190 protein-coding genes, 4 tRNA genes, 1 pseudogene and 1 CRISPR repeat array (1 of these 196 only partly in view) are annotated in these 230,686 nt (G+C 62.4%); of the genes and pseudogenes, 119 read left to right on the plus strand and 76 right to left on the minus strand.

The window, feature by feature from the left end:
- Positions 1-62 precede the first annotated feature (62 nt).
- The 4 genes from H7E91_RS00535 to H7E91_RS00550 all read right to left on the minus strand — a co-directional run bounded on the left by H7E91_RS00535 (position 63) and on the right by H7E91_RS00550 (position 2,669).
- Complete coding sequence (locus H7E91_RS00535; RefSeq protein ID WP_182353115.1) at positions 63-425, minus strand: DMT family transporter; 363 nt, start codon at positions 423-425, stop codon at positions 63-65.
- Positions 422-736 (minus strand): SMR family transporter, encoded by a 315-nt coding sequence (locus H7E91_RS00540; RefSeq protein WP_182353116.1) that lies wholly within the window; start codon positions 734-736, stop codon positions 422-424. The genes H7E91_RS00535 and H7E91_RS00540 overlap by 4 nt, the downstream gene beginning before the upstream one ends.
- A complete protein-coding gene (locus H7E91_RS00545; RefSeq protein ID WP_182353117.1) occupies positions 736-2,067 on the minus strand; it encodes a DUF4921 family protein in 1,332 nt (443 codons plus the stop codon). Before H7E91_RS00545 ends, H7E91_RS00540 begins: the two co-directional genes overlap by 1 nt.
- 95 nt (positions 2,068-2,162) lie before the next feature.
- The gene (locus H7E91_RS00550) at positions 2,163-2,669 is read right to left on the minus strand and encodes a YflT domain-containing protein (RefSeq protein WP_206680307.1); all 507 of its coding nucleotides are present in this window, start codon (positions 2,667-2,669) and stop codon (positions 2,163-2,165) included.
- 207 nt (positions 2,670-2,876) lie between these two features.
- Here H7E91_RS00550 and H7E91_RS00555 point away from each other — a divergent pair, with 207 nt between their 5' ends.
- A complete protein-coding gene (locus H7E91_RS00555; protein ID WP_206680308.1) occupies positions 2,877-4,061 on the plus strand; it encodes an MFS transporter in 1,185 nt (394 codons plus the stop codon).
- A 233-nt stretch (positions 4,062-4,294) separates the two neighbouring features.
- A complete protein-coding gene (locus H7E91_RS00560; protein WP_338401681.1) occupies positions 4,295-5,764 on the plus strand; it encodes an alanine/glycine:cation symporter family protein in 1,470 nt (489 codons plus the stop codon).
- A gap of 51 nt (positions 5,765-5,815) precedes the next feature.
- Here the strand turns inward: H7E91_RS00560 and H7E91_RS00565 are convergent, their stop codons facing one another.
- On the minus strand, positions 5,816-6,775 hold the full coding sequence (locus H7E91_RS00565) for an ROK family glucokinase (RefSeq protein ID WP_182353119.1): 960 nt from the start codon (positions 6,773-6,775) through the stop codon (positions 5,816-5,818).
- A 231-nt stretch (positions 6,776-7,006) separates the two neighbouring features.
- On the minus strand, positions 7,007-8,365 hold the full coding sequence (locus H7E91_RS00570; RefSeq protein ID WP_182353120.1) for a dihydrolipoyl dehydrogenase family protein: 1,359 nt from the start codon (positions 8,363-8,365) through the stop codon (positions 7,007-7,009).
- 119 nt (positions 8,366-8,484) lie between these two features.
- Here H7E91_RS00570 and H7E91_RS00575 point away from each other — a divergent pair, with 119 nt between their 5' ends.
- A complete protein-coding gene (locus tag H7E91_RS00575; RefSeq protein WP_182353121.1) occupies positions 8,485-8,994 on the plus strand; it encodes a hypothetical protein in 510 nt (169 codons plus the stop codon).
- 29 nt (positions 8,995-9,023) lie between these two features.
- On the opposite strand, the gene H7E91_RS00580 is transcribed toward H7E91_RS00575, so the two are convergent.
- Together H7E91_RS00580 and H7E91_RS00585 are read right to left on the minus strand one after the other, a co-directional pair.
- Positions 9,024-9,524 carry a hypothetical protein gene (locus tag H7E91_RS00580; RefSeq protein ID WP_182353122.1) on the minus strand — a complete coding sequence of 167 codons (501 nt, stop codon included), beginning with the start codon at positions 9,522-9,524 and terminating at the stop codon, positions 9,024-9,026.
- Positions 9,525-9,585: 61 nt separating this feature from the next.
- A complete protein-coding gene (locus H7E91_RS00585) occupies positions 9,586-10,545 on the minus strand; it encodes an L-lactate dehydrogenase (RefSeq protein ID WP_182353123.1) in 960 nt (319 codons plus the stop codon).
- Positions 10,546-10,627: 82 nt separating this feature from the next.
- Between H7E91_RS00585 and H7E91_RS00590 the strand changes: the two genes are divergently transcribed.
- Positions 10,628-11,251, plus strand: a complete 624-nt coding sequence (locus H7E91_RS00590) for an NUDIX hydrolase (protein WP_182353124.1) — start codon at positions 10,628-10,630, stop codon at positions 11,249-11,251.
- Between the two features lie 428 nt (positions 11,252-11,679).
- Here H7E91_RS00590 and acpS read toward each other — a convergent pair whose 3' ends face one another.
- The 7 genes from acpS to H7E91_RS00625 form a co-directional block, all read right to left on the minus strand.
- Positions 11,680-12,120, minus strand: coding sequence for a holo-ACP synthase AcpS (acpS, locus tag H7E91_RS00595; RefSeq protein WP_338401682.1), 441 nt, complete (start codon positions 12,118-12,120; stop codon positions 11,680-11,682).
- Positions 12,117-21,131: a type I polyketide synthase gene (locus tag H7E91_RS00600; RefSeq protein ID WP_182353329.1), complete on the minus strand. Its 9,015-nt coding sequence runs from the start codon at positions 21,129-21,131 to the stop codon at positions 12,117-12,119. Before H7E91_RS00600 ends, acpS begins: the two co-directional genes overlap by 4 nt.
- A gap of 114 nt (positions 21,132-21,245) precedes the next feature.
- Complete coding sequence (locus tag H7E91_RS00605) at positions 21,246-22,811, minus strand: acyl-CoA carboxylase subunit beta (protein ID WP_182353330.1); 1,566 nt, start codon at positions 22,809-22,811, stop codon at positions 21,246-21,248.
- Between the two features lie 35 nt (positions 22,812-22,846).
- The gene (locus tag H7E91_RS00610; protein ID WP_182353125.1) at positions 22,847-24,619 is read right to left on the minus strand and encodes an acetyl/propionyl/methylcrotonyl-CoA carboxylase subunit alpha; all 1,773 of its coding nucleotides are present in this window, start codon (positions 24,617-24,619) and stop codon (positions 22,847-22,849) included.
- An 11-nt stretch (positions 24,620-24,630) separates the two neighbouring features.
- The gene (locus tag H7E91_RS00615; protein WP_182353126.1) at positions 24,631-25,344 is read right to left on the minus strand and encodes a biotin--[acetyl-CoA-carboxylase] ligase; all 714 of its coding nucleotides are present in this window, start codon (positions 25,342-25,344) and stop codon (positions 24,631-24,633) included.
- Between the two features lie 355 nt (positions 25,345-25,699).
- Positions 25,700-26,275: a TetR/AcrR family transcriptional regulator gene (locus H7E91_RS00620; protein ID WP_182353127.1), complete on the minus strand. Its 576-nt coding sequence runs from the start codon at positions 26,273-26,275 to the stop codon at positions 25,700-25,702.
- A 224-nt stretch (positions 26,276-26,499) separates the two neighbouring features.
- Positions 26,500-27,357 carry an SDR family oxidoreductase gene (locus H7E91_RS00625; RefSeq protein ID WP_182353128.1) on the minus strand — a complete coding sequence of 286 codons (858 nt, stop codon included), beginning with the start codon at positions 27,355-27,357 and terminating at the stop codon, positions 26,500-26,502.
- A gap of 512 nt (positions 27,358-27,869) precedes the next feature.
- Here H7E91_RS00625 and H7E91_RS00630 point away from each other — a divergent pair.
- Genes H7E91_RS00630 through narI form a run of 5 tightly spaced genes read left to right on the plus strand, consistent with a single transcriptional unit; the run spans position 27,870 to position 36,042 of the window.
- Positions 27,870-29,204, plus strand: a complete 1,335-nt coding sequence (locus H7E91_RS00630; protein WP_206680311.1) for a nitrate/nitrite transporter — start codon at positions 27,870-27,872, stop codon at positions 29,202-29,204.
- 14 nt (positions 29,205-29,218) lie between these two features.
- Positions 29,219-32,941 (plus strand): nitrate reductase subunit alpha, encoded by a 3,723-nt coding sequence (locus H7E91_RS00635; RefSeq protein ID WP_182353129.1) that lies wholly within the window; start codon positions 29,219-29,221, stop codon positions 32,939-32,941.
- Entirely contained in the window at positions 32,941-34,596 is a 1,656-nt protein-coding gene (gene narH, locus H7E91_RS00640; protein ID WP_182353130.1) for a nitrate reductase subunit beta, read from the plus strand. The genes H7E91_RS00635 and narH overlap by 1 nt, the downstream gene beginning before the upstream one ends.
- On the plus strand, positions 34,593-35,297 hold the full coding sequence (gene narJ, locus H7E91_RS00645; RefSeq protein WP_182353131.1) for a nitrate reductase molybdenum cofactor assembly chaperone: 705 nt from the start codon (positions 34,593-34,595) through the stop codon (positions 35,295-35,297). The genes narH and narJ overlap by 4 nt, the downstream gene beginning before the upstream one ends.
- On the plus strand, positions 35,284-36,042 hold the full coding sequence (gene narI, locus H7E91_RS00650) for a respiratory nitrate reductase subunit gamma (RefSeq protein ID WP_182353132.1): 759 nt from the start codon (positions 35,284-35,286) through the stop codon (positions 36,040-36,042). Before narJ ends, narI begins: the two co-directional genes overlap by 14 nt.
- Positions 36,043-36,429: 387 nt before the next feature.
- Here narI and H7E91_RS00655 read toward each other — a convergent pair whose 3' ends face one another.
- A complete protein-coding gene (locus H7E91_RS00655; protein ID WP_182353133.1) occupies positions 36,430-37,932 on the minus strand; it encodes a hypothetical protein in 1,503 nt (500 codons plus the stop codon).
- 307 nt (positions 37,933-38,239) lie between these two features.
- On the opposite strand from H7E91_RS00655, the gene H7E91_RS00660 reads away from it, so the two are divergent.
- On the plus strand, positions 38,240-38,722 hold the full coding sequence (locus H7E91_RS00660) for an LppA family lipoprotein (RefSeq protein ID WP_182353134.1): 483 nt from the start codon (positions 38,240-38,242) through the stop codon (positions 38,720-38,722).
- Between the two features lie 28 nt (positions 38,723-38,750).
- Here H7E91_RS00660 and H7E91_RS00665 read toward each other — a convergent pair whose 3' ends face one another.
- Together H7E91_RS00665 and H7E91_RS00670 are read right to left on the minus strand one after the other, a co-directional pair.
- Positions 38,751-39,473 carry a MarR family winged helix-turn-helix transcriptional regulator gene (locus tag H7E91_RS00665; RefSeq protein ID WP_182353135.1) on the minus strand — a complete coding sequence of 241 codons (723 nt, stop codon included), beginning with the start codon at positions 39,471-39,473 and terminating at the stop codon, positions 38,751-38,753.
- Between the two features lie 574 nt (positions 39,474-40,047).
- The gene (locus tag H7E91_RS00670; protein WP_182353136.1) at positions 40,048-40,671 is read right to left on the minus strand and encodes an SRPBCC domain-containing protein; all 624 of its coding nucleotides are present in this window, start codon (positions 40,669-40,671) and stop codon (positions 40,048-40,050) included.
- Positions 40,672-41,027: 356 nt separating this feature from the next.
- Here H7E91_RS00670 and dnaK point away from each other — a divergent pair, with 356 nt between their 5' ends.
- The 6 genes from dnaK (at position 41,028) to gluQRS (ending at position 46,279) form a co-directional block, all read left to right on the plus strand.
- The gene (gene dnaK / locus H7E91_RS00675) at positions 41,028-42,881 is read left to right on the plus strand and encodes a molecular chaperone DnaK (RefSeq protein ID WP_182353137.1); all 1,854 of its coding nucleotides are present in this window, start codon (positions 41,028-41,030) and stop codon (positions 42,879-42,881) included.
- The gene (locus H7E91_RS00680; RefSeq protein ID WP_182353138.1) at positions 42,881-43,108 is read left to right on the plus strand and encodes a hypothetical protein; all 228 of its coding nucleotides are present in this window, start codon (positions 42,881-42,883) and stop codon (positions 43,106-43,108) included. Before dnaK ends, H7E91_RS00680 begins: the two co-directional genes overlap by 1 nt.
- The gene (locus H7E91_RS00685; protein WP_338401684.1) at positions 43,105-43,743 is read left to right on the plus strand and encodes a nucleotide exchange factor GrpE; all 639 of its coding nucleotides are present in this window, start codon (positions 43,105-43,107) and stop codon (positions 43,741-43,743) included. The genes H7E91_RS00680 and H7E91_RS00685 overlap by 4 nt, the downstream gene beginning before the upstream one ends.
- Before the next feature lie 59 nt (positions 43,744-43,802).
- Positions 43,803-44,795, plus strand: a complete 993-nt coding sequence (locus tag H7E91_RS00690) for a DnaJ C-terminal domain-containing protein (protein ID WP_182353139.1) — start codon at positions 43,803-43,805, stop codon at positions 44,793-44,795.
- On the plus strand, positions 44,792-45,244 hold the full coding sequence (locus H7E91_RS11905; RefSeq protein ID WP_182353140.1) for a heat shock protein transcriptional repressor HspR: 453 nt from the start codon (positions 44,792-44,794) through the stop codon (positions 45,242-45,244). The genes H7E91_RS00690 and H7E91_RS11905 overlap by 4 nt, the downstream gene beginning before the upstream one ends.
- Before the next feature lie 117 nt (positions 45,245-45,361).
- On the plus strand, positions 45,362-46,279 hold the full coding sequence (gluQRS, locus tag H7E91_RS00700; RefSeq protein WP_182353141.1) for a tRNA glutamyl-Q(34) synthetase GluQRS: 918 nt from the start codon (positions 45,362-45,364) through the stop codon (positions 46,277-46,279).
- A gap of 40 nt (positions 46,280-46,319) precedes the next feature.
- Here gluQRS and H7E91_RS00705 read toward each other — a convergent pair whose 3' ends face one another.
- The 3 genes from H7E91_RS00705 to H7E91_RS00715 form a co-directional block, all read right to left on the minus strand.
- Positions 46,320-47,054 (minus strand): RodZ family helix-turn-helix domain-containing protein, encoded by a 735-nt coding sequence (locus H7E91_RS00705; protein ID WP_182353142.1) that lies wholly within the window; start codon positions 47,052-47,054, stop codon positions 46,320-46,322.
- Positions 47,055-47,302: 248 nt separating this feature from the next.
- Positions 47,303-48,331 (minus strand): NAD(P)-dependent alcohol dehydrogenase, encoded by a 1,029-nt coding sequence (locus tag H7E91_RS00710; protein ID WP_182353143.1) that lies wholly within the window; start codon positions 48,329-48,331, stop codon positions 47,303-47,305.
- Positions 48,332-48,904: 573 nt separating this feature from the next.
- Positions 48,905-50,932, minus strand: a complete 2,028-nt coding sequence (locus tag H7E91_RS00715) for a prolyl oligopeptidase family serine peptidase (protein WP_182353144.1) — start codon at positions 50,930-50,932, stop codon at positions 48,905-48,907.
- Positions 50,933-51,417: 485 nt separating this feature from the next.
- On the opposite strand from H7E91_RS00715, the gene H7E91_RS00720 reads away from it, so the two are divergent.
- From H7E91_RS00720 to H7E91_RS00735, 4 genes are read left to right on the plus strand one after another with little or no spacing between them, the layout of a single operon-like run.
- A complete protein-coding gene (locus H7E91_RS00720) occupies positions 51,418-51,813 on the plus strand; it encodes a TOBE domain-containing protein (RefSeq protein WP_182353145.1) in 396 nt (131 codons plus the stop codon).
- On the plus strand, positions 51,810-52,529 hold the full coding sequence (locus tag H7E91_RS00725) for a molybdate ABC transporter substrate-binding protein (RefSeq protein ID WP_182353146.1): 720 nt from the start codon (positions 51,810-51,812) through the stop codon (positions 52,527-52,529). Before H7E91_RS00720 ends, H7E91_RS00725 begins: the two co-directional genes overlap by 4 nt.
- The gene (locus H7E91_RS00730; protein WP_182353147.1) at positions 52,529-53,317 is read left to right on the plus strand and encodes an ABC transporter permease; all 789 of its coding nucleotides are present in this window, start codon (positions 52,529-52,531) and stop codon (positions 53,315-53,317) included. The genes H7E91_RS00725 and H7E91_RS00730 overlap by 1 nt, the downstream gene beginning before the upstream one ends.
- Positions 53,314-54,009, plus strand: a complete 696-nt coding sequence (locus tag H7E91_RS00735) for an ABC transporter ATP-binding protein (protein WP_182353148.1) — start codon at positions 53,314-53,316, stop codon at positions 54,007-54,009. The genes H7E91_RS00730 and H7E91_RS00735 overlap by 4 nt, the downstream gene beginning before the upstream one ends.
- Positions 54,010-54,403: 394 nt before the next feature.
- On the opposite strand, the gene mobA is transcribed toward H7E91_RS00735, so the two are convergent.
- Genes mobA through H7E91_RS00755 form a run of 4 tightly spaced genes read right to left on the minus strand, consistent with a single transcriptional unit; the run spans position 54,404 to position 57,787 of the window.
- Positions 54,404-54,952: a molybdenum cofactor guanylyltransferase gene (mobA, locus tag H7E91_RS00740; protein ID WP_182353149.1), complete on the minus strand. Its 549-nt coding sequence runs from the start codon at positions 54,950-54,952 to the stop codon at positions 54,404-54,406.
- Positions 54,949-55,428 (minus strand): cyclic pyranopterin monophosphate synthase MoaC, encoded by a 480-nt coding sequence (moaC, locus tag H7E91_RS00745; RefSeq protein ID WP_182353150.1) that lies wholly within the window; start codon positions 55,426-55,428, stop codon positions 54,949-54,951. The genes mobA and moaC overlap by 4 nt, the downstream gene beginning before the upstream one ends.
- Entirely contained in the window at positions 55,425-56,639 is a 1,215-nt protein-coding gene (locus tag H7E91_RS00750) for a molybdopterin molybdotransferase MoeA (protein WP_182353151.1), read from the minus strand. Before H7E91_RS00750 ends, moaC begins: the two co-directional genes overlap by 4 nt.
- Positions 56,636-57,787, minus strand: coding sequence for a ThiF family adenylyltransferase (locus tag H7E91_RS00755; protein ID WP_182353152.1), 1,152 nt, complete (start codon positions 57,785-57,787; stop codon positions 56,636-56,638). Before H7E91_RS00755 ends, H7E91_RS00750 begins: the two co-directional genes overlap by 4 nt.
- Before the next feature lie 110 nt (positions 57,788-57,897).
- Between H7E91_RS00755 and H7E91_RS12050 the strand changes: the two genes are divergently transcribed.
- Positions 57,898-58,947 (plus strand): molybdenum cofactor biosynthesis protein MoaE, encoded by a 1,050-nt coding sequence (locus tag H7E91_RS12050; RefSeq protein ID WP_338401685.1) that lies wholly within the window; start codon positions 57,898-57,900, stop codon positions 58,945-58,947.
- A 261-nt stretch (positions 58,948-59,208) separates the two neighbouring features.
- On the opposite strand, the gene H7E91_RS00765 is transcribed toward H7E91_RS12050, so the two are convergent.
- Both H7E91_RS00765 and H7E91_RS00770 read right to left on the minus strand, forming a co-directional pair.
- Entirely contained in the window at positions 59,209-60,081 is an 873-nt protein-coding gene (locus tag H7E91_RS00765; protein WP_182353153.1) for a 4Fe-4S binding protein, read from the minus strand.
- Entirely contained in the window at positions 60,078-60,713 is a 636-nt protein-coding gene (locus H7E91_RS00770) for a molecular chaperone TorD family protein (protein ID WP_182353154.1), read from the minus strand. Before H7E91_RS00770 ends, H7E91_RS00765 begins: the two co-directional genes overlap by 4 nt.
- 79 nt (positions 60,714-60,792) lie before the next feature.
- Here H7E91_RS00770 and H7E91_RS00775 point away from each other — a divergent pair, with 79 nt between their 5' ends.
- Positions 60,793-61,077 carry a DUF6457 domain-containing protein gene (locus H7E91_RS00775; protein WP_182353155.1) on the plus strand — a complete coding sequence of 95 codons (285 nt, stop codon included), beginning with the start codon at positions 60,793-60,795 and terminating at the stop codon, positions 61,075-61,077.
- Positions 61,078-61,143: 66 nt separating this feature from the next.
- On the opposite strand, the gene H7E91_RS00780 is transcribed toward H7E91_RS00775, so the two are convergent.
- From H7E91_RS00780 to moaA, 6 genes are all read right to left on the minus strand, one after another.
- Entirely contained in the window at positions 61,144-62,178 is a 1,035-nt protein-coding gene (locus H7E91_RS00780; protein WP_182353156.1) for a dimethyl sulfoxide reductase anchor subunit family protein, read from the minus strand.
- The gene (locus H7E91_RS00785) at positions 62,178-62,816 is read right to left on the minus strand and encodes a DMSO/selenate family reductase complex B subunit (RefSeq protein WP_182353157.1); all 639 of its coding nucleotides are present in this window, start codon (positions 62,814-62,816) and stop codon (positions 62,178-62,180) included. The genes H7E91_RS00780 and H7E91_RS00785 overlap by 1 nt, the downstream gene beginning before the upstream one ends.
- 15 nt (positions 62,817-62,831) lie before the next feature.
- Positions 62,832-65,390: a DMSO/selenate family reductase complex A subunit gene (locus H7E91_RS00790; protein WP_182353158.1), complete on the minus strand. Its 2,559-nt coding sequence runs from the start codon at positions 65,388-65,390 to the stop codon at positions 62,832-62,834.
- A gap of 417 nt (positions 65,391-65,807) precedes the next feature.
- Positions 65,808-68,252: a DMSO/selenate family reductase complex A subunit gene (locus tag H7E91_RS00795; protein ID WP_182353159.1), complete on the minus strand. Its 2,445-nt coding sequence runs from the start codon at positions 68,250-68,252 to the stop codon at positions 65,808-65,810.
- A gap of 417 nt (positions 68,253-68,669) precedes the next feature.
- The gene (locus tag H7E91_RS00800) at positions 68,670-68,915 is read right to left on the minus strand and encodes a MoaD/ThiS family protein (protein ID WP_182353160.1); all 246 of its coding nucleotides are present in this window, start codon (positions 68,913-68,915) and stop codon (positions 68,670-68,672) included.
- The gene (gene moaA, locus H7E91_RS00805; protein ID WP_182353161.1) at positions 68,916-70,004 is read right to left on the minus strand and encodes a GTP 3',8-cyclase MoaA; all 1,089 of its coding nucleotides are present in this window, start codon (positions 70,002-70,004) and stop codon (positions 68,916-68,918) included.
- A gap of 170 nt (positions 70,005-70,174) precedes the next feature.
- On the opposite strand from moaA, the gene H7E91_RS00810 reads away from it, so the two are divergent.
- Both H7E91_RS00810 and clpB read left to right on the plus strand, forming a co-directional pair.
- Positions 70,175-71,608, plus strand: a complete 1,434-nt coding sequence (locus H7E91_RS00810; RefSeq protein WP_206680313.1) for an amidase — start codon at positions 70,175-70,177, stop codon at positions 71,606-71,608.
- A 126-nt stretch (positions 71,609-71,734) separates the two neighbouring features.
- On the plus strand, positions 71,735-74,347 hold the full coding sequence (gene clpB, locus H7E91_RS00815) for an ATP-dependent chaperone ClpB (protein WP_182353163.1): 2,613 nt from the start codon (positions 71,735-71,737) through the stop codon (positions 74,345-74,347).
- A gap of 139 nt (positions 74,348-74,486) precedes the next feature.
- On the opposite strand, the gene H7E91_RS00820 is transcribed toward clpB, so the two are convergent.
- From H7E91_RS00820 to H7E91_RS00830, 3 genes are all read right to left on the minus strand, one after another.
- Positions 74,487-74,825 carry a nuclear transport factor 2 family protein gene (locus H7E91_RS00820; RefSeq protein ID WP_182353164.1) on the minus strand — a complete coding sequence of 113 codons (339 nt, stop codon included), beginning with the start codon at positions 74,823-74,825 and terminating at the stop codon, positions 74,487-74,489.
- 61 nt (positions 74,826-74,886) lie between these two features.
- Positions 74,887-77,199, minus strand: a complete 2,313-nt coding sequence (gene metE / locus H7E91_RS00825) for a 5-methyltetrahydropteroyltriglutamate--homocysteine S-methyltransferase (RefSeq protein ID WP_182353165.1) — start codon at positions 77,197-77,199, stop codon at positions 74,887-74,889.
- A 29-nt stretch (positions 77,200-77,228) separates the two neighbouring features.
- Positions 77,229-78,236 (minus strand): methylenetetrahydrofolate reductase, encoded by a 1,008-nt coding sequence (locus H7E91_RS00830; RefSeq protein ID WP_182353166.1) that lies wholly within the window; start codon positions 78,234-78,236, stop codon positions 77,229-77,231.
- A gap of 277 nt (positions 78,237-78,513) precedes the next feature.
- On the opposite strand from H7E91_RS00830, the gene H7E91_RS00835 reads away from it, so the two are divergent.
- Positions 78,514-79,533: an LLM class flavin-dependent oxidoreductase gene (locus H7E91_RS00835; protein ID WP_182353167.1), complete on the plus strand. Its 1,020-nt coding sequence runs from the start codon at positions 78,514-78,516 to the stop codon at positions 79,531-79,533.
- Between the two features lie 249 nt (positions 79,534-79,782).
- Here H7E91_RS00835 and H7E91_RS00840 read toward each other — a convergent pair whose 3' ends face one another.
- Positions 79,783-80,544, minus strand: coding sequence for an HAD-IIA family hydrolase (locus H7E91_RS00840; protein WP_182353168.1), 762 nt, complete (start codon positions 80,542-80,544; stop codon positions 79,783-79,785).
- 16 nt (positions 80,545-80,560) lie between these two features.
- On the opposite strand from H7E91_RS00840, the gene H7E91_RS00845 reads away from it, so the two are divergent.
- Positions 80,561-81,328: a serine hydrolase gene (locus H7E91_RS00845; RefSeq protein WP_182353169.1), complete on the plus strand. Its 768-nt coding sequence runs from the start codon at positions 80,561-80,563 to the stop codon at positions 81,326-81,328.
- Positions 81,329-81,385: 57 nt separating this feature from the next.
- On the opposite strand, the gene H7E91_RS00850 is transcribed toward H7E91_RS00845, so the two are convergent.
- On the minus strand, positions 81,386-81,658 hold the full coding sequence (locus tag H7E91_RS00850; RefSeq protein WP_182353170.1) for a hypothetical protein: 273 nt from the start codon (positions 81,656-81,658) through the stop codon (positions 81,386-81,388).
- A 3-nt stretch (positions 81,659-81,661) separates the two neighbouring features.
- The gene (locus tag H7E91_RS00855; protein WP_182353171.1) at positions 81,662-82,456 is read right to left on the minus strand and encodes an exodeoxyribonuclease III; all 795 of its coding nucleotides are present in this window, start codon (positions 82,454-82,456) and stop codon (positions 81,662-81,664) included.
- 30 nt (positions 82,457-82,486) lie between these two features.
- Between H7E91_RS00855 and H7E91_RS00860 the strand changes: the two genes are divergently transcribed.
- The 4 genes from H7E91_RS00860 to H7E91_RS00875 all read left to right on the plus strand — a co-directional run bounded on the left by H7E91_RS00860 (position 82,487) and on the right by H7E91_RS00875 (position 85,327).
- Entirely contained in the window at positions 82,487-83,263 is a 777-nt protein-coding gene (locus H7E91_RS00860; RefSeq protein ID WP_182353172.1) for an SDR family NAD(P)-dependent oxidoreductase, read from the plus strand.
- A 38-nt stretch (positions 83,264-83,301) separates the two neighbouring features.
- Positions 83,302-83,865, plus strand: coding sequence for a phosphoribosyltransferase family protein (locus H7E91_RS00865; RefSeq protein ID WP_182353173.1), 564 nt, complete (start codon positions 83,302-83,304; stop codon positions 83,863-83,865).
- 305 nt (positions 83,866-84,170) lie between these two features.
- Positions 84,171-84,746 (plus strand): LemA family protein, encoded by a 576-nt coding sequence (locus H7E91_RS00870; protein ID WP_182353174.1) that lies wholly within the window; start codon positions 84,171-84,173, stop codon positions 84,744-84,746.
- On the plus strand, positions 84,743-85,327 hold the full coding sequence (locus H7E91_RS00875) for a TrmH family RNA methyltransferase (RefSeq protein ID WP_182353175.1): 585 nt from the start codon (positions 84,743-84,745) through the stop codon (positions 85,325-85,327). The genes H7E91_RS00870 and H7E91_RS00875 overlap by 4 nt, the downstream gene beginning before the upstream one ends.
- A 4-nt stretch (positions 85,328-85,331) precedes the next feature.
- Here the strand turns inward: H7E91_RS00875 and H7E91_RS11920 are convergent, their stop codons facing one another.
- The 7 genes and pseudogenes from H7E91_RS11920 to hemE all read right to left on the minus strand — a co-directional run bounded on the left by H7E91_RS11920 (position 85,332) and on the right by hemE (position 91,623).
- The gene (locus tag H7E91_RS11920; RefSeq protein ID WP_277814753.1) at positions 85,332-85,457 is read right to left on the minus strand and encodes a hypothetical protein; all 126 of its coding nucleotides are present in this window, start codon (positions 85,455-85,457) and stop codon (positions 85,332-85,334) included.
- A gap of 8 nt (positions 85,458-85,465) precedes the next feature.
- Positions 85,466-86,761, minus strand: coding sequence for a glutamate-1-semialdehyde 2,1-aminomutase (gene hemL, locus H7E91_RS00880; RefSeq protein WP_338401686.1), 1,296 nt, complete (start codon positions 86,759-86,761; stop codon positions 85,466-85,468).
- On the minus strand, positions 86,754-87,686 hold the full coding sequence (gene hemB / locus H7E91_RS00885; protein ID WP_126040593.1) for a porphobilinogen synthase: 933 nt from the start codon (positions 87,684-87,686) through the stop codon (positions 86,754-86,756). The genes hemL and hemB overlap by 8 nt, the downstream gene beginning before the upstream one ends.
- Positions 87,687-87,705: 19 nt before the next feature.
- Positions 87,706-88,386 (minus strand): uroporphyrinogen-III synthase, encoded by a 681-nt coding sequence (locus H7E91_RS00890; RefSeq protein WP_182353177.1) that lies wholly within the window; start codon positions 88,384-88,386, stop codon positions 87,706-87,708.
- On the minus strand, positions 88,383-89,249 hold the full coding sequence (gene hemC / locus H7E91_RS00895; protein ID WP_182353178.1) for a hydroxymethylbilane synthase: 867 nt from the start codon (positions 89,247-89,249) through the stop codon (positions 88,383-88,385). Before hemC ends, H7E91_RS00890 begins: the two co-directional genes overlap by 4 nt.
- Positions 89,250-89,332: 83 nt before the next feature.
- A pseudogene (locus H7E91_RS00900) lies at positions 89,333-90,673 on the minus strand (protoporphyrinogen/coproporphyrinogen oxidase); the annotation flags it as partial.
- On the minus strand, positions 90,628-91,623 hold the full coding sequence (gene hemE, locus H7E91_RS00905) for a uroporphyrinogen decarboxylase (protein WP_182353180.1): 996 nt from the start codon (positions 91,621-91,623) through the stop codon (positions 90,628-90,630). The pseudogene H7E91_RS00900 and the gene hemE, both read right to left, overlap by 46 nt.
- Positions 91,624-91,679: 56 nt before the next feature.
- Here hemE and H7E91_RS00910 point away from each other — a divergent pair, with 56 nt between their 5' ends.
- From H7E91_RS00910 to hemQ, 3 genes are read left to right on the plus strand one after another with little or no spacing between them, the layout of a single operon-like run.
- Positions 91,680-92,978 carry a glutamyl-tRNA reductase gene (locus tag H7E91_RS00910; RefSeq protein WP_182353181.1) on the plus strand — a complete coding sequence of 433 codons (1,299 nt, stop codon included), beginning with the start codon at positions 91,680-91,682 and terminating at the stop codon, positions 92,976-92,978.
- Positions 92,971-93,951, plus strand: coding sequence for a ferrochelatase (locus tag H7E91_RS00915; protein ID WP_182353182.1), 981 nt, complete (start codon positions 92,971-92,973; stop codon positions 93,949-93,951). Before H7E91_RS00910 ends, H7E91_RS00915 begins: the two co-directional genes overlap by 8 nt.
- Positions 93,952-93,961: 10 nt before the next feature.
- Complete coding sequence (gene hemQ / locus H7E91_RS00920; RefSeq protein WP_338401687.1) at positions 93,962-94,666, plus strand: hydrogen peroxide-dependent heme synthase; 705 nt, start codon at positions 93,962-93,964, stop codon at positions 94,664-94,666.
- Between the two features lie 44 nt (positions 94,667-94,710).
- Here hemQ and H7E91_RS00925 read toward each other — a convergent pair whose 3' ends face one another.
- The 4 genes from H7E91_RS00925 to H7E91_RS00940 form a co-directional block, all read right to left on the minus strand.
- Positions 94,711-95,523 carry a Sir2 family NAD-dependent protein deacetylase gene (locus H7E91_RS00925; protein ID WP_338401688.1) on the minus strand — a complete coding sequence of 271 codons (813 nt, stop codon included), beginning with the start codon at positions 95,521-95,523 and terminating at the stop codon, positions 94,711-94,713.
- Entirely contained in the window at positions 95,520-96,317 is a 798-nt protein-coding gene (locus H7E91_RS00930) for a hypothetical protein (RefSeq protein ID WP_182353183.1), read from the minus strand. The genes H7E91_RS00925 and H7E91_RS00930 overlap by 4 nt, the downstream gene beginning before the upstream one ends.
- 101 nt (positions 96,318-96,418) lie before the next feature.
- Positions 96,419-96,664 (minus strand): hypothetical protein, encoded by a 246-nt coding sequence (locus H7E91_RS00935; RefSeq protein WP_182353184.1) that lies wholly within the window; start codon positions 96,662-96,664, stop codon positions 96,419-96,421.
- Positions 96,665-96,786: 122 nt separating this feature from the next.
- Positions 96,787-97,479: a GntR family transcriptional regulator gene (locus tag H7E91_RS00940; protein ID WP_182353185.1), complete on the minus strand. Its 693-nt coding sequence runs from the start codon at positions 97,477-97,479 to the stop codon at positions 96,787-96,789.
- 126 nt (positions 97,480-97,605) lie between these two features.
- On the opposite strand from H7E91_RS00940, the gene H7E91_RS00945 reads away from it, so the two are divergent.
- The 4 genes from H7E91_RS00945 to H7E91_RS00960 all read left to right on the plus strand — a co-directional run bounded on the left by H7E91_RS00945 (position 97,606) and on the right by H7E91_RS00960 (position 102,434).
- Positions 97,606-98,883, plus strand: coding sequence for an SLC13 family permease (locus H7E91_RS00945; protein ID WP_182353186.1), 1,278 nt, complete (start codon positions 97,606-97,608; stop codon positions 98,881-98,883).
- A 2-nt stretch (positions 98,884-98,885) separates the two neighbouring features.
- Entirely contained in the window at positions 98,886-99,875 is a 990-nt protein-coding gene (locus H7E91_RS00950) for an asparaginase (RefSeq protein WP_182353187.1), read from the plus strand.
- A 299-nt stretch (positions 99,876-100,174) separates the two neighbouring features.
- Complete coding sequence (fbaA, locus tag H7E91_RS00955) at positions 100,175-101,197, plus strand: class II fructose-bisphosphate aldolase (RefSeq protein ID WP_182353188.1); 1,023 nt, start codon at positions 100,175-100,177, stop codon at positions 101,195-101,197.
- 217 nt (positions 101,198-101,414) lie between these two features.
- Positions 101,415-102,434: an NADPH:quinone reductase gene (locus H7E91_RS00960; RefSeq protein ID WP_182353189.1), complete on the plus strand. Its 1,020-nt coding sequence runs from the start codon at positions 101,415-101,417 to the stop codon at positions 102,432-102,434.
- Positions 102,435-102,473: 39 nt separating this feature from the next.
- Here the strand turns inward: H7E91_RS00960 and H7E91_RS00965 are convergent, their stop codons facing one another.
- Both H7E91_RS00965 and H7E91_RS00970 read right to left on the minus strand, forming a co-directional pair.
- A complete protein-coding gene (locus H7E91_RS00965; protein WP_182353190.1) occupies positions 102,474-102,914 on the minus strand; it encodes a hypothetical protein in 441 nt (146 codons plus the stop codon).
- A 177-nt stretch (positions 102,915-103,091) separates the two neighbouring features.
- Positions 103,092-105,458, minus strand: coding sequence for a glycogen/starch/alpha-glucan family phosphorylase (locus H7E91_RS00970; RefSeq protein ID WP_182353191.1), 2,367 nt, complete (start codon positions 105,456-105,458; stop codon positions 103,092-103,094).
- Between the two features lie 627 nt (positions 105,459-106,085).
- On the opposite strand from H7E91_RS00970, the gene cas7g reads away from it, so the two are divergent.
- The 9 genes from cas7g (at position 106,086) to H7E91_RS01015 (ending at position 121,175) form a co-directional block, all read left to right on the plus strand.
- A complete protein-coding gene (cas7g, locus tag H7E91_RS00975; protein ID WP_182353192.1) occupies positions 106,086-107,303 on the plus strand; it encodes a type I-G CRISPR-associated RAMP protein Csb1/Cas7g in 1,218 nt (405 codons plus the stop codon).
- Positions 107,300-108,853, plus strand: a complete 1,554-nt coding sequence (gene csb2 / locus H7E91_RS00980) for a type I-G CRISPR-associated protein Csb2 (protein WP_182353193.1) — start codon at positions 107,300-107,302, stop codon at positions 108,851-108,853. The genes cas7g and csb2 overlap by 4 nt, the downstream gene beginning before the upstream one ends.
- Positions 108,837-111,611, plus strand: coding sequence for a type I-G CRISPR-associated helicase/endonuclease Cas3g (gene cas3g, locus H7E91_RS00985; RefSeq protein ID WP_182353194.1), 2,775 nt, complete (start codon positions 108,837-108,839; stop codon positions 111,609-111,611). Before csb2 ends, cas3g begins: the two co-directional genes overlap by 17 nt.
- Complete coding sequence (locus tag H7E91_RS00990) at positions 111,608-112,630, plus strand: hypothetical protein (protein WP_182353195.1); 1,023 nt, start codon at positions 111,608-111,610, stop codon at positions 112,628-112,630. Before cas3g ends, H7E91_RS00990 begins: the two co-directional genes overlap by 4 nt.
- Positions 112,627-114,240 (plus strand): CRISPR-associated endonuclease Cas1, encoded by a 1,614-nt coding sequence (cas1, locus tag H7E91_RS00995; RefSeq protein ID WP_182353196.1) that lies wholly within the window; start codon positions 112,627-112,629, stop codon positions 114,238-114,240. The genes H7E91_RS00990 and cas1 overlap by 4 nt, the downstream gene beginning before the upstream one ends.
- Positions 114,237-114,539 carry a CRISPR-associated endonuclease Cas2 gene (gene cas2 / locus H7E91_RS01000; RefSeq protein WP_182353197.1) on the plus strand — a complete coding sequence of 101 codons (303 nt, stop codon included), beginning with the start codon at positions 114,237-114,239 and terminating at the stop codon, positions 114,537-114,539. The genes cas1 and cas2 overlap by 4 nt, the downstream gene beginning before the upstream one ends.
- A gap of 177 nt (positions 114,540-114,716) precedes the next feature.
- A CRISPR array of direct repeats spans positions 114,717-116,770; the repeat unit is 36 nt; unit sequence ATGGCTCCCCTTCATCGGGGAGCACTTCATTGAGGC.
- A gap of 367 nt (positions 116,771-117,137) precedes the next feature.
- Entirely contained in the window at positions 117,138-118,670 is a 1,533-nt protein-coding gene (locus H7E91_RS01005) for a SpaH/EbpB family LPXTG-anchored major pilin (RefSeq protein WP_182353198.1), read from the plus strand.
- A gap of 59 nt (positions 118,671-118,729) precedes the next feature.
- A complete protein-coding gene (locus H7E91_RS01010; RefSeq protein ID WP_206680314.1) occupies positions 118,730-119,656 on the plus strand; it encodes a class C sortase in 927 nt (308 codons plus the stop codon).
- 235 nt (positions 119,657-119,891) lie between these two features.
- Positions 119,892-121,175, plus strand: a complete 1,284-nt coding sequence (locus tag H7E91_RS01015) for an adenylosuccinate synthase (protein ID WP_182353199.1) — start codon at positions 119,892-119,894, stop codon at positions 121,173-121,175.
- A 118-nt stretch (positions 121,176-121,293) separates the two neighbouring features.
- Here H7E91_RS01015 and H7E91_RS01020 read toward each other — a convergent pair whose 3' ends face one another.
- Positions 121,294-122,310, minus strand: coding sequence for a hypothetical protein (locus H7E91_RS01020; protein WP_182353200.1), 1,017 nt, complete (start codon positions 122,308-122,310; stop codon positions 121,294-121,296).
- Positions 122,311-122,670: 360 nt separating this feature from the next.
- Here H7E91_RS01020 and H7E91_RS01025 point away from each other — a divergent pair, with 360 nt between their 5' ends.
- The 7 genes from H7E91_RS01025 (at position 122,671) to gdhA (ending at position 131,784) form a co-directional block, all read left to right on the plus strand.
- Entirely contained in the window at positions 122,671-124,548 is a 1,878-nt protein-coding gene (locus tag H7E91_RS01025; protein WP_182353201.1) for a phosphoenolpyruvate carboxykinase (GTP), read from the plus strand.
- Between the two features lie 138 nt (positions 124,549-124,686).
- Entirely contained in the window at positions 124,687-125,904 is a 1,218-nt protein-coding gene (purD, locus tag H7E91_RS01030; RefSeq protein ID WP_182353202.1) for a phosphoribosylamine--glycine ligase, read from the plus strand.
- 184 nt (positions 125,905-126,088) lie between these two features.
- The gene (locus H7E91_RS01035) at positions 126,089-126,994 is read left to right on the plus strand and encodes a phosphoribosylaminoimidazolesuccinocarboxamide synthase (RefSeq protein ID WP_182353203.1); all 906 of its coding nucleotides are present in this window, start codon (positions 126,089-126,091) and stop codon (positions 126,992-126,994) included.
- Between the two features lie 28 nt (positions 126,995-127,022).
- Positions 127,023-127,274 (plus strand): phosphoribosylformylglycinamidine synthase subunit PurS, encoded by a 252-nt coding sequence (gene purS, locus H7E91_RS01040; RefSeq protein ID WP_182353204.1) that lies wholly within the window; start codon positions 127,023-127,025, stop codon positions 127,272-127,274.
- Positions 127,271-127,960 (plus strand): phosphoribosylformylglycinamidine synthase subunit PurQ, encoded by a 690-nt coding sequence (gene purQ, locus H7E91_RS01045; protein WP_182353205.1) that lies wholly within the window; start codon positions 127,271-127,273, stop codon positions 127,958-127,960. The genes purS and purQ overlap by 4 nt, the downstream gene beginning before the upstream one ends.
- Positions 127,957-130,215, plus strand: coding sequence for a phosphoribosylformylglycinamidine synthase subunit PurL (gene purL, locus H7E91_RS01050; protein WP_182353206.1), 2,259 nt, complete (start codon positions 127,957-127,959; stop codon positions 130,213-130,215). The genes purQ and purL overlap by 4 nt, the downstream gene beginning before the upstream one ends.
- Positions 130,216-130,431: 216 nt before the next feature.
- Positions 130,432-131,784, plus strand: coding sequence for an NADP-specific glutamate dehydrogenase (gene gdhA / locus H7E91_RS01055; protein ID WP_182353207.1), 1,353 nt, complete (start codon positions 130,432-130,434; stop codon positions 131,782-131,784).
- Positions 131,785-131,934: 150 nt separating this feature from the next.
- Here the strand turns inward: gdhA and ptsP are convergent, their stop codons facing one another.
- Positions 131,935-133,605: a phosphoenolpyruvate--protein phosphotransferase gene (gene ptsP / locus H7E91_RS01060; RefSeq protein WP_182353208.1), complete on the minus strand. Its 1,671-nt coding sequence runs from the start codon at positions 133,603-133,605 to the stop codon at positions 131,935-131,937.
- A 219-nt stretch (positions 133,606-133,824) separates the two neighbouring features.
- Here ptsP and H7E91_RS01065 point away from each other — a divergent pair, with 219 nt between their 5' ends.
- From H7E91_RS01065 to purM, 6 genes are all read left to right on the plus strand, one after another.
- The gene (locus H7E91_RS01065) at positions 133,825-136,533 is read left to right on the plus strand and encodes a bifunctional metallophosphatase/5'-nucleotidase (protein ID WP_182353209.1); all 2,709 of its coding nucleotides are present in this window, start codon (positions 133,825-133,827) and stop codon (positions 136,531-136,533) included.
- 76 nt (positions 136,534-136,609) lie between these two features.
- Positions 136,610-136,978, plus strand: a complete 369-nt coding sequence (locus H7E91_RS01070) for a sterol carrier family protein (RefSeq protein ID WP_182353210.1) — start codon at positions 136,610-136,612, stop codon at positions 136,976-136,978.
- Positions 136,975-137,226 (plus strand): hypothetical protein, encoded by a 252-nt coding sequence (locus H7E91_RS01075; RefSeq protein WP_182353211.1) that lies wholly within the window; start codon positions 136,975-136,977, stop codon positions 137,224-137,226. The genes H7E91_RS01070 and H7E91_RS01075 overlap by 4 nt, the downstream gene beginning before the upstream one ends.
- A 9-nt stretch (positions 137,227-137,235) precedes the next feature.
- The gene (locus H7E91_RS01080) at positions 137,236-138,750 is read left to right on the plus strand and encodes an RNB domain-containing ribonuclease (protein WP_338401689.1); all 1,515 of its coding nucleotides are present in this window, start codon (positions 137,236-137,238) and stop codon (positions 138,748-138,750) included.
- Positions 138,747-140,213 carry an amidophosphoribosyltransferase gene (gene purF / locus H7E91_RS01085; RefSeq protein ID WP_182353212.1) on the plus strand — a complete coding sequence of 489 codons (1,467 nt, stop codon included), beginning with the start codon at positions 138,747-138,749 and terminating at the stop codon, positions 140,211-140,213. Before H7E91_RS01080 ends, purF begins: the two co-directional genes overlap by 4 nt.
- Positions 140,210-141,283, plus strand: a complete 1,074-nt coding sequence (gene purM, locus H7E91_RS01090) for a phosphoribosylformylglycinamidine cyclo-ligase (protein ID WP_182353213.1) — start codon at positions 140,210-140,212, stop codon at positions 141,281-141,283. The genes purF and purM overlap by 4 nt, the downstream gene beginning before the upstream one ends.
- Positions 141,284-141,382: 99 nt before the next feature.
- Here the strand turns inward: purM and H7E91_RS01095 are convergent, their stop codons facing one another.
- Complete coding sequence (locus tag H7E91_RS01095) at positions 141,383-141,583, minus strand: DUF3073 domain-containing protein (protein ID WP_182353214.1); 201 nt, start codon at positions 141,581-141,583, stop codon at positions 141,383-141,385.
- Between the two features lie 173 nt (positions 141,584-141,756).
- Here H7E91_RS01095 and H7E91_RS01100 point away from each other — a divergent pair, with 173 nt between their 5' ends.
- Positions 141,757-141,945: a BldC family transcriptional regulator gene (locus H7E91_RS01100; protein WP_182353215.1), complete on the plus strand. Its 189-nt coding sequence runs from the start codon at positions 141,757-141,759 to the stop codon at positions 141,943-141,945.
- A 67-nt stretch (positions 141,946-142,012) separates the two neighbouring features.
- On the opposite strand, the gene H7E91_RS01105 is transcribed toward H7E91_RS01100, so the two are convergent.
- Together H7E91_RS01105 and H7E91_RS01110 are read right to left on the minus strand one after the other, a co-directional pair.
- Complete coding sequence (locus H7E91_RS01105; RefSeq protein ID WP_182353216.1) at positions 142,013-142,294, minus strand: DUF3618 domain-containing protein; 282 nt, start codon at positions 142,292-142,294, stop codon at positions 142,013-142,015.
- On the minus strand, positions 142,287-142,763 hold the full coding sequence (locus tag H7E91_RS01110) for a phage holin family protein (RefSeq protein ID WP_338401690.1): 477 nt from the start codon (positions 142,761-142,763) through the stop codon (positions 142,287-142,289). The genes H7E91_RS01105 and H7E91_RS01110 overlap by 8 nt, the downstream gene beginning before the upstream one ends.
- A gap of 236 nt (positions 142,764-142,999) precedes the next feature.
- Between H7E91_RS01110 and H7E91_RS01115 the strand changes: the two genes are divergently transcribed.
- Positions 143,000-146,845 (plus strand): ExeM/NucH family extracellular endonuclease, encoded by a 3,846-nt coding sequence (locus H7E91_RS01115; protein WP_182353217.1) that lies wholly within the window; start codon positions 143,000-143,002, stop codon positions 146,843-146,845.
- 74 nt (positions 146,846-146,919) lie between these two features.
- On the opposite strand, the gene H7E91_RS01120 is transcribed toward H7E91_RS01115, so the two are convergent.
- The 4 genes from H7E91_RS01120 to H7E91_RS01135 form a co-directional block, all read right to left on the minus strand.
- On the minus strand, positions 146,920-147,663 hold the full coding sequence (locus H7E91_RS01120) for a GNAT family N-acetyltransferase (protein ID WP_182353218.1): 744 nt from the start codon (positions 147,661-147,663) through the stop codon (positions 146,920-146,922).
- A 66-nt stretch (positions 147,664-147,729) separates the two neighbouring features.
- A tRNA-Phe gene (locus tag H7E91_RS01125) sits at positions 147,730-147,802 on the minus strand.
- 35 nt (positions 147,803-147,837) lie between these two features.
- Positions 147,838-147,911, minus strand: a tRNA-Asp gene (locus H7E91_RS01130).
- Between the two features lie 24 nt (positions 147,912-147,935).
- A tRNA-Glu gene (locus tag H7E91_RS01135) sits at positions 147,936-148,008 on the minus strand.
- Positions 148,009-148,473: 465 nt separating this feature from the next.
- Here H7E91_RS01135 and H7E91_RS01140 point away from each other — a divergent pair.
- The 5 genes from H7E91_RS01140 to H7E91_RS01160 all read left to right on the plus strand — a co-directional run bounded on the left by H7E91_RS01140 (position 148,474) and on the right by H7E91_RS01160 (position 152,527).
- Complete coding sequence (locus H7E91_RS01140; RefSeq protein WP_182353219.1) at positions 148,474-150,012, plus strand: mechanosensitive ion channel family protein; 1,539 nt, start codon at positions 148,474-148,476, stop codon at positions 150,010-150,012.
- Positions 150,009-150,434: a peptide-methionine (R)-S-oxide reductase MsrB gene (gene msrB, locus H7E91_RS01145; protein ID WP_182353220.1), complete on the plus strand. Its 426-nt coding sequence runs from the start codon at positions 150,009-150,011 to the stop codon at positions 150,432-150,434. Before H7E91_RS01140 ends, msrB begins: the two co-directional genes overlap by 4 nt.
- Positions 150,418-151,143 carry an endonuclease/exonuclease/phosphatase family protein gene (locus H7E91_RS01150; protein WP_182353221.1) on the plus strand — a complete coding sequence of 242 codons (726 nt, stop codon included), beginning with the start codon at positions 150,418-150,420 and terminating at the stop codon, positions 151,141-151,143. The genes msrB and H7E91_RS01150 overlap by 17 nt, the downstream gene beginning before the upstream one ends.
- A 146-nt stretch (positions 151,144-151,289) precedes the next feature.
- Entirely contained in the window at positions 151,290-152,165 is an 876-nt protein-coding gene (locus tag H7E91_RS12055) for an EamA family transporter (RefSeq protein WP_182353222.1), read from the plus strand.
- Positions 152,166-152,263: 98 nt separating this feature from the next.
- Entirely contained in the window at positions 152,264-152,527 is a 264-nt protein-coding gene (locus H7E91_RS01160; protein ID WP_182353223.1) for a GlsB/YeaQ/YmgE family stress response membrane protein, read from the plus strand.
- Between the two features lie 160 nt (positions 152,528-152,687).
- Here H7E91_RS01160 and H7E91_RS01165 read toward each other — a convergent pair whose 3' ends face one another.
- Both H7E91_RS01165 and H7E91_RS01170 read right to left on the minus strand, forming a co-directional pair.
- Entirely contained in the window at positions 152,688-152,864 is a 177-nt protein-coding gene (locus H7E91_RS01165; protein ID WP_182353224.1) for a hypothetical protein, read from the minus strand.
- A gap of 175 nt (positions 152,865-153,039) precedes the next feature.
- Positions 153,040-153,111: transfer RNA gene (locus tag H7E91_RS01170), tRNA-Lys, on the minus strand.
- A 122-nt stretch (positions 153,112-153,233) separates the two neighbouring features.
- On the opposite strand from H7E91_RS01170, the gene H7E91_RS01175 reads away from it, so the two are divergent.
- The 9 genes from H7E91_RS01175 to H7E91_RS01215 all read left to right on the plus strand — a co-directional run bounded on the left by H7E91_RS01175 (position 153,234) and on the right by H7E91_RS01215 (position 163,299).
- On the plus strand, positions 153,234-153,842 hold the full coding sequence (locus H7E91_RS01175; protein WP_182353225.1) for a hypothetical protein: 609 nt from the start codon (positions 153,234-153,236) through the stop codon (positions 153,840-153,842).
- Positions 153,842-154,645 (plus strand): mycothiol synthase, encoded by an 804-nt coding sequence (gene mshD, locus H7E91_RS01180; protein WP_182353226.1) that lies wholly within the window; start codon positions 153,842-153,844, stop codon positions 154,643-154,645. The genes H7E91_RS01175 and mshD overlap by 1 nt, the downstream gene beginning before the upstream one ends.
- Positions 154,646-154,695: 50 nt before the next feature.
- Positions 154,696-156,990, plus strand: a complete 2,295-nt coding sequence (locus H7E91_RS01185) for an RNA degradosome polyphosphate kinase (RefSeq protein WP_182353227.1) — start codon at positions 154,696-154,698, stop codon at positions 156,988-156,990.
- Entirely contained in the window at positions 156,987-157,970 is a 984-nt protein-coding gene (locus tag H7E91_RS01190; RefSeq protein WP_182353228.1) for an NUDIX hydrolase, read from the plus strand. The genes H7E91_RS01185 and H7E91_RS01190 overlap by 4 nt, the downstream gene beginning before the upstream one ends.
- Before the next feature lie 149 nt (positions 157,971-158,119).
- Positions 158,120-159,313, plus strand: coding sequence for a substrate-binding domain-containing protein (locus H7E91_RS01195; RefSeq protein WP_182353229.1), 1,194 nt, complete (start codon positions 158,120-158,122; stop codon positions 159,311-159,313).
- A gap of 71 nt (positions 159,314-159,384) precedes the next feature.
- Positions 159,385-160,491, plus strand: coding sequence for a PstC family ABC transporter permease (locus H7E91_RS01200; RefSeq protein WP_338401691.1), 1,107 nt, complete (start codon positions 159,385-159,387; stop codon positions 160,489-160,491).
- Positions 160,488-161,591 (plus strand): phosphate ABC transporter permease PstA, encoded by a 1,104-nt coding sequence (pstA, locus tag H7E91_RS01205; protein ID WP_241698273.1) that lies wholly within the window; start codon positions 160,488-160,490, stop codon positions 161,589-161,591. The genes H7E91_RS01200 and pstA overlap by 4 nt, the downstream gene beginning before the upstream one ends.
- 24 nt (positions 161,592-161,615) lie before the next feature.
- The gene (gene pstB / locus H7E91_RS01210) at positions 161,616-162,395 is read left to right on the plus strand and encodes a phosphate ABC transporter ATP-binding protein PstB (protein ID WP_182353230.1); all 780 of its coding nucleotides are present in this window, start codon (positions 161,616-161,618) and stop codon (positions 162,393-162,395) included.
- A 262-nt stretch (positions 162,396-162,657) separates the two neighbouring features.
- Entirely contained in the window at positions 162,658-163,299 is a 642-nt protein-coding gene (locus H7E91_RS01215) for a cyclase family protein (RefSeq protein WP_338401692.1), read from the plus strand.
- 3 nt (positions 163,300-163,302) lie between these two features.
- Here H7E91_RS01215 and H7E91_RS01220 read toward each other — a convergent pair whose 3' ends face one another.
- Entirely contained in the window at positions 163,303-164,007 is a 705-nt protein-coding gene (locus H7E91_RS01220) for a FadR/GntR family transcriptional regulator (RefSeq protein WP_182353231.1), read from the minus strand.
- 741 nt (positions 164,008-164,748) lie between these two features.
- On the opposite strand from H7E91_RS01220, the gene H7E91_RS01225 reads away from it, so the two are divergent.
- From H7E91_RS01225 to H7E91_RS01255, 7 genes are all read left to right on the plus strand, one after another.
- Entirely contained in the window at positions 164,749-165,855 is a 1,107-nt protein-coding gene (locus H7E91_RS01225; protein ID WP_182353232.1) for an IS1249 family transposase, read from the plus strand.
- A 363-nt stretch (positions 165,856-166,218) separates the two neighbouring features.
- The gene (locus H7E91_RS01230) at positions 166,219-166,965 is read left to right on the plus strand and encodes a hypothetical protein (protein WP_182353233.1); all 747 of its coding nucleotides are present in this window, start codon (positions 166,219-166,221) and stop codon (positions 166,963-166,965) included.
- Between the two features lie 137 nt (positions 166,966-167,102).
- Positions 167,103-167,654, plus strand: coding sequence for a heme-binding beta-barrel domain-containing protein (locus tag H7E91_RS01235; protein WP_182353234.1), 552 nt, complete (start codon positions 167,103-167,105; stop codon positions 167,652-167,654).
- Positions 167,655-167,656: 2 nt separating this feature from the next.
- Positions 167,657-168,718 (plus strand): CAF17-like 4Fe-4S cluster assembly/insertion protein YgfZ, encoded by a 1,062-nt coding sequence (ygfZ, locus tag H7E91_RS01240; protein WP_182353235.1) that lies wholly within the window; start codon positions 167,657-167,659, stop codon positions 168,716-168,718.
- Positions 168,715-169,014 carry a DUF2516 family protein gene (locus tag H7E91_RS01245; protein WP_182353236.1) on the plus strand — a complete coding sequence of 100 codons (300 nt, stop codon included), beginning with the start codon at positions 168,715-168,717 and terminating at the stop codon, positions 169,012-169,014. Before ygfZ ends, H7E91_RS01245 begins: the two co-directional genes overlap by 4 nt.
- Positions 169,014-169,445: a D-aminoacyl-tRNA deacylase gene (gene dtd, locus H7E91_RS01250; protein ID WP_182353237.1), complete on the plus strand. Its 432-nt coding sequence runs from the start codon at positions 169,014-169,016 to the stop codon at positions 169,443-169,445. Before H7E91_RS01245 ends, dtd begins: the two co-directional genes overlap by 1 nt.
- An 86-nt stretch (positions 169,446-169,531) precedes the next feature.
- Positions 169,532-172,066: an ATP-dependent Clp protease ATP-binding subunit gene (locus tag H7E91_RS01255; protein ID WP_182353238.1), complete on the plus strand. Its 2,535-nt coding sequence runs from the start codon at positions 169,532-169,534 to the stop codon at positions 172,064-172,066.
- Positions 172,067-172,132: 66 nt separating this feature from the next.
- Here the strand turns inward: H7E91_RS01255 and H7E91_RS01260 are convergent, their stop codons facing one another.
- Positions 172,133-172,672, minus strand: coding sequence for an HdeD family acid-resistance protein (locus tag H7E91_RS01260; protein WP_182353239.1), 540 nt, complete (start codon positions 172,670-172,672; stop codon positions 172,133-172,135).
- A 181-nt stretch (positions 172,673-172,853) separates the two neighbouring features.
- Between H7E91_RS01260 and ppdK the strand changes: the two genes are divergently transcribed.
- The 7 genes from ppdK (at position 172,854) to H7E91_RS01295 (ending at position 183,389) form a co-directional block, all read left to right on the plus strand.
- Positions 172,854-175,571, plus strand: coding sequence for a pyruvate, phosphate dikinase (ppdK, locus tag H7E91_RS01265; RefSeq protein WP_182353240.1), 2,718 nt, complete (start codon positions 172,854-172,856; stop codon positions 175,569-175,571).
- A 284-nt stretch (positions 175,572-175,855) separates the two neighbouring features.
- The gene (locus tag H7E91_RS01270) at positions 175,856-176,311 is read left to right on the plus strand and encodes a ribose-5-phosphate isomerase (RefSeq protein WP_182353241.1); all 456 of its coding nucleotides are present in this window, start codon (positions 175,856-175,858) and stop codon (positions 176,309-176,311) included.
- A 188-nt stretch (positions 176,312-176,499) separates the two neighbouring features.
- On the plus strand, positions 176,500-176,748 hold the full coding sequence (locus H7E91_RS01275) for a FeoA family protein (protein WP_182353242.1): 249 nt from the start codon (positions 176,500-176,502) through the stop codon (positions 176,746-176,748).
- The gene (gene feoB / locus H7E91_RS01280) at positions 176,745-178,751 is read left to right on the plus strand and encodes a ferrous iron transport protein B (RefSeq protein WP_182353243.1); all 2,007 of its coding nucleotides are present in this window, start codon (positions 176,745-176,747) and stop codon (positions 178,749-178,751) included. The genes H7E91_RS01275 and feoB overlap by 4 nt, the downstream gene beginning before the upstream one ends.
- Positions 178,748-178,975, plus strand: a complete 228-nt coding sequence (locus tag H7E91_RS01285) for a hypothetical protein (protein WP_182353244.1) — start codon at positions 178,748-178,750, stop codon at positions 178,973-178,975. The genes feoB and H7E91_RS01285 overlap by 4 nt, the downstream gene beginning before the upstream one ends.
- 40 nt (positions 178,976-179,015) lie before the next feature.
- Positions 179,016-181,862: an FAD-binding and (Fe-S)-binding domain-containing protein gene (locus H7E91_RS01290; RefSeq protein ID WP_182353245.1), complete on the plus strand. Its 2,847-nt coding sequence runs from the start codon at positions 179,016-179,018 to the stop codon at positions 181,860-181,862.
- 54 nt (positions 181,863-181,916) lie between these two features.
- On the plus strand, positions 181,917-183,389 hold the full coding sequence (locus H7E91_RS01295; protein WP_182353246.1) for a hypothetical protein: 1,473 nt from the start codon (positions 181,917-181,919) through the stop codon (positions 183,387-183,389).
- On the opposite strand, the gene H7E91_RS01300 is transcribed toward H7E91_RS01295, so the two are convergent.
- Genes H7E91_RS01300 through H7E91_RS01310 form a run of 3 tightly spaced genes read right to left on the minus strand, consistent with a single transcriptional unit; the run spans position 183,378 to position 186,936 of the window.
- A complete protein-coding gene (locus tag H7E91_RS01300; protein ID WP_182353247.1) occupies positions 183,378-184,409 on the minus strand; it encodes an alpha/beta hydrolase in 1,032 nt (343 codons plus the stop codon). The genes H7E91_RS01295 and H7E91_RS01300 overlap by 12 nt on opposite strands.
- Positions 184,410-184,421: 12 nt before the next feature.
- A complete protein-coding gene (metX, locus tag H7E91_RS01305; RefSeq protein ID WP_182353248.1) occupies positions 184,422-185,654 on the minus strand; it encodes a homoserine O-acetyltransferase MetX in 1,233 nt (410 codons plus the stop codon).
- 1 nt (position 185,655) lies between these two features.
- A complete protein-coding gene (locus H7E91_RS01310; protein ID WP_182353249.1) occupies positions 185,656-186,936 on the minus strand; it encodes an O-acetylhomoserine aminocarboxypropyltransferase/cysteine synthase family protein in 1,281 nt (426 codons plus the stop codon).
- Positions 186,937-187,406: 470 nt separating this feature from the next.
- On the opposite strand from H7E91_RS01310, the gene H7E91_RS12060 reads away from it, so the two are divergent.
- Positions 187,407-188,873, plus strand: coding sequence for an NlpC/P60 family protein (locus H7E91_RS12060; RefSeq protein ID WP_182353250.1), 1,467 nt, complete (start codon positions 187,407-187,409; stop codon positions 188,871-188,873).
- 412 nt (positions 188,874-189,285) lie between these two features.
- Here H7E91_RS12060 and H7E91_RS01320 read toward each other — a convergent pair whose 3' ends face one another.
- A complete protein-coding gene (locus tag H7E91_RS01320) occupies positions 189,286-189,789 on the minus strand; it encodes an inorganic diphosphatase (protein ID WP_277814754.1) in 504 nt (167 codons plus the stop codon).
- Positions 189,790-189,853: 64 nt separating this feature from the next.
- On the opposite strand from H7E91_RS01320, the gene dacB reads away from it, so the two are divergent.
- From dacB to panD, 14 genes are all read left to right on the plus strand, one after another.
- A complete protein-coding gene (gene dacB, locus H7E91_RS01325; protein ID WP_182353251.1) occupies positions 189,854-191,224 on the plus strand; it encodes a D-alanyl-D-alanine carboxypeptidase/D-alanyl-D-alanine endopeptidase in 1,371 nt (456 codons plus the stop codon).
- Complete coding sequence (locus tag H7E91_RS01330) at positions 191,214-192,149, plus strand: zinc-dependent metalloprotease (RefSeq protein ID WP_182353252.1); 936 nt, start codon at positions 191,214-191,216, stop codon at positions 192,147-192,149. The genes dacB and H7E91_RS01330 overlap by 11 nt, the downstream gene beginning before the upstream one ends.
- On the plus strand, positions 192,125-193,132 hold the full coding sequence (tilS, locus tag H7E91_RS12065) for a tRNA lysidine(34) synthetase TilS (RefSeq protein ID WP_182353253.1): 1,008 nt from the start codon (positions 192,125-192,127) through the stop codon (positions 193,130-193,132). Before H7E91_RS01330 ends, tilS begins: the two co-directional genes overlap by 25 nt.
- A gap of 35 nt (positions 193,133-193,167) precedes the next feature.
- Complete coding sequence (gene hpt / locus H7E91_RS01340) at positions 193,168-193,722, plus strand: hypoxanthine phosphoribosyltransferase (RefSeq protein WP_182353254.1); 555 nt, start codon at positions 193,168-193,170, stop codon at positions 193,720-193,722.
- Positions 193,712-195,805, plus strand: a complete 2,094-nt coding sequence (gene ftsH, locus H7E91_RS01345; RefSeq protein WP_182353255.1) for an ATP-dependent zinc metalloprotease FtsH — start codon at positions 193,712-193,714, stop codon at positions 195,803-195,805. Before hpt ends, ftsH begins: the two co-directional genes overlap by 11 nt.
- A complete protein-coding gene (folE, locus tag H7E91_RS01350) occupies positions 195,802-196,368 on the plus strand; it encodes a GTP cyclohydrolase I FolE (RefSeq protein WP_182353256.1) in 567 nt (188 codons plus the stop codon). The genes ftsH and folE overlap by 4 nt, the downstream gene beginning before the upstream one ends.
- Before the next feature lie 4 nt (positions 196,369-196,372).
- On the plus strand, positions 196,373-197,143 hold the full coding sequence (gene folP / locus H7E91_RS01355; protein ID WP_182353257.1) for a dihydropteroate synthase: 771 nt from the start codon (positions 196,373-196,375) through the stop codon (positions 197,141-197,143).
- Positions 197,136-197,990, plus strand: a complete 855-nt coding sequence (gene folK / locus H7E91_RS01360) for a 2-amino-4-hydroxy-6-hydroxymethyldihydropteridine diphosphokinase (RefSeq protein WP_182353258.1) — start codon at positions 197,136-197,138, stop codon at positions 197,988-197,990. The genes folP and folK overlap by 8 nt, the downstream gene beginning before the upstream one ends.
- Positions 197,987-198,448 carry a DUF3180 family protein gene (locus tag H7E91_RS01365; RefSeq protein ID WP_182353259.1) on the plus strand — a complete coding sequence of 154 codons (462 nt, stop codon included), beginning with the start codon at positions 197,987-197,989 and terminating at the stop codon, positions 198,446-198,448. Before folK ends, H7E91_RS01365 begins: the two co-directional genes overlap by 4 nt.
- Positions 198,449-198,483: 35 nt before the next feature.
- Positions 198,484-198,975 (plus strand): PH domain-containing protein, encoded by a 492-nt coding sequence (locus tag H7E91_RS01370; protein ID WP_182353260.1) that lies wholly within the window; start codon positions 198,484-198,486, stop codon positions 198,973-198,975.
- Entirely contained in the window at positions 198,972-200,528 is a 1,557-nt protein-coding gene (locus H7E91_RS01375; RefSeq protein ID WP_182353261.1) for a PH domain-containing protein, read from the plus strand. The genes H7E91_RS01370 and H7E91_RS01375 overlap by 4 nt, the downstream gene beginning before the upstream one ends.
- Entirely contained in the window at positions 200,525-201,382 is an 858-nt protein-coding gene (locus H7E91_RS01380) for a Rossmann-like and DUF2520 domain-containing protein (protein WP_338401693.1), read from the plus strand. The genes H7E91_RS01375 and H7E91_RS01380 overlap by 4 nt, the downstream gene beginning before the upstream one ends.
- 122 nt (positions 201,383-201,504) lie before the next feature.
- Entirely contained in the window at positions 201,505-202,332 is an 828-nt protein-coding gene (gene panC, locus H7E91_RS01385; protein WP_338401694.1) for a pantoate--beta-alanine ligase, read from the plus strand.
- Entirely contained in the window at positions 202,325-202,771 is a 447-nt protein-coding gene (panD, locus tag H7E91_RS01390) for an aspartate 1-decarboxylase (RefSeq protein WP_206680316.1), read from the plus strand. The genes panC and panD overlap by 8 nt, the downstream gene beginning before the upstream one ends.
- A 90-nt stretch (positions 202,772-202,861) precedes the next feature.
- Here the strand turns inward: panD and H7E91_RS01395 are convergent, their stop codons facing one another.
- From H7E91_RS01395 to glpA, 3 genes are read right to left on the minus strand one after another with little or no spacing between them, the layout of a single operon-like run.
- The gene (locus H7E91_RS01395; RefSeq protein WP_182353264.1) at positions 202,862-204,154 is read right to left on the minus strand and encodes an anaerobic glycerol-3-phosphate dehydrogenase subunit C; all 1,293 of its coding nucleotides are present in this window, start codon (positions 204,152-204,154) and stop codon (positions 202,862-202,864) included.
- The gene (glpB, locus tag H7E91_RS01400; RefSeq protein WP_182353265.1) at positions 204,151-205,401 is read right to left on the minus strand and encodes a glycerol-3-phosphate dehydrogenase subunit GlpB; all 1,251 of its coding nucleotides are present in this window, start codon (positions 205,399-205,401) and stop codon (positions 204,151-204,153) included. Before glpB ends, H7E91_RS01395 begins: the two co-directional genes overlap by 4 nt.
- Positions 205,398-206,975: an anaerobic glycerol-3-phosphate dehydrogenase subunit GlpA gene (glpA, locus tag H7E91_RS01405; protein ID WP_182353266.1), complete on the minus strand. Its 1,578-nt coding sequence runs from the start codon at positions 206,973-206,975 to the stop codon at positions 205,398-205,400. Before glpA ends, glpB begins: the two co-directional genes overlap by 4 nt.
- Before the next feature lie 373 nt (positions 206,976-207,348).
- Between glpA and lysS the strand changes: the two genes are divergently transcribed.
- Positions 207,349-208,824, plus strand: a complete 1,476-nt coding sequence (gene lysS, locus H7E91_RS01410) for a lysine--tRNA ligase (RefSeq protein ID WP_182353343.1) — start codon at positions 207,349-207,351, stop codon at positions 208,822-208,824.
- Between the two features lie 91 nt (positions 208,825-208,915).
- Here the strand turns inward: lysS and H7E91_RS01415 are convergent, their stop codons facing one another.
- A complete protein-coding gene (locus H7E91_RS01415) occupies positions 208,916-210,784 on the minus strand; it encodes a potassium transporter Kup (RefSeq protein ID WP_182353267.1) in 1,869 nt (622 codons plus the stop codon).
- A gap of 206 nt (positions 210,785-210,990) precedes the next feature.
- On the opposite strand from H7E91_RS01415, the gene H7E91_RS01420 reads away from it, so the two are divergent.
- Positions 210,991-212,031, plus strand: coding sequence for a zinc-binding dehydrogenase (locus H7E91_RS01420; RefSeq protein ID WP_182353268.1), 1,041 nt, complete (start codon positions 210,991-210,993; stop codon positions 212,029-212,031).
- 45 nt (positions 212,032-212,076) lie between these two features.
- Here H7E91_RS01420 and H7E91_RS01425 read toward each other — a convergent pair whose 3' ends face one another.
- The 3 genes from H7E91_RS01425 to H7E91_RS01435 are packed head-to-tail and all read right to left on the minus strand — an operon-like array spanning position 212,077 to position 214,429.
- On the minus strand, positions 212,077-212,739 hold the full coding sequence (locus tag H7E91_RS01425) for a uridine kinase family protein (RefSeq protein WP_338401695.1): 663 nt from the start codon (positions 212,737-212,739) through the stop codon (positions 212,077-212,079).
- A gap of 17 nt (positions 212,740-212,756) precedes the next feature.
- Complete coding sequence (locus tag H7E91_RS01430) at positions 212,757-213,596, minus strand: SMP-30/gluconolactonase/LRE family protein (protein ID WP_182353269.1); 840 nt, start codon at positions 213,594-213,596, stop codon at positions 212,757-212,759.
- On the minus strand, positions 213,593-214,429 hold the full coding sequence (locus tag H7E91_RS01435) for an HAD-IIB family hydrolase (RefSeq protein ID WP_182353270.1): 837 nt from the start codon (positions 214,427-214,429) through the stop codon (positions 213,593-213,595). The genes H7E91_RS01430 and H7E91_RS01435 overlap by 4 nt, the downstream gene beginning before the upstream one ends.
- Before the next feature lie 556 nt (positions 214,430-214,985).
- On the opposite strand from H7E91_RS01435, the gene H7E91_RS01440 reads away from it, so the two are divergent.
- From H7E91_RS01440 to H7E91_RS01500, 13 genes are all read left to right on the plus strand, one after another.
- Positions 214,986-216,005, plus strand: a complete 1,020-nt coding sequence (locus H7E91_RS01440) for a DUF7973 family transport facilitator (RefSeq protein ID WP_182353271.1) — start codon at positions 214,986-214,988, stop codon at positions 216,003-216,005.
- A 51-nt stretch (positions 216,006-216,056) separates the two neighbouring features.
- Positions 216,057-216,905, plus strand: a complete 849-nt coding sequence (locus H7E91_RS01445; RefSeq protein ID WP_182353272.1) for an HAD-IIA family hydrolase — start codon at positions 216,057-216,059, stop codon at positions 216,903-216,905.
- 66 nt (positions 216,906-216,971) lie between these two features.
- Positions 216,972-218,516, plus strand: coding sequence for an FGGY-family carbohydrate kinase (locus tag H7E91_RS01450; protein ID WP_182353345.1), 1,545 nt, complete (start codon positions 216,972-216,974; stop codon positions 218,514-218,516).
- A 38-nt stretch (positions 218,517-218,554) separates the two neighbouring features.
- Positions 218,555-219,316, plus strand: a complete 762-nt coding sequence (locus tag H7E91_RS01455; protein WP_182353273.1) for a DeoR family transcriptional regulator — start codon at positions 218,555-218,557, stop codon at positions 219,314-219,316.
- Between the two features lie 74 nt (positions 219,317-219,390).
- On the plus strand, positions 219,391-220,752 hold the full coding sequence (locus H7E91_RS01460; protein WP_182353274.1) for a sn-glycerol-1-phosphate dehydrogenase: 1,362 nt from the start codon (positions 219,391-219,393) through the stop codon (positions 220,750-220,752).
- A 24-nt stretch (positions 220,753-220,776) separates the two neighbouring features.
- On the plus strand, positions 220,777-222,447 hold the full coding sequence (locus tag H7E91_RS01465) for a ribulokinase (RefSeq protein WP_182353275.1): 1,671 nt from the start codon (positions 220,777-220,779) through the stop codon (positions 222,445-222,447).
- Positions 222,444-223,148 (plus strand): L-ribulose-5-phosphate 4-epimerase, encoded by a 705-nt coding sequence (locus H7E91_RS01470; protein WP_182353276.1) that lies wholly within the window; start codon positions 222,444-222,446, stop codon positions 223,146-223,148. The genes H7E91_RS01465 and H7E91_RS01470 overlap by 4 nt, the downstream gene beginning before the upstream one ends.
- Positions 223,149-223,159: 11 nt before the next feature.
- On the plus strand, positions 223,160-224,662 hold the full coding sequence (locus H7E91_RS01475; protein WP_182353277.1) for a xylulokinase: 1,503 nt from the start codon (positions 223,160-223,162) through the stop codon (positions 224,660-224,662).
- Between the two features lie 4 nt (positions 224,663-224,666).
- Positions 224,667-225,728 (plus strand): NAD(P)H-dependent glycerol-3-phosphate dehydrogenase, encoded by a 1,062-nt coding sequence (locus tag H7E91_RS01480; protein ID WP_182353278.1) that lies wholly within the window; start codon positions 224,667-224,669, stop codon positions 225,726-225,728.
- A 319-nt stretch (positions 225,729-226,047) separates the two neighbouring features.
- Entirely contained in the window at positions 226,048-227,526 is a 1,479-nt protein-coding gene (locus H7E91_RS01485) for an FGGY-family carbohydrate kinase (protein ID WP_182353279.1), read from the plus strand.
- 116 nt (positions 227,527-227,642) lie between these two features.
- Positions 227,643-228,683: a zinc-binding dehydrogenase gene (locus H7E91_RS01490; protein WP_182353280.1), complete on the plus strand. Its 1,041-nt coding sequence runs from the start codon at positions 227,643-227,645 to the stop codon at positions 228,681-228,683.
- Positions 228,684-228,771: 88 nt separating this feature from the next.
- Positions 228,772-230,280 (plus strand): FGGY-family carbohydrate kinase, encoded by a 1,509-nt coding sequence (locus tag H7E91_RS01495; RefSeq protein WP_182353281.1) that lies wholly within the window; start codon positions 228,772-228,774, stop codon positions 230,278-230,280.
- Between the two features lie 9 nt (positions 230,281-230,289).
- Positions 230,290-230,686 carry the beginning of a 2-hydroxyacid dehydrogenase gene (locus tag H7E91_RS01500; protein WP_182353282.1) on the plus strand. Its footprint extends 632 nt past the window's final position, so the window shows 397 of its 1,029 coding nt (coding positions 1-397); the start codon lies at positions 230,290-230,292; the stop codon falls past the right edge of the window.

A 230,686-nucleotide genomic window follows, 5' to 3' on the forward strand; every position in this document is an offset into this window, starting at 1 on the left:
CGTGGCGGCAATGACTGAACAACCATTCCTCGGCCACGTGCCGACCGGACACACCTCTGCGGTCATCCGGTGCCGCGGGCTGCTTCCGTGCCCTCCTTCGGCCTTCCTGGCTCTGATGCTTTGAGTCCGATGATGCAGGCGATGAGGATGACGATGAGGGTCAAGCGGATGACAGAAAATGGCTCCCCGCCCGTCAGCATGGCCCAGACGACCGTCAGGCTTGCTCCGATTCCCGTCCACACGGCATACGCCGTGGCTGTCGGAATCGACGTCATTGCAATCGCGAGGCCGATCGTCGACACGACGAGAGCGACAAGGAAAACGATGCTCGGCGCAAGGATCGTGAGACCGTTCGAGGCGCCGAGGGCGGTCGCCCAGACCGCCTCGAAAATTCCGGATAGGACGAGGATGAGCCACGGGTTCATGCGGTCACCTTGAGGCCAACGATGCAGGCGATGATACCGAGCAGGCACACGACCTTGAGAACCGTCGCCCGCTCAGCGCCCGTACTCACAGCCCACACGGTTGTCGTGACCGCCCCGATCGCCGTCCACACCGCGTAGGCCGTGCCGGTCGGGATCGTCTTCATGGCCCAGGCCAGCCCGAGGAGAGAGATGGCTGAGGCGATGACGAAAACAAGGCTTGGACGGAGTTTGCGCAGGCCATCGGAGCGGCCGAGAGCTGTCGCCCAGACAGCCTCGAACAGCCCTGAGGTGATGAGGACGAACCAGTCCACTACAGGTATGGGTTATAGCGCAGGGAGTTGACCCGGCAGGCGCATTCGGTCGCGATGTTAATGTTCGAGGCGATCTCGCCATTCGCTCGGGCCTCAAGTAGCCGCGGCACGATCCGGTCCCGTAGCGTCCACGGATCGATCGTGTTGACGTAGATCTTCGTTCCGCCCTCGAACCCCGCGAGAGTTGATACTCGCCACTTGAGGAGGATCCGCCACGGCATCGGCATATCGACGTCGATGGGCTTGTGGTGCCACTCTTCGTTCGTTGGCACGTGGGGCCCCGTTGCGACGTGCAGGGCGTGGAGCATATCGGACATGCCCCGCTGCTCATCATTCGACTGCTCCCACGGCATCGGCTCGGCCGCCTTCGAGTAGACCTCGAGCGTGGGGTAGCGGTGACCGAATCCGGCGAAAGCGACCGCGTGGCGGCTTTCGGCGATGATGAGGTTCTGGAATCCCGCGTAATCAACCCCGAGCTCGTTGTAGACGTTCGGGTTGAGACGGACCTTCGCGACCTCGACTTCAGCATTGACGGAACGTTGGTCGATCGCGACGAGTTGCTTATGAAGGTGGTCGAAGGAGGCACCCGCTGGCTTCAGCCAGTTCTGGAACACCTGGACGTAGCGGACATAGCGGTTTGAGGAATACAGGTCCCTCATCGCGTCGATCGTCAGCTTCATGTACCACTCGTGTTCAGGTGGGGTCAGCGTTCCGGATGATGCGAGCTGGTTGTCGAGCGTTGCACCATCGGTGAAGTGACGGCGAGAGACAACAACATCATGGCCGCCACCGAAAAACGCATTCGCCCCCTCGAGGCGCTCGCTTTCTGGGATGCGAATCCATTCCTCTTCTGTCAGTCCTGATGACAGCGCCTTTTTCCGCAGAACGGAGAGAACATGGGCTTTGCCGGCAGGGTCGGCAATGTAGCGATCGCGTCGCCGTGCGCGCTCCTGCGGCAACTGGAAGCCGTAGTTCTTCGTCCAGTAGTCGAACGACACGATTTCAAACAGGTTCGGGATCCTGCGGAACTCCCACGGTTTTGCTAGATCATCGACAGAGGTGCTCTCGAGCATCTTGAACCCGCTGTCGGTTGCGATGACGCGTGACTTTTCGGGAGGGCTCTCAAGCACACGCTGCGCACAGAACGAGCAATGCCGTTCATGCTCTTCCGGGTCGATGGGGGACGGGTTCGGATTGACGAGGGTGAGCGGCCGGTTGGCCCGCCCGGGAACTGTCCATACCTCGGTGCCCGAAAAGGGGTTGATCTGCTTGACCGTCCCATCTGCCATTCGGGTCAGTGGTGCTGGCTGTGAGAAGTGAGGCTGTCCCATAGCGCTAGCCTATACGTTCGCAGTGCCAGCCCATGAACGCAGCCAGCAGTGTCCGGGAACGTGGTGCAAGACCATGTACTGCCGCGTGCGGGGAGCTATGCGTTGATGATGCGGCTCGCGTCGTCGATAAGGCCAGCCACGACGTGAATCTCATACCGGGACGCACGGGTGGTGGCGAAGGAGGTGAAGTCGCGGCGACCTCCTTGGAGGCCGTGGGAAAAGGCTTCGGCGATGGCCCCGAACAGCATGCCAAGGACGATGGCCGTGAGGAGCACCCGCCATGCGATGACAGGGGCAAAGAAGAGGAACAGTAAACCGAAGAAGAGACCCATCCATGCGCCGTACAGCGCGCCCTGCCAGGCTGCCGTCCATGTCGTCTTCCTACCCGTCACCTGCTCGACGGACTCTAATCCGAGACCAACGATGCGGACGTTTTCTACGGGGAAGTTGGCATCTGACAGGGTATCGACGATGTGCTGTGCCTCCGAGTAGGAGCGCACCGACGTCAATACTCGATAGTTGATGGTGGATGCGTGACGCCAGGATCTGCCACCCTCATCAACACCGGTGGAATATCGATCGAGATGATCCTTGCTATCCATGCCCTGAGGCTAGGTGCAGTCTCTGAATACGTCGTCACTCAAGCCTGGGAGATGGCTGGAATGGAGATGTAGCGGCAGAGGATCCTGCCTACATTGCAACGATTCGACGGAGACGAACCGGGGCTTCGCCTGCGGAAAAATGCCGTGAGCTGGGGTGGGAGTAGAATGGGACGTGGCGACGAAGGGAGCTACTTGGAGAAAACTCGAATGCCGAGAGAAATCTGGGTACTGGTCACGGCCGCCCTCGCAGTTGCTCTCGGATACGGCATTGTCGCCCCCATCATCCCGCAGTTCGCTCGCTCCTTCGACGTCTCGGTCACGGCCGCAAGCGCGCTGACCTCCGTCTTTGCCGCCATGCGGATCGCATTCTCAACTCCCGGCGGCAAACTCATCGACATCTTCGGTGAGCGGAAGATGTACATGACGGGCCTCCTCATCGTCGCCCTCTCGTCTGCCGCGAGCGGGCTCGCCCAAAACTACATCCAGCTCCTTATCCTTCGCGGGGTCGGCGGCATCGGCTCGATTGTCTTCTCCGTTTCCGCCATGTCCCTCATCATCAAACTTTCCCCTCCGGGACAACGTGGGCGTGCCTCGTCGCTCTACGGCTCGGCCTTCCTGCTCGGCAACATCCTCGGTCCCTCGCTCGGGTCCCTACTCGCGGTGTGGGGCATGAGGCTCCCGTTCTTCATCTACGCCGGCACCCTCATGATTTCCTTCTTTGTCATCTTCTTTGCGCTGCCAGAGCCGCACCGCCAGGAGATTTCGAAGGAGGAGGGCGGCATCAAACCGATGACAGTTGGGGAGGCGGTCTCCTCACCCACCTATCGCGCCGTTCTCGTCACGGGCTTCTCACACGCGTGGACGAACATGGGAGTACGGCTCACGATGATCCCGCTCGCGACCGGAGTCGCCATGGGATACGGCGAATGGGTCTCGGGCGCCGCCCTCACAGCCGGTGCCATCGGCACCGCTATCTCCCTCGTTGCTGGGGGCGGATTGTCGGACAAGTACGGCCGGATGACAGTCATCGTCCCCGGACTTGTCGTCGCCGGAATCATGACCATCATCTTCGGAACGCTGGAGAACCCCTTCCTGCTTGTCTCCGTCGCCCTTGTCACCGGCCTCGGTGCCGGGCTCATCCAGCCCGGGCAGCAGGGCGCGGTGGCCGACGTCCTCGATGGACGCCCGGGCGGAAAGGTCGTATCGACGTTCCAGATGGCGGGCGACCTGGGCCAGATCGTCGGCCCCCTACTTGCTGGCCTTATCGCCGACAACTTCGGGTACTCCTACGCGTTCATGATCTCCGGCGCCATCCTCATCGCCGCCGTCGCCGCCTGGCTACCTGCCCGTGGCGACAGCTACCTCGGCTACCGGCGGGGTAGCAAGGGCTGAGCGAGAGATGTCGCCTGTCGTCGCGCTTCAGCACCGCGAACCTCATCCTCAGGAGTACGTCTGCGCATGAGATGATCCTCCAGTATGTGGACACTTGGGTCTCGTCGCGTCAATCTGGGCTCCAAACCGGGTTCGCTCATGTACCGTGGCACCTTATAGAACTCAACGGTGACCCTCGCGTCTACCTAAACGCCGAGTTCTCGCGGTTATCTGGCACATCGAAGGAGTGAGCAGTGGAACAGCTGGAAGACTCGATCTCGTCGGTACTCGACACCCTGGGCGGCATTATCTGGGGCCCGTTCGTCCTTATCCCCCTTCTCGCTATTACCGGTTTCGTTCTCACGATCCGGCTGAGGGGAATCCAGTTCACGAAGCTGGGGCCGGCACTGCGCCTCGGACTTAAGGACAGGCAGGATGTGGGAGCGGACGATGGCGACGTTTCGCAGTTCCAGGCCCTGACAACTGCGCTCGCGGCGACGGTCGGCACCGGCAATATCGTTGGCGTTGCCACGGCGATTGCCCTCGGTGGTCCAGGCGCGGTGTTCTGGATGTGGGTGACGGGTATCCTCGGCATGGCGTCGAAGTACTCTGAAGCGTTTCTTGCTGTCCGTTACCGAACGAAGGACACTGCCGGAGAGGTCTCCGGCGGCCCGCAGTACTATCTCGAGCGCGGTATCACGAAGCGGATTGGTCGCGTCTCGATCGGCAAGGTCCTCGCGATCTCCTTCGCGATCTTTGCCGTCATCGCCTCCTTCGGTATCGGCAACATGACCCAGGCTAATGCGATTGCCCGCAACGTCGGCGAGTCTTGGGGGATCGACACCTGGATTGTTGGCCTCGTCCTCATGATCGGGGCGTTCGCCGTTCTGATCGGCGGCATCAAGTCCATCGGTCGGGTGACCGCTGCGTTCGTGCCGTTCATGATCCTGCTCTATCTCTTCACATCGATCTGGATTCTTATCGTCAACGCGGGCGCAGTCCCCGCCGCTTTCGGACTCATCTTCACCGATGCCTTCACAGGCACGGCCGCCACCGGTGGCTTCATCGGTGCAACGATCGCCCAAGCGATGAGATTCGGTATGGCGCGCGGTATCTTCTCCAACGAATCCGGCATGGGATCGGCTGCGATTGCCGCCGCCGCTGCGAAGACAACGCATCCCGTCCGACAGGGTCTCGTTTCGATGACACAGACATTCATCGACACGATCATCGTCGTGACATGTACAGGCCTTGTCCTCATTACAACCGGAGCATGGGCGACGTCGGAAGATGGCGCGGCATTCGCGACGGGTGAGGCGTTCTCGACCGGGCTACCAGGCCAGTGGGGCCATTGGATCGTGACAATTGCGCTTGCCCTGTTCGCCTTTTCGACAATCCTCGGCTGGTGCTATTACGGAGAGCGCTGCGTTGAGCGCCTTGTCGGCCGCAGGGGTGTCATGCCCTACCGGATCATTTTCTGCATCGTCGTCTACATCGGCGCGACAACCTCGCTGTCCCTCGTGTGGGGCTTTGCGGATGTCATGAACGGGCTCATGGCCCTGCCGAACCTCATTGGTCTTCTCGTCATGTCGGGGCTCATCGCCCGCGAAACCCGGTACTACCTCCAGAACGATCCTGATCTGCGAGCATCGAAGGCCGAGGTCAACATGTTCATGGCGGGACGCGACGGCGGTATCGACACGTACGAGCTGACCGGACGCTGAGGGTCTGTAGCTATTCAGCGGCGGCCGCACCTCGGTGATGGCCGCTGACTGTCAACGGGTGGTGGCGAAGGCACGGCGGGCGAGATCCGCTGCACCGATCATCCCCGCATCATTTCCGAGCTTCGCTGTGACGATCGGGATGGTGGGGCGGTAGTCCCGTCCGACCTGCTGGTCCATGAAGGATTCTTCAGCTGGATTACGGATAAGGGAACCGGCTTCCGACAGTCCGCCTGCGAGAACGAACATGTCGGGGTCGAGGATCGACACGAGGTCAGCAAGAGCAAAGCCGATGTAGCGCCCCACCTGATCGAACGCCTTCCGAGAGACCCGGCAGCCCATCCGTGCTGCCTGGGTGACGGCTCGGCCGGTGATCTTCGCAGGGTTGCCCCCTGCCAGATCAAGGAGTGTCCGGGCGCGTTCCGGGTCTGCGGTTGCCGCTTCTCTCGCCATCCGAACCAGGGCTGTGCCCGAGCTGTACTGCTCCCAACATCCTCGTGATCCACACCCGCACTTGATGCCGTCCATGATGAGGTTGAGGTGCCCAATTTCGCCTGCGAACCCGTTACTTCCGCGCAGGAGCTGACCGTCGATGATGATGCCGCCGCCGACACCGGTCCCGAGGGTGATGAACACGATCGAGTTCGCATTTGCGCCGACCCCGTACGTGAACTCGCCCCACGCCGCCGCATTCGCATCATTCTCGACGACGACGGGAAGGTTGAGAGCCTCCTCGACCCTGTCGGCGAGCGGCTCGTCGCGCCATGCGATGTTCGGGGCGAAAAGGATGGTGCGGCGGTCCTTACTGACGAATCCCGCGGCACCGATGCCGATCGACTGAGCATCATAGCTGTCGGCAAGCTCCCTGGCTATGGCGATGACCTCCTGGACGATCGCCTCCGCATCGTCAGCTGGGGAGGGCCTTCGGACACGGGAGATGATTCGTCCACTATCATCAACCACGCCTCCCGCGATCTTGGTGCCACCAACATCAATGCCGATCGAAAGTCCCATATCGCCATCATGACACGTTCGAATTGCTTTGTGGATGGTCAAAAGCCCTTCGCACCGCCAGCACGAGGAGAGCAGGGTGGGCCAGGAATGGCACCGTAGACGGCTTGAAGTATCCGCAATATGACGCGTGTTTGCTGGCGTTGTGGGACGCCGTCGTCGAGACCTTTGACTGAAATATCGACCCGAGGCCGGGTTTAGAGCGACAATTCCGGCGAGCCCAGTCAGCCTCGCCTAGATCCCAGCAAGAACCTCGTTGAGTGCCTCGGTGGAGGACGGATGGGTATAGATCGTGTCCCGCAACTCTGAAGCGGTCACGCCGTGCCTCATCGCGAGCGCAATAAGATTGATGACCTCCTGGGAGTCGACATGGACGAGGGCGGCTCCGAGAATGAGACCGGTTGCCTCGTCGACGACGATTTTCATGATGCCGCGCGGGTTGCCGACAATCTTCGGCCAGGGCATGGACGCAATGTCAGCCACCTTCTTCACAGCGATCTTGACCGTGTGTCCCTGTGCGCGAGCCTCCTCGACCGTCATACCGACCTTCGAGAACGGCGGGGTTGTGAAGATCGTCGATGGCACGGCGGTCCTGTCGGACGTTGAGCGCGTGCCTGCGCCATTCAGCCTGTCGAGCACGATCCGGCCATCATCCAAAGAGATGTACGTGAACTGCGGGCCGCCGTTAACATCGCCGACAGCATAGACGCCGGGCACTGACGTTTCCAGGTGCTCGTTAACTTTGACGGCGCCCGTCGCGGTCGTTTCAATGCCAGCTGCGGCAAGATCCAGGCCATCCGTGTCAGGTCTCCGGCCGAGGGCGATGAGAACAGCATCGCCGCGAACTGTCTGCTCCTGGTTGTTCCACAGGTACTGGACGGCTGCACAGTCGGACTCCTTGCAGAGCCGGAGAACTGTTGCGCCGGAGACGAGCCGAACTCCAGCATCGGTGAGAGCATCGAACACCTCGGCTGAGACGTCCCAATCCTCCCGGTGGAGAGGACGCGGATTCTTGTCGAGAACTGTCACCTCCGATCCGTACTGAGCAAACATCGAGGCGAACTCGACTCCGATGTAGCCCCCTCCGACGATGATGAGGTGCTCTGGCAGTGGAGCATGCTGGAGGGTGATCGAGGTGTGGAAGCGGCCGCCTAATTCGGCGCCGGCAACATCCGGGAGCCTCGGCACCGATCCCGTGTCGATGACGATCGTCTCCGCGGTGACCTTAAGAGAATCATCGCCCGCCTCGACGATGAGAGAATGCGGCCCGGTGAAACGGGCGGTGCCGTTGATGACGGTCACGGTCTCGAGGTCGGCGAGCATCGAATAGTTCGTGCCCCTCATCGCCGCGGTCAGCGAATCGCGTTGCTCGACAGACTGGTCGAAGTACTCCCGATCGAACGTATGCTCGGCACGGATTTCGGCGGAATGGATGAGAGCTTTGGTCGGAACGCAGGCGACGTTGATGCAGGCGCCGCCATACATGTCAGGCGAACGTTCAATCATGGCAACGTTCTTCCCTGCGTGTGCAAGCGCGCGGGCGATGGTTTTGCCGCCCTTTCCCCAGCCGATGACAGCGACGTCGAACTCCATGGCAGCATCCCCTCTCAGCCTTTACAGCGAGCCTACCCGCGCAGATGAAGCGGGGCGGGGTCTTTCGAGTAGCCAACGTCCGCCGTCCACAAAGAACCCCTGCTCGCTAGACTAGGGCGATGGGAAAGGTTCGCAGAGCAGGTGCCATGACAGTGGTGCTCCTTGGTCTGGCGGGATGCCTCCCAACGGACAGCGGGCCTGCCGACGTCGCCACCACGCCCGCCACGGCAGCCTCTGTTCTGGCAGATGACTGGGAGCCACTCGATGGCTCAGCGACCGGCTACTGGAACGCAATCCTGGCTGAAGAACTTACAACAGGGGAAGGCGCCGGCAGTCGCATCGTCATCCAGGAGGGCATACCGTCGACCATGTCCGTGCGCGACCACCGTGACCGGCGCGTTCTCGAGCTCGAGGGGCGCGGCATCGAGGCGGTGGCGATCGGTGAGCGCATGATCGACGGTGCTCCCGCAGCGGGACTGCATTTTCGCCAGGTCGACCGTGTCTACGAGACGTGGTACGTGGTCAAGGGCGGTCTGCGATACGTCATCCACCTCCAATCCCACGAAAGTGCGGCGCAGATGAACGAGCGCGCTCGCGACGTCCTCGCCCACATCCAGCTCCGCCGCTGAGACCGTCACGTCGCCGTGGCGTGGCGGGTTCAGAGGCGAGTGAGAACTGCTGCCGCCATCTCGGCTATGTCGCGATGTGCGACCGCGAAGGTGGCCCCGTCGACAAGGAGGACGTGAGCAGAGTCAACGAACTCCTCGGCGACGTCGCGCAAGACGTCGATGTTCTCGCGCCCTGCCACATGAAATGTCAGGTGGGTCGAGGCCGAACGGAGTTTCAGAACATCGGCTTCGAGAGTGACCTCGTCGATTGGTAGCTCCAGCCCATCAGCCAGCTCGTGGACCAGTCGGACAAGATCGGAGCCACTGAGGGTCACCATCGGATCTGGTTGGACGCAAAGTCGTCCGTCAATGTGCGCCTCGGCGAGAGAGGTGGGGTCGGTCGGGTCATCTGTAGCAGCGATCCATTCCGTGCTGGAGATACCATCGCGCAGGATGAGACCGCGTGCGCCGAGCCAGTGAATCTGAGCATCGATGACGGGATCGGTCACTCGTACGGGAGCGGCATCGGACCTTCTTCTGCGGAACAGCATGATCCCAGTGTAAAGACCTGTCCCCGGGCGATGTGCCCGGGGACAGAGACAAGTGAGGCGGTCAGATACCGAGGGACGTTTGGACTGCTTGCAGCGCTTCGGCGGACTTGGCAAGCTTCGCCTCTTCGCGCTCGTTCATCGGGAACGTGAGGGTGCGCTCGACGCCGTTGCGGCCGACGACAGATGGCACCGAAAGGGCGACCCCGGAGATGCCGTGATAGTCGTCGAGGAGAGTTGAGACTGGTAGGACAGCCTTCTGGTCGCCAAGGATCGCTTCGACGATGCGGGCACCAGCCACACCAATGGCGTAGTTCGTTGCGCCCTTGCCTTGGATCACCCTGTAGGCGGAGCCGGTGACCTCTGCTTCGAGGGCGTCAAGCTTCTCCTCGTCAAAGACCCGGCGACCCTCCTCGTCCTTCCAGTCGATGAGGGGGGCCTGACCGATGGTCGCCGAGGACCAGAGCGCGAACTCCGTGTCGCCATGCTCGCCCACCATCATGGCGTGCACGGAGCGCGGCGAGAGGCCGATCTCCTGGCCGACCAACCAGCGCAGGCGAGAGGTGTCGAGGACAGTGCCAGAAGACAGTACTCGGTTTCGAGGGAGTCCGGTGATCTTCATCGCCGCCGTTGTCAGCACGTCGCAGGGGTTTGTCACAAGCATGTAGATCGCGTTCGGAGCCTGCTCGAGAAGCTGAGGCATGAGCGAACCGAGAATGTCGACGTTGGTTCCTGCCAGATCGAGGCGGGACTGGCCGGGCTTCTGACGGGCGCCAGCTGTGATGATGACGATGTCGGAGTCAGCGACGCTGCTGATGTCGCTACCGCCAACAATCTGGGATTCGCTCATGTACTGGCTGCCGTGCGCGAGGTCGAGGACTTCGGCATCGACCTTGGCAGTGTTGAGGTCGTAGAGGGCGATGGTGTTGGCGGAGCCGCGGATAAGGCTGGCGTAGGCGAGGGAGGATCCGACAGATCCCGCCCCGACGATGGAGAGCTTCGTGGTCGTTGCGATGTCACTCATAGTGCCATTCTCGCCGAGCCGAAGCCGAGAACCAAGAGCGTGGGTACTGCTTCATCCATCCGTCGTGAACCATAATGAACGAATGAGCCGCTTCCATGATCTCATCGACAAGTTCGGCGACCTCCCCATTCCGCTTAGCCGGAGCCCCCGGGGAGGTCGGGCTTCGGCGGTTCTCATGGCGCTCACTGACGAGAACGACTCGCGAATTGTCCTCACCCGCCGAGCCCTGACTCTGCGTTTCCATCCCGGCCAGGTTTCCTTTCCGGGGGGTAGCCTCGATCCGGGAGAAACCGTTGTCGAGGCCGCCCTGCGAGAGGCCCATGAAGAGGTCGGCATCGAGCCCGCGAAGGTACGGATCCTCGGGGAGCTTCCCGATATGTCTTTGGCTGCGTCCGAAAGCCTCATCACGCCGATCCTCGGCATTATCGGCGCCAACGAGAAGCCGCGGGTCGTCGACGAGGGCGAGGTCGACTCCGTCTTTCTACCGAAGCTCACGACTCTCGCGGACCCCGAGATCAGGTACACAGCAATGATTCCCGGCTCACCCTACGCGGGGCCCGCCTTCCACCTCGAGGAAGCGTTCGTCTGGGGTTTCACGGCGCACCTGCTCGACGGTCTGCTCAAGGTCGGCGGCTGGGAGCGATCATGGGATCAGTCGAAGATCATCGAGGTGCCCGGCGACTATCGGCGCGAGCGTAGCGGTTAAGGCGACTGCTCATGCGGCTTCCATGACAGCCCTGCCACATAGCCTGACTCGTGACATTTTCAACCACCAATGGCTGCCAGAGGACTCGAGAGTAGCTAGAGAGCCTCCGGGACCCGGCAGGGGATGAGCGAGACACGAGAAGAGGTGTGGAGCTGGCGCCACGAGGCCGTGAAAGACATCCTGCTATCCATGGTCACCGCACGAGACTCGTGAGTGTCCTGTCGCCAGCACATGCGCTCCTGTGCGGGCAAGATCTGGCACAGACTCACGCTGGTGGCGTCCGCATCGTTAATGAGCTGAGCGGCTCGTTCGACGAGCGACCGACGCCGCGGCTAGTAAAAACGTCAGAGCTCGACAGTGGGATTTTTGTGTTCTTCAGGCGAATGCTCCCACAGGTGCTCGAACGACACCAGGTGGCCGGCCAGCTTTCAGCTGGTACGTCTCTCGCCGAGCACCGTCGCCATCGCCATCCCACCGTCGTGGCTCAGCGACACGTGCCAGGCCGTCGACCCCGGCCCGTACCGCTCCTCGAGCGATGCTGTCACCATGGAGGCGAGCGGCTCATGGATGGTGAGCGAGGGCCTGCCCCACCGGTCGGGGACAACCTCGATCTGCGACCAGACGAGGTCCTCTTGGCTGACCGGGGGCGGGGCGGCGATGAGGGCGGCGGACCAGGCCTTGATGAAGGCCTCCTTCGCCGCCCACCGGGCTGCCAAATGAGCGCCGGCGGAGCCGGACACCGCTGCCCTGTTCTTCGCGGTGCGCTGCTCCTGGCCGGTGAAGGCGTGGGCGTAGACCGTGCCGGGGGAGTCCAGCTGAGAAGCGAACGACTCCACCTCGACAAGGTCAACGCCCACGCCGATGATCACTCGAAGAATCCGCTCTGTGCGAGGCGCGCCTTCGGGTTGAGTAGCATCGCGGCCTCGATCTCCTTTGGTTCGCCCTTGAAGCGGCGATCCTCGATCGGGGTGTAGAGCGGCCCGTGGCCGAGCATGCCAGCCTCGCGGCGGCGTACGCCGGCCCTGAGTCGGGCGGTTGCGGATGCGAGCCACGCCTCGGCGGCGGCCTCACCGAGCTCCTGGCGCACGGCCTGCTCGAACGCTGCCGGGTGGACCAGTGCGACGAGGGCAGAGACGTGGCCGAAGCCGAGCGAAGTGAGCAGGCCCGCCTTGATCGTCGTCGGAGCCTTGAGGGGCTCGCGCAGCCAGACCAGTCGGGACGAACCGGCGAGTGCCGGGTCGACGCTGTCGAGTGACCTGTTCGCGGGGATCCTGCCGGTGCGGAAGATGTCGGCGAGGCCGGCCGTCTGGAACACGGCAGCACCGCCCTTCGCGTGCCCGGTCAGGGTCTTCTGCGAGACGACGAACATCGGGTTGCCGACCCCGCGTCCCATCGCCTCAGCGAGCCTCGTGTGCAGGTCGGACTCGTTCGGGTCGTTCGCATTGGTCGACGTGTCGTGCTTGGAGATGACGGAGATGTCATCGACGGCGACGCCAAGGTCGGCGAGGTTCCTGACGAGGCGCGCGGACTTGCCGCCGCGGCCCGCGGCGAGAGCACCGAGTCCCGGCGCCGGGATCGACGTGTGCGCACCATCCGCGTAGGACTGGGCGAACGCGACGACTCCGTGGACGGGCAGTCCCATCTGCGCCGCGACTGAGCCGCGCGCGAGAAGGACCGTGCCGCCGCCCTGTGCCTCGACGAATCCTGCCCTGCGGCGGTCGTTCGCACGGGAGTAGAAGCGCTCGTTGATGCCCTTCGCCGCCATCGCGTCCGAATCCGCCGTCGCGTTCATCGAGGCGAAGCCTTCGATCGACTCGACGGAGATGTCATCGATGGCGCCGGCGACGACGAAGTCGGCCTTGTTGCACGCGATCTTGTCGACACCCTCCTCAATCGACACGGCTGCGGTTGCGCAGGCGCCGATCGGGTGGATCATCGACCCGTAGCCGCCGATGTACGACTGCATCGTGTGCGCCGCGACAACGTTCGGCAGGGTCTCCTGGAGGATGTCGGAGGGGATGTCCTCGGCGAGGAATCGGTCGAGGAACAGCTTCCGCATCGACGTCATCCCGCCGAAGCCGGTGCCCTGGGTCATCGCAACGTCGGTCGGGTGGACGGCCTGGAGGATCTCGGCGGGCGTGAAGCCGGACGAGAGGTAGGCATCCACTGCCGAGACGAGGTTCCACACGGCGATCCGGTCGATCGACTCAACCATGGAGGCGGGGATGCCCCAGCGGGTCGGGTCGAAGTCGGTCGGGAACTGACCGCCGACCTTGCGTGCCATCGCGGCCCGGCGCGGAACGCGGCTGCTGGCGCCCTGTTTACGGGTCACCTGCCATTCGCCGTCGACCTCGTGGGCGACTGTGAACGCCGGGTCGGCCTCCACGTAGGACTTCGCGGCCTCTTCGGAGTCGACCGCGAAGGTCACGTCCTTGTCGAGGAACATCTCGACGCCCTCGGGGCTTGTGAGGTCATCGATGGCGATCGAGTCAACGAAGGTGCGCACGCCGGAGCGGGCGACGACCTCATCGCGGTACCGGTCGAAGATGTCGGCCTCGTCGACGATCTTGTCGTCGGCGTCGTACCAGCCCGCGACGGGAGTATCCCGCCAGCGGAGCAGGCCCGTCATCCACGCCAGTTCGAGCACGCCGGCTGCGGTGAGTTCGACGGAGCCGTCCGACTGGATGCCGTACTCGGCCTCGAACCGGGTGCGGCCCGAGCCCCAGGGGCTCACTTCGCCGATGCCAACGATGACGACCATGTCGTCCAGGGAGGTCGTGACCTCCCCCCATTCAGCGGTCGGCTGTGCCGTGCGCACCGGTGAAGGCAACGCCTGGAGGGTTGGGGCGGCAGTCTTGATCGTCGTGTCGGCGAGGACGTTGGCCTCGTCGCGCAGTGCGGCAATCGAGATTTTGCCCATGCCGCCCGTGAGGTCCGCATCGATCGGGCCCGACAGGGCCTTCTTCTTCGCCTCCTCCGAGCACAGGGCGAGTAGTTCGCTCGAGATCTCGGACGGGGTCCAGACACGGATCCCAGCCTTCTGAGCAGCGGTGACGAGCGGGTCGTTGCCGCCCATGAGTCCCGTGCCTGAGACCCAGCCGATCCGCGGGTGCGCGATCGTGACGCGCTCAGCCCAGGGCTCGACCTCCCACTTGTTGGCGATCGCGTCGAACGCGGCCTTGACCTCGCCGTATGCGCCGTCGCCACCGAAGGTGCCCCTGTTGGGGGAGCCGGGCAGGACGACGTGGAGGCGGTGATCAACGTGCGTGTCCGCACCGATCCTCGCCAGCCCCGTCATCGATCGCTCGACCGACCACAGGAGCAGGCGGGCCTGCGTCTCGGTCGCCGGACCAGCGTCCTCCGCGGTACCGGAGACGGGCGGGGCCGCGAACGGGAAGAAGAGGTCGGGGATAAGGGCCGGCTTCGTCACCTTGACGTCCGATCCCACGGTCTCCGACTGTTCCGCGCCGATCCATTCGATGAGGGCGTCGACGTCCCGGTAGGAGGAGAGGTTCGCGGGCACGAGCCACAGCGCAGCATCGGCCGACGCGTTCTCCCGGTACAGAGTCTTCGCGTAGCTCAGGCGAGCCGAATCCACTCGTGACGCCGTCGCGACGACAGTCGCTCCGCCGGCCAGAAGACCGGCGACAACGCCGCCCGCGATCGAATTCGGCGCCATGCCAGTGACGACAGCGACCTGACCCGAGTACTCACCTGGGTTCTCATCGAGCGCATCCTTCGCGATGTGCTCGTAGCGCTCCTTGAGAGCTCCGGTTGCCTTGCTAGCCCACCAGGATGCCTGATCGGCAACAGCCTGCCCCGCACCCGTAAAGGACACGGTTTCGGCGAGTTCCTGGCCAGCCCAGAGGCGGGCGAGGTCCTCACGTGCCGATGCCCAGCGGTCGTCGAGGAGGACGGCCTTGCGCGCATCGAACGAGGGCGTGACAAGCTTGACCCAGCCGGAGCCGAGCTCAGCCTCGACAGCCTCGACAAGCGCCTGTAACTCATCCTGTTCGGAGTGGTCGAACGAGGCGGGTGCTGTCTCGCCCAGACCGAGCACACCAAGGAGGTGGCGGGCGGTTTCAGCAAGGACACCGCGGTCGCCCGTGATCGATTCCGCGAAATCGTCGAGTGCGGCGGAGTCGACGGTCGCACCGCCACCGCCGCCGCCTGCGGACGGAATGGCAACCGGAATGCCGTGGGCGGCACCGACTTCGGCCACAGCCGCGTCGATGATCGCGTTAACATCGGCCGTCGAGGCGGCCTCTGCGGGAAGTGTTGCGAGGTCGCCGCCGCGGGCGGAGGCGCCAGCACGGGTGCCGAGCAGGATCGCGGCAGTCGTGTGCGCTGCCCAACCCTCCCCGAGTTGCCAGACACCGGTCACGCGGTCGGCGATCGCGGACTGTTTCTGGCCCGCAGCGCCGAAGAGCTTACGGATCCTGTCCTTGATCGCCTCACCCAGAACGGGGCCGAACGGCTTGTAGTTGTGGGCTGCGCGGTCGACAGTCGCCGACAACGTGACGACATCCGCTTCGGCGGCGCCCTCGACGCTGGCGAGTCCCAGCTCGGCCGAGAAGTCCATGAGGAGCTGGTTGAGCCTCGAGGAGACGCCGTTCGTCAGCGTGCCCGTCGTGTCGGCTGCCCCGATCTGTTCAGGACGGACCTTGTTCGCGAAGGCGAGCAGGGTCTTAATTGCATCCGATGCTCGGTACGGCAGGTCGGCCGGGCGCTCGACAGAGCCAGCGGGCGCCGCAGGCGCTACCGGAGCCGCAGGCGCAGCTGCAGGCTGAGCCTGGGGGGCGGCGGGCGCTTCTGGCGCCTCCGCGGGTTCGGACTCCTCGTCGTCCGCGATCGTGCTGACGTCCTCGTGGTAGACAGTCTTTTCGTCTCGCTGAACGTTGAGGACCGTCACCGACGCATCGGTGAACTCCGGAAGGGCGAGGGTCTTCGCCGCGAGGTTCGCGAGCGTCGGAGCGGCGCCAAGACCGATCTCGACGATCTCGTCAACATCGAGCTTCGAGGTTGAGAACAGGAGTTCTTGCGTCTCAATCCAGCGCACGGGGGACGCGAACTGCCAGCACAAGAGCTCAATGAGAATCGTCCGAGCCAGCGCCGACTTGTCGGTCATCTCCTCGTCCCAGTTCGCGAGAACACGCTCAAGCTCAGTGGACGGGACGACCGAGAGGATCTCTCGAACGAAGTCCTCAGTGAGCGCGAACGGTACCGCGACGAGGTTCGGGATGTACTTGTCCTCAAGGCGGCGGTAGTCGATCTCGTGCGGCAAGAGCTCGGTCAGGCGCGCCCGGAACTCCGGGACGCCGTCATGGAGTACGGCCGAGTGGAAGGGGACGTCGACACCGGGAACGAGCATGAACGGACCCTTGCCGCCGGCTTTTCTCGCACGCTCGCCAGCGTCTGCCGCGAGGGCCGCGAGACCCTTGATCGTGCCCGCGATCGCGTACTGCTGGCCGGCAAGGTTGTAGTTGACGATCTCGAGGAACTCACCCGAGGCCTGGGCGACCCCAGCGACGTAATCGTTAACGTCGTCGTGGCCAACACCGAACTGGTTCGGCCGTAGCGCCCCCATCTGGTAGTTCGACCGGCCCCGCTCATCCCTCGGCACGAGGTTGTGCATCGTCGCGCCACGGTGGAAGACAAGCTCGAGAACGGTCTCGAGGTCAATGGTGCCCGCGTAGGCAGACAGGGCGTTGTACTCACCGAGCGAGTGTCCCGCGAAGTACGCGCCATCGACAACGGCACCCGCTTCGCGCAGACGCGCGGTCTGCGCGAACGCCAAGGTGGCGAGTGCGACCTGCGTGAACTGCGTGAGGTTGAGGACACCCTCGGGGTGACGGTACGTCATGTTCTTCGCCGTGAGTTCCGTCGGGTTGTCGCGGACGAGCGCGAGAATCGAGAAACCGAGAACCTTCCGGGTGTGGATGTCGGCCCGCTCCCACACGTCGGCGACAGCCTTCGAGGACGCGCGCTCTGACAGGCCCATGCCCTTGGACTGGATGCCTTGGCCGGGGTACACGTAGGCGGTCGACGGGGCAGCGGTCGTTGCCGTGCCCATGGAGACGAGCTCGCTGCCGACGCGGCACGCGACCTCGAGGACGAGGCCTCCGCCCTTGAGTCGGCCAATGCGCTCGACCGTGATGTCAACCTCGTCGTGGAGATCGACAAGTCCGAACATGCGGTACGTCCACCCGGTCAGCTTGAGTGCCCGGCCCTTCCCGTCAGCAGCCGAGGCAGCGTGCTGGGCGGTGGCGGACAGCCACATGCCGTGGACGAGTGGCGCCTCAAGACCCGCGACGCGTGCGGCGCGGTGCGACGTGTGGATCGGGTTGAAGTCGCCCGAGACCCACGCGAACGGCGTCATATCGGACGGTGCGGTCACCTTCGTCTTGAGGAGCGTCGAGCGCGGAGTATCGACCATCTCAGCTGCCGTGCCACCCGCGAACGGCGGGTCGACCGGCGGCTGGGAGCCGTAGGCGCGGCCGCGGATCGCGAAGCGCTCCTCCATGTGGCCGATAAGCTCACCGTCGATGAAGAGGTCGAGATCGACCTCGACAATTCGGCCCGACGAGGACTCCTCGATGGACTCCGCCCATGAGATGACGTCGATCTTTCCGAGCGGCAACTCGGTGACCGGGCGGTCGAAGCGGATCGTATGGTCGAGGTGGACGGCGTTGAGCAGGCCCTCAATGACGGGGTAGTTGTCGACAAGCGCCGAGCCGAGGGCGGCATAGATGGCGGGCCAGCACGTGCCAAGGAGAGCATCCGGCACCATCGTTGCCGTCTCAAGATCGAGTGCAGCGCCCGTCACGCCGGTGTGGTCTGCGCCGAGCGTTGCCGGCAACGTGAACGAGTAGTGGGCTTCACCGAACTCGCTACGGGCCGAGTCAACCATCGTCGGCAGGGCCTCAATGGTGTCACCCTGAACGGCGGTGTTGCCGACACCGGCAGTACCGGCCAGCAGGTTGAACATCGACTCAGGCAGGCGCTCCGGGTCGACGACCGGCACCCCACCATCGCGCACCGACTCAGGAAGAAGGAGCGGGATGACGAGCTCGCGGACGGCATGGACGGAGGCGTCCGAGCCATCCCAGAACGTGTCGAGATTGACGGAGATCGTCGCCTTCTCGCCATCGATCTCGAGATCGTAGGCATTCTTATCGAGCGTGTGGGCGGGGTTGTCCATGAGGTGCCCGGTCCACGAGATAAACGGGACAGCCCGAATGTACTCGGCAGCATCTTTCGCGTTTGCGAGCTTCGAGTACGCGGTCAGCCGCTCAGCTTTCCCGTCGAGACGCGTGATCGTCGCGTCCTCAAAGCGATTGAGGATCTCGGCGATTGGTTCGTTGACGGTCGTGATGCCGGCGACGGAGACGGGGCCGGGGATGATCCGGACAGCGTTGGCGTCATATCGATCGTCCTGCGCCTGCCAGAGCGAGTCCTGGCCCCACCAGCGCAACAGATCATCGTCGATGGCGGGCACGAAGCCCATCGGCTTCGGGTACTTGCGGCACAGCGCGATGAACCAGGCGGAATCGAACGGGGTGAGGGTGAGTTCCTCGGCGAGCGGATAGGCCTCGATGAGACGCTCTGCTGCGGGGCGGCCTTCCTCGACGTCCGCTTCGGCCGGGAACAGGGTCGTCACCGGGCCATGGTCGGCGGGTGACAGGCGCGCCTCGAAGCGCTGAAGCAGTTCGTGGTAGCGGGTGAGCCACGACGGGTCGACCCACGGGTGGGACAGCTCGGCGAAGCGCGTTGCGACCTCCGCGTACGTCATCTCACCGAGGTCACCGAAGTACGGCTTCGACGTCTTGTTGAGGGCCTCGATGATCTCGGCACGGCGCGAGCGGAGCAGCTCGGGCTTGCCCTCGACCTCGGCGACGAGACGGGCGCAGGCGGCCGCGTCGTTGTCGATCTCGTACATGTCGGCGCGCAGGTGCGACAGACCGGAGGTCATGCCGCCCTTCGACTGGCCCGCGCCGACCCAGCCGCCCTCGGACGCGGGAACACCCTGGGTCTTGACGAGGAGCTCCTTGACAGAGTCCTGAGTCTTCGCCTCCTTCGCTGTCATCGCCGCCGTGCCGATGAGGACACCATCGACGGGCATGAGCGGCAGGTCGTACGCGACCGCCCATTCGCCCGAGATGTAATCGGCAGCCCGCTCAGGGGTACCGATGCCACCTCCGACACAGAGGATGACGTTCTTCTGGCGACGGATTTCTGCATATGTCGATCGCAGCAGGTCGTCGAGGTTCTCCCACGAGTGGTGGCCGCCAGCGTGGCCGTCTTCGACGTGGAGGATGATTGTCGTGTCGACGCTCTTCGCGATCTGGAGCGAGTGACGAATCTGGGCGACTGTCCCCGGCTTGAAGGCGATGTACCGGAAACCCTCGGACTGGAGAGTCTCAATAAGCTCGGGAGCCTCGTCGAGTTCGGGAATGCCGGCGGAGATGACGACGCCGTCAAGCGGTGCACCCGACTCGCGGGCCTTCGACACGACCCGCTGGCCGCCGAACTGAAGGTTCCACAGGTAGCGGTCCATGAACATGGCGTTGAACTGGGCCGTCCGGCCCTCGTTGAGCTGCTCCTGCAGGCCCGCAAGGTTATTGGCGAACACCTCGGCGGTGACCTGGCCACCGCCTCCCATCTCGACCCAGAAGCCGGCGTTCGCGGCTGCTGCGACGATTTCTGGATCCACGGTCGTCGGCGTCATGCCGGCGAGAAGGACCGGGGAGTTGCCGGTGAGGCGGCTGAAGGCGGTCTCAACTGCGACACCGGTCGGTAGCTCAATGAGGCGGGGGGCGTGTGCCGACCAGTCGGCTGTACGCTCCGGCTCCGAACCCGGGGCGGCAAGCTCGTCGATGTCGGTCAGTGATCCGGCGGAGACAATGCCAGCGCCGGTGCCTTCGAGCACGTCGGTCGTGATCCGGCCAACCGTGGCACCGGGGCCGAGGTCAACGAACCAGGTCGCGCCGTGACGCTGTGCGTCGCGCACCTGCTTTGCCCAGTCAACCGGGTCAAGGAGAACAGCCCGAGCCAGCGGCTCGGCACCCTCGATGCCGCAGGCCTCCGCCCATGCGAGCACCTGCTCGTAGGCGGGGCGGAGGAGCTCGTGATGGAAGGGGGCTTCGACCTGGAGGTACTCAAGGACGGGGGTGAGCGGCATGCCACCGCGAGTCTTTGCAGCAAGCTCAGCCCGATCGGCCTTCTCTGCTGCTGCGGCGGCGATTTCGACGCGCTCGAGCGCCGCCGGATGACCGGAGACGATGAAGCGGCGGCGGGAGTTGACGATCGACAGCGTCGCATCCGTGCCCTCGATCATGTTGTCAAGGTCGGACCGTGACACGTCGCGGACCGACAGCATTGGGCTGCGGGTCGCATGCCCCATGCCGACCGCACGGCATGTGCGGGACGCAGCGGCGCCGATGAGGCGGGCGATCGCAAAGGTGCGAGACAGCTCTGCCGCATCCTTCGTTGCCCACGCCTTCGCAAGCTCCGCGCCGAGGATCCCCTGCGAGTGGCCGAGGATATCGACCGGGCGGGATATTCCGATATCAAGACCCGCAGATGACAGGGCGTGCAGGAGCGCATACTGGGCGGCGGTGATCCCCGGAACCGACACGGCGGGGTCATTGGAGGAATTGAGGTTCTCAAAGGTGAGAGCGCCAGCACCGGCAGCGGCCAGGGGGGCCGCGATCGGGGCAAGAAGTCGGTCCGAGTCATCGATCAGGCTGCGAATCGAGTGGGCGAGGTTGGAGTCCTCGCCGATCTCGGCGAGGGTCTCACGCCACGGGGTCGCCTGCCCCGCAAACAGCAGAACGTAGGGTTCGCCTGAGGCGAGTCGTGAGATGAAACTGGAAGTCATGGGATGGACGGGTGTGCCCAGCACGAAGTTCCGGGATGATGACTCGCTACTGTCGATGGATGTCGTCAGGGATGGATGTGAAGTCTTCGTCGTCATGTGTCCTTCTTCTTCTTCTTAGAGCGGGCCGTTGGAGTGGCGCTTGGGTCCGGGGTACGAACGATCCTTCGTCCGCAATATTTCGAGAGATTCCGCGATGGTCTGGCGGGTGAGAGCGGGATCGATGATCCCGTCCAGCTCACCGGTCTCGACCGAGAGGCTGGGGTTGATGTGGTTCGCCTGATATTCGGCGGCAAGCTGCGCGCGTGCCTCTGCCATGTCCTTCTCGTTCGGACCGGCGGCGGCAATGTCGCGGCGCTTGAGGATGTTGACGGCACCTTCGGCGCCCATGACCGCGATTTCGGCATCCGGCCAGGCGAACGTGAAGTCAGCACCGATGGACTTCGAGCCCATGACGATGTAGGCGCCGCCGTAGGCCTTGCGCAGAACGACGGTGACCATGGGACTGGTTGCGTTCGCGTAGGCGAAGATGAGCTTCGCGCCGCGGCGGATGATGCCGGCCTGCTCCTGCTCGGTACCGGGACGATAGCCCGGCACGTCAACGAGCGTGACGATCGGCAGTCCGTACGCGTCGCAGCAGCGGACGAACCGGGCTGCCTTCTCGGACGCATCGACATCAAGAGTGCCGGCGTTGACGTTGGGCTGGTCCGCGACAATACCGACGGCGATGCCGTTGATGCAGGCGAAGCCGATGACGATAGATCCAGCAAAGCCCTGCGAGACTTCGAGGAACTCCCCGTAGTCGACGAGATGCTCGATAACCTCGACGATGTCGTACGGCTGGCGGGACTCTTCGGGCACGAGGGCCTTGACCTCGGCCGCGGCCCTCTCGTCTTCAACCGACGGGGTGTAGTCATAGTGCGGGGCTGGCTCACCAGCATGTGACGGGAGGTACGACAGGAGCGAACGGACGTAGTCAATCGCGTCCGTCTCATCGTCGGCCAGGTAGTGCGCGACGCCAGACTGGGCGTTGTGGAGCTCGCCGCCGCCCAGTTCCGCCATCGATACGTTCTCGCCGGTGACAGCCTTGACGACCTCGGGGCCCGTGACGAACATGTGCGAGTTCTCTTTTGTCATGATGATGAAATCGGTCAGGGCCGGTGCATAGACCGCCCCGCCCGCGCACGGACCGAGGATGATGGAGATCTGGGGGATGAGGCCGGACGCCTCGCACGTCTTCTTAAAGATCCGCCCGTACTGGCTCAGCGCAACAACGCCCTCCTGGATGCGAGCGCCGCCGGAATCGAGCATGGAGATGACGGGGATCTTCATCGTGAGTGCCTTGTCCATGAGCGCGAGGATCTTTTGACCCTCCGCACGCCCAAGCGTGCCGCCACGAATCGAGAAGTCCTGGGCATACACGGCAACTGGGCGTCCGGCGATCTCACCGAAGCCGGTGACGACCGCCGCACCGAGAAACCCGTCCGTCGGGTTTCCGCCAGCGAACTGGCCGATCTCAACAAACGAGTCGGGGTCGAGAAGCTGACTGATGCGCTCGCGGGCAGTGTTCTTTCCCTTGGCGTGCTGGTAGGCGGTCGCCTTCTCCTCGGCGGCCTGCGCGAGGTTCGAATAGTCGACGCGGGCGACCTTGATCGTCGGGGCGTGATGTTTGCGGGTCGGCATGACCCGCGAGACGATCCCTCTGAGGGTCGAGATGCTCACCTGTCCTCCTCCAGTCTGATGAGTGGCGTGTGTGCGGGAACGTTCTGGGCGGGTGTCACGAAGATCTCGGCCACCGTCCCGTCACCGGGAGCATGGACATACTTCTCCATTTTCATTGACTCAAGGACGAGCAGAACGTCGCCCTTCTTCACCTCTTGGCCGACCTCGACCGAGATGCGGACGACGATGGCTTGAATGGGGGCGGACATGACGCCGTCGGCAACGACCGAGACCGCGCCGCTCGCTGCCGAGCCGTTTCTGCCAGAAGTTCGACGCGGTTGCTGGGGGCGAGCAACGCCCGCAGGGGCACCGGCGAATGCGAAGAAGTCAGCGGGCAGGCTGATCTCTCGCCTGCGCCCATCGATCTCGGCGATGAAGCAACGCCTGCCCGACATGTCGTCAGCAGGGGCCGCGCCCGTGAACGGCTGAGGCAGGTCCGCATTCGGCAGGTACTCCGTCTCCATCCACCTCGTACCCACCGAGAAATCCTCGGCGAACGCAGGGTGTTGGAGAATGCTTGCCAACAGGTCCTTCGGCGTCGCGATTCCCGAGATTGTCAGCTCCTTGAGCGCACGCAAGGACCGCCTGATCGCCGTCTCACGGTCCCCAGCGGTGATGATGAGCTTCGCAATCATCGAATCGAAGTCGGGTGAGACGACGTCACCGACGCGCACACCCGTCTCGACACGGATACCGTGGCCGCTCGGCCACGCAAGCTCGTTGATCGTGCCCGCGGTCGGAATGAGGTCGGCACCCGGGTCCTCGGAGGTGATGCGGAGCTCGATCGAATGGCCGCGCACCGCCGGCACAGCGGAGATTGGCTCGCCTGAAGCAATGCGGATCTGCTCGGCGACGAGGTCGAGGCCGGTTACCTCTTCGGAGACCGTGTGCTCGACCTGGAGGCGCGGGTTGACCTCGAGGAAGTAAACCGAGCCGTCGGAGTCGAGGAGGAACTCGCATGTTCCGAGGCCGACGTAGTCTGTCTGGCGGAACAGGGCCTCAGACCACGTCGTCACCGTCTCCTCCACACCGTCTGGGAGGAAGGGGGCGGGAGCCTCCTCGATGAGCTTCTGGTTACGGCGCTGCACGGAGCAGTCGCGGGTCGTGACGACGGCGAAACCGCCGCGGCTATCGGCCATGCACTGGGTCTCGATATGCCGGGCAGATTCGATGAACTTCTCAAGGAAGTAGGCGCCGAGGTCGCCTCCCGTCCCCGCATGCCTCGCTTCGAACTCATCGATGTCGCCTTCGGTGCGGAGGATCGTGATGCCACGTCCGCCGCCGCCGTCACTTCGCTTCGCCACGATTGGGAATCCGTGGTCAACGGCGAAGCGGCGAATCTCCGCTATCGATTCGACCGGGTCGTTCGTGCCGGGAACCGGGGCAACCCCGGCTGCAACCGCGGTGCGGCGGGCACCAATTTTGTCACCCAGCTGGGTGATCGTTGCACCTTTAGGACCGATCCACGCGATTCCCGCGTCAGCCACGGCCTCAGCGAATGCCGGCACCTCGGAAAGGAAGCCATATCCGGGGTGAATGGCATCGGCCCCGACGCTCTTCGCGATCTCGATGATCCTGTCCCCGTTGAGATACGTGTCGGCAAGAGTCGAACCGCCGAGGGCGTAAGCCTGATCAGCAAGCTCGACGGCAGGTGAGCTCAGGTCCTGATCCGCGTAGACAGCAACTGCCGTCAGTCCCATGTCATGAATCGTTCGAATAATCCGGGCCGCTATTTCGCCGCGATTAGCGACAAGAATGGTCGATAGCATTGGTTTCCTTCTCAGATGAGGTCAGCGTCGGCGCCGCTGACTCGCACGCGGTCAGTGCCTGTGTCGACGATGAGGGCGCCGTCGATGTCGATCTGTCGTGCGATGCCCTCGATGGTGGAGCCGCCCGCGGTGGTCACCCGGACCTCACGCCCGGGAGTCGTGCAGTGCTCAGTGAGTTCTGCGTGAAGCTCGTCAATCCTGTTGTCAACGACTGCGTCGACCCGCGCATCGACCTCGACCCTGAACCGGTCGAGGATCTCTGCGACGGTCTCTGCGTCGGCGGCGAAGCCCGCGTCCGATAGCGAGATCGAGCCGGGGACCGGGGCACCCGATGTATTGATCCCGCAGCCGAGAACCACGGGCAGATCGCCGCCCGTCGGATCGAGCAGTTCACCGAGGATTCCGCCGAGCTTGTGTCCGTCGAGCATGATGTCGTTCGGCCATTTGAGGTTGACGCGACCGCCCGCGACGGGCTGGAGCGCGGAGACCATGGCGAGCCCTGTGCCGAGTGTCAACCAGCCGACGTGACCGCGCAGATTCGCGCTGTCGGGTAGGACTCGGAGGATAGAAACGAGGAGGGCCTCGCCGGGAGATTCGATGAATGAGCGACCGAGTCGGCCGCGGCCAGAGGTCTGATGATGAGCACGAAGCGCGTCACCATCTGCGGCTTCACCCGCTTCCCACCGACGCGCCAGTTCGGCATTCGTCGAATCGATCGTCTCCACGGTCCGTAGCATCCAACTCCTTGAACAGTCGTTCGCACCCAAAATGGAGTGCGCTCTGTTTTGGAAGTTTAGCTAACTTGACTCTTGGAGCCTACCTAATCGTAAGTTACCGAGCGGTAATGTGGTTGAGGTCTCAGGTGGCGATGCGGGGCTGTCCTAGGGAGGAAACGCCGGTATTCCAACGTTTCTCCGGCGTCCTTACCAGCCCAATCTGCTGGTTTTTGGTCCAAGATCCGGCCTGTTACATCGGACACGCCGCAGCACATTTCAGCACAGTCCACGCGTGCGGGCGCCTCCCAGCCACCGCGGAGTCGAGCCCCTCACGCCCACGCAGGGCTCATCTAAGGGCCTTGGGTCAGGTCCCGCTGTGCTCATCCAGACCGAGGAGGAAATCGACCCGCTGCTCGATGTTCGCTCGCAGGTCCTCCGGCCTGAGAGTTCCGACCGCAACCCGCACAATCGCCATATACAGCGTTGCGTAGAGGGCATGGGCAAGATCTCTGTCGCCGTCGAGGATCGTTTTGAGCTCCCGCTCGAGATCGATGACAAGGTTGAGGGCACGGTCACGGTTCGGGCCTGAGCCTGCGCCAAAGAGGACTTCCCGTTGGAACGCGGCGACGTTCCCGGGCTGCTGCTCTGTTGCTGTGATCATCGGATCGGCAAGGGCGCGGATCCGTTCCCGCCGGGAAGCCGAGGGCGGGAGCGCGCGTGTCTGCTCGATGCATTGCTCGAGCACGGTCGAATACGTGTAGATGAACAGTTCGGCCTTGGAGATGGCATAGCGGAAGAACGTGCCTGTTGTGAGCCCTGCTTCCGCGGCGAGCTGCGCGGTCGTGACAGAGTCGAAGGGGGCGTTGGAGAACACCTCTCGTGCGGCGTGGAGGACCCGCTCGGTCTTGTCCCGCCGTTTAGCTTCCCGTTTTCCCGTCATGAGCTGATTCTGTCAGGTCTTTGAGGTAGGAGCGGCCTTGTTGCGGCTGAGCGGGAACAAGGCCGGCCGCAGGCAAACGACGATCGTGCGCAGGAGCGGTGTCAAGCAGGCCGCCCCTGCGCACGATCGGATGATGGAGGTACTGGAGGTCGAGCCGTGCGAACATCGTCGCGGCTCAGTGAGACGTCACATCAGTTGCGACGACCACGACTGCGGGGTCGTGCTTACTCGGCCGTTCCCTCAGCAAATTCCTTCATTTTGGCTTGGAATGCCGGAAGCTCATCGATGCCCATTGCGCGTGGCCACGAGTCCGCACGGAAGTACGCATCCGTGCCTCCGTCGAGGAAGATCACTGAGCCACAAAGGAAGTTGGCTGCGGGAGACAGCATGAAGACGGCCCACTGTGCAACCTCTTCGGGTTTGCCGAACTCGCGCACGGGAATCGGAAACGCCTTGATCGCGGGCGCGAGCTTCGGGTCATTCAGCTGCCGTTCCAGCAGTGGCGTTCGGATTGCTCCCGGTGCGAGGGCATTGACGCGGATGCCGCGTCCTGCCCAGTCTTCAGTGACGCCAACTGTGCGCATCCAGTGAGTGAGTGCGGTCTTTGAACCCGCGTACACGAAGCTGGCGGACGCGTCGGGCCCTGCGTGGCCGGCCACCTCGAGGACCCGATCGATGTCGCGATCCATGAATGCGTCAAGGACCTCATCGGGTATACCCGGAATCGTCGTCGTCGAGTTGGACGAGAAAATGACGACCTTCGCATTTCCAGCATTGACGAGTTCTTGGCGGATGCCCTCGAGGAGCTCCACGACGCCCAAATAATTGACTCTTGCGATGAGTCCTTCCTGGCCAGGGATGGGGCCCAAGCCTGCGGCGAAGATCGCCCCGTCGAGACGACCGTTGGACAGCTCCTTCACCTCGGCAATCGCCTGCTGGCGGCCCTCCTCAGTTGACAGGTTCGCCTGCACTTCAGTGTTATGCAGATCAACTCCGATAACCCGGTGGCCTTCCCAGCGAAGCTGTTCAGCAGTAGAACGCCCCATTCCTGAAGCTGCTCCGGTAACGACATAAACACCCATGGCTGTGACTCCCCTTTGAGATACATATTGTTGGTGCGCGGTAGAGATGAGGTCGATTCTCTATCCAGTGCGTGTGTTGCGGGCCGTCAACATTGACAGTTACCCGCTTGTTTCCACGTTTTTACGGTAGCACTTGTTCCTCGTCGACATGTCGGATTTCGTTTGATGCGCAATGAAGCTCGTGCGTCCTTGACACCTGCTATTCGCTCATGTTCCCCACAGGACCACGGCGTGCTGTGGCCACCCACGACGTGGTCGGTTAGCTCACGTCCTCATCGCAGCACATACCCCGACCGTACGAGCCCGTCGGGCAAACGAGAGGTTTCGGTGACTCCGTTGCAGGAGACATCACGTGCCGACAGTGGCTCGGCCAATTTCTGAAACAAAAATCTGCGCTAATTCGACCTTAAAAGTCGGGCAATACCTAATTTATACGGCTTATTTTGTTATTTAGAGTTCTAGGATGGTCTGCATAACGCCACAGCCTGGGGTTTAGCCAAGACGGAGACACTATGCAGAAATCTATCGAGGGTTCGAAATTGAACCCTGACTTGTCGAATTGGGACAAGGAAGACCCAGCACACTGGAGTTCCAAGAGGGCGTGGCTCACGCTCACGGTGTCGACCTATTCGATGATCATCGCGTTCTGCGTGTGGTTCCTCGTCAGCGCTATCGCGCCGAAGCTCAATGAAATCGGCTTCGATCTGACCGCCGCCCAGCTGTACTGGCTGACGGCTCTCCCCGGGCTCTCCGGCGGTCTGCTTCGCCTTGTCTATATGGTGCTGCCCCCGATTATCGGCACCCGACGCCTCGTCGGATACTCCTCTCTTCTCTTCATCATTCCGATGATCGGCTGGTTCTTCGCAGTTCAGGACGCGAACACTCCCTACTGGTGGCTCCTCGTGCTGTCGTTCCTCTGTGGCGTTGGCGGTGGCTCCTTCTCCGGCTATATGCCGTCGACGGGGTACTTCTTCCCCAAAGCCAAGTCGGGCACCGCGCTCGGCATCCAGGCAGGTGTCGGCAACTTCGGGATGTCGATCATTCAGCTTGTCGGTCCGTGGCTCATGGGCTTCGGCCTGTTGGGATTGGGGACGTTCTCACCGCAACGCACGTCGTCAGGTGACGCTGTGTTCGTCTACAACGCCGCCATCGTCTTCGTGCCCTGGGCCCTTATCGCCGCAGTCCTCGCCTTCACTTTGCTCAAGGACGTCCCGGTCACTGCGAACATCCGCCAGCAGCTCGACATCTTCTCGAACCCGAACACGTGGTACATGACGGCGATGTATGTCATGACCTTCGGCCTCTTCTCGGGTTTCGCGGCCCAGTTCGGCCTCCTCATCAAGAACATCTATGGTGATGCCTCCCAGTTCTCGGGGATGGAGGGGCTGCCGATGGGTGTCACGTACGCCTTCCTCGGCCCCCTCATCGCGTCCGCGGTCCGCATCGTTTGGGGCCCGCTCTGCGACCGGTTCGGCGGAGCGGTGTGGACGTTTATCTCCATCGTCGGCATGACCGTGTCTCTGTTCGCTTGCACGCTGTTCCTCCGCCCCGATAGCCCGGACGAGTTCACGGGCTTCCTGTGGTCGATGATCGCCATGTTCTTCTTTGCCGGCATCGGCAACGCCGGCACATTCAAGCAAATGCCGATGATCATGCCCGCCCGCCAGGCGGGTGGCGCCATTGGCTTCACCGCCGCTATCGCTGCCTTCGGGCCGTTCTTCGTCGGCATCGCCCTCACGGCGATGACGCCGTACACCTGGTACTTAATCTGCGTCGCCTACGGCATCCTCTGCGCCGTGGTCTGCTGGTTCCGCTACGCGCGCCCGGGTGCGCCTTACCCCGGATGATTGGAAGGTCCACCATGTCAACATCACCGATCCTCAAGCTGGGAACATTCCTGCGGCGAGGTGAAGCCTCGGACGATCTGCGCCAGATGTTCCTCAAATCGCCGCGTGCTGGCGAAGCCTTCTACCGCGACCGCTGGAGCCACGACAAGGTTGTGCGCTCCACGCACGGCGTCAACTGCACGGGCTCGTGCTCATGGAAGGTGTACGTCAAGGACGGCATCATCACGTGGGAAGAGCAGCAGACGGACTACCCGTCGATCGGCGCGGACATGCCAGAGTACGAGCCGCGCGGATGCCCGCGAGGCGCAGCGTTCTCCTGGTACACCTACTCGCCGACGAGAGTCCGCTACCCCTACGTCAGGGCCCAACTCATCAACCTCTGGCGAGGTGCGAAGGCCGAGCACGACGATCCGGTCGACGCATGGCAGTCGATTGTCGAGGACCCCGAGAAGGCACGCTCGTACAAGGAGCAGCGCGGCCGTGGCGGACTCGTCCGCTGTTCATGGAGCGAGGTCAACGAGCTCGTTGCCGCCGCGCACGTCTACACGGTCAAGCGGTACGGACCGGACCGGCTGGCTGGCTTCACCGTTATTCCCGCCATGTCCCAGGTGTCCTATGGCGCTGGCACTCGCTTCTACTCGATGATCGGTGGCACGATCCTGTCGTTCTACGACTGGTATGCGGACCTGCCGATGGCGTCGCCGCAGGTGTTCGGCGATCAGACCGACGTTCCAGAGTCGGCCGACTGGTACAACTCGTCCTACCTCATGATGTGGGGCTCGAACCCGCCGGTCACCCGTACCCCCGATGCTCACTTCATGACGGAAGTCCGTTACAAGGGCACGAAGGTTGTGTCGGTCTCTCCTGACTTCTCGGACGCGACGAAGTTCGCCGACGAGTGGCTACGTATCCACCCGGGCACAGACGGCGCCCTCGGTCTTGCCATGGGCCACGTCATCCTCCGCGACTTCCACGTGAAGAACCGGACGCCGTACTTCTTCGACTACATGAAGAAGTTCACGGACTCCTCTTTCCTCGTTGAACTTACGGAACGCGACGGGGCCCTCATGCCTCATAAGTTCCTCACCGCTGCCGACCTGCAGGAGGCCGGTGAAGGGGGCGATGCGGGGGATCAGCCAGCTTTCAAGACCGTCATGATCGATGCGCTTGGCAAGCCGTTCGTTCCGAACGGTAGCTTGGGCGACCGGTTCACCGAGTCGGGACTCGGCAAGTGGAATCTCGACCTCGAGGGCCGCGACCCGCTCATGACCATTCAAGATCTCGCTGGGCACGACACGGCCGAGGTTCTCCTCACCCGTTTCGACACCGAGGTTTCCGCCAACGCCTCCGAGGACGAGAAGCATCTTGGTTCCGCCGAGGTCTACCGCCGGGGTGTCCCGACGACAATGGTGGCTGGCCGGAGGGTGACGACGGTGTATGACCTTATGCTCGCCCAGTACGGTGTGGGCAGAGAGGGCCTGCCGGGATCGTGGCCCGAGAGCGAGGACGACGAGACCGCGGTCGGGACCCCCGCATGGGCGGCAACGATTACGGGTATCAACGTCGAGGCAATCGAGCGGGTTGCACGTGAGTTCGCTCGGAACGCGGAAGAATCGCGCGGCCGCTCGATGATCATCATGGGCGCAGGCACGAACCACTACTTCCACTCCGACACGATTTATCGGACGATGCTCGCGCTCACGATGATGTGCGGCTGCCAGGGCAAGAACGGCGGCGGCTGGGCGCACTACGTTGGCCAGGAAAAGGTCCGTCCCATCACCGGCTTCGCGCAGTACGCGTTCGGCCTGGACTGGCAGCGGCCAACCAGGCAGATGATCACAACCGCCTACTGGTATCTCGCGACAGACCAGTGGCGCTACGACGGGCTTCCCGTCGAGGCCCTCGCATCCCCACTCGCAGGTGAGTCGATGAAGGGCCGCACGACAGCGGACACCCTCGTCGAAGCGTCGAAGAGGGGCTGGATGCCGTCCTACCCCACCTTCAACCGCAACCCCCTCGACATCGCGGACGGTGCGCAGGATGCGGGAATGGAGGTGCCTGACTACGTTGTCGACCAGTTGAAGAAGGGCGATCTCGAATGGGCGTGCACCGATCCGGATAATCCGGAAAACTTCCCCCGCGTCGTCTTTAACTGGCGCACGAACGTCCTCGGCTCGTCCGCGAAGGGTGCGGAGTACTTCTACAAGCACCTGCTCGGCTCCGGGCATTCAGTCCGAGGCGCCGAGAACGGGCCTGACAACCGCCCGACGTCCATGGTGTGGCGGGAGGAGGCAGCCCACGGCAAGGTCGACCTGTTCATGACAGCGGACTTCCGCATGACGTCGACGACCCTGCATTCGGACGTCGTTCTGCCAGCGGCAACCTGGTACGAGAAGTTCGATATCTCAACGACGGACATGCATCCGTTCGTTAACTCCTTCAACGTCGCTATTGCCCCGCCCTGGCAGGCCCGTACGGACTACGAGATCTTCCAGACGCTCGCGAAGGAGTTCTCGGAGATGGCGGTCGGGCATCTCGGCACCCGAAAGGATGTCGTCGCTGCACCGCTCAGTCATGACACCCCGGATGCGTTGGCGATGCCGCGGGGCGCAGTCAAGCCGTATGAGGCGACCGATATGATCCCGGGCGTGACGATGCCGAAGCTCATCACGATCGAGCGGGACTACACGAAGGTCTTCGAGAAGTGGAACGCGATCGGCCCGCTACCGGAGAAGGTTGGTATGACGACGAAGGGCGTCACCTTCCGACCCGATAAGGAAATTGAGATGTTGCGCGGCCGCAACGGCGTCGCACGCTCCGGCATCGCCAAGGGCCGCCCGCTCATCGACACGGATCGCAAGGCTGCCGACATGATCCTCACCCTCGCGGGTGCCACGAACGGTCGTCTCGCCCTCCAGGGCTTCAAGGAGATGGAGAAGCGAGTCGGTAAGGAGTTTGCTTCCCTCGCCGAAGAGAACGAGTCGACTCTCATCACCTTCGCGAAAACCCGTGAGGCACCAATCCCGGTCGTCACGTCGCCTGAATGGTCTGGTTCTGAAACGGGTGGCCGGCGCTATTCCGCCTTCGTCATTAACGTTGAACACGAGAAGCCCTGGCACACCTTGACGGGCCGCCAGCACTTCTTCCTCGACCACGACTGGATGACGGATTTGGGAGAAAACCTGCCGACCTACAAGCCGCCGCTCGACCTGCACAGGTTGTACGGGGATGCAAAAATCGGTGAGGAGACGACCGGGTACACGGGCGATCAGCAGGTCGCTGAGGTCGCTGTCCGCTACCTCACGCCCCACAACAAGTGGTCGATTCACTCTGAGTACCAGGACAACCTCTACATGCTGTCGCTCGGACGAGGCGGCCCCGCCATGTGGATGAGCGTCCAGGACGCAGCGAAAATCGGTGTCAAGGACAATGAGTGGGTCGAGGCGTACAACCGTAACGGCGTTGTTGTCGCGCGGGCCGTCGTTTCCCACCGCATGCCGGAGGGAACGGTCTATTTGCACCATGCAACTGAGCGGACGGTCGATGTGCCGAAGGCCGAGCTGACCGGCCGCAGAGGCGGCATCCACAACGCTCTTACGCGTGTGCTCATGAAGCCCACCCACCTCATTGGCGGCTACGCGCAGCACGCGTACGCATTCAACTATGTCGGCCCGACAGGAAACCAGCGAGACGAGGTGACGGTTATCCGCCGTCGCTCTCAGGATGTGGAGTACTAATGCGAATCATGGCTCAGATGTCGATGGTCATGAACCTCGACAAGTGCATCGGCTGCCACACGTGCTCCGTCACCTGTAAGCAGGTGTGGACGAACCGCGAGGGCATGGAGTACGTGTGGTTCAACAACGTCGAGACCCGGCCGGGCCTCGGCTACCCGAAGACGTACGAGGATCAGGAGAAGTGGAAGGGAGGTTGGGAGCGTAAAAGGAACGGCAAGCTCAAGCTCAAGGCGGGCGGCCGTGCCAAGAAACTTCTCAACATCTTCTACAACCCTGACATGCCGGGGATCAGGGACTACTACGAGCCGTGGACGTACGACTACGACATCCTGCTCAACGCCCCGGCAAACTCGCCCCACGTGCCTGTTGCCCGTCCGAAGTCGCTCCTGACCGGTGAGGACATGCAGATCTCTTGGTCGGCGAACTGGGACGACGATCTCGGTGGCTCGCAGGAAATTGCGGTCAAGGACCCGATCCTCGCGAAGATGAACGAAGAGGTCCAGCTCGAATACGAGAAGACGTTCATGTTCTATCTGCCGAGGATTTGCGAGCACTGTCTCAACCCCTCGTGCGTGGCCTCGTGCCCCTCCGGCGCGATGTACAAGAGGACTGAGGACGGCATCGTCCTTGTCGACCAGGATAAGTGCCGCGGTTGGCGCATGTGCGTCTCCGGCTGTCCGTACAAGAAGGTCTACTTCAACCACAAGTCGGGCAAGGCCGAGAAGTGCACGATGTGCTTCCCCCGCATTGAGGTCGGTCTGCCGACCGTGTGCTCCGAGACGTGTGTCGGCCGCCTGCGCTACCTCGGCATCGTCCTCTACGACGCCGACAGGGTGACCGAAGCCGCGTCCGTCGAGAACGAGCACGACCTGCTCCATGCGCAGCGGGCAGCCTTCCTCGATCCGTTTGATCCGCAAATTGTGAGAGAAGCCGAACGTCAGGGCATCCCGCACGACTGGATCCTCGCGGCACAAAAGTCGCCCGTGTGGCAGCTCATCTCTCGGTACGAGGTCGCACTGCCACTTCACCCTGAGTACCGAACCCTACCCATGGTCTGGTACGTCCCGCCGCTCACCCCGATCGTTGACGAGGTCTCGAAGACGACGTCGGACCCGGAGGACTTCAAGATCCTCTTCACGGCCCTGTCAAAGATGAGGACACCTCTCGAATACCTGGCGGAGCTGTTCACGGCGGGCGATACGAAGCCCGTCGAGAAGTCGCTCCGCAGGCTCGCTGCGATGCGCTCCTACATGAGGGACATTAACCTCGGCCGTGACGGTGATGAGCAGATCGCGGAAGCCGTTGGCATGACGGGGGAGGACATGGAGGACATGTACCGCCTCATGGCGATCGCCGATTACGACGAGCGCTACGTCATTCCGACCGCCCACGCCGAAACGGCTCGCGAACTCGACGAGATCGCCCTTCAGGCCGGTTGCTCGCTCGAGGGTTCGGTCGGCATGACCGGCCCTGGCATCGGCGCCGATGGTGCGGGGCTCGGAATGAACGCGGGGCAGATGATGGCGGTCTCTAGCAAGCAGCGCGAGACCGATCCAACGACGCCGTCGACCCCGGGCCGCACCAACCTTTTCGGATGGTCGCCAAAGAAGGGGACGAACGGGTTGTTCCCGCCGTCCCAATCGGATGGTGAATGATGCTACCCACGTCCTTCATCCCCATCTCCCATCTCAAGGAGACGCCCTCGGTCCGCGTGAGCGATGAGCAGCGTCAGCTCATCCACATGGCGGCATCGATCTTGCTCGACTATCCGACCCCTGAGAGGTACGAGCACTTTCCCCTCATTCGCGACGAACTTGATGCGGCGAATCTGCCGACACCGGTGGCGAAGGAGCTTGCACGGTTCCTCGACGCACAGCCGACCCAGTCCCTTCAGGAGCTGGAGAAGCACTATGTCTCAATTTTCGACCTCAAGCGCAGAGCGACGATGTATTTGTCGTACTACCTGACAGGGGACACGAGAAAGCGGGGTACCGCACTCGTTCGCTTCACCGAGGCGTACCGCGCGGGTGGCCGTGACGTGGCACGAGAGGAGCTCCCTGACTACCTGCCGATGGTGCTCGAGTTCTCGGCAACCGGAGACGCGGAGATCGCCGGCCACCTGCTTTCCTCCCACCGGGAGGGCATCGAACTACTACGCACGACGCTGGAGAGCGTCGACAGTCCCTACGCCGGTCTCGTCGCTGCTCTTTGCATGACCCTCCCCGCCATCGACCAGGCGACGAAGGAGAGGTACCTCAGACTCATCACCGACGGCCCGCCGGCCGAGATGGTGGGAGCCACCGCCATGGGCCCGCTCGAGCCCTTCACGTTTGGAGAGAACCTTGGAAGCCGTTGACCTTATTCTGTGGGTCGTCGTGCCCTACGTCTCGATCATCGCCTTCGTCGTTGGCATGATCTGGCGCTGGCGCTACGACCAGTATGGCTGGACGACAAGGTCGTCGCAGAGCTACGAGTCAGTGTGGCTCCGGCTTGCCTCGCCGCTGTTCCACTTCGGAATCCTCTTCGTCGCCTTCGGCCACTTCCTCGGCCTTATCATTCCGAAAACGTGGACGCGGTCGGTTGGAATCACCGACACCGTGTACCACTGGATTGCGACGATCCCGGGCACGATCGCGGGAGCGATGACTGTCATCGGTCTCGGCCTCCTCATCGTCCGCCGTCGCACGTACGGCGATGTGTTCCTGGCGACGACGAGGAACGACAAGATTATGTACATCTTCCTCGCCGTGCCAATCATCCTCGGCATGATTGCCACCCTCATCAACCAGGTGTTCACCTCCGGCCACGGATATGACTACCGAGAGACAATCTCACCCTGGCTACGTAACCTCTTTATCCTTAACCCCGACGCGGAACTCATGGCCGGCGTGCCACTGTCGTTCCAGATGCACGTCATTGCGGGCTTCCTCCTGTTCGCGATCTGGCCATTCACGAGGCTCGTCCATGCATTCTCGGCACCGGTTGGTTACACAACCCGCCCGGACATCGTGTACCGCTCCCGCCAGAAGACGATTTCGACCCAGCAGCCGAAGCGCGGCTGGGAGCTCACCGACATCAGCGGCAGCAAAAGGAGACGCTGACCGAAGGTAGGGGTGCCCGTTCCACTCGGACGGGCACCCCAGCCATGTTGTCCCGTTCCGAACCCTCAGCCGCACGAGGCACGTTCCGTCGCCGTCGGTTGAACCAGCTCGCTGGGAAAACGGCTATCGAGTCACGCGCGCGGGCCCTCGTCATCACTCCGTCGCTTTGCCCCCGGGAACGGTTGGAGAGCCACCGGACACTCCGTGACTCGAACGGGTGAGAACGATACGGGATGCTCGCGAGATGGCAGACCGCAGTGTCCTTCCGACCGTTGGCCTGAGGGAACTGCGTATCGATCGCTCAAAGGCAATCCGCGGGACGGCTGGAAAAGGGCGCCCGTTCTGTGAACCGGCCTCTGGCGCGGGCCGAGCCGGTGTCGCAATCTCCTATGGTCGGTAGACGCCCAGCGTGTCTGTACCGTTGCCGTCCCAGTCTCCGACAACGACACGATCAGTCGCCCGCCCGTAGCTCATGACAATGTCGGCGACGCCGCTCGTCGTGGTGTTCTTGAGATAGTAGGAGTTGCCGCGGCGCACGCCGAGGGTGTCCCTGCCGTCGCCATCCCAATCGCCAACGAGGACCTCATCGGCAACCCTGCCGTACGTGTATGAGTGTTCGGCATATCCGCCCGCGAAGCTATTCGATTGGAAGACGGTGTTCCCGCGACGGACAGCAGGAGTATCCACTCCGTCGCCATCCCAGTCGCCGACGAGGACTTTATCGCCTACTCGTCCGAACGTGAACTGGACGTCCGCATAAGCGGCGCCCACAGTATTAGTCAGATACCACGTGTTGCCGCGTCGCACGGCGGGAGTATCAATGCCATCCCCGTTCCAGTCGCCAACGAAGACATCGTCACCAGGCCTGCCGTAGCGATAGACGATGCTCGCTGGCCCAGATGTATGGTCGGTGCGCAGATACATCGTCGCATCGGCCCGGACTCCAACAGATTCAGGCGCTCCCGACGCCCATGTTCCCGCGAGTGGGGTACCTGCTGGTGCGTTGGTGATCCGAACGCCGAGACGAGCCTGAGTCGTTGTCCAATCATTGACAAGGAAGAACTGGCACGTGCCGGCTGCTATACAGTTGTCGGGCGTCGGAGTACCGAACCAGTCAACGTAGTAACGCCAGAAATTGCGGTTACCGTATGTCGAACAGGAATCTCCCGTCCCGTAGAGATTGTTGAGGGCAGCCCTATTCGGCTGGTAGGGCGTATATGTGTAGAGCAGAGTCGTCGCCATGTTCTGAACGAAGACGGGGCCGGTGCCGCATGCGGCGTTCGGATGGTATGAGATGTTCCAGGTCTTGCCAGGCCGGTAGTTTTTGTACACGGCGGGCTTGTCGCGGTAGTCGTTGAAACGTTCGCCGGCGCCGCGCACCTGTTTGTAGAACCCACCATGGGCGGGGTCGCAGATCGGCTGACCATCTGGACCGTCCGGGCAGGAGAGCCCGGTCGCCCGCTCGTAGCGTTGCGCAGTCAGCTGGCTTCCCGTCGCCAAGACCAGTCCTTGCTCCTTCTGGAGGAGAACGATAAAGACCTTCGGGTTGATCCGGCATTCCGCCGCCACGTCAGCGATGATCTTCGAGGCGGACTCCCCGGCACGGCCGACGTGGGCCGCGCAACCGCTCCGCGCGGGAGTATTCGGCGTGTTCTCTGTGTAATCCTGCAGGCACGGGGTGCCATCGGGTCCCGCGACGCAGCGCGGGTTGACGCCCTTAATGAAGGACTGCACCTGAGGGGCGGTCATCGAGTCCCAATCGTAGAACTCGCTGTCGGAGATGATATAGCCCGGGTCGAAATTCTTTGCGTCCGCAGCACCTGCAGACGCTACGGGCGCGGAGAGGACTCCCACAAGGGCGAGCACGGTGAGGACAATTCTGGCGACCATGACAGTTCCTTCCAGCCCACGAGCCCCGTTGGCCCAGGTCAGATGCTGTGCGCCCAGTATATTCTCAGGCCGGACTCGAGACCATCAATCGAAGCTTCGAAAACATCTCGACACGTGGTGCGTGTCACAGCTAGAGTGTTGCTCGTTCAGCGTGAAGTGCCATGCGTGACTTTGGCTGAATGTTTCGGACATGTGCTGAACGCAGGCGAGAACCGCCAGACTCGAAGGGTATTATCCGCAGCCCGCGATCCAGGGCAAGGGACCTTCGCCCCAGTGGCTCAGAACACGTCGCTGATAAAAATTCCACATGACTATTGGGAGTACAACGTCGATGGTGGAGGAAAGTCTATTTTTTGACGGCTCCAGGCCGCTCGCCGAACGCACAGATATCGCGACGGCTGATTGGGCCTTGGCACGCGCCATGGAGAACATCCGAGCTCGGATCGATCACGAGTTCGGATCGCAGGCGTGGGAAAATATCAGCCAGACGCGCTACGACAGTGGCGACTACGCGACGTGCACATTTCCCAGTGGAGAGGGTCGGTACACGTCGCGGGACGAGGGGATGACCTTCGGACTTGCCGATGAGGGCTTCCCCCGCGTCCTCGAGATCGTCAGAGAAGAAGTCGAGCCGATCGGCTACGACCACATGATTGACTCCAGTGGCAGCGCCTGGTTTTACGTTGACTTCTACAACAGGCCTGATGGCGGCGTCGTCCATGTGACGAAGGCTCGCGGTAGCGGCCTTATCCTTCAGGTCAACACCGGGTGTCGACCCTGGGAGGACTGAGTCGCGGCCGCTACCGAGACGGCAACGCCTAGGCAATATCGTGATTGCCGCAACGACCGCCGCCTCGACGCCTGCCGCGCTCGTGCCCGCCTCCGTGGTGTCCGCCGCCCTCGTGTCCGTGGTGTCCGCCGCCGCCAGGCCCGCCTCCATGGTGTCGACCGCCCTTGTGTCCACCGTGCATGTGATGCAGCCCGCGGCGCCTAGCGTAGTGGTGGATGGGGCTCTCGGGACCGAACTGCTCTGCGTCCTTCATCCACGCCTCGAACCGGTCATCGCCGATGCGCTCGCGGACACGTTCAGTCCATGAGGTGAAGTCTTCGCTCGGGTCTTCACTCACCGACTCCAGGTGCTCGATCATCGCGTCAAGAATTGAATCGAGGTGCTCTCGCTGCTCTTCACTCAGAACCTCGAAGACATCCGGGACCTCGGGACGCATCTGCTCGATGCTCCGGCCCTCGTCCGTGAGAGAGATGAGAACGACCCTACGGTCCTCGGGCGACTGCTCGCGGGCGATGAGGCCAGCTGTTTCGAGCTTAGCGAGAAGCTCATTGAGGGACGCCACCCTCATGCCGAGGATGAAGGCCAGGTCCTTGGTTGGGACGTCATCTTGCAGTTTGAGCGCCGCGAGAATTCGGCCCTGCCCGCGAGTGGGATCGGCGGCAGGGTGAGGTCCTCGCCCACGGCCGCCTCGGCGATGCGGTTTCATGAGATGCATCGCGTATTGGAACTTTCCAAATAATTCGTCATTCATTGTTACTCCTTAATTGTGACTGGCACCTGTTGAAAAGGTACCGGTTACAAATATAAGCCAGATCTTACGCGAGTGCAACAGGTACCAGTTACATCTGCAGTCTGCGGGCTCGCTTCTATCTCGTGCTGAAGCGGGAGAGGCGGCCCGGGGCGAATAGGACTTGGTATCGGGTTTCGAGCGCGTCAGCCGTCCGTGCCTGGCGATTACTCCTCGCGCGGCTGTCCTCGTCGCGGAAGAAGTGCAATCGCGACGCCGCACAGCTCGCGTATGAAGAGCACAACGCTGGGCTGGGAGAGGCAGTGAACCGTAAGGCGCGTGCTGGCCGCGTCCGCCCGTTTACTCTCTGCGAGCGCCCCGACCCATTCGATGGAGTGACGTCGCAGCCGGTGAAGACGGATGGGCCGCGGTTGTTGCGATGGTGGGAATCGCGACTGGGACGGCGAAGCGAGACGCAATCCCGGTTAGAAGCACACGTGGAGTGCTGTGCGAGTGCTCTTTCGCGCAATGGCAGAGAGTAGCTTGCAACGAGGTGGAGCAGAAAGGTGGAGGCGGCGAAGCTGAGGAGAAGTGGGACTTATTTTGGAGGTGCCTCTCCGCGATAGAACCTTGCTGTCCTTGTTGCGCAAGCCTTGGCAAGGTCAGGATCTGCTCCTGCGGCGACGTGCGCCTCCCGCCACGACTCGGCGAGGTCTGTGATGAATTGCAGTCCTTCGGGAGTCGAATGTTGTTTGGCCATTTCTGCCGGGTTCGATTGAGAGTCGCCCGCAAGGTAGAGGGTGAGAGCGTGGAACGCACCTTCCCACCCGATGCCGGTCGCAGCAGGGCCATACATGTCCCAGTGCTCATCCGCATCCACCGCATGCACAAGATTGACGAGGGTTTCCTCCCCCTTAGCCCGGAGAGTGATGTGCAGGCTCGATACGTCGTTCTCGTATTCCCACGTGACATCGAGTTGCCTCAGAGGGTCACAGGTGCGGATGGCGCCAGAGTGCAGGCTCTGACCTAGCCGATACCGGCCGCCCTCCTTCAAGTTGCCCGACAGCTCATCGAACCACTGGCTCATGGCGTCTGGGCTGGTGAGGGCATCCCAGACAGCGGGTGGTTCGGCGAAGAACACCTGCTCGAGTTCGACCGTCCGCTTTTTCCCTCGCCGTCCCGTCCGTCTCGTGACCGCTGTGACCTGAGAGTCGAAGTCCATTGGTTCCTCTCCGGTGCCGAACCTCGACACCCCTGATCATCACCCTACCGACCCCACTGGGCGCCGGACAGGGAACCGGTCTTGATGAAGGAGGCGGCGCGTTGCGGCCTGCGGTGTTCCATAGACCTGTCGTAGCGAAGCCCACTCAGCTAGCGCCCAGAAGACTGCGAATGTGTTGTATGTCAATGTTTTGGGGTTCAATGGAATAAAATGCGCGGAGTCAAAGTTGACATTGGTGGACTCAAGAAAAAGCCAGTCGGCTGGACACAACCAGTGCGGTCGGTCCACACTTGAGGGGAAAAATTCTAGTGCCGCTTCGGCGGCTGGGCTTACGGCCCGGAAGGAGATTATTGACTATGGCACGTGCAGTAGGCATCGACCTCGGCACCACGAACTCGTGTGTGGCTGTTCTTGAGGGCGGCGAGCCCACGGTCATCGCGAACGCAGAGGGCCAGCGGACAACCCCGTCGGTTGTTGGCTTCTCGAAGTCGGGTGAGGTTCTGGTTGGCGAGATCGCCAAGCGCCAGGCCGTGACGAACGTCGATCGCACCGTCCAGTCGGTTAAGCGCCACATGGGCACTGACTGGTCCGTCGAAATCGACGACAAGACATACACACCCCAGCAGATCTCTGCTTTCATCCTGACCAAGCTGAAGAACGACGCCGAGGCATACCTGGGCGAAGAGGTCACTGACGCGGTCATCACCGTGCCCGCCTACTTCAATGACGCTGAGCGTCAGGCAACGAAGGAAGCTGGCCAGATCGCTGGCCTCAACGTGCAGCGCATCGTCAACGAGCCGACGGCGGCCGCTCTGGCCTACGGCCTAGAGAAGGGCAAGGAGGACGAGCTTATTCTCGTCTTCGACCTCGGCGGCGGTACGTTCGATGTCTCGCTACTTGAAGTCGGCAAGGATGATGACGACTTCTCCACCATTCAGGTGCGCGCGACCAACGGCGATAACCGTCTCGGTGGTGACGACTGGGATCAGAAGGTCGTCGATTGGCTCGTCGGCCAGGCGAAGAACAACTATGGCGTCGACCTGTCGAAGGACAAGATTGCTCTCCAGCGCCTCAAGGAGGCCGCTGAGCAGGCGAAGAAGGAGCTGTCTTCTGCGACATCGACCAACATCACCCTGCAGTACCTGTCGCAGACCGAGAACGGCCCGCTACATCTCGACGAGAAGCTCACGCGTGCCAAGTTTGAGGACATGACGAACGACCTTCTCGAGCGCACGAAGGTGCCGTTCAACAATGTCATCCGTGACGCTGGCATCAAGCTCAGCGACATCGACCATGTCGTTCTCGTTGGCGGCTCGACTCGTATGCCGATGGTGACCGAGGTCGTCAAGGAGCTCACCGGTGGCAAGGAGCCGAACAAGTCCGTCAACCCGGACGAGGTTGTCGCTGTCGGTGCCGCCCTTCAGGCCGGTGTCATCACCGGAGACCGCAAGGACGTCCTTCTCATTGACGTCACGCCCCTGTCGCTCGGTATCGAGACGAAGGGTGGCGTCATGACGAAGCTCATTGAGCGCAACACCGCGATCCCGACGAAGCGTTCCGAGGTCTTCTCGACGGCGGAGGACAACCAGCCGTCCGTCCTCATCCAGGTTTACCAGGGTGAGCGCGAGTTCGCCCGAGACAACAAGCCGCTCGGTACCTTCGAGCTCACCGGCATCGCCCCCGCGCCGCGCGGAGTGCCGCAGGTTGAGGTCACCTTCGACATCGATGCCAACGGCATCGTTCACGTGTCGGCCAAGGACCGTGGCACCGGCAAGGAGCAGTCGATGACCATCACGGGAGGCTCTGCCCTGCCGAAGGATGAGATCGATCGTATGATCAAGGAGGCGGAGGCGCACGCAGCCGAGGACGCCAAGCGCAAGGAGGAAGCTGAGCTTCGCAACCTCGCGGAGCAGCAGGCCTACTCCATCGATAAGCTCCTTAAGGAGAACAAGGACAAGCTCGACGACGCTCTCGTCTCCGACGTGCAGGGCGCTGTCGACGATCTGAAGTCCGCACTCGAGGGCGACGACGTTGAGGCGATCAAGAAGGCGAACGAGACTCTGACGGAGAAGTCGCAGAAGATCGGCGAGGCCATCTACGCCCAGCAGGATGCTGGCACCCCCGAGGGTCCCGGCGACGAGCCGGCCGAGGGTGACGAAGATATTGTCGACGCCGAGGTTGTCGATGACGAAGAGGACGGAAATAACTGATGAGCATGGACGACAGCAAGAAGACCTCCGACGATCAGCACACCCCCGAATCCGACACGATGGAGAAGGCTGAGGGTAGCCGAGAGACCGTCGAGGCTGAGCTTGGTCACGAGACCGAGCCGGCAGACACAACGACGGGCGGCGCTGCCTCTCCGGAGGACAGGGAGCCCGCCGAAGGCGGCCGCGAGACCGTCGAATCTGAACTCGAGGATGGTAACGACAAGTGAATAACAACCAGTCGCCCGAAGAGATGACCTCTAAGGACGCTGGCGGAGTGGACGAGACTCAGCTGGATCCCGCGGCAACGCCTGCGGGTGATCCGGCTGAGTCCGGTGCAGGGCCGACGACCGACGCTGGTACCGAGCCGACAGACGCCGGCGGCGATGAAGGGGCGGCTCAAGCGGTCGATCCGTTCGAAGCCGCCCAGGCCACGATCGCCGACCTTGAAGACCAGCTCGCACGCTCTCGAGCCGACATCTATAACGTGTCGCAGGAGTACAACGCGTACGTCCGACGTTCGAAGGCAGAGGCTGCGGCACAGAAGAAGGCTGGCATCGCCGAGGTCCTTGAGACACTCCTGTCCGTCCTTGACGACATCGAGCTCGCTCGACAGCACGATGATCTCACAGGGCCAGCAGGCCAAATCGCCACGAAGGTCGAAAACACCCTCGAGACGAACTACCAGCTCGTGAGGTTCGGGGAAGTTGGCGAACCATTCGACCCCGAGATCCACGATGCTCTCATGAACACCCCCTCCGAGGATGTGGAGACCGAGCAGATCGGTACCCTCATCCAGCCCGGATACAAGATGGGAGACAGAGTTCTCCGCCCCGCACGGGTGGGCGTTGTCTCTCCGCAGTGACGGTTGGTGCCGGGCCTTCAACCGCCCGGCACCAAACCGAGAAAGAAAGGTGATGCGCCATGGCTAGTCAGGATTGGCTGACCAAGGACTTCTACAAGGTGCTCGGTGTGTCCAAGGACGCCACCCAGGACCAGATTAAGAAGGCCTACCGCAAGCTCGCGCGCACCCACCACCCGGATAAGAACCCGGGTGACACGGCCGCGGAGAGCAAGTTCAAAGACGTCGGGGAGGCGTACGCAGTCCTATCCGATCCCGAGGAGCGTAAGCAGTACGACGCGATCCGCGCGATGGGGGCGGGTGGCGCCCGCTTCTCTGCGGGCGGAGCTGGCGGCGGAGGCTTTGAAGACGTGTTCTCGTCAATGTTCTCCGGCGGCGGTGCCCGCACTCACACGACAAACACCGGCGGGTTTGAGGACATCCTCTCCGGTATGTTCGGCGGTGGGGGCGGTAGTCCCTTCGGCGGGCAGGGCTTTGGTCGCGGCGGCTACGTTCGTCGGCCACAGAAGGGTGCAGATGAGACCGCCTCGACATCAATCTCGCTCGCACAGGCTGTGTCGGGTACGACCGTCCAGGTGAGTAACTACGGCAAGCGGTTCACGGCTCGGATCCCGGCCGGGGTCCACGACGGCCAGAAAATCCGCCTGCGCGGCAAGGGTCAGCCCGGAGAGAACGGTGGCGAGCCCGGCGATCTCATTCTTACCATTTCGGTTGAGAAGCATCCGGTATTCGAGCTGGATGGCAAGAATGTCCGGATGACGTTGCCGGTGTCCTTCTCGGAGGCTGCCCTCGGCGCCCAGGTACAGGTACCCACTGTTCACGGGGATTCCGTCACGATGAAGATCCCAGCCGGTTCTTCATCCGGCACAACGCTACGCGTGCGCGGCCGGGGCATTACGGGCAAGGGCACTCCCGGCGACATGCTTGTCACCCTGAAGATCGTCGTCCCGAAGAAGCTCTCAGCCGAAGCTAAGGAGGCCGTTGAGGCCTTCCACCAGGCGACTGACGACGCTGATCCGCGCGCTGATTTTGCGAGGTTGGCGAAGGTCTCATGAGCCCCTCACTGTCCAGGAACGAGGCTGTCTTCTCCGTCTCCATAGCGGCGCAGATGGCTGGCATGCACGCCCAGACTGTCCGGCAGTACGACCGGCTCGGCCTCGTCGTTGCGTCCCGGACAAAGGGCGGCGGCCGCCGTTACTCCCTCAACGACATCGAGGCGCTCCAGGAGATCCAGCAGCTCTCCCAGGAAGAGGGCATCAACCTTGCCGGCATCTCCCGCATTCTCAAGCTCGAGAACGAGGTCAAGAAGCTCCGGCGAGAGAACAGTCGACTGAGGTCGACCATCGGGAAGCTCAGGGGCCTGCTACTCGAGAAGGAGGAAGCCGACGGCCGCGTCTTTGCCGCAACCCAGGATGGCTCCATCATCGCGCTGTCCCGCGGCGAGCGTCCGCCAGCCGGCCGGTCCCGGGCGAGCTCAGCTCTTGTCATCTGGCGTCCGAGGTAGGCAATACACGACGACTGAAATCCGCCCGATCACTCGGGCGGCTTCCATCTGACAGGTTTCTCGGCGACGAAATTGTGCGCCGAGCGTTCGTACTATTCTGGTCACGGGAGGTGTGACATGGTTGCTCATGCGACGGGCCGCTACGCCCCATCACCATCCGGTGACCTCCACATCGGCAACCTCCGCACCGCCCTCATCGCGTGGGCGTGTGCCCGCAAGGCGGGCCTGGGTTTCGTCATGCGGATGGAGAACCTCGACGACAGGGCCAGACCCGAATATGTCGAGACTCAGCTGAGAGACCTTGCTGAGATTGGAATTGACTGGGACGGCGATGTCCTCTTCCAGTCCGAGCGGACCTCAGCCTACGCCGCAGTGGTCCGTCACTTGCTCGAGCAGGACCTCCTTTACGAGTGCTACTGCACTCGCGCAGACATCAGGGATGCCCCGCGCGCCCCACATAAACCGCCGGGCGCCTATCCGGGCACGTGTCGGGACCTGACGCCTGAAGAGCGGGAGGCAGGACGAGCAAAGCTTGCCCCCATGAACCGTGGGCCAGCGCTACGATTGCGCACTACTGGCGAGGCGTTGACGGTCACCGATCGGGTCTGCGGTAGCTTCACAGGATACATCGACGACTTCGTCATCCGGCGGGGAGATGGGGCGTATGCATATAACCTCGTTGCCGTGGTCGATGACGAGCATCAGCAGGTCCGGCAGGTGGTCCGAGCCGATGATCTGCTCGAGTCAACGCCCCGCCAGGTCTACCTCCAGCGGCTGCTCGGGTATGAGATGCCCGAATACATTCATGTCCCGCTCGTACTCAATCCGAGGGGGCAGAGGCTCGCGAAGAGGGACGGCGCTGTGACGTTGCGGGAGCTACACGCGTCGGGGTGGTCAACTAAGCAGATCTTCTCCCTCATTTCCAGCTCGCTCGGTATTGAGAGTGACAATGTTGTCGATTTTGTCGAACGGTTCGAGGTTGACCAAATGCAGAGAGAACCGTGGTTCTTCGATCCATCAGGCCCGAGAATCTAACCTGTCGCGACGGGGGCTGAGCTTCGTGACAGGGCTCGTGTCAGAACGTCCATTCCCAGGACGCTCCGCCCGGTAGCGAGATGACGAGGCTACCTGAGGTGTGTGCGCTGTCTAGCACAATTGTTCCATATGCCTTCTGACTGGGTCCTATCTCGAAGGGCAGCGTTTCGGAATCTTGCGAGCAGAAGTACGCATTGCCGATCGAGTCGTTCTCTAAGATTCCGTTCGGGGAGATGATGGCCATGTTGTACTGGCTCAAATGGAACGTGGGAACGGGAGCCGTTGCGAGCGATGGCAATGTCTCGATCTCAATCGATACAGCGATGTAGTTACCGTTGAGTGGAGCTGCGGCGAAGCCACTCGTGCACTGGTAGTTCGGCTCGATCGCGGTGACCCTAAATTCGACGGTCATGTTCCCGGAGGCTGTCTGATCGTATCCTGCGAGCTGTCCGATGCCCTTCACCAAATTGCCACGCGCGTTCTTGACCGTGGGTCCGAACCTGGTGGTGTCAGCCGGCGGATTCGCTGGCTCTGGGGCGGGCTGCGCGGCTTCTTGTGGGACTGCGGTTGGAGCGACAGGGGCAGGCTGGGACTCCTCCGAGCTCGGAATGGGTTGTGTGGAAGCCACGGGTGTCTCCTCCGCAGCTGGCGTCGGCTCGGGGACCGCGGCGGTGACGTCGATGGACGGTGCCGTCGCGACGTTCTCAACGGAGGAGCAACCAGCGAGTGAAAGCACGCCGAGGGCGATCAGCGAGACAGAGATACGTGTGATCATTGAGGGGCTCCCAGTTAACTGCGGTGTTATTTGACCACCGTATCCGCTGACAAGGGCACACACGGGCAGATTCTCTGCGGCACATGAGTTGAAGGTGAGTTTCTTGCTCGTCAGATGTTCTACGTCCGCCTGCGGGCTATGCCGTCCTGCGGAGGCCGCACTGGGTGAGTCGCCTGGTGCTGTCGGTTCGGGGGAAAAAGAACAGTGGCGGCAGGGGTGATGTCCTGCCGCCACTGTCTGCCCGGTGGTTACGGAACCAGGATTCCGCGACCGACCAGTCGGCCGTTGTCGAGGTCGTTGATCGCATCCGCGTACGCTTCGAGATCGTAGACGGATGTGTGGAGGGAGATCTTGCCCTCCGCTGTGAGCGTCATGAGCTGGACGAGATCCTCGTACGTGCCGACGAGGTTGCCGATGACGTTGATCTCGCGGGAAATGATCGAGAGAGTCTCGATCTTCACCATGCCGCCGTAGCCGATCACGTAGTAATCGCCCTGGTTGCGGATGAGCTGGGGACCGAGGAGCTCCATTCCCATTTCCGCGATGAAGTCGAGGACAACATGGGCGCCGCCGCCCGTGATGTCGTGGACCTGCTTGATGACAGCCTCGTCATCGGTGCTGAGGACCGTGTGGTGGGCGCCGAGTTCCTTTGCGAGTTCGAGCGCAGCCTCCGACTTGTCAATCACGGTGATCTGAGCAGGAGTCAGCGCGAGAAGCGACTGGATACCGATGTGGCCGAGACCGCCGGAGCCCATGACGACAACGTGCGTGCCGGGATGAAGCTTCGGAATTGTCTTGCGGACCGCGTGGTAGGCGGTGAGCCCAGCATCTGCAAGCGCAGCGATGTCGCGAGGCTCCAGCATCGGATCGAGCTTGACGACTGCGCGTGCGTTCGTCAGCATGTACTCGGCCATGCCGCCCTCTGTGTTGAGGCCGGGGAACGTTGCGTTCGAGCAGTGCGAGTCATTGCCTCGGCGGCACTCTGCGCACAGCCCGCATGTGACGAGCGGGTGCATGATGACGGTGTCGCCAACCTCGACGTTGGTAACAGCGGAGCCAACTGCGTGCACCCAGCCAGCGTTCTCGTGGCCGAGGATGTACGGGAGGGTGGGATTCTGGATCGGATCCCACTGCCCTTCGATGATGTGGAGATCTGTTCGGCACAGGCCTGCTGCGCCGATCTTGACGATGACATCCCAGGGGCCGGTGATTTCCGGCTCCGGAACGTCATCGAGTTTTGGCATCTCGTGATACTTGTGAATTCTTACTGCCTTCATTAAGACCCTTCCGTCATTGGAGGTGAGGTAGTTCTACGAGGCTAAGCCAGCGTCATCCTCTTCACAAGGGAGTGACACAAAGAAGTAAACGCGCGTGAACATGCGCAACTTGGGCCATGGGATGCGATTCTGTACCGCAACCGATTTCCGCGGTCGTAAAGCGCAACAAAGGCCTGCATATTCATGCAATTCCGTGCTAGCCGTTGACGCCGTACTGCGCACGTGTTCAGCCGGCGTACCATTTCGCACCGTTTTCTGGTGGCGCACCGTACCATAGCGAGGATGGTCCCGCTCACGTCGCGGACAATTTGCGGCACGCGACGACGCGCACCCGACATGTTTCCACATTCTCTTGAAGGAGGCCTGGATTGACGAATAGCACTCACCATGGACGGGAGCGCCAGACTTCAGGCGGCTATGATTTCGGAGGTTACGTGCCAGGACACGACTACACCCCGCGAAAGCCACCCGTATGGAAGTCAGTTCTTGCCGTCATGGTCATCCTCGGCATGGTCGGCCTCTACGCATTCATATTGATCTGACACAGTCGGCTACGGCCGGCTTTTCTCGTGCCTACGCCAGCCTGCGGCTGAGGAACTCGAAGATGAGTGCAAGACTGAGCGCGCTCTGCTCAGCATCCGCTGCCCCCGCATGGCCTCCCTCAATGTTTTCGTAGTACTCCACATCGTGTCCGAGCTCTTCGAGCAAGGCAGTGAATTTCCGTGCGTGACCAGGGTGTACGCGATCATCCTTCGTTGACGTCATGACGAGAATTGGCGGGTACTCACCGGTCTCCTTGACGTTGTGATACGGCGAGTAGCGCTGGAGCGTTTCCCATTCTTCCGTGTCGGGATTGCCGTACTCATCCATCCACGACGCCCCTGCTAAGAGGTGCGAGAAGCGCTTCATGTCGAGCAGTGGAACACGGGTGACAAGCGCCCCAAACAGTTCGGGGTAGGTCGTGTACATGTTGCCAATGAGAAGACCGCCGTTCGAGCCCCCTATCGCGGCGAGTTTCGGCACTGTCGTGACATTGTTCGCGACAAGATCCATGGCGACGGCAGCGAAGTCCTCGTAGGCGCGATGGCGGCCTTCCTTGAGTGCGGCCTGGTGCCAGGCGGGTCCAAACTCCCCGCCTCCGCGGATGTTGGCGACAACGTAAACCCCGCCATCCTCGAGCCATGCTTTTCCGTAGGCTCCGAGATAGCTGGGGGTGCGGGAGACTTCGAAGCCGCCGTATCCATCTAGCAGACACTGGGCGGGCTCGCTGCCGGTCAGTGCCGAGGGACGGCCGACGAGGAAGTAGGGAACCTTCGTGCCATCAGCCGATACCGCCCACTGCTGGTCCACCATGAGCCCGTCTGTGCTGAAGCGTTCGGGGGTGGACCGCACCTTCGTGACGTCGAGTCCGTCCGGGGAGGCGGTCCCGTAAAGGAGGGTTGTCGGCGTGAGGAATCCTGTCGTCGTCACCCACACCTCATCACCTCGTTCACGGTCGACAGCGCCGACGCCGATTGAATCGAATGTGTCGAGCTCAGGATGGAGCTCTGTCACCTCCCACGTGTCTATCGACGCGAAGTAGACCCGTGATCGGACATTGTCGAGCGTGGTGAACACGACGCCTGACTGGATCTCCGTCATTCCTGCGAGAGAGGCGCGAGGAGTGGGGGTGAAAATCTTGACGACCCGGTCCGCGACCGGACCGTTTAGGCCATCCTCATAGGGTAGCGCGAGCAGCGAACCGGCCAGGAAGGTTTCATCGTCAAGCTCCCAGTCGTAACGCAACTCGACAACAGCCCAATCCTGAATCGTGCCAACTCCCGCGCTGTGGGGTAGAAGGATCTCCTTGAGCTCGAGGGTGTCGTGATCGACCTCGTACACGACGGTGTCACGGAAATCCTTCGCCCGCACCGCGAACGTGCGCTCATAGCCCGGGGTGAAATCGTGGGAGGCAGAGACAAGGATATCCTCGCGCTCACCCTCGAGGATCGTCGGAGCTTCATCGACGGCGCCGCCGCGCCGCCATAGCCGCACCGAGCGCGGATATCCAGAGTCGGTGAGGGTTCCTGGCCCGAAGTCTCGGGCAATGAGGACGGAATCGGAGTCCCTCCTCATCCACGACATCGACCCCTTCGAGGCAGGAGCGGTGAAGCCGTCAGCAATGAAGGTGCGGGTCTCGAGGTCGAATTCACGGACAACGTTCGCATCGGACCCGCCGGGTTTGAGAGTGATGAGCGCGCGGTCGAAGTTGGGCCGACGGAGGTTCGCCCCGCCGAACACCCAGGATTCACCCTCCTCCCTGCCGAGCGCGTCGACGTCGAGCAGGACGTCCCAGTCAGGCTTGTCCAGGTAGCTGTCGAGAGTGGCCCGCCGCCACAGGCCGCGCGGATGGTCCGCATCCGTGTGGAAGTTGTAGACGTAATCACCGCGTAGCGTTCCGAGGTCGAGTTTGTCCTTGGCGGAGAGGATGTCGAAGATCGCGGAGCGCTTCGATTCGAATTCGTCACCTCGGTATGAGGCGAGGGTCCTATCGGTGCGCTCTTTCACCCACGCGAGCGTCTCAGTGTTCGAATCTTCGAGCCACAGCCTTGGGTCAGTCATGCGACCAGTCTAAAGGAGCGGTGCAAGGTGAGTGTCGGGCGGAAATGGTGCGTGGACGTCTCCAGTGCGGGCACACGCTCTGTTAGCGAATGTCGGCGTCTCAGGACAGCGCTGTGCCCGGCCATCGGCCGGGCACAGCGGGCAAGTTCAGCGATGACTCCGGATTGGATCCCTGACGCCCATGATTATGTGGCGGTGCATCACGCATTCCCTGAGGGATGCTACACCGGGGGCGCTTAGTCGCAGGCCTGAACGGCCTTCGAAGAGATCAGCGCTTCCTTTGCCTTAGATATATCACTCATAGGGCCTCCTTCCGTCCGGGATCACCGACCGAGTGATCGGCATGCTCAAAAGTATACTCCTGATACCGGCTCCAGTGTGAGTTCCGACAGCGGATTCAGGCCGCGCCCAGTTTATCCAAAATGCGCCGCATATGCGTCTAATCTGTTTTGTAGAAAACGCATATGCGGTGTAATCTTTCCGTTATGTCAATATATAAGGTCCGCGATGTCGCGCGGCTTCTCGGTGTTTCGGATGATACGGTTCGGCGCTGGATCGATGAGGGGTCGCTCGAATCCCGGCGCGACGGAAGCCGCATCCTCGTCGAGGGGAGTTCTGTGGCCGAGCTGGCGATTCGGCTCGCCGAGGGTAAGTCGGACCACGATGATGCGGTCTCAACTCGCAATGAGTTCTCCGGCATTGTCACCCGGATCCAAAAAGACGGAGTCATGGCGCAGGTGGATCTTCAGTGCGGGATCTATCGCGTCGTGTCCCTCATTTCCGCAGAAGCCGTGGTTGAGATGGGACTCGAGGTTGGCTCGCCCGCGACGGCGCTTGTGAAAGCGACGAGCGTATCAATCAGATCGGAGATGTCAGAATGAAACGGACGCTCGCCCTAGGTGCAGCACTTGTCGTGCTCGCCAGCTGCTCGTCAACGACCGATGATCGAGAGCTCACCGTCATGGTCGCCGCTTCGCTCTGCGACCTGGCAGAGAATGTCGAGGAGGCTCTCGACTTCGATGTGACGACAGTGTGTTCCGGATCGGCCGATCTTGTCGCCCAAATCGAAGCTGGCGCGGACGCCGACATTCTCATCACCGCTAACCAGTCGACCGCGGACACGATTGTCGACGGCGGCTTCGGCCACCAGATCGATGTGGTCGCCAGCAATGAGCTTGTCATGGTCGTGCCTCAGGGCAATCCTGCGGCAGTGACTGGCTTCAACGAGACGATGAACGCGGCCGACCTCATCGTCTGTGCACCCCAGGTCCCGTGCGGGGACGTGTCTGTGCAGCTAGCTGCCGCCAACGAGATCGATCTTTCACCCGTCTCGGAGGAGCAGTCGGTCACCGATGTGCTTGGCAAGATCACCTCCGGCCAGGGCGATGTTGGGTTGGTTTACCGAACCGACGCGAACAGCGCCGGTGAGTCGGTTGAGACCATCGATATTCCGCGCTCGGAGGAGTTCCCGAACATCTACCCACTCCTTCTCATCGGGTCTGACGCAGCTGATGATGTCGAGCAGGAGTGGATTGACGCGTTCACGACCGGAGATGGCAAAGCTCGAATGGAAGCTCTCGGATTCAAAGTCCAGTGATGTGGCGAACCGCTGGGGCGCCGCCGCGCTGGATACTCCTCGGGGCGGCACTCGCCCTCCTTGCGCTTGCCTTGCCGATCGTCGGCCTGCTCATCGACATGCCGTGGGCGGATGTTCCGCGGATCCTCGCGTCTGATTCAGCGCTTGCGGCCCTTGGCGTGTCACTGCGCACAGTGACAGTGTCGACGATCATCTGTGTCCTGCTCGGCGTCCCGCTCGCCGTTTACATGTCGCGACTGACCGGCAGATCGGCCGAGTTCCTCAGGGTCGCGGTCACGATACCGATGGTGCTCCCTCCGGTCGTGGCTGGCCTCGCGCTGCTGTCGACTTTTGGCAAGAGGAAATTGCTCGGGGAGCAGCTGTCCCTTCTCGGGATCGACATCGCATTCACGTCGACAGCTGTGGTCATGGCACAGGTGTTTGTGGCGATGCCGTTCCTCATCACCTCCCTCGAGGCGGCACTCCGGTCGAACCGGACGTCCCACGCACAGATCGCTGCGACGCTCGGGGCCTCGCCCACCTACATTTTGTTCCACGTCACCCTCCCCATGATGTTGCCCGCACTTGTGTCGGGTACGGCGCTGTCTGCCGCGCGGTGCCTGGGCGAGTTCGGCGCAACTTTGACCTTCGCAGGCTCTCTCGAGGGCACGACGCGGACAATCCCGCTTGCCATTTACATCCAGCGCGAAGTCGACCCGGACACGGCCCTCGCCCTGTCGCTCGTCCTCCTCGTCCTTGCTGTCCTCGTGGTCTCGCTAACTGCGGGAGGCAGGAGGGTGCGAACATGATCTCCCTCCACGCGGGGCTCTCTGATCGAGGCTTGACGTTCGATCTCGAGCACGGGCGGGGCAGGACCCTTGCCGTCATCGGCCGAAACGGATCGGGCAAGTCTTCCCTCATCGGCTTGCTTGCCGGCCTTATCGTTCCAGACCCAGGTGGGACGATCACGCTCGCGGGGACCGTCGTTGCGGGGGAGCAGTGGGTAAGTCCGCACCGCCGCCCCATCACCCTCCTCTCCCAGGATCCGACGCTGTTCCCTCACATGTCGGCACTCGACAATGTTGCGTTCGGACTTCGGGCGGGTGGAATGCAACGCCACAGGGCACGCGAGTTGGCACACGAGCATCTCGAGCGAATGAACATCGGTGCGCTCGCCGACCGGATGCCGAACCAGCTCTCCGGCGGCCAACAGCAACGCGTCGCACTCGCACGCGCGATCGCTGTCGAACCGACGATCCTTCTGCTGGATGAACCGCTGGCGGCGATGGATGTCGCAGGCGCGGTCGAACTCCGCACCCTTATTCGAGACGCCCTCACGGGCCGTACTGGTGTTGTTGTCACTCACGACATCGCCGACATCCGTGTCTTCGCCGACGACGTTGCCGTCCTCGCCGACGGCAAGGTGTCTGACTATGGCCCGGTTGAGGAGCGCATGAATGACGAGAACTCCCTGCTACGCAGGTACTTCCTCGGCGGCTGAGCACCAGGTCAAACGAAAGTTCGCAGCACGACGAACAGGTGAACGTACCCGCCCAGGCACGTAAGGACGAGCCGATTTTCCACAGTGGGGCGCTCTGCATCGTCAGACGATCTTTGCGCGATGAAGACAGGCGAAGAAGGGATCAGCCAGCGTCGTCGCCTGCTCAAATGTGGGCGGCGGTCCATGCGAGCATGGCGCAACACGCCTGGAGGTGGATAGAGGACATCTGTCGACTCATGAGAGAGGAGAGCTGAACAAAGGGGCCGCGCGGCTGACTGTCAGATCGATCGATGAAAATGACAGCCCGGCTGCCGCCAGTAGCCGGACCGCAGCGCCATTGACGCTCGACACCGAGCGGTCAATTTCGCATGGTCGAAGGTCAGTGGGCGGCGGCTCAGTCACGCTGAGCCTGCTCGACCTCATCCCATGTGTCGAGATCCCGTGCCGCAGGGTTGGGACCAAGCACTGTCACCTCCAGCGCTCCGAGAAGTGCGCGTACGGGCAGGCCGGCGAGGCCGCCCTCCTCGATAAGGTGCTGGACGCGGGCCCGCACAGCGGCAGCGGAGTAGAGGCCAGCGAGGTACTGGGGCTTCTCACCGCCGAAGCACACACCCTCGCCAGTGTAGGAGTCGATGAGGGTGGGCAGGCCCGAGGCGATGAAGGGGATGTCGCAGGAGAGAATGAAGAGACGGCCCCCGGTCACATGGTCAAGCCCCGCGCCGATACCGGCGGCGGGACCTGAGCGTGGCGGATCCTCGACTGTCCTTCTCAGCTCGGTCTCGGCATGGCCGACGACGATGATGTTGTCTCGAGGCACCCCTGCGGCCTGGCAGGCGTCCGTGACTGCGCTCAGCATCGTCTGCCCGCCGACGACAACGTCGCCCTTTGATGTGCCGCCAAGGCGGCGGGCGTTGCCGCCCGCGAGAACGATTGCCCCGATCATTCCTCGTATCCGGACCGGAACCACGTGCCTGAGCGGCCGCCGGACTTGGCAATGATGCGGCAACCCGAGATCTCGGCAGAGCGATCAACGCCTTTGACCATGTCGATGATGGCGAGGGCGGCGACGGTCACCGCGGTCAACGCCTCCATTTCAACGCCGGTGATGTCAGCCGTGCGAACGGTCGCCCCGATTTCGACCCCATGGTCCTCAATCGACAGGTCAACCGTGGCGGCGTGGAGGGCAATCGGGTGCGCGAGGGGAAGGAGGTCGGGGACTCGTTTGGCGCCAGCGATGCCGGCAATGCGGGCGACAGCGAGGACATCCCCCTTCGGAACCGTCCCGTCGCGTAACGCCTGAACGACGTCGCGGGAGCAGGTGACCGTGCCGACAGCGGTCGCTTCGCGAACGGACTGCTTCTTGTGGGATACGTCGACCATGTGCGCCTCGCCGGTCGACGTCAGATGAGTGAACTTCACAGCCACCACACTCTCACATCATCGCCGTGGTCGACCGAATCGACGTCCGCGGGGATATAGGCGAGACCTCGGGTTTTCATTAGGGAGTAGACGAGATGAGACTTTGAGCCGCCCCTCCCGGCCGGGACAACCCGATCGCCATCGGCGACAACGGGCATGAACTGCGCCCTGCCAGCGGACGTCGTCCACGACGCACCCGCCTTCCACACCTGCCACGGGATGTCGGTGTCGGTGAGTCCTGAGAGTTTCGCGATAAGAGAGTCTCCGTAGACCTTCATCGACACAAAGACAGACACCGGATTGCCAGGGAGACACAGGACCGGGATCTCGCGGTCGCCGATTCTCAACATTCCCGAACCCTGGGGTTTTCCGGGTTGCTGGGCCACCGAGACGAAGTCGACCCCGTGCTCGCTCAGATACTCCTTGACGACATCGAACGCCCCGGCAGAGACACCGCCAGTTGTCACGAGGGCATCGAGGTAATCGTGTTCCTTGATGATTGCCTCGAACTGTTTCGTGTCGTCTGAGGATGAGGAGAGAAGGATGTCCTGGCCGCCCGCCTCACGAACCATGAGGCGAACGAGTGTCGAGTTGGAGTCCGGAATCTGACCAGGCTGGAGATCTTCACCCGGCTTCCTCAATTCAGAACCGGTCGAGAGGACTCCAACGACAGGACGACGGTGGACCCTGACAAAGCCGTGGCCAATTGAAGCCAGGGCCGATAGCTGCGTGGGTCCGAGCCGGACCCCGGCCTCAATCGCAAGCTCGCCCGCGTCGATATCTTCACCCGCGAACCGCAGATTCCGCCCCGAGGGGACGGCTTCGAGGATCGTTACCTCGTCGGGGGCCTCGGCGCGCATGTTCCGCTCTGGATTCTCCGTCTTTTCGACCTGAACGATCGCGTCCGCACCCTTCGGCATTGGCGCCCCGGTCATGATTCTCATGGCAGCCCCAGGCTCAAGCTCCGGCACGTCGGTGCGGCCGGCGGGGATGTCGGCGGTGACACGCAGGGTGACTGGGGCGCTCGCGACGTCCTCGGAGCGGACGGCGAAGCCGTCCATTGCGGAGTTGTCGAAGGGTGGGACCGCGAAACGTGCGAATACCGGTTCTGCTGTCACCATGCCCTGTGCCGCATGAAGCGGCACAGCCTCGCTCGATAGGGCCGAGCCGAGCGCGAGTACACGCTTCCGATACTCGTCAAAACTCATCATGATTGAACCTCCACGTCGAAACCTGCGGCCTGCCAGGCGTCCAGACCGCCCGTCACATTGATGCTCTGGATGCCGACCCTGCTCATCGCCTCGACGGCGCGGGCGCTGCGGGCGCCGACTTTGCAGTGCACGTAGACCGGTTGCTCACCAGCCGCGAGTTCGGGCCGTTCGAGAATGTCGGACAGGACGATGTGCTCAGAGCCCGGCAGGTAGGCGGCCCTACGCTCGGCATCCTCTCTGACGTCAAGGACCCGGACACCCTGCTGGCGCAGTCGAGCGAACTCGACAATGTCGACTTCTGCAACTTTCGGCGGTGAACAGTAGGGACGCAACTCGTCGGCGGTAAGTGGCTCAGGCCGGGGCTGTGGCCGCGGTGTGAACGGCACCGTGTAGATCTCTGCCTTGAGCGTGTCGACGACCATGACGCGGCCGACGAGAGGTTCACCGATGCCGCAGATAAGCTTGACTGCTTCGGTCGCCATGATGGTGCCGATTTGCCCGGGCAGTGCTCCGAGAACGCCGACATCGCCACACGAAGGTACGTCGCCCGGGGGTGGAGGAGTGGGAAACAGGTCTCTCAGGCTGACCCCGTCGGGTCCCGGTGCACCGGCCGCGACTGCGCGCGGTCCGGTCCAAAAAACGGAAACCTGGCCGTTGAACTGAAGGATCGACCCCCATACTTCGGGGATGCCGAGGCGAGTACAGGCGGCTTCGACAAGGTAGCGGGTCTGAAAGTTGTCCGTCCCGTCCATGACGACGTCGTACCCCGAGAAAATTTCGTCGATGTTGTCCACGGTGAGCCGGTGCGGATGCTCGACAACCGTGACATCCGGGTTGAGATCGGTGAGGGCACGCGCGGCCGATGCGGCCTTCGGCGTGCCCACTGCGGCATCGGTGTGAAGCACCTGCCGGTGCAGATTCGACCGGTCGACCAGGTCGTCGTCGATGACGCCGAGCGTGCCAACGCCGGCAGCCGCGAGATAGAGCAGCGACGGGGATCCGAGACCGCCCGCACCAATTGCGAGGACGCGGGCATTTTTTAGTCTTCGCTGCCCGATGTCGCCGATCTCCGGCAACATGAGGTGGCGAGAATATCTGACGGTCTGTTCAGGGGGCAGCGGTGGACCCGGCTCGACGAGGGGCAACATGGCTCAACTCTACCGGGCGACCTATGTCCGATTTATGGGACAGGCGTCATATTGCCCACTATGATCGCTGTCGCCCCCGCCCTAAGCCGGCATGACGGTAGGATGGGCGCGTGATCAGCGCTCATGTTCTCACCGTCTCGGACCGATGCTTCAGCGGTGAAAGAGAAGACCTGTCTGGACCGCTTGCAGCCGCTTTGCTTGGCGGGTGGTCGGTGTCCGTCAGCGAAACCCGGATTATCCCCGACGGAGCCGATTCCGTCCGACGTGCAATCGAGGACTCGGTGCGCGACGGAGCGCGCGTCATCGTCACAACCGGTGGCACGGGCATTTCCCCACGCGATGAGACGCCAGAAGGCACTCTCCCACTCATTACCAAGCGACTCGACGGCATTGAGTCCCTTATCCGCCAGGCTGCGAAGAACGCACCGGCCGCGCCACTGTCCCGCGCTCTTGCCGGCATCGTCACTGTCGACGGGACCGATGCGTTCGTCGTCAACGCGCCGGGCTCGCGCGGTGGCGTGACGGACACGATCAACGTTATCGGGCCGCTACTCGACCACGTCGTCGACCAGCTTGAGGGCGGCGACCACCCTGTCCCGCACCTCGCACACGACCATGGCGGCCATGTTTCCGCACTCGAGGTTCCTGCCGCGCACCATCATGGTGCGAAGGTACTACTGACCCCGCACGCGCAGGCAACCTGGGAGGCCCAGCATGCGAGTGTCCACCCGGACCACGATGCAGATGTCGTGTTCGCGACAGTGACGGCTGACCCGATCGACATGGATGAGCTCATCCGGCTCGTCGAACGATCCGAAGCCGGTGCTGTGATGACGTTCAAGGGGATCGTCCGCAACCACGATGCCGGCCGTTCAGTCGATTCAATCGACTACGAAGCTCACCCGGATGCTGGCACGGTTGTTGCCAGGGTCGCCCACGAGGTGGCCACAGCATCGGGCTGTGAGGCGATTGCCGTCGTCCACCGGTCCGGTCACCTGGACGTCGGTGACGTTGCCCTCGGCGCCGCAGTTTCCGCCGCGCACCGTGTTGAAGCGTTTAATGCGCTCAACGAGGTTGTCGAACAGGTCAAGCTTCAGCTTCCCGTCTGGAAGAAGCAGCAGTTCCCTGACGGCACGCACGAGTGGACCGGCTCAGCCTAAACCTCGACGTTGCGGGCGCGCGGGATAAGCGCACGGCGACCGCCTCCGAATCGGACTGTGACGTTTCTACGTCACGGTTGCGCCTGTGTGACGGCAAGCGACATCGCGCGAAGAGAAAACGGCCGGGTTCCTCGGAGCAGGGGTCGGTATGCGGTGTGAACCTGTGCTGAAAAGTCAGCGTGAAGAAGGCCGATCCTAACCTGACAATCACACAGGCCCCACCCGCGAAGCAGGTGGGGCCTCTCAGGTGGCTCCTCGATCTCAGAATCGGGCTCCGGGCGGCTTCGGGACACCTTCTGGCCAGCGGATCCCGAACGGGTTTTCCCGGGTCGCCCTGCACGTGGCGCACAGGGTTCCGCCCTCCCTCATGGGAAAGAACGTCTTACACCGCTCGCACTTCACCGTCGGGATCGTCTCCAACGGCCTGCGAGAGCTGTCGCCGAGCCTTGTCTCCCAGGACGTGGGGCCAGCGACAGTAAAGGCATTAACGGGGCAGAGGTCGACGCACTTGCGGCACCCGATGCACTGTGAGTCGTAGACCGCGAGGGTTGTGATGCGCCGATCAGGGCCGGTTTCGAGGTGGGACAGTTCCAGAGCATCTGTCGGGCACGCCTTGACACACACACCGCACGCCGTACATCCCGACGTCCGCAGGATGAGTCCATGTGACGGTACGTCGGCGAACACGGCTGGATCCACGCCCTCAGCATCGACAACGCCTCGCAACGCGAGGCGCTCCCGGTCCTCGGGTAGGAGGCTCTCGTCCGGCAGCGGCAAATCGGATCGTCCGAGACCGAAAAGGTCGCGTCGCGAATGCGGAACATCATCGACGCCGAACGACTCTCGAGGCTTGACTGCGGCAGTCCCAAGCCGAATCCTCTCGATTCCAGCTCCCTCAAGGATCGCCATGAGGGAGCCGAGAGGTCCCGGATCACCGTGGAGATAGACGATGGTTGCGCCGAGGCCGAGTGCCTCAAGCAACTCGTGCGACGGCACGTCCGCTAGCGGCGTTCCGAGTAGAACGGCAGGGATCTTCTTTTCCGCTACGAGCTCCGGTTCACCGGCAGCGATGAGAGCGATCGGACCGGGCTCGTTGGCCCGAAGCCAGGAGTGGAGAAGGCGGAGGCTCGTCATTCTGCTTCTGCGTAGGCGCTGATCGCACCGAGAGACAGATACATGACGCCCGAGTAAAAGTGCGTCTCTGCCGCTTCGGCGGCCTGCTCCAGCATCTGCGGCACCCATTCGTTGATGTGCTGGTGCATGAACACCGCGCCGATCCCGTAGTAGCGGGACGCATCCGTTGTCGACCCCTGGTCGAGCGCGTCAAGGCTGCGCAGGCAGGACTGGGCGATGAAGTTGAACTCAAGGCCGATGTGATCATCCGGCTCTTGATTGAGCTTCGGGGCCTGCAGGCCGAGCTTGCGGTATTCCGCGCGCACCTCGAGAGTCTCCTTATCGAAGACGAGCCGATCCTGGTTCCGGTGAACGGACTCATACGGCGGCACTTTTGCGGTTGCGGTCACCCCGTACAGGAGGTTGTGGTCGCGGCGGATGTCGGAGACAGACTCGCCCTCATCGAACGACTTACGGAGCTCGTCAAGACCGAACGCTGTGTCATCCTTCTCCTCGAGCGGCCACTCGACCAGTAACTCCTTGAGCTGGTCCAACGTTTCTTGATCGGGGGACTGCAGGTGCAGTCGGCCGAGAGTGGCGAACGCTGCGGCGAGGCGGTCAAGCGATTCGGGGGAAGGTAGGGAAGGATTCACGTTTCTCCTTAGAGGGTTCTCGAATAAGTGTAGCGTCGTGGGACAATGTGGGCATTACGCCGACGAAAGGTAGGAACAGATGGCAAGGGATACTCCTGAGAAAATGGAAGCGATGAGGAGCTGGCTTTCGGCTGTCGCCGAGGAGCTCAACATCGCTCCCGAGGTCATGGCGGAGGCCGAGGCCCCGCTACTCCAGCTCATCGGAAAGATCGCGTACGGTCCCTCGCGGCCGGGTGCCCCGCTTACTGCGTTCCTTATCGGCATGGCGGTCGGCCAAGGCGAAGGTGAGTCCACCGCCCTCATCGCCAAAATTAAGGCACTCGTCGACGAGTACATGAAGGACCGAGCTCCTCATCAGGAGTGATTTGACGTCTCGTCTGCAGAAGAGAAGGGCGGCACCGGTCGGTGCCGCCCTTCCTTTCTGTCAGGACTACATACCCACTCGGAAGAGAGTGTCGTAGTGGACCGAGCGGCCCATGAACTCTGAGACAGTCGCGATCACGAGAGCCGACACCATGAGGATCATCATGGTATTCGGGGTGGTGAACTCCTGGTTCGCGGACTTGAAGGTGTACACAGCAAGCAGGACAGCGGCGATGCCGAGCAAAGCGAGACGGACGAGGAAGAATCCGGTCTGGTACTGCTCAGCGGCGAGCTGCTGCTCGGCAACACCGGTTGCGAGACCGGTGATGTGGAAGATGTAGCCGATGAAGATGGCGACACCGATGACGACCGAGGTGATGGCGATCCAGCGGATGATCGTCTGCGCGGCCTTGACGTCCTTCGAGGTCGCGGTGATCGGCTCGCGGGTCATTGTCGCGGCCCGAACGCGGGTCCGCTCAAGCAGGCCCACTCCACCGTCCGTACGGACAGGGGGATCGACCTCGGTGAACTCGTCACCGTTGTTGAGCTTCTCGGCGTTCTTGAAACGGAGCGACATATGGATGAGGATTGCCGATCCGACAGCGAGACCACCGAGGAGGAAGGTCGTCGCGAAGAACTGGAAGGGAACGGCCCAGGTGTTCCACGCGGGAATCGTCTCGACCGTGTAGTAGATCATCGACATCGAGTAGATGAGAACAAGGCCGACGACTGCAGCGAGTCCAGCGATGATCTGACGGATCGCGTGGCTACCGATCTTGAACCACTGCATGATGGCGAACAGGAAGCCAAGGGCGGCGAAGCCGACGCCGAAGATAATCTCACGGGACAGCCAGGACGAGTCCCAGTTCCTAATGACGTTAAACATGTTCGACACGTCGTTCATGTGGAACATGGAGGCGATAAGGCCGAGCACGAGAGTCGGGCCGATCGCGTAGATCGCCGGGTCGGTGATCCGTTCGATGGTGTCACGGCCGTACTTCGGAATGCCGAGAACGTTGATCACACCGAGCGCGACGAATGCGCCGACGCTCAGCTGCGCCAGGACCGTGAAGAGGATCATGGGGAGTTCGTGGAGGTTCATCAGATTTCCTTCGGGTTCGCAATGGCGCCGGACTGCGAGTCCCAGGACTGGGCGTCGCGGTGCGGGTTGATCACCAGGCGCGGGTTGGTCACGGACGGATCCGGGAGCGGGGCGATGTTGTCTGTCGTTCCGTACTGCTCACGCAGCTCGTCGATCGGACCCCAGTCGAGCGCACGCGACGGGCAGGCCGACACACAGGCCGGATCCTGACCGGTCGACCTGTAGTCGTAGCAGAGGTCGCACTTGGTCATCTGACCAGTGTCTGCGTTGAACTGCGGCGCGGAGTAGGAGCATGCCCACTCGCAGTAGCGGCATCCGACGCACTTGTCGGCGTCGACGTAGACCGTGCCATCTTCGCGGCGCGACATCGCGGTGGTCGGGCAGACCTCCATGCAGATGGCGTCCTCGCAGTGGTTGCATGCGATCGACGTGTAGTAGGTGAAAATATTTGGAGTGAACGTGTTTCCTGACTGCTGCCAGGAGCCACCCGAGTATTCGACGACGCGCCGCCAGTTAACGCCGACCGGAAGGTCGTGCTTATCTTTACAGGCGACCTGGCAGGCCTTACAGCCCGTGCACAGTGTCTGGTCGAAGAAGAACCCGTAGTTCGCTCCAGCTGTTACTTCAGCGGTAGCCATTTCTATTTACCTCTTTCAGGCCTTGACGACGTTGGCAATTGTTGTGTGCACGGCGTTGCCCTTTGCTAGCGGCGACGGGTGGTGCGACGTGAGGGTGTTGACCGAACCGGCGATGTCGACCGGCAGGTCAGGGTTGGCATCCGACGGGGCCTTGACGTCGGACTTCGGGTCGAACCAGGCGCCCTGGGGGATGGACAGCGTGCCTGGGACGATGCGCTCGGTCACCTTCGCAGGCAACCTGACGGTTCCGCGCTCGTTGTAAACGAACACCTCATCGTCGTTCTTGATGCCGCGCTTGGCAGCGTCAACCGGGTTGATCCACACCGACTGGGTGTGCGCTTCCTTCATCCAGTCAACGTTGCCGTAGCTGGAGTGGGTGCGGGCCTTGTAGTGGTGGCCGATGACCTGGAGTGGGTACTTCTCCGAGGAGCGAGCCTCGTGTACGCCTTCCCAGACCTCGGTGTATTCGGGCAGTGCGGTCAGCTTGTCGCCCTCGAGCTCGGGCCGGAAGACGCCGAACTCCCACTTCTCAGCCATGGCTGCGAGGCGGCTCGAGTAGACCTCGATCTTGCCGGAGGGGGTCGGAAGCGGGTTCGCTTCGGGATCCTCGCGGAAGTCGGCGGCCGACACGATCGGGCCAGCGTTCCTGCGGTAGATTCCCATCTCCTTCCACTCCTCGTAGGTCGGAAGCTCAGGATCTGCCTCACGGCTGGCATCGATGGTGGCCTGGAGCCACTCTTCGCGAGTCTTGCCGCCCGTGAACTCGTCCTTGATGCCGAGCCTGTCGGCGAGCTCGGTGCAGATGTCGTACATCGACTTGCACTCGTACAGCGGGTCGATCGCCTGGGTAGAGATGATGCCGTAGGCCATGGGGCCCGAGCCCTCGCCAGGGTGGATGTCGGCTTCCTCGGCGGTGGACGTGCCGGGGAGGAGGTAGTCGGAGTAGCGGGCCGAGACCGTGTACTGGATATCGCAGGTCACGACCAGCTCGGCGAGCGACTCATCCTGGAGGAGCTTGACAGTGCGGTTGTTATCGCCGGTCTGGTTGACGAGCGAGTTCGAGCCGTACTGGAATAGAGCCTTGATCGGGACCTCGAGGCTGATGTTCGTCGGGTTGCCATCGTCGTCGACCGGGACCTTGTTGGCGCGGACACCGGGGGCGACCTTCTCGCACACACCTGCGTTGAAGGTGTTGAGAGCGGGGCCGTGCTCGATGGCGTCCATCCAACCGAAGACCGAGATGATCTTGTTCGATGCGTTGGGCTTCATCTCCGTGTAGAAGGGGCTGGCGATGCCGAGACCCTGAGCGGATTCGCGGGCGCCGGTGCCGCCGCCAGCGATACCGACGTTGCCGGTCACTGCTGCGAGGAGGAAGATTGCGCGAGCGGTGTTCTCACCGTTGGCGTGACGCTGCGAGCCCCAACCCTGCGTGATCGCGGCCGGCTTTGCGTTGGCGATCTCACGAGCGAGCTGCCTGATCTTCTGGGCCGGAACGCCGGTGATGTCGGATGCCCACTCGGGGGTCTTCTCGACACCGTCCGTGCCCTTGCCCTCAATGTAGGAGCGGTACGACGAGTTCTTGGGAGCGCCCTCGGGGAGGGTGTCCTCGTCGAAGCCGACGCAGTACTTGTCGAGGAAGTCCTGATCCTGCAGATCCTCTTCCAGCATGACGTGGATCATGCCGGCGATGAGCGCGGCATCCGTGCCGGGGCGCAGGCCGACCCATTCGTCGCCGAGGACCGCAGCGGTCTCCGAGTAGCGCGGATCGATGATGATCGTGCGGACTCCGGAGATTTCCTTCGTCTTCTGGGTGACGAACAGCTGGCTCGCTCCACCCATGCGGGTTTCGAGCGGGTTGTTGCCGAACATGACCTGAAGCTTCGAGTTCTTTGCATCGTCGAAGGAGTTCGAGGAGAGCCAGGTTCCGTAGAAGTACGGGTAGGCCTGGGTGATGAGGGCGGTCGAGTAATCCGAGTAGTGGTCGAGGTAACCGCCGTAGTAGTTGAGCATCCTGGCGAGCGGGCTCTGGTCCGGAGGCCAGGAGGACGACATGACGGTGCCGAGCACGCCGGTGCCGTACTGGATGTAGAAGGCTTCGTTACCGTAGCGCTCCTTGATGTCTTCCATCTTCTCTGCGATCTCGTCGAGAGCCTGCTCCCATGAGATCTCTTCCCACTGCTCGTCGCCACGCTTTGTGCCGGGCACGCGCTTCATCGGCTTCTTAAGACGGTCGGGGTTGTAGATGCGGTGACGCTGCGAGCGGCCGCGGACACAGGCGCGAACCTGCTGGTTGCCGAGCTCGTTGTCGCCCGTGTTGTCAGGCAGGACACGGACAACCGTGCCGTCCTTGACCTGGAGGCGGAGGGGGCAGCGGGACCCGCAGTTGACGGTGCAGGCAGACCAGACGGTCGCGTCCGCATTGTCAATACCCTCCGCGGCGTTAGCCACTGTGCTGGGCATACCGAGGTGAGCAGCAGTCGCGACGAGGGCGGCTGTGCCACCAGCGACTCCAGACCACTTCACAAAGGAGCGACGGGAAAGCCCGTGTCTCCCTCTAGCTTCAACAATAGACATTGTTAACCTCCCAAGGTTTTTTGTTAGTTGTCGAACTAATCGCAGTTTTGCTGGAGAAATTAAGAACCGTCTAGGACCTTCGTCTAACGCCCGGGATTTCTCATTTGGCCTGGTTTGCCAAAAGCATCTCGTTATCGAGATACCGCTCTAACCTGCGGAAATGTCGCAGTCTGGGAGTGTGCAGGGAGGAGGCTCAAGACATAGGTGGTCCTCGTCGCGCGAAAGTAGCATGCCTTAATTAAGGCAACACCGTGTTGCGGAAATGGTTTAGGCCGTGTGTGTCATCGGTGGGGAGCGAGAGAGGCGCCCGAGGTGGGCAGGCAAATCCCGGCGAATATCGCGACAGCGTTCTCGAGAAGAAAAAAAGGGGATGGTTCCCAGGAAACCCGGAAACCATCCCCAGAAGGCTAAGGCGCGTCAAGCCCTGCTGTGGAGTTCAATCTGAACGAGCGAGGTGTGGCCCGGATTGCCCTTCGCGAGCGGTGACGGATGGTACTTCATGACCGTGTTGACGTTGCCGCCGAGATCGACACCGTCCTTATCTGGCGCGTACCAGGCCCCCTGCGGGACAGAGACGACGCCGGGGGCGATGCGCGGGGTGACACGAGCTTCGGTCCGAAGCCGGCCGCGCGGGCTGAACACGTCGACGGTGTCGCCGTTCTCAATGTCCCGTTCGGCTGCGTCTTTCGGGTTGATCCACACCATCTGCGGATGCGCTTCGAGGTTCATCGCCAGGTTCGCGTACGACGAGTGCGTGCGCCCCTTGTAATGATGGGCGATGCACTGGAGGGGGTAGTCCTTGTTCTCCCTAGACTCGAGAGCCCCCTCCCACGTGTCGATGTGTTCGGGCAGCGCGGTGAGCTTATCGCCTTCCGTAACGCCCTCGAACACCCATGTGTCCGCCAATTCCGCAAGCTGTGCCGAGTAGATCTCGATCTTGCCCGACGGTGTCATGAGCGGGTTTTCCTCGGGGTCCTCACGGAACTCCTTCATCGCGACCGTCGTGCCATCCGGGTTGTGATGGCGGTACACGCCTAATTCCTCGAGCTCCTCCTCCGTGGGGAAGTCGGGGAAGGCGGCCCGGGTCTCGTCGAACAGCCACGTGCGCCACTCTTCTTGGCTACGACCCTGCGTGAACTCATCCTCGATGCCGAGACGCTTCGCGATCTCCGTGCACATTTCGTACCCGGTCTTCGTATCGTAGAGAGGTTCGATTACCTTGCCGCCCCACATGGCCCAGCCCATGTCGCCACAGTTGCCTCCGGGCATGAGGTCGTTCTCCTCGAAGTTCGTTGTCGATGGAAGGACGATATCGCCCCAGTCACAGGACGGTGTCCACTGGTGGTCGATGACAACGATGAACTCGCACTTGCTGTCGTCTCCCAAGGCGTCCTGGGTGACGTGGACGTCGTTGTGCTGGTTGATGAGGGTGTTCGACGCGTTGACGACCATGAGCTTGATGCCGACGTCGAGCCTCTCCTTGCCACGCACCCCATCCTTCACGTCCGTCATTGACGGACCGTCATTGATCGCATCAATCCAGTTGAAGCAGGAGATCTGGGTGCTCACCGGGGGCGCCTCACCGTCGAATAGAGGGAACTGCGCGACAGGGATCTTGTAGTTGCCCTCGCGAGCGCCGTTGCCGCCGCCCTTGATGCCGATCTGACCAATTGCGGCCGCGAGAGTGAAGACGGCGCGTGCAGCGTTCTCGCCGTTGGCATGTCGCTGCACTCCCCAGCCCTGCGTGACCGCGCATGGCTTCGTTGTTGCGATCTCGCGAGCGAGCCGACGAATCCGGTCAGCGGGAACGCCCGTGATGTCGGCTGCCCATTCGGGGGTCTTCTCGATTCCGTCCGAACCCTTGCCCTCGAGGTAGGCACGGTAGGAGGAGTTCTCGGGCGCCCCCTCGGGAAGGGTGTCCTCATCGAAGCCCACGCAGTACGTGTCAAGGAAGTCCTGATCCTGAAGGTCCTCCGTGATCATCGTGTGAATCATGCCCGCGATAAGAGCAGCGTCTGTGCCAGGCCGAACCGGAACCCACTCGCCATCAGCGTCGATCGCCGTGTCGTTGTATCGCGGATCAATCGAGATCGTCCGCACGCCGAAGTCCTGTCGAATCTTCTGGACGACGCCGAGTTCGCCACCGCCTGACATGCGGGTCTCCAGCGGGTTATTGCCGAACATGACCTGCAGGGCGGAGTGCTGCGCATCCTCCAGCGAGTTCGAGGCGAGCCAGGCTCCGTAATGGAAGGGGTATGCCGCGGTGATCTGTGCGGTCGAGTAGTCGCCGTACTGGCCGAGATAGCCGCCGTAGGTGTTGAGGAGGCGCGGCCATGTGCCGCGCTTCGTGATGTTGCCGCCGGTCGAGCCGGAGCCATAGTGATACCAGATGGCCTCGTTGCCGTAGTCATCTTTGATGCGCTTAAGCTCGGACGCGATCGTGTCGAAGGCTTCTTCCCAGGAGATCTCTTCCCATGTGCCCTCACCACGCTTGCCAACGCGCTTGACCGGCTTCTTTATGCGATCGGGGGAATAGATCCGTTCACGCTGGTTGAGGCCGCGCACGCATGCCCGGATTTGCAAGTCACCCAGCTCAGCGGAACCCGTATTGTCGGGTAGGACGCGCACGACCGTGCCGTCCTTGACCTGGAGGCGTAGGGGGCAACGGGACTGACAGTTCGCAAGACATACGTTCCAGATTGTTGCATCCACCCCCTCCATCCCATCAGCTGCGGCTGCGGGCGTGACCGCCGGCATTCCGACATGTGCGGCAGTGGCGACAAGTGCTGCAGATCCTCCTGCAACGCCGGACCACTTCATGAATGATCGTCTAGATACCCTGCGGTCCGTTACGGAAGCCATGAGAACTCCTTTGTGTGTGGCGTGACTTCAGGTTCTCGGTTCTCCCCAGGCAAAAGGAGGGCTTAAGGTCCCACGACAATCGTCCAAATTCGCGCAAGACGCAACGGCAAAATGGCGAGATGGCAGGGTTTCGCTCGCTCCCGCACAGGTCGTGACCGAATTAGTGAACTATTTGCCGAATATATTTTCATTACGTCACGTGCTCGTTGCGGATATGCCGTTTCGAAGGTGTCCCTCGCGCGACGAGGCGCGCGGAGCGGAGCCGCCACGTGGTTCTCAACCAGAGCCCTCTGCGAGAGATGCAAACTGTGCCTGGTGCCGCGTTCAGTTGCGTCATTGACCGGCGGGCAGAAGCCCGCAGGCAGATAGAAGAATCGGCCGACCCAGAGGCCGACCGATCCACGAACGAGTTTTGACTTAACCACCCGCGAACGGGGGGAGCACGTCGACTTTCGCCTTTTCGGGAAGAACCGTGATGTCATCGGCGCTCACGCCGTTGACGAGCAGGGCTGAAATGCCGACAAGGCGTGAGAACTCGCCAGGTCGTTGCTGCGCCAACTGGGAGCGTAGCTGGCCCGCCGTCATGCCATCCGGGATCGTCACAAGCTCTGTCGGGGTGCCTGCGGCCTCCGCTACAGAAGCGAAATAGCGAATCTCTACCATTTATCCACCTATTGCACTCATGGGGCGATCCGGCTGAAGGAAGCCCTCGTCGTCGATGCCGTGCCCGGCCTTCTTGATCCACATTGCCCCGCGCCAGCGGTCCGCGATCTCGTCGTCACTCGCGCCGGTTCTCATCATGCCCATGAGATCGACTTCCGAGTCTCCGAAGAGGCAGTTGCGGATCCTGCCGTCGGCAGTCAGGCGGGTCCGATCACATGTGCCACAGAAGGGGCGCGTGACCGAGGCGATGATGCCGACATTGCCGGTTGGGTGATGGGGGCTGGTTGCCTGCCACAGCTCAGCGGGCGAGGTGCCGCGCACCGTATCTCCAAGCGGGGTGAGCTCGAACTCTGTCTCGAGCATGCCGAGGATGTCCTCCGCGGTAATCATGTCGCTGCGCTTCCAGGATCCGCGCGGCCCGAGCGGCATGTACTCAATGAACCGAAGCTCGTAGCCGTGATCAAGACAGAACTTGAGAAGTGGCACGGCCTGATCGTCGTTGACGCCCGGCATCAGGACAGCATTGATCTTGACAGGGGTGAGGCCGACCTCGTGGGAGACCCTCGCGCCGTCGACCGCGTCCTTGAGTCGGTCGCGCCGCGTGAGTTTCGCGTACACCTCGCGGTCGATCGAATCGATGGAGATGTTGACCCGGTCAAGGCCCGCCGCCTTAAGCTTCGTCGCCCTCTTGGCAAGCCCCAACGCATTGGTCGTGAGCGACAACTCGGGCTTGTTCCCGAGATGATTCGTCATCTTGGCGGCTTCGCCGACGATCGCTTCGAGGCCCTTGCGTAGTAGCGGCTCCCCGCCGGTGAAACGGACTTCCTCGATCCCGAGGTGGGTGAGGGAGATGTGGATGAGGCGGACAATCTCGTCGTCAGTCAGTAGCCGATCATTAGGCAGCGGATCGATTCCCTCCGCGGGCATGCAGTACTGGCATCGCAAGTTGCACTTGTCAGTCAGCGACACTCGCAAATCTCGGCCAAGCCGGCCGAAACGGTCGGTGAGGAGCGGTGTATCGGGACGGCTCGCGACGTCCGGCACATCGCTACGCACGGACGGGATACCCAGGACGACACTTCCACTCATGCCTACAAGATATGGCAGAGTGCCCAATTTCTCCAGGTTTGCATGTGGAAATGGGTGTTGGTCGCACCACGCGTGTCGGACCAATGGAGCCGCGCTAGGGACCTCAGTCTCACGGAAGATTGCCAATTCTGTGACGTTGCCTGCACCGTAGGATGAGCGGAGGAGGTTCTATGACGATCCATAAACTGAGCGCGCTCGACCTCGCGGCGACCATCAAAGCCGGCGAGGTATCGGCCCACGACGTGCTCGACCACACCCTTGCCCGCATCGCCGCCTTCCCGCAGGTGGGGGCGTTCGCTCATGTGACCGAGCAGCTCGCACGCGAGCAGGCCGATGAGACGGACATCCGGGTCGCCGCAGGGAAGGCTCGCCCATTTGACGGGGTGCCGCTCCCCATTAAGGACGCCACTCCCGTCGCTGGCCAGCCCTGGGAGCAGGGTGCTGCCATCTACGTCGGAAACATCGCCGAGGCGGATGACGGGGTTGTCACCCTTCTCAAGGAGGCTGGCACGCTCACGGTCGGGAAGACCTCGGCTCCGGAGTTCAGCTTCCCCGCCTACACAGAGCCCGAGATCGGCCCGCCAGCACGGTGCCCCTGGGATGTGACGCGCACGGCGGGAGGATCATCAGGTGGAGCGGCGGCCGCGGTCGTGACCGGGATGGTGCCCGCCGCCCACGCCTCGGATGGCGGGGGCTCCATCCGCATCCCTGCTGCAGCCTGTGGCGCGGTCGGCTTCAAGGCCTCCCGCGGGGTTGTCTCACCAGGTCCGACGGGAGTGAGCGGATCCGGCCTCACAACCCACGGTGTCATTACCCGCACCGTTGAAGATTCAGCGGCACTGCTCGACGTCCTCGCAGTCCGCTGGCCGGGGGAGAGCTATCACCCGCCGCGCGATGAGGTGCTCGATCTTGCTGGCAGCTACCTCGATGCGAGCAGGAAGAGCACCGGCCTGCTCCGGGTCGGGCTCCTCCTCGAGCCGCTCAATGTCGACTCGGTCGATCTCCATCCCTCAGCCGAGGCGGCTGCCCTGCGGCTTGCCGGCACACTCGAGTCTCTCGGACATTCGGTGACAACGGTAGCGCGGCCCTTCCCTCCGAAGGACTGGCTAGCCTTTATGCCCCTGTGGACCGGCGCGGCTGCCGCAATTCCGCTATCAACGCAGGATGAAGGCAATGTCACCGAACTGACACGGTGGCTACGGGACGAGGGTCGGAAGCTGAGCGCCGCCGACTTCGCGGTTGCCATGAGCGCGGTTCAGTCCCTGACCCGAAAAGCCGCGAACGGTTGGGCTGATGTCGATATCGTTCTCACGCCAACGCTGTCCGGCCCGCCCGCGTACCCCGGTGACATGAAGGTGCCGGATGGGCGGGCCGACTTCGATGCGCAGATGAGGTTCACGCCGTGGGCGAGCGTGTGGAACATGACGGGTAACGCGTCAATCACGCTCCCCGTTCACAGGGCAGAGGTCGACGGCGTTGAGCTACCCTTCGGTGCGATGCTCGGCGCGGTTCGGCCAGGCGCGGATGCGCTCCTCCTCTCCCTCGCTCGCGATATTGAAGAGGCAGATCCTTGGCCGACCATCCGCGAACCAACCGGCTCCTGATGTGCTCACGGGCGGACTGAGGGCCGGACGGCGTGCGAGAGAGGTCACGTTCAAGGTTGAGTGGAATAGACTCAAGTTTATCTGCGTTCCAGCATATGAAGCATTACGACATTCACAAGGAGTTTCATGGATAAGCTGACAACCAAGTCGCAGGAGGCTATCTCCTCCGCGCTGGAGATGGCAGTCCGGGCTGGTAATCCTCAGCTCGAACCTGTTCATCTCCTTGCCGCCCTTCTCGGACAGAACGCCGGTGTCGCCATCGGCATGCTCGACGCGATTGGCGTTGATAGGGGCGCGCTCGGCCAGCGTGTGCAGGCGGCCCTCACGGCGCTTCCGGGCGCACAGGGCAGTTCAGTCGCACAGCCAGCCGCCTCCCGTCCCCTCAGCCTCGTCCTGTCGGACGCGGGCAAGGAGGCAACCGCCCTCGGCGACGCCTACGTGTCAACCGAGCATCTGCTCATGGGGCTAGCGGCCTCGCAGTCGAGCGCGGGAGACATTCTTCGTTCCGCCGGTGCGAGCCGTGAACAGCTGCAGGGCGTTCTCGGTCAGGTTCGCGGCGGTCGTACGGTTGATTCCCCCGACCCGGAGGAGACGTACGACGCCCTCGAGAAGTACGGTCAGGACCTCACCCAGATCGCACGCGAAGGTAAGCTCGACCCCGTTATCGGCCGAGATACCGAAATCCGTCGCGTCATCCAGGTGCTGTCGCGCCGCACAAAGAACAATCCCGTCCTCATTGGCGAGCCCGGTGTCGGTAAGACCGCCGTCGTCGAGGGGCTCGCCCAGCGCATCGTCGATGGGGACGTGCCCGAGTCACTGCGCGACAAGCGACTCATCGCACTCGATATCTCCGCGATGGTCGCGGGTGCGAAGTACCGCGGCGAGTTCGAGGAGCGCCTCAAGGCGGTTCTCCAGGAGATCAAGGATTCCGACGGGGAGATCGTCACTTTTATCGATGAGCTCCACACGGTTGTCGGTGCGGGCCGCAGCTCGGATGGGTCGATGGATGCGGGCAACATGCTCAAGCCCATGCTCGCTCGCGGTGAGCTCCGCCTTGTCGGGGCCACCACCCTTGACGAGTACCGGGAGAACATCGAAAAGGACCCGGCCCTCGAGCGGCGTTTCCAGCAGATTTTCGTTGGTGAACCATCGGTCGAGGACACTGTCGCGATCCTTCGCGGTATTGCCCCCAAGTACGAGGCCCACCACAAGGTGACGATCTCAGATGGCGCGCTTGTGGCAGCTGCAGAGCTGTCCGATCGCTATATTTCCGGCCGCCAGCTTCCCGACAAGGCGATCGACCTCGTCGATGAGGCTGCGTCGCGGTTGCGCATGGAACTTGACTCCTCGCCCGAGGAGATTGACACCCTCCAGCGTCAGGTTGACCGGCTGAAGATGGAGGAGTCCTACCTGCTCGACACTCTTGGCGACGATGAGAGTGGCGCCGAACGGCTCGAGAAGATTCGCAGTGAGCTCGCCGACAGGTCGGAGGATCTGGCCGCACTCAACGCCCGCTGGGAGAACGAGAAAGCCGGCCGTAACCGCGTCGGTGATTTGAAGGTCAAGCTCGATGAGCTCCGAACGGAACTCGAGCGAGCGATCCGCGAGGGTCGCTACGAGGATGCTGGCCGTATCCAGAACGGCGACATCCCGGAGGTAGAGCGTCGGATCGCCGAAGGCGAGGCCGATGAGTCCCCTGACGATGGGCTCGAACCGATGATCGCTGAGCATGTCGATGCTGATGAGATTGCTCAGGTCGTTGCCGCCTGGACGGGCATCCCCGTCGGCCGGCTCCTCGCGACCGAGACCGAGAAGCTCCTCCACATGGAGGACGTCATCGGCCAGCGCCTCGTCGGTCAGAAGGAGGCCGTCGCCTCCGTGTCGGACGCCGTGCGGCGTAGCCGCGCGGGCGTCGCGGACCCGAACCGGCCCACTGGCTCGTTCCTGTTCCTCGGCCCGACCGGCGTCGGCAAGACGGAGCTCGCGAAGTCGCTCGCGGACTTCCTCTTCGACGATGAGCGGGCCATGGTCCGGATCGACATGTCTGAGTACTCGGAGAAGCACTCGGTCGCCCGTCTCGTCGGTGCCCCTCCGGGCTACGTCGGCTACGAGGAGGGCGGTCAGCTGACCGAGGCGGTGCGCCGCAGGCCCTACGCCGTCGTCCTCCTCGACGAGGTCGAGAAGGCCCACCCGGAGGTCTTCGACATCCTCCTCCAGGTGCTTGACGACGGACGGCTGACCGATGGTCAGGGTAGGACGGTCGACTTCCGCAACGTCATCCTCATTCTCACCTCGAACCTCGGCTCGCAGTTCCTCGCGGACCCGACGCTGAGCGAGGAGGAGAAGAGGGCCGCCGTCGACAGGACAGTCCAGGGAGCCTTCAAGCCGGAGTTCCTCAACCGTCTCGACGACATCGTCCACTTCAGCCCGCTCGGCATGAGCGAGATCGCGAGCATCGTCGAGCTTCAGGTCAAGCACCTGGCCGAGCGCCTCGAAAGCCGCCGGATCACGCTCGATGTCACCCCGAGTGCGCGGGACTATCTAGCGGTCGAGGGATACGATCCCGCCTACGGCGCCCGGCCGCTCCGCCGCCTCATCCAGCGGGAGATCGGCGACGAGCTCGCCAGGCTCATCCTCGCCGGCACCGTCAGCGATGGCGATACCGTCATGGTTGATTCGCCTGAAGAGCTTGGTCAGGGCATGTCACTCACTGTTGTCTCCCCGGAGACGGCACTTTAAGAACTGCCAGAGAGGAGGGGCCAACCGCACCGCGCGGTTGGCCCCCTCCGCTCTGGCGGTGCGGCATGCACGAGGGGAGTGAGGGATGTGACGAAGCTCGGTCAGCTCCGCCACGTCCGAGAAAAGCAAGGCCCGGTTCTCACACAAGCGGTGTCTGCTGGTGAAGTACGAGTTGCCACTGCGTGACTCGCTCGTACGTCGACACCATGTCGGCCGAATACGTTTGACCTTCGCGACTGCCGGTGAAGCGATAAATGATCGCTGCCGCATCGGTTCCCAGCATCCGCAAGGTGACATTGGTCAGCGCATACTCGTCCCAGGGCGGGGACTGCTTGAGCCCCGCGATTGCCTCGTCCAGGGACGCGACCATGCTCGGCATGATGAAGAGAGCATCGGGCCGATAGGTCTGCCGGTAGAACTCGGTGTCCCCAGTCGAAAGTCGCTGTTCGTTGGTCAGTAGGTCATCGATGAGTGCCATGCCAGCACTGTAGATGAGTCTGGGGCTGCGCGAGCAGCCCCAGACAGATCAGGTCAGTCATTCAGATCGTGGCGCGGACAGCCTTCGCCGCGGCCACCAGGTTGGTCAGAGATGCAGTTGTCTCCTCGTAGCCTCGGGTCTTGAGGCCGCAGTCCGGATTGACCCAGAGAAGATCCGGATCGACGGACTCGACGGCCAGCTCAAGCAGGGATGTCAGCTCCTCAACCGAGGGCACGCGCGGAGAGTGGATGTCCCACACGCCGGGGCCGACCCCCTGGGCGAAACCGTGGTCCTTGAGATCAGGCAGCACCTCCATGCGCGAACGTGCCGCCTCGATCGACGTGACGTCGGCGTCGAGCGCCGCGATGGCGTCGATAATCTGGCCGAACTCCGAATAGCACAGATGAGTGTGAATCTGTGTCTCAGGTTTGACCCCCGCAGTTGCGGCATTGAACGCACCCACCGACCATGCGAGGTACTCGGCATGTCTCGATCTATCGAGTGGTAGTAATTCCCGCAAAGCGGGCTCATCGACCTGGATGACGGCCGCGCCAGCCTCCTCGAGTTCTGCGACCTCATCGCGCAGTGCGAGCGCGATCTGGTCCGCAACATTGGAGAGGGGGATGTCCTTGCGAACGAACGACCAGGCGATGATCGTGACAGGGCCGGTCAGCATGCCCTTGACCGGACGGTCGGTGAGCGATTGGGCATAAGACCACCACGGCACCGTCATCTCAACCGACTTCGCCACATCCCCCCAGAGGATTGACGGCCTCGTGCAGCGCGACCCGTAGGACTGGACCCAGCCATGCTTCGTCACCGCAAAACCATCGAGAAGCTCAGCGAAGTACTGGACCATATCATTGCGCTCCGCCTCGCCATGGACGAGGACATCAACGCCAATCTTTTCTTGAAGCCGGATCGTCCGCTCGATTTCCTCCTTCATCCGCGCTTCGTAGGTAGCATCATCGATATCTCCCCGAGCATGAGCGGCGCGGGCTTGACGCACCTCAGCGGTCTGCGGAAATGAGCCAATCGACGTTGTCGGCAGATGAGGGAGGCCGAGCCGGGCCGCCTGGGCGGCGCGGCGCTCCGCGCTATCCGTTCGGGTCCTGTCAGCCACGGTTAAGGCGGCAACGCGCTCGCGGACAGCAGGAACCGAGACACCCGGTGTCGCTGCGCGTTTGGCGAGAATAGCGGCGTTCGCATCGAGCTCGTCCCTGATCGAATCGAAGCCGTTGCGGATGCCGCGGTCGAGGAGGGCGACCTCGCCAACCTTCTGATCCGCGAAGGCGAGCCAGGCGTGAAGATTCTCATTCAGCTCGGGATCGTCCCACGTCTCGAGTGCCGTGTCGTGGGGGACGTGCTGGAGGGATGTGGCGGTGCCGACGACAACGTCTGCGCCGAGGGCGCGTGCCGCTTCAATCTTCTCGACAGCGGCATTGAGATCCGTCGCCCAGATGTTGCGTCCATCGACCACGCCAGCGACAAGCGTTCTGCCCGCAAGATCCGAGGGACTGATCCCGGCGCTCGCGAGAACCTCCGGCTGTGGCAATGTGCCGCGGTCAAGGTCGATGCCGATCGCCTCGACGCCTGTCCTGACGAGGACGGGGAACGCGGGAGCTGAGTCACCGTAGGGGACGGTGAGAAGGATCTGTGGTCGATCTTCGCGGGCTGCGAGACCGGTCCAGACCTGCTCGACGCGGCGGGCGATGTCGGCTCGGGACTCAGTAAGATTATCGGAGATAAGCGCCGGCTCATCGAACTGCACCCAGTGCGCACCAGCCTCCTGCAGTGCGGTGAGAAGTTGCTCGTAGACGGCGACGACATCAGCGAGCCGGTCGAGCGGATGACCATGCTCGCCTGCGGGCTTCGACAGGACGAGGTAGGTTACGGGGCCGACGATGGCAGGACGGGTGACGTATCCCCACTTCCTGGCTTCCACAAACCGGTCGACGATGTCGCGGCTCGCGAAGGAGATCGAGGTGTCTGGACCGATCTCGGGAACGAGATAGTGGTAGTTCGTGTCGAACCACTTTGTCATCTCGAGCGGTGCCACCGATGCATCACCCCGAGCGAGAGCGAAGTACAGATCGAGGCCTTTCCGGCCAGCAAATCGTTCCGGCGCTGCTCCGAGCATGCGGGTAACGTCGAGGACCTGGTCGTACAGTGACGAGTTCTCCGGAATTGAGGAGTCGTCGGCACCGAGTCCGAGCTCGGTGAGTCGGGCAAGGTTCGCCCGGCGGAGCTCGTCCTCAGCGGCTTTCAGATCGGCGGCGTCAATGCGGCCAGCCCAGTAGGCTTCAACAGCTTTCTTGAGCTCCCGCTTCCGCCCGATACGCGGATATCCGAGGATGGTGGATGACAGTGTCATGTGAGTTTTTCCCTTGATGGTCGTGAGGATCAAATCTGGTATTGGAGGGAGAGACTGTGGGCTGCGGCGGTCGGGACTGGACGGAGCTCATGCTCGTCGCGTTCGTCGTGGGTGATGCCGATGCGGCGGAGAACGTCGAGCGACGGCTCAGCCCGGTTGAAGGTATAGAGGTGGATGCCGGGGGCGCCGGCCTCGAGAGCCTGCCGTGCCAACCATGCCGCATAGGCGACTCCGATGTCGTAGGCGTGTGTGCTCGTGTTACCGCTCTCCTCGTCTGCTCTCTCCGCCTCCTCCATCGACTCCAGCAGACCGTGTGGGGCCACGATCCCGGTGAGTTCGGCCGTGCGATGGAGTCGGCGCGATTCGACCGGTGGCAGGATCCCGGGGACGATGGGGATGTGGACGCCGGCCCGGCGGCTACGGGCGACAAAGTCGACATAAACGTCCGGATCCCAGTACAGCTGGGTGATCGCGAAGTTGGCTCCGGCCGCCTGCTTGACGAGTAGGCGGTTCACTTCATCGTCGACACCTGTGCCCGCGGCAGGGTTGCCGTTCGGGAAGGCTGCGACGGCGATTGTCAGCGGGCGAAAAGCGTTCCGCAGCGCCGCGGACGGGGATTCGGTGCAGGCCTTCTCCTCGATCTCGCGGATCGCGGCGACAAGCTCGACTGCAGACTGGAGGCTATCTGGTGCCGGGGCCCAGTTGGGGATCCCGACGGGCGGATCGCCCCGAAGTGCGAGAAAGGTCCGGACGCCCGTGCGGAGGTATTTCGTCAACTCCTCGTAGACTCCCGCGCGTGACATACCGACACATGTGAAGTGCGCGATTGGCTGGACGGGCGTGTGCCGGACAAGCTGGGCGATGACCTCGTGCGCGGTGTCCGCATTCTTTCCGCCCGCTCCATAGGTGACGGAGACAAAGTCGGGTCGAAAGTCCATGAGCTTCTTGACCGTCCCCCAGAACTTAGGGGCACTCCCCGGTTGGCGGGGAGGCATGAGCTCGAAGGATACGAGTGGGCCACCGAAAATTGACGACATGATTGTTCCTTTGATGCGTGCTCTGACACTACGCTTTCAGGCCGTTGAAAGGTTCCATCGAGCAAGGTGCGGTAGACCTGTCGTGCTCGAAGGCGTCAGCTACACATTCGCACGCGAAGATCCCCGGCTGGGCGGGTCATCCTCGTCACACACGCGAACATAATCCTATCTTCCCCAAGAGACAGCCTCCGTGTCACCCGGTCCAGAACATGATACGGACGTGATGACCTCCGTCTTCCGACGGGAATGGCATGCGCCACCGGTGCGTTGACGCCCTATGGGCAAGAAGATCGGCTTTCTTTCATTTGGTCATTGGACCGACCACTCGATGTCGCAGGTCCGGTCCGCAACAGATTCCCTCGTGCAGAGCATCGAACTCGCCGTCGCGGCCGAAGAGTTGGGAGCAGATGGCGCGTACTTCCGGGTGCACCACTTTGCTCGGCAGATTGCCTCACCGTTTCCGCTACTTTCCGCGATCGGGGCGAGGACCGAGCGGATCGACATCGGTACCGGCGTCATCGACATGCGGTACGCCAACCCGCTACAGTTCGCGGAAGATGCGGGGGCGACAGACATCATCACCGGAGGGCGACTCCAGCTCGGAATGTCGCGCGGCTCGCCAGAGCAGGTGATTGATGGCTTCCGCTATTTCGGATTCGTTCCAGAAGAGGACCAGAGCCCGGCGGACATGGCGCGTGCCCACACAAAGAGGGCGCTTGACGTCATCGACGGTGAGCAGTTCGCCAAGCCGCACCCGCGCCCGATGTTCCCGAACCCGCCCGGCCTATTACGGATTGAACCCTATTCAGAAGGGTTGAGGCAACGGATGTGGTGGGGCGCAGGATCGAATGCGACCGCCCGCTGGGCGGCACGCGAGGGCATGAACCTCATGTCTTCGACACTGAAGAACGACGAATCGGGCGAACCGTTCCACGTTCAACAGCGCAAGCAGATCGATGAGTTCAGGAGCGAGTGGGCGCGGCACAATCACGGCTTCGAGCCCAGAGTGTCTGTGTCCAGATCGATCATCCCCATCGTCAGCGATGAAACTCGTGCCTACATGATCCCGGGAAGCCGCCACGACCAGTTCGGACACCTCGACTCGGGGCGGGCCGTGTTCGGAAGAGCGTACGCGGATGAGCCTGACGCGCTTGTTGCGCAACTGACGGAGGACGAAGCGATCCAGGCGGCAGACACGGTGCTCCTCACAGTCCCCAATCAGCGTGGCGTGGAATTTAACGCTCGCCTCATCGAATCGGTCCTCACCCACATCGCCCCCGAGCTCGGCTGGCGCTGACTGCAAGGCCTGCAGCGAGCACACTCACTCGCGTGGTGTCGAGGACGATGAGGATCATGGGTGGGTCGTGCGGAGGATTACGTACGGTCCTTGCCTCTTCTACCCGAGGTTGTCGTCCCGCCACGGGAGAGTGAGGACGAGCGCCAATGATCGCGACGTCGACACGGTTATGAGGGAGCGGACGTGTGCGGGGTTCTGGCAACAGAGGCGCCAGTGGCTTGGCCACGGCGCCCCTGATAGTCAAACTATCTAGACGAAATCGATGACGTCTTCGATTGAGTCGTGAACAAACTCAGGCCTGAACGGGAACTTTGCAATGTCGTCCCTATGAGTTGAGCCTGTGAGAACGAGGTGGGTACGAAGACCAGCTTCGATGCCCGCGAGAATGTCGGTGTCCATTCGGTCGCCGACGATCGATGTGTTCTCTGAGTGCGCGCCCATCCTGTTGAGGCCGTAGCGGAGCATGATCGGGTTGGGCTTGCCGAGGAAGAACGGCGTCCTGCCGGTCGCCTTCTCAACCATTGCCGCAACTGCGCCTGTTGCCGGCAGATCACCCTCGGCTGAGGGGCCGGTCGCGTCAGGGTTGGTGGCGATGAAGCGGGCACCAGCCTGGATGAGGCGAATCGCTGTCGTGATTGCCTCGAACGAGTAGGTGCGGGTCTCGCCGAGAATGACGAAATCCGGGTTTGCGTTCGTCATGATGAAGTTCTCTTCATACAGCGCCGTCGTCAGCCCGGCCTCACCGACGACATAGGCGCGGCGGGAGTCGGACTGGGTTGCCAAGAACCGTGCTGTGGCAAGAGCTGAGGTCCAGATTCGGCTCTCGTCGACCTCGATTCCGGAGGTAGAGAGCCGCGCCGCGAGGTCGCGCGGCGTGTAGATCGAGTTGTTGGTGAGGATGAGGTGTGGGATGCCGTTCTCTTCGAGCCGCCCGAGGAATTCCCGGGCGCCATTCAGTGCCAAGCCCTCGTGTACGAGGACGCCATCCATATCAATCAACCAAGAGCTCATGTCCTACACTTAGCACGTGGAAGCCGTCATTCTCAGTTCTGTAGACAAAGTCATCCGAAATCGCGGCGAGATCGAACGGAATTTCCGCTTCGCGTCAGTCACCAAACTCTTCGCAGCCTACGCCGCCCTCATCGCCGTCGACCGGCATCTGCTCGACCTCGACGAGGAGGCGGGACCCGCGACCGTCCGCCATCTTCTCGGCCACGCCTCGGGCCTGCCGTTCGACGAGGGCGGCCCCGTGTCGGAGCCGGGCCGGCGCCGCGTCTACTCGAATATGGGAATCGAGGTTCTCGGAGAGCACATCGAGACGAAAGTCGGCACGTCGATCCAATCCTGGATCGAGCAGACGGTGCTCGAGCCGCTCGGCCTGTCCTCGATCCTCATCGAGGGATCACCCGCCCATTCGGGCGAGGGCAATGCCGCGGACCTTGCGGCCTTCGGTCGAGAGCTCCTGAAGCCCACCCTCATCCCCGAGGATCTTCTCGCTGAGGCGACGTCACCCAGCTTCGGCGAACTGTCCGGGATACTGCCGGGCTACGGCCGGCAGCAGGATAACGCGTGGGGTCTCGGCTTCGAGATCAGAGCGACGAAGGACCCCCACTGGCTCGGGGCGACCTTCTCGCCCTCGGCGTTCGGGCACTTCGGCCAGTCCGGCTCGTTCCTCTGGGTCGATCCCGAGGTCCAGCTGACCGGCGTCTATCTGGGCGACGAGGACTTCGGCCAGAAGCACAAGGACCTGTGGCCGGGCCTGACGGACCGGATGAGGGCGGGCGAGGAGTTCTGAGCCCGCAGGCTCAGAACGATCCCGCTGAGCGCCGCGGGGTGAGTCGGCAGTGCCCCGTCAGAGCGCGCCCCACACGTCGATGACGCCGAGCAGCACGTAGACGAAGATGCCGAGGAACACGGCGAAGCTGAGCGCAAAGCCGATGATGCCGAGCGAGGCAGAGTCCCCGGCCCTGCGGGCCTGCGCGATCGACACGTAGCCGAGTGCGCACCCAATCGTCCCCGTCCAGAAGAAGAGGATCGCGAGCACGCCTGCGGCCGTGCCCGCCCGGCGCGGCTGCGCCGAGCCATAGACGGGCTGCTCGTGGGAGGGCAGAGCGGGGCACGGCATCGGTCAGTCCTCGATGTCGACGATGACGGGGACGTGGTCGGAGGCACCCTTGCCCTTGCGCTCATCGCGGTCGATGCTCGCGTGCGCGACACGTCCGGCGAGGGAGGGGGAGAAGTGCTGGAAGTCGATCCTCATCCCCTCGTTCCTCGGGAAGCGGAGCTGCTGGTAGTCCCAGAACGTGTACTGGTCGGGCTCGTGTTCGCGGGTGACCTCGGTGAAGCCGGCGTCGACCACGGACTGCAGCGCGCGGCGCTCGCCATCGGTCACATAGAGGCTGTCCCGGAACAGCTCGATGTCCCACACGTCGTGATCCTGAGGTGCGACGTTCCAGTCACCGACGAGGGCGATATCGGCCGAGGGGTCGCCGGCGAGGCGCGACCTGCCCTGCTCTGCGAGCGCCGTGAGGAATGACAGCTTGTAAGCGTAGTGCGGGTCGGTGATCGACCGGCCATTGGGGACGTAGAGGCTCCACACGTCGATCCCGCCGCAGGTGGCGCCGATCGCACGCGGCTCGACCACCGGCTCCTGATCGGGCTTCGCGAAGGCGGGCTGGCCCTCGAACTGGGTGCGCACGTTCTCGATTCCGACGCGGGAGATGAGGGCGACGCCGTTCCACTGGTTGAGGCCGGTGACGGCGACCTCGTAGCCGGCCTCCTCGAAGGGTGCGTACGGAAATTGGTCGACCCGGCACTTCGTCTCCTGGATGGCGAGCACATCCGTATTCGAACGCTCGAGGAAGCCGATGACGCGATCGATGCGGGTGCGGACGGAGTTCACATTCCAGGTCACAAGTCTCATGCGGGCCATTATTCCAGCTAGGCTCTCGATATGGGTACAGCACTGGTCACCGGCGCCACCTCCGGCATCGGCCGAGAGATCGCCTGGCAGCTGGCGGCCGAGGGCAATGACATCGTCCTCGTCGCTCGGAACGTCCCGGCCCTCGAGGAGTACGCGGACAGGATCCGCACCTTCACGGGGCAGAAGGTCGAGACGCTCAGCGCCGACCTCGCCACCGAGGAGGGCGCCCGCGCGGTCGGGGAGCGTGTCGCCAGCCGAGAGCGCCCCATCGGCCTTGTCGTCAACAACGCCGGCTTCGGGCTTGGCCAGAGCTTCCTCGGCGGCAGTCTCGACCGTGAACTCGAGGGCATGGATGTCATGGCCCGCGCCATCCTCATCATCTGCCACGCCGCGGCGGGCGAGTTCGCCCGGCGCGGCTACGGCGCGATCCTCAACATCTCGTCGATGACCTCGCTGACCGCGCAGGGTACCTACTCGGCCCACAAGGCCTGGGTCCGGACATTCTCGGAGGGCCTCGCCGAGACCCTGAGGCCCCACGGCGTCAACGTCACCGTCTCCTGCCCGGGACTCGTCCACACCGACTTCCACGCACGGACCAACGTCGACGCGAGCCAGTGGCCCGAGTTCGCCTTCATCCCCGTCGACAGGGTGGCCTCCCGCTCCCTCGACGCCGTCCGTCGCGGCCGCGTCATCGTCACTCCCTCGCCCGTCTATGCGGCCGCGGCGGGGATCCTCCGGCTCTCACCGCGGGCACTCGTCCGCCGGGTCGCCGGGCCCGGCCGCTCCGGCCGCGCGGCCGGCATCTGACTCAGCTCCTGCGCCCCCGCACACGTAGACTGGGGCCCGTGAAGAACAACGACCCCCAGCGCCAGCGCCTCATCGAGCTCGTCCGCGAGCTCGCCGTCATCGAGGGTGAGGTCACCCTCGCCTCCGGCCTCGTGTCAGACCATTACGTTGATATGCGGAGGGCGACCCTCCACCACGAGGCCGCCCCCCTCATCGGCCACGTCATGCTCGACATGCTCGAGGAGTCGGGGTTCGGACCCGATGAGATCGATGCGGTCGGTGGACTGACGATGGGAGCGGATCCCGTCGCAGCCGCGATCCTTCACGCGGCCGCCTCGCGGGGCCTGGCCGTCGACGCCTTCGTCGTCCGCAAGGCCGCCAAGGGCCATGGCATGCAGCGGAGGGTCGAGGGCCCCGAGATCGCGGGCCGCCGGGTCGTCATCCTCGAGGACACGTCCACGACGGGTGGATCGCCGCTCGAGGCACTTGAGGCCGCACGTGAGGTGGGCGCGGAGCCCGTCGCCGTCGCCGTCGTCGTCGACCGGAATACGGGTGCGAAGGAGCGGATCGAAGCGGCGGGTGTGCCCTACTTCGCGGCCCTCTCCATCGACGAGCTGCGCTGAGCCCAATCCTGCTGAGCCGTACCCGGCTGGCGGGTGCGCTCCGCGGAGTCGCGCGCGGTCGACTCCAACGCGGCTGGGTTGACCGCTCACTCGTGAGCAGCGCTAGGCGAAAACCTGCGTGGAGTGTTCCCATCGCATCGGCGCGCGCCGTCGATCGTGCCACATCTCATGACCGCACTCGGCGTGAGCTGGCGGGTGCGTGCGGACGTCGGTCCACCCCGCGCGGGCCGTGCTCGGAGGCACAGTGGCTGGACAGCGGCGAGGGACTATGCTGGTGCCGCTGATCATCGAGACTGGAGTCATCCATGCATGTTGGAGTCATCCTCGGCGCCGTCGCCCTCATCACCCTCACACTCGCCTCGTGGGCGGGTGTGACCAGTAGGAGCCTGAGGAACCTGCACGAAAGGGTCGAGGGATCCTGGCGACAGATCGAGGTCGAGAGCCATCGACGTCGCCAGCTCATCCCCATGCTCATCGACGCCCTCACGGGCAGAGCGCCCGATGAGGTCGTGAGCAACCTGGTCGAGGCGCGTGGCCGCGCCCAGCAGGCCCAGGGCTCCGCCGCCGACCAGGCGCGACTCGAGGACGCCCTCAACGCGGCAGTGGGCCGCGCACTCGCCACGGGCGAGTGCACCCCCGGCCTCAAGGCCTCGGGCCCGTTCTGCGATATTCGAGCCGAGCTTGCCGCCATCGACGACCGCATCTCCGGCGAACGGCGGGCCTATAACGCCGATGTCGATACCTACAACGCCGTGCTCGAGACTCCCTCGGGCGCTGTTGTCGCGCGCCTCATGGGCCTGAGGCCCGCCGAGCGCTTCGAGTCCACGCGGACGGCGATGCCGGTACCCGCAGTGGCCGCCGCGGGTGGGGTGGCCGAGTGACGGACGCCGAGCAGGCGGTCGACCCGCGGCTCGATCCCGAGCTTCTCGAGAACGGCGATACGCGCAATGTCGTCGATCGATACCGGTTCTGGAGCGTCGAGGCGATCAAGGCCGACCTCGACGAGTCACGGGCGGCGCTCCACATCGCGATCGAGAATCTCGAGCACGATCTCAACATCGGCTCGATCGTCCGCACCGGCAATGCGTTCAATGTCGGCGGCGTCCACATCGTCGGCAGGCGCCGGTGGAACCGGCGCGGGGCCATGGTGACCGACCGTTATCTCGACATCATCCACCAGCCAGAGCCGGCCGATCTGGCCCGATGGGCGCAGGCCAACGGCTATGCGATCATCGGCATCGACAACGTCCCCGGGTGCACGGACCTTGAGGCGAGCCCACTGCCCGAACGGTCGATCCTCGTCTTCGGTCAGGAATCGAACGGGATCTCGCCCGAGCTCCTGGCGGAGTGCGCCGAGGTGCGGCAGATTCCCATGTACGGGTCGACGAGGTCGATGAACGTGGCGGCCGCGGCCGCGATCGCCATCCACTCCTGGTCGGTCACCCACCAGTACAGGGGCTGAACCCTCAGTCGGCGAGGAGCCGGACGATGGCTGCGAGCGTCTCGGAGATCCCACCCTCGATCCGCACATCCGCCAGCCTGTCGGCCTGAGTCGGCCCGCGGTTGATGATGGCGATGCCGCGAGCCGCCACGTGATTCCTCAGGTTCGCGGGTTGGATGCTTCGGCTGCCGCGCGTGCCGCTACCGGGGCGGCGTCGAGGATGCGAGCGATGATCTCCTCGTCGTGCGTCGCAGAGACGAAATAGGCTTCGAACACGGACGGTGGGAGATGGATGCCGGAGCCGAGGAGCGAGTGGAAGAAGGGCGCGTAGCGGAACTGGTCCTGTGCGATCACGTCGTCGTAGCTGCCCGCTGGATCGTCCGAGAACAGGATGGAGAAGAGCGAGCCGACCTTCTGGATGGTGTGGGCGACTCCCGCGCTGGTCAGGCTCTGTGAGAGGCCATCCGATAAGGCGTTGGCGGCCCTGTCGACTGCCGCGTAGACCTCATCGTCGGCCAGTGTGAGCGTGGCGATGCCGGCCGCCGTCGCCAATGGGTTTCCAGAGAGGGTGCCCGCTTGATAGACGGGGCCGAGCGGTGCGAGATGGTCCATGACGTCCGCGCGTCCGCCGAGTGCCGCAAGAGGCATGCCCCCGCCGATGACCTTGCCGAAGCACATGAGGTCCGGCTCGTACGGGGTGGCCTGATCGATGCCCCAGAAGCCTGCGCGAGAGACGCGGAACCCAGTCAGCACCTCGTCGAGGATGAGAAGAGCACCGCTCTTCTCGCATTCCGCCTTGAGGAAGGCATTGAATCCGGGCTCGGGCGGGACGACCCCCATATTGGCGGGAGCCGCCTCGGTGATAATGGCGGCAATGCGATCGCCGTGGGAGGCGAACAGCTGCGTGACCGCCTCTCGGTCGTTGTAGGGCAGGACGACCGTGTCTTCGACCGTACCCTTCGGAACACCGGCGGAGGACGACATGCCGAAGGTGGCGACACCAGATCCTGCCGCGACGAGCATGGAGTCCTCATGCCCGTGGTAGCAGCCGGCGAACTTGACGACGATATCCCTGCCGGTGAACCCGCGCGCCAGACGAATCGCGGTCATCGTCGCCTCTGTGCCGGTCGAGACGAAGCGGATCTTCTCGACCGGGTCGATCCGACCGATGACAAGCTCGGCGAGTTCGATCTCGGCCTCGGTCGGAGCGCCGAACGAGAGGCCGCGCTCTGCGGCGCGCTGGACGGCGTCGACGACGACGGGGTGAGCGTGCCCGAGCAGGGCAGGGCCCCACGACCCGACGAGGTCGATGTACTGCCTCTCGCGGGAGTAGACGAAGGGACCGGAGGCCCGGTCGATGAAGACGGGGGAGCCGCCGACCGAGCCGAAGGCGCGGACGGGCGAGTCCACGCCGCCGGGGATGACGCGCTGCGCGCGTGTGAACAGATCAGACACGTGATACCTTCTTCGCGATCTCGGTGGCCCAGTAGGTGCAGATGATGGTGGCGCCGGCACGGGTGATCGCGGTGACTGACTCCATGATGGTCCGGTCTCGATCCAGCCAGCCGTTCGCCGCCGCCGCCTCGATCATCGCGTATTCGCCGGACACCTGGTAGGCGGCAACGGGGACCGTCGAGGCCTGGGCGACATCCGACAGAACGTCGAGGTAGGAGCCTGCGGGTTTCACCATGACGACATCCGCTCCCTCGTCGATATCGAGGAGAGCCTCTCGCAGGCCCTCCGTCCGGTTTCCCACATCCATCTGGTATGTCCGGCGGTCGCCCTTCAGCTGCGAGTCGACTGCCTCTCGGAAGGGGCCGTAATAGGCGGATGCGTACTTGGCTGAGTAGGCGAGAATCGAGACGGAGGTGAAGCCGGCCTCGTCGAGAGCCGTTCGGCAGGCGGAGACCTGGCCATCCATCATGCCCGAGAGGCCGAGCATGTGGGCTCCGGCGCGAGCCTGTTCCACCGCCATCGCGCTGTAGATCTCCAGCGTCGCATCGTTGTCCACCGTTCCGTCGACGTCGAGGACGCCGCAGTGGCCATGATCGGTGAACTCGTCGAGGCACAGGTCGGCGATGATGACAGCCTCATCGCCCACTGCCTCTTTCAGGGCGCGCAGCCCACGGTTGAGGATTCCGTCGGGGTCCACGCCAGCCGAGCCGAGGGCGTCATGGTCGGCCGGGACTCCGAAGAGCATGAGTCCGCCGACCCCGGCATCGACAGCCTCCCGAGCCGCGGCCTTGAGGGAATCGATCGTGTGCTGGTAGACGCCCGGCATCGAGGCGATCGGTGCGGGCTCGGAGATGCCCTCGCGGACGAACATCGGCAGGACGAGGCTGCCGGCGGTGAAGCCGGCCTCTCGGACGAGGCCTCTCATAGCGGGGGTGGTGCGCAATCTACGCGGTCGATGAATCACGGCTGATCCTTTCCAGACAGGCCTCGAGGCCGCTGCGATCGGGGGTGGCAGAGGTGGCGGCAGCAGGGATTCTTGCCGCGTGAAGGGCGTGTGCGGTCGGTTCACCGATGGCGATGAGCGGGGGCAGGGTCGTGTTCGAGGGCCAGTGCGCGGCGATCGAACGGGCAGCGCTGCCCGCCGTGACGATCACGGCATCCGACTCGAGCAAGGCCAGCGCGGCAACCCCGACGGGATCATCCTCGGAGCGGTAGATGTCAACGCGGTCGACCGAGTAGCCGAGATCGCGGAGACCCTCTTCGAGGACTGTGCTCGCCTGGACGGAGCAGGGGAAGAGGACGCGTCCCGTCCCGCGTGGGAAAGAGCGGACCATGGCCTCAGCGCTCGCGGGCGGGGGGCCGATGAAGTCGGCATCTCTCGGTGCGGCCGCGGCAGTGGCCTCGCCGACGCAGGCCAGATGCAGGTCCCTCGGCAGGGCGATGCCGTTCGATTCGAGGACATGGAAGACGAAAGGCGAGGTCACCGCGATCCAGTCCGCGTTCCCCACCCTCAGCGCGTCTGCAACGGCGGCAATCCCTGAGGGGATCGGGCTCCGGGAGGTGACCGGCATCGCGTGCCAGCCCTGTGTCAGAGCGGAGCGGGGTCGAGTGATGGCGACTCTCATTCTCCGACTCCGCGGTCGATGAACTCGTTCGCCAGCTCGGTCGCGACGGCGATGGGATCGTCGGCGATGAGTCGGCCCTCAACCTCTGCACCGCCGCCGACGTAGCGCGCATGCAGAGAGACCGTCGATCCGGATGCGTCCCCGAGCACCCCGACCGGTGTCGTGCAGCCCGCTCCCATTGCCGCCATGAAGGCGCGTTCTGCGGTGACTTCACGCCGTGTCTTGCGGTCGTCGACGCGTGACAGCGGCTCTTCGAACGGCGAGCCCTTGACGGTCTCAAGCGCGAGGGCGCCCTGGGCGGCAGCGGGGACCATGACGTCGAAGGGCAGGTCCTGGCCCGTGTCGATCCCCAGCCGCAGGAGGCCTGCACGCGCAAGGATCACGCCGTCGAGGTCATGGTCGATGCGCGCCAGCCTCGTCGGCACATTGCCGCGGATGTCGACGACCGTGAGATCCGGCCGGAAGTTGAGAAGCTGTGCGGCGCGCCGAGGGGAGCCTGAGCCGATCGTCGCACCGGGAGGAAGATCGCGGTAGTCGACGTGGCCACAGAACACATCATGGGGGCTCACCCGCGGGGGAAAGAAGATCGATAGAGCGGGGTGATCAGCCGCTGGAAGGTCCTTCGCAGAGTGGACCGCGATATCGCATTGACCGGCGATCAGGGCATCGCGGACGGCCGAGGTGAAGAGGCCCGTGCCGCCGATGACAGAGAGCGGAGACCGATCGACATCCCCCTTGGTGGTGATGCCGATGATCTCGAAGTCGGTGAGATTGGGGTCAGCCTCGACGATGTCCCGGGCGACTGCGGTTGCCTGGGACACGGCGAGAGAGGACGTCCGAGTGCCGACGCGAAGCGTATGCATATGTTCCATGATACGACCCCGCGGTGTGCCTCGGGAGCAAGCGGCGGCTCAGTCCCGGAATCAGCACAAGCGACGAGGGTGCTCTACCTGAGTCGCGCGAGGATCGCCGCAGCCGTGTCGAGCGCGTGGGGGATGACGGCAGAGATGCCGGTGCCCGCCTTCCACGCGCCGACGATGCTGATGGAGGGGGGAGGCTCGAGCGCGTCCGCCCACGCCCTCAGCTCGGGGGTGGATGGCGTGAGGGCTCCGCCCCAGCGCACGGTGCGGGAGCCAGCAATCACCTCCTCGGTGAGGGCGACACCCATGAGCTGATTGACGTCCGCCAGAGCCTGGCCTGCCGACATGTCCTCGTTGAGTGCGTAGGACACTCGGATGATGTGGCGGTCGGTGACATCGCGCAGCCATGGCCACTTGCAGGACAGATGGGTCAGTGCCTTGGCGCGCGACGACCCTGCGACACAGAGGAGCCCAGATCCTCGGGGTGCCGCATCCAGCTCTGGCGCATCGAGCACGAGCGTCACATGCGTCGTCGGTCTCCCCTGCGGGATCGTCAACGGTTCAAGATCCATGACGTGTCCGAGGAGGGACCGGGCGGAGGCGAGATCGGCCGCGAGGACGGTGTGCGAGGCGACGAACGAGCGTTCCGCCCCCTCGACGAGCGCAGTGACAGTCGTCTGCCCGGCCGGAGCCCTGCCGAGTGACGTGACCGTCGCGGAGGTGAGGAGCTCGGCGCCAGCCTCCTGGGCCTGCCGGGCGAGCGTGTCGACGAGGCGGAACATGCCGCCGACGACCGAGGCGACCGCTGGCCCGGACAGTCCTTTGGCGACTGCCTTCGCGAGGCTTCCCTCGGCGAGGAAATCAGTCTTGAGCTGCGGGTTGATGGCAAGGTTCGACGGGTCCGAGGAGTAGATTGCGCCGGCAATGGGGCGTACAAGCCGCTCTAGCACCGCTGTGCCCATACGCGCTTCGACCAGATCCCCCAGGGTGTCCGCATCACTGCCGACCTCAGGACCGAGGGTGAGGTCCTCTTCGGCGCGCGTGGTGTCGCCGATGATCGACGCGACGTCGTCGGCTGAGGGATTCGCAGGGATGCCGAGGGACGAGTCCGCAGGGATCGGCAGGGCCGCACCATCCCAGATCCACGACCGCCCCGCGGGAAGGAGCGCCTCCAAGCCCAGCGACGCCAGATAATCGGTGACGCGCTGAGAGCGCCGAGCATACGACTCCGCGCCGATATCGACCCGGACGCCGCCGATCGTCTCTGCGGCTACGAGCCCGCCGAGTTTGTCGCGCTTCTCGAGAAGTGTGACCCCGTGGCCGGCTCGGGCGAGCTCGCGCGCAGTGATGAGGCCTGCGAGGCCGCCCCCGACGATGACGATCATAGGGTCTGTTTGACGTAGGAGACGATGCGCGTGAGCACATCCGGATCGGTCGTGGGCGGCACGCCGTGGCCCAGGTTGAGGATATGGGAGGGGGCAGCGCGGCCCGCGGCCAGCACCGCGTCGATGTGCTCCTCGAGAACGCTCCAGGGCGCTGCGAGGAGAGCCGGGTCGATGTTGCCCTGCAGCGGCTTCCCCGGGACGCGACGAGCCACCTCGTCCAGCGGCATCCGATAGTCCACGCCCAGCACGTCAGCACACGACGCCATCTGCTCAAGAAAGAGACTGGTGCCGGTCCCAAAGTGGATCGTCGGCACGGTCGCCCGCTCGAGCGCCAGTTTGGAGTAGGGGAGCACCTTCGACTCGTAATCGGCGACCGACAGCGAGCCCGCCCAGGAGTCGAACAGCTGGACGACGGAGGCGCCGGCTTCGATCTGGATCTCGAGGAAGCGACCGGTGATGTCGGCAGCCCATGTCATCAGTCGGTCCCAACTCGCAGGGTCCGCGTGCATGAGTGCGCGCGCCCCCAGATGATCACGGGAGGGCCTGCCCTCAACCATGTAGGCGGCGAGCGTGAAGGGTGCGCCGCCGAAGCCGAGCACGGGGACATCGAGCTCCTGCACGCAGATCCCGATCGCCTCGCGGATCTCGGGAGAGTCCTCGAGTGTGTGGGCGGTGAGCTCAGTGATGTCGGCGGCCGACTGAATTGGCCTGCCGAATACGGGACCGACTCCCGGCTTGATATCGACATCGATGCCTGCGATCTTCAGCGGGATGACGATGTCGGAGAAGAAGACCGCGCCGTCGACTCCGTGCCGGCGCACGGGTTGCATGGTGATCTCCGCCGCCAGCTCCGGGGTCAGGCATGCGTCCAGCATGTTGGTGTTCTCACGGAGCTTTCGATACTCGGGAAGGGACCTGCCGGCCTGCCTCATAAACCAGACGGGAACACGCTCGCCGCGGATACCCCGGGCTGCATCGTTGAGAAGGTGCACATGCCCATTCTCCGATGAAGTGGACCTCGAAGCCAGTATAGGGAGACAATTGGTTCGTGAGCTTTGTGGTCCTAACAGCAAATCACCACGATCTCGAGATCTCTGACGTCGAGTCACTCGCCCAGCGGGGCGCCCGCATCAAGCGGGACATCCTCGGCTGCGAGGGGATCTCGGGCGCCGTGGTGCTGTCAACGTGCAACCGATACGACGTGTATCTCGAGGCGGAGGAGCACGCGGCCCGGAAGGCTATGGAGCTTCTGGGCGGCGAGGTGGAGATTACGGCCTTCACCGGAATTGACGCTGCTCGGCATGTGTTCGAGGTTGCCTCAGGGCTCGATTCTATGGTGGTCGGAGAGCGGGAGATCGTCGGGCAGTTCCGCCGGGCGCTTGCCGAGGCCCGCGAGGAGGGCACGACCTCGCCACTCCTCGAACAGACGCTTCAGAGTGCACTCCGCACATCGCGCGAAATCGCCGTGAAGACCGATTTCTCTCGTGCGGGCCGCTCCATCGTCGGGGTCGCGCTGGATCTGGCGGGCAACGTCGCATGTGAACGCGGTCAGTACCACTGGGACGACATCGGCGGTCCCACCGTCCCGGCAACCGACTGGTCGGGCGTCAATGTTCTGCTCGTCGGCACAGGCGCGTATGCGGGTGCGACGGTCGCGGCGCTCGAGGAGCGCGGCGCGGAGGAGGTGCGGGTATGGTCCAAGTCCGAGCGCGGCCGACAGTTCGCGGCCGATCATGGAATCTCGTTCTCTCCGGAACTCGACCTGGCGTGGCCCGATGTCATCGTGCTCTGCAGGGGCACTGGATCGCCGGTTCTGACCGTGGACGCCGTGCGTAAGGCGAAGAAGACCCGAGGGCCGCTCACTCTCGTCGACCTCGCGAGGTCGAGAGACGTCGAATCTGCGGCGGGCGACCTCGAGGATGTCACTCTCATCGACCTTGAGACCGTGCGCAGGCACGTCCCGGCAGCGGCCGCCGGGGATGTCGAGAGTGCTCAGCGGCTCATCGCTGAAGGACTTGAGAAGCTCGACGGAGATCTTCTCGGCAGGACCATGGACCCGCTCATTGTCGCCGTCCGGAACATGTACGCGACCGAGCTCGAGAAGGAGCTGAGCAGGATGCCGGCCGCGGGCGATGTGCCGGCGGAACATGCCGTCCGCGCCCTGCAGCGTCTGGCTGCCGCAATCGCCTACCACCCCACGAGAGCCGCTCAGCAGGCAGCCCAGAGCGGTCGGGGACACCAGTTCCATGAGGCCGCCGAGCTCGTCTTCGGAATGGCGCTCCCCGAACCGACCGACCCGGTGCTTGCCCCTCCGGCATGCCCGCGAAAGGATAACTCGAATGGTTGATGCCTACCTCGTCGTCTCCTACGGAGGCCCGAACGGGCCCGAGGACGTTGTTCCGTTCCTGCGGAATGCGACCAAAGGTCGGGGGATCCCCGATGAACGCCTTGAGCAGGTGGGGGAGCACTATTACATGTTCGGCGGCAAATCGCCGATCAACGAGCTCAACGCTGCACTCGTCCAGGATCTTCGCGACGAGCTCGCACGGCGCGGCGACAGCACACCCGTCGCGCTCGGCAACCGCAATTGGGAGCCCTACGGCAACGATGTCATCCAGGAGCTGTACGAGAACGGCGCGCGGAACATCCTTGCCATCGCCACATCGGCCTATTCCTCCTACTCATCGTGCCGTCAGTATCGAGAGGACCTCGCGCGCTGGCTGGGCGAGGTCGATCTGCCTGATCTGACCATCCGCAAGGTGAAGCAGTTCTGGAATACCGACGGCTTCTACCGGGCGAGCGTGACTGCGGTTCGAGAATCCTTGGAGGCGGCTCCCGGGTCGCGACTCATCTTCGTCACTCATTCGATCCCGAACGCCATGAACGACTCATCCGGTCTGGAGTTCGGCATGACATACGAGCAGCAGCATCTCGATCTCGCGCGCCGGATAGCAGACGAGCTCGGCGTCGAGGACTGGGACATGGCGTACTGCTCTCGCTCTGGAAGCCCGCACACTCCATGGCTGGAGCCGGACATCTGTGATCATCTCGAGGATCTCAAGACTGACGGCATCACGGGCGTCGTCGTCGCGCCCATCGGCTTCATCTCGGATCATATGGAGGTCCTCTACGACCTCGACACCGAGGCGAAGGCAAAGGCGGAAGAGCTCGGCCTCGCATTCGAGCGTGCCGCGACTGTGGGCACCGATCCGGATTTCATCTCCCAAATCGCCGACCTGCTGCAGAATCCCGGTAGAACCTCATACTGCGAGGAGAACTGCTGTGCACTCTCCCGCTCCGCAACCCTCCCCGCACTCTAAGGAGACACACGTGACGTCACTGCACGCCCCTGACGACGAGACCGTTGATCATGTCAACACGTCGATCCGCTACACGATGTGGTCCGTCTTCGCGACGACCGGCGAGATTTCGCCGGACGAGCGCGAAACCGTCGTCGCCGACGCTGAATCCGCGGTTGCGGCGACCGGCGTGACGGTGCGCGGCTATTACGACGTCGCAGGGCTCCGTGCAGATGCTGACCTGATGGTGTGGTGGCATGCCGAGACGATCGAGGAGCTGCAGGCCGCCTATCATGCCCTGCTCGGCTCGAGACTGCCGATCACTCCTGTCTGGTCGGTGGCCGGCCTGCACCGGCCCGCTGAGTTCAACAAGAGGCACCTGCCGGGATTCCTTCTCAGCGATGAGGCGCCGAAATACATGGCCGTCTATCCGTTCGTCCGCTCCTTCGAGTGGTACCTGCTTGAGGACGACGAGCGGATGGCGATCCTCCGGGACCACGGCATGAAGGGCGTTCCCTACAAGGACGTCATCGCGTCGACCGTCGCGTGCTTCGCTCTCAACGACTACGAGTGGATTCTTGCTCTTGAGGCGGACGAGCTCCATCGCATCGTCGACCTCATGAGGGACTTCCGATACACGGAGGCGCGCCGGCACGTGCGGGTCGACACGCCCTTCTACACGGGCGCGCTCGTCTCACTCTCGGAGTGGGCGGCCCGCCAGCCGCAGGGAGAATAGCGGTCGAGGGGATCGCCCGCGGCAGCGGGTCCACCCCCTTCGAGTCAGCCGGCGAGAACCCGGTCGACTGCCGCGAGCGTCTCGGAAATCCCGCCCTCGATCCGCACATCCGCCAGCCTGTCGGCCTGCGTCGACCCACGGTTGATGATGGCGATATCGGCGCCGGAGGACAGTCCCTGGGTGACCACCCACATCCCCGTCATGACGAGCAGGGAGCTGCCGACCACGAGGATCGTCTTCGCGTCCCGAGCGTAGTCGAAGGCCTCGTCCATCGCCTGGACTGCTTCGCCGAAGAAGACGATGTCGGGCTTGAGGGTGCCCCCGCAGGAGGCACACGGGGCGACGGTGAACGTGGACTCGGCCGCCTTGGCATAGTCCGCCTCGGCGAGGATCGCCGCATTCGCCGGATCCGGATCGTCGACCGTGTGCGGGTTCAGCTCGCGCAGCCGCGGGTCGAGGGCGGCCCGGTCCGTGACCTCGCCGCAGTCGAGGCAGGTCACGCGGGTGAACGACCCGTGCATCTCCGCCACCCTCTCCGAGCCCGCCTTGACATGGAGTCCGTCGATGTTCTGCGTCGCGGTGCCGGTGACGATGCCGTCCCGCTCCCACTCGGCGAGAATCGCATGACCCTCCGTCGGTGCGAGGGCGTCGAGGGCCCGCCACGTCTCCTGGTTCCTCTGCCACACCCAGCGCTGCCACGTGTGCGAGCCCGTGAACATGTCGAAGTCGACGCTCGGCTTCTCCGAGCCTCCACTGCCCCGATAGTCAGGCAGGCCGGAATCCGTTGAGAGCCCAGCACCGGAGACGACCACGACATCGCCGCGGCTCATGAGCTCCGCGAGGCGCTCAATGCTCACGCCCGCACCCCGCGGCGGATGAACTCGGCCGCGAGATCGTGGCCGAGCTTCTCGGGATTGTTGGAGCTACGCCGAATCTCGACCTTGCCGCTGCCCATGAACCGGGCGTGGAGCGCGACCGTCCTACCCGTTGAGCGGGCAAGAACGCCGACCGGGGCCGATGGTGCGAGGCTGAGCTCGCGGACGAAGCTGCGCTCGGCGATCATCTCCAGCCTGGTCGTCTGATCGTCGACGAGGTCGAGAGTGTGCTCGACCTGCGAGCCGCGACGCGCCTCAAGGGCAATCGCCCCCTGGCCCGCGACGGGCACCATGACCTCGTAGGGCAGATCCTGGCCGATGTCGCGGCCGAGCCGGGTGAGCTCCGCCCGCGAGACGATGATGCCGTCGAGCTCGCCGACTTGAGCGAGACGCTCCTCGAGGTCCCCGCCGATGTCGACTGGCCGCAGGTCCTGCCGGAAGTGGGTGATCTGCGCGGCGCGGTTGGCCGAATCGACCCCGACCCGCGCCCCGTGGGGCATGCCCCGATAGTCCGTGGGACCGACGAACGCATCCTGAGGGCTCTCCCGAGGAAGGAAGACGACGGAGAGATCGTCATGATCGGCCAGCGGAATGTCGGAGGCCGCGTGGACGGCGACGTCGCAGTGACCGGCGAGCAGGGCCTGCCGCAGGTCCTCAGGCCCGCCATCGACCTCGACGATCTCGTACCCGTCGAAGCCGTCTGCCGCGAGCAGGGTGTCACCTGCGGCCGCGGCCTGAGCGAGGTGGAGGGCTGAGGAACTGGTGCCGATGCGCATGCCGACCAGTATACGTACGGCACGTGTTCGGCCGCCGGTGGGGGTGAGGCAGGCTGCTTCTGCGCAGTCGGTTCCAACCCCTGCGGCCGCGCACTCTGCGCTCAGAGGATGAGCGGGAGAAGAAGGATTACGATGACGAGGATGAGGCCGGCTATCGCCGGGTAGAGGGCCCGCTTGCTGCGCAGGAGATTGAAGTCATCTCCGCTCGATCCGCCGCTCGCACTGCGGGCAATCCGATAATCGGCGCTGTGGCCCAGCAGGTCATCGGGGTGCCGTCTGTCGGCGGGCCGGTCGTCGTGGTCATCGTGCCTGTCCTCGCCGTGGCGCTCGCGGGAATCGTCAGCCATGAGTGCCCCCTTTCTCCTGCCACGCTACGACATCGGCCGCGTCCACGGTTGGAAAATCGGGTCGCGGGTGGCGGTCGGGGCGACTGCCCGGGACAGGGCGCGGCGGATGCTGCCGAACGGAATCAGACCTGGCTGCCCAGTTCCCGAAGGATTCGCAGAGTCGAGTCCAGGTGCTCGACTTCGAGCTCGACGACCCGCTCAGTATCTTTCGCGATGAGGGCGTCGATGATGGCTCGGTGGGCGGCGTGGGATTCCTCGATCTGCTCGGGCCGCAGTCGCAGCGAGATCGACACGTAGGGGGATGAGGCTCCCGCCAGCATCTGGACCATCCGCGAGGTCCACGAGCTGTCGTACTTCATCGTGACCTCATGGAACCTCTCGTTGATGGCTGCGAAATCGAGGAGATCATCTGTTCCCTCCATCTGCTCGATGAGGCTGAGGCCGAGTGAGATGTCCTCCTGGGTGACGGAATCGATCGTCCTGCGGATGAGAAGAGGCTCGATCAGCTTCCTCATGCTGTAGATCTCTTCGATTGCCGACAGATCGAGCGAGGCGACAGTCGTCCCCCGATAGGGGAGGGAGGCCACAAGACCCTCCTCGTTGAGCCGCTGAAGAGCCTCGCGCACCGGCGTGATGGAGAGATCGAGGTCGCGGGCGAGGTCTGCCTGGACCAGCCTGTCCCCGGACTTCAGCCGACCGGTGATGATCGCCTTCCGAATCGCGGTATGGGCGTAGTCCGCCTGGGTCCGCGGCGCTCCGGCAGAGCGCGGCGATCCCGTCAGCCACGTGCCGGCGTGCTCTGTGTTGCGGGTCATCGCCACCTCCCTTGGTCCATCTTCCACCATCAGCTCCCAACGCAATGCTTCCCTCGGGACATAAGTCCATCGAGTCGAATTTTACAGAATATATCTTATAAGAAATTCAACGGAGAAGGAGCTCCCATGGAGATTGCAGGGCAGGTTTTGATCGGCGTGACGATCATTCTCATGGTCGTCGGCAGGACGCCTCTCTACACAACCGCCATCGTCGGCGCGACGCTGGCAGCGCTGGTATACGGCATCCCGGTCACGGGAGAAGCCGAGGACACGACGATCAAGTCGCTTGTCATCGGCGGCCTCAACCCCGTCATCGCCGATATGGCGGGCGTTCTCATCTTCATCGGCGCGATGGAGCACACGGGATACCTGAGGGTTCTCGTCAACGCCATCATCCGCCAGGGCAACAAGCTCGGACGAGGGCCGGGCGTCGCCGCCTCCGGCGGCATCGCCGCCGGGATCATCGGCGGCTTCACCGGCTTCACCCAGCCCGCCATCACCGCCGTCGTCACCGGACCCGCCTCGGTCAAACTGGGTGTCGACCCGAACAAGTCCGCCGGCACCCACGCCCACGCGGGCCACCTCGGCAACTTCGCGGGATTCACCCACCCCACGCTCCTCGCCGTCATCGCCACAGCCGGCATCACCTTCGGCTGGATCAACGCCATCGGCCTCGCGACTGCGCTCACCATCTTCGGTCTGTCCTTCGCCCGCATGCGTGGTGACGTCAAGAAGGTCAAGGCGACGTCCGCCGAGGAATCGAAGGAGGCTCTGTCCGAGTTCGCCCGCAAGGAGGGAGAGCCGACAGTCTGGTGGGTCCTCCTGCCGTTCCTCCTCCTCGTCGTGGGCTTCGCCATGGGCTACCCGGTCTTCGCGGTCGGCTTCGTCGTTTCGGTCATCGTCATGATCATGGCCCGCGCCAATCCGATGGAGGCGGAGAAGTCGATGCTCGAGTCGGTCAAGCGCGTCGCCATCCCGCTCATCGCCACGATCGGCTTTCTCTACCTCTCCGGCGTCATCTCGGCCGTTGGCATCACCGGCCTTCTCGGCGGCTGGTTCGAGCCTCTCATCGAGGCTGCCCCGATCATCACGCTGGTGCTCGTCTCGGCCGTAGCCGGCCTTCTCACGCAGTCGAACTCCGCATCCGCCGCCATCATCCTCCCCATGCTCACCATCGTCATGGCGCAGGGTGATGTGAATCCGCTGGCTGCGGCTGTCGCCGCAGCCGGTCCGACCGCGATCATGCAATACTTCCTCACGGGCGGCCCGGTCGCTGCACTCGCGACCACAGTTCCTGTGGTTCCCGGCTCTGAGCTGAAGGCGGCGAACCGCTTCCAGCGGCCGTCCCAGCTGGGTGGACTGCTGTTCGTCTCCATCGTCGCCGTCGTTCTCGGAGGATTCTGATCATGAAGCCGATCATCGCTGTCGGAGCTCTCGGCGGAACCATCGCCATGTCGGCCGAGGGTACGGGTGCCGTCAGGCCAGAACTGTCCGCGGATGATCTGGTGGGGGCAGTACCTGCTCTCACCGATGTGGCACAGATCCGCGCCGAGACGATCTCGAACGTCGCATCGCCCGCGATCGTCCCAAGGAACGTCCTCGATGCGCTCGACTTCGCGACGAGGTCGATCGACGAGGGTGCGACGGGCGTCGTCCTCACCCACGGTACCGACACCCTCGAGGAGACCGCCTACCTGCTTGACCTCCTGTGGGATCGGGAGGAGCCGCTCGTCGTCACCGGTGCCATGAGATCGCCGAACCTGCCGGGTGCCGACGGCCCCGCCAATCTGCTGGCCGCCGTCGTCACCGCCGGGTCGGAGGACGCAAGGGGGATGGGAGTACTCGTCGTCCTTGACGACACCGTGCACCTCGCCCGCCTTGCCGCCAAGACCCATGCAACGGCTGTGTGGACGTTCCAGTCGCCCGGCTGGGGTCCGGTCGGCCGGGTGGCCGAGAGACGCCTGCGGATGGCGCTTCGGCCGATGCGGATGTTCGAACCACTGCCGGCGCCGGGTGATGGTCCGATCCGCATTCCCATTGTCGAGACCCCGTTCGGGGACGAGGGGGACTGGGTCCGGGCCATCGCCTCCCTCGAGCCCCCGGCCCTTGTCGTCCAGGCCTCCGGAGTGGGGCACATGTCCGAGCCGGTGTCCGATGCGTGCGAGGAGCTTGTCAGGAGCGGTATCCCCGTCATCATGGCCTCCCGCACGGGCAGCGGCACCACCCTCGAGAAGTCCTACGGGTACCCAGGCTCCGAACAGGACCTCATCGCGCGTGGGCTCATCCCGACCGGCTTCCTGACGGCCCGCAAGACTCGGCTCCTCGTCCACGTGCTCCTTGAGTCCGGAGCAGACGAGGCCACCATCCGCAGGGAGATCGCCGCGAGGGGATTCTAGCGACACACGAACCGCCGCGACAGAACCGCGCCCTACGGGGTGCGGTTCGTCGTCGGAGCCGGATGGTGCGCAGGTGCCGCGCGAAGCGAGCCCGCTGACTCGACCTCTGTGCACGGAAGGTGGCAGCCGGCTTGGATCTCGCTGGACGCTCTCGAGCCTCGGCATACGGCAGAAACCGCGTGAAATCGGCCGTGATCTTGGGAACGTTCCATCGCTTTCCCCCTGGTCGGCCTATTGAAACACCACGGATCATGCGAGAATAAACGGTGGTTACAGCCGTCTAACGAAGGAGTCCCACCGTGGCTATTGCAACCCCCGAGGTTTACAACGAGATGATCGACCGCGCGAAGGAGCAGGGCTTCGCGTATCCGGCGATCAACGTCACGTCCTCGCAGACACTGACCGCTGCGCTGCAGGGCTTTGCCGAGGCTGAGTCCGACGGCATTATCCAGGTCTCCGTCGGCGGTGCAGAGTACTGGTCGGGCTCCACCCGCAAGGACCGCGTCGCGGGCTCGCTCGCGATGGCGGCCTACGCACGTGAGGTCGCGAAGAACTACGACGTCACCGTCGCCCTCCACACTGACCACTGCGCCAAGGGCAACATCGACAGCTGGGTCCGCCCGCTGCTCGAGATTGAGGCTGAGCAGGTGAAGAACGGCGAGCTTCCGGCCTTCCAGTCCCACATGTGGGACGGCTCGGCTGTCGAGCTCGAAGAGAACCTCGAGATCGCCCAGGAGCTCCTCGAGCTTTCCCAGAAAGCACACACGATTCTCGAGATCGAGATCGGCGTCGTCGGTGGCGAAGAAGATGGCGTCGTCGGCGAGATGAACGAGAAGCTCTACACGACGGTCGCGGACGGCATGGCAACGGTCGAGGCTCTCGGCCTCGGAGAGAATGGCCGCTACATGACGGCCCTCACGTTCGGCAACGTCCACGGCGTCTACAAGCCGGGCTTCGTTAAGCTCCGTCCCGAGCTCCTCGGCGAGATCCAGAAGGCTGTCGGCGAGAAGTACGGCAAGGACCAGCCGTTCGACCTCGTCTTCCACGGCGGCTCCGGTTCCTCGGAGGAAGAGATCGCCACCGCCGTCAACAATGGCGTCATCAAGATGAACATCGACACCGACACCCAGTACGCCTTCACCCGTCCCGTCGCGGACTGGATGCTGAAGAACTACGACGGCGTCATCAAGGCCGACGGCGACATCGGCAACAAGAAGATGTACGACCCCCGCGCATGGGGCAAGGCAGCTGAGAAGGGCATGGCCGACCGCATTGTCGAGGCGTGCCAGCAGCTCGGCTCCGTCGGCAAGCGCATGAGGTAACACCTGATCTCACAATGGCGGCAGGTCCCTGAGGGGGCCTGCCGCTTCTTAGTACGCTCACGACCTCAGACAGGCTTTGGCGATCGGAGGACCATAGCTGGGCTAGGCACCCACGAGTAACGAACATGCGTCCCTCCTCACCTCCGATCTTTAGCGCTAGGGTGGGGCACAGGCGAGCGCGGGTGAGATACGTCTACGAGAGGCCGGGGGAGAGTCAATGGTTGACCAGCACAAGGTTGCGCGGTATCGAGAGTTCGGAGGCCCCGATGTTATCCACGTTGAGAACGAGGACATCCCGAACGTGGGACCACGGGAGGTTGTGGTCGAGATCCGCAGGTCTGGGATCAATCCCCTCGATGTCAAGACTCGCGCGGGCGCTCAGAATAAACCCATGCCAGAAGGCGGCATCATCCCGCACACCGATGCCGCCGGAACCATCCGCCGAATCGGGGATGATGTCGACGGCCTTGCTGAAGGACAGCGCGTCTGGGTATGGGGAGTGGGAAGGCCCGTCGGCACCGCGGCGACATTCGCGGTAGCTCCCGCAGAGAGAGTCGCGCCGCTACCCGATAATGCGTCGTGTGATCTCGGTGCCAGCCTCGGGATCCCCGCCATCACGGCTGCGCTCTGCCTCAGCCGCTACGAAGATCGCGTCATCGAACCGTCGACGCACGCGCTCGCGGGCAGAACGGTCCTTGTTCGCGGCGGTGGCGCAGTCGCCCATTTCACCGTTCAGCTCGCGAAGCTCATGGGCGCCACTGTCGTCGCCTCGGCATCACCCGCCAAACTTGACGCACTCATACGTGCGGGGGCTCATCACGCCGTTGACCGGACGAGCCGGAACGTTGATGAGACGTTGAGAGGAATCAGCCCGGACGGCTACGACCTCATCGTCGACGTTAGTCCCGCAACGAACATGCGCTCCAACATCGAACTTGCCGCATTCCGAGCCACGGTCGCGATCTACGCGCGGGAGGGCGGTGACTCCGCTGACGTTAGCTTCAGGATTCTCCAGGCAAAGAACATGACGATGAGAAGCATTCGGACGATTGATCTTCCGCAGGACGAGATGCAACTGGCGGCAGATGTCGTCACGTGGGCGCTCGAAGCCGGGGCTCTGAACGTGGGCGAGGACCATGGTCTGCCGCTCCACGTCTTCAGCCTCGACAAGATAGCCGACGCCCATGCGGCAGCCGAGTCACGGGACTTTCACGGAAAGGCGCTTCTCGCTCTGTGAGTGCGGGGGACTCGTATCCGTTCGAACGCCCCAGGCCCTTCAGTCCCTGTTTTGCTCGGACTTCTCGAGGACATAGATGAGTCCGCCAGCAAGGACCGCGAGGACGAGACCCTGCTTTGTGTGAGGAAAGGACACCCCGGCCGCACGCTTCCGCTCGCCGCGGTTGAAGATGTACTTCTCGCCCGCGAGGACGGCAATCGTGGAGGCGAGGCCAGCGCCGGCAAGGATACCGGCGGTCTTCTTGAGGGTCTCACCGTCCGAGTCGTCGACGAACTGGCGGAGGCTGTCCAAGTCGTTCGGCAGGGTTGCGTTCGCCGTGACGATGACCTGGCCTGTCGATAGTCCGAGCAGCGCCATCTTCCCGAAATAGCGCAAGAGTCTTGAACGGACAAAATCTGGCATCGCGTAGTACGCGAGGGTGATGCCAGCGGTTGTCGCTGCATCGGTCAGCGGATCGGCTTTCATCATTTTGTCAATCATGTTTACCTCTTTCGTCTCACCGCCAGACTACGCGGGACCTGCTGGCGGAGCGCAGTGTCTGCGGTGAGATGCTCATGGAGAATCCAGACTCTCTGCACAGCCAACTGAGGGCGCCACATGCCTGATACGAGAGCTGTGCCCCGAGAGGCAACGCTCCCGGGGCACAGAGGCAGGCGATCAGAAGTCGATCGGCTCGATGCGCCACACCTCGCGCGCGTAGTCGCCGATCGTTCGATCGGACGAGAAGCGCCCCGATGCGCAAATGTTGAGCCAGGACTTACGTGCCCACTCGACTTCGTCCCGGTAGTCCTCGAGCGCGCGATCACGCGTTTCACGGTAGGAAGCGAAGTCACCGAGAACGTAGTAGACATCCGAGCCGTCCGGGCCCGACTCGAGGAGCGAACGGCGGATGTCGGCGAACATGCCGGAACCGTTGTCGTTGAGTGTGCCGTTGGTCAGCGCGTTGACGACCCTGGTGAGGCCCGGCGTCGCCTCCATCGTCGCGTACGGATCGTATGAGGCCATGAGGCTGGGAAGCTCCTCCTCCTTCGCTCCGAAGACGTAGGCGTTTTTCTCGCCGACGGCATCGACGATCTCGACGTTTGCACCGTCGAGAGTGCCGAGCGTCAGCGCCCCGTTCATCATGAACTTCATGTTCCCGGTACCGGAGGCTTCTTTACCAGCTGTCGAGATCTGTTCGGAGATGTCGGCGGCTGGGATGACCTTCTCGGCGGGGGAGACGTTGTAGTTCTCGATGAAGACGACCTTGAGCTTGTCGCCGATATCGGGATCGTTGTTGACAAGGCGAGCGATCTCGTTGATGAGCTTGATGATCGCCTTGGCTCGGAAGTACCCGGGGGCTGCCTTCGCACCGAAAATGGCGACCGATGGCGTGACATCGAGGTCCGGGTTGTCCTTGATCTGGAAGTAGCGATCAAGCACATAGAACGCGTTAAGAAGCTGGCGCTTGTACTCATGCAGGCGCTTGATCTGAACATCGAACGCCGCATCGGGGTTGATCTTGATGCCCTGACGCTTGTCGATCCAGTCGGCGAAGTCCTGCTTGTTGGCCTTCTTGATCTTGATGAGCTCGTTGATGAGTCGCTTGCCCTTGACCTTCCGCGCGAGCGGCTTGAGCAGGTCAAGGTCCGACACCCATGCATCCGAACCGACGTGCTTATCGAGCAGGCGGGCGAGGCGCGGATTGCACTGGTTGAGCCAGCGCCGCGGAGTGACGCCGTTCGTCTTGTTGTTGAACTTCTCCGGCCAGATCTGGTACCAGTCGTGCAGCGTGTCCTTCTTGAGGATATTTGTGTGGATCTCGGCCACGCCGTTGATCGAGAAGCTCGCATAGCACGCGATCCACGCCATGCGGATGCGACCATTGGAGATCGGGGCAAGGTAGTCGACGCGGTCGTCGGCGATGCCGCGCTGGGCCATGTCGATACGGAAGCGACGGTCGATTTCGGCGACGATCTCGAGGATGCGGCCGAACAGCTGCTGGAAGATCGAGTACTCCCAGGTCTCCAGGGCCTCGGCAAGCGTCGTGTGGTTCGTGTATGCGAACGTCCGCGTCGTCACATCCCACGCGTCCTCCCATGTCATCCCGTGCTCATCGAGGAGGATCCTCATGAGCTCGGGGATGGCGAGAACGGGATGGGTGTCGTTCAGCTGGATACAGTTTTGTTCCGCGAAGCCGCGCAGATCTTCACCGTGCTTCTCGATGTAGCTGTCGACCATCGTCTGTAGCGAGGCTGCGACGAAGAAGTACTGCTGACGGACCCGCAGGACCTTGCCCTCGTAGGTTGTGTCATTCGGGTAGAGGACACGACACAGGTCTGCAACGCGCTCACGTTCAACGATGGCGTCGGTGAAACGCTGGGAGTTGAACGCGTCGTAATCGAACTCCTCCATCGGCTCCGACTTCCACAGCCGGAGAGTGCCGACGTTGTTTGTCCCGTAGCCCGTGATCGGCATGTCATAGGGCACTGCCCGGACATCCATGTCATCGAACTTGACGTACCGGGATTGCTCCTCGCGGCGCACGACGAAGGGGTAGCCCTCCTCCATCCACGGGTCCGGGTGCTCATGCTGGAAGCCGTTCTCGAACGACTGCTTGAACAGGCCATAGCGGTAGAGGATGCCGTAGCCGGTGACCGGCAAATCCAGGGTGGCGCATGAGTCGAGGAAGCAGGCCGCGAGGCGGCCGAGGCCGCCATTGCCGAGCGCCGCATCCTGTTCAGCCTCGAGGACGTCCGACAGGTTTTGGCCAAAAGCTTCGACGGACTTCTTAGCATCGTGCACGAGATTGAGGTTCGTGAGGTTGTTGAGAAGTGCCCGCCCCATGAGGAACTCGGCCGAGAAGTAATGTTGCTGGCGCCCCGTGGACGCGCGGCGAGCAGACTGCTCCCAGTCATCAGCGATGAGAGAGACGATATTTGCAGAGAGTCCTGTCCACACCTCTACGGGGGTTGAAGATTCAGGGGACCGTCCCGCAACAGCTCGGGTGAAAGAGCCCAAGCTGGCAGTGAGATCAGAAGTCACTTTTTCTCCTTTAGTGAAAGGTGCTGAGGTTGACCTGCTTTCCACAGTAGTTGGTCCCCCGTACTAGGACGAAAAGCATCCCTTCTCGTGACTGTCCTCTGAAAATGTAGGTTGCAAACGGAGGGGGATCACGAGAGCGAAAGTGAATTGCGGCACATTGTGTCTGGGCCAATGCTTACGATTGTCGTCAAGGCGTACGACGACGTTCGCCTGAAGACTAGTCGAAATGCAGGAACATGAACTGTCGAGCGTCGCAGCAGCGGACGTCTTCGATTCCCGACCAGGTGCGGCATCGAAGAGCAGTCGAACGGCGATTTCAGACACGAAGTCCCGAGCAATGCCACAGTGTGGGTCCACCTCGCGCCAGCGAAGGGCCGAAGCGGCACCGTACGGACAGCACTTCCCACAAACTTGCTCACTTAACCCGAATGAAGGACGCGAGGCGGATAGCAAAATTCTACCTCGTGGCCGCTGTGTCGATTTCCAGGAATATTCTTATTAAGTAAGTAAATTTGCCCAGACAGACTGCTACTCTGCGGTATGCAGCGAGAAGAACTTCTCGGGGCATTTCGATCCGCGGAGCGTTTCTGCGGGCACAACTCAGGAGAAATAGTTATGAACGCACAAATGGCACAGCTGACACTGGACGACCTCCTCAAAGCGTGCTCCCCGGGAGGTTCCAGTGCGCTGACGGAGATTACGCAGCTGGCCCCCGCAGGAGGTCCGCAATCAACGGTCGCTCCGGCTAGATATGTGTCAAAGGGAGCAAAGAATCCGACGTACAACTTTGGAATTCGGTTTGTTGATGGCGCGCCGAAGATCACGGTTGTGATCGATTCAGGGCAGTCGCAGAGCAATCGCGGCGAGGAGGCCGTTGAGCGCTCGCGCCGTGATGAGTATTCCCCGATTCATGACATCCTGTCGCGCATTCCAACCATCGAAGTCGATTACGAGGGGCAGAAGTACTCGGATTGGGTGTTGCCGCACAGAGCATTCGACGCGCATATCCGCGCAGGTTCTGTCGGCGGTGAGTCGGTGACGAAGAACCCCATTTACCGCGCAGCGCGAGACTCGAGCCATGCGCATGCCCGTGCTCTTATGGACCTGAGTCCCGTCAGCCTCACGAATGGTTCATGGGACGCGACCCGGAAGTCCCATCAGGGGCGGTACAGGACCGCGCTCGAAAGCGAGATTGTTGGCGTCCTTGCTGATCAGGAGTCGAAGCCCGAGCCAAATCTGGCTGGTGGCGCTCGCGTTGACCCGGTTGCAGCCAGGGTCCAGCTGGACAGGGAGACGATGACTGCTCTTGCCGACAACCAGCGAGACGAGCTGTCGAGGAAGAACTACAAGTCGATTCTGGCGGAGGCAAAAGCCGCAGGTAAGGGACTCACGTCGGCATCCAAGCTGGGACTCGGAGCGATACCTCCGTCGCTTGAAGCGCTGGGCGGTGTCGCCTGCTCTCAGATTATTCGGAGTCACGTCTTGTCCTTCGCCACGCTGAGGCAGCTGCGCTTTGGGCTGAGCGCCGAAGGTGATATCGCTCGACGTGCAGTGCTTGCCGCCCTCGGGCTGGTGGGTATGGCTCTTGCGAACGAAGAGCTCTACATTCGAGCAAACTGCAGCCTTGTCGAAGTTGACTATCCGGAGACGGTTCTCGACGAGAGGTACGGCCAGAAGAGGAGTCTCGCACCCATCACTGTCGAGCAGGCTGGACAGCTCCTTCGCGAGGCGGTCGATCATGCCGTGAAGGTCGCGGAGCTCGACTGGCACGGTCAAGTATTTGAAGTCCAGGGTGACATGTCGATCCTCCAAGCCGCCTCTGCTGATGTGGAGGAGGAGAAGTGAGTTCGGCGATCACTGCGACGTGGCCGATGGGGGTGTATCTTGGTCACCGTCGCGACGGCTCAACAGAAGATCTGCCCTCATTCGGAAGGGTTTTTTCAGCCCTAACTCACGCGGCAGCGACCGGAGTCACCTCGAGGACGGAGAGCGACGGGAAATCGGAGGAGATACCGGAAGATGCCCGCAAGGCCCTTGAATGGCTCGAGCGCAACCCACCCACGAAGATGCTGATACCCGTGTTCGCCGCAGGGCGGAGATCTGCTTCCATCGCGTACCGAAAGGAGGGTGTGTTCCGGCTCGAAGGCGGCAATAAGAACTACAAGGTCACTGAACGATTAGTCGGCGAGGGCACTGCCCTTGCAGGGCCGGTGTCATGGATATGGGATGAGCCCTTTCCGCAGGATATAGCACGCTCTCTCGACAGCATGTGCGCCGATGTTGGGTGTCTGGGCGAAGCGTCAAGTGTTGTGAAGCTCGAACTGGACGAAGGACTGGACGCAACCCATCACCTGACGAAGTCACGAAACTTTTTCCATCCTGGCGGCATTGAAGTCGAGGTGCCCTCTCAGGGGCGTCTCGCCAGTCTCGTGCGCCAGAACGCCGAAGCACGACCGAAAAAGAAGCCGACTGAAGCGGCCGACCGGCACAACACGTCGGCAATGCCGGGGTCGCCTAAACCTTCCTCGACTGGATTGGTGACGAGACGCGTTGTGCGAATCGAAGAGGGGCGGACGCCGGTCCCTTGGGACGGGGCCGTCGCCATTCCCATCGTTCGTGGACGGAAAATTCGCAGTGACCAGCGCGTTGGGTTCGCTCTAGCCGTTCATCGGGCGCTGATTTCGGTCATAGGCACCGGAGCTCCATCGTCTGTTACGGGCAAATACGACGACGGAGTGAAGATGCCGGCCAACCGTGTAGCTGTCCACTACTTGCCAGCCGGTCTGCCGGTCAGCGGTCTCGAGGACGAAGACCATCTGCTCATTCTTCTCCCGATGGGCTTGCCGCCATCTGAACTGGACTCGCTGTCAACCGCTCTCCAGAGGCTGCGGACGATCAATTCGAAGTTCGGCAGGTTCGAACTCGCGGACGACATCAATTATCTGGCAGGAGATCGTTTCTGGGCGGAGCCCGCGGACGGGGTTGAGCGGTCATGGGAGATCTCTCCTGCTGCCATCCCGGAGCGCTGGGCGGAAGGTCGAACGCGCCGCGACGTGTATCGGGACACGATCGCGTGGTCGGTCGGCAATGTTTTCAAGGACCTGCTGGACGTGGAGCTGCCGCGCGCCGTACGAAAGCGCCGAGCGATGCTGGAGCAGTTGGGACTGTCTGTCGAATGGGCTGACCCACTCGTCACGCGCCACCCCACGCGATATGTCCATCGAACCAACAGGGTGATGCCCGCGATGCCGTACACCGGCCAGATACGACTCGACGGCATTCTCCCGACTTCCGCGATCGCGGCGATCGGACAGTCCCGCCATCTGGGCGGTGGACTTCTTATCCCAGTCGACCGCTACGGCACAAAGGAGGTAGCAGATGCTGACAATCGATGACTTCTCTGATTTCTTCGCGGAGCTCTACGATGGCGCAGAGCCGTATTCGTGGCAATCGCGCGTCCTGACTCGCTTGGTCGAGACTGGGCAATGGCCCGATAGCATTGCCGCACCGACCGGGTCCGGCAAGAGTGCCGTCGCCGATATCCATGTCTTTGCCCGCGCTCTGGCGATCCAGGATGGGCTCACTCTGCCTCGACGCCTGGTGCTTGTCGTCGGCCGACGCGCCCTCGTCGATTCCCAAGCGGCTCACGCTCGCAGGCTCCAGGAGCGTCTTTCTGCTCCCCAGAAATCCCAGGTGATGGAAGAGATTGCTTCGTTTCTCAAGCGCGAGAGCGCAGGGAGCGGAGAAGTTCTAGGCGTGTCCGTCGTGCGTGGCGGCATCACCCCAGACCGTGGATGGATCGACCATCCAACATTGACCCAGATTCTGTGCATGACGCCGGACATGTTCGGTAGCAGGCTCCTCCATCAAGGGTACGGTGAAGCGCGGTCGGCACGGCCTCGCTCTGCGGGGCTTCTTGCGCTCGATACGGCAGTCGTTGTCGATGAGTCTCATCTCAACGTCCAGCTGAGCACAACAGCCCGACGGGTCAGAGAGATCGTTCAGGATGCTCCGGCAGCTGACATGATTCCGCCCATTCAGGTGGTTGAGACGACCGCGACGCCACAGCCCTCCACCCCGCCTGGTGTCACCGTGAGCGAGGAAGAGCTTGATCTCTCACGGGAGTCCGATCGGAGCCTCGCGACCCTTCTGCACGCCAGCAAACCGCTCGAGACCCGCGGCCTCACTGAGTGGCCTCTGCCCCGGACGGGCGCGGCGCGGAGAGCAGGAATTGAGGCCTTCGCGTCGAGCGCAATCAGTATCCATTCTCGCGCAGAAGGCACTATTGGGGTGATTCTGAATCGAGTCGCCGACGCGGTCGCTGTTGCAGATCACATCAAGAAGGAGGGATATCGAACGGTGCTCAGAGTGGGGCCGATGCAGCAGTTGACAAGCATGAAGGCGATGCGCGACCATCCGACTCTGCTGACGCCCGCTGGCGATGCGGACGTCGACTTTCTGGTCGCCACTCAGACAATCGAGGTCGGTGTCGACATCGACCTCCACGGCATGGTCACTGAGATCGCTTCAGCACCCGCCCTGATTCAGCGATTTGGCCGAGTCAATCGGAAGGGACGCCACTCGGAGGCGCCCATCACCATCATCGGCCCGTCGGCTGAGGTCGCCACGGATACCGTCGCCGCTCCCTACACAGCAGACGAAGTTCGCGAGGCTCAGTCGTGGATCGAGTCGATCCTGCGAGATGTCGCCGACTTGTCTCCCGCGAATCTGCTCCGGACTGCCGTCCCTGCCAGCTCACCCAGGAGACTCGTCTTGGAACGGCTCTCCCTTGCTGACGCGGAGCTCCTGTCGCACACGCGTGAAGACCTGTTCGCTGACGCCGACCTCGACATCTGGCTCGCCGATGAGATGAACATTGTCGAGCAAACCGCTGGTGCAATCGGACGGTACATAGCCGTCTCGCCTGAACAGAGGCTCCCGCTGTTACAGGCAACGCGGCCACAAGATCATGAGGTCTATCCGACGACTCTTGCGCGCCTCCGCGAGGGATTTCTGCAGGCGAAAAAGGCGCGTGACCAGCGACCTGGAGGTAAAGGCCAGGGGCCGGTCGCGTATCTTTACCGTGAATCCGAGTGGATCGCATGGGAAGATGAAAATCAAAGGCTCCAACCGGGAGATGTTGCCTGTTTCCCTTCGACGGCACATCTTTCCATGGAAGGGGTGTTCCTTCCGGCCGTCGGCGCGGACGAGCTTGGCGACTCGCTTTCGGCCTGGCTCACTGAGCCTGACCTTGAGGGGCAGCTGGAATGGCCGCGCCAGAGAGTGATTCAGTCTTCCCACAGCGCAGAAACCTCAGTGACGGAGATCGAGGCGGCGACGCTGTATCAAATCACTCAGATCACGGGAGCAGGGGAAGAGGTCTCGATCGACATCCTCGACGAAAACATGGTCCGAGCGGGATATGATGACTGGCTGAAACGGCTTCTCGGGGCTGATCTCGACGCTCTGCCGACGGCACTGCGCATCGAACACGCGGCAGCGGACACTGAAGGCAATGTCCAGTGGGCGGTCCTCAGCCTGGAATCCCCGACGTTCCTCACTGAGGAGAGCAGGCAGGAATGGACGTCAGCGGGCAAGGTGCTCTTGGCGCAGCACCAGCAAGATGTGGCCGAAAGAGCGCTGGAGATGGTGTCGACTCTTCGCCTGCCGGAGACCCTTGCCTCTGCTGTAGTGAGCGCCGCGCGCCATCATGACGACGGAAAGTCACATCCGCGCTTTCAAGCTCGGCTCGGAAACACCGATGCCGAAGGTCCGCTTCTTGCGAAGAGCGGCAGGCGAAAGAACCTGTCCGCGAGCCGCACGGGCTCGGATGGTCTGCCGGTCGGGTGGCGGCATGAACAGCTATCTGTGCTCCTCAACGCCGACGATGACGTGGAAAACCGAGATCTGATTCTGCGTCTCATCGGAACCACCCACGGACACGGCCGCACTCTGTTTAAACCGTCAGCAGAGCAGCTGTGCACTGGACTCGATAATGCCGAGCTCAAGGCCAGAGCGGAGAAACTGTTCACCGAAGGGGAATGGGATGAGCTGATGGAAATGACAAGCATTCACCACCGATGGTGGGGGGCTTCCTTCTTGGAAGCCGTTCTCCGAGCGGCGGATTGCCAAGTGTCAGGAGATGGACGATGACTACGACTATTATCCACGGCGAGATCGATGATCTGTTTTCCCACATGGTGCTGCTCGGTCTGGCATCGGTGGTGGAGGATTCCGGGCACTCACCTGTTCGACTGGTGTGGACGGACGAGGAGCAGTCAGCCTTGGTGGCACGTGAGGGCTTTGGATCGAACGAGATTGCTCAGGTCGTTCATGCTCATGCGGCGAGCCACGCGGCACGGGATTCGTGGCTTCGGCACCGATTCAGCTTTTCGAAGGGGGCGAAATCGTTCACGGTGTCAACGACAGCTCCTCGAACAGCTGGACCAGAAGACCCAGCGGATTGGCGCCGTCTCGACGCCGTTCGCCAGCGGTCGCTCGAGTCAATGCCTTCGGCTCTCGACCATCGATTCGTCCAAGGCTTGGGGTATCGCTCGTGGTGGTATCGGCGCGGCAAGGATCTGCGGGCGGATGTCGGGGCGAACATTTGGGAGATGCGCACACGGAACAAGGGTACGGAGTTTATCCGTGATCGTCTCCTGCCGCTAGCAGAGATCGTTGCGGGATGGCCGGTTGAAAAGGTCGAGAGTGGCCTGCTCGGCACAACGCTCGATGATCCCCACGGTAACAATAAGCTGGATTCCAGAAGTCCGACGGGTTTCAGCACCCCGCGTCCGGTCGACAATGCACGGGCATGGTGCGCTTTGTGGGGATTGAGCATGCTGCCCGTTGCCCATCTCAACAATCCCTCACACGCGTACCCCGCCTATTCGGCACGGGGCAGGGTTGGGACCGGCAGTCTGCACCAGCTGCTGATGCCCGTGCCAAACCGTCAAGTCACACCGGCCCGCATGCGAGCCCTGCTCCGCAGTCGACAGCTCATTGATGCAGTCGACGAACAGGGTGAGGGAGCCTACTTGAAGAAGAAGGGTGCGTGGGAGTGGCTCAAGCAACAGGGCGCTGCCGCCGTAATCCGGTTCCCTGTTCAATATGTCGGCTCGACCAGCGCGCCTGAACGACAGGCTTTATCAGGAGTGAGGGTATGGCCATGACCGACGTGAACGGCCGCTCCTCGGAATCCGTCCCGATATCTCTCGTCGCCCATACCCTCTTTTGCGAACGCCGGACGTGGCTCGAGACAATGGGAGAACGAGCGCCCCATTCCTACGCCATGAAAGTAGGAGATTCGGATCATCGCCGAACCCATGATGCGTCTACTGGCCGTTCCAATCGGATCAGGGCGCGAGACATCGTCGATCACGAACTGGGGTTTCACGGAAAGATCGACACTGCGGATGTGCTGCCTTCAGGCGGGCTGAAGCTCACCGAATACAAGGCGACTCCGGTGAGAGCGCAACCGCGTGTTTCGGAAGCGGCCCGCGTGCAGCTGGCGCTACAGACCATTGCCCTCGAGAAGGAGGGGATACATGTTGAAGAGCACTCGGTCTACTTCACCACGCATCACAGGCACGTCCCCGTTGTCCTTGACGAGAGCGATCGGGCATTCGCGATCGAAGCTGTCGCGAGGACCCATGCCATCATCTCGTCGAACCAAGCACCTGCACCGCTCGTCGATGATTCGCGGTGCGAATACTGCTCCCATGCTTCTATATGTCTGCCCGATGAGCGAGCAGAGTCGGCAGTTTCGAGGCAGATCAGGGCCGCCGACCCTGCGGGACAGGTGCTTCACCTCTCGACCTATGGAGCGCGGGCTTCACTCCGCTCCGGACGGATTGTCGTCAGGTATCAGGGCGAGGAACTCGCATCTGTGCCGATCGAGCAGGTTAACGGCGTAGTCATTCACGGCAATGTCGACCTCTCGGCGGGACTGCAACGAGAGCTCCTATGGCGCGATGTGCCGCTCGTGTGGTGTTCGTCCTCCGGCAGGGTCGTCGGCTGGAGCCGGTCAGCCTACTCGCCGAACGGATCAACCCGGGTCGAACAGCACGTCGCGTCGGCAGAAGGCCGACTCGGCTTGGCGAGGGAGTTCGTTTCGGCAAAGATAGCGAACCAGGCGACGATGCTCCGTCGATACGTCGGTCGAACGCAAGATGCACAGAAGCTGCGGGAGTTACAGAAGGAGGCCTCAACGGCCCCTACCTTAGGATACTTGTTCGGAATCGAGGGAACTGCCGCTGGTCTGTACTTCGGCAACTTCGACCACTTCCTGAAGGACAGAGTACGCGACCAGGTTGGCGCCTTCCCGGGCCGCAATGGTAAGGGAGCGTCGGATCCGATCAACATCTGTCTAAACTACGCGTATGCACTGCTCCAAGCAGAGGTCCTTCGCGGCGTAGTCGCATGCGGACTCGACCCTCACGCGGGGTTTCTCCACAGTTCGAAGAGAAACAAGCCGGCTCTGGTTCTCGACCTGATGGAGGAGTTTCGGGCGCCGGTGGCCGATTCTGTCGTGATTGGCGCTTTCAACAATGGCGAGGTTGCACCGTCGCGGTTCCTCAACACCGGAACTAACTTCCGGCTCGATGACAAGTCCCGCAAGGCTCTTATAACGGCTTTCGAAAGAAGAGTTGAAACCGAGTTCACCCACCCTATATTCGGCTATCGAGTCTCCTGGAGGCGAGCGATGGAAGTCCAAGCGCGCATGGTCCTTGGATACCTGGATGGGTCACAGCATCGGTATGTTGGGGTGAAAGTCCGATGACTCGGAATGATTCCCGCCGATATCTCATCGCTTACGACATTCCGGATGACCGCCGTCGAGCCAGGATATCCAAGGCCCTCGGGTCTTACGGGGAACGGATGCAGTTTTCGGTGTTTCTCTTGGATCTCAATCCAGTGGCTCTGGTGTCATTGACCGATGAGCTGGAAGACCTCATGGATAGCGCTGAGGACGCCCTCCTTATCTGCGACCTGGGAGCATCACATGACGCCAACCAGCGGTCAATAACGTCGCTTGGCAGACAAGCTGAGTTGCCGAAGCCTCAAAGCTTCGTCATTTAAGCGAGCGGCGCATCGACACGTAAACCCCGGTGTCCCCTCGCGAGCCACCTTTCTCCGGAAACGCGCGAGAAAGCACTTGTTTGAAAACCGCATAGCGATAAAATCTTGATCAACGTGGGATGACCTCTCGCGGTTGCTAGTATCGCCGCAGGTCAAAGTACTCGTTTTTCGAGGACTATGGCTCCCCTTCATCGGGGAGCACTTCATTGAGGCCGGGAGGAGGCGTTCCTCCGCTTCTACCGGCTCCACCATGGCTCCCCTTCATCGGGGAGCACTTCATTGAGGCTCAGCGTCATTCAAGGCTTCGTGGACGGCGGCCCTCTATGGCTCCCCTTCATCGGGGAGCACTTCATTGAGGCACGTTGCCTTTAGGGTCTTGGATCAGTGCCATATCGATGGCTCCCCTTCATCGGGGAGCACTTCATTGAGGCAGCCCCGACGCCTACATAGCGTCGACCAGGTGGGATGGCTCCCCTTCATCGGGGAGCACTTCATTGAGGCATAAAAAACAGGGCGAGCACTTGACCGAGCGCCGACTATGGCTCCCCTTCATCGGGGAGCACTTCATTGAGGCATGAACCTCGGAGACCACATCCCGGCCCTTAGACACCATGGCTCCCCTTCATCGGGGAGCACTTCATTGAGGCCTGGATTCGATTCAGCAGACTGTCGCGGCGACGGGCGGCTCCAAATGGCTCCCCTTCATCGGGGAGCACTTCATTGAGGCGGAGTAGTCGCCCTGTACGCCGAAACCACGGAAGAAATGGCTCCCCTTCATCGGGGAGCACTTCATTGAGGCTCGTCCCCGTCGAAGCAAATGACGCGGTAGTAGGTATGGCTCCCCTTCATCGGGGAGCACTTCATTGAGGCCAAGCAGACCGCCCACCCACGTTTGTTAGGGTGTCGGATGGCTCCCCTTCATCGGGGAGCACTTCATTGAGGCCACACGTGGATCAACGTTGGAGACGGGGAGTGGTATGGCTCCCCTTCATCGGGGAGCACTTCATTGAGGCTGGGCGTGCTTGATCATGCCTAGAGCGAGCGTGTATGGCTCCCCTTCATCGGGGAGCACTTCATTGAGGCGACTGGATCTTCTTGTTCGACAGCGTGTGCTCCGAGATGGCTCCCCTTCATCGGGGAGCACTTCATTGAGGCTACGCGGCGGGAACTGCGACGCTTAGCTTCTCGGGCATGGCTCCCCTTCATCGGGGAGCACTTCATTGAGGCCCTCTGCGACGGACGCACCCTCACCATCGCCCCAGAATGGCTCCCCTTCATCGGGGAGCACTTCATTGAGGCAGGCACTGGGGCTTGTCCTGCGGCGGCCGCAACAAATGGCTCCCCTTCATCGGGGAGCACTTCATTGAGGCTGCCTCGCCTTCTCAATCCGGCCATCCATCGTCCCCATGGCTCCCCTTCATCGGGGAGCACTTCATTGAGGCTGAAAGGAACACAGCAATGAGCACGCTTGAGGAAATGGCTCCCCTTCATCGGGGAGCACTTCATTGAGGCCTGGCGGCGTGGAAACAGCTCCACCACCGTTTCGTCATGGCTCCCCTTCATCGGGGAGCACTTCATTGAGGCGTCGCAACAAGAGTTGATTGACAAAATGGCTCTGGAATGGCTCCCCTTCATCGGGGAGCACTTCATTGAGGCGAGCATCCCCGTCATGCGTGAACGCCCTATCAGCCAATGGCTCCCCTTCATCGGGGAGCACTTCATTGAGGCGAGAGCACCAACGAACATTACATCCTCGTGGTCAAATGGCTCCCCTTCATCGGGGAGCACTTCATTGAGGCGTGTTCCCATCGATCGTGACCATGCCATGCTGGTCGGATGGCTCCCCTTCATCGGGGAGCACTTCATTGAGGCTCCTTCACCTCCACAGCGACCCGCTGCCCCATGTGATGGCTCCCCTTCATCGGGGAGCACTTCATTGAGGCGACCACGCCGTCCGAGAGCCCTCTATCGCTCACGGAAGATGGCTCCCCTTCATCGGGGAGCACTTCATTGAGGCGCGGTCCATAGTCCGGGCGTGAGGGGCAGGGGGACGATGGCTCCCCTTCATCGGGGAGCACTTCATTGAGGCCCATGGGTTCCTCTCAGAATGGTGCTGCCGCGTTGATGGCTCCCCTTCATCGGGGAGCACTTCATTGAGGCCGAAACAGCCTGGGCGCAGGCGTGGCCCGAAACTGATGGCTCCCCTTCATCGGGGAGCACTTCATTGATCCCAGTCCATCGTCCAAAAGACCTTCTTCACTTATTAGCGCTTTCTCATCGCATGGGTTATCTTCAAGATGGATTGATAACGCGGAAATAGTTCTGTTGATACAAGGACGTATCCAATGGCACGGTTACTCAGTCCACGCGGCCTCTCCCACGACCTGGGCACTCAAGGCGGCGCTTTTTGAGGCTTGCGCACCCAGCAGGCTGTCGGCTCGTGCGAGAACCCGCCTTCCGTGTGACGCGCAGTGAACCTGCATCGTCAACAATGCCGCTTCGCATGAGGTCCATGCAGCAATAGAGACAACTGTGGGCCGCGGCAGATGCTGCCCATGACAGACCGGCCGGCGGTCGGAGTCCTTAAGGGAGGACAACATGAAAAACAGAAGCACGAGAGGACTGCTCGCGTCAGCGGCAGCGCTTCTCACGACCATGGCACTCGCCGTCGGCGGGACCGCCGCGCAGGCGACGACAGTGCCGAACCCACCATCCGAGGTCACCGTCACCGTGACCAAGCTTGAGCAGCCGGGCACACTCGGGGATCCTGCATCGGGCCTCCAGCAGGATCCCGCGCCGACAGAGAGGCCGGTTCCGGGCGTGACATTCACCTACACGAAGGTGCCCGGGACGGGCGAGGGTGAGGCGCAGGACAGCGGCACAATCGACGGGCAGAATTACGCCTCGACCCTCACCGTCGCCGCGGCGCGCACGGCAATCGATGGAGCCCCCGCGACGACACTCGGGACAACCGCGGCAGATGGCACGATCAGCGCCACTCTGCCTCGCGGCGGATACCTCGTCGAAGAGGACATCGCGACCCTGCCGCCTGGAGTGACGGCCGCCGACCCGTTCCTCATGACGCTTCCGATGACGAATCCGGACACCCGTGATGGTTGGCTCAGCCATGTCTACATCTACCCGAAGAGCGCCGTCATGACCGCGACGAAGAGTGTTGCCAACAAGGATGTTCTCGTGACGGGCAAGCCCGTGACGTGGACGATCACCGCCGACATCCCGAAGGTCGCCAATCCGAACTCGACAGGGTCCGCCGACCAGTTCCTCGCCCCCGATCAGTTCAAGATCGTCGATAATCTCAACTATGCACACCTCGACCTCGTGAACGGCACCGTGGCGGTCAGCACCGGTGCCACCGGAGGAGCGAGCACCCCACTCACTATTGACCAGCACTACTCGGCAGCGACCACGACACCCGTGGGGGAGCCTGGGACGACGAGGCTCACTGTCGAATTCACAGAAGCGGGCCGTGCGGCCCTCGCGTCGGCGGTCAACGCCGATTCCGATGCAACGGTCATCCTCACGTTCGACACGACAGTGAAGGCCGCGACGACGATCGTCAATACCGCCTACCTCTACCCGAACAAGAGCGCAGTCAATGACAAGAGGCCGCTCACGTCGAACACTGGTGAGATCCGCTACGGCATCGTCACCGTCAGGCTGCTCAGCGGCGAGGCCGGCCTGAAGGGCGGCGAGTTCCGGGTCTACACGTCGGAGGATGCGGCGAAGAACCGTCTCGAAGCGGGACGCATCACTCTCGGCACGACAGAACAGTGGACCACGGGAGCCGACGGAACCTTCACACTCAAGGGGCTTCGCTTGAGCAGCTGGTCGGACGGCGCCTCGGTGACGAAGGGCTCTGACGGCTATCAGACGTACTGGCTCGTCCAGACGACCGCGCCCATGGGGCACCAGCTCCTCGCGGAGCCGGTCGAACTCGACTTCACCGAAGACGGGCAGATCCTCACGATCAACCAGGCTCCGAGCACAGGAGCTCTCGTGCTTCCCCTGACCGGGGGCCAGGGCACCGCGCTGTTCACGGTCGCAGGACTGGCGATCCTCGGCTTCGTTGTCATTGCTGCCCGTCGGCGCACGGATCACGCTGTCGCCTGACCGCCTCGGCCCGCTCGACCAGCGTCGAGCGGGCTGAGGCGCCTACGTGGGGGAGTTGAATGCGTGACATCGCGGTGGCAGGGCGGGCACGGGTGCCTTCACGGGGCAACCGTGACGCGCGACGAAGCATCGTTCTGCAGCTGCTCGCGATGTTCGGCATCGGCCTGCTCCTCTATCCGCAGGCCGCGGACTGGTTCAGCTCGCTCAGCCATAGGTCGCAGATCGCGACCTATATGGGGCAGGTTGAGAGTGCAGAGAGCGGTGACCGGCAGCGGATCCTCGATGTGGCCCATGACTACAATGAACAGCTCAACGTCGGCCCGCTGACCGATCCGTATGTCTCAGAGTTTGAGGACTCCATGAGCACAAGCGACCGCTATCGAGCGTTCGAGAAGTTGATGAATGTCAGCGGTGCGGATGCGATCGGGACGCTGAGCTATCCGGGCGTCGATATCAGCCTTCCCATTTTTCACGGCACGTCCGGCCGGGTGCTGTCCACTGGGGTCGGCCACCTCTATGGCACGTCTCTGCCCGTGGGTGGGCCCGGCACGCGCTCGGTCCTCACCGCCCACAGCGGTCTCGTGCGGGCGAAGCTGTTCTCCTCCCTGCATGATGCGCGGGTGGGGGACATCTTCTGGATCAGCGTTCTCGGGGAGGATCACCATTACCGCGTTGAGCAGATCCACATCGTGCGGCCTGACGACACCGAATCTCTCACGATCATCGAGGGCGAGGACTGGGTCACGCTCTTCACATGCACCCCTATTCGAGTCAACAGCCACAGGCTTCTCGTCCACGCGCAGCGGACGGACCCGCCCGGTGACGCCATTGAAGTGGCCGCCGCTGATGCGGCGGCGCATGCACCCTGGTGGGCGGTCATGTTCGTCGGTGGCTCGCTTCTGGCGGCTCTCATCCTTTTCCTGCCCATGCGCACGAAGAAGGCAGGACCAGACAGTGACCGTTCGCGTGGGACGGCTGGCTCCTGACGATGACGCTTCCTGTTCGGCGAACTCCCCTCGGCGATCGCCTGCACGAGAGGTGATATTTCGTCACCAAGAGCGCTGAATAGCATCGAACGTGACCCGCGATCGATAAACTCTACCCAGCAGGCGAGGCGAGTATGCTCGTGCACGTGGGTTGCGCCTGAGACACGGACCTTTCGGCCAGCGCCGAGGCTTAGACTGAACTGTCTCGCACATAGAGGATCGAAGGAGAAGCACAATGCCCGCACTTATTGTCATCGGAGCCCAGTGGGGCGACGAGGGGAAGGGCAAGGCAACCGATCAGCTCGGCACCGGCGTCGACTACGTTGTCAAATTCAACGGCGGCAATAATGCCGGGCACACGATTGTCGTCAACGGAGAGAAGTTCGCCCTCCACCTCATCCCAGCAGGTGCGCTGACCGAGACATGTACGCCGGTCATCGGCGGTGGCGTCGTCGTCGATCTCGATGTGCTGTTCCATGAGCTTGACGAGCTGAAGGGCCGCGGCATCGACGCTTCACGCCTCCGCGTGTCCGCGAATGCTCACATCATCCCCTCCTATAACAGGACCCTGGACAAGGTGACGGAGCGATTCCTCGGCAATCGCAAGATCGGTACAACCGGCCGCGGCATCGGTCCGACGTACGCGGACAAAATGAACCGTATCGGCATCCGCGTCCAGGACCTTTTCGACGAATCGATCCTGCGCCAGAAGGTTGAGGCTGCCCTCGACCAAAAGAACAGCATCTTCCTCAAAGTGTTCAACACGAAAGCGGCTGACGTCGATGTTGTGACTGCGGAGCTACTGCAGTACGCAGAGCGCGTCGAGCCCATGGTCTGTAACGTCACGAACCTTCTTAACGACGCCCTCGACGAGGGCAAGACAGTCGTCTTCGAAGGTGGCCAGGCGACGATGCTCGATGTCGACCACGGCACGTATCCCTTTGTCACGTCCTCGTCCGCGACTGCGGGGGGAGCGTGTACGGGCTCGGGAGTTGGCCCGACCCGAATTGACCGCGTCGCCGGTGTTGCGAAGGCCTACATCACCCGCGTTGGCGAGGGACCTTTCCCGACCGAGCTACTCGACGAGTCCGGCGACTGGTTGCGCGAGCGGGGCGGCGAGTATGGGACGACGACAGGAAGACCGCGCCGATGCGGCTGGTACGATGCTGTCGTGGCGCGGTATGCGACGAGGGTCAACTCTCTCACTGACCTCGTGCTCACGAAGCTCGACATTCTCTCTACACTCGAGCAGATCCCAGTTTGTGTCGCCTACGATGTCGACGGCATCCGTCACGACGACATGCCAGCCGACCAAACCTCATTCCATCACGCGAAACCGATCTACGAGTACTTCCCGGGCTGGAGCGAAGACATCTCGGATGCTCGCACGTTCGAGGATTTGCCGAAGAACGCCCAGGAATATGTTCTTGCGCTCGAGGAGCTCTCCGGTGTTCGTATCTCTGCAATCGGCGTGGGCCCCGGACGTGAGCAGACGATCGTGCGCCATCCTCTCGTATAACGGAGAGCGATTGGCATGGTCGTTCACGTGAACCAATGTCATTCAGCATAGTGGTGGGGGCGGGATTCAATCCCGCCCCCACCACTATGCTGCGCTATGACGCGTTAGCGCTGGCTCGTCATTGCCCGCTCGGGCCGCCGCGGTAGCGGTCGGTGGGATCCTGCCGGTTCTGGCCTTCATTCCAGCCACCCTGCCCTGCGTCGCGGCTTTGACCGCCCTGGTAGTTGGTGTCGGGGTTCCCCGCGCCACCCTGCTGGTAGCCGTCCTGCTGCCCCGGGTACCCACCCTGCTGGTATCCGCCCTGGGGCGTCTGGAATTGGCCGCCAGGGGCGTTGTGCTGCCCGGCTTGAGGAACACCGAATGCGCTTGTCGGGCCAGCGTACTGTCCGCCCTGGGGAGGGTAGGGGCCGCCGGGCCCGTATGGGCCCTGTCCGCCCTGGTCCTTGTTTCTGCGGGAAAGCAGGTAGGCAACGATGCCGATGAGGGCCAAGGCGCCGACACCAATGAGGATCCAGCCCCACACTGGGAAGTCCGAATCGTCTGGTGCCGGAGCGATCACTTCGTCGGAGTCCGTATCCGCCGCTTGACCACCACCCGCCTTGTTACCAGTTACCTCGAAGCCGGTCGTGAACGCTTCGAAGGCGTCGTACGTCGCCCGGTTGCCGTCGATGACGCCGCCATTGGTCGCCTCAATGATCTCGCCCGGCATCTGGATCGTCAGAGTAAAATCGAACTCCATCCCGACCGGCATTTCCTCCTCGACCATTGTGGGGTCGGCCTCCGCGACGAAGGTGAAGGTGTCACCGTTGTCGATGAGGCTCTCGCCATCGACAACGCTCTCGGTCGTCGATGTCGTCATGCGGCAGGCCAGGTACTCTCCGGAAATGTCCTCAATGGTGACCTCTTCCTCGACGTCTGTGTCGAGGGGGTCGTCCATGCCGAGGTCCGAGAACAAGTCGTCACACGTGAGGCCGAGGCCTTCGAGCTCGCCGGTCGAATCTTCGAATTCAAGGACGACATTGGCTGCCCCGTTGTCCTTAATCTCGATCGCCATGTCAGCACGGCAGGCTGAGAGGATGAGGAGGGTGGGCACGACGGCGCTTATCGCCAAGACCTTTGTAGTGCGGCTTCTCATGGTGGTCCTTTCAGAGTGCCGTATGTAATTACCGCAAGGATACGGTGCTTGGACGGTGCCGACCACCGCAAAGAGTGGGTTAACGCGACTCGTGCAACTTTGCGAAGCGGGACGAGGTGCAGATGAACGTTGTCCAGTTTGGTCAGATTTTCAGTTCGGGTGGGCAAAACGCCCAAATAGGTCTGCCAGGCGGGCAAATGGGACACCATAGAAGAGGTTTTTAGGTCAAAAGACCCGGTTATCTTGCAAGCGGAAAAATGCCAATAGTCCCAGCTTCAAACGCCCATCAAGGGGAATAATCTATATCGGTGCTTGACCAAAGAAAGAAACACCATCGCCCAGTTTCTAGGAGGAAGCGCGATGACTGACCAGACCTACACAGTTGAGGCTGTCAAGGCGGAAGCTCCGGAGATCGCTCCGGATAATCTCATCGAGTTCGTAACGGAGGTTGCGAACCTCACCAAGCCGACGGACATCTTCTGGGTGGACGGTTCGGAGGAGGAATGGAATCTCCTGACCGAGCAGATGGTGGAGTCGGGCATGTTTACTCGACTCAACCCGGAGAAGCGTCCTAACTCCTTCCTCGCGCGCTCGCTCCCCTCGGATGTTGCCCGCGTCGAGTCGAGGACCTACATCTGCTCCGAGAAGGAAGAGGATGCCGGTCCGACGAACAACTGGGCCGATCCGGCGGAGATGAAGAAGATCCTCATGGGTCTGTTCGACGGCGCCATGCGCGGACGCACGCTGTACGTCATCCCGTTCTCGATGGGCCCAATCGGCGGCCCGATCTCGCAGCTCGGCATCGAGATCACCGACTCCCCTTACGTTGTCGTCAACATGGGAATCATGACCCGCATGGGTACCGCGGCTCTCGAGCTCATCGGCAAGGGCGAGGAATGGGTCCCTGCTGTTCACTCTGTCGGCTACCCGCTCATCGACGCCGATGGCAACGAGCGTCCCGACACGACGTGGCCCTGCAACGACGAAAAGTACATCACACACTTCCCGGAGACCAACGAGATCTGGTCCTACGGTTCGGGCTACGGCGGCAACGCTCTGCTCGGTAAGAAGTGCTACGCACTGCGTATCGCCTCGACGATGGCTCGCCGGGACGGCTGGATGGCCGAGCACATGCTCATCCTCCGCCTCACGGAGAACGCGACCGGCAAGCAGTTCCACATCACGGCAGCCTTCCCGTCCGCCTGTGGCAAGACGAACCTCGCCATGCTCCAGCCCACGATTGAGGGCTACACGGTCGAAACCATCGGTGACGACATCGCGTGGATGCGCCCCGATGAGGAAGGCTACCTCCGGGCGATCAACCCCGAGGCAGGCTTCTTCGGTGTTGCGCCAGGTACCTCGTACGACACGAACCCGATGGCCATGGAAACGGCCCGCGCCAACTCGATCTTCACCAACGTTGCGCTGACCGATGACGGTGACGTTTGGTGGGAGGGCATCGACGGTGAGATGCCAGATCACCTCATCGACTGGCACGGCAACGACTACACGAAGGCCGACGCGGAGGCGGGCAAGCTTGCCGCTCACCCGAACTCGCGCTTCACGGTGCCGGCGGCTCAGTGCCCGATCATCTCGCCCGACTGGGAGGCACCCGAGGGTGTCCGCGTCGACGCAATCCTCTTCGGCGGACGCCGCGCCACGAACGTGCCGCTCGTCGCTGAAGAGTACACACCCGCACACGGTGTCTTCATCGGTGCGTCCGTCGCATCCGAGGTCACCGCTGCCGCGACCGACGTCAAGGCTGGCTCGCTCCGCCACGACCCGTTCGCCATGCTCCCCTTCTGTGGCTACAACATGGCCGACTACTGGGGCCACTGGGTTCAGATGCAGGAGAAGCTTGGCGACAAGTTCCCGACGGTCTACCAGGTCAACTGGTTCCGCAGGGACGAAGACGGCAAGTTCATGTGGCCCGGTTTCGGCGACAACTCCCGCGTTCTCGACTGGATCGTCCGCCGCGTCGATGGTCGCGTCGATGCCGTCGACGGCATCACCGGTCGTTACCCCCGCATGGAGGACTTCAACCTCGAGGGAACCGACGTCGACGAGGAGACATGGAACAAGCTCTTCGAGACCGATCCGGATGCTTGGGAGAACGAAATCGACCAGGTTGAGGAGTACTTCAAGAAGTTCGGCGACAAGGTTCCCCCGGCCATCCAGGCCGAGATCGCTGAATTCCGCGGCCGCATCGAGACGGCACGCAGCGCTCTCCTCTCGTAGAGCACACAGCACTCTCTTTCACTAGGGTGTGATGGGCAGGCGCCACGGCGCCTGCCCATCAACGTTGTAGCCCGCCCACTCTTCGAACATCCTGGCGCAGACCCCGTGACCGGATCGGTGCGGCGGTAAGCTCGAACCATGAAGATCCTCCTCCTTGGCTCCGGCGGCCGCGAGCACGCTCTCGCGCTGGCGATGGCCCCGCACCTCGACTCCCTCGTCGCAGTGCCCGGTAATCCTGGCATCGCCCAGATCGAGAACGTCCAGTGCGTCGACGGCGACATTCTCAACGGCGCCGCAATGGTGCAGGTCGCTCGCGAGCACGAGATTGACCTTGTCGTCATCGGGCCCGAGGCGCCACTCGTAGCCGGAGTGAGCGACGATCTTCGGGCAGCCGATTTCGCAGTGTTTGGACCGAGCGGCGAGGCCGCACGGCTCGAAGGATCCAAGGCGTTTGCGAAGCACATCATGGCGCTCGCGGAGGTCCCGACAGCCATGGCCCACATCTGTACGACGCGTGAGCAGGTCGACGACGCCCTCCAAATGTTCCCCTCGCCCTATGTCGTCAAGGATGACGGTCTCGCGGCTGGCAAGGGCGTCGTCGTGACGGAGGACCTTGATGAGGCGCGCAACCACGCGTACTCCTGCCTCGATGCGGGCAGTTCTGTCCTTATCGAGGAGTATCTCGACGGGCCGGAGATCTCCCTGCTCTGCATCTCCGACGGGAAGACCGTCATCCCGCTCGAGCCCGCGCAGGACTTCAAGCGTCTGAAGGACGACGATGAGGGCCCGAACACGGGTGGCATGGGTGCGTACTCCCCGTTGCCGTGGGCACCGAAGGACCTGACAGACGAAACGGTTGAGCGGGTCGCCTACCCCGTTATCCGCCAGCTGGAGCGGATGGGAACGCCCTTTATCGGCATCCTCTACATCGGACTTGCTCTCACGAGCCGCGGCATCCGCGTCATTGAGTTCAACGTCCGCTTCGGCGATCCGGAGACGCAATCGGTCGTTCCCCGGTTGCGAACACCATTACCCGATGTTCTCTTCGCAGCGGCGACCGGCAAGCTTGAACACCTGCCGCCTCTCGAATGGGATCCAGGGGCCGTTGTCACCGTTGTGCTTGCGAGCGAAGGCTATCCCGGCAAGCTCAAGGTTGGCGTTCCTGTCGAATGTGGTGCGGAGGACGTCCAGGCGGGCACGATGATGAAGGATGGGCAGGTTGTCTCCTGCGGTGGTCGGGTTGTGTGTGTCCGCGGCTTCGGCGACACCGTGGCTCAAGCCCGACAGGACGCATACGCGCGCATCCGTCCTTTCGAAGGCGCCCAATATCGTAGCGACATCGCTGCTGGCGTCTGACCGCCCACGACGGCGCTACGCATGGCAGCACTCAGGGCAATCTGAGGTCAGCCAGCGTGTTCGACTCGGCATGGAGTGAAACAGCTTTCCGAAGGCACGTCTTCGCAGGTGGGACGCTGGGTCGAGCCGTGAGAATCGGTGGAAACTTGAGGCCCCTTATGCGGTTTCGTGGGAGCATGGGACCATGAATCACACTCCGACGAAGAGTCTGCCCGGATGGACGCATGTGAAGTCCGGGAAAGTCCGCGACCTCTATGCGCCGACGGAGCTGTCGACCCATGATGGCCGCGACACAGTTCTTATCGTGGCCTCCGATCGCATTTCAGCGTTCGACTATGTCCTGCCGACTCCGATCCCGGGCAAGGGCAAGGTCCTCACCGCCATGGCTCTGTGGTGGTTCGAACAACTCAAGGATGTGACCCCCAACCATTTCGTGTCAACGGATGTCCCCGAAGCTGTGCGTGGTCGGGCAATGATTACCAACCGGTTGGAGATGGTTCCGGTCGAATGTGTCGTCCGGGGCTACATCACGGGATCAGCGCTCGCGGAGTACCGCCGATCAGGCAGTATCTGCGGAATCGAACTCCCGGAGGGGCTTGAGGACTGCGACCGTCTTCCTGAGCCGATCTTCACACCGGCCGCGAAGGCAGAGTCGGGCGAGCACGACGTCAACATTACCTACGCGGACGTCGAGAGGATGGTGGGCCGTGACGTCGCCCGCACTCTGAAGGACACGTCGCTCGCCCTCTATTGGCGGGCTCGGACGATCGCGGCGAGCAAGGGCATTATCTTGGCCGACACGAAGTTTGAATTCGGCAGACACACGCAACCGGGAGCGACCCGGCTTGTCCTTGGTGATGAGATCCTTACCCCCGACTCATCCCGTTTCTGGGACGAGAGCGATTATGTGCCGGGTCAGCCGCAGCCCTCGCTCGATAAGCAGTACATTCGGGACTGGCTGACGTCCGAGGAGGCCGGGTGGGATCGGGTCTCTCCGCCCCCCGAGTTGCCCACCTACGTCGTCGAGAAGACGAAGGAACGCTACGTCCGCGCCTACGAGCGGCTCACAGGGCGAACCTGGGAGGAGTAAGCGCTCCCGCCGGACTAGAATCTGCCGTATGGGACGAATCATCGTAGAAGTCATGCCTAAGCCTGAAATCCTTGATCCTCAGGGGAAGGCTATTGCCGGAGCTCTCCCACACCAGGGCTTCACAGAATTCACGGATGTTCGACAGGGGAAGCGTTTCGAGCTCACTGTCGATGGTGAAGTCACGGAGGAGGCCCTTGCGGCCGCCACACGAGCAGCGGAGAACGTACTCTCCAACCCGGTCATCGAGGACGTCGTCGGCGTCTATGCGGAGGACAAGTGAAAGTCGGAGTCATCACGTTCCCCGGAACACTTGATGAAGGGGACGCGAGAAGGGCAGTGAAGCTCGCCGGCGGAGAGCCGGTCGATCTGTGGCACGCCGACGAAAATCTTCAGGGCGTTGACGCCGTCATCATCCCCGGAGGTTTCTCCTACGGTGACTATCTGCGGTGCGGAGCGATCGCCGCCCTCGCACCAGTTATGCGCGAGGTCATCACCCAAGCCAAGGCGGGCATTCCCGTGCTTGGAATCTGCAACGGGTTCCAGGTCCTGTGTGAGTCAGGGCTTCTGCCAGGTGCTCTCGTCCGCAACGATCACCAGAAGTTCATCTGCCGAGAGCAACGGCTACGGGTCGAATCGACGAGGACCGCGTGGACGTCGGGGTTCAGTGAAGGTGATGAGATTGTCATCCCGCTGAAAAACGGCGAGGGCTCCTACCAGGCTCACGATGAGACCATCGCCGAGCTTGAGGGTGAGGGCCGGGTCGTGTTCCGCTACCTCGAGGTCAATCCCAACGGTTCCCGCAATGACATCGCTGGCATCACGAATGAAACCGGCTCGGTCGTTGGCCTCATGCCTCACCCAGAACATGCAGTTGAGGCGGGCTTTGGTCCAGACTCGCAGTCCGGCATTCGAACCGGCACCGATGGTCTCCTCATCTTCCAGTCACTCATGGGGGTCCTCCGATGACGCACGATACGATCGACAAGGCGGCTTCCACTCCAGATGAGGAGATGCCGTACGCCGCCCTTGGTCTCAAAGACGACGAATACGTCTACATCAAGGAGCTCCTCGGTCGCAGGCCGACGAACGCCGAGCTCGCCATGTACTCGGTCATGTGGTCCGAGCACTGCTCGTACAAGTCGTCGAAAAAGCACCTGAAGGAACAGTTTGGGGCGAAGACGACGAAGGCGATGAGCAAGCACCTGCTCGTCGGCATGGGCCAGAATGCGGGCGTGGTCGACATCGGTGACGGCTGGGCCGTCACCTTCAAAGTCGAATCCCACAACTCTCCGTCCTACGTTGAGCCCTACCAGGGTGCTGCGACAGGTGTTGGCGGCATTGTCCGCGACATCATCGCCATGGGTGCCCGTCCTGTGGCCGTCATGGACCAGCTGCGCTTTGGCGACCCGAACGAGCCCGATACGTGGCGTGTGGCGGGCGGCGCCATTTCCGGCATCGCCGGTTACGGCAACAGCCTTGGCCTGCCGAATATCGGCGGCGAAGTCGAATTCGACTCCTCCTACCAGGGCAACCCGCTCGTCAACGCCCTCGCGGTCGGCGTCATGCGTCACGAAGATATCCACCTGGCCAACGCCGAAGGCGTCGGCAACCATGTCGTCCTCTTCGGCGCGCGAACTGGCGGCGACGGGATCGGCGGCGCCTCGATTCTCGCCTCGGAAGCATTCGACGGCGGCATGCCGACGAAGCGCCCCTCCGTCCAGGTCGGGGACCCATTCATGGAGAAGGTCCTCATCGAGTGCTGCATGGAGCTGTTCCGAGAGGGCACGGTCGAGGCGATCCAGGACCTCGGGGCCGCAGGAATCTCCTGCGCCACCTCTGAGCTCGCGGCTAACGGCGGGTCTGGGATGCACGTCAACCTTGAAGAGGTCTTGCTTCGCGATCCCACTCTTAACGCCGGCGAGATTCTCATGAGCGAATCGCAGGAGCGGATGATGGCGATTGTCTCGCCGGAGCGCCTCGAGGACTTCATGAACATCATCGACAAGTGGGAAGTCGAAGCCTCGGTCATCGGCGAACTGACCGGCGACGGCAGGCTGACGATCGACCACGACGGTCACAGAATCGTCGACGTCGATCCCGCGACCGTCGCCATCGACAGCCCCGTGTACGACCGCCCCTACACGCGGCCTTCATGGCAGGACGCCCTCCAGGAAGACACGACAGACAGGCTGGCCAGGCCCGCACCCGGGCAGGAGATGCGGGACCAGATCATCGCGCTCCTCCATTCTCCGAACCAGGCTCCGAAGGACTGGGTGACCAGCCAGTACGATCGGTTTGTCCGCGGCAATACCGCACTCGCCCAGCCGGACGACGCAGGAGTCATCCGCGTCGACGAGCAAACCGGCCGCGGCGTCGCCATCGCAACCGACGCGAATGGTTGGTACACAAAGCTCGACCCGTATGAGGGCGCACGCCACGCATTGGCCGAGTCGTACCGCAACGTCGCCACGGTGGGTGCGAAACCCTTGGCCGTGACGGACTGTCTCAACTTCGGCAATCCCGAGAAGCCAGAACTCATGTGGCAACTCGTTAAGGCCATGGAAGGGCTAGCTGACGGCTGCGCCGAGCTGGGGATCCCCGTCACCGGCGGCAACGTGTCCCTCTACAATTCGTCCGGCGACGAATCGATCAACCCAACCCCAGTTGTCGGGATGCTCGGCGTCCTCGACGACGTCGCCACAGCGCGACCGTCGGGATGGACGGAAGAGGGCCTCGCCATCGTTGCCCTCGGTGACGTCGCTGATGAGTTGGATGGTTCCGCCTGGGCCCGCACAATCCATGATCATCTGGGCGGCCTACCGCCCCGTGTTGACCTTTCGCGGGAGGCGGCGCTCGGCCGCTTCCTCATCGCGCTCGCGGAAGCGGATGTAGCAAAGGCGGCTCACGACGTGGCGAACGGTGGCCTCATCCAGACGTTGACCGACATGGTTCTCCGCAACCGTGTCGGTGCGTCGGTCGACGTGACGCCGCTTGGGGTGAGTGACTTCGTGGCGCTGTTCTCGGAGTCGCAGGCCCGGGCCGTTATCGCGGTCCCGCAAGAGTTGTTGCCCGCCGTCCATGCCGCCGCCGAAGCCGAGGGTGTTCTTGCCGTTCGGATCGGCACGACAGGCGGAGACAGGCTCGTCATCCAGGGGGAGGAGACATACTCCTTCGTCCTCGATGAGCTCGTCGGTCCCACTCCTCGAGCACCACAGAAGTAGGTCTTGCCAAACCGTTTCTTGCAACGATAAGGTGCACTCCCGCGAGCGAGCCGAAACCGTCAGGGTTGAGGTGGGCACGCGGGAGTGCCGTTTTCCCGCCATTTCATGACGAGGACCTGATAACCGCGACATATCAGCAGAATCTTGCGAAAATGTGGAATATTTCGCAGTGGACAAGGATGTGTTGAATTCCTTGGATGAACTAACGTCTGTGGCATGAGTAGCACCGCGAATGAATATATTGAGTCAGTCCTTTCCGGCCTGACTGTTCGTAACCCGGGCGAGGCTGAGTTTCACGAAGCCGTCGCGGGTGTGCTGACAACTCTGGCGCCCGTCCTCGAACAGCATCCCGAGTACCAGGACGCGGCAATCCTCGAGAGAATCGTTGAGCCTGAGCGAGTCATCCACTTCCGCGTTCCGTGGATGGATGACGCCGGTAAGTACCACGTCAACCGCGGCTATCGTGTCCAGTTCAACTCGGCTCTTGGACCCTATAAGGGCGGGATCCGGTTTCATCCCTCGGTCTCAGCCTCGATCGTCAAATTTCTCGGGTTCGAGCAGATCTTTAAGAACGCACTCACAGGTCAGCAGATCGGCGGCGGTAAGGGTGGCTCGGACTTCAATCCGGCTGGACGCTCCGATAACGAGATCATGCGTTTCTGTCAGTCGTTCATGACCGCGCTGTACCGCAACATCGGCGCGAACATGGACATCCCTGCCGGCGACATTGGCGTCGGTGCTCGCGAGGTCGGCTACATGTACGGCCAGTACAAGAGGCTCGTCGGCCAGTTCGAAGCCGGCGTCCTCACAGGCAAGGGAGTCGGCTGGGGAGGGTCTCGCGTCCGCAAGGAGGCGACGGGCTATGGTCTCGTCGCCTTCACCCGGCAGATGCTGCTAACTCGAGGCGAAGATCTCGAGGATCAGACCGTCTCCGTGTCCGGTTCTGGCAACGTCGCAATCTACGCTATTGAGCGTTTGCTCCAGCTCGGCGCCCGCCCCGTGACGTTCTCCGACTCCTCCGGCTGGGTCTACGACGCCGACGGCGTCGACCTTGACCTTCTCAAAGAGGTCAAAGAGGTTTACCGCGGTCGAGTGGCCGACTACGTCGAGGAGCGGCCGCGCGCCGAGTTCCACACATTCGGCTCCATTTGGGACGTCCCCGTTGACATCGCCCTACCCTCGGCCGTTCAGCACGAGATCAACGCGGATCATGCTCGCACACTCATCATGAACGGTGTCAAGGCCGTGGCGGAGGGTTCGAACATGTCGACCACCGCTGGGGGAGTTGACGTGTTTGATGATTCTGACATCCTCTACGGTCCCGGCAAGGCCGCGAACGCGGGTGGCGTCGCAGTGTCGGCTTTGGAGATGCAGCAGAACTCCGCGCGCCAGTCATGGACCGCAGAGGATGTTGCCGAGCGGCTCGACCTCATCATGGAAGACATCCACCGCCAGTGCTCAGAGCACTCGATGAAGTACACCGGTCGGCCCGATAATTATGTCGCGGGCTCAAACGCTGCGGGTCTGGTTCGCGTCGCCGACGCGATGATCGCGCAGGGGCTCGTCTAGAATCTTCGTTGGGAAGAGAATGAGGCGGTGGGCTACGGCCCGCCGCCTCATTCTTACTCCCACACACGCCAGTCGTGAAAACTACACATCTCAGTCGAGAAAAGAGGACGGGCCCACCAGGGGCCCGTCCTGCTTAACGGTCAGCCGTCATCAGTCAGCGTTGAGGATGGCGAGGGCAACCTGGCGTGCCTCATTCGGATCGCTGGCTTTCACGACAGCGGCGGCGGCTTCCTGACACTGCTCGAGCGTGACGTTGGCGAGTCTCGACCCGACGTAGGGGATTGCACCGGATGCCATCGACAGAGAGGTCACCCCCATACCGACAAGGACGGCGGCGAGGTTCGGATCCGCTGCTGCTTCGCCACAGACGCCGACTGGCTTGCCGTGACGAACCCCGGCCTCGGCAACTCGCTGGATAAGGGCGAGGACGGCCGGTTGCCAGTTGTCCGTGTAGGTTGCGAGGTTCGCATTGCCGCGGTCCGCCGCCATGACGTACTGCGTGAGATCGTTCGTGCCGATCGACACGAAGTCGATCTCTTCGAGGAACTGATCGATCATGATCGCGGCGGCAGGGACCTCGATCATGATGCCGGCTTTGAGATCATGCTCGCGGATGAGGGATGCGAACCAGCGAGCTTCCGCGACCGTTGACACCATCGGTGCCATGATCCAGCTCGGACCGTCGTGCCGTTTAGCGGCCTCAACGAGAGCGTCAATCTGTCTGGTGAGGAGACCCATGTCGATTCCAGAGGTGCGCAACCCGCGCACGCCCAGGGCAGGGTTCTCCTCGTCAGGGACGGAGGCGAAGGCGACCGGCTTGTCCGACCCGGCGTCGAGGGTGCGGACGACGATCTTTGCCCCGGGAAAATGGCCGAATACGGAGCTGTAGATTCGGACCTGCTCCTCGACCGAAGGTTCGGACGGGATGTTGAGGAACGATAGCTCTGTGCGGAAGAGTCCGATGCCGGCAGCCTCTGACGCCTCGGCGCGTATGGCACCGGCCTCGTCCTGAATATTGGCGAGGATTTCGATCGGGTGGCCATCCTGTGTTTGTGCGGGACCATGCCACTCACGTGCGAGCCTGCGACGCTCTGCGTCGGTCTTCGCGAGGACGTCTGCCTCGTCGGGGTCGGGGCTGATGGAGAACTCGCCAGAGTCCCCATCCATGATGAGGTCAACGCCTTCGGGCACGTCAGAGAGCTCTCGGGCAGCGACAATGCAGGGAATACCGAGCTGACGGCAGATGATCGACGTGTGCGACGTCGGCCCGCCAAGGCGGGTGATGATGCCACGAATGAGTTCGGGATCGAGCGCAGCGGTGTCCGCGGGGGCAAGGTCGTCGGCGAGGAGGATAACGGGCCCATCGGGGATGGGAACGCCCGGCTCCGGCTCGCCTCGAAGTTCGGCGATGACCCTGTTTCTCATGTCGAGGAGGTCAGTCTGACGCTCGGCCATGAGTCCGCCTGCCTGGCGGAAAATGTCGACGAACACCTGGGTTGCTTGGGCGACTGCTTGAACGGCCGGCGCGCCGCCCTCAATCCTCTTGACCACTTCGCGTCGCCAGCCCCTGTCGGTAGCGAAGCCTGCAGCAACCGCGAGGATGTCGGAGGCTGTGCCCACCGTGTTGGCGGCACGGTCCTTCAGCCGCTGGGCAACCGTGTCGGCCGCGGCGTTGAAGCGTTCGATCTCACTGCTCCGCGCGTCCTCTGGAATGATCTCGGATGTCTCCTCCGGCTCCGGGACCGACCTGATCCAGGCCGTTTTCGCGTGCGATACGCCAGGCACAACCGGCGTTCCGGACAGGGTGAGCGACGCTTTCATTCGTGGTCCTTCCCGAATGCATTGAACGATGTGTTTTCATGCATTGTATCGGCGAAGCGTTGGTTCCTGCCGGGTGACCACGGGCCGGGCGGCGGTTTGACCTGCGTTGTCACCGCGCCGCTTGTTGACAGCTGTGTCTCGCAAAGTTCGCCCGCTATGCGCAAAACGCATGTAGGTTAGAACGTGCCATAGATTACTTCAACGTTAAGGACGTATGTGATGCGAATTCACTTACAGGGCGCAAAACGCCCCCTTGCTGTGACGGCAGCGACAGCAATCGCCGCGTTGGGCATCGTTGCCCCCGCAGCTGCCGCCCCGAACGATGAGGACCGCGAAACAACAGCGGTCGTCGACACACCGGCACCAGAATCAGATGCTCCAGTCGAAGAGGACACGCAGGACGAGACTCCTGCGCAGACCGCCCCGCCTGCCGATGACGGTGACGAAGCCGTCCCGGAAGCTGAGGAAAGCGGCACCGACGACGTTACTCCGCCGGCTGACAGCCCCGTCACTATCGACATTCTCGGCATCACCGACTTCCACGGCTATATCGAAAATATGCCGTTCATGCAGACTCAATTCAGCGCGATCCGCACCGCGAATCCGAACACGATCTTCGCAACTGCCGGCGATAACATCGGAGGCTCGGCTTTTGTCTCGTCGATCGCGAAGGACGTTCCGACTATCGATGTTCTCAACGCGATGAACCTTGAGGTCTCGGCTGTTGGAAACCATGAATTTGACAAAGGCTACGCGGACCTGAGGGATCGAGTTATCCCTCTCGCCAATTTCGAGTACCTCGGCGCGAACGTCGGTGGAGCCCCCGAAATCAACGAACCGCCGGTATGGGTGAAGAACATCGACGGTGTCGATGTCGCCTTCATCGGGACCGTCACGGAGACGACGCCGTCGATCGTGTCGATCGGTGGGATCGCGGGACTGTCGTTCTCTGATCCGGTTGCCAAGACGAACGAAGTCGCAGCCAGATATAAGGACGGCGACCCGGCGAACGGCGAAGCTGACGTTGTCGTCTCGCTCTTCCATGAGGGTGATTCGGTGGCGGTCGGTATGTCCGATGCCGTTGATCTTGTCTTCGCTGGACACACGCACATCCAGAACGTGTCTGAGACGAGCGCTGGCGCGCCCATCATTCAGGCAGGTCAGTACGGTGAAGCCTTCGGCCATGCCACACTGACCGTCAGCGAAGGTGGCGTCACGGTCGACGAAGCAAAGATCGTGGCGCTCGATAAGTCGGTGGCTCCAGACCCGACAGTGCAAGCGATCGTCAATGACGCGAAGGATCAGGCACTGGAGCTTGGCGCTGAGGTGATCGCCGAGATCACTGAGAACGCGTACCGCGGCACGAACGATGGTACGAATATGGGCGCGAACCGTGGAACCGAGTCCTCGATGGGCAACCATCTTGCCAACGCTGCTCTCATGACGGTCAACTCGACCGCTGTTGGCGCTGACTTCGGCATCATTAACCCGGGCGGTGTCCGAGCCGACATGGATCAGAACGACAACGGCGAGGTGACGTTCGGAGAGGCCTACACAACCCAGCCATTCGGCAATACGGTCGGCTCGATCGATCTCACGGGCGAGCAGGTCTACACCATGCTTGAGCAGCAGTTCCAGCCGGAAGCATCGCGCCCGGTTCTCCGTCTTGGGCTGTCGGATAACGTGACGTACACGTATAACCCACTTGCGGCCGATGGCGGCGACATCATGGGTATCTGGATTGATGGCGTGCCCGTCGACCGAGCAGCGACCTACACGGTTGCATCGAACACCTTCCTCCTCGGAGGTCAGGATGGCTTCACGGTCTTCCGTGACGGCACGAACTTCCGTGAGACCGGCATCGTCGATCTCGAGGGCTACATCAACTACCTCGAGGCAGGTAAAGCCGACGTGATCCCGAAGGGTCAGCGTTCGATTGGTCTCCAGAGCAATCTCGTGTCCGGCAAGATGAGCACAGTTGACCTGTGGTCGCTGACCTTCACGGCACTCGAGCAGAAGCCGTCGACAGCTAAGCTCTACCTCAACGGCACCGAGGTCGGCTCTGCTCCGATCGACACGAGTGTCACCCCGAACAGGGACAATACCGGTAGCGCCCAGGTTCGCTTCGCCGTTCCGGCAAATGCGCCGGCATCGTCCGAGCTCCGCATCGTCACCACGTTCGAGGGCGGCGCTGTCGACACCGATGTGACCGTGCCGGTGACCGTCTCTCCCGCGCCCGTACCTTCGGTCGGCAACTGGTTCTACGTCTCCAACGACTGGACCTCGACCATCGCCGACACCGAGTTCAGCTTCGGCCGCGCTGGCGATGAGGTTTTCGTGGGTGACTGGGATGGCGACGGCGATGACACGTTCGCAGTCCGTCGCGGTACCACCTTCTTCGTCACTAACGAGCTCAAGGGCGGCAACGCCGAGAAATCCTTCATCTACGGTCGCGCTGGCGATGAGGTCATTGTGGGTGACTGGGATGGCGACGGCAAGGACACCTTCGGTGTGCGCCGCGGCAACACCTTCTACCTCATGAACGAGTTGAAGGCTGGCCATGCTGATATCCAGTTCAACTACGGCCGCGTCGGTGATGAGGTCTTCACGGGCGACTGGGATAAGGACGATGTCGACACGATTACCGTTCGTCGCGGCAACACGTTCTTCGTCAACAACAAGCTCGTCGGTGGTTACGCCACGACCTTCTTCGACTACGGTCGCATGGGTGACATGGCGCTCGCTGGTGACTTCAACGGAGACGGCTACGACACCATCTCGGTTCGTCGCGGCAACGTCTTCTTCATCAATAACGCGCTCGAGGGCGGCCCGGCCGACCTGGAGCTTGGTTACGGTCGCGTCGGCGATGACGTCTTCGTCGGCGACTGGAACGGCGACGGAGTCGACACTCCCGCCGTGCGTCGCTAGCTGGCTCCGCTCCGGCGAATAGCAGACACATGAGGGACGCCCACCACGCGGTGGGCGTCCCGCTATTGTGAAGGATATGAAGCGCCGCATTGAACCAGGACTCGTCGACGCACTGTTCGCCCGGCTGGTGGCCAATGAGGAATTGACGACCGCAGAGAAGCGGACAGCGGGTCGAGGTGCTTTGGAAGAGCTTGCGGCCTTACGTCCCGGCAGGTCTGTCGAGGTGCGCGTGCCCTTCGTTGGCGCCGTCCAGGCGATCGGTGGGCCACGGCACACGCGCGGTACCCCACCCAACGTCGTCGAGATTGATCTCGACACCTGGCTCGATCTCGCGTGTGGGCGGACAGGATGGGATGATGCTGTGAGCGAAGGTAAGGTAGGAGCGTCTGGCATCCGGGCAGACCTCAGCGAGGCACTGCCGTTATTTCAAGGAAGGCAGCCATGACTGACGAGGAGTTCTATGTGACGAACCCGAGGCGTGCCCCGAAGTATGGTCGCTTCATGTTCGTCGGCGCGATCCTCGGCGCTCTGGCTGGCGTCCTGCTCGTCCAATTCGGTCCGAGCGCTAGCCTGTATGACCTGAGCGACGTGACATTCGCAGTGCTTCTCTTCACGGTTCCCTTCGGCTTTTTCGTCGGTGCGCTGGTAGCGCTCCTGCTCGACCGGAGATCGCTCAAGCGATCATCTGAATAGCGGTTAGTGGTGGCTCAGCGAATAGTCGGTGTCAACGTCGCGCATCCGAGAGAGGTTCTCGCCGCGATGGCAGGACTGCGCGATAGGCTCGGGATTGCAGTGGATTACCCCGCCGAGGCTGTGGCCGATATCCGCCCCGTCGACATCACGACACTGCCCGACCACCGGGACATCCCGTTCGTCACCATTGACCCGCCTGATGCAGGTGACCTTGATCAGGCGCTACATCTCTCTCGCACTAAGGCTGGCTACCTCGTGCGCTACGCGATCAGCGCGGTGGGTTTGTTTATCGAACCCGGTAGCGTTCTCGACCGCGAGGTACACGCCCGCGGGGTCACCCTCTATGGCCCGGACGGCTCTGTACCCCTCCACCCGACAGAGCTCGCGGCGGGAGTTGCCTCGCTCCTCGAGGGCGAAGATCGCCCCGCTTACCTGTGGCACCTTTACCTCGACAGCGCCGGCGGGCTCCTGGAATCTTCGGTCGAGCTTGCGCAGGTTCGTTCCCGTGCTCGGCTCACGTACGACCAGGTCCAACAGGCTTATGAAGGCAGAGGTAAACTGCCGCGTCAGGTGCCAACCGACCTCACGGATCTACTGTCGCAGGTAGGTATGCTCCGCATCGAGCGAGAGATCGCCCGCGGTGGCGTGTCCCTCGACTTGCCCGAACAGCTCATTGAGGCGACCAACGGCGGTTTCCAGCTCACCTACCGCGGCATAACCGATGTCGATGAGTGGAACGCGCAGATCTCCTTGCTGACGGGAATGGCGGCGGCGCGGATGATGAAAGAAGCGAACATCGGGATCCTCCGGACCCTTCCTCCGGCCCGGGAGAAGGACTATGTGCGGCTGCGACAGGTCGCGACCGCACTCGACCTCGAATGGCCACACGACGTGGACTACGCAACTTTCGTCCGGTCCCTCAACTCCTCCGACGCTGGGCAGGCCGCGTTCCTCAACGCAGCAGCTGGCCTCTTCCGGGGAGCCTCCTATCTCGCTCTTCCACCCTCGAAGAAGGCGAACGGCGACGACGTTGAACCAGAGCAAAGCAGTCAAGAGAAACAGAGCTTAGACGACCGCTCCGACGACCGCTCCGGTCACGCCGCCATCGCATCGATCTACTCCCACGTGACCGCGCCGCTGCGCCGCCTCGTAGACCGGTACGCGCTCGAAACTTGCCGTTGCATCTGCGCTGGCGAACCGATTCCGGAGTGGGTGACCAATGCACTTCCGCAGCTTCCAAAGACGATGGCGAGAGCGAATCAGCGCGCGGCAACGTATGAGCGGGGCGCCGTCGACGCGCTCGAGTCACTCATCCTGTCCGGGCGAGAAGGCGAGATTTTCGACGGTGTTGTTATTGACACCGACAGCAATGGCGAGCCCATTGGGATCGTCATGCTCCGCGAGCCAGCGGTGGAGGCAAAAATCCACGGCGAGGACCTACCTGTCGGTAAGGACATTCGGGTCAGGCTCGTTAATGTCGGCCCAGAAGGGTCACAATTTCACCCAGTGGAGGACGAGAAATGAACGGTGATGGTCGATTAACTCATGTCCTCGATCCTGAGGAGAAAGCGCAGGATGAGTGCGGCGTCTTCGGGGTGTGGGCACCCGGTGAAGACGTCGCCAGCATGACGTATTTCGGGCTGTACGCGCTCCAGCATCGTGGCCAGGAATCCGCCGGTATCGCTGCTTCGACCGGGCAGCAGATCCTCGTGTACAAGGACATGGGGCTCGTGTCCCAGGTCTTCAATGAGGACCATCTGAGGCCCCTGACGGGTCACTTGGCCGTTGGCCATGTCAGGTACGCAACGACGGGACGTTCAGCGTGGCGCAACGCCCAGCCGACCCTCGGACCCACCCCGTACGGAACCATCGCGCTCGCCCACAACGGAAACCTCATCAATACGCACGCCCTCATGGAGACCGTCCGGGAGACGTGCGGCGCAGACATCACGGGGGAACTTGGGCGAGGGTCCTCCACTGACACCGCGGTGATGACTGCGCTACTCGGCTGCACCGACCACTATGGCTCCCTCGAAGAGGCAGCGATGAGTGTTCTGCCCACACTGCGGGGCGCGTTCTCTCTTGCTTTCATGGATGAGTCAACGCTGTACGCTGCCCGCGACCCGTTTGGTTTCCGGCCCCTCGTGCTCGGCAGGCTTCCTTCCGGCTGGGTCATCGCCTCCGAAACAGCCGCCCTCGATATTGTCGGTGCGACATACGTTCGCGAGATCGATCCTGGTGAGCTTCTCGCGATCGACGAGAGCGGGGTGCGCTCGCGCCGGTTCGCTGACCCGACGCCCCGGGGCTGCATCTTTGAGTACGTTTATCTCGCTCGCCCCGATACGGCGATTGCGGGGAGGAGTATCAACGCGGCACGGAACGAGATGGGGAGGGCGCTCGCGCGCGAGCATCCGGTCGATGCGGACATCGTTATCGCCACGCCCGACTCAGGGACACCGGCCGCGATCGGTTACGCTCAAGAATCCGGCATTCCGTTTGCCCAGGGCCTCGTGAAGAACGCGTACGTTGGCCGTACCTTCATCCAGCCCACGCAAACCATGCGGCAACTCGGAATCCGGCTCAAGCTCAACCCGCTCCGCGACGTCATTGAGGGTAAGCGCCTCGTCGTCGTCGATGATTCGATCGTCCGCGGCAATACGCAGCGCGCCCTTGTGCGGATGCTTCGAGCTGCCGGCGCTGCAGAGATCCATGTGAGGATCTCGTCCCCGCCGGTCACCTGGCCCTGCTACTTCGGCATCGACTTCGCGACTCGGGCCGAGCTCATCGCATCCGGCCTGACGAACGATCAGATCGGAGCCTCAATCGAGGCAGACAGTCTCGGCTTCATTTCTGAAGAAGGAATGATCGCCGCTACCGCCGTGCCCGAGCAGCGCCTGTGCACGGCGTGTTTCACGGGAACGTACCCGCTCCCGGTCGACCACGCGAAAGCCGCGGCCGGGCTGGACCCATTGTCGGAGGACTCATGAAGATCACCTATTCGCAGGCAGGCGTCGACACGGAGGCGGGTGATCGCGCAGTCGAGCTCATGAAATCCGCTGTTGCGCGGACCCACACGTCGAGCGTCGTCGGGGGAGTGGGTGGCTTTGCAGGATTGCTCGACGCATCAGAGCTACTCACCTACAAGAAGCCTTACCTCGCAACATCGACTGATGGCGTGGGAACCAAAGTCGCGATCGCCCAGGCGCTCGACATCCACGACACAATCGGCCAAGATCTCGTCGGCATGGTTGTCGACGACATCGTCGTCGTCGGAGCCAAGCCTCTGCTCATGACCGACTACATCGCATGCGGCAAAGTGGTGCCCGAACGGATCGCTGACATCGTCCGCGGTATCGCCGACGCCTGCGCGTCGATTAACACGCCGCTCCTCGGAGGTGAAACCGCCGAGCATCCAGGGCTGCTCGGCGAGGACGAATATGATGTGGCCGGTGCCGCCACTGGCGTTGTCGAAGCCGACGCCGTTCTTGGACCGGAGCGTGTAAGGGAAGGCGATGTCATCATCGCCATGGCGTCGTCCGGTATCCATTCCAACGGTTATTCTCTCGTCCGCAAAGTCCTCGAGGTCAACGGCTGGGATTACACGAGACATGTCGACGATCTCGGTCGGACGATCGGCGAAGAGCTCCTCGTCCCCACCAGGCTTTACACGAACGTGTGCCTCGAGGTCGCCGACCGAGCTCACGCGTTCTGTCACGTGACGGGCGGCGGTCTTGCCGCGAATCTTGCGCGGGTCTTGCCGCAGGGGCTCCTGGCGGAAGTCGAACGATGGGATGTTCCCCCGATCTTCAAGGTCATTGCGGACCTTGGCCAGGTTCCAACCGCCGACCTCGAGGGGACACTCAACCTCGGTGTGGGAATGATGGCGATCTTGCCGAACGAACATGGTCAGGCTGTCATCGACGCCTGTGCCTCCGCCGGCATCCCGGCCTGGCAGGCAGGACGGGTAATGCTTGACGATGGTCGACGTGCGCTGAGGGGCGCGAAGGGTGTCCACGGGGGCGGCGTCCGACTGAACGGAGCGTATACGGGTCTCTAAACGACTGTGCTCGCACGCCTGCCGGCTGCGAGCACAGTATCGAGGGAAAAACCTTGGGGCGCGGATTCAGTCCGCGCCCCACTCAGCATTAGTCCTAACTCAGCCGTCATCTTCCTCGGCATCGTCGTAGGCGTACCCGTAGTCGGGGTACTCATCTTCGAAATTGTCTGATTCGTCGGAGCTGGAGGTCCCCCTGGAGACAAGCTCACGCTCCAGCGCACGGTAATCAGTGTCCGGGCTGGTGTACTTCAAATTGCGAGCGACCTTGCGCTGCTTGGCCTTCTGACGGCCGCGCCCCATGGCGTCGACCCCCCTCAACTAGTTCGGTCAATGACATGCCCTCAGACTATAACGACGGCACTCCACATTCTACGTCACCTCGATCAATTCCAGAATTCGGGACCTTGGACCCCGAACTATCGTGACATTTCCTGCGAATCTGGACACAGCGTCCGTGAAGCTGAGGAGGACCCATGCATACACAGACCGAAACAGACCTGCTGACACCGTCACAGGTTGCCGCGTTATTCCATGTTGACCCGAAGACGGTGACCCGCTGGGCGAACGCGGGAAAACTGTCGTCAATACGAACTCTCGGGGGGCACCGTCGCTTCCGGAGGGACGAGGTCGAAAGGCTTCTGGAATCGACGATGAGGCGCTAGTTCACAGCTGAGCTGGGAAAGGTGATAGGGAGGAGCGACGACGCCCCTCCCTATTTACTCCCTCGGTTTACTTCTTGAAAATGAGATAAACGGCGAGTGCGGCTGTCGCGGCCGTGGCGGCGAGGATGCCGATCGCGGTCGAGTCGCCCTCGCTGGCGTCCACAGGCACGGCCTTGGCTTTGGCGATGAACTCGTTCGCCTTCTCTTTGACCTCGTCAGCCGCCGCGGCGGCATTGGCTTTCGGGTCGAGACGTGCGGAAAGCTCATTGACGACGTCGGTGAGTTCCTGGCGGGTGCGCTGAAGATCGGCCTCGATGTCGGCCGCACTTCTCTTGGGTGCTTCACTCATCGGTTGCCAGTCCCTTCTTTGCTGCTTCAATGTCGTTCTTGATGCCGGACTTGGGATCGACGACGTACTCATTCGATTTCTTGATGCTCTTGATGCCGATAAGGGCAAGAACGCCGCAGATGAGGAGAAGGACAAGGCCGACGATCAGGGCGGACAGCCAGAGCGGTAGAGCGTTCGCAATGCCCCACACCGCAGCGAGCAAGAGGATGCCAAATGCATAGAGCGCAAGGACGCCCGCGGCCGCGAGTAATCCAGCACCGACACCGATCTTTTGGGCTTTCGCTGTGGCTTGCACCTTCGCCAGTTCGATCTCATCGCGGATGAGACGAGAGAAGCGTTCGCTGATGCCAGCGACAAGCTCGCCGATCGAGCGGGAGTTCTGCTTCTCCTCAACGGGGGGCAGTGTCGACCCGCCGAGGTTCGGTGGGACCGCAGCGGGTCCCCTGTTCTCGTGTTCGGATGCTGTCACCGTCCATCTCCTTCCGATGAACTCGTCGTTAAATCCCTCTCACTCTATCGCGAGAACGTGCCAGCGCGCGTCCCATTACTCCTGCGAGTGAACATCCAGCTCACAGACCCTGACGGGAATTGATATTCCATTCGACAGATTGGAGAAACGGCTCACATTTGTCGCCGCGTTATGGCAGGTTGGAGGAGATTCACCACAAGTGATTCGATATCGAAAATCAACGAGGATGTAATCATATGAAAACCTCTCTACATAAGAGATTGGCGATGATTGGGGCGGGCGCGCTTATCATTTCGCCGATATGGGCTATACCGGCTCAAGCAGCTCCAGATGGTAACAACGTTGTTATCAATGAGGTGTATACGCGTGGAGGGTCTGCCGGACAGGCGTACTCCCACAAGTTCATTGAGCTCTACAACCCAACGGACGCGCCGATTGATCTGAGCGGAATGTCGCTCCAGTACTTCTCAGCCACGGGCACCAGTGGCAACTACACTCTTGCCTTGACTGGCGAAATTGCCGCCGACGGCCATTTCTTAGTTCAGGGCGGAGCGAACAGCGGCGGTGGCGGCGCGGTATTGCCGACGCCGGATATGACGTCAAGCCTTAATCTCGGCGGTGACAACGGTGCGGTAGCGCTTGTCAATGGCACGACTCAACTCACTGGCGTTGCGGCGGGCGACCTTGCGGGGGATCCGCGTTTTGTCGACTTCATCGGATACGGGACTTCTAACAAGTTTGAGACGGCGCCAGCGGCGTTCAATGCTACCGGTACTGGGTCCGTCGAATCGCTCAACCGCACTGATGGAATCGATACCGACAACAACTCGGTTGACTTCACATCCACCCCGACCCCGACGCCGCAGAATTCCGGTGGAACCGGCGGCGGCACTGATCCCACACCGGATCCAGATCCGCAGAGTGTAACCATCGCCGAGATTCAGGGTCCGGGGAGCTCAACGCCCCTCGATGGTCAGAAGGTTACAACCCGGGGCGTCGTGACGGCAGTCTATCCGACCGGCGGCTTCAATGGTTTTTATATCCAGACGCCCGGCACCGGCGGAGAGATCGGCAACGCGTCGCATGGCATCTTCGTTTACACCGCCTCAACGCCGATCACCGTCGAAGAAGGCCAGTACATCTCCGTGACCGGAACGGCCGGAGAATATTTTGGGCTCACGCAAATCTCCGGCAACCCAACCTATTCCGTCCTCAACGATGTGTTTGAGGCGCCAACTCCGGCGGTCGTCACGCCGGCTGATCTCACGACTGACGACCAGCGTGAGCGTCTCGAAGGTATGTTGCTCGACGTCACTGACGTGCAGTTCACCGTCACCGACACCTACGACACCAACCGTTATGGTTCAGTCGCACTTGCGATGGACGATGCTCCGCTACCGACCGAGACTGACATCTACAACCCGAGGTTGCAGCCAACTGAGCATGCTGCCCTTGTGGCCGAGAACCTGCAGAAGCTCATCACGCTAGACGATGGTTCAACCCGTGATTTCACGAACTTCCGCACGAACAACCACGAGACGCCGCTTCCGTATCTCAGCATCACAGACCCCGTTCGGGTCGGTGCCGATGCTCAGATCAACGAGCCCGTCATCCTCGACTACCGCTTCCAGTGGAACCTTCAGCCCACTGAGCCGGTGACGGGTGAGAACGTCGACTTCGTCGTCTTCGAGAATACCCGTCAGGCGGATGCCCCCGTGGTCGGTGGCGACGTCACGATCGCCACGTTCAACGTTCTCAACTACTTCACCACCCTTGGCACTGACCTCACGGGATGCACGGCGTACACCGATCGTCAGGGCAATCCGATCTCGGTGAGGGGCGGTTGCGCTGCGCGCGGCGCGTACAACGCCGAGAATCTGGCTCGCCAGGAGGGCAAGATCGTGGCTGCTATCCAGGAGATCGACGCCTCTATCGTCGGCATCCAGGAGATCGAGATGTCGGCCGCGTTCGGCAAAGACCGCGATGCAGCTCTTGCGGACCTTGTCGCGGCACTGAATGCTGATGCTGGCTTCGACAAGTGGCGCTATGCGGCCTCGCCTGACGCGTTGCCGACTGACGAAGACGTCATCCGCCTCGCGTTCATCTACCAGGTGGATGAGGTCGCCCCGACCGAGGGTTCGAAGATTCTTATCGGCAGTCCCGCATATGGCAACGCGCGCGAGCCGCTGGGCCAGGCATGGCGTGCGCTCGACAGCTCGGGCCAGCCGGTCGCTGAGGAATTCGCCACGATCAATAACCACTTCAAGTCGAAGGGCTCCGGAGAGGACGACGGAACGGGCCAGGGCGATGCCAACCCCGACCGTATCGCCCAGGCGCAGGCTCTCGTCGCCTTCGCTGATGCTGAGTACGGCGACATGCCCGTCTTCCTGCTTGGTGACTTCAACTCGTACACTGCCGAGGATCCCCTGCTCGTGCTCAAGGACGACGGTTACACCGACCTCCTGCATGCACAGAGCATCCTGCATGACACCCATTTCTTCACCTACACCTACGGCAAGCGCGTCGGTTCTCTCGACCACGTCTTCGCCAGCGCAGATGGTTCAGAATGGGTGACGGACGCAGCGGTATGGAACATCAACTCCGTAGAGGCAATCGCCCTCGAGTACTCGAGGTACAACTACAACGTTCTCAACCTCTTCGAGCCGAACAACCCGTTCCGCTCCTCGGATCACGACCCGATCATTGTCGGGCTCGACATACCCGGCGTCGATAACACCATCGTTGTCAGCCCGGTGGCTCCGACTTTCGAGGATAACGTCATCACGATTCCTGAGGTTGAGGGTGTTGAGTACCTCATCGACGGCGTTGTTGTTGAGGCGGGTACTGTCACGATCACTGAGGACACGACGGTGACTGCACGTGCCATCGAGGGTTATGTCTTTGCTGACGATGCGGTGACGGAGTGGACGTTTGACTACGTTGCGCCGCCGGTTGTCGTCACGCCTGTGGCTCCGACGATGGAAGACAACGTCATCACGATTCCTGTGGTGGAGGGTGTTGAGTACCTGATTGATGATGCTGTCGTCACGGGTACCGTCACGATCACCGAGGACACTGTTGTGACTGCGCGTGCTGCTGAGGGCTATGTCCTGGCAGAGGATGCCGTCACGGAGTGGACGTTTGAGTATGTTGCGCCGCCGGTTGTCGTCACGCCTGTGGCTCCAACCTTCTCCGACAACGTCATCATCATCCCCGAGGTGGAGGGTGTTGAGTACCTCATCGACGGCAACGTCGTCGAGGCGGGGACCGTCACGATCACCGAGGACACGACGGTGACTGCGCGTGCTGCTGAGGGCTATGTCCTGGCAGAGGGCGCGGACACCGAGTGGACCTTCGTCTACGTTGCCCCGGAGCCCGAGCCGACTCCGACTCCTCGCGGCAATGTCTTCTTCATCGTCAACGACTGGAACTCGAAGGAAGCAGACATCGTCTTCTCCTTCGGACGCCGCGGGGACGAGGTTTACTCAGGTGACTGGAACAAGGACGGCAAGGACACTCTCGCTGTCCGTCGTGGTAACACCTTCTTCGTCAACAACGAGTTAATCGGCGGCAACGCTGAGAAGTCGTTCGACTACGGCCGCGCTGGCGACCAGGTCCTCGTCGGCGATTGGAACGGCGACGGCTACGACACCTTCGGCGTCCGTCGTGGCAACACGTTCTACCTCAACGACGAGCTCAAGGGCGGCCACGCGGCTATCCAGTTCGACTACGGACGCGCTGGTGACCAGGTCCTCGTCGGCGATTGGGACAACGACAGTGTCGACACGATCATGGTTCGCCGCGGCGCCACCTTCTTCGTCAACAACCAGCTCAAGGGTGGATACGCGGAGAAGTCGTTCGTCTACGGTCGCGTCGGTGATGACGTCTACGCAGGTGACTTCGACGGTGACGGTTACGACACGCTCGCGGTTCGCCGCGGGAACGTCTTCTTCGTCAACAACCAGCTCGAAGGCGGTCACGCGGACCAAGAGATCGCCTACGGCAGGGCTGGCGATAAGGTTCTGATCGGTGACTGGGATGGCGACGGCGTCGACACCCCAGCCGTGAACAGGATCGTCTGAACCTCATGACATTGGCTTAGTCCAGACAGGGTGCTCCCCCGGGGTATGGCCCCGGGGGAACACCCTGTCTGCCGCTATTGGCGCGGATAGATCCGGTAACCGGGCTTCGCTTGGCCCGTGAATGTCTCGTAGAAGTCCTGAGCGTCGTCGGTGAGCAGGTCGAGCCGCTGAGCACCGCTCCTGTCGTAGCCGATCTCGACGAGCGTGCGAGCGAGACCGATCCTGCGGTAGGCAGGGTGAACGATGAGCTGAGCCAGATAGCCCTGCGCGATCCCGTCGGAGAGCACCTGGGCGAAGCCTGCAACCGTGCGAGTGAGAGAATTCCTCGCGACAACCGTAGTCACCCCGGGCGCAGCGCAACCCTGGGCCGCAACAGCGGCGTCCGCGTACGTTTGCCATCCTTCACCATGACAGAGTGCGGCGACGCCGAGGGCGTCTGCTTCCTCGAAGTTCTCGACGGTGACCGGTTGGGTCAGCGCCCATTCTTTCTGGGAGAGTGGGCGACTGCCGGGATCCACGTCTTCCGGTCGATCAGGAGTGCGATGAACGGTGACCGCTGTCGTCTTTGATCGAGACAGAGCCCGTTCAGCGAGGAGTGCGAGCGCGGTGTCAACGAGACCGGGAACGTTCCGGTCCGAGCTGACAACGAGCACATCAGCGTGTTCATCTTTCGAAGAGATGAGGCCGACCCCAACTGGTGCGCCATCGGACTTGATGACGAGGCGGGTACCCGTGAAGTTACCCGCAGTGCGTTTGCGGGCCAGCGAATGGATATAGGCCACTTCGGCGGGTTCAGGCATCGTGAGCGTTATCGACATGGGGGAAGCCTAATGCGTCGAGGTGGTCCGAGATACAAGAAATCCCCGGTGAGCCGGGGATTCCTGTGCCTCCGATCGGCGTCGATCCGATGACCTTTCGATTTTCAGTCGAACGCTCTACCAACTGAGCTACAGAGGCTTATGTAAGATTGCCCGGCATTGCCGGGCAATCTGCGACCCTGACGGGACTTGAACCCGCGACCTCCGCCGTGACAGGGCGGCGCGCTAACCAACTGCGCTACAGGGCCTGGAAATACTGTCGACCTGAGCCGTACCCCGAACGGGATTCGAACCCGTGTTACCGCCGTGAAAGGGCGGGGTCCTGGGCCGCTAGACGATCGGGGCCAGTATTCTAGTCGCTACGCTCTCGACGTTTCCGTCTCGCTCGAAGCTAGACCAGCATAACTAGAAATCCGCTTGCAATGCAAAGCGCGGCTTGTGTCCTTACTCACCAGCGATCGGCCGTGTTTTGGCGGTTGTCTCAACGCCCTTTCGTAAGCCTCCGACGTCGTGCAACACGGGCACAAGATCGCCTAGTCGGAAGAATCCCAACTGCCTCGGCGACGTGATGGGCGCGCACGGTTTATCCATGTTTCTCTTCTGATGAGTCGCTCCATTCAATGGACGTGGACTTAGGTTGTGCGGATCTCCCGGACAGAGCCGTGCTCGTTCGGGGTGACGAGTTCAATTCCCGTTCCACCGTCCGGTGGGCGGTGGCTGACGACTTGCGCTGAGGCTTCGATGTGAACGTTCGGCGGGGAATGAACACCATCTCGAGTTGAACGCAGGCAGTGCAATAGTGTTGACGGCATGAAGGCATCACTGATGGCGTATCTTGCGTCTACTGTCGACCCGACCGAGGACCCCTCGGATGATTTGACTCTGGAGGAGGGCGTCGAACAGGCCGTGACAGTGACTGTCGACATCGTCAGTATCATTGGCTCGGCCCTCATCGGTGCAGCCATCGGTCTGGTCATCACTGTCGTGATCATCATTGTTGCGCAGCTGTTTGCTCGAAGGCGCCCCATCGTCTCTCCGGCACTGGAGCCGCCAAAGCGGCCGCTGCAGCTCACACTTATGCTGACAGGCGCATGGATCGGCTTCTCACTCAGTAGCGCGCGAGCGGCTGACGAGCCGGAACCTAGCTGGCGGCACCCGATCTTCCATCTCGGGCTCATCCTCATCATCCTCGCTGGAACATGGTTCGTTGCGAGTCTCGTCGTCGGCTTCGAAGCGGCAGTCATCCGGCACGTTGAGAAATCGGCGACCAAACGGGCGAAGCGGATCCAGACCCAGTTTCAGATTGTCCGCCGCGTCCTGGTCGCTCTTGTGTGGACTTTCGGCATTGGTGGCGTGCTCATCACCTTCCCGTCCGCGCGTGCCGCGGGCGCATCAATCTTCGCATCGGCAGGCCTCATCTCTGTTATCGCAGGTCTCGCGGCACAATCAACACTCGGCAACGTGTTCGCGGGTCTTCAAGTGGCGTTCTCCGACTCGCTCCGAGTCGATGATGTTGTCATCATCAACAGCGAGTACAGCGTCGTTGAGGAAATTACCCTGACGTACGTTGTCGTCCGGGTCTGGGACGGACGGCGCATTATCGTCCCATCAAGCAAGCTGACGACAGAGACGTTCGAGAACTGGACCCGCCGCGACACCGAGATGCTAGGCAAGATCTACTTCGACCTCGACTGGCGAGTCCCGCTCGATGCGATGAGGTCGGAGATGCACAGGTGCTTGAACGAGAGCGACCTGTGGGACGGCAGAACCGCAGTTCTCCAGGTGGACTCCGCTGAGAACGGCCGCGTTCGCGTCGCTATTCTCGTTTCTGCCGTCGACTCAGCCACGTTGACTGATCTGCGCAACTATACGCGTGAACACATGGTCAAGTGGATCCAGCAGAAAGTGCCGAGGGCCCTGCCTTACGCCCGCAATCTCTATGCGTCGATCGAAGATCTCGAGGCAGCTGTCGCCGAATACCCGGATCCGAAAGAGTTCGTCGACGCGGAGCCCGAGGTCGAAAAGCCGCGTCGCCCGCAAACCGACATCGACCTCGAGGAGACGGTCATCCTCCCGACCGATTATCTGCCCTTTCGCCGATCGCTCTCGACACGTGGTCCAGTCGAGCTCTCGGAAGAGGAGCTGTCGTCGACGCCGAATACGGCAACCGACGTCAAGCCAGGTCACGAGGCATCGCTGTTCACGGGATCTGCTCAAGCGGAGGAAAGGAAGAAGGGATTTTCAGGACCGGGCGAAGAGGCTATCGCCGAACGCGAACGCAGGGCTGCGCAGAGGAACTTAGTGGACGATGATGAGTCGACAGACACCGAATCCGAGGAGACGAGATGAGCGACACCAATTTCCTGACACTGTCCGACGCCGAGTGGCGGGAGCGGCTCGATCCCATCTCCTACCAGGTTCTTCGCCAGGCGGGTACAGAGCGTCCCGGCACCGGCCAGCTCCTCAACGAGGAGCGGGAGGGCACCTACGCATGTAAGGCATGCGGAACAGAGCTTTTCGAGGCCGGCACGAAGTTTGATGCGCACTGCGGTTGGCCGAGCTTCTACGAGGCTAAGAAAGATGCGGTCACCTTCATCGAGGACCGCTCCCACGGAATGAATCGAACCGAGGTCCGGTGTGCCGCGTGCGATTCACACCTCGGTCACATCTTCCCCGATGCTCCGCAGACCCCGACAGGCAACCGCTTCTGCATGAACTCGGTCTCGCTCACCTTTATCCCGGCCGACGGTGGAGATGCGGTCGAAGGCTAGCCTTCGAGTTCTTTCCCTGAACCTTCAGCAGGGCAGGCCTCGGGATCAGTTCGCCCGGGGCCTGTCTCAGATTGCGCGACTTCGGCCCGACGTCGTCCTCCTCCAGGAGGCGGACCGCGTGGCCACCGCTGTCGACCATACGTCGCAGGTCGCGAGAGCGTGCGGGCTCAAGCACTATCAGTTTCTTCCGGGGCGCAGTACGTGGGCAACGATCTTGCCGCTCCTCAATCCGAGAGCGAAGCGCCCGGGCGAGGATGGAACCGGCGTCGGCATTGTCTCCCGCTTCCCCGCACGCTGGCACTACCATCACCTCAAGACGAACCGGCCCCTGGCGAGAATGCGGAACCTGCATGTCGATATGGATCAGCCGAGGCAGGTGCTCGCGGGTACGCTCGACGTCTTTGGACAGGAGGTTACAGTCGCTTCCACTCATCTGTCGTGGCATGTAGGAGTGGGGGAGGACCAGCTTCGGCAGACTGAATCCTTCCTCCAATCACTCCCAGGGCCATGGGTGCTTGGCGGAGACTTCAATCTCCGCTCGAACAGATCAATCTGGCCGAGTCTTGTCCATGGGAAGACGTATCCGGCCGACAAACCACGGTTTCAACTCGACTACATCGTTTCCTACCTCGAGGCATGCGAGTCATCTATCCACCACTTTGCCTTCTCCGACCACCGGGGAGTTTTCGCCGTCATCAACTTAGACTGAGAGCGCCAGCGCGTCCGCTCGCGGTCATCGATTCTCATGCGAAATTCGGGACCTCGGCTCGATAGTTGCCGTGATCAGGGGCGCCATCGGCGGTGCGGCTTGGGCTCCTGTGGCTTTCACTGCGGTGCCATGGCCATACTGGCTGGGTGAAGAATGTGTCTGCCATGCTCCTGTCGGGGCTTTCCCAATACGTTGGTGCCTCCATTGCGGTCGGACTCTTTGTCGCCGCATCCGGAATCGCCGTCGGTTGGGGGCGAATCTTCTTCGCAGCGCTCTTTCTCCTCGCCTGGCGCAGGCCCTGGCGATACCCGGACAAGAGGAATGCCCTCGCATTCGGGATTGCGCTCGGAGGCATGAACATTCTCTTCTATCTGGCTATCGCCCGAATTCCGATCGGTACAGCGGTCGCTCTCGAATTCTTGGGTCCCGTCATCTTGGCGAGCACGGCGCGAACGAAGCGGTCGACGATCTCAGTTGTCCTCGTTGCTGTCGGGGTCTTTCTCATTTCGTGGATGGGGCTCGACCTGGCGGAACGGGAGGTCGCCCTCGGGTTTTTCTTCGCGCTCGCCGCCGGACTGTGTTGGATTGCCTACATGCTGCTCGGAAAGAAGGTTGCGACAGCCGATAAAGGCATCGATGGACTTGCTGTCGCTATGGCAGGGGCGGCGATCATCTACAGCCCTCTTGCGCTACCTGAGCTCATCAGCATTCGGCCCGATGGCGGCTTCTGGCTCACGTTGGTTTTCGTGGCGGTTCTTTCCTCGGCCGTTCCCTACGTTATCGACCAGTTCGTCCTGCGCAACATCCCCGCGACGACATTCGCAATCCTCAATTCAATCCTGCCCGCCATGAGCACCGTCGTCGCATTCGTCATGCTGCGGCAACTCCCGACAACGGGAGAACTGCTCGGCCTGCTTTCCATCTCGATTGCGGTGTTTGTAGCAAGCTATCGCCCCACCGCTCGCACCATTTCACGGCGAGCTGATCACCACCCGCGCAATTCCGGGGATAGCGAAATTTAGGCGGCCAAAACCTTCATAACGCGCGGACCTGCGGCTTTACATCTACTGTAGACACGAACGGAGTCGAAACACGGCTCCCGCAACAGGAGGTAACCGTCATGGGTATCTTTGCGACAATCATCGTCGGCGCCATCATCGGCGCGCTCGCCCGTTTCTTCATGAAGGGTGATCAGAACATCGGCATGCTGTGGACGATTATCCTCGGCGCCGGCGGCACCGCCCTCGGCTGGTGGCTCGTCGAAGGACCGATAGGCTCCGACTCCACTATTCTCAAGTGGGTCGTGTCGATCGTCCTCGCCATTATTCTCATCTCTCTCTACATCGGCATCACCAACCGCGGAAGCGCCGGCACGCGCAGGTAGTGACCATTCGGAAGGCGCTTGCCTTCGAACGATAATATGGAGGTGGGCCGGGCGACCGGCCCACCTCCATATCTCATGGGCTCTGTGGGCCTCGCAGTGACTGGCGACGCCACGGGTTCGGCAGTGGCCAGCTCAAAACCGAGGGGCGCCGCTGCCGGATTTAAGCGCTCTGTTCGCGCAGGATCTCTCGAAGAGTTTGGGCAATGACGGGAATATCGTCATCGGAGTCGAGGTTGTCATTGCACCAGTCGAGCTGGCGCTGGGCCTCGACCGGATCTTTGCCGTAGAGGACCCGGATAGTTCGGGTCAATTTGGCATTCTTCTCTGCGTTATCCATAACCTGTATTTTGCCGTACGAGGGCTCATCGCACGTCGTGTCTCATGAGGACATCTGTTGCCGATTGTCTTGCAAGAAACGACGTCGGTCATGGAGTGCTGGACACGAGAGGAAATAGTAGCGAGGCCACAAAACAGCTTCCCCGGTTCGCCGTTGCGGTGAACCGGGGAAAGGGTAGGCCCCGTGGGATTCGAACCCACAACCTACGGATTAAAAGTCCGGAGCTCTACCATTGAGCTAGAGGCCCTTGGCTCAACGAGGAGCCAAGCAAAGATTCTAGCACCTGATCTGCCTTATCAACGTGCTGAAGTCCGAGGCTGTGATGAGAGACAATAGATCAAGAGGAAGTCTCTATTGAGGGAGGACATCATGAACAAGCGTCCGCGTAGGCCAGCGCAGATCGACCCTGAACAGGTCGAGTACCTGACGGGTGAGCCGGATCCTGCCGAAAGCTCCCTTATCTCCCATGCCGCCGCACAGGCCCTCGTCCCCACCGATACTCGCCAGAATATTGATGACGATGTTCGGGAGAGGATTATGGCACTCATTGACGAGGAGGGGATCGACCTTATTGCCGAAGCGTGGGTCAGAGCACCTGCGGACACTCTGGGCGGCATGCTCTGGCGTGGCTACCTGCTCAGCGAGTGGATTAGGCGCGAGCCTGACGATGTGGCCCGCCGCCACGCAGCGAGTGAGGCTGTTGCCGAAAGCGACGATCGGGAGGGCCTATCGACCCCTCGCGAAATCCGGGAACGCTGGGAGGCCGTCTTCGCCGGCGACGGCGCAGAGGGTTTCGCAGGGCTACTACGCGATTCCGCTTCCTTCGCCTTCTTCCTCGGCAACCTCGATGCAATCTGGATTTCCTCGGACACCCACGACTTAGCGACTCTTGTCACCCGCCGTAACGATGCTCTGATCGAGACCGCGAAGGAGCTTGCGGCCGGCGCAGGACTCTTCGACAGGGGACGGCTCGACTGATGCGGATATCGACTGCTCGTCCCGACATCGACGGTTTCAGGGCGTTCGCGGCACGTGTCGAGAAGCACGATGGTGTTGAAGCGTACGGGGAAGCCTCTTATCGGGACGTAGCGGAGGATCGACCTGCCCGCTATCTCGCGATTTACGATGATGGTCTTGTCGGTCTTGCCTGCATGGGCAGGGAAGGAAGTGAGCTCGCTGTCCACCCTGATCACCGTGGTCAGGGCCTTGGCCGCCAGCTTGTTGAACATGTCTCGCAGACAGTAAGCCCGATGAGGTTGTGGTCGCACGGGAACCTGCCCGCGGCAGCCGCGCTCGCGGCGAGCACCGGTCTTGTCGGTGTGCGGGAGTTGCTACAGCTGTCTCGCAGGCTCGATGATGCGGTTCGGCCTGCTGACCGAGACGATGTCAGTCTTCGGTCTTTCAAGGAGGCAGATGCCGCGGCCCTGGTCGCGGCTAACGCACGCGCTTTTGCCGACCATCCCGAACAGGGCGCGATGACAGTCGCGGACATTCCGGCGAGAGGCGGGGAGATCACTGTCGCCGAGGCCGGTGGTGAGATCGTCGGCTTCTATTGGCTCCAACGTGACCCTGCCGAGCTTTATGTTCTCGGTGTCGATCCCTCGTGGCAAGGCAAGGGTCTCGGCGGATGGCTCACCGCGCACTGCCTCGCGGATCTGGCTGACGGCGGAGCAGAGCATGTCGCACTTTACGTTGAAGGGGACAACACGCCAGCACGTGCCACGTACGAGCGGGCGGGTTTCACGGTCGCTCGCACCGACGTCCAATACGAGCTCGGCTAAGCACAATAAGACGTATGTTCCAGCCTGCTTAGACGTGGGAGGATATCGCTATGGAAAGCGAACCCGACACCATGGCGCCCGATAGCATTGACGACGGTGACGTCACAACCGCGGCTGCCCTCATCGACGACGAAGAGGACGAGCTCGCTCGTCGTGCCCGCATCCGTGCGGCGGCGCGCGTCGGATCAGCTGTCCCGCTCGCCACACTCGCTGAGCAGACGGAAACAGGCGAGGGCGAGGATCTGCCCGAGGGCAGATTCGCGGAGCGGGAGCTGTCGTGGCTCGCCTTCAACGAGCGAGTGCTCGAACAGGCGGAGGACCACGAACTGCCCCTGCTCGAGCGAGCATGGTTCCTCGCCATTTTCGCCTCCAACTTGGACGAGTACTTTATGGTGCGGGTGGCGGGGCTCAAGCGTCGTATCGCGACCGGGCTCGCGGTTCCCTCTGCTGCCGGACTGTCGCCGCGCCACGTACTGGAGAGTATTTCCGTTCGTGCTCACGAGCTCACCGCTCGCCATGCCAGAGTGTTCTCCGAGGATGTGAAGCCGAAACTGGCGGACCACGGCATCGAGATTCTCCACTGGAATGAGCTTGATGATCCAATGCACGAGAGGCTGCGGAAGTTCTTCCGCGCCCAAATTTTCCCCGTGCTCACGCCGCTCGCCGTCGACCCGGCACACCCTTTCCCCTACATCTCAGGCTTATCTCTCAACCTTGCCGTTGTCGTTCGTAACCCGCAGACCGACAAGCAACATTTCGCACGCGTCAAAGTCCCGCCGTTGCTCCCGCGGTTCATCGCGGTCGACGCGGACGGCAGACCCTACAGCCCAGAGGACGTCCCAACGTCTGGTGGGAGCACGTCGTACGTGCCGCTTGAAGAGATCATTGGCGCCCACCTTGACTACCTCTTCCCCGGAATGGAGGTTGTCGAATATGACACCTTCCGGGTGACCCGGAACGAGGATGTCGAGGTTGAGGAGGACGACGCCGAGAACTTGCTGACTGCGATGGAGAAGGAGCTGACGAGGCGCCGTTTCGGCCCTGCCGTCCGGCTCGAAGTCGCGGAAAACATTTCCGACCATGTGCTGAACCTGCTCGCTCGCGAGCTTGGTGTGCGGGACGGCGATATCTACCATTTGCCGACTCCGCTCGATCTCACCGGTCTTAATGTCATTCACGATCTCGACCGCCCCGAGTTGAAGTACAAGAAGTTCGTTCCGGTCACACCGCGGGGTCTAGCCGAGGTTGAATCGTCGACGCCGACGAACTTCTTTGACGCGATCCGGGATCGGGACATTCTTCTCCACCATCCATATGACTCCTTCTCTACATCGGTCCAGCAGTTCATCGCCCAAGCCGCCGCCGATCCTCGGGTGCTCGCGGTCAAGCAGACGCTGTACCGCACGTCGGGCGACTCCCCGATTGTTGACTCCCTCATTAAGGCCGCCCGTGCTGGCAAGCAGGTGCTTGCCATCGTTGAGATCAAGGCCCGGTTCGACGAGGCAGCGAACATCGAATGGGCGAGGAAGCTCGAACGAGCCGGCGTCCACGTTGTTTACGGCATCGTCGGCCTCAAGACTCACTGCAAGCTGTGCCTTGTCGTTCGGCAGGAGGAGGATGGTTTACGCCGCTACTGCCACGTCGGTACCGGCAATTACCATCCGAAGACGGCGCGCGGTTATGAGGACCTTGGCATACTGACGTCGAACAGGGATGTCGGTCAGGACCTGACTCGCCTGTTCAACCAACTGTCCGGCTACGCGCCGCGCTCAAAGTTCCACAGGCTTCTTGTCGCTCCCCGTACTGTCCGCACCGGGCTTATCGAGCGTATCGATCGCGAGATCGAGAACCGCGAGGCGGGCAAGGATGCGTGGATCAAGATTAAAGTGAACTCGCTCGTCGACGAGAAGACAATCGACGCCCTCTACCGCGCTTCTCAGGCGGGCGTCCCGGTCGCCATTCAGGTTCGCGGGATCTGCGCTTTGCGAGCGGGAGTCCCCGGCCTGTCGGAAAACATCACGGTCCGCTCGATCCTTGGCCGATTCCTCGAGCATTCGAGAGTGTTCGCCTTTGCTAACGCGGGCGATCCCGATGTCCTCATTGGCTCTGCCGACCTCATGCACAGGAACCTCGACCGCCGCGTCGAAGCTCTTATCTCCATCAGCGAGCGCGCGCACCGCGACCAGCTCATCGAGCTCCTCGACATCGCCACGGCAGATTCGACCTCGTCCTGGCATCTCGAGCCAGACGGGTGGCGCCGAGTCGATAGGGATGAGGACGGCAACAAGCTCGTCGACATTCAGGAGCTCCTCATGGCCCGAGCGAGAGCCAGGGTGAAAAATTGAGTAGACGGGCGGACGTCCTTGCGGCTGGGGCGCTCGTCTGGCGGTTAAGTGGAAAGACTGTCGAGGTCCTGCTCGTCCACCGGCCCGCCTACGATGATTGGTCGATTCCGAAGGGGAAGCTCAACAACGGCGAGGACATCCAGGTTGCCGCCGTTCGCGAGGTCGAGGAAGAAACCGGCATTGCCATCAGTCTCGGTCAGCCTCTTGGAAAGGTCTCCTACCGGCTTGGTGACGGCAGGAAGAAGACGACGCACTATTGGGCAGCTCGTCCCCTGTCGATCAACACGAAGGTGTACAAGTCGCGCCCCCGGGTTAAGCCTGCCAAAGAGAGCGAAATCGACGGCAAACGGTGGGTGCCGACGAGGCTTGCCTACCAGCTACTCACTCAAGAAGCGGACCGTAAGCTTCTCAACCGCCTCATCGACCAGTATGCGGAGGACAGGCTACGGACGTGGACGCTTATCGTCGCGCGGCATACGAGGGCGATGAAGAGGTCCGCGTGGAAGGGCGGCAAGGGTAGCGAGGCGACTCGCCCGCTCACACCCATTGGTGCAAAGCATGCGGGGGAACTCATCCCGCTCCTCGCCGCCTACGGGGTGACCCGTGTGATCTCGAGCCCGTGGGAGAGGTGCGTCGCGACAGTCCGACCCTATGCGAAAGCGCTCCGCACAGATATTGAGATGCACGAGGAGTTGACCGAAGCGTCCCACGAGAAAAAACCGAAAGTCGTCTTCAAGCTCATTGATCTCTTGCTTCGCCGTAACGAGGCCCCCGCTGTCGTGTGTGTTCACCGGCCGACCCTCCCAACGATCGTCCAAGCCTTCGAGGAGAGGGCGCAGCAGACGATCATCAAACAGGTGCCGAAAACGGACCCGTGGCTGCGCACAGGAGAGGTCCTCGTCGCCCACGTCGCCCGCAGGCGCGGCCGGCCCGCAACCATCGTCGCCCTCGAAAAAGTACGCCCGTCCATTTTGGGGTAATTCATCCCGGAATTCTCGGCGTTTCGTGGGCTGAATCACAGCGCTGTTCATCGACTGTTCACCTTAAACGGGTTCCGGCTTTACCATCCACCTCTAGCGTTGGTCTCGGTCACGGGCGTCCCGCCCCACCCGATCTGAAGGATGGAACTGTGAACACCACCCGCTTCCGAAAGGCTCCGCCGTTGGCGCTCGCTGTCGCACTTGGTGTCGCCCTTGCTGCCTGCTCGGATGATTCCGAGATCGAGGAGACAGGAACGTCACGGACAACCGGCGCGGCCGAGGAGACGACGGGATCTGACACCGACAATGGTTTCGCCGATTCCGATGTTCCGTCCGATATGCCAACTCCGATCGGCGAGCTCGGCGTCTCCGGCTCTCTCAACGGCTCTGGCGCTTCCTCAATGGCGAATGCACAGCAGGCGTGGCGCGACCGTTTCTCCGCTGATTACGGAGTGACCGTCAACTACAACCCGACCGGTTCGGGTACCGGCCGTCAACAATTCATCGCTGGCGCGGTCTCCTTCGCGGGCACCGATTCGGCGCTCGATGAGGATGAGCTCGAGGCGGCGGCCAACCGCTGCGGCTCCGACGTTCTCGAGCTTCCCCTCTACATCTCGCCCATCGCCATTGCCTATAACCTCCCAGGCATTGACGACCTCAACCTTTCGGCGCAAAACGTCGCCGCGCTCTTCTCGGGCGAGATCACCAACTGGAACGACGAGGCGATCGCCGCGGACAACGAGGGTGTCGAGTTTCCCGATCTTGATGTTGTCCCGTTCAATCGCGCCGACGACTCTGGCACGACCGAGAACTTTACCCAGTACCTCGTTGAGGCCGCCGGTGAGGACGCGTGGCCCTACGAACCGGCAGACGCATGGCCAATGTCCGGCACGCAGTCCGCCCAGAAAACCTCCGGCGTCGTCGACCTCACCGCTCAAACTGAGGGTGCCATCACGTACGCCGACGCATCGCAGATCGGTGACTTGCCAGCCGCAAACGTCGAGGTCAACGGCGAGTTCATTGCCTACTCGCCCGAGGCTGCCGCTGCTATCGTCGACGGCTCCGAGCCGAGTGAGAACGCGACCGACAAGATTCTCACCGTCGACCTCAAGCGCGATGGTTCCGTTGAAGGAGCCTATCCCGTCGTCATGATTTCCTACCTCGTTGCCTGCACGGCTTATGAGAGCGCGCAGGAGGCCGCGAACGTCAAGGGCTATGTGTCGTTCATCGCCTCTAGCGAGGGCCAGCAGGCCGCGGCGATGGCGGGCGGCGGCAACGCCCCGATCTCAAAGGATCTCAAGTCAAAGGTCATGCCAGCAATCGATGCCATCGTCATCGATTGAGATGCCTCTAGAGCCCACAGGCGGGTTGGCCCAGGCCAGGCCACCTGAAGGCACTGTTTAAGGAGTATCGCGTGTCAACAGTCTCGACGAGCAGGCCGAAAAGATCGGCAGGCTCACGGGAGGACCGGGCGTTCCGGGGCCTCGCGTATGGCGCGGGGATTGCCATTTTTGTCCTCCTCGGCGCCGTGGCTTTCTTCCTTCTTCTCCAGTCCTATCAGGTGTACACGGCATCAGCCGAGGAGATTCAGGCGGACGTCGGGTTCTCCCGGGTCGGTGGCGAGCCGATTTCGTTCTGGAGCTTCGCAGCTCGAGCGCTGTGGGGGACCGTCCTGTCGTCCGTCGTCGCCCTGGCGTTGGCCGTGCCACTCGCGATCGGCATCGCGCTCTTTATCTCGCATTACGCACCCCGCAGGCTCGCGCAGGGTCTCGGCTACATCATCGACCTGCTCGCAGCGATCCCGTCGATCATCTACGGCATGTGGGGCATGGCGACCCTGGAGCCGATCCTGCGGCATATCTTCGTGTGGCTCGAGAACACGTTCCGGCCCTTCTTTGTCTGGCTTGCTGGCGAGGAGCAGGTGGTGAACGGCGAGGCCATGTGGGCTGGCGGCCTGCCCGGCTTCAACTACGCAGCTGCAAACTGGGACTGGTGGCCGATCACGCCTGACATCGTGACGATGTCGGCTGGTCCAGCTCGAAATTTGGCGATGGGGGCGGTCGTACTCGCGATCATGGTGCTACCGATCATCACCGCCCTGTGCCGCGAGGTGTTCATTCAGACACCGCGCCTCCAGGAGGAAGCCGCCATGGCACTGGGTGCGACGCGTTGGGAGATGATCCGCATGACGGTTCTGCCCATGAGCAGGTCGGGCATCGTGTCCGCTTCAATGCTTGGCCTTGGCAGAGCCCTAGGCGAGACGATGGCAATCCTCATGGTCCTGTCGGCTGGCCTCGAGATCAACTTCAAAATCTTCTCGGTCGGCCAGCATTCGACGATCGCCTCCCAGATCGCGCTGCGCTGGCCCGAGGCGAGCGCAGGCACGCCGGAGAACCCGTCGCTCGAGCAACCATTCCTCGTCGCGCTCGGTTTGCTCCTGTTCGTCCTCACTTTCGTCGTCAACGTCATCGCACGAGCTATCGTCAACCGTCGCAAGGAATTCTCGGGGGCAAACGCATGAGCATCATGGCGGAGCAACCGCAACAACAGGACGCGCCCACCCTCAAGCCGTCCGCGCACGGCAAGCGTCTCCCACGGTGGTTCACACCCGCATCCGTGCTTGTTTCGTTCGTCCTCGCGGCCGCACTGCTGCACTTCCGGGGCTCGGAGGGCATCACTCCGATCGCCATTGTCGTCGTGACAGTCGTCTTCTATCTCATCATCTCGACGTCTATCGCCTTCGTCGTCGAGGGCCGCCGATATGCGACGGACAGGCTCGTCGCAGGTCTCATCGTGACCGCCTTCCTCCTTGCGGTCACTCCGCTTATTTCCCTCATTTGGATGGTGGTGTCGAACGGGTACAGCCACTTGACGTGGGAATTCCTCACGAACGACCGTGACGGGCTCACCCTTGCGGATCACGCAACGGGCGCGGGCCATGCCCTCCTCGGCACGCTCCTTATCACGGGCACGACGGCCCTCATCGCTGTTCCGCTTGGCATCATGACCGCGGTCTACCTCGTCGAATACGGTAGCGGCCCGCTGGCCCGCACGGTTACCCTCCTTGTCGACATCATGACCGGCATTCCCTCGATCGTCGCCGGCTTGTTCGCAGCCGCGATGATCCCACGAATCGCTGAATACTTCGTCGGACCATCGGTTGCTTTGCAGATGAAGACGGGCTTCATGGGCTCGGTCGCACTCGTCGTTCTCATGACGCCGATCGTCGTGCGCAACACGGAGGAGATGCTTCGCATCGTCCCCAATGAGCTGCGCGAGGCGTCGTATGCGCTTGGCGTGACAAAGTCCCGCACGATCGTCAAGGTTGTGCTCCGCACTGCCCTGCCCGGTATCGTCTCCGGTGTGGTCATTGCCGTCGCGCGCATCATCGGCGAAACTGCGCCGCTCCTCATCACGACCGGCACAACGAACGTGTTCAACTGGAACATGTTCACCGGCTACATGGAGACGCTACCGACCTATGTCTACGCGTCGTGGTCGAATCAGCAGACACGAGAGCTTGCGTGGTCGGGCGCCCTCACCCTCATCCTCCTCGTTCTTCTTCTCAACCTCCTAGCCCGCTTCATCGCCAAGGCGTTCGCGCCCAAGGGCGAGAAATAAGCAGACTCACAAAGGACTACTCCAGTGAACGAAGGCATTGACGTTTCGCACCTCAATATTTTCTACGGCGACTTTCTCGCCGTGGAGGACGTGACGATGCACATCGCACCCCGCTCAACGACCGCCCTCATCGGACCCTCCGGGTGTGGGAAGTCGACCTTCCTCCGGTCGCTCAACCGCATGCACGAAGTTATCCCGGGCGCACGGGTGGAGGGCGATGCCATTATTGATGGCAGAAACATCTACGCCCCCGACGTCGACCCGGTCGATGTTCGCGCATCGGTCGGAATGGTGTTCCAGCGGGCGAACCCATTCCCGACCATGTCGATCGCGGATAATGTCTTGGCAGGCGCCAGGCTCAACTCACGAAAGATCAAGAAGTCGGACGCTGACGACCTTGTTGAGTCGTCTCTTCGGGGAGCGAACCTCTGGGAAGAGGTTAAGGACCGACTCAACCGTCCCGGATCGTCCCTCTCGGGCGGCCAGCAACAACGCCTCTGCATTGCTCGTGCCATCGCGGTTAAGCCCGAGGTTCTTCTCATGGACGAGCCGTGCTCCGCGTTGGACCCGATCTCGACTCTCGCGATCGAGGACCTCATCCGTGAACTCGAGAAGGACTACACAATCGTCATCGTCACGCACAACATGCAGCAGGCTGCACGTGTCTCGTCGATGACGGGCTTTTTCAATATCGAGGGCACCGGCAAGCCCGGCCACCTCATCGAGTACGACACGACTGAGAAGATCTTTTCGAATCCTGCCAAGAAAGATACTGAAGACTACGTGTCCGGGCGCTTTGGCTGATCGATGATGAAACACGCGTTCCGCCGGAACGTATCAGCATGACGTGCGCTCTGGTAGGGCTCGTCCGGCTCTGGCCGGGACGTCGCAACGCGCTTTTCACATTCGCCCATCTGCTCCGAAAGTGACGATCGTACCTACTCACGTACGCGACAATGCTCTATTGCAGTGCTCTGAGGTCTGAGGTGGCGTGTTACCACCGTTACAGAAGGAGAACAACGATGTTCGTACATCTTTCCCATGTCCTTGACCCGAAAGACGTTGCGTGGCCGGGGAGCCCGTCATCAGCATCGAGCAGGATACGCACCTCTCGGAGACCGGCAAGCCCTTCAACTCGCACCTCATCAGCCTTCCCAACCACTTTGGAACGCACATGGACGGCCCGCGGCACTTCAATACGAGCGGCGTTCCGTTCGACGAGCTACCGATGGAAAAGTTCGCATTCCTCGGGGAGGATGTCCTCGTTGTCGACCTCCCACACCGCAATGGACCCGACGAAATCGTCACGGTGGAGGATCTTCAACCTTACGCCGAGGAGATGCGAGGTAAGCGCCTCCTCCTGCTCCGCACAGGCTTTGAGGAGAAACGCGAATCCGACCCGCACATGTACCAGAACCATGGCGTGAGCATCCATTCGGGCCTCTCGAAATGGTTGTGCGAGGAGTTCCCGGACCTTGACTGCATCGGTATGGACTGGATGTCGATCGCCGCGCCAACGAACGACCACGGTCCCGAAGCCCACCGGTGGTTGCTTGGCAACTACTCCGACCACGTCATTGTTGGTATTGAGGATATGAGTATGAAGGCGATAGGGGACAAGAAGATTAAGCTCGTCACTCTTGGCCCGCTTCGCATCAAGGGAGTCGACTCCGGGCAGGTCAATGCCATGGCGCTCCTCGAGGATTAGATCTCAGGGGCGTGTATCAGACAGGTGCGCTGCGATATCGTCCCGTGTTTGCGTCATGTGGGCCCTCATCGCATCCTTCGCCCGCGCCTCATCGCGATCCCTGATCGCGTCGAGGATCGCGTGGTGATGGTACGTCGCCCGTTCGCGGATCCGGGGGTCCGAGCTCGTCCGCCTGCGGGATGCCGACAGGGCCTCTTGGAGAGGTAGGAGGATGGCGGGCAGGAACGGGTTGGTCGATGCTTTGAGGATCGTGCTGTGGAAGGCGAGGTCGTTACGGGCGACGGCGTCGATGTCCCCGGCTTCCTCTGCCTGGGTGTAGGCCGCCAGGAGTCGGGACAGCTCCGTGACGTCCTCATCGGACCGGTTGCGTGCCGCAAGCCCGCAAGCTCCGACCTCGATCATGCGTCGGAGCTCGATGAGCTGAAGGCCGATCTGTCGCGGGGACTCGGTCCGGTTAAGGGCCTCGATCATTGTCGGCAGGTCCGTCCATGTCGGCACGGGGTTGACGAAGGTGCCGCGACCATGTTCGACACGAAGGACACCGCGGGTGGACAGCGCTCGGACTGCCTCCCTCATCGTTGGCCTCGACACATCGAGCAGAGCTGCCAGATCCACCTCCGGTGGCAGGGCCTCGCCGACGGGGAACTCGCCCGTGTAGATGCGCCCAAGGATGGCATCGAGGGCGGCCGTCACCCGATCAATCGACATGCAAACTCCTTCGAATCGTGCGAATTGATTCTCTCACGTTCGCCATCTCGTCCGGGCAACGCGCGGACAACCTCCGCCTTGGTGGGATCTGATGACCGTCACTACCGATCTCCTCATCGGTGCACACCCTCCCGAAGAGCGCGTATCTGCTTCCGCGGTAGTGAGGCGAACCCATGGTCGGGGTTGTCGGCCCTTCTTCGTCGTCCCCGAGGATGATCCTATCGGCACGAAACCGGTCTCTGACCGTGCTCACTGGGTTGTAGACCTATTTTGCGCACTCTTGACCGGGGCGCCAGCCGTCTACGACATGGTGCAGCCCGGCTTCCGGTTGGAGTAGCGACGAGGGTGAACCGAGATGCCGTGGCCCGCCGCGCGAGTGTCCATCGCCGACCAGGCCTCATATCTGTATCGCCGATGGCCTTAAGTGGCTGTCCCGTACCGAACCATCGCCGGATGATAGATCTGGGAGGATGGCCGATCCCTGGCACCGGCTTTTCCACGTGATGCCGCGCTAAACACGGCCCGCCAGCAACACGACATGTCCGGCCAAAAATTCATGCCAGACTGCGTGCGCGCGCCACAAATCGCGCCAATGCAACGAAAACCAGAAATTTAGGGAAACGAAATGTCCGATAAGCCGTCAATGGGAGCTATAGGTCAGAAAGTGTGTCTTGGATCCTGGTTTATCGTTGAGGGCATGGGAGAAGGTCTGACATTTAATATTTCTAGAGTATTAAATCCATGCCTTCTCCCACCTACCGGCGTACGTGTGATATCTGCTCTGCTTCACTGAAGAAGAATGGCTACACCACAGCAGGTGCCCAACGGTTCCGGTGCACCCGCTGCGGCAGCTCCACGACCCTGACCAAGCCAGCACTGACCGACCGACACGTACTGCGCTGGTTCGTATCCTGGCTCCTCGAAGGCTTCGACCCGGCAACGGTCGGGATCTCACCGCGCACATTCCGACGCAGGATCGCACACCTGTGGCAGATCCAGCCGCGCCCGATCCCCACCGGAGAAGTCCATGACGTCCTCATTCTCGACGGGACATGGATCGGGAACATGGTCTGCCTCATCGCTTCTAGCCCCACCCATGTCATCACCTGGCACTGGGCCACCCAAGAGAACGCCCACCCCTGGCAGGTACTGATGGATACCCTGCCCCCACCACGCATCGTCGTCATCGACGGCGGCTCAGGCATCGCCAAAGCCCTGCGCACCAGCTGGCCCACCACACACATCCAACGCTGCCTGTTTCACATCTTCCTCAACGTCAAACGACAGACCACGTTCCGGCCCGTCTTCGGGCCCTCCAAAGACGCCCTGTCTCTGACCAGAGCCCTCATGAACGTCACCACCCGCGACGAAGCCATCGCCTGGCACAAAGAACTCGCACGCGTCCACGCCCACCACAAGCCCACCCTCAACGAACGAACCATCAGCAAGGACAGATACGGCCACCCCACAACGGACTACACCCACCTGCGCTCCCGACGAGCATTCGCAGTGCTGACCACACGGGCACGGGCCGGTGATCTCTTCACCCACCTCAACCCAGAACTCGACCCAGTGACCGGCACAATACCGCGCACCACAAACCGGCTCGAGGGTGGAATCAACTCACCCCTCAAAGCACTGCTCGCCAAACACCGCGGCATGCCACCAACCCACCAACGCGCCCTGACCGACTGGTACCTCTACTACCGCACCGAAGACCCCGACGACCCAGCCACCACCGCCGCGCGCTACCACAACCACCACGCCGCCATCCGCGCCAACCCAGCACACCAGCACAGCCAGCCCCGCCAATACGACACCGCCCTGGACTGGACAGAACTACGCTAGACACGCCCAACCCAGACACACTTTTTGGCCTATAACTCGTCAATGGCAGGGCTACTTCGTCGATGAAACAAGTCAGCGCCGGCAATGCCGACGCTGACTGTAGCGACACCGAACCGGATAGCGCCTGTCGGCGCGTAGGCCGCTCGTAGCGGCAATAGTTGGAGCCCGGGGCTTTCGCGATCCGATGCCGTACTCATATTGTTGTCGCATTCCCTTCGCGCGTCAACCTGTGCGCCACGTCACGCGTTTAAACCCTCTTGTGTGCATTGGTTGCGCGACTAATCTGCAATTTCTTTCAGTTGATTGCGCTGTCCGATGGGTGGTGAATCCACAGCAGGCCGATGCTCATGGCAAGATCGACATGTGGCAACAGGTATCGAGATGAAGATGAGCTCCAGGGCCCGGGCGCTTGTCAGCCTTGTCGGCACCGCCGTCCTCCTCGGCGCGGTCTATCTCGGTCCCCTCGCAACGGCAGCCGCCGGCATCGTCGGCGGCGTCATCCTCGCGATGGGGTGGGCGTTCCTCGTCGAGCTGCCGAACCCTGGCACAGCGCGCCGAGTCATCGTTTCCGTCAGCATTGTGGCCAACGTCGTCGCGTACTTCCTCGGTGTCCGTGAACTTGTTTTCCTCGCGGGTTTCACGGTCGTCATTGGATTCGTGGCCGAGATGGCGAGACGGGATGGGCGGCCCCGCCTGCTCGAGCAGATTTCTGGCACCGTGTCCGGCTCCATGCTGGCCCTCATGGGTGCGCTCTGGACGAGGACGCTCGCACTCGATGATGGGTTGACGTCCGCACGGGCGGTTCTCACGGCCGTGGCTGTCGCGATCTTTCTTGAGCTCCTCATTCCTCACTCACTCCGGAGCCTCCGACACGTCGTTTACATGACGGGTGGTTTCCTCGGGGGACTGCTCTTCATGCTGTTCTCGGACATCGCCTGGTACTCGGCCGCCATTGCCGGTCTCGCGGCTGGAGCGATCCTCGCAATGTTCGACTCGATTCTTCGTCGGCTACCGCCAGCGACGAGGCGCCGGCCGGGTGCGGCTCTCGCCATGGTGCCGCTGTGCGCGGCTGCCGTCGTTGCCTACAGTCTCGCGATCGTCATCTCCTAACGTTTTCGCCATCTGTCAAGGTTCACGTGCGGTGCAACCGGGGGATAGTCGTCGGCGCGTAGCGCGGGTCCCCAAAATGTTGCGCTGTCACGATCGCCATATCGTCTGCTGGTGTCTCCGTTCGCTAGGCTGGAGCCATGTTTGAGATTCCAGAGGGACTGGCGCCAGAGACCTATCCGATGGCATGGCTCGTTGGGCGGTGGCGCGGCTACGGCATGCTCGGCTACCCGGGGATCGATGACGCCGCCATCATCTGCGAGCTCGAGATCTCCAACAACGGTGGCCCCTACCTCTCGGTGGAGTCCACGTGGCACCTCGCGAAAGAAAATCCTGACGACATCGACAAGGAACTGCCCGGCGCTCAGGGCGTCGCGCAACTTACTGAGGACAGACTGTGGCAGGTCGCTACCGGCTACGTGCGCCAGTCGCCCGAGAAGGAGGGCGACGTTGAGGCGATGATCGCCACTCCGGACGGGAGGGTTGCTCTCTACGTCGGCGTCGTCAAGGCTCCCCGGATGAGCCTGGTATCGGATGCGATGGTCCGCTCCGCAACCGGAGCGCACGTCAACGCCAGCCAACTTCAGGTGGGAATGGTCGACTCGGACTTGCTGTTCGCGTACGACATGGCCGCCTTCGGTGAGGAGATGCAGTCCTACGCTGCTGGCCGCCTCTCACGAGTGAAGGAATGATGATGAGCACACTGAATCTTCCGGGCGCTGTTCCTGGCGATGGAATTGACGCGACGGTTCCCGCCCACTATGGCTCGCCAGCCCGTGAGCAGCGAGCACTCCTCGCAGGCACCGCACTCGTTGACCTATCCCACATGGAGGTCGTCACCGTGAGTGGGCCGGACAGACTCACGTGGGTGCACAGCCTCACGACCCAACATCTGACCGATCTCCAACCGGGCGAGTCGACCGAACTCATCCTTCTGACCGTCGAAGGTCGTATCCACGTCGCCGCCTATGTCCAAGATGACGGAGAGACACTCTACCTCCTGACCGATGTGGGGAGCGGCGAGGAGCTCCTCTCCTTCCTGCAGAAGATGAAGTTCATGATGAGGGTGGAGATCACTCTGCGAGACGATCTCGCTCTTCTCGGCGGTTACGGCACTGCGGCCGTGCCGCGGGCAATCCTCACGTGGCGCGACCCGTGGCCACACGTCGCACCCAAATCGGTCGCCTACGGCCCGCCAACGAGCGATCACCCAGCCAAGGGCAGGGAGCGCTTTATCGCTGTACTCGCCAAGGACGATCTCGCTGACGCCATTGAGGAGTGGGAAGGCACGATGGCGGGAATGCTCGCTTGGGAGGCTCAGCGCATCGTCGATCTGCGCCCTCGCCCCGCTCTCGATGCTGACGAGAAGTCGCTGCCCCACGAGTGGGACTGGCTACGCACCGCCGTCCACCTCGAGAAGGGGTGCTATCGGGGCCAGGAAGCGATCGCCCGAACCGTCAATCTGGGACGGCCACCGCGCCGTGCCGTGCTTCTCCAGCTCGACGGGTCTGAGGAACGTTTACCCGCTCACGGGACCGAGATTCTCATGGGGGAGAAAGTCGTCGGAACCGTCACAAGCGCAGCGCGGGACATGGATCATGGCCCCGTCGCCCTTGGGCTACTCAAAAGGAACACGCCGGTCGACACCGCACTGACAGTCGACGGTATCCCCGCCCTCGCGGAGGTCATTGTCAATCCCGATGGTCGAACAGAGCTGTCGTACGATCGTCCGAAGATCCGCAGGCTCCCATCATGATCGGCGCGCTCTTCAATCTCTTCATCATGGCCCTGTTCCTATGGGCTGTGATTGACGCAGCGACGAGGCAGCAGGCCGCCTTTGACTGGGCGGGCACAATGAGCAAGTGGAAGTGGGTGGCCGTTCTCCTGCTCGGGCTCCTCGTTCGCGGCGGACTCCTGCCCTTCCGGTTTCCGGGATACTTCTTCATTTCGCTCGGGTTCTTCATACTCGTCGTCTATTACCTCGGTTCGATCAAGCCGAAGCTGGACGAGGTTCCACGCCGGGGTGGGGGCCGCACCGGGGGCTCCTGGTAGTGCGCGCCGTCATATCCCGTGTCTCGAGCGCGAGCGTCACCGTTGACGGTGAGGTTGTGTCGCGGATTGGTCAGGGCCTGCTCGTCCTCCTTGGGGTCACGGCATCGGATGGTCAGCGCGAGATCGAGCTGACTGCCCGCAAAATTGCTGACCTCAGGGTCTTTGATGGAGAGCCCGAGTTAAGCGTGACCGAAATCGGTGGTGAAGTCCTCGTCGTATCTCAGTTCACCCTCTACGGAGATTTCCGGAAGGGGCGCCGGCCCTCGTGGTTGGCGGCTGCTCCGGGTGATGAGGCCGAGCCGATCTACGAGGCGGTCGCGGACCGTCTGCGGACAGTTCACGGCTTGCCGGTCAAGACCGGAAAGTTCGGAACAATGATGGCGGTTGAGAGCATCAACGACGGGCCGTTCACGCTGTGGTGGGAGTGTTAAGACTGGCCTAACGCCTCTGGCGAACATAGGCATGAGGCGCTTCCCAGGTTCGTTAGAGTTGACGAAGCTACTTATAAGGAGGCGCAATGTTCGAACGGTTCACCGACCGTGCGCGGCGCGTGATCGTGCTAGCTCAGGACGAGGCTCGGAACCTCAAGCATAAGTACCTGGGAACGGAGCACATTCTGCTCGGCCTCATCCGCGAGGGTGAGGGTGTGGCAGCGAAGGCCCTCGAGGCCCTCGACATCTCGTTGGACGATGTGCGCGTCCAGGTCATCGACATCATCGGAGAGGGGAACGAAGCTCCCTCCGGCCACATCCCTTTCACGCCGCGAGCGAAGAAGGTTCTCGAGTACGCTCTGCGCGAGGGTCTGCAGCTCGGACATTCGTACATCGGCACGGAGCACCTGCTCCTCGGTCTGCTCCGCGAGCAGGACGGGGTTGCGGCCAAGGTGCTCGTCAAGCTCGGTGCTGACCTCCCGCGTGTTCGCCAGCAGGTCAATCAGCTCATGAGCGGTTACCAGGGCAAGGAAGCCGTCGGCGTCGGCACCGGTCCCCGCGAGGGCCAGAAGGCTGGCTCGACCGTGCTTGACCAGTTCGGTCGGAACCTCACCCAGGCGGCACGGGAACGCAAGCTCGACCCGGTTATCGGGAGGAATATCGAGACGGAGCGGGTCATGCAGGTCCTCTCCCGCCGCACGAAGAACAACCCCGTTCTCATCGGCGAGCCTGGCGTCGGCAAGACCGCCGTCGTCGAAGGCCTTGCTCAGTCCATCGCCTCCGGCGATGTTCCTGAGACGCTACGCGACAAGCAGCTGTACGCCCTCGACATGGGATCGCTCGTCGCAGGTTCCCGCTACCGCGGTGACTTCGAGGAGAGGCTGAAGAAGATCCTCAAAGAGGTCAACACGCGCGGCGACATCATCCTCTTCATCGACGAGGTCCACACGATGGTCGGCGCCGGTGCGGCGGAGGGCGCGCTCGACGCGGCCTCTCTGCTCAAGCCGATGATGGCGCGCGGCGAACTGCAGATCATCGGAGCAACGACTCTTGACGAGTACCGCAAGCACATTGAAAAAGATGCGGCCCTCGAACGGCGCTTCCAGCCGATCCAGGTTGACCAGCCCACGGTCGAGCAGACCATCGACATTCTCCGCGGACTCCGCGACCGATACGAGGCGTTCCACCGCGTGACAATTACGGATGACGCGATTGAGCAGGCCGCGTCACTGTCTGATCGTTACGTCAATGACCGGTTTCTGCCGGACAAGGCGATCGATCTCATCGACGAGGCGGGAGCCCGGCTCGCGATTCGCAAGATGACAGCGCCCCCGGAGCTTCGGGAACTGGACGAGAAGATCGCCCAGGTCCGTAAGCAAAAGGAATCCGCCATCGATGGGCAGGACTTCGAGAAGGCGGCTGCTCTGCGCGATAGCGAGCAAAGGCTTGCGGAGGAGCGTGCGGAGAAGGAGAAGGCGTGGCGGTCGGGTGACATGGACCAGGTGTCCGTTGTCGACGGCGAGCTTGTTAGTGACGTTCTCGCGATGGCGACCGGCATTCCCGTCTTCAAGCTCACCGAGGCAGAGTCGGCCAAGCTGCTCCGCATGGAGGACGAGCTTCACAAGAGGATCATCGGCCAGGACGATGCTGTGCACTCATTGTCCCAGGCGATCCGCCGCACGCGCGCGGGACTCAAGGACCCCAAGCGCCCCGGAGGTTCGTTCATCTTTGCCGGACCCACCGGCGTCGGCAAGACGGAGCTTGCAAAGGCACTGGCTGAGTTCCTCTTCGGTGATGAGGAAGCCCTCATTACCCTCGACATGTCGGAGTACGCAGAGAAGCACACGGTCTCTCGTTTGTTCGGTGCGCCTCCCGGCTACGTCGGATACGAGGATGGTGGCCAGCTCACCGAAAAGGTTCGCCGCCGCCCGTTCTCTGTCATCCTGTTTGACGAGATCGAGAAGGCACACCAGGACCTGTTCAACTCACTCCTGCAGATCCTGGAAGAGGGTCGTCTGACTGACTCTCAGGGCCGAGTCGTCGACTTCAAGAACACCGTTATCATTATGACGACGAACCTTGGAACGAAGGATATCGCTCGCGCGCAGAACACCGGTTTCCAGATTTCTGGTGACACGGTTGCCTCGTACGACCGGATGAAGTCGAAGGTGAACGATGAGCTGAAGCAACACTTCCGCCCAGAGTTCCTCAACCGCGTCGACGAGATCATCGTCTTTCCCCAGCTGTCTCGCGACGAGGTCCTCAAGATTGTCGACCTCATGATTGCGCAGCTGGCTGGACGTCTCGCCGATCAGGGCATGAAGATCGAGCTGTCGCAACGAGCCAAAGAGCTACTCGCGGAACGTGGATACGACCCGGTTCTCGGTGCTCGCCCGCTCCGCCGCGCCATCCAGCGGGAGATCGAGGATGCCTTGTCCGAGAAGATCCTCTTCGGCGACCTCAAGGACGGCGACACCGTCCATGTTGACGTCGACGAGGACAATATCCCGATGTCGCTGACCTTCACGGGCGTCGCATCGGAGGAGAAGTTCGAGGAGCAAATCAACGAGGCGGTCGACGCTCTCGATGACACTGCCCTCGGAACAGCCCAGCAGCAGTAACCTAAGAATCGACAAGAAGTGGAGGCCGGCATGCCGACCTCCACTTCTCGTGTGTCTTGTTGTGCGTCAGCGGTCCCGGGGAAGCATCGAGCGGAGGTACCAGCCGCTCACAGCGAGCAGTGCGCCCCAGAGGATGGAACCCACGCCGATGGTGATGGCGATCGCGGCGACCCCAGTCCACGGTTTGATGATGACGAGCAGGCCTGCGAGTGACATGACGATGCCGCCGATGAGGGGGAGGATCCACTGCTCGGAGCGTCCGCGCAGGCCGATGCCTCCGATGGCGGTGGCGATGCCAATCGCGAGTGCCCAGACACCCATGAGGGTGACGAGAAGTTCCGCTGCCGACTCAGTGGCGACGATTGTCCAGATGCCGAGAACGATGAGAACGATTCCGGTTGCGAGAAGCGCGATCGAGCCGGGCCCTGATGTCTTGAACCCGCTCCACAGAAGACCAATCCCCTGAGCGATGAGAAACACAGCAAAGAGCATGAGAAGGACAGAAATAGTTGCCCCGGGCATAACGATCGCGAGGATGCCGAAGAGAACAGCCACAATTCCGCTGAGGAAGGGGAGCCACCATGAATAGGACAGGAACGAGAACATGCGACAACCTCTCTGAAATGTATGGCTTCACTTTAGACTCCGCCTATAGCCGGTGTCACGATTGCTCAGACACGCCGCGACACTCGGTTTGAGGACCAAAGTCTCGGCCGGAGTGGGACCTTAGTGCTACGGTAATTCGTGGCGTAATACACAATACGGACAGGTCCAATGGAGGATACTGATGACGACATATGTCTTTGCTTTCACCGAAGGTGATAAGGACCAGAAGGATCTTCTCGGCGGCAAGGGCGCCAATCTTGCCGAGATGATGAAGCTGGGAATCCCGGTTCCTGCTGGTTTCACAATCACGACTGAGGCGTGCCGCGCATACCTCGCCAAGGGCGAGGCGCCCGAGACGCTCGAAGTGCAGGTGACAACGGCACTGCGACAGATGGAATCCGAGATGGGCAAGCGGCTCGGCGACGCGAAGAACCCGCTTCTCCTGTCCGTGCGCTCGGGAGCCAAGTTCTCGATGCCGGGCATGATGGAGACTGTGCTCAATATCGGCCTTAACGACGAGACCGTCGAAGGTCTTGCAGCTAAGTCGGGTAACGCTCGCTTCGCATGGGATTCCTACCGTCGCCTCATCCAGATGTTCGGCAAAACCGTCCAGGACATCGAGGGCGAGTTCTTCTCCGACGCGTTGGAGGCGGCAAAGGAGAAGCGCAACATCCACCTCGACACCGACCTCGATGTCGAGGCGCTCAAGGAGATTGTCGCCGACTACAAGGCGATCGTTGAGCGCGAGACGGGCGCATCGTTCCCGCAGGATCCGCGCGAGCAGATGGATGCAGCAATCGAAGCTGTCTTCCGTTCGTGGAACACGGACCGCGCGAAGATTTACCGCCGCCGCGAGCGCATCCCCCACGACCTCGGCACCGCCGTCAACGTTCAGGCGATGGTATTCGGCAACATGGGTGAGAAGTCCGGTACGGGCGTGTGCTTCACGCGCGACCCCTCCACCGGCCACACGGGCGTGTACGGCGACTATCTCGTCAACGCCCAGGGTGAGGATGTCGTCGCCGGTATTCGCAACACCCTCCCGCTTGACGCGCTTGCCGAACTTGACAGGAAATCCTATGACGAGCTCATGGAGAACCTTCGAGTCCTCGAGACGCACTACCGCGACATGTGTGACATTGAATTCACGGTCGAAGAGGGCAAGCTCTGGCTGCTGCAGACCCGCGTTGGTAAGCGCACCGCATCCGCTGCCTTCCGTATCGCTCGCCAGCTCGTCGATGAGCGCCTTATCACCCGCGACGAGGCTATCGGCCGCGTCAATGGCGAGCAGCTCACCCAGCTCCTGTTCCCGCAGTTTGACGAGGACGCTGACAAGATCACGCTGACGAAGGGTATGGCCGCATCGCCCGGCGCTGCCGTGGGCGAGGTTGTCTTCAATAACGCACAGGCCGTCGAGCGTACGAACGCCGGCGCGGACGTTATCCTCGTTCGTCGCGAGACCAACCCGGATGACCTCGAAGGCATGGTCGTCGCGAGTGGCATCCTCACCGCACGTGGTGGTAAGACCTCGCATGCCGCCGTCGTCGCCCGCGGCATGGGCCGTTGCTGCGTCGTCGGTGCCGAAGAGCTCTATGTCGATGAGGCTGCCCAGACGGTGACGATCCGCGGCTCGGACATTAACCTCAAGGCCGGTGACATCATCGCCATCGATGGAACGTCTGGCCATGTGTACAAGGGCGACGTTCCCGTCGTTCCCTCACCAGTCTCGATCTACATCGAAGAGGGCCTGGACGCTGGCCTCGCGGCCGCGCAGGACGAACCGACGAAGGACCTCGTCGCCTCGGTTGACCTATTGCTCAGGCACGCTGACAGCCGCGCCCGTCTTACGGTTCGTGCGAACGCTGAAGCTCCCGAGGATGTCATTCGCGCCCGGAAGTTTGGCGCAACCGGTATCGGCCTGTGCCGCACCGAGCACATGTTCCTCGGCGACCGCCGCAAGTTCATCGAGCAGGTCATCCTCGCCGAGAACGAAGAGGAGCAGCAGCGGGCATTCGATGTTCTCGGCCCGCTCCAGAAGGGTGACTTCGTCGAGATTCTCAAGGCGATGGACGGCCTACCGACGACCATCAGGCTCGTCGATCCACCCCTGCACGAGTTCCTCCCCGACCTTCGGGACCTCTCGGTCAAGTTGGCTGTCAAGGAGGCGCTCGGCGAGGACATCACCGACGAGGAGCGCAAGCTCTTCAAGGCAGTTCGTGAGACGCACGAGCAGAACCCGATGCTCGGCTTGCGCGGCGTTCGCCTCGGTCTGAAGATCCGCGGTCTCTTCGCCATGCAGATTGCCGCGATTGCCGAAGCTGCTGCCGATCTCATCGAACAGGGCGGCGATCCGAAGCCGGAGATCATGGTGCCGCTCGTCGGCTCCGTCCGTGAGCTCCAGATCATCCGCGGCGACGCGGAGGAGATCATCGCCGAGGTTGAGAAGTCGCGCGGCGTCACGCTCGACATTGAGATTGGTGCCATGATCGAGCTGCCCCGTGCGGCGATCACAGCGGATTCTCTCACCGAGGAGTCGGACTTCTTCTCGTTCGGAACGAACGACCTGACGCAGACGGCGTGGGGCTTCTCTCGCGACGATGTTGAGGCCGAGTTCTTCAACGAGTACTTCGACCTCGGCGTCTTCGGCGTCTCGCCGTTCGAGTCAATCGACGTGCGTGGTGTCGGTAAGCTCGTCGAAATCGGCATGAAGAGTGCTCGCGCCGTCAAGCCGAGTATCAAGGTCGGCGTCTGTGGCGAGCACGGGGGCGACCCGCAGTCCATCCACTTCTTCCATGAGGTTGGACTGGACTATGTCTCGTGCTCTCCGTTCCGCGTCCCTGTCGCGCGGCTTGAAGCTGGCCGCGCCGCAGTCTCCAACGAGGCTGACGCCACCGCGTAACAAACTGACGACGTGAGGAGGGCGGCTCGGAAGAGCCGCCCTTCCGCCTTCGCAACCCGCCCACATTCCGGGGAGCGCCGGGCCCTGTCGCCCAACCGTCCCACTCAGCCGCCACATGTCGGTCGCTGAGCTGTCTGCTGAACTGCTGGACCGCTCCGGGGGCGAAGGGACTAGACTTGTCTATAGCAATCCGTTTTCTGGGTGCAGAGGACACGAACGCTTGCCGTGAGGAGATCGGCACTGTCGGTTTCCTCCTTGAGCTTCACAATTGAAAGGAAGAGAGCATGGGTTTTCGAGTTGTTGTCGCCGGTGACATCGCCGGTGTGAATTACAAGGATGCGATCAAGGCTGATCTCGAGGCGGATCCCCGCGTCGACGAAGTCATCGACGCCGGCGTCAAGCAGGGCGAGGACGTCGACTACCCGCACGTTGCAGTCAATGCCGCGCGCATGATTGCCGACGGTAAGGCTGACCGCGGCATCTTCATCTGCGGTACCGGCATGGGTGTGGCCATGTCCGCGAACAAGGTCAAGGGCATTCGTGCCTCGACCGCGCACGACTCCTACTCTGTCGAGCGTCTCGTTCTGTCGAACAACGCGCAGGTGCTTTGCATGGGCGAGCGCGTCATCGGCAAGGAGCTTGCTCGCAGGCTCGCCAAGGAGTTCCTCAACTACGAGTTCGACGAGTCATCGCCCTCCAAGGCGAAGGTCGACGCTATGTGCTCCTACGAAGAGGACTGACCTTTCGTTTGACGGGGCGGGCGGGAGAAATCCTGCCCGCCTTTTCATGTCTGACATGGGACCGGAAGCTCTTCGATCGCGAGTCCGCTTGAGCAGCATGCAAAAGATGTCCGACGAAGGTATTTCGTCACAGGAAAATCCAGACTAAAGTCCTGCAATGTTTGGTTAGCCATACCTAATATGTGGGTATGAAACTTTGCTCCTGGCCAATACGCAAACAGGCGCGCGTCGTCTCGTTAGGCATTGAGACCTGCCACCTCCGCGCACGTGAGTTGGGGTTGCGCCCCGGTGCCGTCGTCCGCATCACCCAGCGCACACTGTTCGGAGGAACAGTCGTTGATGTGGCGGGTACTCGACTTGCGCTCGATCGCGCCAGTGCCTCTCGTATTTTGGTCGAGCCTCTCGATGGGGTCCCGATGCCGAGGGCGCTGTCATGAGTTGCCCACACTGCCAGCCGGGGGATTCACGCACGGCGACGATCGTCGATAGCCCCACCGTCCTTCTCGTCGGCAACCCGAACGTCGGCAAGTCGACCCTTTTCAATCGGCTGACACGGGCGAAGCAAGAGGTTCGCAACGCTCCGGGAACGACGGTCGAGCTGTCGACCGGAGGTTGGAGCATTGATGGGTCGAGCGTGACCGTCATCGACTCACCAGGAACCTATTCGCTTCTCGCACGCTCTGCCGACGAAAAGTTTGTGACTGACCTCCTTACCGGTGGTGTAGCCGAGTATTCGCCGGATCTTGTCGTTGCTGTGCTCGATGCTGCTGCCCTCTCCCGCTCGCTTTACCTGCTTGGCCAGCTGTCCAAGGCTGGCCACCCTGTTGTCGTCGCGCTATCGATGGTCGACGTCGCCCGAGGCGAAAATGCTGAGGTCGACGCGAAGACAATGTCGGCGATTCTCGGTGTTCCCGTCGTCGAGATCAATCCGCGAAACGGCGAAGGTCTCGACGAGCTGACGGACGCTATTCGGACGGGCCTTCAGGTCAAGCCCCGCATCATCGGCCCCGATGCAAAGGCGTGCACGTGCGTGGAAGGGGGAGAGTGCTGCGAGCTGTCGACCACACCACCCTCGGACGCCGCGACACTTGCCGAGATTCTGGCTGATGCTGATGACGTCTTCACCTGGGTGGAGGTTGTCTCCTCGCGGGTCGGAGGGGAGCGCCCTCGGGTCGAGACGACGTTCTCTGACCGGGCGGATCGAATTCTTCTTCATCCGATCGCCGGCATCGCAGTCCTCCTTGGCGTGCTCTGGACACTGTTTGAGCTAACGACGAGCGTTGTCGCCCCCATTATGGAATGGACTGAGGGCTTTGTCGGTGGACCGGTGACCAGTGTTGCCAATGGGCTGATGGGCGCGGTCGGTCTCGGAGGAACGTGGGTCGAATCCCTCCTCCTCGACGGCGTGCTCGCGGGCATGGGCGTTGTTCTTTCGTTCGTCCCTCTCATGTTCATCATGTTCTTCGCACTCGCCCTGCTCGAAGATTCCGGCTATCTAGCTCGCGCCGCGTTGCTCGCTGATCGGCTGATGAGGGCGATTGGACTGGACGGCCGTGCCGTTCTTCCCCTTATCGTCGGGTTCGGTTGCAACGTGCCAGCGCTCGCGGCGACGAAGGGCCTCCCAAACTCCGCGCACCGTACCGTGACGGCCCTGCTCATCCCGCTCACATCCTGTGCGGCACGGCTGACGGTCTATATCCTCATTGCCGCCACCTTCTTCCCCAATCATGCTGGCACGGTCGTGTTCGGCATGTATCTCGGCTCCGTCCTTCTCGTCATCGCCGGCGGTCTGCTACTCAAAGTCATCTTCAAAGACGAGTCGGTCGAGGACCCTCTCCTGCTCGTTCTACCGGCCTACCAGAAGCCGCGGGTCCTTACGGTGGCGACCTCGGCCGCGCGCCGCGCATATGCCTTCCTCAAGGGGGCTGGCGTCACCATCGTCGTCATGCTCACTCTTATGTGGGGTCTCATGGCCATCCCCGTCTCGGGCGAACACGAGATCGGCGACGTCCCAGTGACGGACTCGCTCTACGCGGAGATCGCCGAGACCGTCGCACCGGTCTTCGCTCCAGCAGGATTCGATGATTGGCACGCCTCAGCCGCTCTCATGACCGGTTTCGTTGCGAAAGAAACTGTCGTTGCGGCGCTGTCCCAGTCCTACCAAGTCGACGAGCCCGCCGAGAACTCCTATGAGGATGCCGAAGGTTCTGATCTCGGAGCTCGCATGCGGGCCGATTTCGATCGGACGTCGGGCGGCCACGGCGGCGCAGCTGCCCTCGCCTTCCTCGCTTTCATCCTCGCTTATACTCCGTGCGTCGCGACGATTGCTGAGCAGCGCCGGCTCCTTGGGTGGAAGATGACGGCAGGCGCGTTCATCGGCCAGCTCGTCCTCGCGTGGCTACTAGCCGTTGCCGTTTTCCAGATTGGGGCACTGCTGTGAGATCACGGGTCCTGAGTTCGCTCACGAGGGGCGGCACGGTCGAGTCGATTGCCCGCACGGCCATGGTCGATCCCGAACTTGTTCGTATCGCCATCGACCACCGCGAGCGGCTTGGCTTAGCAGTCGACGATTGCGGTGGCGGCACCTGCGCGGCCCTCGATGAGGAGGCGTCGGTGCCCGTCGGGTGTCGAGGGTGCCCGCTCATGAGTGTCCGCAGGATGTAGAGCCCGGTTGACGCAAATTCTCCTGTGACACACTTAGGCCATGACGACGATCATGACAGCGGTAGACAGGCTTTCGGGGCTTCTCGAGGGGGAGGTAGAGAGCGGGACGCGACGCCGCGCCGAGTACTCGACTGATGCGTCGAACTATCGTGTCGTTCCCCAGATCGTTGCATTCCCTCGCTCGACAGAGGACATCGTTGCAGCCCAGACCTTCGCCCGCGACGAGGGCATGCCGCTGACGATCCGGGGCGGCGGAACGTCAGTCGCTGGAAACTCCATCGGCACCGGTCTCGTCCTCGACCTGTCGCGCCACCTCGATCAGGTCATCTCGATCGACCCCGAAGCGCGCACTGCACGGGTCCAGCCGGGCACGATCCTCACGACACTCCAACAGGAGGCCGCCCGGTACGGGCTGCGGTTCGGTCCGGATCCGTCGACGTCGAACCGGGCCACGATCGGCGGCATGATCGGCAACAATGCGTGCGGCCCACATGCTGTCGCGTGGGGCAAGACGTCCGAGAACGTTGTCAGTCTGGATGTCATAGACGGTCTGGGTCGGCAGTACACAGCGAGGAAGGGCACGCTAGTCCCCGGTCTTCATGAGCTCATCGACGCCAACCTCGCCCTGATCCGCACCCACTCGGGCCGATTCTCCCGGCAGGTGTCAGGCTACTCGCTCGAGCATCTGCTTCCCGAGCACGGCCGTGACCTTGCCACGATGCTTGTCGGCAGTGAAGGCACGCTTGCGACGGTTCTCGAAGCAGAAGTCTCCCTTGTCCCGGTGACCTCGGGCGCGACTCTGCTTGTTCTCGGCTATGAGGACATGATTCGGGCGGCTGACGCCGTCCCACACATTCTTCCGCTCAAGCCCCACGCGGTCGAGGGACTCGATCGGCGTCTCGTCGACGTCGTTGAGCGCGCCCGCGGCGGAGTGCCTGCCCTGCCGGATGGTGGGGGATGGCTCATGGTTGAAGTCGGCGCCTTTCAGGGTGAGTCCGCCGATGTCGTGACTGACCGGATCCAGTCGATCATCGCCGTTGCCGGGACGGACTCCTACATGATCGCTCCGCAGGGACCGCAAGCCCAGGCCCTGTGGAAGATCCGTGCCGACGGGGCTGGTCTCGGTGGGCGCTCGCCACGCGGCCGCGAGGCATGGCCCGGGTGGGAGGACTCCGCGGTGCCTCCGGAAAGGCTCGGGGAATACCTGAGGGACATGACGGCAGTCATGGACCGGCATGATGTCGACGGAATTCTCTATGGCCACTTTGGCGACGGTTGTGTCCACGTCCGTATCGATATGCCACTGTCCGACCCGACCGGGGTTCCGAAGACCCGAGCGTTCCTCGAAGACGCGGCGGACCTCGTTGTCTCTTACGGCGGCTCTCTGTCGGGAGAGCACGGCGACGGCCGGGCACGCTCCGAGCTACTTGAGCGGATGTACAGCCCGGACATGATGACACTCTTCGCGCAGGTGAAGAATCTGTTCGACCCGGGCAAGATCCTCAATCCGGGTATCATCGTCGACCCCGATCCGCTCGATGCGAATCTGCGCAGACCCTATGCGCGTCCAATTGTCGGCGGCGGTGTGAAGGGCGGCGGCTTCGCATACTCGGAGGATGGTGGGGATTTCACGACGGCCGTCCACCGGTGCACCGGTGTCGGCGCCTGCCGCGCCGATATCCCGGGCGGTTTCATGTGTCCCTCGTACCAGGCAACGAAGGATGAGAAAGACGTGACTCGCGGTCGCGCCCGTATCCTCGAAGAAGTCGCGAACGGTCGCCTCATCGCCGACTGGGGTTCGGAAGAGGTCTTCGAATCCCTCGACCTCTGTCTCGCCTGTAAAGCGTGCTCGCGGGACTGCCCGAGCGGTGTCGACGTCGCGCGCTACAAGTCCGAGGTTCTTTACCGTGCGCACAAGGGGAAGATCCGACCCAAGCTTCATTATCTCCTTGGGATGCTCCCACGCTGGACCACCCTTGCGACGCTCCTGCCGCCGGTCGCCGCGATCGCGAATCGAGTCATGCGGGTCGCCCCGATCAGAAAAACCGTCTTCACTGTCGCGGGAGTCGACCCGGACCGGACCATGCCAGCACTCGCCACCGAGCGTTTTTCCCGGTGGGCGAAGAAGGCAGGTCTACCGAGTGCGGCGGAGAGCGAACACGCGAAGTACGTCATGCTGTGGGCCGATTCGTTCTCCGAAACTCTCGACACCGGCGGCGCCAAGAATATGGTGAGTGTTCTCGAGTCCGCAGGCTATACGGTCCTCGTCCCGAAGAAGCCCGTGTGCTGCGGCCTAACGTGGATTACGACCGGGCAGCTTGATGGTGCTCGCGCGCAACTGACTGAGCTACTCGCCGAGCTCGCACCTTTCGCTAAGAATGGCATTCCAATCGTTGGAGTGGAGCCTTCGTGCACGGCAGTCCTGCGCGATGATCTTCCGGAGCTTCTGGCGGACGACCCGCGTAGCCACATCGTCGCAGAGAACACGTACACGCTCGCTGAGCTCCTTCTCGCCCCGGCCCCGCTCGGCCCCGACAAGCTCATGCTTCCCGACCTCACTGGCACAACCGTTGTCGCCCAACCTCATTGCCACCACTACTCGGTCATGGGCTGGCGCACGGATGCTGAATTGCTCTCGCGCACCGGTGCGAACGTCGTCGAGCTCTCGGGCTGCTGCGGTATGGCTGGGAACTTTGGGATGGAGAAGGGCCACGCCGAGATCTCCCGCCAAGTCGCGGAGAATGCCCTCTTGCCGGCCCTCCGCGAGAATCCTGACGCCGTCTTCCTCGCCGACGGGTTCTCCTGCCGCACGCAGGCGGAGAGCCTCGCGGGCCGGGATGGGGTGCACCTCGCGTCACTGCTCTCCTCTGAGACAAAGCGAAGCTGATGTACCCTGGATAGAGTCCTTCGTGAACGTTCTCAGTCTAAGAAAAGGTGACATATGCCCGTCTTCTCGCTGGATAACGGTCGGCTGAGTCCAGTCCGATCTTCTCTCTCTCACAATGACGAGGTTGTCCGCGAGACTCTCATGGCGGTGCGCGACCAAGTGGTCGAGCTTATCTATCGGCCGGTCTTTCCCGTCGCCTGGCTGACGGAGACGAGCAGAGGCCCCGGTCGCCACACATCGCTCGTTGCACTCGACCCCTCGAGCAGAACCGTGACCATTGATGTCGTCGAGAATCTCGACACCTGTGTGCTTATGGCCTCCCTGGCGAGAGCCTCTCGACACGAGGAGATTCCGAGCGCCGCACTGTCCGGCCTGTACCCCCGTGGTGTGGCGGCATTCCGGAAAGACTGGCAGGAGTTCCTCGACGCGTGCCCAACGGGCCTTGAAGACCATCCTCGTCTTATCCTCCTTGCGGTCAGGGTTGAGGACGAGGTGCGGGCCGCGCTCGACACGCTCGTCGGAGCGAGCATCGAAGTCCACCGAATCGACCTTCACGATTCACGCACCGGCGTCCTTGTCTCTCTCGAGCAAGTCCGCCCGCACGAGGCATCCTTCCTCGCCATTGGCCGTGCCGTCCGTCGCGGTGAGCTGACAGCGCCCAGCTCGGACAGCACTGGGACCGCCGACAGCAGTCAATCACCAGCCTTGCCCTCCCCAGGATCAGGTGGCACTCCTTCCGACCCGGCCGAGGCCGCGGAGCAGGCGGCTGATGGTGTGGTCTTCGTCAGTCGAGTGTCGGCCACAACGGCGGAAGAGATAGAGCCTGCCGATACCGCTATCCCAGCACGTCAGCCGTTTAGCGGTGATACCGACTCTGCGCCAATGCCGCGGCAGGCGAGTGAAGGAACCCTCGCCGACGAGGCGGACTCCTCGGCTGAGACAGATTCTGCAACCGATCTCGTAGCAGCAGCCGCCGACGAGCCTGAGGATAAGGCGAACGATTCGCAGGGCGTTCCGTCACCTACCCAGACGCAGTCTGATGCTGTCGGTAGCCCGGACACAGGCGAGAGTGATCCTGGTCCAGAGGCCGAGGGCGATGTTGCGGGCGGTCGGACGATCCTCAGCGAGGATGCGATCTTTGCCGAGTCTCTTGGCCGTCCCCCTTCTCGGCATCGGAGCGCTCACGCCTCGAGTGAGGAGTTCTCCTTCCGTTCAGTTGGCTTCAGCGCTGACGGCAGCACGGTCGAGGCCAGCGATGACCTCGGCTCGGTCGCATGGCCCACGCGGGAGACAGAGCTTCAAAAGATCGTTGCTCGGCACGGTGAACAGCGGCTGACATTCAGGTCTTTGCGCCGCCGTGTCAATGCCTCTGCTGTTCTCGATGCGTCGGGTGAGATCGTTCTCCAGAACGGCGAGCGCTTCACGGATCCAACAGAGGCGGCAAGCGCTGTCGCCGGGCGTCAGATGGACGGGTGGAAGAACTGGCGTACGCACGAGGGGCGCAGGCTTGGGGAGCTACGCTCCTGATCGGGGCGACTGCACATACGTCCGCAGCCATCTCCTCATCTCCCCGAAGGCTCTCGTCCGCACCGATGCGCGGGACAGAGTGACGTCGTGGATGGCTCCCTCAAGTCGGACGAGAGTCGTGACTCGGCCGAGGTAGGGAACTCGCCGCCAGATCTGATCAACGTCAAGCACCGTATCCGCTCCCCTCATCTCCGGCGACCACTTGTCTGAGAAGATCGTCTGGTTCGACGTGATGACGAATGTCGGGCAGGAGATGTCGAGGCCCTTGGAGACGAGGCTGTGGCCTTGAAGGATTGCGCTGAGCCAGCCGGCCCGGACCGGGGTCGATGGGGAACGCCGCCACTGATGGTTGAATGTCCATCCCGTCACGAACGGGTCGCCGACGTCCTCGAATAGTTCGCCCTCGTCGCGCCACCCCGTGAGGAGTCGGTGGTAGAAGCCGGTGTCGGGCAGGGGCAGAATCACATCGGGAGAGATCTTCGCGAGCGAGTCGAACAACGGTGTGCCGAGTTGTCGCACAAGCGTCGCCCCCTGGAACTCGAGCCACGGCGCATTGAGAAGAAGTCCGGAGAGGGCGCCCGGGTGGCGGTCGGCCCACAGCGCGGCGGTCAGCCCGCCGGTGGAATGCCCGTAAAGGACGAGTGGCATGTTCCAGCCGTGCGCTTCATGAATGATGCCGAGGGCGGCGTGGATATCCTCGTCGTAATCCGAGAGGGACGTGATGAAACCGGGGGACTGGTGGTCTCGTTGCGAACGACCATACTTGCGCAGGTCGATGGCATAAAACGCACCGCCCGCCGCCGAAATAACACGAGCCAGCTCCACCTGGTAGAAGTAGTCGTTCCACCCGTGAATCGCTAGCATGACGAATGTCGGCGCGGTCGGCGTCGATGATCGTGCTAAGGGATCTTCCGCGGGCACGTGTCGAACGATCGTCGTGACGACGGGTCCCTCATCATCATCGAGCAACGGCAGCGTGACGGACTGGAAACCGGGACCAAGAACATCGGGTGACCACATGTGGTCATTGTGTCAGCTACGGAGCGTCGGTGACCGTCCTTGAAGAAATTCCGACAAGATCGCCGTTACCTGGTCATCCTCCACGAGAAAACCATCATGGCCATGATCGGAATGAATTGTCACAAGCCCCTCGCACCCGGGCAATGCGTCGGCAAGCCGAGCCTGATCCGCGGGATGAAAGAGCCGATCCGTGTCGACCGAGACGACAAGTGCGCGTGCTGTCATGTTGCCGAGCACTTTGTCGACCCCGCCACGACCCCGGCCGATCGAGTGGGTGATCATCGTTTCGGTGAGCGTCAAGTACGAGTTCGCATCGAACCGTGCTGCGAGCTTATAGCCGTGGTAGTCGAGGTAGGACTGGACCGAGAACCGGCCGCCCATCAACGGGTCCTCGCCCTCCTGCGGTGTGCGGTCGAAGCGGGTATCGAGCTCGGTTGCACACCGATACGTCGTGTGGGCGATTGCTCGGGCAAGCCCGAGTCCGGCATGGGGACCGTTTCCGGCCGGAGCATCGTAATAGTCCCCGCCCCGCCACGCGGGATCTAGCTTGATCGCGAGCATTTGCTGGTGAGCATAGGCGATTTGCTCGGCCGTGGTCTCAGGGGCGGATACGAGCACAGCGAACTGCTCGACATGATCCGGATACGTCGCCGGCCATTCCATGACCCTGTGGCCGCCGGCCGATGCACCGGCGACAAGATGCCAGTACGGCACGCCTAGATGGTCCATGAGCGCCTTCTCGGTATGGACCTGGTCACGCACCGTCAGGCGCGGGAAACGACGTGCCCACGGTTCACCGTCCGGATGACGGGAGGCGGGCCCAGTTGTGCCCTGGCAGCCGCCGAGGACGTTCGGGACGACGACGAAGTACCGGTCGGTGTCGATCGCCTTACCGGGACCGACGATGCCGGGCCACCAGCCCTCGGTACCGTCCTCGCTACGCACGTGGGAGTCGCCGGTCAGCGCGTGACAGAGAAGGATCGCGTTCGAGCGGTCCTCATTGAGCTGCCCCCAGGTCTCGTACGCGACTGTCACCTCCAGCGACTCGCCGGATTCCAGAACTCGGGTGCCGAGGTCGACAAACTTCCGGTCACCGGGATCGTCTCCTTCCCGCCATGCGCCGCTGGCGGGAAGGAGACGAAGTCGCCTGTGCGGAAAGTAGCCCGTGTCAGCGTCCCGCACCGGTGCGGCATCGGTGATGCGTAGCGGGGGATGACCGACAAGGTACGCGGGCGACAGATCCATATCAGAGCCTGTCGAAGGACTGCTCGAGGTCGGCGAGAATGTCGTCGATGTGCTCGAGCCCGACCGACAGACGGACGAGACCCGCGGGTGCCCCGGCTGCCTCCAGTTCGGCTTCTGTCAACTGCGAGTGCGTCGTTGACGCGGGGTGGATGACAAGCGAGCGCACGTCCCCAATGTTGGCGACGTTCGAATGAAGCGTCAGCCCATCGACGAACTTGATGCCAGCCTCTTTGCCACCCTTAAGGACGAAGGCGATGATCGAGCCGGCGCCCTTCGGAGTGTATTTCTGAGCTAGTTCGTAGTACGGGGAGGACGGCAGGGAGGCCCACGTCGTCGACTCGACCAGCTCATGTCTCTCGAGGAACTCCGCGACCGTCCGCGTGTTCTCCAGGTGCTTTTCCATGCGTAGCGAGAGGGTTTCGACACCGAGGCCAATGAGGAACGCGTTAAACGGTGAAATCGCCGGCCCCATGTCCCTGAGAAGGGTCGTGCGGATACGGGTGACGAACGCTCCGGCACCGAGGTCTGCCCATGTGATGCCGTGATACGACGCATCCGGCTCAGACATCGTCGGAAACTTGCCCGACGTCCAATCGAAGTCACCCTTTTCGATGACAATGCCCCCCATCGACGTGCCGTGCCCGCCGAGGAACTTCGTCGCCGAATGGATGACGATGTCGGCGCCGTGCTCGAAGGGGCGCGTGACGTACGGCGTGGCGATCGTGTTATCAACGACGAACGGGACACCCTCAGCGTGCGCCGCTTCCGCAATCGTCTCGAGGTCGAGCACTGATCCGCGAGGGTTCGGAATCGTCTCGCCAAAGAACAGCTTCGTCCGCTCGTTCGTGGCGGCACGCCACGATTCGGGGTCGCTTGGGTCCTCCACGTAAGTGACGTCGATCCCGTACCGAGTCAGCGTATGGGTGAGGAGGTTGAGTGTTCCGCCGTACAGCCATGGGCTTGCAACGACGTGATCGCCCGCCTGGGCGATGTTGAGTATCGTCAGCGTGGTTGCAGACTGGCCCGAGGCGAGAAGCAGGCCTGCTGCGCCGCCTTCGAGCGCAGCGAGACGATTCTCGATGGCGGCCTGGGTGGGGTTGGTGATTCGGGTGTAGATGTTGCCCGGCTCGGCCAGGGCGAACCGGCCCGCGGCCTGCGCAGCATCATCGAAGACAAACGCTGTCGACTGATAGATGGGGAGCGCACGCGCTCCGGTTTCGGTATCCGGGGTCTGCCCTGCGTGGATCTGCAGGGTCTCGAAGTTCCAGTTTTCTTGGGTCATGATCTCTCTCACTGCATAAGGGAGTGCCAAAGTTGTGTACCAACTCCAGCCTCACAGTTTGAATGGCTGGGGCCGATGCGGCGTGCATCGGTGCACGCCGGCTCGAAGCGGGGCGTGCGTTAGTTACACATTCGGAACATGCCATTGACCATAAACGGCTCGAGAATTTCCGGCAAAGCGATGCCCGGAATGTCTCAGTCCACGGACGAACGCTAATCTCAGGATGCCCGACGCGGGTGTGATCTTGCTCACGTCTCAAAAATATTACAGAGCCGCTAAATCCTGCAACACCCCTCTTTCCGCGGTTTCTTGCGGAATTCAGCCAGATGTTGCGCATGTGACAGATGGGAATGCTGTGCAAATTGAAAAAGATGTTTCTAAAAGGTCACAAATGTTATACCGTCGATATCGGAAAAGAATCTTTTGACGACGCAGTCAAGACGACACGCCGTCATGGCGAGGAGAGATACGTGGCCAAACATCGCAGGGGCGCCGCACGGGCTGCATTCGCCGCAGCTATCGCCGGAAGTATGGTTTTAGCTGGCACAGCCGTCCTCGCGGACGATGCTGAGGACAGCACTGTTCCGGCATCAAGCTACATGGAGATGTCGCTCGCCCAGCTTGAGGCCGAGCTCGCTGAGCTCTCCGCAGAGTCGACTGCGCTCGCGGATGCTGCAGCGCGGGCTGAAAGCGAACAGATCCTCGCCCAAGCTGAACTCGCGGAGTCCATCACCGACGCCATTGATAAGCAGGACGCCGCGAACGCTGCCCTCGCCGAAGTCGATGAAGCTCGCCGGGATCTCGGTAGTGTCGGCGCCGCGATGTATAGGGATGGTGCGCACGCGGTACCCTTCGGCAACTATCTCTCAGCCGACACACTCCAGGAAGCGAACGAGCGTCAGCTCGCCTATGACCGCGTTGGCCAGTCCGCAGGTAGCAAGCTGCAGGAGTTCGAGGCAAAACTCAATCTCGCAGAAGCAATGGAAGAGCAGGCCGCTACCGCCGCGGAAGCGCAGTCCGCCGCCGCTGCCGAGGTCGACAACACGGCTCGGGACGCCGAGCAGGCGGCCCGTGCTGCGGCCGAACAACTGGCCGAGGCGGAGAACCGTCGTGAGGCTGTCATCGTCGCCATTGCGGAACAAAAGGGCGTCGAAGCGGAAGAAGAGCGCGCACGCATCGCAGCGCTCGAGGATCAGCGCGTTGCCGAGGTTGAAGAGGCCCGACGCGTCATGCTCGAAGAGGCCCAGGCCCAGGCCGTGGCCCAGCAGGAAGCTGCCGCGATTCAGTCGTCGGCCAATCAGCAGTCCCGCCAGCCCCAGCCACCTGCTGCGCAGGCCCCGGCTCCAGCACCGGCACCTGCTCCGGCACCGGCACCCGCGCCGGCTCCAGCACCCGCTCCGGCTCCAGCACCCGCGCCAGCTCCGGCTCCCGCGCCAGCTCCGGCTCCCGCGCCAGCTCCGGCTCCGGCACCTGCTCCCGCACCTGCTCCCGCACCTGCTCCCGCACCTGCACCAGCACCCGCGCCAGCTCCGGCCCCCGCTCCAGCTCCGGCCCCTGCGCCGAAGCCGACGCCACCTCCTGCTCCGAAACCGGTGACGAACGTCCGCAATTCAATCGTTGCGTACGCGAGGCAGTTCGTCGGCGCCCCTTACGTGTGGGGAGGCACGACGCCAGCCGGTTGGGACTGCATCGGATTCGCGCATTTCGTCTTCGGTCATCACGGGATCACGGTGGCTCGGTCCTCTTACGGTGCGCAGTTCAATGGCACGCAGGTTCCCGCGTCCCAGGCTCGTCCCGGCGACCTCATGTGGTGGCCCGGCCATGTCGGTATCTACACCGGGAACGGCTCCCACATCGCAGCCTGGAACCCCTCGATGGGCACTCAGGAGCGCGCGGTCTGGGGTAGCCCGATGTATCGCAACGTCGTCGGCGACTGATCGCTGGGCGTGACAGGAGGCTGGCCGGTTGAGCTGTCCCCTCCGCTTGTCTTAGGCGCTTGCTCGGCCGGGTGTGACGTGTGGGTGGTCGACTACCGACACCGACTTGGCCGTCATCATCGACGATCAGCCGGTCGGACGTTCGTCACGAAAATGACCGGGAAGGGGCGAGGCCGGGCGTCGAATGGCCTTTACGTCAAAAGGTCCACGAGGGGAACTTTGAATGACGTCACTTTGACGGGGTAGCGGTTCTCCCGCAGATCTCTGGCAAGCTGCTCATCTTCTCGGTGACATCGGCGGCACCGATTGCGTTGCAAGTGACTTCCTGCGCTGAACCACCAGCCGACCATCGTTCGTGGCTGGGGTGTCAGCTTGCCAGCATGGAAGGGGACCTGACCGGCCCCCTCACGTGTCAGTGTTCGGAGTAGTAACCCTGATCGATCGCGCGCTGATACGAGGCTTTAATCTCTGCCTCAGCGGCTGCGCGATCCACCCAATGGGCACCTTCAACGGACTTGCCCGGCTCGAGATCCTTGTAGACCTCGAAGAAGTGCTGAATCTCCAAGCGATGGAATTCGGAGACATCGTCGATGTCGACGCGCCAGGAGGCGCGCTGGTCACCAGAGGGCACACACAGCACCTTGTCGTCACCGCCCGCTTCATCCTTCATGCGGAACATGCCGAGCGCGCGGCAACGGATGACGCAACCTGGGAATGTCGGTTCTTCGAGAAGGACCAGCGCATCAAGCGGGTCGCCATCCTCCCCGAGGGTGTCATCGATGAAGCCGTAGTCATCCGGATAACGGGTGGCGGTGAACAGCATGCGGTCGAGCCGGATGCGTCCAGACTTATGATCAACCTCGTACTTATTCCGGTTGCCCTTGGGGATCTCGATGGTGACATCGAATTCCAACATGACGCCTCCTTTGGCTCCAGGTTCCTTTGTGGTGAACGATGAACGATCGTGACACACTGACAAGGTGAAGGCACGATCGCAGGCGGTTATTGTTGCTGTCTTGATTCTACTCGGAGGTTACGTCATTGCGGATGCGGTTGACGTAGCACCGGGTTTCCTCACGGCAGCTGATGTGCCGTCAGAGCCACGAGCCTACCCTGAAGTGGCCGATTTTGAGGTGTTTGACGCACACGTTCCCCCATTTGGCAATGCTGCGGATCTTTCACCGGAGGCCATCGCTACGGCCGCGGAGCAACTGGCCGCCGATCCTCGCAATACGGGAAGCACAGCCTTTGCCGTCCGTGACCTCGAAGGGAACCTGCTGTATGAGATGGCGGGAAATGACGGAAAGGTGCCAGCCTCCAACATGAAGGTCCTGACCGCGGCAGCGGCGCTAGCCGAACTGGGACCAAACACGACTCTTCCAACATCGGCGATGCTCGCGGGTGACACCCTCTACCTCGTGGGTGGCGGGGATATTTACCTCGCCCTGGACCAGGGCGACCCGGGCGCACGGATCGGCCGTGCCGGACTCGGGGATCTCGCCGACCAGGTGACCGAGATGTTGACCGACCGCGGAGTCACCTCCATCCTTCTCAACGTGGACTCGAGCTTATTTTCTGGCGCGAACTACAACGACATGGTCCAGGGAATCGACCGGTCCTACATCATGCCAATGAGGCCGCTCGCTATCGATAGGGGCCGGCTCGACGGCTTCTATTCGGCGACTCCCGACATTGATGCGGGCAATGTCTTCGCCGAGCGTCTTCGGGAACGCGGCATCGAAGTCCAGGCAATCGGCACCGCTGTGGCGCCCAGTTCCGCCCAACAGGTAGGCGTCGTCCACTCCGCCCCGATCCGTGACCTCGTCGACCACTGCCTCACGGTGTCGGATAACTCGATGGCAGAAGTGCTCGGCCACCTCGTCGCGATCGAGCGCGGCTTGTCAGCCGACTTTGGCGGAGCCGCGAAGGGTGTGCGCGACTCGATCACCGAGCAGGGCTTCGCGACAACCGGACTCATTGTCTCGGACACGGCCGGTCTATCAACTGACAACAGGGTAAGCGCGAGTCTGCTGACTGAGATTCTCGTTGAAGCCGCCGTCTGCACTGAGTGCCCGCTCTCGAGCCTGCCGCACGGTATGCCGGTGGCGGGCCTGAGCGGCACGCTCACGGAACGGTTCTGGGAGCTGGAGTCGAGCGGTCTTGTTCGGGCGAAAACAGGGACTCTCGTCGAGGCGAACTCGCTCTCCGGCTATGTCACGACAAGCGGTGGCCACGTCCTCACCTTCTCAATCCTCATTGATGGTCTAGAACTGGGGACGACGGCGATCGTGCGTCCCGCCATCGATGAGGCGCTTAATGCACTTGCTATGGGAGAACAAGATGCCGGTTGATCCGACTATCGCATACCGCCGGGTGCGGCAGCTCTCCGGCTCAGGTCCGGATATCACGCCTGCAAAAGCTCGCGCTGTCGCAACCGGGCTTCGCAGAGCTGCCGCGGCAGCCCCCGAGGTTGTTGCGCAGGTGACCCACATGCACGACCTGACAGACATGGTCGCCGACACCCCAGTGTCTGTGCTTGCGCGGCCCGGATGGGCACAAGCGGCCGCTGTCTCCGTCGCACCGCTTCTCGATGATGTTCTCGATGGTGGACGGTTCACAAACAGACTGGCATCTGAAGAGCTCGCGGGTGCGCTCGCGTTCCTCGCGCCCCGAATCCTCGGCCAATACGATCCTTTCGCGTTGACAGCGCTCCCTGGAAGGGGGTTGCCGATCTCCGGCAGGCTCCTTCTCGTCGCACCGAACATCTCGCAGTTCGCAACTGATTGGAACCTGGACATCATGGATGTTCAGCTGTTCGTCAGCGTGCACGAGTTCGCCCACGCATTTCAGTTCACCGCCGCAACCTGGCTCAAGGACGTCATCATCGCCAAGGTTCACATGGCGGTGGAGTCTCTGGATGAGGGCCTGAGCGGGGACGCGTTCGATGAGCTTCTCGCGACGATGGCCGTTCTTGAGGGGCACGCGGAGCACGTGATGAACGCGGTGCCAATCGCCAGGATTCCATCCCGCAGGCGGATTACAGCCGCAATCGCTGCTCGGCGGGCTAACGCGACGGGCACCATGAAGCACGTCAACAAGTTGCTTGGGATTGACCTGAAGCTCGAGCAGTATCGGGCGGGAGAACGGTTCGTGTCGTCGATTATCGCCGCACAGGGGCATGAGGGCTTCAACCAGATCTGGGAGAATCCCCTCCACCTACCGAGTGCGGCTGAGCTGAAGGATCCACAGTCGTGGGCTACGCGCGTGCTGTCTTAGCCGCGCGCCAGGCGGTCCGCTCCGTCTTTGCAGACCTCGACCCCGGCACCCCGATCCTCGTTGCGTGTTCGGGCGGATCAGATTCCCTAGCGCTCGCACTCGCGGTATCCGCCGAAGCTCGTACCGCCGCCGTTATCCCCTATGCGCTCACCGTCGATCACGGAATCCTGCCCGGATCCGACGAGCGGGCCGCGAACCTTGTCAACATGCTCGCGGAGCACATGCCGGCTCGATCGATCCGAATCGACCCCTCTGGCACCGAGGGTCCCGAAGGTAGCGCCCGCACAGGACGATATCGCGTGATCGCGGACGAGGCACGAGCCATCGGCGGTCCAGCTCTCGTCCTTCTCGGACACACGATGGACGACCAAGCTGAGACGGTCCTCATGGGGCTCGGCCGAGGAAGCGGGCCGCGTTCGATTGCGGGGATGACACCCCGAGGGTCCGTTCCCGGCGCTCCTGATGTTCCCGTCGCACGACCTTTCCTCAGGCTCACCCGAACCGCTCTGCAGGACGCTTTGAGAGGATGGGAGACACCCTGGTGGGACGATCCATCGAATCGAGTAGATGGGCCGTGGCGCACCGCCGATGGTCAGCCGTTGCGCCGCGTTGCAGTTCGGGAGCGGGCGCTCCCTGCCCTGTCCGAAGCGCTAGGCATCGACGTGCGTGAGCCGCTCGCACGGACCGCGTCACTCATCCAGGACGATCTCGATTACCTCGACGGCGTAGCAGGTGCGGCTCTTGCCGACGCCCGCGGCGAGAATGGGCTTCGGCTCGATGCGTTACGCCCCCTTCACCGTGCGATCCGTACTCGGGTGCTCCGGGCATGGCTACTCGAGGAGGGGGCACGGCCCGGCGAGCTCAGTGGCTGGCACCTGGCAGCGGTGGACCGGCTCATCGACGGTGAGACGGGTAGAGGAGTCGACATCCCGGGACTGCGCGCTACGAGAACACGGGACTGCCTCGTGCGGGTCGTGGAGTAGCATAAACCCAAGCAGTGACTGATGAAGGGATATTCGTGGATTCGACGGATATGGGCGAGGACCTCAAGGAGATCCTCATCACCGAAGAGCAGATTTCGAGCCGGCTGGATGAACTCGCCGCCGAGATCGACCGGGACTACGAGGGCCGCGAGATCCTCACTGTCGGCGTGCTCAAGGGCGCGGCCATGGTTGTGCCTGACCTGACAAGGAAGCTGCATACACCGCTCATGATGGACTGGATGGCGGTTTCCTCCTACGGGTCCGGCACGAAGTCCTCGGGCGTTGTCCGCATCCTCAAGGACCTCGAGACCGACCTTGAGGGCAGACATGTCGTCATCGTCGAAGACATCGTCGACTCCGGGCTCACCCTGTCATGGCTCAAAGCGAACCTCGAGTCACGCGGCCCTGCAACGGTGGAGATCATGACGTTGTTGCGTAAACCGGAGGCGGCGACAGTCGACATCGACGTCAAATACGTCGGCTTCGACATTCCCAACGAGTTTGTTGTGGGCTACGGCCTGGACTACGACCAGAAATACCGCAATCTGCCCTTTATCGGCACTCTGGCGCCGCACGTCTATGGCGGATGATAAGCGGCAGCGCCGCACACAGCTGAAACCCTGGCAGGGAGCCGATCAGGGTGAAAAGCCGAGCTCCCCCGAGAAGGGCGGCGAACACAACGAGGACGCTGGTCCGAAGGGCAGTGGCAAAGACGCTGGGAAAAAGTCGAAGAAGACCCAGCCGGAGAGGCGCTCCTGGTTCCCGTGGTTACTGACCCCACTGTTCATTCTCGCCTTCTATTATCTGTTTTTTGGCGGCAGTGAGTACACGCCGATCTCGACCTCGGAGGGGATCGCGATCCTCAAGGAGGCGGAGCCGGGCGACGTTGAGCGTGCCGTTATTACGCAGGGCGCCCAGACCGTCCGCCTCGATCTCGTGGAGGAGGTGACCGTCACTGACGCTGGCGGGGAGGAGCAGGAGGCGGGCGACCGCGTGTCGTTCCAATACGTCACAGCCCAGGACGAGCAGGTGGCTGAACTCGTCGCGGCCGCGGAGCCGACCAACGGCTATAACTCCGTCGTTCCTCAGGATTCGATCTGGGCATCGCTTCTCATCATGGCGGTCCCGCTTCTCATCATTCTCGGTTTCTTCATCTTCCTCCTACCGAAGCTCCAGCAGGGTGGTATGGGCGGCTTCGGCAAGATTCGGAGCAAAGGCGCGGGACCGGACAAGGAGATGCCGGACGTGACTTTCGACGCCGTCGCAGGCGTCGACGAGGCCGTGGAGGAGCTCGGTGAGATCAAGGAGTTCCTCGAGAACCCCGATAAGTTCCGCAACATGGGTGCGAAGATCCCGAAGGGCGTCCTCCTCTACGGTCCGCCAGGTACGGGCAAGACCCTGCTCGCGAAAGCGGTCGCCGGTGAAGCCCAGGTCCCTTTCTTCTCCATCTCCGGCTCCGAGTTCGTCGAGATGTTTGTCGGAGTCGGCGCTTCCCGGGTGCGTGACCTCTTCACGAAAGCGAAGCAGTCAGCCCCCGCCATCATTTTCGTTGACGAAATTGACGCAGTCGGCCGCTCCCGCGGCATCGGCATCGGTGGCGGCAACGATGAGCGCGAACAGACGCTCAACCAGCTGTTGGTTGAAATGGACGGCTTCGACGCGACAACAAACGTCATCCTCATCGCCGCGACGAACCGTCCCGACGTTCTCGATCAGGCTCTGTTGCGGCCCGGCCGCTTCGACCGGCAGATCGCGGTCGACGCCCCAGACCTGCCCGGGCGTACGAAAATCCTCCAAGTCCATGCGGAGGGCAAGCCCCTCGCGGAGGGGGTTGAGCTGTCGGCGGTCGCCCGCCGCACGCCAGGATTCACCGGCGCGGATCTTGCCAACCTCATGAACGAGGCTGCACTGCTCGCCGCCAGGGCCGGGCAGAAGGTTGTGACGATCAGCGACCTTGACGAGGCGATCGACCGGGTTATCGCCGGCCCGCAACGTCGCACCCGCGTTATGAACCCCAACGAAAAGCGGATGACCGCGTACCACGAAGGCGGGCATGCGCTTGCCGCCGCCGCGCTCAACCACACGGACCCCGTAACGAAGGTGACGATCCTGCCGCGCGGTCGAGCTCTCGGCTACACCATGGTCATGCCAACCGAGGATCGCTACTCAACCTCTCGCAATGAGCTTCTTGATCAGCTCGTGTACGCACTCGGCGGGAGAGTCGCCGAAGAGCTAGTTTTCCACGACCCGACAACGGGAGCATCCAACGATATTCAGAAAGCGACGAGCATCGCCCGGAAGATGGTGACGGAGTACGGGATGTCGGCACGCGTAGGCGCCGTTCGGCTTGTTGCCGATGATTCCGATCCGATGACGCGGGCCGCAGGTGGCGGCCCTGCGGAGTACTCGGATCGGATGGCCCATATCATCGATCAAGAGGTTCGCCACCTTATCGACGTCGCGCACGATGAGTGCTGGCAGATCATGACGACGAACCGCCACATTCTCGACGAGCTCGCTGGGCGGCTCCTCGAGAAGGAGACGTTGCTCGAGAAGGAGCTTGCTGAGCTCTTTGAGTCCGTCATCAAGTCACCCGAGCGTCCGCTCTGGCTGAGTTCGGATGAGAGACCGGTCTCCGATATCCCGCCCATCGACTATACGGAGGATTCGTGACATTCGATTTCAAGGGTGTTGAGACCGCGATTCGCGACCTCCTCGTCGCGATTGGTGAAGATCCCGACCGCGACGGACTGAAAGACACTCCGGCGCGCATGGCGCGTGCCTATCGGGAGATATTCTCGGGCCTGCACGAGGACCCCCGAGATGTTCTCTCCGCCTCGTTCGAGGTCGGCCACCAGGAGATGATCCTCGTCCGTGACATCGCCGTCTACTCGATGTGCGAACACCACCTCTTGCCCTTCTACGGGGTCGCTCATGTGGGATACATCCCGAGCGAGGACGGCACCGTCACCGGGTTGTCGAAGCTTGCTCGGCTTGTTGACGGGTACGCCCGCAGGCCGCAGATCCAAGAACGTCTGACATCGAGCATCGCGGACGCTCTCATGGACCCACTGGGAGCAAGGGGCGCGATCGTCGTCGTTGAAGCCGAACACATGTGTATGTCGCTACGGGGGGCACGTAAACCGGGGGCGCGCACTGTGACGTCCGCGGTGCGCGGTGTTATGAGGAGCGCGGCGACACGCGCGGAGGCGATGAGCCTCATCATGAGTAGGTAGAACCGTGGACATACTCGGCATCCTCAACGTCACCCCCGACTCCTTCTCGGATGGCGGCAATTGGGACTCTGCGGAACGGGCGCTTGCCCGCGGCCGCCAGCTCATTGCAGACGGAGCGACGATCGTCGACGTGGGAGGGGAGTCGACCCGCCCGGGTGCGTCCTCGATCGGTGCTTATGAGGAATGGTCTCGGATTCAGCCCGTCGTCGAGGGCCTCGTCTCTGATGACATCACTGTCTCAGTCGACACGTATCACGCGGCGACGGCCGAGCGCGCCATCGCCGCCGGCGCAGCGATCATCAACGACGTGACAGGCGGGAGAATCGAGCCCGACATTCACCATGTTGTCGCGGGTTCTGACGCCCACTACGTGCTACAGCATTCCCGTGGTGGACCAGCGACGACGGTTGAAACCGCGGTCTATCATGACATCATCGCCGACATCGCAGACGAGATGACGGCAATGATCGACGTGGCAACAGCCGCCGGCATCGACCCCGCCCGCCTCATTCTTGACCCCGGCCTCGGCTTTTCGAAGGTGGGAAATCAGGATTGGGACGTGCTCAAGAGATTTGATGAGCTCACGGACCGGCTACCGGGCCGGTGGCTCATTGGGCATTCCCGTAAACGCTTCCTCGCCACGGCAGGACTCGATCGGGACCACTCGACCGCCATCGTCAGCGCGCTCCTCTACGGCAGGGCGTGGGGCGTGCGGGTTCACGAGCCGGCCATGACCGCCGCGGCCCTCGACATAGCTGGGAGGATCCATGACTGACCTTTATCTCCCCACAGGAGCTCTCGCCGACCGAATCGAGCTCACGGGGCTTACTGCCCGCGGTTACCACGGCGTCCACGATTTCGAGAAAGCTGAAGGCCAGGACTTTATCGTCGATATCGTCCTCCACACGACCGTCTCCAGAGCTGCGGCGAGCGATAACCTCGCGCACACGATCAGTTATTCCGACGTTGCTGGCGACGCGATGACCCTCATCACCGGCGAGCCGTTCGACCTCATCGAGACTCTCGCCGAACGCATCGCTGAATCCGCCCTCGCGACAGGTGCACTCGCTGTCGACGTCACCGTGCACAAGCCGTCCGCTCCAATCACGCACACATTCAGCGACGTGTCTGTGTCGGTGCGGCGACTTGGCGTCCTGCTCGCCACCCCGAAGCCAGCCGCAGATGTTGTTGTCGGCATCGGCTCGAACCTCGATAACCCGGTCACGCAGGTCGACATCGGCGCAGGCAAGCTTGCGCGGATCCTCGAATACGAGCAGATGTCGCGCACCCGGGTCACAGCCGCAGATGTTGCGCCCGGCCAACCGACGCAACCGAATTACGTCAATGCGGTCATGATCGGCAAGACTCGGCTGTCCCCGCTCGGGCTACTCGCCGAGTTACAGAGGATTGAGGATGAGCAAGGCCGGACGCGGGAGGACCACTGGGGGCCCCGGACGCTTGACCTCGACCTCATCTCCTACAAGATTGCCGGGCACGAGATCACGTCCGACAATCCTGATTTGACCCTGCCCCACCCGCGGGCACACATGAGGACTTTCGTCATGGAGCCGTGGGCGGAGGTCGATCCCTGGGGTCACCTTCGGGGGAAGCCCATCAGATGACGTCCCCGCTCCAAATGGCGTCCTGGTTCTTTCTCGGCCTTCTGACGGCGCTACTTGGCGTGTCCGTCTGGCTCGACTCCGCGATGCCGCTTGTCTCGATACCGCAACTTGCGTGGACCATTCCCCTCATCCTTGCCATTACCGTGCTCTCCGCCGCATGGCAGGTTCGCGGCATGGCGAAGGGCGGGGCGGCCCGCGTCAACCCACTGACCGCAGCGCGGATTGCGATCTTCAGCCAGGCCTGCAGCCGGGGAGGAATGCTTCTCGGCGGCATTGGCATCGGCATGTGGCTGGCGGTCGATGCGGGCCAGGCCACCTACCTCGACGAACAGGCATCGCACGCGCTGTGGACCGGGGTCGCCTCTGTACTCCTCGGCGGCGCTGGTCTGCTCGGGGAGTGGTGGTGTTCGATCGACGAAGACGAAGACGAGCCGCCAGCCGCGGCTGCGGGTGCCTGATCGCGCGGGCGTGGACGCTCCGATAACCTAACTGCATGACAGTCACGACTGCGCTCGCACCGGGCGTGAACTTCATGAGGATCTCCACCGACCACGCGAAGGTCCGGGCGATCCTCGGGCTCGTGTGGATCGTACCCAGCGCCGCACTTCTCATCGGGTCCCTCATCCTGTGGCGCGATCTCATCTGGCTCCCGATCGCCCTCGCCGCCCTCCTCGCTTTCATCATCAGCATGACGGCGATCAAGGTCCGGGCCGTCTACTACACGGGCTACCACGAGACCGACGAGGAGCTTCTCGTGTGCCGCGGAATCATGTTCCGCCAGCTCGATGTCGTCCCCTACGGCCGCATGCAGGAGGTCAAAGTCGAAGACGGTCCGCTCCAGCGCCGGTACGGGTTGGCGACGATCACCATGGAGACGGCCTCGACAACCGCTGATGCGGAGATTCCAGGCGTGCCGCGGGAAGAGGCCGACAGACTACGCAGGCGGCTCACTGAGCTCGGCACAACGTTAATGGAGGGACTGTGAAGGACCCGGCTGACCTCCCCTTCGACGCCGATTCGGTCGCCCTCGGGGCACGCGATGAGGTCCCGGAGGCCGTGGCACAGGCGATTCCCGACGAGGACTGGTCGCGCTTTCATTGGGCGACTCCGCTGCTGAGCTTGTGGAAGCTGTGGGCCGCGCTCGTGGCGGGCACCTTTTCGATCCTCCTCCAGATCCTCGAGGAGGGCATGGGCGAGGTGTGGGAGGCGATCACGGGCATTACATCCACCGTCCTCCTCCTCGCCGCCGGAGCGCTCCTCGCACTCTCGATACTTGTCATCCTCATCTCCTGGCTCACATGGCGACGACAGTCCTATGTTCTTGCGCCCTCCGGAGTGCACTACAGGGCTGGCATCTTCTCCGTCACCCACCGGCACGTGCGGTGGGACAGGATCCAGTCGGTCGAAATCAAGCAGGGGATCATCCCCCGCATTCTCGGCCTCGGGGCGATCATGATCGACTCCGCAGCCAGTGGTGGGAACGTGTCGCTCGGCCTGCTCAAGATGAACGAAATCCACGCCCTTCGGAGCCAAATCCTCCACATCGCCGCCTCTGCTCGAACTGGCGCCCAGTTCGAGGTCGAGCGGGACACGGCGGAAGAGAATCTGTACGACCCGGACGATGCGTACATGTACGAGAAGCCGTTCTATCGGCTCCCGACCGGCAGGCTTGTCGGGTCGATGCTTCTCTCGGGGACGCTCCTCGCGACCTTCGGCGCCGTGCTTGTCGTCTTCGTGCCCCTGATCTTCTTCGCCGAAGGCTTCTCCATCGGCCTCATTGTCGCCCTGTTCGGCTCGCTCGCGGCACTGTGGGGCCAGTTCAACCTCAACCATGGCCTCAAGCTGTTCCTCACGAAGGACGGTATTCGCGTGCGCCGGGGCCTGACAACAACGACGACCCAGACGATCCCGCCACGACGGATCCATGCCGTCACGCTCATTCAGCCGCTACTCTGGCGCGGAAAGGACTGGTGGAAGGTCAAGATCCTCATCGCTGGGTCGATCGGCGCTGATGCGGAGTCAATGAGCGCAGCGACCGTCAAAAGTATCATCATGCCCGTGGGGAAGAGGGCGGATGCTCTCGACCTCATGTGGACGATCATTCCGTCGCTCGGAATCGACGATCTCACCGGCTTCTTCGGTGATGCTCTCTCCGGTTCAGGGTCCTCCCGCTTCTTCGTACCCCCTCCCCGCTCAGCTACGTGGCTGGATCCGCTTCGGATCAAGCGCAACGGTATCGCCCTCACCCCGACAGTGGCGATCCACCGGGACGGATGGCTGGCCCGCAGATTGACGGTGGCGCTACACGGGCACTGGCAGGGCCTGAAAGCCACGCAGGGCCCCATTCAGTCGCGTCTTGGGCTTGCTACATTCCAGCTATCTCTCGTCGCTGGCGACACCCTCTGGCACGGCTCGAACTTCGGCGCCGACCAAGTCCACGATTTTATGATGCGGGAACGACAGATCGGGCTCGACGCCCGTGCCATCGATGATCGGGAGTCCATTGAGGAATGGGCTGCACGAGTGGGGGTCGCATGAAGCTCGGAGTTGGGATTATCTCTGCCGGGAAGGTTGGCGCCGTCCTCGGTGCGGCGCTCGGCCGCGCTGGCCACACGGTTGTCGCCGCTCACGCACGATCGGAGGAATCCATCGAACGCGCCGAGGTGCTTCTTCCTGACGTTCCCTTGCAGGATGTTGAAGAGATCGTCCGCACGTGCGAACTCGTCCTCCTCGCTGTTCCCGACCGGGAGCTACCTGGCCTCGTGGACGGGCTCGCGAAGGCGGGTGCCTGGCAGCCCGGCCATCTTGTCGTTCACACCGCCGGAAGCATGGGAGTCGAGGTGCTCGCCCCAGCGGCAGCGATGGGGGCACTGGGTTTGGCCATCCATCCCGCCATGACATTCACAGGTACCTCCCTCGACCTGGCGCGTCTCCTCGACTGTCCGTTCGCTGTCTCCGGGCCAGCGACGATCCTGCCGGTTGCCCAAGCGCTCGTCACCGAAATCGGGGGCGTCCCCTTTGAGCTACCATCTGCCAGCCGCCCCCTTTATCATGCGGCCCTCGCCCACGGCGGCAATCACGTCGTCACCGTCGTCACCCAGGCAATGAGAATGCTTGACGAGGCCGGCATCGATGATCCGGGTGCCTTCCTCGGGCCGCTCGTCAGGGCGAGCCTCGACGGTGCCCTCCGCTCTCGAGAGGTGCTTCTCACAGGCCCGGTTGTCAGAGGCGACGTGCCGACGATCCGGACGCACGTCGACGCCCTGATCGATCATCCGGACGTGCTCTCCACCTACCGCGCCATCGCCTCAGCCACGGCCGACCGTGCCGTTATCCGTCGCACGATCACTCAGACCACTGCAGAGGAGATCAAACGCGCCCTCGGCGACTGACTGCTCGCGGGCACTGCGACTGTCATGCTGTGCGGTACAGCCGCACATTGTGGCCAGCTCCACGCGGCCACCGGGACCGGTAGCCGGGTGACGTTCTGACGTTGGTGAGTAAACTCGGACACGTGCAACAAGTGGTGACAGCTAAGCAGGAACTTGTCGAAAAGCTCCGAGGAGTCCGCGGGAGCGTCGGCTTAGTCATGACGATGGGGGCTCTCCACGAGGGGCACCGGCGCCTCGTCGACGCGGCCCGAGCCGAATGCGACACGGTCGTTGTCTCCATCTATGTCAATCCACTCCAGTTCGCGCCCGGTGAGGATTTCGACGCCTATCCACGAAGTCTCAAGAAGGACCTTGAAATGCTGCGTGATGTCGACATCGTCTTCGCACCGAGCGACGAGGACATGTACGAGCGCAGCCCGCTTATCACCGTCAACCCGGGCGATGTGGCGACGAGGTACGAGGGACGGACCCGCCCCACCCATTTCGCGGGCGTCCTTCAAGTCGTCGCGAAGGTGCTCAACCTTGTCCGGCCGGACAAGGCCTACTTCGGTAGGAAGGATGCTCAGCAGCTCGCCCTTGTGAAGACGATGGTGGCTGATCTCGACATGGGAGTCGACATTGTTGGCGTCCCGATCGTTCGCGATGTTGATGGACTGGCGCTCTCCTCCCGCAATGCCTATCTCAGCTCCGAGGAGCGGTCGGCCGCGCTTGCGATCGTCCGAGCGCTCGAGACTGCCCGCGCCATGGGATCGGCAGGTCCCGAAGCCGCGGAGAAAGCCCTCACGGAGTGCCTCTCGCAGGCAGACGGAGTGGACGTTGATTATGCCACGATCGTCGACGCGGACACCTTCCTCGGAGTATCGTCAGACGCGCGGTACGGACTTGCAATTGTCGCCGCGCGGGTGGGGTCAACCCGCCTCATTGACAACATGGAGGTGTCTTTTGGCTGAGCGTTTGCGCACGATGATGACAGGCAAGATTCATCGCGCCACCGTCACTGGAGCCGACCTGCATTACGTCGGCTCGGTCAGCGTTGACGCTGACCTCCTCGACGCCGCAGATATCCTGCCCGGCGAGGCAGTCGACATCGTCGACGTCACCAACGGTGCCCGCCTCACGACGTATACAATCCCTGCGGAGCGGGGTAGCGGCCAGCTTCAAATCAACGGGGCAGCCGCCCACCTCATCAACACCGGCGATATCGTCATCCTCATTGCATACAGCAGTCTGGACGATGTGACGGCACGGACGTACAACCCGCACGTTGTCTTCGTCGACGAGAACAACGCGATCATCGAACGCGGTGACGAGCCCGGTCAGGTCCCAGCCAACGTGCGAGGACTACGCTCGACCGGCATTGCCTTCGAGGAGTACCGCGAACTCGCGTGAGAATGTTGCTCACGTCCGGATCTCTGGGTAGTGATCCCGCTAACAAAAGGTGAGGGCCCGAAGCACTGCTTCGGGCCCTCACCTTCTGTGTCAGTGCTTGGCGTTGGGATCGTAGAGATCGTTCGACAGACCGAGGGCGTAGTGGATGAGGTTGACCGGGTGGACAACCTTCGCACCTGACCCCTTGCGGATCTGCCACCGGCACGTCTCGGTCTCACAGACCGCGAGCTGCGGACTCCATGCCTTGATCTTGTCGAACAGAGGCTGGCCGACCAGCTGAGCGATGTCGTACTTCTCGGCCTTAAGGCCGTACGTTCCCGCGATGCCACAGCAGTTCTCGCCCGATTCCTTGACGGTGAGGCCTGGAATCGTCTCGAGAAGGGTAATCGTGGGAATGCCCATGCCCTGAGACTTCACCTGGCACGGCTGGTGGTAGGTGACCGAGTCGTTGATTTCGCGGAACTTCGCGGGGTCAAGGACACCAATTTCGATCTGCTCGATAAGGAACTCAGCGGTCTCCCTCATCCGCGTGCCAACATCAAGTAGCGCCGGGTCGTCGACACCCATGATGAGGTGTGCCTCGTGCTTGAGCATGCCTGCACACGAGCCGGAAGAGGAGATGATCGTCAGGTCGCGGCCGGCCGAACGGAGTGCGTTCGACAGGTTAATGACCGACTTCTTCGCCTCATCGAACAACCCGTTCGACTGCTGGGCGAGGCCGCAGCACCCCTGCTTGGGAACGATGACCTCGTAGCCGAGATGCTCGAGAACCTCGACCGTGCGCTTCGACGTCTCGACCTCGAAATAGGCGCCAGCGCAGCCGTGGAAGAACACGACCGGGCCGAGCGGGCTATTCGTCGGCTTCTCCCGCTTCTTCCACCAGCCCATAAATGACTGAGACGTCGCTACAGGCATGGGGGCGTCGCGGTGGATCTTGATCGTCTTCTCGACGATTGTGCGGATCGGCTTCTGGTTGAGCGCCCAGTTCGCGATCGGGGCAACCGGCGTCATCGCCATACCCATGAGTTTGGTCTGAGTGATGAGGCGGTCGCGGATCGGCATCTTGCCGGGCTGATCCTTCAAGACCGCGCGGGCCTGAGAGTTGAGCTCAGCGATCTTCACGCCCTGCGGGCAGGCGTACGTGCAGATGCCGCAGGACGAGCAGTAGTCGAGCGAGTGGTCGACTGACTCGCCGTGTCGGAAGCGCTCAGCCTGCGGGCCGACGTACTTCGGACCCGGGAAGAGATCGGTTACTCGAGCGACCGGGCACTGCGTCTCACAGATCGTACATTTGACGCAGTGATCGAGCGATGCCCTGGCGACCTGGTCAGCAGCGAATTGCAGCGGACTCTCGTGTGTGTTTGCCAATGCGTCGATGCTCATTTGGAACCTCCAAGGATTGCGTCGGTAGCCGCCATCGCGGAACCGAGCGCGATGCCTTCACCGTTCTTCTCAGCCCACCGGATCGCACCCGCGAGGATGCCGCCGACGGCGTGCAGGTTAGCGTAGACCGGTTCGCCTGTGGCGTCCAGCACACGCATGTCGGAATCGACCTTGACGCCGACACGGAACATCGGCTGCGGGTCACCCCAGTAGTCGCCGTGCGTCGGTTCCGGAATATCGGTGCCGACGAGGGGCAGATTGAAGATTGTCTCCGACATGACGCCGTACGAATCAAGTTCCAATGCGCCGGATTCGAAGCCACCGGTTGCGAGGACGACATCATCGGTTTCGATGACCTTGTCGTGGCCCGCGGCGGCGACCGTGACTGAGACAATCCGGCCGTTCTCAGCGGTGCCAGCAGTGACCGGTGAACCGAGGATGAGCTTGACGCGCTTCTCCTTCGCCATGTCTGTGAGGAGCTGGTTGATCCTCATGCCAGGTACTCCGGGCGGAGGGATGGGGATCTCGAAGATCGGAGCACCGATGAGATCCTGCAGATCACGCCATGCGTCGTGGTTGTTGAGACCGAGCATGGCCGGCAAACCGACCGTCTCGCCTTCCTTGACGAGCGGCTTGATCTGGGCGGCGAACTGCTTGCGATATTCGGGGCTGTCGAGGGCCTGAGCGTAGCGCAGAGCTGACGAATCGGCTTCTGAACCGCGGGCCGGGATGGAGAACGAGCCGGGGCGCGCCTCCAACTTGCCACCACCGGGCAGATCCGTTCGGGCAAGGTTGCCAGCGATGAGCTGCGGGTAGAAATCTTTCAGCTGGCGGGGGCCAGCGATGAGGAACTTCTTGCCTTCTTCGCAGGCACCGTTCGCCATCGACGGCTGGACATAGGCCGTGGGGCGCATGGCGCCCACAGCTGTTGGAAGGAGGACGTTCTTCTCGACGGAGCCTTCGAGCAGCCCGCCTACAAGGCTCGCGAGGTAGTCAGCGCCTGCGCGGACTGCGTCGGCGCCGATTGGGGCGTATGGATGTCCCGGGTCGGAGGACGCGACCTTCTCGACTTCAGCGATCGGATTGTCCACCCGGTCGGGGCCGTAACCGAACACGTCGACCGTGCCCTGGCCAAGCTGGAGCCCGCCAATACCCTTCGTCACGAGCGTGACGTCCTGGCCCGCATCCTTCAGACGGATCGCGGCGACAAGACCGGCGATGCCGGCACCGATGACGACGGTTTTCATACGTGAGCCTCCTCGGCCTTTTCGGGCAGATGGTCCATGTCGAGTGTGCCCTGGAAAATCCAGTTATCGAGGGCAGTCTGTCGGACCTGATCGCCGTAGAGGATCGTCCACAGTCCGATCCATCGATTCTTCAGGAACTTGCGCAGGAGCGCGGTGACGCGTTCGACGTCGGCCTTGCCGTTCTCCTGCATGATTCCGGCGGCGCGAACAGAGCAGAAGCCGCCCTGGCACGGGCCCATGCCGAGGCGCAACTGCCGTCGGAGATCGTCGAAGGATGCCATCGGTTGCTCGTCGATGAGCTCCTCGAGCTGGCTGCGAGTCATGAGTTCACACTCGCAGACGATTTGTTCCTTGCGGAGGCTCTTCTCGGCCTCTGCAAGACGATGTGTGACGTGGTAGTTCTTGTGATCCTTCGAGCCGGGCACAGCCTCGGTCTCGGTGCGGCACGGCCGGTCGTCGCCGAGCTGCTCGACCATGACATCGACAATGTTCTTCGCCATGAGCCGGTAGGTGGTGAGCTTGCCGCCAGCGATCGTGAGCAGACCGTCGAGGCCGTCGCGCGACTGGTGGTCGATGATCGACATACCGCGAGACATGTGGCGGGTGTCCGTCAACGCAACACGACTGTCCTTGACGAGCGGGCGTGCGCCAGACCAGGCGTGGATGGCGCGTGATTGGCGGAAGCCGGGAATGAGAACTTCGCCAGCGTCCAGCATCTGCTGGACTTCATCGCGTGGGATTGCGAGGTGGTCGGGGTCATCGACCTTGACGTCCGTCGTGCCGATGATGCACACCGTGTGGACGGGGACGAGGATGTCGCCATCGGAGGGGTAAATGCAACGGTTGACCACCTGATTGACGAGGCGGTGGTTCATCGCGATCATAATGCCGCGGCCGGGGACGACGTCGACGTCGGGGCAGTCTGCCATGTGGGCAATGTGGCCGGCCCAGGGACCACCAGCGTTGATGACGAACGAGCAATCGATCTGGATCTCTTCGCCCGTCTTGTGATCGGTGGCGCGGATGCCGAGGACCTTGTCGCCGTCACGGATAATATCCGTGACCTCGTGGTAGGTGAGGATCTGGGCGCCGTACTCCTCGGCGGAGCGCGCCGCGCCCCACACCATCTGCCAGCCGTCGACCGTGCCGTCCTTGACCGCGAAGGCGCGCTTCGACTTCGGGTTGAGGCGGGGCTCGCGCCGCAGCGCCTCGGCGATCGTGATCTCCTCGTGCGGGACACCGGTCGCCTGCGCGCCCTTCAGCCAGTCATCGGCGAAGTCGAGCGGGTCATCGGGTCCGACGACGAAGAGGCCGCCGGTCGTCTCGACCGCATCCGCATGGATGCGCTCGATGATGTCGTTCTCCTCCGCGCACTCGGTCGCCGAGTGGGGATCGGACACGACGTAGCGTCCGCCGGAATGGAGGAGGCCGTGGTAACGGCCGGTCGTGCCCTGGCCGAGGTCGGCACGATCAACGAGGATCGTGCGGTACCCGCGCATCGCGACATCACGAACGACGCCAGCTCCCGTAGAACCGCCGCCGATGACGACGACGTCTGTTTCTAACTTTTTCATCTGGGCTCCCTCAGAATGGTAAAGAGTGCCAATGGTGAACAGCATCATTGGTGACGCTTACAGATTACCTATGGACTGCGTTTCATTTGGGACTTATGGGACCCATTCTGCCGATGTGCACGGCGGCGCACGGTGTTGCGCACCGAGTTGCACGAAACCGCCATATCTCGCCGATTTACGCAAGGAGTGTGGTTCGAAAATCGTCCTGACGTGGGTCGCAGATGCGGACGACGACCAATGGCTCTTCCCGCCCCGGCTGTTGGGCGCTATGGCGAGCAGTCGCACACTCTTCGTTATGCCTGGCCGCAAAGACCACTAGTAGACTGGCCCAGTGACTGAGTTTGAGCAGAGTGAAACGACCGCATCCGAGCAGATGGCAGTGCGCGCCGCAAAGCGCATGAAGATGATCTCGGATGGGATCGACCCCTACCCGGCCGAGCTTCCCGTGACGACGACAATCGCGAAGGTTCGCGAGGAACACGAGGGCCTAGAACCGGGCTCGGAGCTCGACACGATGGTTGGCATCGCTGGCCGAGTCATGCTCCTACGTACCTCCGGCAAGCTATTCTTCGCCACCCTCCAAGACGGTCCGGGCCACCGAATCCAGGTCATGCTGTCTCAGAAAGTCGTCGGCGAGGAGGAGATGGCCCAATTTAAGGCACTCGTTGACCTTGGGGATCACATCTTCGTCTCCGGCCACGTTGGCACGTCACGTCGCGGCGAGCTCTCGGTGTTCGCACATGAGTGGGGTATGGCATCGAAGGCTTTGCGCCCTCTTCCGAAGACGTACACGAAGGAAGATGGTGAGGAGGTCGGCCTTTCGGAGGAGAACCGCGTCCGTATGCGGCACCTCGACCTCATCATGCGCCCGGCGGCGCGGGACATGATTCGGGTTCGCTCTCAGGTCATGAAGTCCCTGCGGGCGAACTTCGATGAGCGGGGCTATATCGAGATCGAGACGCCCACGCTGCAGCCTCTGCACGGTGGGGCAGCGGCCCGGCCCTTTACGACCCACATCAACGCCTATGACGAGGACCTCTACCTTCGCATCGCGACAGAGCTTTATCTCAAGCGAGCGGTTGTCGGCGGTGTCGACAAAGTGTTCGAGATCGGCAAGAACTTCCGCAACGAGGGTGCGGACTCCACCCATTCCCCGGAGTTCACGGCGCTCGAGGCGTACCAGGCGTACGGAACCTACGACACGATGGCGGAGCTCACTCGTCACCTGGTCCAGCGGGCCGCGATGGACGCCTTTGGCTCAACTCTCGTCACTCTCGCGGACGGCACCGAGTACGAACTGGGCGGGGAATGGACCGAGCTCGATCTTTACGAGTCAGTCTCTGGGGCTCTCGGCGAGGAGATCCGCGTCGACACCCCGCGGGATGAGCTGGAAAAGATTGCTGAACAGCACGATATCTCCGTCCCGCCCTACGCCGTCGCGGGGAAGATCGTCGAGGATCTCTGGGAGGAGCTCGTCGGTGACAAGCTGTGGGCTCCAACGTTCCTGCGCGACTTCCCGGTCGATACGTCGCCGCTGACGAGGGCGCACAGGACGAAGCCGGGCCTCACCGAAAAGTGGGATCTCTACATTCGCGGCGTCGAGACAGCAACCGCGTACTCGGAACTCGCTGACCCCGTTATCCAGCGCGAGCGCCTGATCGCCCAGTCGCTCGCCGCAGCCGACGGTGACCCTGAAGCGATGCAGCTCGATGAGGACTTCATCCAAGCGATGGAGCAGGGCTTTCCGCCCGCCGGCGGCATGGGTATGGGAATCGACCGTCTTCTCCAGGCACTCACCGGACTCGGTATCCGCGAGACAATTGCGTTCCCGTTCGTCCGCCGCCGCTGACCTCCCGAGTGCGTCCTCAGTGAGGACTGCACCTCGGACTGACGCGGCATGAGAGGACTCAGCAGGGTCTCTCCCGCGCTGTCGCACCACCTCACAGGTCGGCACTGATCCCGATGACAAGAGTGCGATGCTTCGGCAGTCTGAAGCGGCTCGCCGGTCTTGCTGAGGCCCGATAGAGGGCCACGAAGAGCGCTCTCTGCCAGCCGGGCATGAGGCCGGCTCCCGCCGGCGTAAACACGGCCTCGCTGGTGACGTACCACGGGTTTTCGGCGGGAGGTAGAAGATGCTGAACGGCGGCTTCGGCCAGAGCGGCGGGAATGTCGACCTCGTCCTTGAACCCATAGCGCACGCTTAGATCGTCATATCGGACGGGGTAAGTCGAGCGGAACGTTGTCCGTGCTGTTAACTGCTCTTTGACGGGCACGTGGGGTTGGTGGAGCGTCTCGACCGAGACGATGACGATCCGTTCATGGATGGCGCGATAGGACTTTGCGGCTGCGAGGAGCGCCTTTGAGGTTGTGCCGTGGTCAACGTGCGGGTAGACCGCCGTGCCAGGTACGACCGTGAAACCGGGGGTCCGCAAGAAACGGTCCCGATCCTCGACGAGCGTTGCGTATTGGGCATTGAGAAGCCGGCGACCCTTCCGCCACACAACCATGACAGTGCCGAGTACGGCGGCAATGAGGAGCGGGATCCAGCCGCCCGCAACGATCTTGATGAGGCCTGAGCCGAAGAAAACCAGCTCGACAGAGAAGGCTGTGGCAACGAAAGCGGCGACCTGCCACATCGGCCAGCGCCGCACCGTGCGGACGTAGGCAATGAAGAGAAGCGATGTGAGGACAAGCGTCGAGGTCACCGCTAGCCCGTAGGCGTTCGCGAGCGCCGAAGAGGATTGGAAGACGAGGATGAGGGTGAGGACTCCGATGAGGAGGAGCCTGTTGACTGTTGGCAGATAGATCTGACCGCGGACCCACCTCGATGTATGGATGGCGTGGATATGGGGCAAATAGCCGAGATGTTCGGCCTGCCGGGTCATCGAGAAAATTCCGGAAATGACGGCCTGGGACGCGATGATGGCGGCGCAGGAGGCAAGGATGACGAGAGGCAGCCGCGCCCAGTCTGGACCCACCTCAAAGAACGGGTTCTCCACCTGGTCGGGATTCCCCAGTAGCAGCGCGCCCTGACCTAAGTAGTTGATCGTCAGACAGGGCAAGACGACGGCGAACCACGCGAGACGGATCGGTCGCGGGCCGAAGTGGCCCATGTCCGCGTACAGCGCCTCAGCGCCCGTGACGACGAGAACGATGGCGCCGAGCGCGAAGAAGGCCGCGACGGGATAGTGGACGATAAAAAGCAGTCCGGTGTGCGGAAGCAGTGCAGTGATGATCGAGGGGTTCGCGGCGATATGCGGTACTCCGAGGGCTGCGAGGGTGAGAAACCAGGCAAGCATGGCCGGACCGAACAGAGCGCCGACGCTGCCGGTGCCGAGTCGTTGGACCGAGAAAAGCCCGACAACGACGAGGGCGGAGAGAGGGACAACGAGGCGATCGAAGGAAGGATCGATTCCGGCTAGGCCCTCGGTGGCTGACATGACAGAGATAGCGGGAGTAATGATGCCGTCGCCATAGAAGAGGCCCGCGCCGAGGATCGCCGCGCCTACGGCGAACGGGGCGAACCTTTGGGCGCCATCTTTGATGACGAGGGCGGACAGCGCAATGATCCCGCCGTCCCCGTCGTTGTCGACAGACAGGAGAAGAGAAATGTATTTGATGGCGACGATCGTGATGAGTGACCAGAACACGAGAGAGATGATGCCGGTGATCGCATCAGCCGATCGGGGGATGACGTCGTGGGACAGAACCGCATGCATAGCGTAGAGCGGGGAGGTGCCGATGTCGCCGAAAACGACGCCGAGAGCACCGAGCGCCAGCGGCGCGTCGACCCGCACGGGGGTTGTCATGGATGGAAATATACGCCTCCAAAAACGCGGAGAACATATCCTGGCGATGTGATCTGAGAGCATCTTTGCCATCCGGGTGACCTGCCTGGAGGGTACCGTCATCCGCAGTCACGCCCGGGCCTTTCCGCACTCCAACGCGACGGATTTTTCCGCTTTCGAGGTAGGATCACAGCATCAGATCACCGCGGATTCACGAGGAGTTTCCTATGCGCGCAGCAGTACTGGTCGGTCCTAACCAGCTAGAGATGCAGGACGTCCCAACTCCCAAGGCAGGGCCGGGCGAACTCGTGCTCCGTGTCGGGGCGAACACCGTCTGTGGTACAGACGGAAGGATCTTGCGCGGCGAGAAGACCGCCGGTGTCCGCCAGGGCGTCATCATGGGCCACGAGTTCTCCGGCTACGTTCACGAGATCGGCGAGGGAGTCGAGGGCTACAGGGAGGGAGACCTCGTCGGCGTCATGCCGACCGTGCCCTGTCTGCGTTGCTACTACTGCATCAACCATCTCGAACATGTCTGCATCAACGCCAAACTGTTCGGTTACTGGATCGACGGTGGGCTCGCGGAATACGTGCTCGTTAGCGCCGAGGCGATTGAGCGCGGCGCCATCGTGGTTGCCGATCCCAGCGCGGACCCTGCCGAGATCGCGCTCGCGGAGCCGCTCGGATGCGTGCTCAACGGCGTCGACAACTACGGGATCGACATCGGCGACACGGTTCTCATCATCGGGGCGGGCCCTATCGGTCTGCTTCATACGATGGTGGCGAAGCAGATGGGAGCGTCGCAAATCATCGTCGTTAACCGCTCCGCAGGCCGCCTTGAGGTCGCGAAGGAGGTAGGCGCCACGCACACGGCGCTCACCGGCGACGTTGACGTTCCCGAGTTCGTCAAAGATCTGACAGGCGGCCTCGGTGCGAATGTTGCCGTCCAGTGTATTGGCGTTCTCGACCTTTTTCAGACCGCTCTTCAATCCGTCCGAAACGGCGGCCGCGTCAACGCCTTCGCAGGGTTCCCCAAGGGGCAGATGGCGAGCATCGACCCGAACCTCATTCACTACAACGAACTCACGGTCACGGGCGGCTCGAATATGGGGCGCAACAACTACCGGCGCGCAGTCCAGCTCATTGGAGACGGCTCGATCAACGTCGGCGCCCTGTTGACGGAGCCTTTCGCACTCGAGGATGCTGCGGAAGCGATTGCGCATGCGAGCGCCGGAAAGGGCATCAAGACTGCCGTTATCCCCGGCTGATCTCGTAGCGTGACGATGGCCTCGCATTCGCGGGGCCATCGTGTCTTATTGATCGGTATAACGCTGCTTTGCAAGCATCTGAGTTAGCGCCTCGTGGGCTTCGACGATGCTGACGCAACGGGCGCCCTTTGCTTCGAGCCTGCGGTACATCTCCGGCTCGTTAATGGCATGCGAAATGCCGCGGCGCAATAGCGTCGGCGTTGATTTCCGGCCCTCGTCGAGGTCTCTCATGAGACGGAACCAGAAGGTCTGCAGCCGCGGGCGCGAAATGCAGAGAGCATCGGCGAGGATTCCCTCACGTTCGGCCGATTCGACAAGCTCTGCGGCAAAGATGCCCTCGGCGAGGAAAAGCCTCGAACCCTGCAGGTCGAGTTTGCGCTCGCCCACCTTCGAATTTGACGGGATGTCATAAATCGGCAGGATCGACTCTCCGACGGTCGCGAGCTCTACGAGCGTCTGCATCGCAGCGTCATGGTTCCAGCAGGCCGGAGAGTCCCAGTCGATAATTCCATGTCTCCGTGGAAGACCGGGATGGGTGTCATCGAAATAGAAATCGTCGAGTGCGACAACGGGTAGGCCCGTCCGATTCGTGAACCGTGTCTTACCTGAGCCCGAAGGGCCGGTCACGAGGATCACGCGGGCGAACGGGCGGCGTTCGTCGGGAGGGAGCTCGAAAAGGCCGTCACCGCCGGTCAGATTGATCGTCACGATCTCACGATAGTCCGTCACCCGCCGTACTCGGCAATGGGCATACCCGGCACATCGACGTGTGCGGCGAAGAGCGCGCCCGCCTCTGGTTCGGGATCATCGAGGTTCTCGCGAGAGGTCGTGATGTAGAGGGTGCGGAAGTCGGGACCGCCGAGCGTGCAGGCGGTGACAAGCCGCACTGGTAGGTCAATCTCGGCCAGCACCTCCGCGTCCGGGGAGTACAGGCGCACCTTGCCATGCCTGTTCATCGCCACCCACACATTGCCCGCGGAGTCGACAGTGAGACCATCGGGGCTTGCCCCATCAGAATCTGCGAACGGTCTGCGGTTGATGAGGCGCTGGTCGATGACATCGAAGACGTCGGTGCGGCGTAGCTTTGTGTCGTTGTAGTAGGCACGAGTGCCATCTGGGGAGAAATCGATACCGTTCGACGTCGTGACATGGGGGAGGATCTTCTCGCGCTCACCGCTGGGGCTCACGCGGAACAGCGTGGCTGCGCCTTCCTTCCGGTCGTATGCCATCGACCCGCAGTAGAGATTGCCCCACGGGTCGCAACCCCCCTCGTTAAAGCGGAGATTGGTGTCGCTCCAGAAGCTCGGCTCCGGCACGGGGTCTGAAAATGCCGATGTGGCAAGCCCAATCGTGTTTTCCAAGCCGACGACGTAGCCGCCGCGCGAGCGGGGCCGCACAAAAGCTGCGACCTTACCGACGTGAAGACGATCGACCTCGCCCTGAGCGTTGAGGGTCAGTAGGTCGCCCGCGAGCATGTCGACCCAGCGGATGCCGCCCCACGAACGATGCCAGCATGGACCTTCGCCGTGATAGGCGACGGGGTCGGTGATCTGTTCGGCCTTCATCTGGTCCTCCTTAGGATGGTCGTGATGAGAGTAGCGACAGGGTGGTCGACTGATGGTAGGACGGCATCGACGACGTCGATGAGATCCTGCGGCGAGTCTGGTGCAGCCAGGGAGATGCCCATTTTGGGAAGCCAGGGCGTGTCATTGCCTGAATCCCCGACACCGAGCCCCGACTCGGCCGCCAGACCTCGTCGGTCAAGCGCGGTCTCGATGCCCTCCCACTTCGTGATGCCGTCCGGCGGCAACTCGAGGATGTACGGATGGCCTCGCAGGACCCCGGGGAACTCCTCTGCGACACGCGCATGGAACCGATCAATGATCGGGATATCGGCCGCGAACTGGACCTTCGTCACGTGCGTGAGATCGAGATCCTCGAGATTGGCCATGTGAATCGGGCGGCCCTCATTCGCATTAAGTGACACCTCGGGGATGACAAGGTCCTCAACCGTGTCCATATAGATATCGTCAACGAAGTACACCGCAGGCGTCATACCGAGGGAGCGGCCGAGAGAAATGAAGTTCTCAACGGTTTCGCGGGGCAGGGGATGCTCGTCGACGACGTCATTGCCGTCCCACACAACGCCGCCACAGTTGGCGATGACCCAGCCATCGACTCCCGCGCGCTCGAGTAACCGAACGCCTGCGGACAGAATGCGTCCGGTTGCGACGGTGATCGGGTATCCGGCGTCGTGTGCGGCGCGAAGTGCCTCAAGCGTCGGCGGATGAGTGACCGACTCATGGTCGGTCAGCGTGCCGTCCACATCGAAGACGAAGTGTTCAGGCCGGTCCTGCGGCCACGGCAGATTGTCGAGGTCAAGAATCGGGGTGCTCACAGCACCACTGTAGTTGACCTGCGGATTCGGAGCGCGGACAGGGCATCTGTCCGAGACTCGTACTGAGAAGGATTGCAGTGTAGCGGCGGCATCGCGCGCATAGGTGCACCGATGAGACACTGATGCGGAATTTAACATGAATAGTGTTAATCTCTCTGGTGACGGTGAGACCGTTACATCGGTGTATCGGTTCTTGAGGCAAAGGCGCACGAAAGGGGTCCCGCATTGATCATTGACTATGATCTCTCAGCTGAGAGCACACGTCATGCGAACAGAGCGGACATCCCCAGCTTCTCAGACGGAGAAAGGTGGGGTAACGCACCTGCGCGGCCCGAATCCTCTTCATCATTGGAAGGCCCGCTCACGCGGGCGTCGCGGAGCGCCTTTTCCCTTGAGCATGATCGCCGTCGTATAACTGGGTTGGGCGGTCATCACCGTCCGCTCATCCAATTCAAAACGCTGCACGATCTCCCCGCCAAGGACGGCGGACGATCCCGCATCTCCCTGTCAGGGATGCGCGGCGTACTCAGCCCCACAACGTAAAGAGGAATTCAACGTGGAAATTGATCTCTTATGGCTCATCGCCTCGTTCGGCGGCGGCGCCTTCGGCGCAGCCATCGGCGGCCAGACAGCCTTTATCTTCACCGGTCTGCTGTACCTGATTGGTCTCGGCGCCTACATGGGCGGCGTTGACGCAGGCTGGTTCATGGGTTCAGTCGTCTTCGGCCCCGTTTTCGGCCCGCATATCGCCTTCCTTGGCGGTGCGGCAGCTGCTGCTTACGGCGCCAAGCGTGGCGTCATGGCGGGCGGAGCAAACGGCCGTGACATTGTCACGCCCCTAGCCGGCATCGGCCGGTCCGACGTTCTCGTAGTCGGCGGCGTCTTCGGCATGGCCGGATACGTCTTCAACCAGGCTATGGCCGCTCTCCCAACCTTCTCGGTCAGCAACCCGGACCTCCAGTTCGGCAATGAGGCGATCGGCTGGACCGACACCGTTGCGTTTACCATCGTCGTCTTGTCGATTGTTGTGCGCTTCATGTTCGGTTCGACGGGTCTCTTCTCGACCAAGGATCACCCGCTTCTCGCCGTCGGCGAGGGCAAGCACTGGGTTGAGCACCAGGAAGGCTGGGGCGTCACCTCGATGCACGGCTTCACCTCGGGTCTCATGTCGGCCTTTGCCACGCTCGTCATCGTCGTCGGAGCTTACGACGTCTCCGGAGGCACCATCCAGAACCATGCATGGCTGGTCGGCTGGGCCATCTCGGCGGTCACACTCGTCTTCCTCTCTGCAGGTATGAAGACCCCTGTTACGCACCATATGACGATTCTGGCCTCGCTTGCGGCGATCAAGTTCGTCCCGGTTCTTGCTGGCACGTCTGTTCCCGCCGAGTGGGACACGACGTCGCTCGCGATTGCTGCGCTCCTCGGCGCGGTCTTCGGCATCATCGGCGGTCTCCTCGGTGAGGCGCTGTCGCGTATGACGAACGCCAACGGCGACACCCACATTGACCCCCCGGCCTTCGCGATCTGGGTCGGCACGACCATCATCTTCGTGATCACCGCGATCATCGCTTAGGCACTGCCGGACATAACCACAACCAACCACAACCCAAGGAATGCACTCCCCATGATCTTCAATTCGCCCGAGAGGCTGTATGACGCATACGTCTTCGACATGGACGGAACGATCTATCTCGGTGACCATTTGCTCCCCGGAGCAAAGAGGCTTATCGAGGGATTGCATTCCTTGGGTAAACCAGTTCGATACTTGTCGAACAACCCGACGAAGGATCCTGAGCAGTACGCTGAGAAGCTTGATCGGCTCGGGCTCCCGACTCCCATCGAAGAGATCGCGAACACCGTCGTCACGACGACACGGTGGCTGAAGAAGCACCATCCGGATGCGACGGTGTTCCCGATCTCCGAAGAGCCACTTAAGAGAGCACTCGCCAAAGCCGGAATCCGGATGAGCGAGAACCCGGAGGAAATTGACATCGTCATCGCCTCCTATGACCGCACCTTCGAATACCGCAAACTGCAGATCGCATTCGATGCCATCTGGTTCCATGAGCGAGCATTCCTCATCACAACAAACCCCGATAAGTTTTGCCCCTTCCCGGGCGGCCGTGGTGAGCCCGATGCCGCTGGCATCATCGCAGCGATTGAGGCGACGACCGGCACGAAGCTCCAGGCCAACATGGGCAAGCCCGAAGCCGCCATGCTTGAAGCCGCGCTCGGCGATCTCGATGTCGATCCGGCAAACTGCATGATGGTCGGCGACAGGCTCGGCACTGATATCGGCATGGCCATTAACACTGGAATGGCCTCCACTCTCGTCCTTACCGGCGACTCCACTCTTGAAGAAGCGCAGGCGCTTCCCGAAAACCAGCAGCCGACCTATGTTCTCGATCGCGTTGACCACCTCATCCCAGAGAGCATTCGCTCAGACTGGGACTGGTCGGATTCCGATTCCTGAATCCGCGCGGAGAGTAACTTGTCAACCTTCGATAATAGGAACGCTCTTACCGGTGGTCCCTATGTCATGGGCATCGACTTCGGCACAGAATCCTGCCGCGTCGGCATCTTCGATCTACGCGGTGCGCCCGTCGCCTTTGCGGCCACCGCATACAAGACATCCCATCCCGCCCCGGGCTGGGCTGAGCAGTCGCCCATAGACTGGTGGGGAGCGCTCGTCGCATCCGCCCATCGAGTCATGGAGCGCGCCGGACTCCAGCCACACCAGATCGCGGGAATCTCATACGACGCGACGACGATGACCGTCCTCGCGCTGGATGCGAATGGCGAGTCGCTTCGGCCCGCCATTATGTGGATGGACGTACGAGCGACCGAGCAGGCAGCTCGGGTTGCGGACACGACATCACCCGCCCGCAGGTATACGGGGGGCGGCACTCTCCCTCCGACGGCAGAATGGTTCCCCTTCAAAGCGGCGTGGCTGCGCGAGAATGAACCGGATATTTACAGCCGCGCCCATCGCATCGTCGATGCGCCCGATTGGCTTACTTACCAATTGACAGGTGAGTGGACCCTCAACATCAACACGGCAGCCCACCGTGCCTACTATGACCGCGACGATGGCGGGTGGCCGGTTGATCTCTATGAGGAGGCTGGTGCGGGCGATGTCTTCGACAAGCTCCCCAGCGTCGTCAACGATCTTGGCACACCTGTCGGTGGGCTGACACGGAGGGCAGCGGAGCAGCTCGATCTCATTCCCGGCACCCCGGTGGCTCAGGGCGGTGGGGACGCGTGGCACGGTCAGATCGGCCTGGGTGTTTTACGGCCCGGCAAGATGTCGCTCGTAACCGGGTCCTCCCACGTCATGTCGGGTCAGTCCTCCGAGCCTGTCTCCGGCCCCGGCTTCTTCGGCGCGTATACAGACGGCGTCGTCCCGGGGCAGTACACGGTGGAGACCTCGCTTGTCTCGTCCGGTTCGGTGCTGAAGTGGTTCAAGGACAGCTTCTGTCCCGACATCGAATCAGCCGCGCTGTCAACGGGACTCAATGTTTACGACATCATGAACCAACGGTCGGCCCACATCCCGATCGGCTGCGACGGTCTCATTGTCAACGAGTATTTTCAAGGCAACCGCACCCCGTACTCGGACTCAAAAGCCAGGGGTGTCATCACCGGCTTGTCACTGTCGCATACGCGTGAACACATGTATAAGGCGATTCAGGAAGCTGTCTGCTATGGCGTTGAGGCGAACATGCGCAAGCTGTCAGAAGCCGGCTTTGAGGTCACGCAGTTTGTCGCCTGCGGCGGTGCGACAAAGTCGAGAAGCTGGACGCAGATGCACGCAGACGTCACCGGCATTCCTATCACGCTCACCGAGGTGGGCGACGCCGTGACGCTCGGGTCCTGCATTCTCGCCGCGGCTGGCGCCGGCCTCTATGGCTCGGTCCAGGAGGCTGCCGACAACATGGTTCACGAGCGTGAACACATTGAGCCGGATCTCGCCAAGCACGAGGAGTACCGGTTCTTCGCAGACCAGTACATCGCCCAGTACCCGCTCGTCCAAGAGCATGTACACGCGACTGTCGTTTACGTCGACAGCATGCGGAACAAGTAGCCGGGGCTGTCATGGCAGTCGCGGGATGGAGGGCGTCAGTGGGTTTATCCAAACAGCAACGCCAGGACGATCTGGCTCAGCTCATCTATTCTCGCGGAGCGATCCGCACAGATGAGCTCATCGAGCTCTTCGACGTTTCACCGATGACCCTGTACCGGGATCTTGCCACTCTGGAATCGAAGAGACTCGTTCGTCGCTCGCGGGGCGAAGTTTCGGCTCTCGCATCATCGTTGTCCGAGACCCCGGTGTCGTTCCGTCTCCTTCAAGAGGCCGATGCGAAGGACGCCGTGGCGAGAGTGGCCGCTCGCGAGCTATCAGACTACTCGTCCATTTTCTTCGACGATTCGACAACGGCGCTCGCCATTGTCGAATATCTGGATGATGCAACCCAGCGGTCGTATATCACGAACTCGCTCGCGGTCGCTCGTGCGCTGTCCAAGCGCTCGCTCGGCAAGCTCATCTTCCTCGGGGGGATCTACAATCCGCCGCTCGATGCTTTCTTCGGTCCGACGACGACTGCCGAGCTGGAGAATCTCCGCCCGGCGGCTGTCGTTCTCGGGGCTGCGTCAGTTCAAAACCTGGCCATCTACCACCCGTATGCAGAGGTTGCTTCTTTTAAGGCTCTAGCGCTGTCGCAGGCGGAGTATTCCCTGCTCGTGACCACAGCTTCCAAATTCACCCGGACGTCGCTTCACAAAATGGTCGATATCAGGGAGTTCAATTGCGTCATCATCGATGACGCAGTTCCCGCACACACTGTCGAAGACCTCAAGCAAGAAACCCGGGTTCTCGTAGCTTAAGCACGAGAAATGCAGAAACACCGACGCTCACAGGCGCTGTTGGCTACCGTGGGTAGCAAGGAGAGGATAATCACATGTCAGAATCACTTATTGATAAGGCACTGAAAACTGCCGACGAGACGAAGGCTATCGCGTTCGGGAAGGACGTGAACAAGGAGACCGGTCCGATGTTCGCTGAACTCTTCCCGGGCCAGAGGGTCCTGGTTGTCGCGGACGAGAATACGTATGGCGCCGTCGGAGAAGAAGTCGTCGCATCACTCAAGGAAGCGGGCATCGAGTTCGCTGACGAACCCTACATCTTCCCGGGTAAGCCGACCCTGTATGGCGGCTACGAGAATGTTGAGCTCCTCCGCGAGGTGCTCCGGCCTTACGAGAACACGGTGTGTGTCTCGCTCGGCGCGGGAACGCTCAACGACATCGCAAAGCTCGCTTCCGGTGAGCTGGGCCGGCACTACATCAACGTGTGCACGGCAGCATCCGTCGACGGCTTTGCGGCCTTCGGTGCGTCGATCGCAAAGGACGGGTTCAAGATCACCAGGTCCTGTCCCGCGCCGCTCGGCCTCGTTGCTGATGTCGACACCATGGTCGAAGCTCCTGCCCGTCTCACCGCGACCGGCTACGGCGACCTCATTGAGAAGATCCCGGCTGGCGCTGACTGGATCCTCGCTGATGAGCTTGGCATTGAGCCGATCGACGAGGAGGTGTGGAGCCTCGTCCAGGGACCGCTGCGTGATTCGCTCTCTGACCCCGTCGCTGTGGCAAACGCAGAGGAGGACGCCATCGCGAAGCTCGGCGAGGGGCAGATCATGTCCGGCCTTGCAATGCAGGCACACAAGTCGTCGCGCCCTGCTTCGGGTGCCGGGCACCAGTTCTCGCACACATGGGAGATGGAGGGGCACGGCCTCGACTGGGAGCCGCCGCTCAGCCACGGTTTCAAGGTCGGCGTCGGCACCGTCGCCTCATGCGCGATCTGGGAGGTCTTCCTCAGCATGGACGTTGAGGACTTCGACGTTCAGAAGGCTCTTGACCGTGCCAAGACCCCTGAAGAGGTTGAAGCCAACGTCCGTGCGACCCTCAGCGATCACATTCAAGATGAGTCCGTCAAGCATTCGGTTGGCAAGCTCACGACGGGCGACGCTCTTGCCGAGCGGATCGAGCTACTCAAGGAAAAGTGGCCGTCGATTAAGCAGCGCTGCACAGAGCAGCTCGTGACGGCTCAGGAAGCGATGGACATGCTCGAGGCTGCGGGCGCCCCGCACCACCCCGAGCTTCTTGAGGTCGACATGGAGCGATTCCGTGAGACCCACTTCAAGGCGCAAATGATCAGGCCGCGCTACACGGTTCTCGACATTCTCACTGACCTCGGCGTCCTCGATGAGGTTGTCGACAAGCTCTTCGCTCCGGACGGGTTCTGGGGCCAGCACCCCCACCCGTAACACACCACCCATTTAGGAGAAAACATGTCTGAAGAGAAATACATCGTCGGCATCGACTTCGGCACGCTGTCAGGCCGCGCGGTTGTCGTACGCGCGTCCGACGGCGAGCAGCTCGGCACCGCCGTCACGGAATACAGCCATGCCGTCATGGACCGCACGTTGGACGCTGGCGACGGCCAGAAGCTCCCGCCGGAATTCGCGCTCCAGGTTCCAGGCGATTACATCGAGGTTCTCGGCACCGCCGTGCCGAACGCCGTCAAGGACGCGGGAGTCGATCCCGCCGACATCGTTGGCATAGGCATCGATGCGACGTCCGCGACCGTCTTCTTCACCGATGAGGACGGTAACGCGCTGTGCGAGCGCGACGAGTTCAAGAACAACCCCCACGCCTACATCAAGCTGTGGAAGCACCACGGTGCCCAGGACCAGGCTGACCGCCTCGTCAAGGCTGCCCAGGACCGCGGCGAGGATTGGTTGCCTCGCTACGGTGGCGTCCTATCGTCTGAGCTTCTTCTGCCGAAGGCGCTCGAGGTTTTCGAGAAGGCCCCGGAGGTCTACAAGGAGACGTCCTATATCGTCAACTTGCTTGACTGGGTCACGTGGAAGCTGACGGGAGTCCGCGCCTACTCGGCCGGCGACTCGGGTTACAAGCGCATGTACCAGGACGGCGACTACCCGTCGAAGGAGTACCTGGAGTCGGTCGCACCCGGATTCGGGGATGTCTTTGAAGAGAAGATGGCTGGCCCGATTCTCGCGCTTGGCGCCAAGGTTGGCGGGCTGACCGAGGAGATGGCGGAGCTGACCGGTCTCAAGGCAGGCACCGCTGTCGCTGCTGGCAATATCGATGCCCACGTTGTTGTCGCAGGCGCGAACGCTGTCCGTCCGGGTCAGCTCACCGCGATTCTCGGCACCTCCTCCTGCTACGTCATCAACGGCGAAGAGTTCAAGGAGGTCCCCGGCACGTTTGGCATCGTCGACGGCGGTGCGGTTGACGGCTACTGGGGTTTCGAGGGTGGCCAGACGGCTGTCGGCGACATCTTCGGATGGTTCACCGACAACTGTGTCCCGGCTGAGTATGCGCAGAAGGCTGCTCGCAAGGGCATCTCGCTGCACGATTTCCTCGTGGCGAAGACAGCCGACCAGGAGGTGGGCGAGCATGGCCTCGTTGCACTCGACTGGCACAACGGCAACCGCTCGATCCTCGCCGACGCGCGCCTATCCGGGCTCATGATCGGCCAGACGCTAACGACGACTCCGGAAGACCAGTACCGCGCACTACTCGAGGCGACCGCGTTCGGGGCCCGTGTCATTATCGAGAACTTCGAGAAGCACGGTGTTGAGGTCGAAGAGATCGTCGCCGCTGGCGGCCTGCTGAAGAACGCGTTCTACATGCAGCTCATGTCTGACATCACCCGCCGTCCGATCTCGGTTTCCGAGGCGGAGCAGACGGGCGCGCTTGGCTCGGCAGTCTTCGCTGCTGTTGCCGCGGGCGTCTACGAGGATGTCTTCAAGGCCGCGGACGCGATGTCCAACGTTCGCAAGCAGGCCTACCTGCCCGATGAGGAGCGCGCCGGCAAGTACGACGAGCTGTACGAGATCTACCTCGAGTTGCATGACCAGTTCGGCCGCAACGAGAACTCACCGATGTACAGGCTGAAGGACATCAAGGCGAAGGCGTTTGAGAGCGCAAAATGATGAAGCTGTCTGAACTGCCACAGGATATCCAGGAGGCGGTTGCGGCAACACGGCAGAAGGTGGCGGAGCTCCATGCGGAGCTCCCCGCCAACGGCCTCGTGGTGTGGACGGCCGGGAACGTGTCTGAGCGCGTTCCCGGCGCAGACCTCTTCGTCATCAAGCCCTCCGGGGTGCGGTACGACGAGCTGAATGCCGACGTCATGGTTGTGTGCACGCTAGACGGGGAGAAGATCGAGGATGGAACTCCCGATTATCTCTCTCCGTCGTCGGACACCGCAGCCCACGCCTACGTTTACCGCCACATGCCGAAGGTTGGGGGAGTGGTCCACACTCACTCGACCTATGCGACCGCGTTCGCGGCTGTCCACAAGCCGATCCCATGTGTGCTCACGATGATGGGCGATGAGTTCGGCGGGGAGATCCCCGTCGGGCCTTTCGCAATCATCGGTGATGACTCCATTGGCCGCGGCATCGTCGAGACGCTCAAGGACTCCCGCTCACCCGCGGTCCTCATGGCGAACCACGGTCCCTTCACGATCGGCCGTGACGCCGTCGCGGCGGTCAAGGCCGCCGTCATGGTCGAAGAGGTCGCTCGCACGGTCGCCGCCGCGCAGTCCCTTGGGGATCCCATCCCGATCGAGCAGAGGCACATCGACTCTCTCTACGATCGCTACCAGAACGTGTACGGACAGAAGAGCTGAAGGAGCAGAGAATGTCCGACCCGCTTGTCATCGCAATAGATTCCTCCACATCCGCCTCCAAGGCAGTCGTCGTCGACACGCGGGGCAGAGTCCTGTCCAGCGGCAAGGCCGACATCGATATGCTCACGCCAGCCATGGACATGTACGAGCATGATCCTGTCCAATGGTGGTCCTCGACCGAGTCCGCCATCAGCCAGGCCTGCGCGGCGCTGGACGAGAGCGATCGGAAGCGGATCCGGGCTCTCTGCATCACCCATCAGCGCGAATCCTTCGCACTCGTCGATGAGGATGGCGAGGCGCTCCGCCCCGCCATCCTCTGGCTGGACGCTCGCGCCGGCGAGCAGATCCGCGAATACGGATCCGACCACATCCACGAGCTGTCCGGCAAGCCGGCCGATACGACACCGGCGCTCTACAAGATCGCGTGGCTGAAGAAGCACGAGCCGGAGGTCCTCGCGAAGGCCCATCGCCTCGTCGACGTCCACGCGTACCTCGCCCACCGCCTCGTGGGCCGGTGGGTCTCGGCGGTCGGCTCCGCCGACACGCTCAACCTCCTCGACATCGCGAACGTCGACTACAGCGATGAGCTGCTCGACATCGCCGGCGTCACCCGGGAGCAGATGGCGGTGCTGGCGCCGCCTGCCTCGATCATCGACACCATCAAGCCGGAGCTCCTCGAGAAGTGGGGCCTGACGGAGGATGTCGTCCTCGTCGCCGGCGTCGGCGATGGTCAGGCGGCAGGGCTCGGCACCTCCGCGATCGACGAGGATGTCGCCTACGTCAACATCGGCACGTCGATCGTCGCGGGCGTCCACGCCTTCGAGTTCGCCTACTCGCCCGCCTACCGGACGCTGCTCGGCGGCATTCCCGGCTCCTTCGTGCTCGAGATCGTTCAGAACTCCGGCTCGGTGCTGGCCAACTGGTTCCGATCGGAGCTGGGTGACCCGTCGAAGGGCGGCGGCCTCGACGAGGAGCTCGACAGGGCCGCGGCGGAGCTCCAGCTGGGCACCGAGGGGCTGCTGACTGTGCCGTACTGGAACGCGGTCCAGTCCCCGCACTGGGACCCGTTCGCGAAGGGCATCATGGTCGGCTTCGGCACGGCCCACACACGCGCCCACATGTACCGCTCGATCATCGAGGGCATGGCGATGGAGCTGCGGGGCAATCTCGAGCGCGTCCAGAAATCGACCGGACGGAAGCTGACGGAGCTTCGCGCCACTGGCGGCGGCTCGCGCAACCCCCTCTACCGCCAGATCTTCGCCGATGCGACGGGCCTGCCGCTCGTCGTCTCCGGAGTGGAGGAGGTCAGCGCCCAGGGCGCTGCCATGATGGCGATGGCGGCGATTGGGGCATACCCCGACGTGCAGTCCGCCTCGGAGGGCATGTCGAGCTTCGTCGACAGGACGGAGCCGGACATGGACGCCTACGACGTCTATGGCGAATGGGCGGAGATCCAGCAGGAGATCTACCCGAAGCTCGCGGACATATTCACTCGAATCAACGCAAGGAAGTAGAAACATGGCAACAATTGTGATGCTCGGCGCCGGGATCATGGCGACCGCGCTATCGTTCCCTGCATCTGAAAACGGGCACAGCGTGCGTCTGGTCGGTACGTTCCTCGACAGAGAGATCGTCGACTCGATCCAGACCACCGGCGTCCACCCCGATCTGGGGCTCAAGGTCAATGAGGGCGTCACGGCCTACCAGCTCGAGGACGCAGAAGAGGCGTTCGAGGGGGTTGACCTCGTGATGTCGGGCGTCAATTCGTTCGGGGTCGAATGGATCGGTGAGCAACTGGCGCGGCTCATGAAGCCGAACCAGAAGTTCCTCTGCATCACCAAGGGCATGAGGGCCGCCGAGGACGGGACGATGCAGGTCTTGCCCGACACGATCAAGTCCTACATGGATCCCGAGCTTGCCGAGTCAATCTCGTGGAACGCAATTACCGGTCCGTCGATTGCAGGCGAGCTCGCTGTTCACCACGACACGGCTGTCGTTTTCTGCGGGCATGACAAGAACGATCTCGAGTGGATCGCTGACCTGTTCCGCACCGACTACTACCATGTGTGGACATCGACAGACTTCGTCGGCCACGAAACTGGCGCAGCGACGAAGAACATCTATGCCTTCGCGGCTGGCTTCGCTGAAGGGCTCCTCAAGAGCCAGGGCAAAGCCGACAACAGGTACGTCATGTACAACTATGGCGCCGCCCTGTTCGCACAGGGACAGAAGGAACTGCGCTCATTCGTCACGCTCATGGGCGGCAACCCCGCTTCGGCGGACGGCCTTGGCGGCGTCGGCGACATGTTCGTCACGTCCATGGGTGGCCGTAACGTCAAAGCTGGCACTCTTGTCGGCCAGGGGGTTCCGTTTTCCGAGGTCCGTGACCAGCACATGAAGGGCGTGACGCTCGAGGGCGTCGCTGCCATCAAGGTCATCGGCAAGGCTCTCGGTCCGCTCACCGAGAGGGGTGTCGTCAAGCCAGAGGAATACCCGCTCTGTCGGTTCCTTTACTCTGTCGTCGTCGAAGACGCCCCGCTCGAGATCCCGTGGGACACGTTCTTCCACGACCTCACCTGAACACACACGAGGCGGCTCCCTGGATTGGCAGGGGGCCGCCGCTGTTTGCCCGGAAGCGTCAGTGCGCCGCACAACCGGACTTTTTCGACCACCTGGGCCACTACGCGAAAATGGACGATTTTCGTCTTTTCCACGTGATTAGTAAGAAGATCGCGCGCTTTTAACATGCACAATTAATAAAAGCGATAGTCCGGCACGTGAAATTGCATTGACATCACGCTCGCAGTTTGGGGAAGATGAGATGACCCGGCGGTGAAAATCATCACGGGCGCCATGGCGAGCAAAGTCGCTCGCCGTGCTCATCAAAGGAGATTGAGACATGGCAGATCTTGTAATCGGCATCGACATCGGTACAGGTTCGACAAAGGGCGTTCTTGCGGATTCGCAGGGCAATGTTATTCACAGCGAAGTCGTGCGCCACGAAACATCTTTCCCACGGCCGGGTTGGGCCGAGCACGACGCCGACGACACATGGTGGGCTGACGTTGTCGCCATCTGCCGTCGTCTCACCACGCTTGCGAAGGGCGACGTAGCGGGCCTCTGTATCTCCGGCATCGACCCCGTCTTCCAGGCGGCGGATGAGCGCGGCCAGGCGCTCCGTCCTGCGATCCTTTACGGTGTTGACACTCGCTCCGCCGCTGAGATCGATGAGCTGACTGAACGTTACGGCTCCGACAAGGTCCTCGAGGTCTGCGGTAACCATATGACGTCGCAGTCGGTGGGCCCGAAGATCGAATGGGTCAAGCGGAACGAGCCCGAGGTGTGGGAGCGCACGCAGCGCTTCCTCATGGCGCACACATATTGCGTCTTCCACCTCACCGGTGAGTACGTTCTCGACCACCTGTCTGCGTCCATGTGCGAGCCGCTCTACTCGCCGTTCACGAACGACTGGGTCGAGGAATGGGTCGACGACATTTGCGGCGACCTGCCCATGCCGAAGCTCATGTGGTCGAACGAGGTTGCGGGCCACATCACCGATAGCGCCGCTCGAATCACCGGACTTCGTCCCGGCACCCCGGTGTCGGTGGGCTCCATTGATGCGTTCGTTGAGGCACTTTCAGTCGGTGTTTCTCAGCCCGGCCAGGTCATGCTCATGTACGGCTCGACGATGGTGGCCGTCCAGATCTCCGACAAGGCCCTCGTCGCGCCTTCCCTGTGGTCGAACGCCGGCCTGCTGGCGGGCACCTCGAACGTTTCCGGCGGCATGTCGACAACCGGCTCGCTCACGACGTGGGTTGCTGACCTCACCGGCAAGGGCTACGACGAGCTTTCACAGCTCGCTGCCGAGTCCGCACCCGGCTGTAACGGTCTGCTCATGCTTCCCTACTTCTCGGGTGAGCGCTCGCCGATCGCGGATCCGAATGCTCGTGGCGTCCTGGCAGGCCTCAACCTCACGCACTCCCATGGAGACATCTACCGCTCCACGCTCGAGGCGACCGGATACGGCTCTCGCCACCTGCTCGATTCGATCAAGGAGTCGGGCGGCGAGGCATCGGAGTACTGGGCCGTCGGCGGCGGCACGACGGGTGGCCTCTGGCCTCAGATCATGTCCGACATCATCGGCATCAAGCAGTACATCCCGAAGGTGACGATCGGCGCCTCGTACGGCGACGCGCTCATGGCGGCGATGACCGCCGGACTCGTCGACGTCGGCACGACGTGGAACTCGGCCGAGCGCGAGGTGGAACCGAACCTCGACAACCACGAGATCTACTCGGAGATGTACAAGCTGTACCTCGACCTGTACCCGGCGACAGCTGACATCAGCCATAGGCTCGCCGACATTCAGGCGCGCTGATACATGTGGGTGCGGAAGAGCGGCGGCCGTTCTTCCGCACCCGTTTCGCGCACCGGCACGGCAGACCATTCCGTCGCGCTGATTCGGCCGCCGCTCGCCACATCGAAGGAGATCTCATGAAAGCAGCAGTATTCGCAGGACCTGGAAAGCTCGAGCTGAGGGACATCGACAAGCCCGTCGCCGGCGAGGGCGAGATCGTCCTCAAGGTCGGCGCCAACACCGTCTGCGGCACGGATGGCCGCATCCTCCGCGGCGAGAAGTCGAAGGGCATCGACGTCGGGGTCGTTCTCGGTCATGAAATCGCCGGCTACGTCTCCGAGGTCGGCGCCGGAGTCGAGGGCTTCGAGGTCGGCGACCTGGTCGGCGTCCTGCCGACCGTGCCGTGCCTCGCCTGCTTCTACTGCGTGCGCGGTTCGGAGCACCTGTGCACCGATTCGAAGATCTTCGGCTACCGCATCAACGGCGGGCTCGCCGAGTACGTCCTCATCCCGCGTGAGGCGATGGAGCGCGGCGGCGTCTACCGCGCGGCACCCCACTTGACGCCTGCCGAGGTTGCGTTGGCCGAGCCGCTCGGCTGTGTGCTCAACGGCGCCGACAACTACCGGACCGAGGTGGGCGACACCGTCCTCATCCAGGGAGCCGGCCCGATCGGGCTCCTCCACGCCCAGGTCAACAGGCTGCTCGGTGCCGAGAAGGTCATCGTCTCCGACCCGTCCGAAAGCCGCAGGGCCGTCGCGGAGTCCATGGGGGCGACCCACACGATCAACCCGCTCGAGCAGGATCTCACCGAGTTCGTCCAGGGCCTGACCGATGGCCGGGGCGCCGACGTTGTCATCATCTGCATCGGCCGCGGCGAACTCGTCAACCAGGCGTTCCAGGCTGCCCGCAAGGGAGGCCGCGTCAACGCGTTCGCCGGGTTCTCGAAGGACGCGCTGGCCGAGATCGACCCGAACCTCGTCCACTACGGGGAGCTCGTCGTGACGGGTGCGTCGAACGCCGGTCGCGCGAGCCACGAGAAGGCTCTCCAGCTCATCGGTGCGGGCCTCATCGACGTCAAGTCGCTCCACACCCACACCTACAGCCTTGACGATGTCGTCGCAGGCATCGAATTCGCACAGTCGGGCGAAGGCATCAAGGTCGCCGTTATTCCCGACTGACTCACACGCGCCCGGGGACACGGCTTGGACCTCGGGTACCGGCCCTAGGCCATAACCCCAAGCCACCTCATTCAACGAGGAGTCATCAATGAAGGAAGTCATCATCGGAGTTGACGGCGGTACGACTGCCGTCAAGGCGGTTGCGTTCACGCTCGACGGCGAGATCTACGCAACCCACCACGAGTCGGTGCCCGTCGATTACGGTAGCAACGGCGAAGCTGAGCAGGATATGAACCTCATCTGGGAGGCTGTTGCGTCCTGCCTGAAGTCGGTCGCAGGGCAGCTCGACGGGCACGAGATCGTCGGCATCGGTCTCACCGGCCAGGGCGATGGCGTGTGGCTCGTTGATGAGAACGGCGACCCGATCCGCCCCGCCGCTAACTGGATGGACGGCCGTGCGGGCGACCGCGTTGCCGAATGGAACAAGGCCGGTAAGGGCGCGAAGGTCCTCGAAGTGACCGGCACGTCGCTCTTCTCAGGCCTGTTCCCCGTGCTCCTTGAGGAGCTACAGGCGAACGAGCCGGAAACGATGGCGAAGGCCGCAACCCAGCTGTACTGCAAGGACTGGCTGCGGTTCAAACTGACCGGGGTCAAGGCGACCGACTACACCGAGGCTTCCCGAACCTTCCTCGACGTTAACGACGTGACAGGTTACTCGGAGGAGCTCGCCGAGGCTCTCGGCCAGACCGATGCACTCCAGCTCCTTCCCGAGATTCGCCGTCCCGGCGGTGAGGCGAGCCCGCTCTCCGCGGAAGTAGCCGCCCTCACCGGTATCCCCGAGGGCACTCCGGTCGGCGTCGGCATGATCGATGTTGCCGTCACAGGCGCTGGTCTCGGCGCTGTCGACGATGGCGCGACCTGGCTCATCCTCGGCACCACCGGCTTCGTCGGATCGCTTATGCCATCCGTTAAGGATCGTAAGTCGGAGCTGTCGATGGTGCTTGCGACCGGTAACGGCACCCAGGTGCTCGAGTTCATGGCGCCGATGACGGGTACGCCGAATCTCGACTGGATCAAGAGGATGCTGGCACTCGACTCGGCCGATTGGGCCGAGATCGAGAAGGTCGCCCGCGGTGCGGGACCCGGCTCCCACGGTGTTGTCTACCTGCCGTACGCCTCACCGGGCGGCGAGCGCGCGCCCTTCCTCGATCCGAATGCTTCCGCCTCCTGGCAGGGCATGTCCCTGACGACCGAGCGCGAGGACATCCTCCGGTCCGTTTACGAGGGCGTCGCCTTCTCCCTCGTCGAGTGCATTCGCACACTCGAGGTGACCGACGATCTGCTCGTGTCCGGTGGCGGTTTCCGCTCCGACCTGCTGTGCGAGATCCTCGCCGATGCGACGGGTCTGACGGTCGTCCGCCAGGACGCACCGGAGGCGGGAGCCCGTGGCGCCGCTGTGCTCGCCCTCGTCTCTGCAGGCCGCTTCGACACGGTCCACGACGCGGCCGATGCGCTTGGTGCGACGACCGAGACGTTCGAGCCGAACGCCGACAACAAGGAAATCTACGAGGCCGCGTACGAGCTGTTCCTCGAGACCCGTGCCGCGCTTCGTCCCGTGTGGCCCTCAATGCGGGCTGTCCGCAAGCTCACGAACTGAGGAGATACCGTGAAGGTTCTTATCGCTTCTGACGGCTTCTTGACGGATGAGGTGCTGACCGAGGCTCTCGTGAACGAGCTTCCCGACGCCGAGATCGCCCGCATATCGTCAACGTGGCCCAATCCGCCCTTCGGGGACGTTGGAGACGTCATTGAGGCTCTCGGTGATGAGGATGAGCTGATCGAGGCTCTCAAGGGTTGCGATGCCGTCATCTCACACACGTTCCCGTTTACGGAGAAGGTCATCGCCGCGAGCCCCGATCTCAAGCTCATCTCGATCTGCCGCGGCGGTCCCGTCAACGTCAACATCGATGCGGCAACTAGGCATGGCGTCATGGTCTCGTACGCACCGGGCCGAAACGCCCGAGCAACGGCCGAGCACTCGGTCGCAATGCTCCTTGCAGCCG

It is taken from the genome of Flaviflexus huanghaiensis (assembly GCF_014118685.1).
Lineage (GTDB): Bacteria > Actinomycetota > Actinomycetes > Actinomycetales > Actinomycetaceae > Flaviflexus > Flaviflexus huanghaiensis.

Coding starts and splice junctions, on each gene's coding strand:
- H7E91_RS00535 (WP_182353115.1), bottom strand. CDS start 425: ATGAACCCGTGGCTCATCCTCGTCCTATCCGGAATTTTCGAGGCGGTC.
- H7E91_RS00545 (WP_182353117.1), bottom strand. CDS start 2,067: ATGGGACAGCCTCACTTCTCACAGCCAGCACCACTGACCCGAATGGCA.
- H7E91_RS00550 (WP_206680307.1), bottom strand. CDS start 2,669: ATGGATAGCAAGGATCATCTCGATCGATATTCCACCGGTGTTGATGAG.
- H7E91_RS00555 (WP_206680308.1), top strand. CDS start 2,877: ATGCCGAGAGAAATCTGGGTACTGGTCACGGCCGCCCTCGCAGTTGCT.
- H7E91_RS00565 (WP_182353119.1), bottom strand. CDS start 6,775: ATGGGACTTTCGATCGGCATTGATGTTGGTGGCACCAAGATCGCGGGA.
- H7E91_RS00570 (WP_182353120.1), bottom strand. CDS start 8,365: ATGGAGTTCGACGTCGCTGTCATCGGCTGGGGAAAGGGCGGCAAAACC.
- H7E91_RS00575 (WP_182353121.1), top strand. CDS start 8,485: ATGGGAAAGGTTCGCAGAGCAGGTGCCATGACAGTGGTGCTCCTTGGT.
- H7E91_RS00580 (WP_182353122.1), bottom strand. CDS start 9,524: ATGCTGTTCCGCAGAAGAAGGTCCGATGCCGCTCCCGTACGAGTGACC.
- H7E91_RS00585 (WP_182353123.1), bottom strand. CDS start 10,545: ATGAGTGACATCGCAACGACCACGAAGCTCTCCATCGTCGGGGCGGGA.
- H7E91_RS00590 (WP_182353124.1), top strand. CDS start 10,628: ATGAGCCGCTTCCATGATCTCATCGACAAGTTCGGCGACCTCCCCATT.
- H7E91_RS00600 (WP_182353329.1), bottom strand. CDS start 21,131: ATGACTTCCAGTTTCATCTCACGACTCGCCTCAGGCGAACCCTACGTT.
- H7E91_RS00605 (WP_182353330.1), bottom strand. CDS start 22,811: ATGCCGACCCGCAAACATCACGCCCCGACGATCAAGGTCGCCCGCGTC.
- H7E91_RS00610 (WP_182353125.1), bottom strand. CDS start 24,619: ATGCTATCGACCATTCTTGTCGCTAATCGCGGCGAAATAGCGGCCCGG.
- H7E91_RS00620 (WP_182353127.1), bottom strand. CDS start 26,275: ATGACGGGAAAACGGGAAGCTAAACGGCGGGACAAGACCGAGCGGGTC.
- H7E91_RS00625 (WP_182353128.1), bottom strand. CDS start 27,357: ATGGGTGTTTATGTCGTTACCGGAGCAGCTTCAGGAATGGGGCGTTCT.
- H7E91_RS00630 (WP_206680311.1), top strand. CDS start 27,870: ATGCAGAAATCTATCGAGGGTTCGAAATTGAACCCTGACTTGTCGAAT.
- H7E91_RS00635 (WP_182353129.1), top strand. CDS start 29,219: ATGTCAACATCACCGATCCTCAAGCTGGGAACATTCCTGCGGCGAGGT.
- narH (WP_182353130.1), top strand. CDS start 32,941: ATGCGAATCATGGCTCAGATGTCGATGGTCATGAACCTCGACAAGTGC.
- narJ (WP_182353131.1), top strand. CDS start 34,593: ATGATGCTACCCACGTCCTTCATCCCCATCTCCCATCTCAAGGAGACG.
- H7E91_RS00655 (WP_182353133.1), bottom strand. CDS start 37,932: ATGGTCGCCAGAATTGTCCTCACCGTGCTCGCCCTTGTGGGAGTCCTC.
- H7E91_RS00660 (WP_182353134.1), top strand. CDS start 38,240: ATGACTATTGGGAGTACAACGTCGATGGTGGAGGAAAGTCTATTTTTT.
- H7E91_RS00665 (WP_182353135.1), bottom strand. CDS start 39,473: ATGAATGACGAATTATTTGGAAAGTTCCAATACGCGATGCATCTCATG.
- H7E91_RS00670 (WP_182353136.1), bottom strand. CDS start 40,671: ATGGACTTCGACTCTCAGGTCACAGCGGTCACGAGACGGACGGGACGG.
- dnaK (WP_182353137.1), top strand. CDS start 41,028: ATGGCACGTGCAGTAGGCATCGACCTCGGCACCACGAACTCGTGTGTG.
- H7E91_RS00680 (WP_182353138.1), top strand. CDS start 42,881: ATGAGCATGGACGACAGCAAGAAGACCTCCGACGATCAGCACACCCCC.
- H7E91_RS00690 (WP_182353139.1), top strand. CDS start 43,803: ATGGCTAGTCAGGATTGGCTGACCAAGGACTTCTACAAGGTGCTCGGT.
- H7E91_RS11905 (WP_182353140.1), top strand. CDS start 44,792: ATGAGCCCCTCACTGTCCAGGAACGAGGCTGTCTTCTCCGTCTCCATA.
- gluQRS (WP_182353141.1), top strand. CDS start 45,362: ATGGTTGCTCATGCGACGGGCCGCTACGCCCCATCACCATCCGGTGAC.
- H7E91_RS00705 (WP_182353142.1), bottom strand. CDS start 47,054: ATGATCACACGTATCTCTGTCTCGCTGATCGCCCTCGGCGTGCTTTCA.
- H7E91_RS00710 (WP_182353143.1), bottom strand. CDS start 48,331: ATGAAGGCAGTAAGAATTCACAAGTATCACGAGATGCCAAAACTCGAT.
- H7E91_RS00715 (WP_182353144.1), bottom strand. CDS start 50,932: ATGACTGACCCAAGGCTGTGGCTCGAAGATTCGAACACTGAGACGCTC.
- H7E91_RS00720 (WP_182353145.1), top strand. CDS start 51,418: ATGTCAATATATAAGGTCCGCGATGTCGCGCGGCTTCTCGGTGTTTCG.
- H7E91_RS00725 (WP_182353146.1), top strand. CDS start 51,810: ATGAAACGGACGCTCGCCCTAGGTGCAGCACTTGTCGTGCTCGCCAGC.
- H7E91_RS00730 (WP_182353147.1), top strand. CDS start 52,529: ATGTGGCGAACCGCTGGGGCGCCGCCGCGCTGGATACTCCTCGGGGCG.
- H7E91_RS00735 (WP_182353148.1), top strand. CDS start 53,314: ATGATCTCCCTCCACGCGGGGCTCTCTGATCGAGGCTTGACGTTCGAT.
- mobA (WP_182353149.1), bottom strand. CDS start 54,952: ATGATCGGGGCAATCGTTCTCGCGGGCGGCAACGCCCGCCGCCTTGGC.
- H7E91_RS00750 (WP_182353151.1), bottom strand. CDS start 56,639: ATGATGAGTTTTGACGAGTATCGGAAGCGTGTACTCGCGCTCGGCTCG.
- H7E91_RS00755 (WP_182353152.1), bottom strand. CDS start 57,787: ATGTTGCCCCTCGTCGAGCCGGGTCCACCGCTGCCCCCTGAACAGACC.
- H7E91_RS00765 (WP_182353153.1), bottom strand. CDS start 60,081: ATGACGAGCCTCCGCCTTCTCCACTCCTGGCTTCGGGCCAACGAGCCC.
- H7E91_RS00775 (WP_182353155.1), top strand. CDS start 60,793: ATGGCAAGGGATACTCCTGAGAAAATGGAAGCGATGAGGAGCTGGCTT.
- H7E91_RS00780 (WP_182353156.1), bottom strand. CDS start 62,178: ATGAACCTCCACGAACTCCCCATGATCCTCTTCACGGTCCTGGCGCAG.
- H7E91_RS00785 (WP_182353157.1), bottom strand. CDS start 62,816: ATGGCTACCGCTGAAGTAACAGCTGGAGCGAACTACGGGTTCTTCTTC.
- H7E91_RS00790 (WP_182353158.1), bottom strand. CDS start 65,390: ATGTCTATTGTTGAAGCTAGAGGGAGACACGGGCTTTCCCGTCGCTCC.
- H7E91_RS00795 (WP_182353159.1), bottom strand. CDS start 68,252: ATGGCTTCCGTAACGGACCGCAGGGTATCTAGACGATCATTCATGAAG.
- H7E91_RS00800 (WP_182353160.1), bottom strand. CDS start 68,915: ATGGTAGAGATTCGCTATTTCGCTTCTGTAGCGGAGGCCGCAGGCACC.
- moaA (WP_182353161.1), bottom strand. CDS start 70,004: ATGAGTGGAAGTGTCGTCCTGGGTATCCCGTCCGTGCGTAGCGATGTG.
- H7E91_RS00810 (WP_206680313.1), top strand. CDS start 70,175: ATGACGATCCATAAACTGAGCGCGCTCGACCTCGCGGCGACCATCAAA.
- clpB (WP_182353163.1), top strand. CDS start 71,735: ATGGATAAGCTGACAACCAAGTCGCAGGAGGCTATCTCCTCCGCGCTG.
- H7E91_RS00820 (WP_182353164.1), bottom strand. CDS start 74,825: ATGGCACTCATCGATGACCTACTGACCAACGAACAGCGACTTTCGACT.
- metE (WP_182353165.1), bottom strand. CDS start 77,199: ATGACACTGTCATCCACCATCCTCGGATATCCGCGTATCGGGCGGAAG.
- H7E91_RS00830 (WP_182353166.1), bottom strand. CDS start 78,236: ATGTCGTCAATTTTCGGTGGCCCACTCGTATCCTTCGAGCTCATGCCT.
- H7E91_RS00835 (WP_182353167.1), top strand. CDS start 78,514: ATGGGCAAGAAGATCGGCTTTCTTTCATTTGGTCATTGGACCGACCAC.
- H7E91_RS00840 (WP_182353168.1), bottom strand. CDS start 80,544: ATGAGCTCTTGGTTGATTGATATGGATGGCGTCCTCGTACACGAGGGC.
- H7E91_RS00850 (WP_182353170.1), bottom strand. CDS start 81,658: ATGCCGTGCCCCGCTCTGCCCTCCCACGAGCAGCCCGTCTATGGCTCG.
- H7E91_RS00855 (WP_182353171.1), bottom strand. CDS start 82,456: ATGAGACTTGTGACCTGGAATGTGAACTCCGTCCGCACCCGCATCGAT.
- H7E91_RS00860 (WP_182353172.1), top strand. CDS start 82,487: ATGGGTACAGCACTGGTCACCGGCGCCACCTCCGGCATCGGCCGAGAG.
- H7E91_RS00870 (WP_182353174.1), top strand. CDS start 84,171: ATGCATGTTGGAGTCATCCTCGGCGCCGTCGCCCTCATCACCCTCACA.
- hemB (WP_126040593.1), bottom strand. CDS start 87,686: ATGAGAGGCCTCGTCCGAGAGGCCGGCTTCACCGCCGGCAGCCTCGTC.
- H7E91_RS00890 (WP_182353177.1), bottom strand. CDS start 88,386: ATGAGAGTCGCCATCACTCGACCCCGCTCCGCTCTGACACAGGGCTGG.
- hemC (WP_182353178.1), bottom strand. CDS start 89,249: ATGCATACGCTTCGCGTCGGCACTCGGACGTCCTCTCTCGCCGTGTCC.
- H7E91_RS00915 (WP_182353182.1), top strand. CDS start 92,971: ATGGTTGATGCCTACCTCGTCGTCTCCTACGGAGGCCCGAACGGGCCC.
- H7E91_RS00930 (WP_182353183.1), bottom strand. CDS start 96,317: ATGCGCATCGGCACCAGTTCCTCAGCCCTCCACCTCGCTCAGGCCGCG.
- H7E91_RS00935 (WP_182353184.1), bottom strand. CDS start 96,664: ATGGCTGACGATTCCCGCGAGCGCCACGGCGAGGACAGGCACGATGAC.
- H7E91_RS00940 (WP_182353185.1), bottom strand. CDS start 97,479: ATGACCCGCAACACAGAGCACGCCGGCACGTGGCTGACGGGATCGCCG.
- H7E91_RS00945 (WP_182353186.1), top strand. CDS start 97,606: ATGGAGATTGCAGGGCAGGTTTTGATCGGCGTGACGATCATTCTCATG.
- H7E91_RS00950 (WP_182353187.1), top strand. CDS start 98,886: ATGAAGCCGATCATCGCTGTCGGAGCTCTCGGCGGAACCATCGCCATG.
- H7E91_RS00960 (WP_182353189.1), top strand. CDS start 101,415: ATGGTTGACCAGCACAAGGTTGCGCGGTATCGAGAGTTCGGAGGCCCC.
- H7E91_RS00965 (WP_182353190.1), bottom strand. CDS start 102,914: ATGATTGACAAAATGATGAAAGCCGATCCGCTGACCGATGCAGCGACA.
- cas7g (WP_182353192.1), top strand. CDS start 106,086: ATGGCACAGCTGACACTGGACGACCTCCTCAAAGCGTGCTCCCCGGGA.
- cas3g (WP_182353194.1), top strand. CDS start 108,837: ATGCTGACAATCGATGACTTCTCTGATTTCTTCGCGGAGCTCTACGAT.
- H7E91_RS00990 (WP_182353195.1), top strand. CDS start 111,608: ATGACTACGACTATTATCCACGGCGAGATCGATGATCTGTTTTCCCAC.
- cas1 (WP_182353196.1), top strand. CDS start 112,627: ATGACCGACGTGAACGGCCGCTCCTCGGAATCCGTCCCGATATCTCTC.
- cas2 (WP_182353197.1), top strand. CDS start 114,237: ATGACTCGGAATGATTCCCGCCGATATCTCATCGCTTACGACATTCCG.
- H7E91_RS01005 (WP_182353198.1), top strand. CDS start 117,138: ATGAAAAACAGAAGCACGAGAGGACTGCTCGCGTCAGCGGCAGCGCTT.
- H7E91_RS01010 (WP_206680314.1), top strand. CDS start 118,730: ATGCGTGACATCGCGGTGGCAGGGCGGGCACGGGTGCCTTCACGGGGC.
- H7E91_RS01015 (WP_182353199.1), top strand. CDS start 119,892: ATGCCCGCACTTATTGTCATCGGAGCCCAGTGGGGCGACGAGGGGAAG.
- H7E91_RS01020 (WP_182353200.1), bottom strand. CDS start 122,310: ATGAGAAGCCGCACTACAAAGGTCTTGGCGATAAGCGCCGTCGTGCCC.
- H7E91_RS01025 (WP_182353201.1), top strand. CDS start 122,671: ATGACTGACCAGACCTACACAGTTGAGGCTGTCAAGGCGGAAGCTCCG.
- purD (WP_182353202.1), top strand. CDS start 124,687: ATGAAGATCCTCCTCCTTGGCTCCGGCGGCCGCGAGCACGCTCTCGCG.
- H7E91_RS01035 (WP_182353203.1), top strand. CDS start 126,089: ATGAATCACACTCCGACGAAGAGTCTGCCCGGATGGACGCATGTGAAG.
- purS (WP_182353204.1), top strand. CDS start 127,023: ATGGGACGAATCATCGTAGAAGTCATGCCTAAGCCTGAAATCCTTGAT.
- purL (WP_182353206.1), top strand. CDS start 127,957: ATGACGCACGATACGATCGACAAGGCGGCTTCCACTCCAGATGAGGAG.
- gdhA (WP_182353207.1), top strand. CDS start 130,432: ATGAGTAGCACCGCGAATGAATATATTGAGTCAGTCCTTTCCGGCCTG.
- ptsP (WP_182353208.1), bottom strand. CDS start 133,605: ATGAAAGCGTCGCTCACCCTGTCCGGAACGCCGGTTGTGCCTGGCGTA.
- H7E91_RS01065 (WP_182353209.1), top strand. CDS start 133,825: ATGCGAATTCACTTACAGGGCGCAAAACGCCCCCTTGCTGTGACGGCA.
- H7E91_RS01070 (WP_182353210.1), top strand. CDS start 136,610: ATGAAGCGCCGCATTGAACCAGGACTCGTCGACGCACTGTTCGCCCGG.
- H7E91_RS01075 (WP_182353211.1), top strand. CDS start 136,975: ATGACTGACGAGGAGTTCTATGTGACGAACCCGAGGCGTGCCCCGAAG.
- purF (WP_182353212.1), top strand. CDS start 138,747: ATGAACGGTGATGGTCGATTAACTCATGTCCTCGATCCTGAGGAGAAA.
- purM (WP_182353213.1), top strand. CDS start 140,210: ATGAAGATCACCTATTCGCAGGCAGGCGTCGACACGGAGGCGGGTGAT.
- H7E91_RS01095 (WP_182353214.1), bottom strand. CDS start 141,583: ATGGGGCGCGGCCGTCAGAAGGCCAAGCAGCGCAAGGTCGCTCGCAAT.
- H7E91_RS01100 (WP_182353215.1), top strand. CDS start 141,757: ATGCATACACAGACCGAAACAGACCTGCTGACACCGTCACAGGTTGCC.
- H7E91_RS01105 (WP_182353216.1), bottom strand. CDS start 142,294: ATGAGTGAAGCACCCAAGAGAAGTGCGGCCGACATCGAGGCCGATCTT.
- H7E91_RS01115 (WP_182353217.1), top strand. CDS start 143,000: ATGAAAACCTCTCTACATAAGAGATTGGCGATGATTGGGGCGGGCGCG.
- H7E91_RS01120 (WP_182353218.1), bottom strand. CDS start 147,663: ATGTCGATAACGCTCACGATGCCTGAACCCGCCGAAGTGGCCTATATC.
- H7E91_RS01140 (WP_182353219.1), top strand. CDS start 148,474: ATGAAGGCATCACTGATGGCGTATCTTGCGTCTACTGTCGACCCGACC.
- msrB (WP_182353220.1), top strand. CDS start 150,009: ATGAGCGACACCAATTTCCTGACACTGTCCGACGCCGAGTGGCGGGAG.
- H7E91_RS01150 (WP_182353221.1), top strand. CDS start 150,418: ATGCGGTCGAAGGCTAGCCTTCGAGTTCTTTCCCTGAACCTTCAGCAG.
- H7E91_RS01160 (WP_182353223.1), top strand. CDS start 152,264: ATGGGTATCTTTGCGACAATCATCGTCGGCGCCATCATCGGCGCGCTC.
- H7E91_RS01165 (WP_182353224.1), bottom strand. CDS start 152,864: ATGGATAACGCAGAGAAGAATGCCAAATTGACCCGAACTATCCGGGTC.
- H7E91_RS01175 (WP_182353225.1), top strand. CDS start 153,234: ATGAACAAGCGTCCGCGTAGGCCAGCGCAGATCGACCCTGAACAGGTC.
- mshD (WP_182353226.1), top strand. CDS start 153,842: ATGCGGATATCGACTGCTCGTCCCGACATCGACGGTTTCAGGGCGTTC.
- H7E91_RS01185 (WP_182353227.1), top strand. CDS start 154,696: ATGGAAAGCGAACCCGACACCATGGCGCCCGATAGCATTGACGACGGT.
- pstA (WP_241698273.1), top strand. CDS start 160,488: ATGAGCATCATGGCGGAGCAACCGCAACAACAGGACGCGCCCACCCTC.
- H7E91_RS01220 (WP_182353231.1), bottom strand. CDS start 164,007: ATGTCGATTGATCGGGTGACGGCCGCCCTCGATGCCATCCTTGGGCGC.
- H7E91_RS01225 (WP_182353232.1), top strand. CDS start 164,749: ATGCCTTCTCCCACCTACCGGCGTACGTGTGATATCTGCTCTGCTTCA.
- H7E91_RS01235 (WP_182353234.1), top strand. CDS start 167,103: ATGTTTGAGATTCCAGAGGGACTGGCGCCAGAGACCTATCCGATGGCA.
- ygfZ (WP_182353235.1), top strand. CDS start 167,657: ATGAGCACACTGAATCTTCCGGGCGCTGTTCCTGGCGATGGAATTGAC.
- H7E91_RS01245 (WP_182353236.1), top strand. CDS start 168,715: ATGATCGGCGCGCTCTTCAATCTCTTCATCATGGCCCTGTTCCTATGG.
- H7E91_RS01255 (WP_182353238.1), top strand. CDS start 169,532: ATGTTCGAACGGTTCACCGACCGTGCGCGGCGCGTGATCGTGCTAGCT.
- H7E91_RS01260 (WP_182353239.1), bottom strand. CDS start 172,672: ATGTTCTCGTTCCTGTCCTATTCATGGTGGCTCCCCTTCCTCAGCGGA.
- ppdK (WP_182353240.1), top strand. CDS start 172,854: ATGACGACATATGTCTTTGCTTTCACCGAAGGTGATAAGGACCAGAAG.
- H7E91_RS01270 (WP_182353241.1), top strand. CDS start 175,856: ATGGGTTTTCGAGTTGTTGTCGCCGGTGACATCGCCGGTGTGAATTAC.
- H7E91_RS01275 (WP_182353242.1), top strand. CDS start 176,500: ATGAAACTTTGCTCCTGGCCAATACGCAAACAGGCGCGCGTCGTCTCG.
- feoB (WP_182353243.1), top strand. CDS start 176,745: ATGAGTTGCCCACACTGCCAGCCGGGGGATTCACGCACGGCGACGATC.
- H7E91_RS01290 (WP_182353245.1), top strand. CDS start 179,016: ATGACGACGATCATGACAGCGGTAGACAGGCTTTCGGGGCTTCTCGAG.
- H7E91_RS01295 (WP_182353246.1), top strand. CDS start 181,917: ATGCCCGTCTTCTCGCTGGATAACGGTCGGCTGAGTCCAGTCCGATCT.
- H7E91_RS01300 (WP_182353247.1), bottom strand. CDS start 184,409: ATGTGGTCACCCGATGTTCTTGGTCCCGGTTTCCAGTCCGTCACGCTG.
- metX (WP_182353248.1), bottom strand. CDS start 185,654: ATGGATCTGTCGCCCGCGTACCTTGTCGGTCATCCCCCGCTACGCATC.
- H7E91_RS01310 (WP_182353249.1), bottom strand. CDS start 186,936: ATGACCCAAGAAAACTGGAACTTCGAGACCCTGCAGATCCACGCAGGG.
- H7E91_RS01320 (WP_277814754.1), bottom strand. CDS start 189,789: ATGTTGGAATTCGATGTCACCATCGAGATCCCCAAGGGCAACCGGAAT.
- H7E91_RS01330 (WP_182353252.1), top strand. CDS start 191,214: ATGCCGGTTGATCCGACTATCGCATACCGCCGGGTGCGGCAGCTCTCC.
- ftsH (WP_182353255.1), top strand. CDS start 193,712: ATGGCGGATGATAAGCGGCAGCGCCGCACACAGCTGAAACCCTGGCAG.
- folK (WP_182353258.1), top strand. CDS start 197,136: ATGACTGACCTTTATCTCCCCACAGGAGCTCTCGCCGACCGAATCGAG.
- H7E91_RS01365 (WP_182353259.1), top strand. CDS start 197,987: ATGACGTCCCCGCTCCAAATGGCGTCCTGGTTCTTTCTCGGCCTTCTG.
- H7E91_RS01370 (WP_182353260.1), top strand. CDS start 198,484: ATGACAGTCACGACTGCGCTCGCACCGGGCGTGAACTTCATGAGGATC.
- H7E91_RS01380 (WP_338401693.1), top strand. CDS start 200,525: ATGAAGCTCGGAGTTGGGATTATCTCTGCCGGGAAGGTTGGCGCCGTC.
- H7E91_RS01395 (WP_182353264.1), bottom strand. CDS start 204,154: ATGAGCATCGACGCATTGGCAAACACACACGAGAGTCCGCTGCAATTC.
- glpB (WP_182353265.1), bottom strand. CDS start 205,401: ATGAAAACCGTCGTCATCGGTGCCGGCATCGCCGGTCTTGTCGCCGCG.
- glpA (WP_182353266.1), bottom strand. CDS start 206,975: ATGAAAAAGTTAGAAACAGACGTCGTCGTCATCGGCGGCGGTTCTACG.
- lysS (WP_182353343.1), top strand. CDS start 207,349: ATGGCAGTGCGCGCCGCAAAGCGCATGAAGATGATCTCGGATGGGATC.
- H7E91_RS01415 (WP_182353267.1), bottom strand. CDS start 210,784: ATGACAACCCCCGTGCGGGTCGACGCGCCGCTGGCGCTCGGTGCTCTC.
- H7E91_RS01420 (WP_182353268.1), top strand. CDS start 210,991: ATGCGCGCAGCAGTACTGGTCGGTCCTAACCAGCTAGAGATGCAGGAC.
- H7E91_RS01430 (WP_182353269.1), bottom strand. CDS start 213,596: ATGAAGGCCGAACAGATCACCGACCCCGTCGCCTATCACGGCGAAGGT.
- H7E91_RS01445 (WP_182353272.1), top strand. CDS start 216,057: ATGATCTTCAATTCGCCCGAGAGGCTGTATGACGCATACGTCTTCGAC.
- H7E91_RS01450 (WP_182353345.1), top strand. CDS start 216,972: ATGGGCATCGACTTCGGCACAGAATCCTGCCGCGTCGGCATCTTCGAT.
- H7E91_RS01460 (WP_182353274.1), top strand. CDS start 219,391: ATGTCAGAATCACTTATTGATAAGGCACTGAAAACTGCCGACGAGACG.
- H7E91_RS01465 (WP_182353275.1), top strand. CDS start 220,777: ATGTCTGAAGAGAAATACATCGTCGGCATCGACTTCGGCACGCTGTCA.
- H7E91_RS01470 (WP_182353276.1), top strand. CDS start 222,444: ATGATGAAGCTGTCTGAACTGCCACAGGATATCCAGGAGGCGGTTGCG.
- H7E91_RS01475 (WP_182353277.1), top strand. CDS start 223,160: ATGTCCGACCCGCTTGTCATCGCAATAGATTCCTCCACATCCGCCTCC.
- H7E91_RS01480 (WP_182353278.1), top strand. CDS start 224,667: ATGGCAACAATTGTGATGCTCGGCGCCGGGATCATGGCGACCGCGCTA.
- H7E91_RS01485 (WP_182353279.1), top strand. CDS start 226,048: ATGGCAGATCTTGTAATCGGCATCGACATCGGTACAGGTTCGACAAAG.
- H7E91_RS01490 (WP_182353280.1), top strand. CDS start 227,643: ATGAAAGCAGCAGTATTCGCAGGACCTGGAAAGCTCGAGCTGAGGGAC.
- H7E91_RS01495 (WP_182353281.1), top strand. CDS start 228,772: ATGAAGGAAGTCATCATCGGAGTTGACGGCGGTACGACTGCCGTCAAG.